The sequence below is a fragment of the Paenibacillus sp. R-74696 genome (assembly GCF_055814915.1).
In genome coordinates this window covers 460,447-691,132 of the sequence record NZ_JBPULM010000045.1, presented here as the reverse complement: position 1 = coordinate 691,132, position 230,686 = coordinate 460,447, and the positions used below count along the sequence as shown (strand labels likewise).

Here is a 230,686-nt window from a genome sequence, read left to right as displayed (position 1 = left end):
ACAACGGGATCAACGTCATACTCATTCGTTTTGATGATTGGTTCAGGGTTGAGGATGGTTTGGAAACGGAGATTAGGAAGGATGCTTTATTACAATCCAAAGTCGACCGAAATATCGTTGATCTGCTGAATGCCGTGAAAACATCCGTCGAAACCACATCAGCCATTCATATCGTGTGTATTTGCCCTCCTTCGCCACTAATGGAATGGAGCACCGAAACGGCTTGCGATTATAGGGAAATAGAGAACCGATTATATCAAGGACTTCAGGGATTGAATGGGATTGTGCCAGTTGCTTCCTCAGAAATTCTGGAACTATACCCCGTAGCAGATTACTATGATTTCCATTCGGATAAAATGGGCCATATTCCGTACAAACAGATCTTTTTTGATGCGCTCGGTACGGTCATTGCCAGAAAAATCTATTCGGCCACAAGCTTGCCTTATAAAGTAATTGTGCTGGATTGCGACCAGACGCTGTGGAAGGGCATTTGCGGCGAGGACGGAGTGGATGGGATTGAAGTGGACCCATACCGAAAGCAGCTGCAGGCGTTTATGCTGGAGCAGCAGCGCTTAGGGATGCTTTTATGTCTTTGCAGCAAAAACAATGAAAGCGATATCATAGAGGCGCTGAATCGTCCCGATATGCTCATCAAGCCCGAACATATCGCGGCTTCCAGAATCAACTGGGAGCGCAAATCAGATAATTTGGAAGCATTGGCTAGAGAGCTGAATCTGGGCCTCGACAGCTTCATCTTTATTGACGACAACCCTGTCGAATGTATGGAGGTTAAAGCGCGCTGTCCTCAAGTTCTAACGTTATGCTTGCCTGAAAATGACGAGGACATCCCGCTTTACTTAAGCAACATTTGGGCATTTGACCGTATAAACACGACTGCTACAGATGAGAGCCGTACGGAATTGGTTAAGCAAAATACGGAGCGGAATAAGTTCCAGCAGGAAATGCTGTCTTACGAAGCTTTTATTAGCGGGCTGGAGCTAAGCGTCAGCATTTCTCCGCTAGGTGATGCAGAGCTGGCAAGAGCCGCTCAATTGACTCAAAGGGTGAATCAATTTAACTTTACTACGATTAGGCACTCTGAAGCGGAGCTTAAAAGGATAGGCAGCGAAGAGAATGTGAGCTGCTTTACCGTAGCTGCCAGTGATAGGTTTGGAGATTATGGAATAGTAGGTTTGGTTGTATGCCGCGAGCAGGGTTCGAAGCTCATCGTGGACAGCTTCCTTCTTAGCTGCAGAGCTTTAGGCAAAGGAATAGAGTATACCATGCTTGCGAAACTTGGCGAATTGGCGGCGGACAAAGGTCTGGGCCAAGTGGACGTTGTTTTTGTTCCAACCTCCAAGAACCAGCCTGCCGCGCAGTTTTTAGACTTAATAGGAGCACAGAACGTAGCAGCCTCGGCTGAAAATAAAGTGTATGCGTTCACGGCTGCGTTTGCGATAGCAATAGACTTTACGGCCTACCTGGAACAAGCCGGCCACATACGTGAGGAGGTTCATGCAGCCGCACAGCAGACGGCAAGCGGTGCTGATCCGGTCATTTTAGATGTGCTGGACGATATTGGAAGGTATTTGAATACGTCGAGAAGCATACACGCCAAAGTGGAGGCGGCCTCGCAAGGCAAGACTGGCGAGCGGGCGGAGTATGTAGCTCCAAGGAATGAATTCGAGAAAAGAATATTGAACATTTGGGAAGATGTTTTAGTCATTGAGCAAATCGGAGTAATGGATAATTTGTTTGAGGTGGGCGGCGAATCCATCAAAGCGATTCAGATTTTGTCCAGAATTCGAGAGGAATTTGAAGTGGATTTGCCAATGACGGTACTGTTCGAAGGGTCACTTACAATTGCAGGGCTTGCCGAGGCTGTCGAAACCAGCTTGCTCAGCAGCTTTGATGAAGACTCGATTGCGGAACAATTAGCGGCCTTGGAAAACCTGACGGAAGAAGAAATCGAGCAGCTGCTTCGGGAAGAGAGCGAGTGAGGCAGGGTATGAAGCTGTTACTAGCTCAAAATGCATCCTATTATCCTGCACTGGGTGGAGCCAATAAATCTAACCGAACGCTTATGGAAGCATTAAGCCGCTTAGGGCACGAGTGCCGTGTCGTTTCTACAGCCTTGGTCAATAGTGCCTCAGAACAAGACCCGCGGGGTGCTGGTGAGATTGAGGTCATATCCTCAAGTCCCGAAGTGTCCGTCTTCCATCTTAAAGGTGTTGCTGTTCATGCTGTGAAGGTTCGAGCAGCCATGGACAGCGCAAGGCTGAAAAATTATTTGATCAGGCAAATAAAGGACTTTGCTCCCGACAGAATTCTAATTTCTACGGAGGATGTGGGGCATGTACTGCTGGAGGCGGCTGTAAACCATGCAGCTTCCAGAGTCGTCTACCTTGCCAGAACAACCCTCTATCTGCCCTTTGGGCCGGATTGTTTTATAGAGGCGCCTGATAAGACGGAGCTGCTGCGCAAAGCGGCAGCCATTGTCGTCGTTGGCGATTTTCTCAAGGACTATATGTGGCAGTGGGCCAAGCTCAAAGCAGAGGTGCTGCCCATTTCTTTATTTGGCGACGGTCCTTTTCCGGACTATGGAAATTTCGATAACGGCTATGTGGCCATGGTGAATCCATGCGCTTATAAGGGGATATCGATTTTTCTAGAGCTGGCGCGCTCCTTTCCTGAGCTTTCATTTGCCGCCATTCCGACATGGGGTACAACCTCCGATGATATGAAAGCGCTGAGGGAGCTCAAAAACGTTCGTATTTTTGATCCAGTGGACGATATGAACAAGCTTTTCTGCCAAACCCGTGTTATGCTCGTTCCTTCCTTGTGGGCTGAGGCCAAATCAAGGACGATCGTTGAGGCTATGCTGCGAGGCATCCCTGTTCTGGCAAGTGACGTTGGGGGAAATCCAGAAGCCAAGCTGGGAGTAGAGTATGTGCTTCCGGTAAATCCGATTAAGGGCTACAAACAGGCCGTTGATGAACGCAGCTTGCCCGTATCGGACATACCAGAGCAGCCAATGCAGCCGTGGCAGGAGGCACTCGGACGTTTACTGAGTGAAAGGGAGCATTATGAGGATGTATCAAGGCGTTCAAGGGAAGCGGCACTGGATTATGTAGAAAATAGGGGAGGAAGCAGGCGGGTTGAAGCATATTTGCTGGATTTGCAGGCTGCAGCGGAAAATATGCCGCAAGATGTCCTAGTCCCTGCTGCTAAAGAGAGTACCGTTGCCCAAATGACCGATAAGCTTACTCCTGCGCAGAAGGCGCTGCTTGCCTTAAGGTTAAATAAAAAAAATCAAAGCCGGGGTAATGGCCAATGAGTAAAGAATTGGATAACAACGCGGTTGCAGAAAAATGGAGCGGCCTTTCGGACAAACAGAAGGCATTGCTGGCTCTGAGGATGAAAAAACAAGGGGCAGAGCAGCCGGCGCAAAGCTTGAAGATCACCCGGCTGGAAAGAACCGGCGAAGACCGCTTTATGGCCTCCTATTCGCAGAAGCGCTTCTGGTTTCTTGATCAATGGCATACGAATAAGGCTGCCTATAATACCCATCTTGTTTCCAAGCTGGTGGGCAGGGTGGACTTGAATGCGCTTAAGCAAACCTTCGATGCGATTGTGAACAGGCATGAGATATTGCAGATGGTTTATCGTAATCGCGAGCATGAGGTTGAGTGCTGCCGTCATTCCAATCCGGTTGTTACGATAGGAGAGAAATCGGTAAAGGCGTTCACCAGAAAGAAGCTGGAAGAGAAAATCGAGGACTTTGTTCACGAAGAGGTACACAATCCGTTTGATTTGGCTAACGATCTGCCAATAAGGGTGACGCTGCTATCTGTTTCAAAAAAAGAGCATTACCTCATTATCGTCGTCCACCACATCGTGTCGGATATGTGGTCCTTGCGTGTGATGAACAAGGAAATTGAATTTTTTTACAATGCCTTTGCCAGAGGCCAGCAGCCGGAGCTTCCGGAGCTTCCCGTGCAGTATATGGATTATGCGGTATGGCAAAGGAATCTATTAGAGGGAAAAGTTACAGAGAGACAGACCCAGTACTGGAAGGAACAATTGGCGGGAGCTCCTCCGTGTCTGCCATTGATGACGGATTTTCCCCGTCCAGATGTACAAACCTATAATGGGAAGGTTCATAAATTTATTATTCCAGAAGGCATGGCAGGCAAAATTCAGACGCTTGCAAGTGAAGAAGCGATAACCCCATTTGTTTTTTCATTAACGGCTTTTGCTATTTTACTTAACCGTTATACCCAAGCGGATGATATCGTCATAGGTTCTCCGGTTGCGGGGCGTACCCATAAAGAGGTTGAAGACCTGATGGGCTTGTTCATCAATACGCTGGCGATCAGAGTTCGTTTGGAAGGCAATCCCCGGATCAGGGAGCTGCTGCAAACGGTCAAAAAAACCGTTATGGGCGCCGTGGCAAACCAGGAGCTTCCTTTTGAGAAGCTTGTGGAGGAATTGCAGATTGAGCGTGATTTGAGCTATTCTCCCGTTTTTCAGGCGATGTTTAATTTTCAAAGCATAGAGAAAACAGCCCTGCAGCTTGCCGAGCTGGAAGTCAGTCCTTTTTTGCGCAGCAACAATACGACAAAGTTTGATTTGAATCTGGCTGTCAAGTACATTGAAGGCGAAATGACCTGCTTCTTGACCTACAACACCGATCTATTCCTTCCCGAAACGATTCAGCGCATGGCAGGCCATTACATGGAGATCATTTCCTCTATGGCCGAAAGCTTTAGCTTAAAGGCTCATGAAATTGAGACGCTTACCCCACTAGAAAAACAAACACTGCTCTCAGAATGGAGCTTTTCCGAATACAAAAATCATCCTGATGTTCCGTATGTTCACAAGCTTTTCGAGGAGCAGGTGCAGAAAAGTCCAGCTGCTATTGCTGCTGCTTGCCAAGGCAGGTCTTACACATACGAGGAGCTTAATCAAAGAGCCAATAAGCTTGCGCACTATTTATCCGCTAAAGGAGTTGGCCCTGAAAAACGTGTAGCCCTATTTGCCGAGCGTTCGCTTGAAACGGTAGTGGGTATTCTTGGTATTTTGAAAGCAGGCGGAGCCTACGTTCCAATAGATCCTCTGTTTCCTGTCGAACGTATCAAGTACATACTGGAGGATGCCTCCATTGCTATTGTAGTTGCCGAAGCGCATTTAGCGGTTTCCTTAGGCGATACTGCAACGGCGGAATGGGTGTATCTCGACGCTGACTGGCCTGCCATCGCAGAGCAGAGCAGTGACAATATGGCGGTGCCGCTGCAGCCTTCCAATCTGATTTACATCATTTATACATCAGGCTCTACAGGCAAGCCGAAGGGAGTTGCGGTAGAGCATGGGAATTTTCTGAATTACTATTTCGGCGTAATGCAGAGGCTGGATGTCGAGCCAGGCCTTAAATACGCGATTGCTTCCACCTTTGCCGCTGACCTCGCCACTATTAATGTGTGGGCAGCATTAAACACGGGCGGACAGCTTCATATTTTGACCTATGACCAATCCGTCGACTCTCAGCAATATGCCAAATATTTCAGGGAGCACGGAATCGATGTCATTAAAATGGTTCCAAGCCATTTCAAGGCGCTGCGGGAACGGGCGAACCTGCGCGATATTATTCCGAATAAACGGCTTATCCTTGCTGGCGAGCCCTCCTATTGGGACATGATTGATGACATCAGGGCGGCTAAGCCTGAGACGGAGATCCAAATTCATTATGGACCGACCGAAACGACGGTGTCCATGCTGACGTATACCGTAACCGAAAAAAGGCCCGCTCAGCATACGTCGGTGCTGCCGCTGGGGCGTCCGCTGCCTAATGTTTCTATCTATGTGCTGGATGATAAAATGCAGCTGGCGCCTATAGGAGTTCCCGGGGAGCTATTCATTGGCGGGCCGGGGGTTGCCAGAGAGTATTTAGGCAGACCGGAATTAAGCGCAGAAAAGTTTATTCCAAATCCGTTCGACGAGGAAAATGGCGGACGGCTTTATCGAACCGGAGATATTGTGCGTTATTTGGAAAACGGCATTATTGAGTTTTTGAGCAGAGTCGACGAACAGGTGAAAATCCGGGGTTTTCGAATCGAGCTAGGTGAAATCCAATCATCGCTGCTCGAATACCCCGGCATCAAGGATGCTTTTGTGACCGTTCATGAAGATGCTGGCGGCGAAAAGAAGATCGCTGCCTACTATGTGCCAGGCGGCTCCCAGCCGGTTAACCTATCCGCACTGCGGAACAGTCTGAAGGAGAAGCTTCCGGGCTACATGGTTCCTGCGGTATTTATGGAGCTGGATAAAATGCCCTTGAACGCAAATGGCAAGGTGGAACGCAGCGCTCTGCCTGCTCCGAATGCCGTAGAAGCAGCCTCTGAAAGCGACTATGAAGCGCCGCGGGACGAATTGGAAGCGAGGATGGCTGCTGTCTGGTCCGAGGTTTTGAACATCGAGAGAATAGGGATTAACGATGATTTTTTCAGTCTGGGAGGAGACTCCTTCAAGGCGGTCCAAGTCGTGCGGGGAATTGATCATGCGCTGAGCATTATCGACCTTTTCAAATATCCGACGATTGGGGAGCTGTCTGCTATCGTTTCGCAGGGCAGTACGGACAGCGGGGACGTCCTTCACCGACTTTCGAGGGGTGGGAATGCCGCTGAGGAGATTGCCATCGTGTGTGTTCCCTTTGCTGGCGGGAGCGCGATTTCCTATCAGCCGCTGGCCGATGCGCTGGCGGATCATTATGCCCTTTATGCGGTTCAAGTTCCCGGACATGATTTCAGCAATAAGGATGAAGTCCTTGAGCCTTTGGAAGAAGTAGCAAGGCGCTGTGTACAGGAAATAAAGGACAAGGTTGCTGCTCCATCCATCGTTGTCTATGGGCATTGTCTTGGAGGCGCTCTGGCTATTGAAATAGCGAGGCTCCTGGAGCAAGAGAATATGAACCTGTCTGGCGTCGTTATGGGAGGAAATTTTCCTGTGTCCCAGCTGCCTGGCAAGCTGTTCAAGCTTTGGAATAAGCTATTGCCACGGGACCGCCGCATTTCGAATCGTGCCTATATGGATATGCTCCGCTCTTTGGGCGGCTTCAGCGAGACGCTGTCAGGAGAGGAGCGGGATTTTATTATCCGCAGCCTTAGGCATGACCGCCGTGAAAGCGAGCGTTATTACTCTGATCGGTATGCCGATGCCAAGCATGCAAAATTAAAGGCGCCACTGCTTTGCATAGTCGGCGAACGGGACAGAACGACCGAGTTTTACGAGGAGCAGTATAAGGATTGGGAGTTTTTCAGCAGCCATGTGGATTTAGACCTGATCCCGAATGCGGGACATTATTTCTTCAAGCACCAGTCCCATGATGTAGCTGATTGTATTGAGAATGGTCTTGAAGCGTGGCAGCAGCAGGCGAACGAGGAGAAACAGGGGAACCAGGAAAGTCAGAAGCAAAATAACCGGGAGACGGCAGCATCGCCGGAAGTGCTCCCGAATTTGCGAACGCTTTTCATCTTCGTTTTTGGGCAGTTTATTTCCATGATGGGCTCCAGCTTAACGGGTTTTGCGATGGGCCTATGGGTTTACAGCCATTCAGGCGCCATTATGGATTTTGCCGCAACGCTGGTGTTCCACCGCCTGCCGGGTATCTTAATGCTTCCTTTTGCAGGTGTTCTGGCGGACAAAAAGGATCGCAGGCATATTCTAATCTGGAGTAATGTATGTTCTGCGCTTGTAACGATTATGATCGCCTTGTTCTTCTACAGTAACGCGCTAGAGACGTGGCATATATATGTCGCGGTGGCGGCCTTATCCATTGCAAATGCCTTTCAGCGTCCGGCCTATTTGGCGGCAGTTGCCCAAATTGCGCCCAAGCGCTATCTCGGACAAGCCAATGGAATTGTGCAGCTGGCTACCTCTTCGAGCGAAGTGCTTGCGCCGCTGCTGGGGGGCGTTCTGGTGATGACACTTGAGCTGCCGGGCATTCTTCTCATCGACTTCTTATCCTTCGTTTTTGCTATATCGACTTTGCTCTTTATAAGGTTTCCAAATTCCCTATTCCGCAAAATTGAAGAGCCATTTTGGACTCAAATGGCCGGAGGCTGGAATTTCATAAGGAAGCGCAAAAGCTTCGTAGCCTTGATTTTGTTTTTTATGATTTCCAATTTGATGCTGGGGATGGCCAACGTCCTCATCACTCCGCTCGTTCTAACCTTTGGATCTACCGTTGTACTCGGAATGGTTACCTCAGCTATTGGCATAGGGGGACTCGCAGGCGGGGTGGCTATGGGGCTGTGGGGCGGTACCCGCAGAAGAGCGGAGGGCATGATTGGTTTTAGCTTGCTTATCGGTCTTTCCTACATCGTAATGGGGCTTACGCCAATAACTTGGCTGGTCATGGCGGGAGTATTTGTTTACGGCGTCTCGCTGTCGATGACAAACGCCCACTGGCAGACATTGATCCAATCCAAGGTGCGGGCCGAACTGCTGGCAAGGGTATTTTCGATCAATCAGCTATTCGCTTTGCCTACCATTCCGCTGGGCTACTATATTGGCGGACTGCTGTCGGACAAAATATTCAAACCGCTGTTTGTCGATCATCCAGAGCTTGTTAAGAGCCTGGGCTGGATTGTAGGCACGGGGCCAACACGGGGAATAGGCCTGCTGTTTATTTTAATCGGCTTATTTATGGCGGCCTGGAGCTTCCTTGGGCTAAGGTACAATCCACTCCGCTATATGGATGACATTTTACCTGATGCCATTCCGGGGCCGCTGTTTATAAGGGATAAGGATCGCATTCAGCAGGAGGAAGACCGGGAACTGGAGCGGATAAACAAGCAGCTGGCGAGTAAGAACGTTTTTAGCAGGGGGAAAAGCTATGATATTTAATGTAATGACCGTATTGAACAGTGATTATTTTGACTTTGGAAAGCTGTTTGTCAATTCCTTTTATGACAATGTTGATTTAAGCCGTATCCATAAGCTTTACGTTTATGATACCGGACTTTCCGAGGACGATAAAAAATATTTGTCCGTTTTTCCGCAGATGGAGATCGTATCAACCGAGCTGAATACGAAGCATGTGCTGCTTCACGATGAGGACTGGCGCAAAAATGTATACTCCAAAACCGCTTTTTTGCTGCAGGTCATTGAAAAGGATTCACTGCCTACCGTCATGATCGATTCAGATTGCCTGTTCCTTTCTGATTTTACCCGCTTGATACCGGAAAATGCTGATTTTGTCGCCTGCCGCCGTGAAGAGCAGGAAGCCTTTTGTGAATATATCGCGTCCTTCTTTGTGATTAATTCCATCGAGAAAGCCCCTTCTTTTATACGGGAATGGCGAGAGGAAATGTATTATGGGACGGAAAATCATAAGGAAAGCCCGGCATTATCACGCTTAATCAATAAGGGCGGCTATCAGGTCTATGCGATCAAGGAGGATCTGGTGTCCTACACGGGTACTGAATTGACGGCGGATATAACCATCGCACACATGAAGTCGACCAGAGGATTGCGAACGGTAGAGCAGCGAGTTAACCAGCCGCATTTGAAAGCGTATAAGGAAAAGTATTTGACGGATATTCCTATTGCTGCGGTTGGGAAAGCACTTTCAGCGATGTTTCTGGAAACCGCCTCGGAGGCTGCACTGGAGCAAAGCTCCGGTAAAGATCGTCCCTCTGCTTTGGACAACCTTTCGCCAGAGAAAAGGGCACTGCTTCTAAAAAGGCTGAAAAAGGGCTGATTGCCCCTATGTATGACATACGTTGCCTTCACAAAAAGAGGGGTGTACGAAATGGAGCATTTGGAACAACGGTTAAAGCTCAAATATCCTCAATTGCAGCATACGGTTAAAACGATTAAATCGCCGCTTCGTTTTTGTCCCTTCGGGGCCCATGTTGATCATCAAGCTGGAATGGTAGCCGGAATGACGCTGGATATTTCTGTGGATATGGTTTATGTTCAGAACGAAGAGGAGTATATAAGGGTTCAAAGCTTGGATTTCCCCGACGAGGAGTATTTTCATCTGGAACAGGTTCCGGCGATGGTGCCGGGATTTTGGGGCAATTATTTAAGAGGGGCCGTTATGGCCCTAAGAAAGAACCATATATTAAAGCACGGTATTTATGCATTAGTTAGAGGCAAGCATCCTATTGGCGGCTTGAGCTCTTCGGCAGCGGTAACGACTGCCTATCTTCTGGCTCTTTGCGATGTGAACGGGATTAAACTCCCGCAGCTTGAGCTCATTAACTACAGCCACTGGGTAGAGAACCATTTTATCGGGCTGAATAATGGCATACTGGATCAGTCAATCAATATTTTAAGCCGTGAAGGCTATTTGACCGTGATGGATACCAAAACCAAAAGCTATGAGCTGATCGAAAGACCGCAAGCGATGCCGGAGTTTGAAGTCGTGATTGTTTATTCTGGTGTGAGCAAGGCATTGATTGGGACCGATTATAACAACCGTGTAGATGAATGCAAAGTGGCCGCATGGCTTTTGCACGAGATGGCTGGCTTGCCTATGAAAAACCTGAAAGGCACCCAGCTCCGTGATATCGAGTATGAGGTTTACCAAGAGTATAAGTCAGGCTTGCAAGGCAGATTTCAGAAGAGGGCGGAGCATTTTTTTACCGAAAATGAACGGGTTAAGCAAGGCGCCGAGGCGTGGAAGCAGGGGGACCTGCAAAAATTCGGCAGCCTGATGCTTGAATCGGGGGAAAGCTCCATTCATAATTATGAATGTGGCTGTCCAGAGCTGATCAGCATTTTCCATATCCTTAAGCATACACAAGGCGTATATGGAGCCAGGTTCAGCGGAGCGGGCTACAGAGGCTGCTGTATTGGTCTGGTGGACCCGGCGTATAAGGAGCAAATCAAAACCGCCATTGATGCACAATATCCAAAGCAGCATCCGACGTATAAGGATTTGTATCAGGTGTGCTTTAGCAAAACCGATGATGGCGCGCGAATCATATAACTGGGGTTAGAAGCGAGGGAAATACGAATGAAGGCAATTATTTTAGCAGCGGGTTACGCAACTCGCCTCTATCCTTTGACAAAGGACTTTCCAAAACCTCTTCTGGAGGTTGGAGGGAAAGCGATCATGGACCATATTATGGAGAAAATCGAAAGGGTTAGCTTGATTGACGAGATTTTTATTGTGACCAATGCCCGTTTTTATAGCCACTTTGTAGACTGGGCGAGCCAATCAGATTATTTCAAGCCGATTAAAGTCATTGATGATCGGACGACAAGCAACGAGAGCCGCTTAGGGGCTATTGCCGACTTGCAGTTTGTCTTGGAACAGGAAAAGCTCGACGATGAGCTTCTGGTCATGGCTGGCGACAATCTTTTTGATTTTGAACTAGCCGAAATGGTTCGTTTCTATCAAAGGGCGAGTACGGATACGATTGCAGCCCACGAGATAGAGGACATCGATTTTCTTAGGCGCACAGGTGTTATCCAAATCGATGCTAAGGGTAGAGTCATAGATTTTGAGGAAAAGCCGGCACAGCCTAAATCCAAGTTGGCCTGTCCTCCCTTTTATATTTACAGGCAGTCAACACTCCCTTTAATCAAGCAGTATTTGGCAGATGGCAATAACCCTGACGCACCGGGCAACTTTGTTCCTTGGCTGATCCAGCATAAGGAGGTTCACGCCTACAAGTTTGAAGGGAAGCGCTTTGATATTGGGACATTGGAGAGCTATCACGAGGCGAGGGAGCTATTCGCAAAGCAGAGTTAATTGGTAAAATGGCTGGGGTGTGTATGCAAGCGGGAGTCGCACTGCCACTTCTATTTGGAGGACTGAGGTTCCGCTATTTTGACTTTTGAATCGATTTCAGGCCGTGGGCGGACAGGAGATCCGTTATGACCTTCATCTTCCCGTTAAAATGGCTATTGGCGGGACAATAGCGGCTCCTGAGTCCGGGGCCTATGCCATAACCTGTGATTCAGTAGAAATAGCTGCTGCTGTGTCCGGCAAGTCCATCTTTATGGAAGTAGAAACATTAAAATCCCCAGCTCCTCCAATCCGTGAAAAAGGAGGAGCTGGGGATTTATTATGTTGCGAATAATCGTTTCTTAATGAAGGGTCTGCAAGGAAGCCGGAGTAAACGGAATTAATTCATCCTGTCGTCCGCCTTGGACTTTATCTGCCCACGCAGGATCGACGAGCAGGGCGCGGCCAACAGCTACAAGATCAAATTCGCCTGCATCGAGGCGTGAGGCCAGATCATCCACATTAGCGTTTTCTGCGCCTTTGCCTTCGGTAAAGAGGCTCATGAAATCGCCATCTAGTCCTACGGAGCCAACGGTAATCGTTGGTTTGCCGGTAAGCTTTTTCGTCCAGCCTGCAAAGTTGAGCTCCGAGCCTTCAAATTCCGGCTCCCAAAAGCGGCGGGTTGAGCAGTGGAAAATATCTACGCCAGCTTCTACAAGTGGAGCAAGAAACTGTCCCAATTCCTCAGGAGTGCTCGCAAGCTTAGCTGCGTACTCGGACGATTTCCACTGCGAGAGGCGAATAATAATCGGGAAATCAGGTCCCACAGCTTGGCGGCAAGCTTCAATAATCTCGACCGCAAAACGTGTTCTCGACAGCATATCGCCACCGTAACGATCCGTCCGTTTATTCGTTTTCTCCCAGAAAAATTGGTCGATCAAATAGCCGTGCGCGCCATGGAGCTCAATGCCGTCAAAGCCAATCCGTTTCGCATCGGCTGCTGCTTGTGCGTAAGCTGCAACAAGGTCTTTAATTTCGGCTTCGGTCAAAGGCTCATTAACGACCTCGCCCTCTGCAGTAATACCGGAAGGGCCGATCGGCAGTGCTTCTGGGTTCGGATGGGAGCCGACCTTGCGCGTTGTGCCAACATGCCAAATCTGCGGAACGATTTTTCCGCCAGCTGCATGAACAGCCTCGACGACCTTCGCCCAGCCATTTAATGCCGCTTCGCCATGAAAGTTAGGGATGTTTGGATTATCGGTGGCAGCCGGATGGTTAATCAGCGTGCCCTCTGTCACAATTAAGCCAACGCCATTTTCGGCGCGGCGTCTATAGTAGGCGACGACATCTTCACCAGGAACACCATTTGGAGAAAAACCGCGGGTCATAGGTGCCATTACGACACGGTTAGGCAGGGAAAGTGGACCAGCAGAGAATGGCTTGAACAACGATTGAATGGAACTCATGAATAAAATACCTCCTAATCGAATGGAAAATCTATAATTCTATAAAAATAGATATAAAAGCATGAAATGAACAGGCATAAGCAAGGTTATAGCTCATCCTGAATCATTTCTTTGAAAAGCCGAATGTTAGCTTCATTGCGTCTGTAATAAGTGTGCTGTCCGATCCGCTTCGACTCCAGCAAGCCTGCTTTATGCATTTTCACTAAATAGCCGGATATAACGGATTGCGCAAGGCCCGATTTTTCAGCAAACGAACCAACGCAGACGCCTCCAGCAAACTGACAAGCATCGGTTAGATGGCATTGAGGCCCGAAATGCTCCTCAGGTGTTTTCAGCCATTTTAAAATATGGTACCGTTTCTCGTTAGACACAGCTTTAAGTATTGATAAAGTATCCATGAGGATTAGTATATCTACTTTTATAGAAATGTCAAATTGTTATTTTGTAAAATAGAAAGGAGCAGGCAGCCAGTTGAGCGAGAAAAAGAATGGCTCCAACTCATGAAAGATGAGCCGGAGCCATTTTTAAAAATATAGGAAAAGATATCGTAACGCGATCCTTTCCTATATTTCTAGGGTTGAAACGGGCCGCGCCGCCAAAGGACGGCGACAGCCGTTTCACCTTGTGCCTATTTGTGATCGATAGGGTGGACTTTGCAATTATTCCGTTATCGGAAACCAGCCTGGCGCATGCGTAATGGCTCCCCACAAGCCATTCGGGATGACAAGACGCTCCTGATCCTGCTTGGACAGCGTAGTCACAATATCCTGCTCGTTACCTTGCTTGATTTTCTCCGTCCAATCCGGGTCGATAATGAGCTCGCGGCCTAGGGCGATGAACGGCACGCCGGAGTTTTTCGCTTGCAGAGCCTCTTCGGCAGTTGTGATGCTGCCAACTCCGATGAATGGAATGTGCTCGCTGTATTTTTCGACGAACCAGGCCATGCGGCTTTGCGAATCCTGTTCGCCTCTGCGCGGCTTCGACCAGAAATCATTAAGCGACACATGCAAATAATCCAGCTTTTGCTCGATTAGAGCGTTAACCAGATGGTACGAATGCTCCATCGTCAAGCCTTCTTCTTCAGGCTCCTCAGGCGAGAAGCGATAGCCCACCAGAAATGGCTGTGGCGCCATAGCTGCGGCTTTCTGAACGGCTTCAACGACGTAGAGCGGGAAAGCCATCCGTTTATGGAGCGAGCCGCCCCAATCGTCGGTACGTACATTGGAAGCAGGGGAGTAGAATTGCTGCAGCAGATAGCCGTTGGCACCATGAATTTCTACGCCGTCAAAACCAGCCTCAATTGCTCGGCGGGTCGCTTCGCCAAAGTCGGCGATAATCGCTTTGATTTCATCCTCGGTTAGCTCGCGTGGTACAATACCGCCTTCTTGCTGGGCAATGCTGCTGGCGCTCACCAAATCATCATTCGGCACTAGGCCAGGAAAGCAGGATCTTCCGCCATGAAAAATTTGCAAAATCGCCTTCGCGCCGCGGCTTTTAATCGCATCGGCCAGACGCTTGAGGCTTGGGATCATTTCGTCGGTATCCGCGCCAAATTCGCCCGGGAAGCCTTTGCCGTTGCGGCTTACGTAGACGCATGCTGTAACGACGATGCCGGGCCCCGCACTGCGACGGCTGTAGTAGGCGAGCTCCTCATCAGGCACTGTACCGTCCGGATTGGAAGAGCAGGTTGTCATTGGCGCCATTACAATACGATTATGTACAGACATGCCATTCGTGAAAGTGAATGGTTCAAATAAAGGCTGAAATTGTGGTTTCATCAGTCGTTCCCTCCAGTTACGAAATGCTATCTACTTTATTTTATATCAGAAAATAAACAAAGGAAAGCGGAGTGGAAAGGTTGCTTAAATGAAAGGGCTGGTATATAATCAACCAGATTTGCAAACAACTGAAAAATTGTGGGAATAAGGTGCGACAGCTGCGGCTGGAGCTTAAAAGGGAAGTTCGGTGCAAAACCGACGCGGTCCCGCCACTGTTACGGATTAGCTGAAGCTACAAGGCCACTGATCTCGCTTAGCGAGAATGGGAAGGCAGCTTGCAGCATGATTTCTGGTAGCCAGGAGACCTGCCTGTTCTGACAACACTGCTGTAACCTACGGAGAATAGGGAAGTGTTAGCGCGCATGCTTATTTGCTATGATGGAAAATAACAATAACAGGCAGCTCTATCCTTCCTATGACTGGAGGCAGAGCTGTCTTTTTTTTGCGGATTTTTACAGGAAGATGATTTTGCTAGAGGGAGAGGAAATAGAAAAGATGAAACGTACACAAACGGCAAGAAATAAAAAAAGAATGGGTGTTTTATTCAGCCTCTGCTTGCTGCTGGCGCTGATGGGCTGCAGTGGTGCCAACGGCTCCACTGAATCGAGCAGCAATAATGGGCTGTCGCAGCAGTCTGCTGCTCCTTCCGCCGCTGTGGATGCTGCTTCTGAAGAAATCGTGCTGGCTGCGCCGCGGGATTTAGCACCAGGACCACAAGATGCTTATTACACGAGCACTATTCTATACGTATGGGAGCCGCTAATTGCTGCTTCTGAGGATGGCAAGCCTGCTCCAAAGCTGGCGGAATCGTGGGAAATGTCCGCTGATGGCAAGGAATGGACCTTCATGCTGCGCAAAGGCGTGACGTTCCACGATGGTGCGCCATTCAACGCGGACGCGGCGCTTGCAAATTTTGCCCGTTACAAGCAGGTGAGCCCGAAGAGTTCGCCGTTCTATACGCTCGACATCAACAATTCATACCCAAGCCTTCAGGAAGTTGTGAAGGTTGATGATAGCACGATTAAACTTGTGTTCGATAATCCGCAGCCGACGCTGCTGTATTCAATGATCAATTTCTCAAGCCCGATGTACAGCCCGAATAATTTTGACGAAAACGGCGACTTCAACGGCCTGCCGCAAGGAACAGGCCCTTTCAAGCTTGTACAGCATGAGAAGGATCAATTTTCACTGCTAGAGGCTTATGACGGTTATTATGGCGAAAAAGCAAAAGCTCAAAAAATCCGCGTCCGCGTCATACCTGACCCTGATACAAGGCTGGCTGCCCTTAAATCTGGGGAGATTTTGGGCGTCATGGATTTGGGAGCTATTCCTCCTGCCCATGCCGAGGAGCTGCTGAAGGATGACCGCTTTGCTGTATCGACGGCGAAATCGACGATTTCCCACTACCTGCATCCGAACGGTGCCAAAGCGCCCTTCAATGATGTGAAGATGCGTCAGGCGCTGAGCCTGATTATTGACCGCGAGCAGCTGGTGAAGGAACTGTATTTGGGTTATCCAACCGCTACAGCCAACATTCTAAATTCGACCTCGCCGTTTTACAAGGACATTCCTGCCGTTCATGATTCGGAAAAGGCAATCGCTCTGTCGCATGAGGTGCTTGGCGATAGCAGGCAGGCGGTTACGCTAATTGTGCCAACCTATGGGCTTGACCGTTATCCGTATAAAGCGCAGGCCGAGCTGCTTCAGGCTGTGCTTCAACAATTGCAGCTGGACGTTACGATTCAAATATTGGATGGCGCAGCTTACAAGGAAGCACAGGCACAAGGAAACTTCGATTTGGCTATGGCCATTCAGGGGCTGCCGAACGGCGATCCTTATTCGATTTTAAACAATTATATGGCTAGCGAAGGCTCAAGCAATAAAAGCTATACGCTCGGTTACAGCAATGCCCGTGTGGATGAGCTGTTGAATCAGGTGAAGACGACGCTGAATATGGATGATCGCACTGCCATTTATAACGAGCTGCAGGATATTGCAGCCGAGGAATTGCCGACGATTCCGCTGTTTAATGATGCGAGCTTAATTGCGTTCAGCAAAGAAATAACCGGATACGGGGCACTTGTGTATGGTACAACGCTGCCGCAGCTGGAGCGGGTACAATAAGATGGCCTATTTCATTCGGAGGTTGGCGGCGGCTGTTCCCGTCCTGATTGGCATTACGTTTATAGCCTTTGCATTAAGCGTCGCCTCTCCGGGTGATCCGGCTGTCGAGCTGCTCAGCATGAACGGCTTCAGCCAGCCGACCGAAGAGCAAATTGCTTTGAAACGGGAAGAGATGGGGCTGAATGATCCACTGCTCGTTCAATATGGACATTGGTTATCAAAGGCGGTACAAGGTGATTTGGGAACGTCGTATATGACGAAGGAATCGGTTAGCGGCGAGCTGCTGCGCCGCCTTCCTGCAACCTTAAGCCTATCTTTGTTAGCTGTATTGTTCGCCATTCTGCTTGGCGTGCCATGCGGCATGCTCATGGCGATTCGGCGCAATCGGCTGTTCGATCATATCGGCAGGGCGCTTGCGCTGATTTTGGTTTCCATTCCCGGATTTTGGCTGGCGATCATGCTCATGGCCTTATGGTCGGAGAAGCTGCAGCTGCTCCCAACCAGCGGCTATGGGACATGGAAGCATCTGCTTATGCCAGCCGCGGTGCTTGCTTCCGGTACAGGCGCCATATTGATGCGGCTAACGCGTGCGGCGCTGCTGGAGGAGCTGAATAAAGATTATATGCTGACGGCCCGGGCTAAGGGGCTGCGTGAAAGCTTCATTGTGCTTCGGCATGCGCTGCGCAATGCTTGTATTCCGCTGCTCACGGTCACCGGCAGCTATTTTGGAGCGATTGTTGGCGGCTCCGTCATCGTGGAAGTTATTTTCGCGGTGCCAGGCATCGGACGCTTTGCGATGGACGGTATTTTTCGCAGAGATTATCCGGTCATTCAGGGCTATGTCGTATTTACCGGTCTCATTTACGTCCTGTTCAATTTGGCAACGGATTTATGCTATGGGCTTGCTCATCCGCAAATCAGGCTGGGAGGGAAGCTTCGATGAAGATATCCTATAGGTTGGCTGCAGGCGTGCTTGCCTTTTTTCTGCTTGCCAGCTTGCTGGCACCGCTGCTTGCTCCCTATGACCCGAATCAGATTAATATGGCGGAAAGGCTTACACCGTTATCCACTGCACATTGGCTAGGAACAGACACGCTGGGTCGGGATGTGCTTAGTCGCATTTTATATGGCGGAAGGGTGTCGATCTTGCTGGCGGTAGCTGTTACGCTCGCTACAATGCTAGTCGGCCTGCTGCTCGGAACGATAAGCGGTTATGCTGGCGGTTGGATCGATGAAGCCATACAAATTGTGGTTAGCATTTTTCAAGGACTGCCGGGTCTCGCGCTTATGCTGGCCATTGCAGGTACGCTCGGTCCCGGTGTGAAAAGCCTGTTTATCGCGCTTCTCTTCACCTCATGGGCAGATTTTTCCCGGGTCGTGCGCGGCGAGGTTATGAAAATACGCGAAGAAAGCTACGTGGAAGGCATCCGTGCTTTAGGGGCGGGCCATGCGTACATAATCAGCAAGCATATGCTTCCGAATTTATTGGGGCCGCTTATTGTATTGTTCACGATTCGGATTGGGCGAGTGATTCTATCTATCGCCTCGCTTAGCTTTCTCGGTCTAGGCTTGCAGCCGCCAGCGGCAGATTGGGGAGTGATGGTGAACGATGCCCGGCCATATTTTCGCAGCTATCCACATCTAATGTTCGCACCTGGACTCTGTATAGCCGCTGTATCCCTATGCATCAATTGGCTGGGTGATGGTCTTCGCGATAAGCTGGATACACGGACGGAGAAAGAGCATTCACTGCTTTAGGAGGAATGATGTTGACCGATACGCTTATGGTAATCAAGCAGCTTAATGCTTCCTTTCAGACAAGGGAAGGGCTTGTGCAGGCGGTTGAAGGGGCAACGCTTGAGCTGAAGCGGGGCCGCATTTTTGGGCTGATTGGCGAGACGGGCAGCGGCAAGTCGGTGCTAGGTCTATCACTGGTGAGGCTGCTTCCCGCACATGCTTTCGTCAGTGGAAGCATCCTGTATAAAGGCCGAGATTTGCTGCAGCTGAGCCCAAAAGAAATGAGGCAAATACGGGGAAGGGAAATCGCCCTCATTCCGCAAAATCCTGCAAGCTCCCTCAATCCAGTTCTGACGCTTGGCAGTCAGCTTCGCGAGGCGATTCGCACTTATGGCGGGAGAGCGGGGAACAAGCAGGTCAACGCTGAGGCGGCTGGTTTGCTGCATGCGATGAATATGCCGGATGCGGAGCAGCAGCTGCGGCGCTACCCCTTTCAGCTAAGCGGCGGAATGAAGCAGCGTGTGCTGGCGGCAATGGGACTTGCCGGAAGCCCGTCATTGCTTATTGCCGATGAGCCGACGAAAGGGCTCGATGCTCTAATCCGCGTCCAGGTGACGGAAATGCTGGCAAATATGGCACGGCGCACAGGCGCGGCGCTGCTGCTCATCACGCATGATCTGGATGTAGCGCGGGTGCTTTGCGATGAAGTGGGAGTCATGTATGCCGGTCAAATCATTGAGCAGGGGCCAGCGAAGAAGCTTTTTGCACAGCCGATGCATCCTTACACGCGCGGTTTAATCGCATCTATGCCCAGCAGAGGCATGATTCCGATAGCTGGAACAGCGCCGAGCTTGACGGATAGGCCTGCTGGCTGCAAGTTTTATGATCGCTGTGCTTCAGCGATGCCGCGCTGCGAAGCAGAGCAGCCAGGCTTATATAAGACGGCACAAACCGAGATAACGAATAAGGCAAATGAACCAGAAGACGACGGTACGGTTGAGGGGCAACAAGCAGCCGCCGAGCATATAGCTGCTCAGCACACAGCCGCTCAGCACAAAGCGAGGTGTTTTCTTTATGCTTGAAATGATTGAGCTGCATAAACGCTATCGGAGCAACTGGCTAACAGGCAGAGGCCATCAGGCGGTGGAGCCAGCAACCTTTCAAATTGCTGAAGGAGAGTCGCTGGGGCTGGTCGGAGAGAGCGGCAGCGGCAAATCGACGCTTGCGCGGCTGCTGCTAAAGCTGATTTCGGCTGATGGCGGCCGTATTTTATATAAAGGAACCGATATTAGCGGGTATTCCATGAAGCAGATGAGGCCGCTGCGCCGGGAGCTGCAAATCATGTTTCAGCATCCGCACTCCGCGCTTAATCCTCGGCGGACGCTGCTGGATAGTCTGCTTGAGCCGGTGCTGCTGCATCGACTAATGAATAAGGCAGCAGCCATGGAAAAGGCACTTGAGCTAATAGACGTTGTCGGGCTGAGGGCGGAGGTGCTGACGCGGTATCCCCATCAGGTAAGCGGGGGCCAAATACAGCGAATCGTCATTGCTCGAGCCTTGATGCTGGAGCCAAAGTTTCTTGTACTGGATGAGCCTACGTCGATGCTTGACGTTTCTGTACAGGCGCAGGTCATCCAGCTGCTCCAGCGCATTCGCAAGGAATTTGGGCTGACTTATTTGTTTATTTCGCATGATTTGGAGCTGGTGCGGCATATGTGCGATCGAATCGGGGTTATGAAAGAGGGACGTATCGTTGAGCTTGACGAGAGCGAGTGTATAATGGAGCGCCCGCAGCATCCTTATACACAGCAGCTGGTGAATGCTTTTCAAGCCTTCAAGCGGTAGGTAATACAGCTTAAGCCAGACTCTGCAAAAGAAAAGGAGCATGTATTAAATGATGAAATGGTACAGCGAAGTCGGCTTGACGCCAGCTGCCTACTGGACGCTGGCTTGGGAACAGGCAGCCCAAAGCGACTCCCGCGTCAGCAACGATGCCGAGGAGGAAAGCTACTGGCAGCAGCATGCGCCTGTCTATGATGAACGCAATCCGCTTGCGCCGTATACGGCGGAACTGATGGGCAGCGTTATCGCAAGCTTGCGGGCCGACGATGAACTCATTGAAGTGGGGCCTGGCACGGGCGGATTTACGCAGCTGCTTGCTCCACATGTCGGCAAGCTTACCGTCGTGGAGCCTTCGGCGGCGATGTATGCAATACTAGCAACAAATTGGGAGCAGTCTGGTGTGGCCCAAGCCGTGCCGGAGGCGATACGAACGAAGTGGGAAGAGGCATCGGGGCTCACTTGTGATGTGCTGTTCAGTGCCAATGCATTTTACCGGATTCGCGACATGAAGGAGAGCCTTGCCCAGATGAGCCATGCAACCGGCAGGCGCGTCTATCTTGTACAGTCGATCGGGGTGCCTTTTGCCCATCCGCTGCGGGCTATGCATGGCGGAAAGCAGCTGGAACGCAGCCGCGCACAGGTGATTTGCGACATTTTGCAGGAAATGGCGATTTCCCATCAAATGGACACTTTTGCTGTGCAGCGCAAAAGCGGGGCAGTTCATAATGTGGCCCTGATTTCCTGGGATACGTAGCGTACCGGACCTTATCGGACATTACGCACTGTACATAAGAGCATGCCTTGATAGAGCAGCAGCATGAAAGCGGATATCGCTAGCATCTGCTGCTTTTTGTTTTACGCAAATTCATCTATTCCCTTTTGCACCCCAGTACTTGTCGATGCCTTGCCACTCAGAGTATAGTAATAACTTATAATGCATGTGCAGGCTCCTAAGTGCTGCGCAAGAAAGGAGCCTGCCATGAAGGTGCAGCAGCTGTACGATCAATACGTTCGAAATAATCTCTTTATGAAAATGATTTTGCTGTTCGTATTGATTACGACGGGCACAATCGTCACCTTTGCTTATTTTATGTATGATTTTATGTCGCAATCGATCGTTCGCAATGAGCTGGAAAATCAGAAAAAAGCGATGGATAGCGTAAACAGCTATATGACCCGCAAATATGATTCCGTCCAGTCCATGATGGTGGATGTATACCGCAATGAGCCGCTATCGCTGAATTTATCTTATTTTTTGCAAAACCCCTTCGATGACTATATGAAATTCAGGCTCGATCAAAATGTCGATGAGGCGAGTGCGAGTCTGCCGAAAGGGCTGGACTATTTTGACAATAAGCTGGAGGACGATCCGGATATCGAAAATTTGCTGCTGTACAGCTCGAATCGGCAGTTTCTATATGTGTATAAGAAAAATCATGTCACGAAGCTGATTTCGTCCAACGCCTCGCGTTCCTTTATTCCCGATGCGATGGCACAGGAGGACACCCGCGTATCCGTTCCGAATATTTGGGTGCGGCGCGCCATTGAGCAGACCGATCCTGAGCTGTACGCCTTTCGGCTCCCGATTAATGACAAGCAGACGCTTAAAGGGCTAGGCCAATTGCTCGTCTACTTCAAATCGGAAAATATTACGCAGGTGCTGAAAAATTACGAGGGACAGCTTAAAGGCTACATCGTCGTACTGAACCCAGCCGGAGAGGTGCTGTTCGATTCCTCGGACACCTATTATGGGCAAGTTTATCCCTATATGGACAAATTGGACACGCTCTATGGAACGGCGATGCTGGAGCAGGAGTCCTATGTCACGACGCTGACGCAAAATCAGGCGGGCTTTATCGTCGTCGGCGTAGCGCCGAAGGCGGAGGTCGCGGCAGCGGCCCACGGGCTGAAGCAGATGATTATGCTGATCAGCGCGCTGTGCATTGCCGTCGTGCTGCTGGTGCCGACGCTCGCCGTCGTCAATTTTGCCAAACGGACGAATAAAATTATTCGCTTCATGCGCAAGGTGGAAAGCGGCGAGCTGACCGCGCGCATCCAGGATGACCGAGGCGACGAGCTGGGGCAAATTTCGCGCAGCTTTAATGATATGCTCGATGAGCTGAGCCGCCATATCGACACGGTATACAAGGCGGAAATCAAGCAGAAGCATACGGAGCTTGCGGCTTTGCAGGCGCGGGTCAATCCGCATTTTCTATACAATACGCTGGAGGTTATTCGCATGCGGGCCGTCTCGCAAGGGGCGAAGGATGTGGGAGAGATGATTTACAGCCTGTCGGTGCTGTTCAAAAGCTTTGTACAGCCCAAGGGGAGCAATACCTTAAAGGATGAGCTGGAAACGGCGCGCCTTTATTTGGAGCTGTTTCGCATCCGCTATAAGGACAGGCTCTCCTATGCTATCAGCTGTGAGGAAGGGCTTGGCGACAAACAGGTGATGCGGATGGCGCTCCAGCCGCTAATCGAAAATTATGTGGTACATGGCTTGCGACCCCGCAGCATGGACAACGAAGTTCAAGTGGGCGTGCGGCGCAAGGATGAGCGGATTTGGGTCACGATAGCCGATAACGGCAGCGGCATCAGCAGCAAGCAGCTGGAAGAAATCCGGCAAAGGCTGGCACTGCCAGAGGAAGCTGGAGGCGACTCCTTCGGGCTTAGAAGCGTGCATGAGCGGCTGCAATTGCTATACGGAAGCGAATATGGGCTTGATATCGACAGCAAAGAGGGAGAGGGGACGACGGTCACGCTGTCCTTTCCCTATGACAAGGAGGCAGAGCATGTATAGAGTATTCATCGTGGATGATGAGCCATTCATTATTGATGGACTATACGACATTATTGACTGGTCGGCCTTTGGCCTGGAAATCGTCGGAAGCGCGGAAAATGGCCAGGAAGCGCTGGCAGCTTTGATGGATTTGCCCGCAGATATATTATTGACCGATATTTCGATGCCGACGATGGATGGGCTCACTCTTATTCGGGAAGCGCGCAAATTCCGCCCGGACCTGAAAGTGATTATCCTAAGCGGCTATAACGAATTTAATTATATAAAAGAGGGCCTGAGGCTTGGCGTCGAAAACTATTTGCTCAAGCCGATTAATCTCGACGAGCTGCAGGAAACGCTCGCGGGCACGATTGACAAGCTGAATGCCAGCAAGGCGGACCGGCTGTTCAGTGAATACGATATTCGTATTTTGCGTGATAATATATTGTACCGCTGGTTGACAGGACGCATTGCGCCAAGTGAGCTGCAGGAGCGAATGGAGCTGCTGCAGCTAAGTCTCGACCGACCGTATGTCGTTACCGCTGTAGTACGTACGGATGAGCCGGCATCACCGGCCTATGAGGCTGCTCAGCGATTGGCTGTGCAAGATTCGTCGATGCTGCCGTTTGTCGATATTGATGGCGATTTGGTCATCGTATTTATGCTCGATGAGCCTGAGGAGGGCAAGCGTGATGCGATAGAAAAGCTGCGCAGCATGCAGCCGAAGCTGACGAGGCGCGCCATGCGGCTCTCCATCGGCAGCGCCGAGCCAATGGGGGAAGCAGCGCCGCGCAGCTACGCGAATGCGAAGAAAGCGCAGGAATATTTTCTGCTGTATGATGACCCCGAAATATTGGATTACGATTTGCTTGTGCAGGCAGGGCCGCCAGGGACGGCAAATGAGGCTGCTGCACCGCTCGATTGGCCCTCCTTTGCGAGACTGATTAAAGCGAGGGAAATAGAGAAGCTGCATGAAGCGATTGAGGCGGAGTTCGAGCGCTGCCACGCTAGGGAAGGCATTACGCCCGCTTTTATGCAAAGTATGGCGATTGAGCTGATGATTCGCTTCAAGATGGAGCTCAAGGAGATTAAGCAGACCGATCAGCCGGAGCTGTATGAGGCGGGCTTCGCCAAAATTATGCAGCTTGCTTCGATTGACGGACTGATGGCGGTTGTGAAGGAAGCAGCAGCCCTGACGGTGGAGTCGCTGCTGAGGGATGTGAAAAGCCCGGTCATTCAATTGGTGCTGACCGAGGTGCATGAGCATTATGCACAGCCATTGTCGCTTAAGCTGCTGAGCCAGCAATATAATATTCATCCGGTTTACCTCGGCCATCTGTTCCAGAAGGAGACGAATGAAACCTTCACCGAATATATAAATAAATACCGAATCGGCAAAGCACAGCAGCTGTTGAAGGAGACACAGCTCAAGGTGCAGGAAATTGCGGCAACCGTCGGCTACTGGGAGACAGGCTATTTCTACAAACAATTTAAGAAATACGTCGGAATTTCACCGACTGAATACAAGGGACTACTCTAATCGCAGGATGGAGTAGTTTTTTTCTTTAATTTGTACATCATACCTTTAGTTTGTGGTCTATATGAAAATTGCCGTATCCGTTAATTTAAAACATAGAGTACAGAACATAGATTGGGGAGGAAACAAAATGAGTAACAAGAGAAAAAGATTTATGCCGCTGCTTGCCTTGCTGATGGTTGCATCGCTTGTGCTTGGTGCTTGCGGAAGTAAAAACGATAGCAGTGGTGAAGCGGGGACAGCCGAGAAGCCGGTTGAGCTCATCTGGTACACCATTGGTACACCGCAAAAAGATGTAGATAAGGTTATGGCCGAAGTGAGCAAATACACGGCGGAAAAAATTGGCGTTACGATTAAAATGAACATGGTGGACTGGGGCGATTATGCTCAGAAGCTGCAAGTTATGACAGCATCCGGTGATCCGGTTGACATTATGTTTACAGCGTCATGGGCATTCGATTATGTGCAAAATGCAAGAAAAGGCGCTTTCCTGCAAATCGATGATTTGCTGAAGGAAAAAGGCCAAGGCATCGTTAGTGCACTAGACCCAGCTTTCCTTGAAGGCTCCAAGGTCGATGGCCACAACTACGGTATTCCAGCTAATAAAGAATTGCCAGCTCAAGAAGTATGGCGCTTCAATAAACAGCTGCTCGACAAGTACAACCTGGACATGTCCGGCGTATACACGCTGGAAAGCCTAGAGCCGCTGCTGAAAACGATTAAAGAAAACGAACCGGATGTATACGCGCTTGCGGTGGATAAAAACCAAATGCCGTATGTGAAATACGACTACATTATTGAGAAGCTGCCAATGGCGGTTGCACTGGATACGACAGATTACAAAATCGTAAACGTGCTCGACACGCCTGAGATGAAGCAAATTCTCAGCACGATGCACAAATATTACAAAGCAGGCTACATCCCAACGGAAGCCGCAACGATGGATTCCATGACGGATGCGCAAACGACTGGCAAATGGTTTGCAGACCGTGCGACATCGCAGCCGTTCGCGGACAATCTATGGTCGGCGAGCTACGGCTACCCGGTTGTATCGACGCCAGCGAGCGATGCGCTCATTTACAACTGGTCGGTTATGGGCTCGATGCAGGCGATTTCTGCAAACTCGGCTTACCCAGAAAAAGCAATGGAGTTTCTGAACCTGCTTAATACGGACCCTGTCCTGCGCAATATGATCGATTCCGGTATTGAAGATGTGCATTACAAAAAAGTGAGCGACACCGTCATGGAAAACCTCGACGAGTCGAAAAACTACGATATGCCAACCTTCTCGCTCGGCAATCTGATGATTACGTATTTGAATACGACAGACCCGACGAACAAATGGGAAGAATTCAAGAAATTTAATGATGCGGGTACAGTAGCACCGCTGCTTGGCTTTAACTTTGATACATCGAAAGTGACAACCGAAATCGCTTCCGTGCAAAACGTTAAAGAAGAGTACTGGGCAGCTCTAATGACCGGTACGGTTGACCCTGAAGTTTATTTGCCGCGTGCCAATGAGAAGTTTAAAGCGGCAGGCCTGGATAAAATTATTGTGGAAGCGCAGCGCCAGCTTGATGAGTGGAGAGCCGCGAACGGCAAGTAAAGCGGAAGGCGTGGGGCGAATGGATCGTATTCGCTTCATGCCTTCTCTCATTAATCCGACTGCGAAGAGGTGAAGAAATTGGGAGCTATAGGACGTTTTTTCAAGGATATGAACAAAAATACCGCCATGCTGCTAATGGTGCTTCCAGCTACAGCCTGGTTTATTCTATTTTCCTACCTGCCGATGGCGGGCATGATTATTGCCTTCAAGGAATACCGCTACAGCCGCAATGGTTTTCTAGCCAGCATTATTGAGAGCAAATGGGTAGGCTTTCAAAACTTCAAATTTCTGTTCAGTACGAATGATGCCTACATCATTACCCGTAATACAGTGCTGTACAATGTTGTGTTTATTGTGCTGGGCCTTGTCATTGCGGTAGCAATGGCGATTATGCTTGCTGAAATTACGAACAAGCGGCTCGCTAAGCTTTATCAAACGGGCATGTTTTTACCTTATTTTCTATCGTGGGTTATCGTGGGCTACTTCGTCTACAGCTTTCTGAGCTTGGATCGAGGCGTGTTCAACCAAATCGCCGAGATGCTGGGCATGGACCCGGTCAACTGGTATTCGAGCCCGGGTTATTGGCCGGTTATGATTGTCGTCGTTTTCCTATGGAAATCGGTCGGCTATAACAGCGTCATCTATTTGGCCGCTATTATGGGGATCGACAAGTCGCTTTATGAAGCGGCGATGATTGACGGGGCCAACAAATGGCAGCAAATTCGCAATGTAACGCTGCCGATGCTGATGCCGCTCATGACGATTCTGACGCTGCTGGCGATCGGGAAAATTTTCTATGCCGATTTTGGCCTCTTCTTCCAAGTACCGCGCGATTCGGGTACGCTCTACAGCGTAACGAACGTTATCGACACTTATGTTTACCGCGGGCTTAAGTCCACGGGTGAGATCGGCATGACAACGGCTGCGGGCTTGTACCAGTCGATTATCGGCTTCATTCTGGTTATTACATCCAATGGCATCGTGCGCAAGTTTAATAAAGACAACGCATTGTTTTAGGATGGATGTCAGCAACCTTGCTTATTGAATTTTCTAGGAACAGAAGTCCAAAACAAAAGGGGGAAACGGCTGTGTCTGTTGGAACGATTAAGAGCCGTGATTTTCATAAGCTCTCGCCAGCGTGGAATTTTATTTTTCATGCCGTGGCCGGCATTTTTGCCTTGTTATGCGTATTTCCTTTCCTCTTCGTGACGATTATTTCCTTCACGGATGAGGCGACGCTGGCAAGCAATGGTTATCAGATTATTCCGGAGAAATGGAGCCTGGAAGCTTACCGCTATTTATTCAAGGCAGGCGACCAACTGCTCCGCTCCTATGGCGTGACGATTACGATTACAATTGTAGGCACGATTATCGGTGTCGTATGCTCCGCTTTGTTCGCTTATGCGATATCGCGGCGCAACTTTAAGTATCGCAACTTTTTCGCCTTTTTTGCCTTTTTCACGATGCTGTTCAATGGTGGCCTCGTACCTACTTATATCGTTATGACGCAGCTGCTGGGGCTTAAGGATTCCTTATGGGCACTCATTTTGCCGCTAGCAGTTAATGCCTTTTACATTATGATCCTGCGGACGTTTTTCTCGACGATGGTGCCGGATGCCATTATTGAATCAGGCAAAATCGACGGCGCCGGAGAGTTCGGCATCTTCTTCCGCCTTGTACTGCCTTTGTCGCTGCCAGGTCTTGCTACCATTGCCCTGTTCTGTACGCTCGGCTACTGGAATGACTGGTTCAATGCGCTCTTGTATATTGATTCGCCTAATTTGGTTCCGCTGCAATCGATGCTGATGCGGATCGAAAACAGCATGCAGTTTATTATGAAAAATTCACAAAACGCTTCGCTAAGCGTAGGCGTTCTGCAATCGATGCCGCAGGATACATCGCGGATGGCGATGGTTGTGCTGGCAACCGGCCCGATCGTGTTCGCATATCCGTTTTTCCAACGTTATTTCATTCAAGGTCTGACCGTAGGCGCTGTTAAAGAATAAATAATAGTCAAAGGAGCTACACCCACTATGGAACAATTCAGATTGCCAAAAATTACGCTGCCAGAGCTTGCTCTGCCGCAAGCGGTTCAGCAGGTATTAGAAGAAGCAGAGCAGAAGCTGGCGCACCGCCCGAAGCTGCTTCAGCTGTTCAAAAACTGTTTCCCGAACACACTGGAAACGACGACGAAAAAAATGGACGATGGCACAACCTTTATCATTACAGGAGATATTCCCGCGATGTGGCTGCGCGACTCGGTTGAGCAGGTCATTCATTATGTGCCGCTGGCGAAAAATGATGCAGACTTGCAGCGTGTGATTAGCGGCTTGATCAAGCGCCATATGGCCAACATCCAGATTGATCCTTATGCGAACGCCTTTAATGAATCGGCCAATGATTGGCACTGGAACACGACGGATGAGACGGATATGTCGCCGTGGGTATGGGAGCGCAAGTTTGAGCTGGATTCGATCTGCTTCTCGATGCGCCTTGCTTATGCGTATTGGAAAGAGACGGAGCTGACCGATATTTTTGACTCCGGCTTTAAGGCAGCGATGCGCCGTATCGTGGAGCTTTGGAAAACCGAGCAGCGCCACTTCGAGCTTTCCCCTTACCGTTTTGTAAGGGACAATGGGATTCCTACCGATTCACTGCGCAATAGCGGAATGGGTATGCCGGTAAATTATACCGGAATGATCTGGTCGGGCTTCCGTCCGAGCGATGACGCTTGCGACTTCCATTACAACATTCCAGCAAATATGTTCGCGGTTGTAACGCTGCGGCAGATGAGAGAAATGGCTGAGTGGGTATTCCGCGATATGGATTTTGTGAAGGAGCTTAAGCAGCTTGAAGATGATGTCGAGCATGGCATTCAGCTGTACGGCATTTACCGTCACCCGGAGTTTGGCCCTATTTATGCTTATGAGACGGACGGCTTCGGCAACTATTGCTTGATGGATGATGCAGGAACACCGGGCTTGCTCTCGATTACTTATTTGGGCTACACGACTGCTGACGATCCGATTTACCAGAATACGCGCAAATTCGCGCTTAGCAAGGAAAATCCTTTTTATTATGAAGGAAAAATCGCCAAAGGCATCGGAAGCCCGCATACGCCGCCAGGCTATATTTGGCATATGGCGCTTTCGATGCAGGGCATTACCGCGAATAACGATGAAGAGAAGCTGGCTATGATTGCCCTGCTGGAAGCGACTGATGCCGATACCGGCTTTATGCATGAAGGCTTCCATTCGGATGATCCAGCCATCTTTACGCGAAAATGGTTTGCTTGGTCGAACAGCTTGTTCTCGCAGCTCGTTTATCGGGCGATGAAGGATGGATTGCTATGAGCAAGCAGCATGCCATCATCTTTTATGATCCGTCCTTTCCTATAGCCTCGGAGTCCCCAATCGAATTAGATGGTCTGCTTGCAGGAGCAGGCCGTGTTGTTCGGGCAGGCGAGCTTGCGGATGCGCTTGGCGCTGCGAAAGAAGGAAGCTTCATTAATATGCATGCGCCTTACTTTCCGAAGCAGGCTTGGAGTGCTATCATCGGCTATTTGCGGCGCGGCGGCGGCTTGATCAGCTTAGGCGGCGCGCCGTTCAAGCGTCCTGTTCGCCGCAGCGAGGCTGGCGAGTGGCAGGTGGAGTCGGAGCAGACGGCCTATCACCGCAAGCTTCATATTCATGAAATGCTGCCTGTCGCTGCTGCTCCGGTAGCGGCGCTGGCAGCAGCGGAGGATCTTCCGCTGCTGGTGGGCAAGGAGGCGTTGTTTGCCGTGTCGCCAACCTGGAATCTGGTGCCGCATGTGACGAAAAGCAGCGATTTGCCGCATCAAATGGGCTCTGCCGGCCCAATGGATGCCCATATTTACCCGCTGCTGAAGGGGATTTCTTCCAAGGGGCGCGAGGTAGCTGCGCCTGTCGTACTTTGGGAAAACACGAAGGGGATTTTCGCAGGCGCGCGCTGGATGTTCGTTAACCAGCCGCTGACGAAGGCGTTCTGGCTGGAAGGCGGAGCAGCTGAGCTAGGGCGCTGGGCAGCTTTTTGTGCCGCTGGCGTAACGGAGCTGTGGCTGAAGCCGAACTATGCTTCCTTTGAGCCGGGCGAGCGGGCTATGCTGACGCTGCAGGTGCAGCAGCTTCGCCAAGAGCTTGCAGGTGGATGTGAGTCATCTGCTTATGAGCGTGCAGAGCAGGAAGCTGCTGTCGATGGACAGGCCGACCTGTACACGGCGGCGGAGTGGGATTTTGCTATAACGGTTGAGCATGAAAACTCGCAGCAGAAATGGACTTGTAGCCTGCAGCAGAAGGCGGGCAAGCAGCAGCAGATTCTAAGGCTGCCCGTGCCGCTTGAGCTGCAAAGCGGCTACTATAAGGTCGTATGCCGAGCGGAATCGACGTCGGGCGAGGTGCGTATTTTGCGCCAAGGCTTCTGGGGCTTTGATCAGGAGCTGCTCACAGAGGGAAGCCCGGTGACGAGCGGACGGGATTATTTTCAGAAGGACGGGCGTCCGCTGCCTGTTGTTGGCATGACGTACATGACGTCGGATGTGGCACGGAAGTTTCTGTTTCTGCCGAATGCTTCGGTATGGGACCGTGACATGGCGCAAATGCGCAAAGCCGGCATCAACTGGATTCGTACAGGCATTTGGACGGCATACCGCAATGTGATGCAGGTGGACGGCCATGCGTCCGAGGAGGCGCTGCGTTCGATCGATGCTTTTCTGCTGACGGCGAAGCGTCACGATTTGCAGGTGACCTTTACGTTCTTCTCCTTTACGCCGGAAACATGGGAAGGGCTAAACCCTTATCTTGATCCGCGTAGCGTAGAGGCCCAGAAGCGTTTCGTGCGCGCTATCGTTTCCCGCCACAAGCAGACGATGAATGTCGACTGGGATTTGATCAATGAGCCATCGATGTTTGATCCGCCGCGGATTTTCTCGAATGGGCCTCGTTCGGCGCGCGACCCTTTTGAACAGAAGGCGTATACCGCATGGCTGAAACAGCGCCACGGATCGCTTGAGCGGCTTCAAGAGCTGTGGAACATGTCACCGGAGCAGCTGCCAAGCTATGAAGCGGCTGTGCCGCCGGAGCCAGAAGAAATCAACTTCGATGTGCAGGACATGCACCAGGGGAAAAATGGCACGCGTTGGCTCGATTATGTGCTGTTCTCGATGGATATGCACAATCGCTGGGCGAAGCAGCTGTATGAGGCGATTAAAGATGAATGTCCAGACCATATGGTAACGGTCGGTCAGGATGAGGCGCTTGGCGCACAGCGTCCTTCGCCGTTTTTCTACGAGGAAGCCGCTGATTATACAACGGTTCACTCCTGGTGGCTGAACGACAATCTCGTATGGGATAGCTTGTTTGCCAAAACAGCAAACAAACCGAATGTCGTGCAGGAAACCGGCATTATGTATGTGGAGACGCCAGATGGCAGAGCGAAGCGCTCGGAAACGGAGCTTCACAGCCTGCTGGAGCGCAAATATGCGTATGCTTTTGCGACAGGCGGCGCGGGTGCCGTGCAGTGGATCTGGAATACAAACTTCTATATGGACAATGCCAATGAATCTCATATCGGCGCACTGCGGGCGGATGGAACGGAAAAGCCGGAAGCGGATGTATCGTATGATTTTGGCAGCTTTATGGAGCAAATCCGAGATTTATTCGAGGATCGCAAGCTGGAGGATACGGCGGTATTGTTCCCGTATTCCAACGACTTCTCCAATCGCAAGCTGGCGTTTGATGCGACAGCGCGTGCCACGCGGGTGCTTGCTTATGAGCTGAATACGCCATTCCGCGGCGCTTCGGAATATCATTTGCAGGAGCTGGAGGCGAATCCGCCGAAGCTTCTCATTGTGCCAAGTGCGCATAACTGGGATGATGCGGCCTTTGGTCGTCTTATTGCACTTGTAGAGCGGGCGGGCGTTACGTTATTATGGATGGGACCGATTGGCCTAGACGCTTACTGGAAAGCGAGCGATCGCTGCTCGGAGCTGCTCGGCCAGCTTGAGCTCCGCAACGTGCAGCGCGAGGAACTGCTGCGCATTGGCGAAGCTACTTTCCCTGTATCTTACGGCAATCGCCGCATAGCCGAGGTATGGAAAGAGGTGCTGATTAGCGGCGCTGCTGCGAGAGAAGCGGCTGCCAGTGCTGCTACCGCTGTTCATCGAGCAGCAAGCGCTGGCGACGAGCTCGTTGAGCTGGCTGTAGGCAAAGGACGCCTGTTATGGAGTCCGCTGCCGCTGGAGCTGAACGAGCGTACGGAGCCGATTAAGGAGCTGTATCGCTATGCGCTTGCCTCGGCCGGCTGCGAGCAGGAGCTGAATTGGCTGCAAGGCGGCCAGCTGCCTGGCATTTATGGGCGTAAGCTTACATTTAAGAACGGCGCGCTGTTCGTATTCGTATCCGAATCCGGATTCGATGCCAACATTGAAGTACAAGACCCGGCGACGGGAGGGCGGTACGCTTTTTCACTGGAAAAGGAACGTTCTGTGCTGTTCGCAACGGATGCAAGCGGGAAGCTGCTCGCTGTCTATCGCCCGCATCAAGTAGAGGTAGCGGTTTCGCTGCCCAATCAACATGAAGAAAGAAGAGGTGCGCAGTAATGGCTTCTAAAAGAAAAGCCCACATTATTTCCCACACACATTGGGATCGCGAATGGTATTTGCCGTATGAGAAGCATCATGTGCTCCTTGTGAAGCTAATGGATACGCTGCTTCATACGCTGGATACGGACCCCGATTTCAAAAGCTTTTATTTGGACGGCCAGACGATCATTCTCGAGGATTATTTGCAGGTACGCCCGGAAAATCGGGAACGCCTTGAAAAATATATTAAAGAAGGACGTATTCCGATCGGCCCTTGGTACATTTTGCAGGATGCCTTCCTGACGAGCAGCGAAGCGAATTTGCGCAATTTGCAGCTGGGACATCAGGATGCGAGCCGTTACGGCATCATAGCCAAGGTCGGCTACTTCCCGGATACCTTCGGCAACATCGGGCAGGCGCCGCAAATTTTGCGTCAAGCCGGCATTGATAATGCGGTATTTGGCAGAGGCGTGAAGCCGACTGGCTTTAACAATACGGTAGCAGATTCTAACTATGAATCCTCGTTCTCCGAGCTGCAATGGGAAGGTCCTGACGGCTCGCGCGTGCTGGGCATTCTTTTTGCCAACTGGTATTGCAACGGCATGGAAGTTCCGGTAGATGAGCAAGAGGCGAAAATCTATTGGGACAAAAAGCTGGAGGAAGCCGAGAAGTATGCGGCTACTGGCGAGCTGCTGTTCATGAACGGCTGTGATCATCAGCCTATCCAGCAGGATTTGTCTGCGGCGCTGGCGACAGCAAGAAAGCTGTACCCGGATACGGATTTTATCCACTCCAACTTTGAAGATTATTTGGCAGCGGTAAACAGCGGACTTGACCGCGAGCTTTCGGTCGTGAAGGGCGAGCTGCGCAGCCAACGTACGGATGGCTGGTCTACGCTTGTGAACACGGCTTCGGCTCGTGTTTATTTGAAGCAAATGAATCAGCTTGGCCAAGCGATGCTCGAGAAGGTAGCCGAGCCGCTTGCGACCATTGCGCACAAGCTTGGACAGGAATACCCGCATCATCTGTTTACCTATGCATGGAAGACATTGATGCAAAACCATCCGCATGACAGCATTTGCGGCTGCAGTGTGGATGAGGTTCACCGCGAGATGGTCACTCGTTTTGACAAGAGCCGCCATGTTGCAGAGACAATTGTGGAAGGTAGCACGCAGGCGATTGCCGAAGCGGTGGATACATCGGTATTTGCATCGTTTGGCGAAGCTGCACTGCCGTTCGTTGTTTATAACACGACTGGCTGGGATCGCAGCGGCGTTGTTGAAATTGAGCTTGATGTTGAGCGTCTGTACTTCCGTGAAGGCTTGCCGCTTCCAGAGGTTAATCGCCGGATGAATGCCGTAGATATTTCGGGCAGAGTGCTTGTAGATCATAACGGCGCAGCGGTTGCTTGCTCTGTAGAGGATTTGGGGCTGCAATTTGGCTACGACTTGCCTGATGACAAGTTCCGCCAGCCTTATATGTGCCGCCGAGTTAAGCTGACGTTTGATGCGGTGAACGTGCCAGCGCTTGGACTGTCGTCATATGCATGGGTTCGTAATGGTGCTGGAGCAGATGCAGCGTTGGCTGGCGAAGCGACTGCGAGTGCAGCGAATCAGCTTGCGGATTCGGCTGTGCTTGAAAATGAATGGCTGCATGTCTCCATTGGAGAAGATGGCTCGTTCGATTTGACGGACAAGCACAGCGGTCAAGTGTATCGTGGTTTGGGCGTCTATGAGAACACAGGCGACATTGGCAACGAATATATGTACAAGCAGCCTGATGGCGAGCAGGCGCTTACGACGCAAGGCTTGAAAGCCGCGATTCGTCTGGTGGAGCAAAACGCTTACCGTACAGCTTTTGAAATCGTCCATGAATGGGCGGTTCCGGCATCGGCGGATGAAACGTTTGAGATTGAGAAGCAAGAAGCTGTTTATTACCCTGAGCGTAAAGCGCAGCGTGCTTCCGACATGGTGCCTTTGACGATTAAGACGGTTATAGCACTTTCCAGCAGCTCCAGAAGCCTAGACTTACAAGCTTCGTTTAACAATCAGGCGAAGGATCATCGCGTGCGCGTACTGTTCCCGACGGATGTAGAGACGGCGGTTCATCATGTGGATTCGATTTTTGAAGTGGCTGTGCGTGACAATGAGCCTTCGGCAGAGTGGGAAAACCCGAGCAATACCCAGCATCAGCAAGCTTTTGTTGATGTGAGCGGCGAGCAGGGCGGACTGGTTGTAGCGAACCTTGGCTTGAACGAATACGAGGTGCTGCGCGATGGCCGCAATACGATTGCCGTTACGCTGCTTCGTTCGGTGTCCGAGCTTGGCGACTGGGGCGTATTCCCGACTCCAGAAGCACAATGTCTAGGCGAGCAAAGCTTCCGGTTGTCAATTATTCCGCATAACGGCGATGGTGCTTCATCAGGTGCTTATGCGCAGGCGTATCAGTTCCAAGTGCCTTGGACGGCGAGCCAGACTGCGGTTCATGCAGGCGTGCTTGCACCAGTTGGCGGATTGTTTGCTTGGGAAGGCGACAGCATTGCATTCTCCTCGCTGAAAGTAAGCCAGCAGTCCGGCGATGCTGTACTGCGCTGGTTTAATATGAAGCAGCAGGCGGCAGAGCTTAGCTTGTCGAATGTTGGCTTTGGTGGCGGTAACGCTGATGCGTTCAAGCAGCTGTATAAGAGCGATGTGCTGGAGCGTGTGGGGGAAGCGATTGAAGTGAGTGCGGAGCAGGGAGCGGCTTTGGCGGTTGGTCCTTGTGAGATTGTGACGGTTGGGTTTAAGCTGTAGGAAATTAAATAATAAATTGTGATTCAAAAGGATTAGAAGGAAGGCCCTTATGCCGGTAGTGTGGAGGCATAAGGGTCTTTTTGTGCTGTGTTAGAGAAAAGTAGCAGTTTGACTGAGCTTTTTTGGGAAAAATGAGATAGGTGAACAACCACCCTCAATAAAGTTCGGTCCTATCACTCTTTTCCTTTGGTTTCTTCATAAAACACTACTGACATACTGTTGTCAGTAGTGCTTTTGTATAGTCGGAGTAATTAATCGTAAAGGAGTAGGAGTAAATGCGAAGCATTTTTGGTCCAAAATGATATATACGGTATTGTATCACTTATTATAGGAAGGATGGTATCTCGTGAATTTTGCTTCTGTACGCATCATTACTGATGACGTGGATCGTCTCGTCGAGTTCTATGAGAAAATCACGGGTGTTTCGGCGGAACGCCCTGCGCCTGTGTTTGCCGAACTCGTTATGCCATCGTGCACCCTGGCGATCGGCCACTCCCAGACGGTGCAACTGTTCGGCGCTGGTTCCGCTGTGGCGGCCAACAATCACACTGTCATCATCGAATTCCACGTCCACAATGTCGATGCCGAATACGAGCGCTTGAAGCCGTTTGTCGATGAGTGGGTAAAGGAACCTACCACAATGCCGTGGGGGAATCGTGCTGTGCTGTTTCGCGATCCTGACGGCAATCTTGTTAACCTCTTCACGCCGGTGACCGAGGAAGCAATCAAACGGTTCAGTGGTAGGCCTTGAAGGACAGTTGAAGTGAGTGAGGCGAATTTCGTAATTCGTAATTTTACTAACTGCTGAAAGAGACCATAGCGACGAGCTATGGTCTCTTCATTTTGTCTAGGTACTTCATAATTTTAGAGAAATGGATCTATTTCGCGATCTTCACTGATGCTGGTAGCCTATTTGTAATTGCGCTATTCTTACCAGTTAATTCAATAACGTGTGAATTACTCAACAGTAATCTTCAATCAATGAAATTTTTCCTTTCTTAATTTTGAATTTTGACTTTCCTTTTAATTGCAGCGTATCCGCTCCAACCTCTACTTTGTCCTTTATAACGTGGTGGTTTAACCATAATCGTCTCCTCTCTTTCACAGATTGTGCATAGGCAGATAGATTGGTGACGTTCAAAGTTGCATTCCTCCGCTAGTTGTCGATTTTGCTATTGTAACACCCCGCATAGCGTTCTGTCGTTTAGCCAAAGGCAGGTATCACTTAAAGCGGAAATTTAGCAGAGCAAGTAGAGTAAATTCCTCCCGAAAAAAAAGGTATCGCCCCAGAAATTTTCACTAGGTCAATACCTTATTTGTATATTAATTTAATGCTCGTACAGCTTGACGATCCGAGGTTAACGAAAAAGAGAATATCTCTGACTTTGAGGCAGCATGGATAGGAGGTGCTCTCGCTTTTGGCGGACTGACGTTCCGCTAATGAAGCATTTTCCCCCATTTTGGCAGGTGAGCGGACTGGAAATCGCTTATTTCCTTAATCATCGCGATAAAAAGGCGATTCGGGAGCCCTTAGCGGATTCTGTGTCCGCCAGCCTCTCCAATCACGACATTTGGAGGAAATAACGGCTGCTGTGTCCGCGAAAGTTCAGCCGGCCCCTTTTAGCCAATACGCTATTAAAATCGAAGCTGATTCGTTTAGCATAAACCCCTCACGCGTTCCCATCGCCCCTCGTTTGCGAGGTTCGAAGGTTAACTCTAACTCTAAAACTAAAATCCTACCCAGCTGTTGTCCTGCCCCCAGAGCGGCTATCCGCCCGCTCTTTAATCAGGTCAGCCGTCAACTGACCCGACAACGTAACCATCGGCACGCCGCCACCGGGATGGGTAGAGCCGCCGACAAAATACAAGTTGTCCAGCAGCTCGCTTTTGCTCGGAATTTTGAAGCCGCCGTTCAGCTTGCGGTCGGTGACAACGCCATAGATGGAGCCGCCGTTGGCTCCATAAAGCTGCTCCAGATCATTAGGCGTAAAGCTGTATTCGAACGTAATGTGCGAGCGCAGGTCATCCAGTCCCATTCGCTCCAGCTTATCCAGCACCAGCTCGCGATATGTCTCTTTGTAAATGTCCCAGTCCTCGCCGGGCTTAAGCGGGGGAACATGGGTCAGCACGAATAAATTTTGTTGTCCTTCAGGTGCCTGCGTCGAGTCGGAAATGCTGGACACTCCAATGTAGACGGTCGGATCAGGCGATGGGATGCCAGAGACGAACACATCCTGGAACTCCCGCTCTGGATTGCGTGAGAACAGGAAATTGTGATGGCGAAGCTGATCATAGGTTTTGTCGATACCGAGCAGCAGCACAAGGCCGGATACGGTAGGAGCATATTTCCTCATGCCGCCTGCCGCCGAAGCAGCGCCGGGATGGTGGCCGAGCAGCTTGCGATGGGTCGGAATGGCTTCCAAGTTCGAGACGATGAGATCGGCGCTGAGCACGGTGCCATCCGCAAGTGTAACGCCCGTTGCCGCCTTGCCCAGTGTATTGATCGCTGCGACAGGCGTGTTCGTCCGAACCTCCGCGCCAAGCTCGCCCAGCAGCTTCAGCATGCCAAGCGCAATATTGTACATGCCGCCCTTGACGTAATAAATGCCTAGACCAAGCTGCACATGGATGAGCTGAGAAAGCACCGCTGGAGCTGCATAGGGAGAGGACCCAATATACATAATGAAAAAATCAAACAGCTGGCGCAATCGCTTATCCTTGAAAAAGCGGCTCGTGCTTTGATGCATCGTGCGAAGCGGGTCCATTGCCAGCAGCTCCTTCATGCTGTGCTGCCCCCGCAAATCCTGCAGGCCGCTGAGGCTTTTGCCATACACGCTTTTCATGCTGAGCTCATACATTTGCTGGCAGTATTGCAAATAAGCCAGAAAACCCTTGGCATCCTCACGCGATACGCTGCTGAGCTGCTCCAGCATCATCGGCAGATCTCCGGTCACGTCGAGCTGCGATCCATCCTCGAAAAAAGTCCGCCACTGCGGCTCAACCCGCTCCAGCGTCATATAGTCCTCCAGCCGTCTTCCTGCACTAGCGAACAGCTGCTCCAGCACCCAAGGCATCGTCAAAATGGACGGGCCCGTATCAAAATGAAAGCCTTCGCCCGAGCGGATGTTCAGCTTGCCGCCAACGCGCTCCTGCTGCTCCAGGACGGTGACGCGATTGCCGTCAACCGTTAGTCTGATGGCGGCCGACAGGCCACCTAAGCCTCCGCCAATTACTATGATTTTTTTACTCATCGATCGTTTCTGCCTCCCTTTTTACTAAAGCCAAACGTAATTTTTTTAAAAAAATAGTTATATAAACGAAAAAGATGTTTTATAATATACCTTAGGGTTAATTAATAATTAGATAGCTATAAATCTAGCAGGTGAGGGCCTGTATTTAAGGTGTTGCCCATTATTGGCGAATTAAAACCTGCTAGGCTCATTTTCCAATGGTATAAAGGCGGCTCCTGCTGGAGGGATGGAAGGATGAAGGAAATGTTCGCTGCCCGCGCTGCTGCTTCGAGCTGGAGGGAGCTGCCTGTGCAGGGCAGAATTCGGCATATCCGTTCGGTGCGCCAGCTGCTCGTCCGTGATTTGGACGAGTGGATTGCGCTGCTGGGCCAAGAGGCGGGCAAAACGCCAATGGATGCGCTGACGACGGATCTACTCACGGTCATTCAAGCTATTTCTTATTATGAAAAAAATACAGCGAAGCTGCTGCGTTCCCGCCGTGTTCGCACACCGCTCTGGCTCGCAGGCTCCTCCTCGCATATTACATACGAGCCTTGCGGCGTGGCGGCCATTATTGCACCGTGGAATTTCCCGCTTCAATTAACGCTCATTCCTGCACTTGCGGCAGCTGCGGTAGGCAATACGGTGCTGCTCAAGCCATCGGAGAAGCTGCCGCTGCTGAGCAAGCGTATTGCTGCTCTAATCGAGGAGGCTGAATTTCCAGCAGGTGTCATTCAACTGATTGAAGGCGGGAAGAGGGAAGCCGAGCGCTTAATTGATGCACGTCCTGACAAGCTCTGGTTTACCGGAAGCGAGGCGGCCGGGCGCAGCGTGCTGGCGCGGGCAGGGGCGCTGCTCATTCCTTGCGTGCTGGAGCTTGGCGGCAAGGACCCGCTGATTGTGTGTGCGGATGCCCATGTAGAGCGAGCTGCTCGCGCGGCAGTATGGGGTGCTTTTTTACACAGCGGCCAAGTATGTATTAGTGTGGAACGGGTTTACGTACACGAAAGTGTTTATGCGTCTTTTCTGGCTGCGGTCGTCGCTTATACGCAGGGGCTCAGGCAGGCCGAAGGCGGTTCTTGGTCAGAGCTAGGCGCATTAGGCACGGAAGAAGGCTGGTTTAAAGTGAAACGCCTGCTGGACGATGCTGTAGCCAAAGGCGCCAGCATCGCCGAAGGAGGGCTGCTGCCCGGAGCGGAGCCGCCGTTGTTTCCGCCGACGGTACTGACCGGAGTGACGGAGGAGATGCAGCTTATGCAGGAGGAAATTTTCGGCCCGCTGCTGCCCGTTATGGCCTTTCAGTCAGAGGCGGAAGTCATTCGGCTGGCAAATGCTTCGCCTTATGGGCTTAGCGCAAGTATTTTTACCGCGAATCGAAAAAAAGGGCTTGCGCTGGCAGCTCAGCTGGAGACGGGAAGCTGCTCCATAAATGATGTTGTACGTCATATTGGCAACATGCACCTGCCTTTTGGCGGGGTGAAGGCGAGCGGCTTCGGCCGTGCGCATGGCGAAGAGGGGCTGCGAGCCTTTTGCCGCTCGAAGTCGATCATGGTGAATGCTGGACGCAGAAGCTCGCAAATCAATTGGTTTCCTTATCGGGAGCAGGCATTCAGCGGGCTAAAGCAGGCCATTGGCTATATGTACGGGAGAAAGAAGGGGAAGCGATGAGCCTCTCGATGATTTGGGCCGTTTTTGGCTGGTTATGCGGGTGGCTGCTGCAAAATCGGGTAAGCCGGCTGCCGGAATGGGACGTTCTAGACGAGCATGAATGGGCTGGGGCAAAGGGTGCCCATGGAGCGAGCATGAAAAATAACGCTGCTCCGATTTCCCTCTCCGTCATTATTCCTGCGCGCAATGAAGCTGCTAATATTGGCAAGCTGCTGCATTCCTTAGGACAGCAGAAGCTGCCGAGTGTGGAAGTTATCGTTGTCGATGATGGCTCAGAGGATGCAACGGCAAGCCTTGCTGCCGCGAATGGCGCTACTGTCATTAGGGCTGAGAAGCTGCCGGAAGGCTGGGTCGGCAAAAGCTGGGCCTGCTGGACGGGAGCCAAATCGGCGCAAGGCGAGCTGCTGGTTTTTCTGGATGCTGATGTGGAGCTGGAAAATGATGCTCTGCAACTGCTAGCCGCCAGCCAGAAGGAGGCCGGCGGCCTCGTATCGGTGCAGCCTTACCACCGAATGGAGCGAGCTTACGAGCAGCTGTCAGCTTTCTTTAATCTTATCGTCGTCGCTTCGGTTGGCGACGGCGACAGCCGGGCTGGGGCGTTTGGGCCTTGCCTCATATGCCGCCGGGATGACTATTTTCGCATCGGCGGGCATGAGGCTGTGCGTGGCAAAGTATTGGAGCATTTCGAGCTGGGACGAGCTTTTAGCTCCGATCAAATGCCGGTGTCCAATTTTATGGGTTATGGCCGAATTGCCTTTCGCATGTACCCGGACGGTTTGAGCAGCATGTTCCGAGGCTGGAGCAAAAGCTTCGCAGCAGGCGCTGCATCGACCGCACCTGTCGTAGCTTGTGCCGTATCGCTCTGGCTGGCCGGAGCCGTCTCGGCTGTATCCCTTATGCTTTCTTCACTTGCGGGGCAGGTCGAAGCGGATTATTGGCTGCTGGGCATAGGCATCGCAAGCTATGCGGCATATAGCTTGCAGCTGTCGCTGTGGCTGCGCAATGTGGGGAGCTTTAAGTGGTGGACAGCGCTGCTGTACCCGCTTCCGCTCGGTTTGTTTATGTTATTTTTCGTCTATTCGCTGTTCTCGACCTTTATTAGGCGGAAGGTGGCTTGGAGAGGGCGAGTCGTATCCATCGGCAGACGGGAACGAGGCAAGCTATGAGCGTGCAGGCATTGCCGCCGCTGGCTGTCCTCGCTCTGAATATAGGCGGATGGCTGATCGTCCATCTCGGTGTTTCCTATTTGCTCGCGAGCCTGCCGCAGCGCTGGTTTGCAGTTGCAGGCGGGCGAAGCCTTGAAACGGGGCGCAGCAGCAAAGGGAAGTGGCGCTTCGAGCGAGGAGCAAGGCCGAAGCAGCCTGGTAAAAGCGGCGAGGAGCGCTTCTACGAGCAGGTGCTCTTCATCCGTGCCTGGAAGGATCGCATGCCGGATGGCAGCTTTTTATTCCGCAAGGGATTCCAGAAAAAAAGGCTTGCTCGTCGAGGCAAGGCCTATTACCAGGAGTACCATGGGGAAACGCTTAGAGGGGAATGGGCGCATTGGCTGTCCATCATGCCTGCTCCGTTATTTTTCATCTGGAACGAGCCGTTGTATGGCTATTTAATGGTAGGCTACGCGCTGGCGGCCAATTTGCCGTTTATAGCGATTTTGCGATATAACCGGCTGCGGCTCAGGCGAATTTGCATGGGCGAGCGCCTATGAGGGGCATATAGAGAAAGCTGATTCTAGCATGGGAAGGAAGAGACTATAAATGAAGACAAGGCATGTTGCCATTGTAGGCGCCGGACCAGGAGGACTTGCTGCCGCCATGCTGCTAGCAGGTCAAGGCTATAAAGTTACGGTGCTGGAGAAGCAGCCGTACATTGGGGGGCGGACTTCGCTGCTGCAGGTGGGCGATTTTAAGTTTGACCGCGGCCCAACCTTTTTTATGATGCCTCATTTGCTGGAGGAATTGTTTACGGCAGTGAACCGCAAGCTTGCAGATTACGTGGAACTGATTGAGCTGGACCCGCTGTACCGATTGAAGTTCGGAGATTCGGCGTTCGAGCCTTCTCGTAATATGGAACAGACGCATGCAGAAATTGAACGGCTGTTTCCCGGAGACGGAGCAGGCTATAGGCGGTTTATGCGCGATGAGGAGATCAAGTTTGGCCGCGTGTCGCCGCTGCTGCAGCGTCCTTTCAGCAAGCCGCGCGATTATATGGCCCGCGATGTGCTAGCAGCGCTGCCTAGCCTTCATGCGACGGATACGGTGTATAACCGTTTATCCAAATATTTTAAGGACGAGCGGCTCAAATACGCCTTTACATTCCAAGCGAAATATTTAGGGATGTCGCCGTGGGAATGTCCGGGCACCTTTACGATTTTATCCTATATGGAGCATAAATACGGATTGTTTCACCCGGTAGGCGGCTTGAATCGGCTATGCGAGGCAATGGGCGAGGTCATTCGTGAGTATGGCGGCGTCATTTCTACCGGAACCGGCGTGCAGCGCGTGCTGACAAAGAGCGGGAAAGCTAGTGGGGTTTTGCTTGCCAATGGAGAGAAAGTTGAAGCTGACCATGTTGTTTTAAACGCGGATTTTGCGACGGCGATGAATGAGCTGTTTGAGCCGGGTGAGCTGAAGAAATATACGCCAGAGAAGCTTGCCAAGAAAAAATACTCCTGCTCGACCTACATGCTTTACCTTGGCATCAACAAAGAAATTAAAATGCCTCATCATACGGTACTGTTTGCCGGCGATTATAAGACGAATGTCAATGAAATGATGGCGCAGAAAAAGCTGTCCGCAGATCCGTCCATCTATGTCCATAATCCGGGCATTCATGACCGGACGCTCGCTCCGCAGGGCAAGACGGCGCTGTACGCGCTCATGCCTGTGCCGAATTTGACGAGCGGCATTGACTGGCAGGAGCAGGGGGCGCTAATTAGGGAGAAAATGCTGCACCGCATGGAGCAGGAGCCGGAAATGCGCGGCCTTTCCCAGCATATTGAAATCGAAGCGATGATTACGCCGCAAGATTGGCAGCAGGGTCACGGGGTATACGAGGGAGCCACGTTTAATTTGGCGCATTCCTTTAATCAAATGATGATGCTGCGCCCGCATAACCGCTTTGAGGAATACGGCAACTGCTGGCTCGTTGGGGGCGGAACGCATCCCGGCAGCGGGCTGCCAACGATTTTTGAATCTGCGCGAATCAGCACCCGGCTGCTTATGGAGCAGGATCGGCTGAAGGAGGGGGCCATATGAATAACTTCGCTATAGCAGGCGGTGGCATCGGCGGCCTCATTGCGGCGCTGCTGCTCAGGCGACAAGGCAAGCTCGTAACGATCTATGAGCGGATGAACCGCCTCGGAGGCAGGCTTGCCTTCGAGCAAAATGGGACATACCGTGTCGATCAAGGTCCAACGATTGTACTGCTGCCGGAAATGCTGCTGGGCATTTTGGCGGAGGCAGGCATTGACCGCTCGCGAATCCCGCTCGTGCGCTGCGATCCGATGTACCGCATTCATTTTGCCGACGGCACCGTGCTGCATAAGTGGAGCGATAGAGAGCGCCAGCTGGAGGAGCTCGGTCGCCTTTTTCCGGGCGAGCAGGAAGGGTTTATTCGCTATATGGAAGAGATGAAGCGTTCCTTCGTGCAGGGAAAAAAAGCGTTCTTGGAGCGGCCGTTTTTGCGCAAAAGGGATTTTTTCACCGTGCGCAACATCGCTCTGCTGGCCAAGCTGCGGGCTTACAAAAGCGTGCGCGCCCTCGCCGCCGAATATTTTAAGGATAAGCGGCTGCACGACGCCTTCTCGCTGCAGACGCTGTACATCGGGGGCGCGCCATTTGAAGCGCCGGGCTTGTATTCGCTGCTTCCGTATGCCGAGCATGAATTTGGCGTCTGGTGCTTGAAGGGCGGCTATGCGAGCCTCATTCCGCTGCTGGAGGAGGAGCTTGAGCGCCAAGGCGTTGCTGTGAAAAAGAGGACGGCCGTCAAGGAGCTCCTAATCAGCGATGGACGCTGCTATGGCGTGCGGACTGCCGAAGGGGATACGCGCTATGATGCGGTCATCTATAACGGCGAATTTCCATCTATTGCTGGCGTACTGCCTGTGCAAGAGGCGGCTCGCCCGAAAAATAAAATGAAGGATTACAAGCCTTCCTCCGGCTGCGTGCTCGTCTATTTGGGCTTGAACAGGCAGTGGCCGGAAGCGGCGGCGCATCAGTTTTTTCTGCCGCCTTCGCTTGAGAAGGGGCTTGGGGAAATTTTCAAGGAAAACCGATTGCCCGATGATCCGTCTTTTTATGTTTTTTATCCGTCCGCCTTTGATGATACCGCTGCGCCAGCGGGGGAGAGCGCGATGTATGTGCTGATTCCATCGCCTGCTGCTCCGCATGTCGATTGGGCGCAGGAGACGGCTAAGCTGGTCGAGCATGTGCTTAGCGAAGCGGAGCGCCGCGGCTTTCCTGGGCTGAGGGAAGCGATTCGCTGGCAGCAAGTCCGCACGCCTGCGGATGCCGAGGCTGACGGCTTGTACAAGGGAGGCAGCTTCGGCATTGCGCCGACGCTGCTCCAGTCCGCCGTCTTTCGTCCGCAAATTGTGCCGTATGGCATCGAAGGGCTTTATGCCGCAGGCGCTTCGGTTCATCCCGGCGGCGGGGTGCCGATCGTTATGCAGGGCGCGAGAATGCTTGTCCAGCATTTATCTACCGCCGTTGCGGCTCAAAGAGCAACAGCAATGCCCACAATGATCCAGGAGGTGCAGGATGGAAACAGCATTTAGCCTAAATCAGTGCGAGGCGATGATTCGCAAAGGTTCATCCAGTTTTTATAAGGCATTTGGTTTTTTGCCAAGCCCACGCAAAGAAGCGGTTTACGTCATTTACGCCTTTTGCCGGATTATAGACAATGCAGTCGATGAACCGGAGCAGTCTCCCTATACAATAAACGAGCTAGAGGCGCGGTTCGCTCATTTGGAGCAGGCGGACGGGCATTTTATATGGCCGGCGCTGCGCTGGCTGTTTCATCATTTTCCGGTCAGCAAGCAGCCGTTTTTTCGCCAAATGGAAGGACAGCGCCGCGATTTGGTGCTGACCCATTACGAGACGATGGAGCAGCTTGAGGACTACTGCTACTTGGTTGCGGGAACGGTTGGCGAAATGCTGCTGCCCGTGCTGCATAATCATCCGGACGAGCAAATTATAGAAGCCGGCATTTATTTGGGAAAGGCGATGCAAATCGTCAACATTGTGCGCGATGTTGGCGAGGATCAAGGCCGTGGCCGTCGCTACCTGCCGCTTGAAATGCTGCGCCAGTATGGCTATAGCGAGCAAAGCTTTGAGTCCGGGGTCATTGACGATCATTTTCGGGCGCTTATTCATGCGCTGGAGCGCCAAGCGAAGGATTGGTTTCACAAGGGGCTGGCGAATTTAAGCAGCTATCCGCCGGAAAGCGCGTTTGCGGTGGAGCTTGCGGCTGGCTTTTACGGGGCTATTTTGGATCAGGTGATCGCGAATCGTTATGAGGTGTATGCGAAGCGGGCGGTCGTGGGGCCGCTGACGAAGCTGAAAATTTATAAATCGATCAAAGAGAAATATTTAACGGATTCTGTGCTGGAAAGCGGAGCCGTATCGTTATGATGCGGCAGCTGTTCTTATTCTGGTATGTGGTGGGCCTCATTCTTATGCTGACGATTGGCGTTCCGGCGCCGCTGGCCTTCTCGAACGGCTTGTTTCTCGTCTTTTATGCGATGTATGCAGTTAGCCTGGAGCAAGGCTTGCGAGAGCGGACACCTTTAAGCTGGGGGCGCATCGCATTTGTCGGGTTCTCGACGTTCGGTGTAGAATGGCTGAGCGTTACAACGGGCTGGCCGTTTGGTGAGTACAACTATACGCCAGTGCTCGGCTTTCTGCTTGGCGGCGTGCCGGTAACGATTGCTTGCGCCTGGGTCGGCGTATTTCTGAACGGTATGCTGTTGTCCTTCGGCAACAATCGCTGGGTGCGAGCGCTGCAAACCGGACTTTTCACCGTCACGCTGGACTTGGTGCTCGATCCGGTAGCCTATGCTCGGGGCTTCTGGCTGTGGGAAGAGGGCGGTGCCTACTTTGGCATTCCGGCGACGAATTTCATCAGCTGGTTTATGATCTCAGCGGCGCTGTCGCTGCTGTTTCCGGTTCGCGAAATTGCGCACGCTGTACGCCGGGAGGCGGCAAGGCTGGGCCAGCTCATGCTGCTCATGTTCGGTGTGCTTGGCATGAAGGAAGGGCTGTATGTGCCAATGCTCATAGCTGTCGCTGCGGCTGCTGTGCTGGAAGGAGTCGTGATTCGCTATCATCACATCGCAAAAGAGCAGGTGGTTTGAGGAGGTATTTTCCCGTTACAATAAACACTATTTGCTGAAACGGCATTTTCATGAAGTGTCGCTGCGAGGAGAACTGGAGCAGGCTCCGGCCGATCGTCCTTTGCTGATTATTATGAACCACAGCAGCTGGTGGGACGGGCTGCTCGTCTACCATATGATTCGGAGCGAGTCGCAGCGGCAGCATTATATGATGATGGATGAGCGGCAAATGAAGCGATATGCTTTTTTTCGCCGCATTGGCGCTTTTTCGGTCAATAAGGAAAATTTGCGGGAAACGGCAGCCTCGCTGCGTTATGCAGCTGACCTCATGCGCAGCGGCGGAGCCGTCTGGCTGTTTCCGCAGGGTGATATTTTTCATTTGGAAAGCCGTCCGCTGCAATTTCAGACGGGGGTCGGCTATTTGCTGGAGCGCTGCCGAGATGCAGCTGTGCTGCCTGTAAGCTTGTATTATACGATGGGGCTGCATCAGAAAGCGTCTGCCTCCTTCTCTATTGGCAGCTTGATCGAGGCAGACTGGTGCGCTCTGGGACGCAAAGAAGCGACTTTGCTGCTGGAACGCAGGCTGGAGCAGCAGCTCGACGAGCATCGGCTGGCTGTTATTGCGAGTGCAGACGGCGAGCAGGATGGTTTCCGCCTGCTGCTGGAGACCGGTCGCTCGGTCAATGAGACGTTCGACCGGATGAAGGGGAGGACGGCGAAATGGAAATCGTTTTTTGGACGATAGCAGCCGTTCTGGCGCTGCAGCTGCTGTTCGTGGTATGGAATTTACGCCAGCTGCCGCAGCTAGGAGGCACGGGGGAAGGCCGGCTGTGGCTTGCTGGAGGCGAGGGGCCGGTCGCTGACTTGCCGCCAAGGCTGTCCGTGCTTATTCCAGCACGCAACGAAGCGGAGCGAATTGGGGCCTGCGTGCAGGCGGTGCTGGCGGCGGAGCAATCGCCGCTGCTTGAGGTGCTTGTGCTGGATGATCAGTCTGCCGATGGCACGGCTGATGTGGCGATGTTGGCCGCGCAAGGAGATAGGCGCCTGCGCGTGCTGCGGGGGGCGGACTTGCCAGACGGCTGGCTGGGCAAGTCGCATGCTTGCCAGCAGCTGGCGCAGGAGGCGCGCGGCGAATGGCTGCTGTTTCTGGACGCCGATGCGACGCTGCGGCCGGGAGCTCTGCATGCCGCGATGGACACGGCGCTGCGTCAAGGGAAGGGGCTGATTACGGGCTTCCCCCATCAGCAGACTGGGTCTTGGCTGGAGCGGCTTGTTGTGCCGCTCATGAATTTCACCATCGCCTGCCATCTGCCGATCGGGCTGGTGCGTGGCTCTGCTGACGCCAAATTCGTGGCGGCGCATGGCGCTTTTCTGCTGATCCATGCCGAAAGCTACGCGGCGATTGGCGGACACCACAGCTTCAAATCCAAGCTGCTCGATGATATGGAGATGGCGCGTGCGGTGAAACGGGCGGGCTTGCCCATGACGCTCGCCGATGTATCGGGGCAGGTGAGCATGCGCATGTATACAGATGCAGCGGGCGTGTGGAACGGCTACAAGAAAAATATTTTTGCCGGAACGGGTCGCCAAACGGGCCTTCTCGCGGCACTGGGTATATTTTATGCGCTCATCTATTTGCTGCCGCCTGCTATGTTCATAGCAGCTTTGCTTGCTTACGCCGTTTTTTCGGCAGGGACGCTGGCAAGTACGCTTGCCGCCTGCTTGCTGCCGGCCGCGATAGGCTGGCTGCTGGCGGTCATCATTAAAGGGGTGATCGATCATCGCGGCCGCTTGCCAGTGTGGTTTGCTTTCTTGCTGCCGGCCGGCATTGTTATGCTTATTGGCATTGCTGCCGCGTCATGGCGTGCAGCGGCGAGCGGGGAGGGGTATTTATGGAAAGGCAGGCGTTATCTATGAAGCGGGTTGTCATCATTGGCGGCGGCATCGGTGGTTTATCAGCGGCGGCCCGCCTTGCGCATGCAGGCTATGCGGTCACTGTGCTGGAGCAGCAGGAGAAAGTGGGAGGCAAGCTCCAGCGTATCCAGCTTGGGGAATATCGCTTTGATCGGGGGCCAAGCACAATAACGATGACGCATGCTTTTCGCAAGGTGTTTGTTTCAGTAGGCCGCCGCATCGAGGATTATATTGATTTTTATCGTCTGGAGCATGGAACGCGCAACTGCTTTGCAGATGGCTCGGTCGTGGATTTATCCGCTGACCCGGCTGTGATGGAGGAGCAAATTTCCGGCTATAGTCCGGAGGATGCGCGGCGGTATCGGGCTTTTATGGCCGAGGCAGCGGTGATGTATGGACAGGCGGAGCGTCATTTTATGAACAAAATGATGGTTTCCTGGCAGGATAAGCTGAGTCCTGGGCTAGCGGCAGCATTTGTCCGCATTCGCCCGCTGACGAAGCTGTCCGTGCTGCTGCGCCGTTATTTCCGTCATCCCAACACGCTGGCCTTGTTTGGACGTTATGCGACCTATGTCGGCTCGGCCCCTGATCGGGCGCCAGCCATCTTCGCGATGCTGCCGCATGTGGAGGCGGAGCTTGGCATTTTCGGTGTTCGTGGCGGCACGTACAGCATTGTTGAAGGACTTCGCCAGCTGGCGGAGGAAATGGGGGCGGAAATACACACCTCGACACGTGTACAGCGCATTGTTGCCAGTGGCGGTCGTGTAAGCGGGATAGAGACGGACGGCGGTTTTGTGCCAGCTGATCTGGTTCTCGCGAACGGTGATGTGCTGTCCGTATGCCGAGATTTGCTCGGCGAGCAGCTGCGGCCCGCGATGACAGACCGCAAAATGGCAAGCTACGAGCCTTCGCTGTCCGGCTTTGTCACTCTTGCCGGCATTCGCAGACGTTACGATAAGCTGCTGCATCATACTGTATTTTATCCGCAGCGGTATGGGGAAGAATTTGAGGCGATTTTCGAGCGCCGCGTGGCGCCATCTAATCCTGCGATCTATTTATGCTGCTCCGCCTATTCAGAACCGGACATGGCGCCGGAAGGCGGCAGCAACCTGTTTATTTTAGCGAATGCCCCTTATACGTCGGACGCTTGGAGCTGGGAGAGGGAGGCGGAGCGTTATCAGGGACGTCTGTTGAAGCAGTTAGCTGCCTATGGCTTGGAGGGACTAGACCTTAATACGGAGCAGCTTGCTGCTTATACGCCGGAGGATCTGGAGCGGGATACGTCAGCATTTCGCGGCGCCATCTATGGCATTTCCTCGAATTCAGCGAAGCAGACGTTTATGCGGCCGTCCAATCGTGCGGATTTGCGTGGACTGTGGTTTGCAGGTGGAACGACCCATCCCGGCGGAGGAACGCCGATGGTTGCCATGTCAGGGCTGCTCACCGCAGAGGCGATGATTCGGCAGCATTCTTGAGAGAAACTAATGGTGCAAAAGAAAAGCCGCGCTTGGCTGGGTGCAGTAATGCATCCAGCCAAGCGCGGCTTATTTTTTAAAAATATAGGAAAGGATCTGATTGTCCCATCCATGCTCTATATTTCTCGGAATAAAACGCGCTGCGCCGCCAGTGGACGGCGACAGCCGTTTCACCTTGTAACCATACAGAGGGGCTTATGCCCACAAACTAAAAAGGGTCAAATAAAATAAAAAACCCTTCTAGGATTAGAGGGCCTGCTTGAAACAACTTATTAAATATCGGGACGACACGATTTGAACATGCGACCCCCTGGTCCCAAACCAGGTGCTCTACCAAGCTGAGCTACGTCCCGAGAAAAAATGGTGCCGTCGAGAGGACTTGAACCCCCAACCTACTGATTACAAGTCAGTTGCTCTACCAGTTGAGCTACAACGGCGTGGTTATGAATCGGACACAAGATGTATTATGCCACAGAACTTTAGGAGGATGCAATACCTTTTTTTAATTTTTCGAAAAAAAATTCGGGCAGCAGTCAAATGCCCGAATCGGCCTATTTTTTAACTTTAAAATGAACGACTGCGCTGTACAGCATTTTCCCGCGATCGGGATGAAAGACCGCATGATGGCTAATGGCGTGAACTTGTAAAAGCAGTGCCTTATTCGCTTCAATTTGCTGGTCAATATGCTTCTCCAGCGTTCGTAAGTCAAAAGCCTCAAAGAATTCGATTTTATCCTCAATTAAATCTAGTCGGAAATCCATTATTAACCCCCTCAAATCTCTTGCATGTCTAGCTTTCGTTAATAGTATAACGTTGTTCAGAACTAGTTTCAAAGTATCATGTCAGCTAATCACGCTTTTTGTAATTTACAAAAGGGTTTCCCTAAATTATACTTTAAAAGTGTCGAAATAAATAGAAAATTACATACTGAAAAAGGCAAACTTATTGAAAAATAAGGGCGCAAAGTTATGGGCCTAAGGTATTAAGCTATGGCTGCCAAACCACCGGTACAGGACTATAGGCTGATTCAGCTATTCAACTCGTAACGGTGGTTGAATAGCTTTTGTTTTTTTTCAGTGTATTAGGAGAGATGGAGAGAAAATGGCGATTAACCGATTGAAAGAGGCAAAATGGTTAAAATGGACATCAAGAATTTCTGATTTCTTGAAGAGACAAAAGGTCACAACGAAGCTGCTGTTCATCACTTCACTAATTACATTGTTTAATGTGGTGGCTGGCGGTTGGATTTTTATGCAAAATGCTTCGGTTAGAAGTGCAGTGAATGCTTCAAATGAGCTTCAGGAGGCCAAAAAAGAATATCAAGGTGTATCGGATTCAATGCTGCGCACGCTGCTTTCAATGATTGATGCGGTAGAAAACGGCAGCACCGGCGATGATGGCATCAATTTGGCGCTTAAGACGATGCCCGAGCGGGTAGAACATCTGAAGGTTACACTAGAGTCGCTGGATGCGAAATATCCTCACGGAGATAATGGCAACGCCTATTCGAACCAAGGCAATGTGTTTGGGCTTGCTCTGGAGCAGCTTAATAAAGAAAACGGCAATCACAGCCTGCTCTCGATTGAAGACCGTTCCGCCAAGGTCAAACAGCTTGTCAGTACATATACGATTGTTCTCAGCTTTGCGAATGAAACGGTAGAAAAATGGCTTGAAGTGGATTCGGTTGCAACACAAGATGCATTGAACAGAAGTCTTGCGGCTGCCAATACGATTATTATAATCAATATTGTGCTGCTTGCCGTTTTGCCGTTCATCATGTCCTATTCGTTAAGCCGAAATGTGAAAAAAGGCATCGTTGGCTTAATGAAGCGAATTGCCTCCTATCAAAATAACGATTTTACCTATGATGGGAAGCTGGATCGCCAAGATGAATTTGGTCAAATTGACCGTTCGCTGGAGCAAATGGGAAGTGCGCTTCGCGACACGCTTCGTTCGACTATGGATGTAAGCACGGTTGTTCTGCAAGCCTCGCGCAATATGGGTGACATGATTGTTCGCAATCAGAACGCTTCCGAGCAGGTTAAAGAAGAGATTGGCAACGGCAAAACGATTTTGATGACCCAGTATGATGATGCTACTTCGATCTCGGCCGTAACGGAGCAAATATCGGCAAGCTCGCAGCAAATTGCGGCTTCGACCGAATATATTAACCGCGATATGAAAGAAATGAGAGAGTCGTCGCGCACAGGCTCCACCGATATGAAGGGCGTCGTGCAAATGGTCAATCAGACGGTGCAGCAATTTGCCCGAGTAACCGAATCCTTTGACCGGATTAATGAGCGCTACAATAATGTAACGAAGTTTTTGGGCGGCATCCAGGATTTGAACACACAGACGAATTTATTGTCGCTGAATGCTTCGATTGAATCGGCGCGTGCAGGCGAGCATGGCAGAGGGTTTGCTGTAGTAGCAGAGGAGATTCGCAAGCTGTCGAGCCAGACGGATATCATTTCCAAAGATATTACGAAGGAGCTTAAGCTTATTCAGAACGATTTTGCCGACAGCAGCCAGAGCTTGAGCAGCTTCTCAGAAGTGATTGAAACGACGAAGCAGGCATCGGTGACCGCGAGCGAAATGTTTAACGGCCTGGAAAATCAAAGCAGCGTCTTGTCCGAGCAAATGGGCGAAATCTCCGTCGGTATTGATGAAATTACAAAGGGCATCACCGATATTGTTGGTTCTGTAGACAAGCTGCTGCAAACCTCCTCCGAGGTGAATGGCAAAATGGAGCAGATGAGCGGAATGTCCGAGGATCAATTTGAGGTATCGATTCAGCTTCAAGAGCTAGCTGAGAAACTACAGGGCTCTTCCACTAATTTGCGCGAAAAAGCGGCTGTATTCAAGGTGTAAGCTCGCTTTTAATGGATTAGTAAATGGAACAATAAAAAGGAATACTAAAGAGTAAATAGCTGCTTTCAGCGCCCGTGGGCGATTGGAGGCAGCCTTTTTTTTATCCAGCCCTTTACAACAACAGAATACTAGTGTACTATTTAGATATAACACTAACACATTAACACGGAGGTGACTTATGCCGATTGAATTTGACAACAACCAGCCAATCTACATCCAGATCATGAACTACATTAAACAGCAAATTATTAGCGGGAAGCTTAATCCCGGCGATAAAATCGATTCGGTGCGCGAGCTTGCAGTGGAGCTGCAAATCAATCCGAATACGATACAGCGTACTTTTCAGGAGCTGGAGCGTGAAGGCATCGTCGAAACAAGGCGGGGACTTGGAAGATATGTAACGAGCGAGGAGGCGGCGATTGTGAGTATTAAAAAAGAGATGGCGGCTGCTTTGCTCGGACGTTTCATTCAGGGGATGCGCGATTTGGGCTTTAAGCAGGAGGACATTGTAGCGATAGTATCGGAAGCAGTTAGCAAGGAAGAGCAGAAATAGGCGGGGGGAGAATATACGAATGAAGAAGATTGTTGAACTGCAAGCCGTAACGAAAAACTACGGATCGAGAAAAGCGCTGCATAATATTAATTTAAACCTGGAAGCTGGCAAAATTATTGGTCTGCTTGGCAGCAATGGCAGCGGCAAGAGTACACTCATGAAGCTGGCGGCAGGACTCATTCAGCCAACCTCAGGAAGCGTTCGAATTTGCGGGGAGCCGATTGGCATCGGGACAAAGGCGGTTACGTCCTTTATGCCGGATCAGCCGGTAACCGAGTCGTGGATGCGGGTGAAGGATGCCCTTCGTTTTTTCAGTGATTTTTATAAGGATTTCGATCAGGAGAAAGCGGGGAGCATGCTCGACTTTTTGAAGCTGGATCGCAATGATCGCATTAGCTCTTTATCCAAAGGGATGAATGAGCGGCTGCAGCTCACGCTGTCGCTGTCGCGTCAAGCTAAGCTTTATTTACTCGATGAGCCGATAGGCGGCGTTGATCCCGTCGCGCGGGGCAAAATTTTGGACGCTATCGTTAAATTTTATAATGAAGACAGCTGTGTGCTCATCTCGACGCATTTAATTACAGATATCGAACGGGTTTTCGATGAAGTCATTTTTATTCAGAACGGCGAAGTTTCACTGCGTCAGGATGTGGAGAGCATACGCTCCAAGCATGGTAAAAGTGTAGATGAACTATTCAGGGAGGTATTTTCAGAATGATAAACTTATTGAAATATGACTGGAAACGCAATGCGAATTTAATTATGGGCTCGGCGGCGGCGCTTATTATTTTGCAGGGAGCACTTTCCTTTTTTACTGCAACGCGTAATTGGCAGCCTGCAATGTCGCTTACATTAATGTTCATGGGCTATTTATTCGTTGCCCTCATGTTGATCATATTTTCCTCAAAGACTTACTCCCATAACCTTAAATCGTACGGTCGCCGCTTATTGCCGCTGGCCACGTGGAAAACAATCGCTTCGCCTCTTCTGCTGCAATTCATATTATCGGCTGCACTGAGCGGACTCGTGCTGCTTCATATCTGGCTGTTTAAATGGCTCTCTCCAAGCACCTCACTGGATTTATTGAATCCGCCTAATTTCGAGACGGGCGTCCTGTTTTTTATTTTGATATTTTGGATGGTTCTATTTTTGATGCTGATGGTCTATTTTTCGATTACAGTGGGGCATCTCTTTAATAAAAAGCTTTTTCCATGGGTAGCAATAGCGGTCTTCGTCCTGCTGCAATTTTTCATGGGCTATGCGGAGAAATGGTTGTTTAACGATGATTTATTCGGCACGATGGCCTCAGAGTCTACCTCTTCAAGCTTGACAATCTTAATGTCCCCAACAGGCGAAATTTCGATTGGAAACTGGGGCGTTATGTCGTTTGAAATCGTGATCAGTGCTATCCTTGTGAGCATCATGCTGTACTTGCTCAGCAAAAAGCTGGATGCGTAGAGGAAGGCGCAGCGAAGGCCTGCAAGCCAAAGGTTGACAAACCTGCCATTAGCGCGTGACAATATTCGTATACAACTTCGAAGATAGAAGGGACAACGAACTCATGACGCTAATGGAAAAATTCAAGCTGGCTGCCGCAGGCTATGATGCTGCTACCGTTCAGTCTATTGTAATTGAACCGCTGCTTATTGAACGTGGAGCTACTCAGCAGGTTGCACCTTATTTGCAAAAGAAGGGCTATCGCAACGTTTTAATCGTGTCCGACAGCATCACGTACGAGATAACTGGAAAACACCTGGAAGCGAAAATTGCCGCTAGTGATATTGCCGTTAAGGCAACGCTGATCAAGCCTGACAAACAGGGAGATGTCATTGCGGACGAAGTATCCATTGTGCAGCTGCTGCTCGATATTCAGCATTATGCTGCGGAAGTAGTCATTGCGGCTGGCTCCGGAACACTTCATGATATTACGCGTTATGCGGCCTATACGGCGGGCATTCCGTTTGTATCAGTCCCGACCGCTCCGTCCGTTGACGGCTTCAATTCCAAGGGAGCTCCGATTATTATTCGTGGTGAAAAGATTACGATCGCCGCGATTGGCCCGGACGCGATTTTTGCCGATCTCGATGTGCTTACGCAGGCTCCTGTCGCGATGGTTGCCGCAGGCTTTGGCGATATGCTCGGCAAATATACGTCCTTATTCGATTGGTCCTACGGCTCGCTAGCGGGCGACGAAGCTTATTCGGATATCGTGGCGACGATTACGCGTGACGCTTTAATGCAGTGTGTGGAAAATGTAGAGCTGATTGCATCACGCAGCGAAGAGGGCATTCGCGTGCTGATCAGCGCCTTGATCGAATCGGGCCTTGCGATGCTGCTGTTCGGGCAATCCCATTCGGCCTCGGGTGCGGAGCATCATTTGTCCCACTACTGGGAAATGGAATATATTCGACTTGGCAACCGTCAACTGCTGCATGGAGCGAAGGTTGGCGTCGCATGTGCAGAAATTTCTGGGCTCTATCACCGCTTGGCTGCTGAGCAGGTTCCAGCGATTAGCGGGACGGAGCATGCGGAGCGCATCAGCCAGCTGATCGCGGAAATTCCGAATGAGGAGACGATACGCGGCTGGCTGATGCGAGTTGGTGGGCCGTCGACAACGGCTGAACTAGGTGTGAGCGATGAGTTGCTTGCCCGAAGCTTGAGTCAGGCGCATCTGGTGCGGCCAAATCGTTATACGCTGCTGAGAGCGTATAACGAAGGGGCGGGAAAGTAATATTTTATAGATAGCGAATGGAGTGGCGTCGTGGTGCGAATGTGAAGCTCCCATAAAAACCCTAGGGGATTCGCACCTCGAAATTTGTCGAATCATACATAAAATGAGTGAATTCTTTAAAAGTCAAGAAATTTTTGCGAATGTGCTAGCATTATTTTGTTGTGATTTAGATAAATGAATGCCATAATGGCACTTATTTATCTATTTTTCGCTGTCGCACTCTGTGTGAGTGCGTGGATTGAAACACCATACTAACCACGATCATCCTCCAGCAGCTGAGTCGCACTCTGTGTGAGTGCGTGGATTGAAACACCTCATGCATGCCTATAGCAGGCATATCATGATTTGTCGCACTCTATGTAAGTACGTGGATTGAAACTGCAGCTCCTGTTGGTATCTGGATGCAATCTGCATGTCGCACTCTATGTGAGTGGGTGAAATTTCACGTAATTAAGCTACTAATCCTAAAAAGTTAGGGGAAACTTGTTAAATCTGTTAATAGCCATATATCTAAAAGCATAAGAAGCTTTGTTCTATAAGGCTTCTTTTTGCTAAGTAACAATATTAATAAATATATTTTGATTCTCAAGTAGGTGATGTTTTCTTTTTCAAGCTAATATTTAACTGAGGGATTACATTTGGTCGATATGCCATATCCATTTCGAATGATGTGCCTTTATTGTCTTGGTGGAGCGAATAAACGGTTGCTATATCAGGGTGTGTAAACATACGATTAAAGGGATATCGGCAACTTGGCGGACACAGAATCCGCTATTTAACCGGATAACGCTTCATTGAGAATTAGGCGGACACAGGAGCCGCTAATGCACTGCCAATTGCCCTTTTGAAGGAATGAGGGAGGCAATAGCGGATCTCCTGTCCGCGTACAGGCTGAAAACAAATAAAAAGCTAAAATAGCGGAACCTCAGTCCTTCTAAAAAGGGAACGGTTCCCATCTGACCATTCATTCACATTATTACCTCCTCCAGTCCGCGAACTTGAATAATTAGTTTAGAAGGTACGTGCCTCAAACAAATGTCCGATGCAATGGGGAGCAGAGCAACTTAGGTTTGTATAAGGATTCGTGGTCCAAATGAGCGTTCAATTTCATGACTATTAGTCATGAAATGAACAAAAATAAGACCGCCAAAAGTCACAGGCGGTCACGCATTTTTCTAACCATTCGTACTGTCTCCCCTAAGCGCAACAATTCTCAACCTCGTTGAACCCTACATAGCTAAACATATCCGAACATATCCAGGCACTCACTTCATAACCATCAGCAACAAATGAATCGCCGCAATTATCCCCATTGGATAAATAAAGGCGCGTGAGAACGTATTTTTGAAGCCATTGCGGGGATGCTTTTCAAAAAAGAGATGCAAAATAGCATGGATGATAAAAAATATATCCAGCACCCAAAACGTAACCGTCTGATAATCGCTGAATAGCAGAGCGAGTATGATCGTGTACATCGGAAGATGAATGAAGGTGAACACCTTATAGGCTTTCGCATCCTCCATATCCTTAAGGAAGATAAACAATCGCCATTCCGAATGGCGGATCGCATCCATTTCGTGCAGCAGAAACAAAGATAGATTGAACAAAAATAGCACTAGCAAAAAATCGGGCATAGTCAGCCTCCTGCAATTTTATAACAGCACGGTAGTTTATGTATTTCATTTATATACTCGAAAAAATATATAAGCCGCCTTCTCTATACGTATAAATGACGACAAAGTAACAAAATAACCATTTTGAGGTATGTACAATAAATGTCTGAACTCCTAATCTCATGAATAGGCAGGCAGTACTATGCCAATCGCCGCACATATTTTCTCAGAGGCTTGACGCTTTCCGCGCTCCGCTATATGGTTAGAGCAGAGCATTAAAGAGAGCATATAGAGAGAAGAGGGCTGCGGCGTGTTATTTGTCCTAATTGCCTTATGGGGAATCGCTTTAATATTGATGCTGTCCGACCCACGTTCGGTTGTGAGCAGGCGGCTTAGCGGGGTACCTTTTACGGGCGGAGCCGGGGCGATGTCTGTCGTGCTGGATGAGCGAATTATTCCTTATGTAAGTCAACATTATATGAATGAAACGGCTGACCAACTGTTGTACATGCTGCAAGCATTTTGCTCGCTGCTGTCCTACTACGGCTTGCCGTACACTTTCCTGCTGTTTGCGCTGGCGTATCGTCCTATCGACCGATTACAGCCTTATGAGCGAGTGTTGCCGCTGCTGCTTTTTATTCCGATTGCGGCCTGCCTGCTTTTTACACCAGGCTACACGGAAACGTATCCGATTACATTTACAGTTGTTGTCTGGTGGGCTGTGCCTTATGTAGCGGTCGGTGCGGTGAATATATTGCTGAAAAATCCGGGTTATTTGGCTCAAGCGAGACGCCACTGGATCGTATGCACATCGGTGCTGACTCCGGTGCTGTTTAGCGCAACGATGAATTATGTACTGCCAAGCCTCGGCTTCCTGCGGATGTGGGTGTACAATACCTGGTTTGTCGGCATAGGGGCGCTGGTTTTTGTTATAGGTCTGTTTACCTACGGATTTCTGGGGGTACGTGTATTTATCGACCGTCGCCGTCTGGATTCGACACTGCGAGCGGTTACATCAGGTACGGCTATTCTCAATCATGCGATTAAAAATGACGTCGGCAAAATGAGGCTCTTCGGCGAGAAGATGCGTGCTTACGCGGCATCCACGAACCAGGAGGAGCTGCTTGCCGATGCGGAGACGATGCTGCGGACAACGCGGCACATCCAGGAAATGATTGGCCGTGTCCATCATGGCACCGAGGATTTGGCGCTGAAGCCTACGCAGGAAGAGCTTGGGGAACTGCTGCTCATGACGCTTGAGCCGTATAAGCTGCTTGCCGAAGGGGTTCATTTTACAAGCAGCCTGTCTGATGGCTGGAGCTGTATGATTGACCGCGCGCAGGTTACCGAAGCTCTCGGCAACTTGATTTCGAACGCCATTGAAGCAATGGATGGCAAAGGCGCGCTGAGCCTTATAATGAAAGAGACGAAACGCGATATCATGATAGAGGTGCGCGATACGGGGCCGGGTATGGATCGTACGCAGACGGCCAAAGCGTTCGAGCCCTTTTATACGACCAAACGCGGGGGCAGTACGAATTTCGGCCTTGGCCTGCCATATGCGTATCATGTGATGCGCAAGCATGGCGGCTCTTTGCATATTCAGAGCAGGCTTGGAGCAGGGACGCTCGTATCGATGATATTCAAGAAAAAGGCGATTCAGGCGCGACATGTATCGGGGGCCGATTCTGCATCCGAGCACAAAGAGTCAGAGAGATAAAGAGTCAGAGAGATAAATAGAAATAGACAGAGATAAGGCTGAGAGAAGGGGAACATGCCGATGGATAACATACAAGTATGGATCGTAGAGGACGACAAAGATTGGCTGCGCGGGCTGAAAGCTTTTCTAGCGGCCCAGCCGAACATTGAAGTCGTATTCACTTCGGATAATCCGCAGGAGGTACGGGAGGCGCTCGCGGGCGAGCGCAAGGCGCCAGATGTCGTGCTAATGGATATTATGCTCGGTGATGAGCCTGCCGGCATTGAGCTGGCGGAGGCGACGGCGATGTCGACGGGAGCAAGGGTCATTATGCTGACGTCGATGGAGGAGAAGGAGCTGATTTTGCAAGCTTTTCAGGTGGGGGCGATCGATTACCAGATCAAATCCGACTTTGAATCGCTGCCTGCGGCAATAGCGGCGGCGGCAAAGCGCCAGTCTCCGATCAGTGCGGCGGCGGCGGAGCAGATGCGCGAGGAATTCCGCAGGCTGAAGCAGCTGGAGCGGGATTTTGAAGTGAAGAAGGTGCGCGATCTGATTACGCCTGCGGAGCTGCAATTGCTGGAGCTGGTCGATCAAGGCTATTCGCAGTCGCAAATGGCAGATAAGCTGTTCGTTTCCATTCGAACGGTCAAAAACCATATTAACCATATACTCAAGAAGCTGCAGCTGGGTGGCTCGAAAGAGGCTGCGCAGCAGGTGAAAGCCCTTGGCCTATTAGAAAAAGAAAATAAGGATGGAAATGGTACCACGTAAAGTTGGTACTATTTTTTTTGCCCTATTTTTCTAAAATAGAACTAAGACCAAGTCACAAAAATGCAGCTAAACGGAGGTACAACCAATGAATGTATGGATTCGCAAACAATGGACTTTGCTGCTCGGCGTGTTATTTGTCCTATCAGCGTTCGTCACTTTGTTCAAATATACGGTGGAGCAGGGCTGGGTAACGAATGCGATGAAAATCGGGCTGGGATTGCTGAGCGGTGCAGGCTTTGCCGCAGCAGGATTTTCGTTGATTAAGCGGGAAAAATGGCCGCTCGTCGGCGAGCTGTTAATCGGACTAGGTGCCTGCCTGCTGTATACGACGGCCGCTTTTGCCGGTGTCTATTATGAAATGTGGGACTCGATGACAGTGCTGCTGGGCATGACAGCCGTTACTGCGGCGCTTACGGTTTATGCTTACCGCTTTGAATCGCGTCTGCTAATCAATATTGCTTTAACGGGCGGCCTGCTGTCGCCACTGCTCATGCGTCCAGAGACGGATCAAGTCTTTACTTTATTTCTGTATATGCTCGTGCTCAATTCCGCTTTTTTCTGGCTCAGCACGGTGAAGAGCTGGAATGAGCTCAGACTGACCTCTTTTATTGGAAGCTGGATCATGTATATCGTTTACTTTTTCACCTTTGATCCCGTAGTGGAAGGGGTTTGGAATTTGCCGCTGCGCTACGCGCTCGCCGCATTTCTGTTTTATCAGATCGGCTTTCTGCTTGCTTCGCGGGCAAATAAACAAAGCTTTGACGGGATGAATATGTTTGCGGGACTGTCCAATGGCGTTATTTTTGGCTTCTGGTCACTGCTGCTCATTCATGGTGAAGTGCATTATGCTTATCCGCTGGCGTTTATCGGCTTTGTGCTGCTGCTTGCCAGCTGGTTTATTCACTATCATATGAAGCGCATGGAGCCAGCCTCGGCTACGTATGGTTCTGCTGGTGTGCTGCTGATGCTGCTTGCGCTTAATCAGGTGGGCAGCGGTCTAGCTGTTAAACCGATCTTTAATGTGTTCCTATGGTCGGCGGTGGCCGCGCTGCTTGTTTTAGCGGGCAAAAGGTTCCGCTGGCAAGCTTTGAATCTGGCATCGCTCATTATATGGTTTACGACGGTATGCTATTGGTACGTCATCACATGGTTTACACCGCGCGGCGAATGGTTCGGCGTCTTCATTCCGTTTCTGAACTGGGGCGCGATGGCATGGCTGGCGCTTGCGGCATTGGGCTTCTATTATTCGGCACGGCAGAAATTTGCGTCACTTGGCGATGCAGGCAATCGCGTAATGGGGAACATGTATGCGTTGTGCTCGCATTTAATAATCGGCGGTTTGCTGACTGTTCAAATGATTCGGTTGTTTCAGGAGCATCTTTACGATCTTCCAAGCTTCTATATGCAGCTCAGCCTGTCGGCTTCCTGGGGTGTATATGCGCTGATGCTCGTATTGTGGGGCGTCAATCGCGGCCAATCGGTGTTCCGCTGGTTTGGCTTCTCGGTTTTGGGGCTGACAGCCATTAAAGCCATTTTCTTCGACCTGAACGGCCAGGAAAGCTTGTACAAGGTGCTTGTGCTGCTATTGCTGGGGGGAATCTCCTTCCTCATCGCTTGGATCAATGGCAAATGGAACAAAGTAAGAGAGCTTGGCGACCAGTCTTGGGAGCAGCATGGTGCAGAGACTGATAGCAAGAAAGATAATGTGTGAATGTCGGTTCATGAAAGATGAACAATTGGGGAATGAATAAAGCGGTGCGAAAGGCTTATTTTGATAAAAAGCCAGCGGAAAAGCTTGACAAATCGAGGGGTAATATATTATTGTTACTTACGTAAAGTAATTAATATTACTTTGGTGTGCATCTAATCAAGCATGGAACTAAACCATTTAACTGGAGGTATTTGATTATGTCACAAAGCTTTTTGGAATCTGTGCAAGCAAGACGTACTTACTACGGAATTAGCAAAGAATCCGTTGTTTCTGATGAGAAAATCGTAGAATTGGTTAACGAAGCCGTTAAACATTCCCCTTCATCCTTTAACTCTCAAAGTGCTAGAGCAGTCGTTCTGCTCGGCGAAAATCATGATAAATTGTGGAGCATTGTGCTGGAAGCTCTTCGCGCAATCGTTCCTGCTGATCAATTCGCTTCGACAGAAGGCAGAATTGCTTCCTTCAATAATGGCTACGGCACGATTTTGTTCTTCGAGGATCACAATGTTGTTGCAGGCTTGCAGCAGCAATTCCCTTCGTATGCTGACAACTTCCCGCTTTGGTCGCACCAATCTTCGGGCATGCTGCAATTTGTAGTATGGAACCTGTTGGAAGAAGTAGGCTTCGGCGCTTCCCTGCAGCATTACAACCCGCTGATCGACGAAAAGGTAAAATCGACATTTGGCCTGCCAGAATCATGGGGCCTGATTGCGCAAATGCCTTTCGGCAAGCCAACAGCAGAGCCAGGCGAGAAAACATTCCAGCCGCTTGAAGATCGCGTTAAAGTATTCAAATAAGCTTTAAATCGAACGAATAAGCTTTAAATAGAACCTGAACAACCTCCGAAGCAAGCTTGGGAGGTTGTTTTTGTGCGCTATTCGCTAATCCTCCAATCGAATAAACTTGCGTATTTTACGATTTGCTGGCGAATAGGGGTAAAAACATGTACAATAAAAACCGATACATCATTATAGAGCTTTTTTAAAATATAAGCATTTATAAGTTTTCCCTTATAAATAGGCTTATATTTCATCGCGAAACGGTTACTTTGCCGCCAAAGGACGGCTTCAGCCGTTTACGCTTAGACCAGCAGAGCCAAGCGATTTGGTTCAAGGAGGAAATTATGAGTATCGATCCGCGCATTATGAAGCAAATGATCAAGACGCAGCTTGCTCCTAATCTTGACTTTAAGACAGTAGCGAATCCGCTAGGCACGAATAAGGACAAAAGTGTAACTTCGTTGTTCGACATGCTGCTGTCCCAATATATGCATGAAGCTTCGAACGGCTCAGGTGAAGGCACGGATGTACCCGCTCAAGCGTCCGAGGCGCTGGCGCAGCTTGCCAGCTTGAATAACGCTTATCAGGCGGAGGGCGAGACGTTCGCAGCTGGCTCCACTGACTATGATGCGATGATTGCACAGGCAGCAGCCCAATATGGCGTAGATCCCGCTTTAATCCGCGGCGTCATTCGCACAGAGTCCGGTTTCCAGCCAGATGTCGTATCCGGCGCAGGAGCCAAAGGGCTCATGCAACTGATGGACGGCACGGCACGCGGCCTTGGCGTAACAGATTCGTTAAATCCGCAGCAAAATATCGATGGCGGAACCCGTTATTTATCCTTTCTGCTTCGCAAATACAATGGCAATGAGCAAGTAGCTTTAGCCGCTTACAATGCTGGCCCGGGCCGTATCGACCGCCTTGGCATTACGACAGACAGCGAGCTGATGGCGAATTTGGACAAGCTCCCTGAGGAAACGCAGCGCTATATTGTGAAAGTACAAGCAGCACGTTACTAATGAGCTGCGAGGAAATGAGTACCCGCTTTTGTCAACAAATTAGCGGTACTTTATTTCGTCGCAGTCTCCAGGCTGTAAAAGCACTTCTTTTAGATCACGAATGGCAACCCGCTTGCCGTCGCTGATCTTTTTATTTTTTTAGTAGGAAAGGAACGTTCGGCTCATGTTATATTTCGATCATTGCGCATCTTCGCCTCCTTACGAGGAGGTTATTGATACGCTGACTGAGGTGATGAAGGCGCATTATGCAAATCCATCATCGATTCATCATGCCGGTGCAGACGCAGATAAGCTAATCTCGCGCTCACGCTCGCTGCTTGGCGAGCTGTTCGGCGTGAAGGCTGAGGAGTGGCTGTTCACTTCTGGCGGCACGGAGAGCAACAACCTCGCGATTAAAGGAGCGGCAAAGCAGTACCAGAGCCGCGGCAAGCATCTAATTACGACCCAAATGGAGCATGCCTCCGTCTACGATACGTTCAAGCAGCTGGAGCAGGAAGGCTACGAGGTCACTTATTTGCCCGTTGACAAGGCGGGGCAGGTAGAGCTGGAGGCGCTGCGGATGGCTTTGCGCGACGACACGATTCTCGTCAGCATTATGCATGTGAATAATGAAGTTGGCAGTGTGCAGCCACTCGCAGACATTGGCAAGCTGCTGCAAGGGCATCCGCGCACGCTATTGCATGTGGACGCGGTGCAAAGCATCGGCAAGCTGCCGATTGATTTGCGAGGCTGGGGTATTGATCTGCTCAGCGGCTCTGCGCATAAGCTGCGCGGACCCAAAGGGATCGGCTATTTGTATGTCCGCGAGGGTGTTATCCTGACACCGCTGCTTTCAGGCGGCTCGCAGGAGCAGGGCATGCGCGCGGGGACGCAAAATGTGCCCGGCATCGTGGCATCAGCGAAGGCGCTGCGCATGGCGATGCAATCGGCGCCGGAGCGGCGCGAGCGGATGTACCGTCTGCGCCAGCAATTGACGGATTTCGTTGAGGCTGCGCCGGAGCTGAGCTTGACTGGCGGAGCGCCGGAGAGCATGGCGCCGCATATTGTCCATTTTTCCTATCCGGGCATGAAGCCGGAGGTTGTCGTTCACATGCTGGAGCAGCATGGCATTATCGCTTCTACGAAGTCGGCCTGCTCCTCGCGCGACAATAAGCCAAGCCGAGTGCTGCTTGCGATGGGACTCGGGCAGGAACGGGCAGCCAGCGGCGTAAGAATTAGTCTGGGCGACGAGCATACGGAGCAGCATATTTCGCAGCTGTGCGAAATGCTGCGCCTTACAATTAGCAAGCTTAAGCCGCTTGAAAGGAGCGCAAGGTAAAGTGATGTATGATAAAGTGATCATTCGCTACGGCGATCTGGCTATGAAGGGACGCAACCGCGGGATGTTCGAGAAGCGGATGCTCCAGCAGCTTCAGCTGCGATTGAAGGATTTCGCCGCGCTGACGTATTCAAAAATGTTCGGCCGGCTTTATATTAATTTGAACGGGGAAAATTATGCGCTCATCGCGGAAAAGGTCAAGGACGTTTTCGGTATTTCCACCTTTAGTCCAGTCGTAAGCGTTCAGCCGGAGCTTGCGGAGATTCGGGCAGCAGCGCTTGCGCTGATGAAGGCGATCCCGCAGGAGCCAGCGACCTTTAAAGTAAGCGTAAAGCGCGCATGGAAGAAGTTCCCGCATACGTCGCAGGAGATGAACCATTTGGTTGGGGCGCATGTGCTGCGTGCGATGGAAAATTTGAAGGTGGATGTCAGGAAGCCCGAGGTGGAGCTGAAGGTTGATATTCAGGAGGAAGCGGCCTATATTTTCAACGAGGTCGTTGACGGTCCGGGCGGCTTTCCATTTGGGACGAATGGCAAGGCGATGCTGCTGCTTTCTGGCGGCATTGACAGTCCGGTAGCGGGCTGGATGGCGATGCGCAAAGGGCTGGAGCTTGAAGCGGTCCATTTCCACAGCTATCCGTTTACGAGCGAGAAGGCGAAGGAGAAAGTGATTGAGCTTGCTAAAAGGCTTTCCTATTACAGTGGCGCTCCGCTGAGGCTGCATCTGGTGCCTTTTACGGAAGTTCAGACGACGCTGGCCCAGTCAGGACAGGACCCGCTTATTATTACGCTGATGCGCCGGGCGATGCTTCGCATTACGGAGCGTCTTGCGGAGCTCAATCACGCTCATGGCATTGTAACAGGCGAAAGCTTGGGCCAGGTAGCAAGCCAGACGCTCGTCAGCATGGATGTCATTGGGCGGGCGACCGTGCTGCCGCTGCTTAAGCCGCTTGTTATGATGGACAAGCAGGAAATTATTAATGAGGCGGAGCGGTTGGGCACGTTTGCCACCTCGATTTTGCCTTATGAGGATTGCTGTACGTTGTTTTTGCCGAAATCCCCAAGCATTAAGCCGAATTTGCGGTTTGTGGAAAAGGTTGAAGGTTATTTGAATCAGCAAAAAAATCTGGATCAGCTGCTGAATGAAGCCGTGCAGCAAACGGAAGTGATGTTTCTTACGCCAGAGGACCCGGAGCCGGAAGCAAGTGCCGGTGAAGACCGTTGGTTCTAATAGCAACGAATAGCGGCTTGCTGTAAGCTGCTTCAAGGTATAGACCGTCTCACCATGAAAAGGGTAAGGCGGTCTTTATTTGTTAAGAGGCAGGAAAGCAGAGTGGCCCGCTTTAGGCTTTCCGGCATATTCGCCCCAGCTTGGACATACAGGTGGTAGTATAGGGGGCGAGTATAATGGACAGCTTTTTTATATTTATGCAGATCATTCTGATTAATCTTCTGCTAAGCGGCGATAATGCTATTGTAATTGCAATGGCAAGCAAGCATCTGCCAGAGCAGCAGCGCAGGCGGGCGATTTGGTGGGGAACAACGGCTGCTGTTGTCCTGCGCTGCGTGCTGACGATGGCTGCGATTTCCTTGCTGCAGACACCGTTCTTGCAAGCCATTGGCGCTGTAATGCTGTTTTATATTGCCGTAAAGCTGCTAGCGGATGCGGGCGAAATGGGTGGCGAAGGCGGAGCTTCGCATAAAATAGGCCGAGCGACCTCGCTGCTCGCCGCGGTATGGACAATCGTGACGGCTGATTTTATTATGAGCCTTGATAATGTGCTTGCAATAGCGGCCGTGGCGAAAGGGGAGACCCTGCTATTGATTGTAGGAATCGCTTTAAGCATCCCGATGATCATTTGGGGCAGCCATATACTGACGAAGCTGCTGCAAAAATTTCCTTCGCTCATTTATATTGGCGCCGGCCTGCTTGGCTTTGCAGCTGGAGGCATGCTTGTGCATGATCCAGGCATGCACCGCCTGCTATTCAGTAGCTCAGCCACCGCTACTCAGGCGATTCCGCTGCTGAGCATCCCGTTCGTCATTATTATCGGCATCCTGATGCGCCGATCGGCGGTGTCGTAAGCCGTTATGCGTGCCAGAGGAGTCGGCAGCAGGAGTTCGGAAAGGCACAAAACGGCAGTACAAGCGTTTGTTGATTTTGTAAAACTCCTACAGGGAGAGGGCGTTTTAGGCGCTTTGCTAATTTTTTTTTCATGTTGCCATAGTTGCACTGGTATTTTCACTTCACTTCCTTTAAACTAGTAAAGATAAAAACTGTCGTCTTTCGTCAGGATATGCGTAAGGCGTTGTAAGGAGCGGAAGCGCGGATGCCTAACAACAAATATTCCGCTGGAATTATTGTGCTGCTGGCTGGTATCGTAATATTGCTTGGCAAACTGGGTGTGTTCAGCTTTTTGGGATCCAATTTTTGGCCGCTTCTCGTTCTTATTCCGGGAATTCTGCTGCATGTGCTGTATTTCGGTAGATTGTTTCCGGCAGTTGTTCTTATTCCGGGAGGCATGCTGATCGTTTATTCGATCTTGTTCATGCTTTGTATCATGTTCGGATGGGAGACGCTCAAATATGTTTGGCCGCTGTTTATAACGGGTGTAGCGGTTGGGCTGTACGAGTACCACTTGTTCGGCGCATCCCGCGAACGCGTTTTTTTTAACGCCTCCGCCATTCTCGCTGTTACATCGGCTGTACTGCTGATTTTGGCGCTCGTTTGGAGCTGGGGGATATATGCGATTGCTATTATCCTGATTGCGGCCGGAGCATGGATGATGATGGGGAAACGATCCCGCTGGTAGACGGCAAGCAATCGGTTAGGATTATACAAAATTAGACAAATGGAGTGGATTATTAGTTATGCAAGCAAGAGAGAACATTCGGAACATCGCGATTATCGCGCACGTTGACCACGGCAAAACAACATTGGTTGACAAACTGCTTCAGCAATCAGGAACTTTTCGTGAGAACGAAGCGGTTCAGGAGCGTGCGATGGATTCCAACGATCTAGAGCGTGAGCGCGGAATTACAATCTTGGCGAAAAATACTGCGATTACGTACAAAGATTATTTGATCAACATCGTTGATACACCAGGACATGCTGACTTTGGCGGCGAGGTTGAACGTATTATGAAAATGGTTGACGGCGTATTGCTCGTCGTTGATGCTTTCGAAGGCTGTATGCCGCAAACAAAATTCGTGTTGCGCAAAGCATTGGAATCGAACCTGAAGCCAATCGTAGTATTGAACAAAATTGACCGTCCTAATGCTCGTCCATCAGAAGTTGTGGATGAGGTGCTTGACCTGTTCATCGAGCTAGGTGCAAGTGATGAGCAGCTGGAGTTTAATGTCGTTTATGCTTCCGCATTGATGGGTACTTCCAGTCTTGACCCTGACAAACAAGATGAGAACATGGAAGCGATGTATGAAACGATCATCAACCATATTCCTTCGCCAACAGAGAATGTAGAGGAGCCGCTGCAATATTTGGTGACGCTGCTTGATTATAATGAATACTTGGGTCGTATTGCGGTTGGCCGTGTAAACCGTGGTATCGTTCGTCAAGGACAAACCGTTGCTGTTATGACGCGTGATGGCGGCAAGAAGCAGGCTAGAATCGAGAAGCTGTTCGGCTTCCAAGGTCTGAAACGGATTGAAATCGAAGAAGCAGGCGCTGGCGACATTGTAGCGATTGCAGGCATTAAAGATATTAACATCGGTGAAACGATCGCTGATCCAGCGAATCCGGAAGCTTTGCCGGTTCTGAAAATTGACGAGCCTACGCTGCAAATGACTTTCCTTGTCAACAACAGTCCTTTTGCTGGCCGCGAAGGCAAATGGGTTACTTCCCGTAAATTGCGTGAGCGTCTGTTCAAAGAGCTTGAGACGGATGTTGCTTTGCGCGTAGATGAAACGGAGAGCCCGGATGCATTTATCGTATCGGGACGCGGTGAGCTTCACTTGACGATTCTGATCGAGAATATGCGTCGCGAAGGCTTTGAGATGCAAGTATCGAAACCTGAAGTAATCATTAAGGAAATTGACGGCGTGAAGCAAGAGCCTTACGAGGGTCTGATCATTGACGTGCCAGAAGAAAGCATGGGCGCGGTTATGGAGAGCCTTGGCTCGCGTAAAGCTGAAATGGTCAACATGGTGAACAATGGCACAGGCCAAGTTCGCTTGGAGTTCATCATCCCAGCTCGCGGTCTGATCGGCTACCGTACTTCTTTCCTTACCCTTACACGCGGCTACGGCATTATGAACCATGCGTTTGACAGCTACGGTCCGCTTGCTGGTTCCGGTGTTGGTGGACGTCACCAAGGCGTGCTTGTAGCTACTGAGAATGGCGTAACGACGTTCTACGGCATGATGGGCGTAGAGGATCGTGGTATTCAGTTCCTGGAGCCAGGTACTGAAATTTACGAAGGCATGATCGTTGGCGAGCACACGCGTGACAACGATATCGTCGTTAACATCTGTAAAGAAAAGCAATTGACGAATATTCGTTCCGCTGGTAAAGATGATACAGTCAAACTCAAAACTCCTCGCCTGTTCTCCCTGGAGAGCGCGCTTGAGTATTTGAACGATGACGAATATTGCGAAATTACGCCGAAGTCGATTCGTCTTCGTAAAAAAATCTTGAACAAAAGCGAACGCGAGCGTGCAGAAAAACAACGCAAAACATCACAAGCTGGCGTTTAAGGCGCTAGCCGCCTGATTGGAGGTTTAACGGCATGCAGCAATGGTTTAGTGAACATTGGGTCGTTTCTTATTTGCTCATATTAGGATTCACGATTTATATTTTCAATACCGTGTTTCGGGCGAATAATGCGAAGCTGCCAATTCTAAAGGAAGTACTGGTTTACATTTTGATCGTATTCGGTTCTTTCGTGCTTTGGATTTTACAGGTGGATTCGCTGCCGATTATTCAATGTATGGGAATTGCTGTATTAATGATGCTTATGCTTCGCGGTCGCCAGCTGTATGACAAGCTGCAAAGTAAACGGGCAGGCAAGCACGCTGTAAAGGAATCAGACTCCGGAAGTAACGGCATATGAGACGTTAGCGTGTTCTTAAGATCGGATCTGCCTTCTGCAGCAGCGATATCCGCGAGAATTCGTGGGTATCGCTGCTTCTTTGCGTAAAGAGGACAGAAACGAAATACAAAGGATTTGAAGGTGGTTGCTATGACCGAAGGCTCTAAAGGATTACCCCCAAGAACGGCTGCAAGCAGGCCGGGTGGTGCGAAGAAAACAGCTCCAAAGCCTAAGAAGAAAAAGAAAAAAGGCAGCATATGGATTAAAATTATGTTTGCTGTGCTTTCCGTTCTTATTTTAATTATGCTCTATGTCGGTTATCTTGCTTACGTGGCTACTAATGCGGTTGATACGATTGGTACAGCGAATAATATTGTCGTGCCAGAAGAGGAGTCCGTTAAGAAAAAGCCTACGGGCATGGTGCTGCTCGGTATTGATTCTCGTGAAAATGGCGGAGGTTTAAATACCGACGTTATGCTGGTCGCTATTTTTAACCCGAATACAAAATCAGCCTCCGTCGTCTCGATTCCACGGGATTCGGTGCTGCAAGTAGAGGGCTATCGCGAGCGGAAGGCGAATGCGAATTACAGCACTTTCTTCAATAATGCCCGTACTGAGAAGAAAATGGACAAAGAAGCGGCAGAGAAGGATGCAAAGAAAGAAATTCGTGATATGCTGTCGAAATATTTTGGCGTTGATTTGAAGTATACCGGCATTATTAACTTTAAAGGCTTCACCGATGTTGTTGATGCGCTTGATGGCGTTGAGGTGAATGTCGAGATGGATATGCGTTACCGGGATACGGCCGATGGCACAAACATTAATTTGAGCAAGGGCCAGCAGGTGCTTGATGGAAAAAATGCCCTCGATTATGTGCGTTATCGCAAATCGAATCAGGGAACAGCCGAATCCAGCGACTTCGACCGCAATCGTCGGGAGATGGAAGTCATCGGAGCGATTTTTGATAAAATGAAATCGTTTGAGGGCGTTACGAAATACGATAAGGTCATCGGCGCAGTCGGTAATAATTTGACGCTCGATATGCCTCCATCTGAAATTAAAAATATGCTGAGTACATATTTGGGCATGGGCAGCTCCGATATTGCGTTCCAAGCGTTAAACGGAACGTGGAAGAGCCCGTATGTATATGTTGATTCCACATCCCTTGAAGAAGCGCGTGCGGTGCTTCAGGCAAAAATGGCTGAATAACCATAGACGCTGGATTCAATAATGGCTATAATAGGAGCTAAGGATACCGAATGCTATTCCTGTTAGAAGGAGGTCATGCTGATGACCGTGTTCCTAGCCGCCAATTTCGAGCAACTCATCGAAGCTGATTGCATGCCTCGTTTTAAACGTGGTTCTGCAGGTGTGGCTATGACGGCAGCAGCTTGTCCAAACGTCGTTTCGGTTATCTGTACTTCTCATGAACAAGTATGTACGTCTATAAGAAAGCCTGACGATCACTCGATCGTCAGGCTTTCTGTGCGTTTGCGTTAGTGATTAATGCTTGTCTCCATTCGTTGCATGCTTTTGGATTTGCTTCTCATGAAGGTGCTGCTCCTGAACTTGCGATTGGGTGTGGGATTGCGTCTGTGGCCGCTCCGGCTGATGAGACGTCACATTGCGTGGTATTTGCGGGATGATGCGGCTAATAATATCGGCCATTTCTTCAGCGAAGCCTGTTATCGGCTTTCCACGCCTAATGTCGGCTCCCATTTCCTTCAACCGCTGAGAGACATCCATATCGGCTGTTACAACAGCATCCATGCCGTTCGGATCTTTATGGAAAGCTTCGGCAACCGAATATTTAATCGTACCGACACGTGCGCGATCCAGCTTGCTGTCGATATCAATGCCGACAACGGCTGTTTTGCCTAGCACGACGCAATGCGCATTGTTTACGCCGCGAACGCCTTTTGCCAGCTTTTCAAGATGCTCAGCAACTTCCTTATTCGTTTTCAATGGTTTAACGGAATCTTCCGCAAGCTGCTGCGCCCTTACGGCGCCATTCGCATGATTTTGATGTGGAGAGGGTGATGCCATTTCGTTTCGCTTGACGGTGCTGCAACCAGCCGCAATAACAGCGATTGCGATCAAAACCAATAACCGTTTATACACGTGAGCCACCTCGTCTTTCTTGTTGCAGATCGTTATGTCAGAACCTAGTGTGCCCGCAGTATAGTATGGCTATGTATAGGCCTTTCAATTGAATGTCCACGCCGGGAGGGTTTTTCATGAAAAAAATATTCGTGCTCGATACAAATGTGCTGCTTCATGATCCGCAAGCGATCTTCGCCTTTGGCGATAATGAAGTAATCATTCCCGCGGTGGTATTGGAAGAGATTGACTCCAAGAAAAGATTGGCAGACGAGCTTGGCCGCAACGCCCGCTCTATCTCGCGTTCGCTCGATAAAATGCGTGAGCAAGGACGGCTTCACGAAGGTATTCCGCTGCCTGGCGGCGGCGTTCTCAAGGTAGAATTAAATCACCGCAGCTTCGTGCGGGTGCAGGAAATGTTCGGTGAGATGTCCAATGACAACCGAATACTGGCAGTAGCGCTGAATTATCATTTAGAGCAATTGGATCGCCAGGAGATAAGCTCTGTCGTGCTGGTGAGCAAGGACGTGCTCGTCCGCATTAAAGCGGATGTGCTCGGACTGATGGCAGAAGATTACATGTCTGACCGCATTGTAGCACCTTCTGACGTATACGCCGGGTATGTGACGTTGTTCGTTCATCCTTCGATTATTGACGAGTTTTATTCGTATCGGTTTTTGACGGTGAAAAATTTGCAGCTTGGCAGCAGGCTGAATCCGAATGAATTCGTCATCCTGCGAGATGAAATGGGCACCTCCAAGTCCGCGCTGCTCAAGGTGTCGCAGGACGGGGTTAAGCTGGAGCCGCTGTTCCTCAGCAATGATCCAGTGTGGGGCATTACAGCCCGCAACGCGCAGCAGCGCATGGCGCTGGAATTGCTGCTTAACGATGAAATTCCGCTTGTCACCTTAACGGGTAAAGCTGGCACAGGCAAAACACTGCTTGCTCTAGCTTCGGGCCTGCTCAAGGTAGAAGATGAGCATAAATACAAAAAGCTGCTAATTGCCCGTCCGGTCGTTCCAATGGGCAAGGATATCGGATATTTGCCAGGGGAGAAGGAAGAGAAGCTGCGCCCTTGGATGCAGCCGATCTACGACAATTTGGAATATTTATTCGATACGAAAAAATCCGGAGATATTGAAAAAATATTGATGGGTCTCGGCAGTATTCAAGTAGAAGCGCTGACCTATATTCGCGGTCGTTCCATTCCCGGCCAATTCATTATCATTGATGAGGCGCAGAACTTGACCAAGCATGAGGTGAAGACGATTGTATCGCGCGTAGGAGAAGGCAGTAAAATCGTGCTCATGGGCGACCCGGAGCAAATCGACCACCCGTATTTGGATGCCACAAGCAATGGCTTAACGCATATTGTGGAGCATTTCAAAAACGAAGGCATCAGCGGCCACATGACGCTGGAGAAGGGCGAACGCTCCAAGCTGGCCCAGCTGGCAGCAGATTTGCTTTAATAGCTGGATCATGGTTTTGTTTGTATAAGAGGACTGCGACGAAATGAGCGCAGTCCTTTTCTCTGCGCTTCCCCATTTGGTGAAAATGGCAAACCTTTCATGCAGCGCCGCTCCGTTTTCGCCAATTTCCCGCTCTCTACTAATTTGGACAATACTTGTATTAATTGCTATGATATAAAATGTGCCCAGATGAAGGCAGAGGGGAAGGGTTGCTGTGTCGATTAGGAAATACGCTACAATGACAGCGGTATTGGCTTTATTCATTATTATTTTTCTTCTATTAAACTTTAGCGATAGGACCCTTAACCGGGCTGAAAATTTAAATAGAGATACGAATGCCGAGCCGGCGGGCGGAGAAGAGCAGGCAGATCAATCGCAGATACTAAATGTAACCGTTTCCATGGATGAAGATGAGTTTTCTAAGCTTAAGGAAGCGACGAATAGCTATCAAATGAAGCATGCCAACACAACGGTCAAGCTGACCAATATTGCGGATGAAGGCGATGGCTATGCCCAGTGGAAAAAAGCACTGGAGCTTGGAGCAGCGCCCGATATTATGCTCATGGACAGCGAATGGGTACGCGAGTTTGCTGTGCGCGGCTTGCTGAATCCTGTCGATGTGCCCAGCACCTCTGACACGATGGCAGAGCGGCCTGCGAGGCTGCTTGATCCGCTAAAGTGGAACAGCTATTTGTGGGGCATCCCTGTTGATGCCAACCCATATGTGACGGTGTGGAACAAGGCTTTGCTCGCTGATGCAGGCTTATCGAAGCCTCCAGCGGATTGGGATGCTTTTAGCAATCTGCTTCATAAGCTGGAAAGTGGCGCCAAAGATTGGCAGGCGCTATATGTAGAGCCTCATAATGTCGCATCCTTGCTTGTCTGGCTCGATGAGTGGACAGCAGACGGAGAAGAGGCTGGAGCGGCCTATTTGCATTTTGACAGCAAGGCTGTGCAGGAACAGCTAAAACGTCTGGACTCGTTATCCGGACGAATTACGTCGTCAGCTCTGGCAGATTATAGCTTTTCCACTGGCACGCAAATGGAGGAGCAGCATATCGCCGCTGCGAGTATTCCTTGGTCCATTTACAGCAAGCTTTCCGCGAAGGAGCAAAATAAGCTGCTGCTTGATAAAGGTGCGATGCATGATGTGTGGCTTGGAAGCAGGAGCTATGTCGTCGCGGGAACGAGTAAAATGAAAGAAGAGGCGTTTACGTGGATTAAAGAAATGGTGGAAATTGGCGGGCAGCAGCAAAGCTATGCTATAACAGGGAAGCTGCCCGCCAAAAACTCCTTGTATACAGGGGCCGATAATAGCCAGGAAAGCGGTACAGCGGGGGCCGGAGGTCCGCCACAATGGTGGCTTAAGGTGCTGAATGGCGAGCCTTCCGCTCAGCCGCCCGATCCTGACTGGCACGAGCGCTGGATGCATACGCAGCTGCTTTGGCAGCAATATGCAGAAGGCGAAATCACGATGAAAGCATTCGTCCAAGCTGTACAAGCTATAGGGAAATCCCTATAGCTTGACTTGCAAGGTGACGATAAGCTCGCCGTCTTTAATTTCCACATCCGTTGCTTGCAGGAAGGAAATAATGAAGGAGGGGTAGAAGCCAAGGTCAAACTGCTTCTCCAGCTCCTGCTTCGTTGTGTCAGGCAACGATAGACCGTTGAATAGAAGCTCGTCTACATGAAAAATAATGCCATTGCGGGGCTCTTGCTCAACCGTATAATGGCCAGTCACGCTTAATTCCAGCGCATCCCGCTTGCCATATGCGGTTAAGGAGCCATCTTCAAAGGAGAAGGAAAATTGCTCAAAGCGGTCATCCTGTTCCCGCAAAAATGTATTCAAGGCATCTTCGGGAATACGAATCGTGTAAGTTAGGCCACTGGTTTCCAAATACTGCTTATTATTTTGCAGCCAATCAGGCAGCTTCTGCATCGCTTTGGATAAGGCGCTGAAATGCTGTTTGACTTCATACAGGCCAATTGACTCCCAGTAGTTGGTCAATTCCTCCATCATAAGCCGCAGCTTGTCTGCGTCCGAACGTCCGGCAAGTCCACCTTCTATTTGCTCCTGCAGTGTAAGCACCCTGGCACGCTGCTCTGTGAGCCTCTGCTCGATTGAGGCGAGCTCTTGCTGCTTCTTGCCCAGTTGCTCGATTCCTTGCGCGAGCTGGGCATATTCCTCCTTGTACAGCTTCATTACATCGCGGTCATGCGCGAAAATCAAATCCGCATATTCCATGACCATCAAAAAATCCGATAATGATCGTGATGATAGCAACGCGGTCAGCCAAATATCCCGATCCCCCATATAATAAGCACGCAGTACTTTACCAGCTTGCTCGCGTTTGTGAGCGATTTGCTGCTCCTGTTCTTCCAGCGCTTGCATGGCGCTTGCTGTTTCTTTGGTCAAGTCGGCCTGCTGTACCTGGACGCGCTTGATTTCATTATCGATTTCAACGACTGACAGGCTTTTTTCCAGCAGCAGCCGGGTTTCCTCGCTATTAGACGGCTCAGGCTCGGCGAATGCAGGCATCACGCACCAGAGGGACAGCATGCCGGCCATCAGCGTAATCAGCGCGAACCGTGTAGGAAAGCTTTGAAATGCCACTCTCGGCCTCCTCTCTTCTTGGCGACATAAAGGGATGTCGATATCCTACAGCCATCATTATATGCGGCGAATTATTCTATTATATCTTACATTTGGAAAAGCATGAACAGGACTATAGGGCAATAATCGCGGCATTTCAGCGTATACAGCCCGTTTAGCACACCAAAAAAACGGCGGACCCATAAGGATCACGCCGTCTTTTCCCAATATTCAAGCGGAGACAAGGTGAAACGGCCGAAAGCTGTCCTTTGACAGCGCGGCGCGTTTCATTCCGAGAAATATAAGCCTAATAATAAGTATGAAACTTATCATGCTTATATTTTTAAAAAGGATTTCCCATTTGGAACACGGTCCAATATGTAAAGCCTCCAAATGCGATAATCATGTAGCCCCAGAACATAACGATGTACGTTTTTTCTGTAAAGTTCAAATAGCCTAAAAATACGAAAGCTACTGCTTGGGCGAAAAACAATAATGCAAATTCTGTCATATGTCCAGCAAACGCCATAAGGCCAATGACAAGGGTCCAGAAACCCAAAACCCGATACATACGTGCCATATCTGTATATCCCCCTTTCGCTTTAGACACGATTTTCTACAGATTATTATAACGTTTGTACAAATAGGTGTAAACCTGCTATTTCAACTGCGGACAACATTTTTTGCGAAGAAAGTTTGCTTTCTGCATAAGTTTGCACCAGAAACAGCCTGAATATGTATGAGGGCTTGAAAAAATGGTTATACAATTTAGTATCCAATAGATTCTATGAACTCTACCAAGGGCATAGATATAAGGTAAGCGTCTTTACGTTAGGAGGTTTTGGTTGCATGACAGCAGTCAGACAAGATGCGTGGAGTCCAGACGATGATTTAATTCTCGCCGAAGTGACCCTGCGCCATATTAGAGAAGGCAGTACCCAGCTTGGAGCTTTCGAAGAGGTAGGGGAGCGGATTGGCCGTACATCCGCAGCATGTGGATTCCGCTGGAACAGCTGTGTCCGCAAGCGTTATGAAGAAGCCATACAGATAGCCAAGCAACAGCGGCAGAAACGCAATTATTTGAAAAAACAAGCGATAGCGGCAACTCCGCAAGTATCTTCGCTGTCTGCTTATGAGGCGACAGATGAGAGAGGTTTCAAAGCGGAATCGCAAGCAACGGAAGAATTGCTTTCCATTGATTCGGTTATCCGTTTCCTGCGTCAAATCAAGACAACATATCACGATGTAGGACGTCAGCTCAAGTCGTTCGAGAAAGAGCTGAGAGATAAGGAAGAGGAGCTTGGCCGTTTGCGGGGCGAAAATGAAAGATTGTCTCGTGAGGTGAACAATGCTCAGAGTGATTACCACACCGTTAATGATGATTACAAAACGTTGATTCAAATTATGGACCGTGCCAGACGGCTTGCTGTGCTGACGAATGATGAGGAAGCGAAGCCGCGCTTCAAGATGGATGCCAATGGCAACCTGGAGAGAATTGAATAGAATCGATAACAGCCCGCCGGATGATTCGGCGGGCTGTTGGCGTCTTTAAAGGATATGCGTATAATGGAATAAAGCGTAAGGAAGCAGGGGGTAGAGGGTATGCATATCGCCATAGTAGGCGGAGGAGCGCTGGGACTGCTTCATGCAGCGAAGCTGGCCTCTACGGAAGCCGAGGTTACGGTATGGACGCGAACGGAGCATCAGTCCGCTCTACTGGCGGATGAAGGCATTCGCTTGCTGGAGCTTGACGAAGCGGGCGGAGCCAGGGAAGCGTCACCGCAGCCTGCAAAGATAGCAAGGGTACATAGCAGAAGTTTAAGTGCGGCAGCAGCTGAAGCAGAGGCAGAGACTGGCTGCGTAGGGCAGCAGCAGGCGCCAGATTGGATAATCGTCACCGTCAAGCAGGCGGATTTGACGAGGGAGCTGCTTCGCGCCATAGGGAAGCTCGCGGCGCCTGCTGCGGCTATTCTTTTTTTGCAAAATGGCATCGGACATCTGGAGCTGGCGGCGCAGGAGCTTCCGGGGCTTCCTTTATTTATTGGAGTTACGACCGAAGGGGCGCTTCGCCAAGATGAAAGAACGGTCCGACATACCGGCAGAGGGCAGCTAGCACTCGGCCCAGCGTCTTTAAATAGACAAGCAGCGGGCAAAAAGGATGAAAATCAACAAATTATGTTGCAAAATGCCTTGCATTTGGCAGGATTTACGGTGTTGCTGTCGAAGACAATGAACAATCGAGTTTATGAGAAGCTCCTCATTAACGCAATCATTAATCCGCTTACAGCTATATTTGATGTGACGAACGGCGAGCTGCCACAGCATTCGGCAAGGCTGCGGCTTATGCGCGCTTTATATGAGGAAACTAATGAGATTTTACGCGTGGCAGGCGGGGCAGAGCTTGGCGAGGGCGCTTGGGAGAGAGTGCTTGCTGTTTGCGAAGCTACTTCCGCCAACGTGTCATCGATGCTTAGCGATGTACGGGCAGGCCGTCCTACTGAAGTACAGTGGATTAATGGGGGCGTTTCCAGCCTCGCTAGACGTGGTGGCATGGAATCGCCGCTGAACGATGCCATGAGCGAAATGGTACGGCATTTGCAGGATGATCGGCTATAGGGAGGCGATACGGATGGGGATAATATGGGAGAGCATCAAGCATTTTTATGCTTATATGGCGGTTATTCCAGTAATACCTTTTCTCTTGATTTATCTTGGCTACGGAGCTATTATACAGGACCGCAAAAAAGCCTTTCGTCTGGCGATGGATGTGACGACCGCATTGCTGATCGGCTGTGTGGCGGTATTGCTTGATTCCTTGTTCAATAATTCTTTCGGCTTGTATGGCATTTTATTGTTTATGCTGATTGGCGGAGGCTTGCTGGGCAATGCCCAGTTCCGCAAACGCGGCAGCGTCAATGTGAAAAGAATATTTCGCGCCGTATGGCGGCTTGGTTTTTTCACGATGAGCATGCTTTATCTGCTGCTAATGTTCATCGCCATCGGCCAATCTATATTTTCGATATAATTGCAGACTGTGATCAGACTGCAAACGGCTTCAAGACGGGTCTTTTTGCAAAGGGCCTGTTTTTCTTTTTGACGCGCGCCCTATATCTTGTGTACAATCAATTTGTCTGTTACAGGCAGAATCATAAGCATTTACGCTTAAATATATGGTTTCAATTAGGAGGCAGGGGTGGCTTATGTCTACCGAAACTTATTCATTACCAAGCACTCAGCCGCTCACGGACGCCTATGTTAACCTAACGGACTCAAGGCTTGAGTCCTTGTTTGGCTATCATCCGGGTCGCAAGGGCGATTGGGAGCTACGTGCCAAGCGGCTTGCTGAATCAGCGGGCACAAGGGCGGATGCTGCGTCAGTCGCAGCTGTGCTGCGTGATTACAATAGCAAATGGAAGGCTGCGCCCGAGGCGTTTGCTGCCATTGATGCGATTGCGGAAGGCGCGCCAGTTATCGTTGGCGGCCAGCAGGCTGGACTATGGTCTGGACCACTTCTCGTTATACATAAAGCCGTATCAATTATCGGCGCAGCCCGCCATGCCGAGCAGTTGCTGGGAAGAAAGGTCGCTGCCGTATTTTGGATTGCTGGAGAGGATCATGACTGGGACGAAGCGAATCATGCCTATGTGCTTACTGCTGACCAAGGGCTGCGCAAGCTGGCGGCTGCGCGTCCGGAAGGGGCAAGAACATCGGTTAGCCGAACGGCCATTGATTCAGGTACATGGGCTGAGCTGCTAACCGAGCTGGAGCAGGCGCTGCCTAATTCCGATTTTAAGCCGGAAATTCTACAGCAGCTGGGACAAATTACGGAGCAAGCGCAATCGTTATCGGAAATGTTTGCAGGTGTAATCAGCTGTTTGCTGAGCAAGCATGGCCTCGTTATTATGGATGCTGATGATCCGCAGCTGCGCCAGCTTGAGGCTCCTATGTTCGAGAAGCTGATCACTTACAACGACGAGCTGGAGCAGGCGTATACAGCTGCAGCCAATCAAGTGAAGGAGTTTGGCTATCCGCTGCAGGTTGATGTAACGCCTGGAAGCTCTAATCTGTTTGTTTTCCAGACAGATAAAGGCCAGGAGCGGACCCTGCTTTATAAACAGGAAGGAAGCTTCCAGAGCCGCAAGGGCGAATATTCGCTAACGAAGGAGCAATTGCTGGACATGGCGGGGCAGCAGCCGGAGCAGCTCAGCAACAATGTGCTGACACGCCCGCTGATGCAGGATTATTTGTTTCCGGTGCTTGGGACGGTGCTTGGCGCTGCGGAAATTGCTTATTGGGCGATTACTGGAGAAGCTTTCCGCAAGCTGGATATGGAAATGCCGATTGTATTGCCACGCCTATCCTTTACGCTCGTAGAAGGTACAGTAGCCAAGCATATGGGCAAGTACGAGTTGACGCTCGAGGATGTGGCATTGCGCTTCGAGGAGCGCAAGCACCAGTGGCTGGCTGAGCAGGATCAGCTGTCCATTGACGAGAAGTTTGCCACAGCGAAGCAGGCGTTTGAAGATTTGTATGCGCCGCTGCTTGACCTTGCTGCTTCAGTACAGCCGGGCCTTGCCAAGCTTGGCGATACGAACCGTCAGAAAATCATCGAGCAGATCACGTTTCTTGAGACGCGCACGAAGGATGCCCATGAGAAGCAGTACGAAGCGGCTATTCGCCAGCTGGACCGCATTGCGCTGTCCTTGTGGCCAAGCGGAAAACCGCAGGAGCGGGTGCTGAATATGACCGCTTATTGGAACCGTTACGGAACCTCGTGGCTCGACAAGCTGCTGGAAGCTCCTTTTTCCCCGCTAGGCGGTCATCAAATCATTTATTTATAAACTTAAATTTGGAGGATGAATGAACAAATGAGCACAATGGATAAAAGCATTATTCGCGATATTAAGCTTGCCCCGGAAGGGCATTTGAAAATTGACTGGGTTAGCGCCCATATGCCGGTGCTTTCGAGCATTCGCGAGCAATTTGAGAAGGAACAGCCATTCAAAGGCTTGAAAGTATCGATTGCGCTGCATTTGGAAGCGAAAACGGCTTATTTGGCTAAAGTCGTAAAGGCTGGCGGAGCGGAAGTTACAATTGCGGGCAGCAACCCGCTGTCCACTCAGGATGACATTTGTGCGGCGCTCGTAGAAGACGGCATTACTGTTTTTGCAAAGCATAATCCTAGCCCGGAAGAGTATAATGAGCTGATTATTAAAGCGATCGAATCGAAGCCGGATCTTATTATTGACGACGGCGGAGAGCTGATTACGCTGCTGCACAAAGATCGTCCGGATCTGCGTGAAAATCTTCGTGGCGGCGCGGAAGAAACGACGACGGGCATCATTCGTCTGAAAGCAATGGAGAAGGATGGCACGCTGCAGCTTCCAATGGTTGCGGTTAATGATGCCTACTGCAAATACTTGTTCGACAACCGTTATGGCACTGGTCAATCGGTATTTGACTCGCTGAACAAAACGACGAACCTCGTTATTGCTGGCAAAACCGTCGTCGTTGTAGGCTACGGCTGGTGCGGCAAAGGCGTAGCTATGCGTGCCAAAGGACTTGGCGCCAAAGTTGTCGTAACGGAAGTGGACGCGATTCGTGCGGTTGAAGCACATATGGACGGCTTCACTGTGCTGCCGATGATGGAAGCGGTCAAGCTTGGCGATGTGTTTATTACGGTAACAGGCAACCGCGATAACATTCGCGGCGAGCACTACAAGGTGATGAAGGGTGGCGCGATTTTGGCGAACGCCGGACATTTTGATGTGGAGTTCAATATTCCGGAGCTTAAGGCGCTTTCTACTAATGTGCGCACAGTTCGCAACAACATTGAGGAGTATCAACTGGAGGATGGCAGAAGCATTTATGTCATTGCCAAAGGACGCCTTGTCAACTTGGCAGCCGGCGATGGCCACCCGGCAGAAATTATGGATACGACGTTTGCGCTTCAAGCACTGTCGCTCCGTTATGTGAATGAGCAATATAAAGCACTGGGCAAAAAAGTAGTTAATTTGCCTTATGAGCTGGACGAAAGCGTAGCACGCATCAAGCTGGAATCGCTGGGTATCAGCATCGATACGCTTACAGCAGAGCAAATAGCTTATCAGGATAGCTGGAACGTTTAATCCCGGCCCCTTGTTGTATAGCAACAGAGAAATAGAGGAATAGAGGAACAGCCGCTATTGCCGCTTAAACGCGGTAGCAGCGGCTGTTGTTGTTTCCCAATGAGCAACCTTTTGTCAAAATTTACGTCTAGGACGGTAAATAGAGCAAAGGGGGCCATTTTTATGAACAAAATAGAGAAAACAAAATGGAGAATGAAAGAGAGTGCAAAAGAAGGCAGCTTAAATAAAAAAATCATTTTACTGCCGGCATCGCTCATGCTGGCTATTATGCTGCTGCTGTCGGCCTGCTCGTCTGCAAACAGCGATTATGCATCTGAAGGGGAAATGAGCAGAGCCGAGACTTCTAGCGAGCAGCTTCAAAATCAGAGCAGCAGCTCAGCCGCAAGTGATGGCGCGGCTGCTTCTACTGAAGCGGGCTCCGCTGCCGACAATAAAGCATTGACAGATGCGTCTACAGACAGCTTAATTGACAGCATGGCCATAGGCGGAGAAGCTTTTAACCAAAAGCTGATCTATACGGCGACCATGACGATGGAGGTTGCCGATTATGAAGCGGCGGCCCAGCAGCTGCGTAATGCCATCCATCAGGCTGGCGGGTACATTCTTGCTTTTCAGGATGGGCAGTATGGCAATGAGCAGGGGGCGAACTATACGATTAAGGTGCCGGCTCAAGGGTTTATGCCATTTGTGGAGCGGCTGGAGGGAATCGAGAACAAGCATCTGGAGCGCGAGCTGAAAGGAACCGATGTGACGGAGGAATACGTCGATCTGGAAGCGAGGCTGAAGGCAAAGCAGGTGGTGGAGCAAAGGCTTCTTTCCTTCATGGATAAAGCGCAAAAAGCGGATGATCTGGTCAAGTTTTCGCAGCAGCTTGCAAAGGTTCAGGAGGAAATTGAACAAATCAAAGGGCGTACACGCTATTTGGACAAAAATGTAGCTTTTTCCACGATTGAGCTGAGGCTGTATCAGCCTATCGATAGCACGATCAAGACGGACAAGGAAGAGAAATCGCTTGGCGGCAAGATGCTGGCGTCCTTTAAAACAAGCTATGAAGGAACCTGGAACGTCATTCAAGGGCTGCTCGTCTTCCTCGCAGGAGCGCTTCCCGCACTCGTTATTCCAGTCATTATTGGACTTGTAATATGGTGGTTTGTACGTCGTACCCGCGCCAAAACTCCGCCTGCAAAGCCGGAGCAGGAGCAGCAATAAAGGGCATCAAGCTTGCTTTCCTTGCTGGATACGAAGGGTAAGATGAAAATTTATTAATAAGGTCAAACATTTTAACAAAATCCTGCTCCTATGAGCAGGATTTTATTGTTGTATGGCGAATTACACTATGTTATGTGGGGGAAAGTGGAGCAAAGTGGGGAATAAGGGAGAGAGGGTGGAGGCGATCTTATGTTCATGGGCGAATATCAGCACAGCGTTGATGACAAAGGTCGGCTTATCGTACCAGCCAAATTCCGTGATTCACTAGGTGCTTCCTTTATTGCCACCCGCGGTCTCGACAACTGCTTGTTTGTTTATCCAATGAGCGAATGGACCGTACTTGAGCAGAAGCTCAAATCGCTTCCGCTCATGAAGGCGGATGCTAGGGCATTCACCCGGTTCTTTTTCTCCGGGGCAACCGAATGCGAGCTGGATAAACAGGGAAGGGTAAACTTGCCGGGACATCTTAGAGAATATGCAAAAATTGACAAGGATTGTATGGTTCTGGGGGTTTCAAGCAGGGTAGAAATATGGAGCAAGGCGGTCTGGGACGGCTACTATGCAGAGTCCGAGCAAACCTTTAATGAAATTGCCGAGAAGTTGGTCGATTTTGACTTTAACTTTTAAACGGGCGATTTCGAAAACTTGCTAATGATGGAACTGGGCTACCATGACTAGACAACAAGAACGGGAGGGCAATTGCGTGTTTCAGCATGTAACAGTACTTATGGAGGAAGCGGTTGACGGCCTGGCCATTAAGCCGGACGGCATTTACGTCGATTGCACGCTCGGCGGGGCGGGACACAGTGAACGCATTGCGTCGAGTTTGGGCGAGGGAGGACGGTTAATCGCTTTTGATCAGGATGATATTGCGCTGAACCACGCAAAGATCAGGCTTGCACCGTATTTGGATAAAGTAACACTTGTGAAGAGTAATTTCCGGTATTTGGAACAAATGCTGCTCACCTGCGACGTACCAGTTGTGGACGGCGTACCTCAAGTCGATGGCATCCTGTTTGACCTTGGTGTTTCGAGCCCTCAGCTTGATGAGGCAGAGCGCGGCTTTAGCTACAATCATGACGCGCCGCTCGATATGCGGATGGATCAAGGTGGTGCCATGACCGCTCATGAAATTGTCAACACCTGGGATGAACGTGAAATATCACGGATTCTTACCCATTATGGCGAGGAGAAGTTTGCCAGATCCATCGCCAGGACGATTATCAAGACGAGGGACAGCAAGCCGATTGAGACAACTGGAGAGCTTGTGGAGCTCATCAAGCTATCCATCCCTGCTGCGGCTAGACGCACGGGCGGGCATCCTGCGAAACGTACATTTCAGGCGTTGCGCATTGCGGTGAATGATGAACTTCGGGCAGAGGAAGAAGCTTTGGCACAGGCGATTCGCTGTCTGAATCCAGGGGGCCGGGCGGCTGTTATTACGTTTCATTCCCTTGAGGATCGAATCTGCAAGCAACTATTTGCGAGCCTTTTAGAAAAATGCACTTGTCCGCCGGATTTTCCGAAATGTGTATGCGGCGGCACAGGAAAGCTTCGGTTAGTAAACCGCAAGCCGATCGTTCCGAGTGAGCAGGAGCTGGAGTCCAATCCACGAGCTCGTTCGGCCAAGCTGCGAATCGCAGAAAAATTGTGAGACCTTGAGGAGGTTCTGGAGTGGCCTATACGAATGGAAATTTGGCTCTGCAGCCTAAGAGAAAGCCTGAGCAGAAGCCAGCAATTAAGCAAAACAAACGGGTGGTCGTCAAAAGAAAAACGTTAACGATGCAGGAAAAGCTGCTGTACCTGTTTACCGTAATTGCTTGCGTGCTTGTTGCAGGCGTTATTATTTTCAGGTATGCCGAAATTTATAAAATGAGTGTGGAAATTAAACATGTGACCAGTGAATATGAAGCGGTGAACGTCGAACTGAAAGAGCTGAAGAAGCAGGTTGAAATGTTGAGCGATCCGGAGTTTATTCGGAAAATGGCGGAAAGCCAGGGGATGGTCAACAATTATCAGCCAGGCATAACCGTTAATACAGGCAAAGAGGAATCGGCTACTGCAATGGGTGAGTAAGGAGGACGTATGGTAAAACGAATCAGAATGCGCACGCTGTTTTTTGGAGGGGTAATTACCCTCCTTTTTCTTATTCTAATTGGTAGAATTTTCTATGTTCAGGTAGTTGATAGAGACACTTGGTATACGATGGCAAAAGAACGCTGGGCTGATTCGGAGACTTTAGTAGCGAATAGGGGGACCATTACGGATCGCAATGACAATGTGCTGGCGATGGATGCACTTGCGTATAATGTGGCTGTCAGTCCGAAGCAGATTGATAGTTTGGGCATTGCCGATGAGGTCGTAGAAGGGCTGAATGCGATTTTGAACAAGCCGCAGGATGAGCTGCGAAAAATCGTAACCGCGCAAAACGATAAAGGCGAATATTACGCGCAGCGCGAAATTCGCGACGGCGGCTGGAATATCGATAAATCGGTGGCCGATAAAATCAAGGAGCTGCGGGATGAGCTAAAGAAAGAAAGCAAAGTAAATGACGTTGGCATTTATTTATATGATGATCAAAAACGCTATTATCCTCGCAACACAATGGCATCCCAACTGCTAGGCTACGTAGATAAGGATGGCAAAGCGCTCGCGGGCATCGAGTCCTTTTTCAATGACAAGCTGCAGGGCAAGAATGGCGAAATCAAGTATGAGAAGGATGGCAAGCGTGTTCAGCTAGCAGAAGGCGACGTCGTCTACGAGCCCGTCGTAGATGGGCAGGATATTACGCTGACGCTGGATAATGAAATTCAGCATTATGTAGAGGACGCGATCAAGCAAGTAGCGGATAAATATCAGCCTAAAAGCATCACGGCTATAGCTGCTGACCCTAATACGATGGAAATTCTCGCAATGGCGAATTATCCGACCTTTAATCCGAATACGTATTGGGATACGAACTTTGAAAATGCGTACAACCACGCGATCAAGTCCTTGTACGAGCCTGGTTCAACGTTCAAAATTGTAACGCTGGCCGCTGCGGTGGAAGAAGGGCTGTTCGAACCGAATGCGACCTTTCAATCCGGTAGCATTAATGTGCCAGGTAGTCCCGTCCGTGATTCCAACCGGGTAGGCTGGGGGAAAATCTCTTATTTGGACGGCTTGAAGCATTCCAGTAACGTCGCTTTCGTTAAGCTGGGCTGGCAAATGCTCGGCGGAGAGAAGCTGGTTGATTATATTAATCGCTTCGGCTTCGGGCAGCCGACAGGCATTCAGCTGGGTAATGAATCAAAGGGCGTCAACAATATCAATTTGAGCATTCCCAGTGATATTGCACGGGCATCGTTCGGACAAGGTCCCGTATCCGTGACGCCGATTCAACAAATTGCTGCAGTGGCAGCAGTAGCAAATGGCGGTAATTTAATGCAGCCGCAAATTATTAAGCAAATTTACAATCCGAATACGAATACAACCCAGAAGTTTGAGCCGAAGGTTGTACGCAGGGTAATTTCCGAGGATACGTCTAAGAAGGTAGGCGAATATTTGGAGCAGGTTGTATCCGACCAAGTAAACGGAACCGGCCGCAATGCCTACATTGAGGGCTACCGTGTAGCAGGTAAAACCGGTACGGCACAAAAAATTATTAATGGGAAATATTCCAAAAATAAATATGTTGTTTCGTTTATTGGCTACGCACCGGTTGAAAATCCGAAGGTCGTCGTCTATATCGTCGTCGATGAGCCTAATGATCCGCTTGCGGGCGGGGGTACGGTTGCCGCTCCAGCCTTTAAGGAGATCGTCTATAAAACTTTGCGCCATATGGGCATCCTGCCGGAAAACGCGTCGGAGGAAGCGACGACTGATAAAAAGACGCCAACCATTCAGCTGCCGGATGTCACGGAAATGAATTTGTCGCAGGCGCAGACTGAGCTTAAAGCGCGCAATGTAATGTTTGAGGTCGTTGGAACCGGGACCACGGTAGTCAAACAGGTTCCGGCAGCAGGGGAAAACATCGCTCCCACCCAGCGCGTTTATCTCGTTACCGAGCAGCAGGACAAGCTAACGATTCCCGATATGACGGGGCTGTCACTCCGTGATGCTTTGGAGGTTGCTTCACTGATGAATGTGCAGCTGCTGGCAGAAGGCGAAGGCTTCATTATTTCCCAGAAGGAAGACAAGCAGGGAGATAAGCGGATTTTGCGTGTACAGCTTTCGCCGCCTACTGGAGCAGAGGGGGCTATCACGGCAGAGGAAGCATTGGAAAATGCGAATGCACAGAATGAAGCTGAGTCTGATACGGAAGAAGAGGCCTCCTCAGGCAGCTCCATGCAGGATGATGTTGAGGATACAGGAGAAATTCAGGAGCAATAGAATATTCAGCAACGACTGGCATGGGCTAGTAAGGGTAGTATAAGGGACAGGTCAGAGGCTTGTTCTATCTCCTCCGCCGAATGAATAGGCTGGGAATGAGCGTCAGTGTACGCTCTGCCTTAAGCAAAGGGCGGAGGAGGAGCAAGCGATGAAAGTATCAAATGTGACGGTGCGCCGTCGATTGTTTATGGTGCTGATTTTTGGAGTCATTGCATTTGCCGCTTTAGGTGCGCGGCTAGGGTATGTCCAGCTTTGGCAAGGCAGCGAGCTGGCGGCCAAGGCGGAAAACTCATGGCGCAGGGACATTCCCTATATGGCGAAGCGGGGAGAAATTTGGGACCGTAACGGCGTCAAGCTGACTTACAATGTAACCTCGCCTACCATTTGGGCGATTCCTGCGCAAATTAAAGACAAGCGGGCGACGGCTGATGCGCTCGCACCGCTGCTGGATATGACGGCAGATGAGCTGTATGGCAAAATCAATACGAAAAAATCAATGCTCGTCCAGCTTCGTCCCGGCGGCCGCAAAATGACGCTGGAGAAGGCGCAGCAGGTGCGGGAGCTTGCGCTTCCTGGCATTGTTGCCGCCGAGGACAATAAGCGTTTCTATCCCTTTGGCAGTTTGGCGGCACATGTGCTAGGCTTTACAGGCATAGACAACCAAGGACTGACGGGTGTGGAAGCGAAGTATAATGACGAGCTTAGCGGCATTCAAGGGAATGTCTCTTTTCTGTCGGATGCGCGCGGCAGGCAGATGCCGAATTCCTCGGATACGTATGTGGAGCCGAAGGAAGGGCTGACGATGCAGCTGACGATCGACAAGCAAATTCAAGCGATTATGGAGCGAGAGCTGGACCAAGCGATGGCGCAGCACCAGCCCGACCAGATTATGGCCATTGCGATGAATCCGAAAAATGGTGAAATATTGGGGATGGCAAGCCGCCCGACCTATGAGCCGGATAAGTACAAGGAAGTCGCGTCCGAAGTGTACAATCGGAATTTGCCGATTTGGATGACCTATGAGCCGGGTTCTACGTTTAAAATTATTACGCTCGCGGCAGCTATTGAAGAAAAGAAGGTTAACCTGAACAATGAGCGTTTCTATGATCCGGGTGCAATTGAAGTTGGAGGCGCAAGGCTTCGCTGCTGGAAGAAGGGCGGCCATGGCAGCCAGACTTTTCTGGAAGTTGTCGAGAACTCCTGCAACCCGGGCTTTGTGACGCTTGGGCAGCGGCTGGGCAAAGATAAGCTGTTCGAATATATTAAAAATTTTGGCTTTGGCACAAAAACGGGCATTGATATTGGCGGCGAGGAAAACGGCATTATGTTTAAGCTGAGCAGGGTTGGGCCAGTGGAGCTGGCGACGACCGCTTTCGGTCAAGGGGTGTCGGTTACGCCCATTCAACAAATTACCGCTGTCTCGGCTGCTATTAATGGCGGTACGCTGTACAAGCCGCATGTGGTGAAGGGCTGGATTAATCCAGATACCGGGGAGACGGTGGAAACCGTAGAGCCGGAGGCGGTGCGAACGGTCATTTCTGAGGAAACGTCGAAGGCGGTTCGGGAAGCGCTGGAAAGTGTCGTAGCGAAAGGAACCGGACGAAATGCGTTTATTGATGGCTACCGCGTTGGCGGCAAGACCGGTACGGCGCAAAAGGTCGTGAACGGCAAATATTCGCCAAACGAGCATATCGTTTCCTTTATCGGCTTTGCCCCAGCGGATGATCCGGAAATCGTCATCTATGTAGCGGTCGATAATCCGCAAGGGATCCAATTCGGGGGCCTCGTTGCGGCGCCGATCGTCCGCAATATGATGGAGGATGCATTGACGGTATTGCAGGTGCCGCAAAGGGAAAAGCAGATTGGAAAAGTATACAAATACGGAGAGACCCCAATTGTGACTGTACCTAATCTGATCGGCAAGACGGTGTCCGATATTTATGAGGATTTGAATATGAACTTCAACTTAAGCTCGGCGGGAACGGGGCAGACGGTTATTCGTCAGGCGCCTGCTGCCGGCACGCGGGTAGATCGCGGTTCTACGATTCGCATCTATTTGGGCGACGAGGAAGATATATCACATACGCATTGACTATACGGGTAGACATAATAAATAATAATGAAGGACATCATGCTCGGTCAGGCAGCAGGGCTTCAGGTTTGCCGAGTGATGGGAGGAGAAGATAGGCATATGAAATTAAGCGAATTGGCAAGCAGATTAATCACTTCCAAGCTAATTGGCAGCGGTGATATAGAGATTACAGCCATGGAGACGGATTCACGTGCGGCACAGGCGGGCAGCTTGTTTATTTGTTTGCCGGGCCATACGGTGGATGGGCATGACTTTGCTCCGCAAGCGGCGGAGCGCGGGGCGTCTGCCTTTGTAGTCGAGCGCGAGCTGCCGCATATTGCGGCTCCGCAGCTCGTTGTAGGGAGCAGCCGCCATGCGATGGCGGTGCTTGCGGACTATTTTTACAAGCAGCCAAGCAGCTCCTTGCATTTGATCGGGGTTACCGGCACGAATGGAAAGACGACGACAACGTATTTAATTGAGCAAATTTTGAATGATCAGCAAAAGCCGGCAGGTGTTATCGGTACAGTGGAGCGGCGTTATGCAGGGATAACCGAGCCGATGTCCGGCACGACGCCGGAAGCGCTCCAGCTTCAGCGTTATTTGGCGGAGATGCGTGACGCCGGCACGCAATATTGCGCGCTGGAAGTGTCCTCCCATGCGCTGGAGCAGGGCCGGGTGAAGGGCTGCCGCTTCCGCACGGCAATTTTCACGAACCTGACGCAGGATCATCTGGATTATCACGGCACGATGGAGCGTTATGCTGAAGCGAAGGGGCTTTTCTTCTCGCGGCTTGGCAATGTGTATGCTAGTGAAGAGGCGGAGCGCTCCTATGCGGTGCTCAATGCGGATGACCCAGCCTCGGAGGCTTTTGCAAAAGGGACAGCTGCGGATACCATTATGTACGGCATTGATCATGAGGCGGATGTCCGTGCCTCGCGTATTCAAATTACGGCGCAAGGCACGTCCTTCCATGTCGACACCTTCGCGGGCAGCGCGGATATTACGCTCAAGATGGTCGGCAAGTTTAATGTGTATAATGCGCTTGCGGCCATTAGTGCGGCATTGATTGAAGGCATAGCGATTGAGCAGATCAAGGCCAGTCTGGAAAAAATGGCCGGTGTGCCGGGGCGCGTGGAATCGGTAAGCGTCGGTCAGAACTTTGCCGTTATCGTGGACTACGCTCATACGCCGGATGGACTCGACAATGTGCTGCGCGCGGTCAAGGAGCTAGCGCCGCCACGCATCATTTGCGTATTCGGCTGCGGAGGCGACCGCGACCGGACGAAGCGTCCGATTATGGGCGCCATTGCTGCCAAATACAGCGATTATGCGATTATTACCTCGGATAATCCGCGTACGGAAGACCCTGAGCTCATTTTGCGGGACGTGGAAACCGGGCTTTTGCAGGGTGGTGTGGACAAGAGCCGCTATGAGCTGCTCGTTGATCGACATGCCGCTATTGAAAAAGCGGTTGAAATGGCAAGCCCTGGCGATGTAGTATTGATTGCGGGGAAAGGTCATGAAACCTATCAAATTATCGGAGGCGTTACGCATCCGTTTGATGACCGATTAGTTGCGAAAGAAGCGATAAGGGGATTATTACATTGATTAGACGTACGCTGGAACAAATAGGCGGCATGTGCAAGGCGGAGTGGAACCCGGCTGATTCCGCCGTTGCCATCATTGGCGCAGGAACCGATTCTCGTAAAATTACAGCGGGGCAGCTCTTCGTGCCGCTGGTGGGAGATAAATTCAATGGGCATGACTATGTGAGCCAGGCGATCAAGGATGGGGCTGCCGCTGCGCTGTGGCAGCGCGGCCAGGCTATTCCGCCGGAGCTCGCAGACGCCCCTCTGCTTTTGGTCGATGATACACTTGCAGCGCTTCAAGCGCTTGCCAGTGCCTATCGCACCGAGCTTGCAGGACTGCGCGTTGTGGGTATTACAGGCAGCAACGGAAAAACGACAACGAAGGATATGGTTGCCGCAGTTCTCGGCACCTCGCTTCGCGTGCACAAAACGGCAGGCAACCTGAACAATCATATCGGGCTGCCGCTGATGGTGCTGGAGCTGGATGAGCAGACGGAGGTAGCCGTGCTGGAGATGGGTATGAGCGGCTTTGGTGAAATTGAGCTGCTGACGCAAATTGCGAGGCCTGATGCTGCCATCATTACGAATATTGGCGATGCGCATATGCTTCAATTGGGCTCGCGCGAAGGCATCGCGAAAGCGAAGCTGGAAATCGTTTCCGGCTTGCAGCCCGGTGGCCTGCTGCTGTATAACGGTGATGAGCCGCTGCTCGCCTCCGGTCTTGGCGCTGCGGCGCTTCCAGCTGGCGCGAGATTGGAAGCTTTTGGCCTGATGGACGGAAACCAGTGGACAGCTGCGAATATGAATATAGACGCGGTATCGGCAGCCTTCGAGCTGAAAGACGGAAGCGCCAGCGCGCAAGCCCATGCAGTGGTGCCGGAATCGGCTGTAACAGCCGAAACAGCTGAAGGGGAAAGCTATGCCATTCCTGTGCCGGGCAAGCATAATGTCAGCAACGCGCTGGCAGCTATAGCCATTGGCCATCATTTTGGCATCTCTGGGGAGCGGATTCGCCAGGGATTGTCCAGCCTGCAGCTGACAGGCATGCGGATTCAGCCGGTAAAAGCTTTTAATGGCGCCATGATTTTGAATGATGCGTATAACGCGAATCCGACTGCGGTAAGGGCGGCCATTGATTTGCTGGAGAGCGTAAGCGGCTTCCGCAAAAAATGGATCGTGCTTGGCGATATGCTTGAGCTAGGACCGGATGAGGAGCAGCTTCACTATGAGACGGGCGCCTTCATTACGCCAGCGAAAGCGGATGCCGTGCTTACTTGCGGGCAGCTGTCGCGTCACACGTCGCGCGGCGTGAAGAGCAGCTTTGGCGCTGCGGCTGATGCAGCGGACATTATTCATTTTGAAGAGAAGGAAAAGCTGGCGGAGTGGCTCAAACAGCAGCTGCAGCCTGCGGATATTGTGCTGGTTAAAGGCTCGCGCGGTATGCGTATGGAACAGATTGTCCAAGCTTTAGAGGTGGGGTGAGAGCATGGACATGATGATTATTTTATTCACACTAGGCCTTTCATTTTTGCTCGCGGCTCTGCTTGGGCCGATTTGTATTCCCTTGCTGAAACGAATGAAGTTTGGCCAGCAAATTCGTACAGACGGACCGCAAAGCCATTTGAAAAAAAGCGGCACACCAACGATGGGCGGCATCATTATTATGCTGGCGCTGCTCATAGCCTTTTTGAATTTTGCCGATAAAACGGCGGATTTTTGGGTGCTGCTTACCGCCTCGCTAGGCTTTGGCCTCGTTGGCTTTCTCGACGATTACATCAAAATCGTCTTCAAGCGCTCGCTCGGCTTGACCGCGCGCCAGAAGCTGTTCGGGCAGCTGTTGTTCTCGGTTATCGTCTGCGCGCTGCTGTACCAGATGCACCATAGCACAGAAATCATCGTTCCCGGCACGTCATGGAGCTTCGATATGGGATGGTTTTATTATCCGTTTGTCGTCATTATTTTGTTCGCGGCCAGCAATTCGGTTAATTTCACCGATGGGCTGGACGGACTGCTCGCTGGTACAAGCGCGATTGCCTTTGGCGCATTTACAATTGTTGCGCTGCAAGTGTCAGCTTATGGCTCTGCCATTTTCTCGGCCGCGATGATTGGAGCCGTACTCGGCTTCCTGATCTACAACGCCTATCCTGCCAAAGTGTTTATGGGGGATACCGGCTCGCTGGGCATCGGCGGCGGCATTGCGGCGGTAGCGATTTTGACGAAAATGGAGCTGCTGCTCATTTTAATCGGCGGTATTTTCGTACTCGAAATGCTGTCGGTTATTTTACAGGTCGGTTCCTTCAAGCTGCGTGGCAAGCGGATTTTCAAAATGAGCCCGATTCATCATCATTTTGAATTGTCCGGCTGGTCCGAGTGGCGTGTTGTATCAACGTTCTGGGCGGTTGGTCTCGTGTTTGCAGTGCTGTCGCTTTTGCTGATACGCGTATTTTAAAATTACTGCACACAAGCAAAAACGACTTCGTCGTCCTTCTAGGACGAGCGAAGAGCTTTGCCTTAGAATTCAAGGTGAAACGACTTTCGCCGTCCTTTGGCGGCAAAGCAACCGTTTCGCGTAGAAATATAGAGAAAGGATGGAAAAATCATATCCTTTCCTAATATTTTTCAAAAAAATAGGGATAGCAGCTGGCGCTTCAAGCAACGCCGAGATTCTAACTTGCGAATCACGGTGTTGCGGGGCTCATGCTGCTGGCCTTTACAAGGAGCTGTCATTTATGGATCATCCGGCATCATACCGGGGCCGCCGCATTGTGGTGCTTGGCCTGGCGAGAAGCGGGGTTAGCGTCGCGAAGGTGTTTCATTCCTATGGGGCGGAGGTAATAGTAAACGATAAGAAAGAGCAAGACCAATGTCCCGAAGCGGAGGAGCTAATCGCTTTGGGCATTTCTGTGCTTTGCGGTTCTCATCCAGACGACCTGATTACAGCTGATACAGCGCTGCTTGTGAAAAATCCGGGCATCCCTTATTCTACTCCGCCCATTAGGCAAGCCGCAGCAGCAGGCGTTGAAATTGTGACGGAGGTGGAAGTGGCCTATTGGCTTTCGCCGGCACCGATTATTGGTATTACAGGCTCGAATGGCAAAACGACAACGACAACCTGGATCGGCGAGCTGCTGGAGGCGGCGGGCAAAAATCCCATCGTGGCCGGCAACATTGGCCGTCCATTATGCGAAGCGGCAGTTGAAGCGACAGAGGACAACTGGCTTGTCGCCGAGCTGAGCAGCTTTCAGCTTAAAGGGACATCGGGCTTCCGTCCCCGCGTCGCCCTGCTGCTCAATGTAGTAGAGACGCATCTGGATTATCATGGCGGCATGGAAGATTACATACATTCGAAGGCAAAGCTGTTTGCCAATCAGACGGCAGAAGATACGGCTGTGCTGAACTGGGATGATCCGGTTTGCCGGCAGCTCGCTGATCGTCTGAATGCTACTATTTTTCCCTTCTCGCTTTATGAAAAGCTAAGCTATGGGGTGGCGATTGAGCCTCCATATGTGAAGACAGCTTCGAACGCTTCTCTGGGTGAAACTGAAGCTGCTGACGTACGCCATATCGTATGGCATAAGCAGGATGGAACGCAAACGAAGCTGCTTGAAGTGGGCGAGCTTGGCATCCCAGGGCGCCACAATGCGGCAAATGCGCTTGCGGCCATTGCGGCATGTCTAGCAGCCGGAGCATTGCCGGAGCAGCTTACCGAGACGCTGCGGAGCTTTAAAGGTGTAGAACACAGGCTGGAGTATGCAGGCGAAGTAAAAGGGGTCAAATATTACAACGATTCCAAGGCTACGAATCCGACAGCGACGATGATGTCCGCTCACTCATTGACTGCGCCAATCGTGCTGATTGCAGGGGGCCTTGATCGCGGCTCGGATTACATGGAGCTGCTGCCGCTGTTCCGTGACAGGCTCAAGGGGCTTGTGGCGCTCGGCGAGACACGCGGCAAGCTGGGCCATGTTGCGGAGCTGGCAGGTTTAGCAGGCGTTCGATTGGTCGAACCTGAAGACAGCGCCGAAGCGACCTTGCGCGAAGCGGTGCGGCATGCAGCCGCGCTAGCAGCGCCGGGCGACATCGTATTGCTGTCGCCGGCCTGTGCCAGCTGGGATATGTTTACATCCTATGAGCAGCGCGGGCGCATTTTTAAAGATTCGGCGCATACCTTGTAAGTAGGGGGCTTGTCCCTACTTTTACATGCAAAGAGGTGTACGCTATGGCCAAAGCCAGGTCTGCCCCGGACGTATGGATGATCGTCTCCATTGCGCTCATTCTGGCTATCGGAATCATTATGGTATACAGCGCGAGCGCAGTGCTCGCTTTTCATGAATTCGGAGACCGCTATTATTACGTCAAGCGCCAGCTGCTGTTCGCCGGTCTCGGCGTCTGTGCGCTCATCTTCACCATGAATATGAATTATCTCGTTTGGCGCAAATGGGCAAAAATCGCCTTGATCATCTGCTTCGTTCTGCTTGTCATCGTACTGATCCCCGGTGTGGGCGTCGTGCGCGGCGGAGCGCGAAGCTGGCTCGGCATCAGCTCGTTCGGCATCCAGCCTTCCGAATTCATGAAGCTGGCGATGGTTTTATTTTTGGCAAAATGGCTTTCCGAGAAGCAGCAGACGATTACGCTGTTCGTCAAGGGACTGCTGCCTCCGCTTGGGATGGCGCTGCTCGCCTTCGGCCTCATTATGCTGCAGCCGGATCTTGGTTCCGGAGCAGTCATGGTCGCGGCATCTCTGCTTTTGATCTTTACGGCAGGCGCACAGCTCAAGCATTTGGGACTGCTCGCGCTTGCAGGCGCCGCGGGGCTTGTCGGCCTTATTTTGGCTGCTCCCTACCGGCTGCAGCGTATCTCGGGCTTCCTTGATCCATGGGCGGATCCGCTGGGCTCAGGCTATCAAATTATTCAATCGCTATATGCGATTGGCCCAGGAGGACTTGTCGGGCTTGGCCTCGGCATGAGCCGGCAGAAGTTCAGCTATTTGCCGGAGCCGCAAACGGACTTTATTTTCTCCATCGTTGCAGAAGAGCTTGGGTTTATCGGTGGTTCAGCTCTGATTGTGCTGTTTATGATCGTGATATGGCGCGGCATTCGAACGGCCATTTATGCCCCTGATACGTTCGGCAGCTTGCTCGCAGTCGGCATCACGAGCATTATCGGCGTTCAGGTGCTCATCAATATCGGTGTCGTTATCGGAATGATGCCTGTAACGGGCATTACGCTGCCGCTTGTCAGCTATGGCGGTTCATCGCTTACGCTTCTGCTCACATCGCTGGGCATTTTACTTAATATTTCACGTTATTCAAGGTGAATGAACAACTAGGCTTGCGGCGCTTGCTCCATACAATAAGAGGGCTTGCAGCCTGACGCTATAGGCATTTGTCACACTACCCGGGCACAGGGCATAGGATACTCTTATAAATCGTGACCATCGCCGAGCGGGCCTGTTCTTCACCTTGAAGCAGAAGGAGGTTAGACAGCATGGAACATGTAGCTGAGCTGTTTGAAAATGCAAAAATTGGAAAAGTACTCATTAATGAACGGCTGGAAAATCATACTACTTGGAAAATAGGCGGTCCTGCCGATATTCTTATTATACCGGATGGAAAGCAGCAAATGATGTCGGCTGTCCGGCTGCTTCATGAAAACGGCATACCGTGGACCCATTTGGGACGCGGCTCCAATATGCTGGTGAGCGACAAGGGCATTCGCGGCGTTGTCATTAAACCGCGGGGCGGACTGGATTATGTGCGCTTCGACGGGAACACTGTTCATGCCGGAGCGGCTTATTCCTTCATTAAACTGTCTGTGATGTCCGGCAAGGAAGGACTGACAGGCTTGGAATTTGCCGGGGGCATTCCGGGAACCGTAGGCGGGGCCGTCTATATGAATGCCGGAGCGCATGGATCGGATGTGTCGCGTATTTTCAAGTCAGCCGAGATTGTGCTGGGAAATGGTGAATTGGTAACCTACGGACCTGAGGAGATGCAATTTTCTTACCGACATTCCGTGCTGCATGAACGCAAAGGGCTCGTGCTTTCAGCGACCTTCGAGCTTGCGCCTGGAGACCGTCAGGAAATTGCTGCAACGCTGGCCTCATACAAGGAAAGGCGGCTGCGTACCCAACCGCTGCAGCTGGCATGTGCGGGCAGCGTCTTCCGCAACCCGCCAGGCGATTATGCCGCCAGATTGATCGAGGAGGCGGGGCTTAAAGGCCACCGTGTAGGTGCAGCCGAAGTATCCGGGCTGCATGCCAATTTTATCGTCAACACCGGGCAAGCGACAGCTGAAGATGTGCTTACCCTCATGGCTCATATTCAAGGCGTCATTGTGGATCGATATGGGATCAGCTTGGTGCCGGAAGTGCTGGTGGTGGGTGAGCGGTAATTCGGAGGTGAGACATTGGACAAATTGGTGATTGAAGGCGGGAAACCACTCTCAGGAACCATGGTTATCCAAGGAGCGAAAAATGCCGCTTTGCCAATATTAGCAGCCAGCTTATTGGCCGAAGGCGAAACGACGCTGGAACATGTGCCGAAGCTGCTGGATATCGACGTCATGCTCAGCATACTGCGGGAACTCGGATGCCATGCGGAGCATGAGGGCGATACGGTACAGCTGAACACGGAAAGCTTGCATCTCTCCCATGTGCCGGAAAAGTTAATGGGGCAGATGCGCTCGTCCATCTTTCTAATGGGGCCGCTACTTGCGAGGTTTGGTGAAGTGCAGGTGTATCAGCCTGGCGGCTGCGCAATTGGGCAGCGCAAAATTGATTTGCATCTGGAGGGACTTCGGGCGCTCGGGGCCGATATTGAAGAAGCGGGCAATCGTATCATTTGCCGGGCAGACCGTCTCAAAGGAGCCGATATTCATCTAAGCTTCCCTAGTGTCGGAGCGACGGAAAATATGATGATGGCCGCGGTGCTTGCTGAAGGGCGAACGATGATTACGAATGCTGCTCGCGAGCCGGAAATTCAGGATTTGCAGCGGTTTCTGAATGCGATGGGTGCCGAGATGATCGGTGCTGGTACGGATACTATTACGATTAATGGTGTAAAGTCGCTTTCTCCCTGTAAGTACAAGGTCATTCCTGATCGAATTGTAACCGGCACCTTAATGGTTGCGGCTGCTGCGACGCGCGGTCAAATTACTCTTCTGAATACATGCCCCTCCCACTTGTCTTCCTTAATACACGTGCTTCGCCGGTCAGGTATTCAAATCACCACCCACGATGATATAATAAAAGTTAGCTGTGCATCCCGCCCCAAAGCCATTGAACGAATTGTTACTTCTCCATATCCTGCTTTTCCAACCGACCTGCAATCTCAAGTGATGGTGCTGCTGGCGCTTGCAGACGGAACGAGCATTATGAAGGAGACGATTTTCGAAGGCAGGCTGAAGCATGTTGACGAACTATCACGAATGGGTGCGGATATACGGGTTGATATGAATGCGGCTTTTATCCGGGGCGTTCCGCGTCTTTATGGAGCGACGGTGGAAGCAACGGATTTGCGGGCAGGGGCAGCGCTTGTAATCGCGGGCCTCGCTGCGCAAGGGAAGACGGTAGTGGAGCAAATTCATCATATTGATCGGGGCTATGATCGCATTGAGACGATGTTAAGCAGACTGGGAGCAAGGATTTCACGCAATTCTCCTGTTCCTCAAGCTCCTAATAACTAGTGTATGCGAACAAGCGCCTGAATAGAAACTCCCGGGTCCTGCTATTTGGGAACCGGATGTTTTTGGGGAAAGAAGGGACAAGTTATGAGCGCGCCGATGCCAGTGCTTAAAAAACCGGTTGGCAAACGAAAGGGCAATCGCAAGCTGCTTAGCGTGCTTGTGCTGCTTTTTATCATTTTGCTGTCCGTGCTGTTTTTTAATTCTTCTATTAGCAAAATTTCGGAAATTCATATTGAAGGCACTGCCTATACAACTACTGCAGAAATTGGACAGGCTGCCGCTATATCGGTGGGCGACGCTTTTTTTGGTACAACGTCGGCAACGATCGAGGAAGCGGTTAAAGCGATTCCGACCATTAATAATGTCACCGTGGACAAAGCTTTCCCTGGGAAGGTGACGATTACGGTAGAGGAATATCCGGTCGTTGCCTTTGAGCTGTTCAGCGATGGCAATTTGACAGCACTGCTGGCGAACGGTTCGGAGCTTCCTGCAGCCAATGAGGAGCTATTGGTCAATAAGCCTGTATTGTCTGGGTGGAAGCAGGGAGATGAATACCGCGTGGAGCTTGCGGAGCAGCTTGGCAAAATTCCGGCGAAGCAGCTGTCTGATTTATCCGAAATTATGCCATATCCATCCAAGGCGTATCCTGACCGCATCAAAATTTATACGCGCACGAAATTTGAAGTAGTAACAGCCATTTCATTGCTGAGCGAGAAAATCGAAACGATGAATGCGGTCATTGAAACACAGGAGCCTGGAAAAATCACCCTGCTGCTAGCGGATACTTATGATTCTTTTATTAAGACAGATCCTGAAAATGAAGAGGGCAGTTGAAAAACAGACTACTCATTTTTAGAAAACAGTGATAAGATTTTATAGGTGGACTTTTTAAAAGAATGCAAAACGACGTGCTTGGCGCTTAAACACCATATGAGTATTCTTTTAAATATAGGAAAGGATCTGCTATTCCCATCCTTTCTCTATATTTCTCGGAATGAAAACGCGCCGCGCCGCCAAAGGATGGCGAAAGCCGTTTCACCTTGATGAAATTAAAATTCATATAGAGTTAGAAAAATAGTGCTCTTAAAAAGAGGGATACTATTAACTGCGTTGAATATGTAAAAAGGCGTTTTGTGATTAAACTGATACAAGCTGTATAATTTATAAGTTGAAACGGAGGTGCCGCGGGTTGAGCAGCAACGACATCATCGTCAGTTTAGACATCGGTACGTCCAAAGTTCGTGCTATTATTGGCGAAGTGAATAACGGAGCCATTAATATTATTGGAGTTGGATCTGCCGACTCAGAGGGTATTCGCAAAGGAGCTATTGTAGATATCGACCAGACCGTTCAGTCGATTCGCAATGCGATTGAGCATGCGGAACGAATGGTAGGTATTCAAATATCAGACGTCTATGTAGGTATTCAAGGCAATCATATTGCTTTGCAAACCAATCATGGCGTCGTTGCCGTATCCAATGAGGACCGTGAAATTGGCGAAGAAGATATTGAAAGAGTTGTGCAGGCTGCGAAAGTAGTAGCCTTGCCGCCTGAACGCGAGATTATTAATTTAGTGCCGAAGCAATATTTGGTAGACGGACTGGAGGGCATATCCGATCCTCGGGGGATGATCGGCGTGCGTCTGGAAGTGGAAGCCACCATTGTAACCGGTACTAAGACAGCGATACATAATTTGATGCGCTGTGTGGAGAAAGCAGGGCTCCGCATTTCTGGCGTCATATTGATGTCATTGGCATCCGGCGTCATATCGCTGACGAAAGACGAGAAAATGATGGGTACTGTACTTGCGGATATCGGAGCAGGCTCCTGTACGATTACGATTTTCGAGCAGGGCGGACTTGCAGCGACTGCTACGCTTCCTATCGGCGGAGAATACGTAACGAACGATATCGCTTACGGTTTGCGTACCCAAAGTGATCAAGCCGAGAAAATCAAGCTGAAATACGGCTGCTCCTACATTGGCGATGCTGCGGAAGATGTGAAGTTCAAAGTTCTCCGTATGGGAAGCAATGTAGAGAAGGAATTTTCTCAAGTCGATTTGGCGAGCATTATCGAGCCTCGGATGCAGGAGATTTTCAGCCTGATCAAGCAAGAGGTTCGTCGTCTTGGTTATCATGACAAGGTTAGCAGCTATGTACTGACTGGAGGAGCAGTGACAATGCCGGGCACATTGGCGCTTGCTCAAGCAGAGCTTGAATCCACCGTACGCGTGGCACTTCCGGATTATATCGGCGTGCGCGATCCCGCTTACAGCAGCGGTGTAGGAATGATTCAATACGTATCGAAATATATGGGAGCGCGCGGAACGACCAGCACAGTGAAAAAAGCCGCAAGCAGCCGCAAAACGGGTTCCACCGCTTCATCCAAACCCGGTATGTTCGAACGGATAAAAAATATGTTTAATGAATTTATTTGATCGGGGGAAATTGATGATGTTGGAATTCGACATGGAATTGGAGCAGCTCGCTCAAATAAAAGTAATCGGCGTCGGCGGCGGCGGCAGCAATGCGGTTAACCGAATGATTGAAAATGGGGTAAAAGGTGTTGACTTTATTACCGTCAATACGGATGCTCAGGCGCTGCATTTGTCGAAATCCGAGCATAAGCTGCAAATCGGCGATAAGCTGACACGTGGACTTGGCGCGGGCGCTAACCCGGAAGTGGGTAAGAAAGCGGCTGAAGAATCTCGTGATCTCGCACTCAACCAGCTGAAGGGCTCGGACATGGTATTCGTTACCGCAGGTATGGGCGGCGGCACAGGAACAGGCGCTGCGCCTGTTATTGCCGAAATCGCAAGAGAATGCGGAGCGCTGACTGTAGGCGTAGTAACCCGTCCATTTACCTTCGAAGGCCGCAAGCGCGCCGCACAAGCGGAAATGGGCATAGAAGCGCTTAAAGAGAAAGTAGATACACTGATCGTTATCCCAAATGACCGTCTTTTGGAAATTGTCGACAAGAAGACGCCTATGCTGGAAGCGTTCCGTGAAGCGGATAACGTGCTTCGTCAAGCGGTGCAAGGTATTTCCGATTTGATCCAAGTACCGGGTCTGATCAACCTTGACTTCGCAGACGTTAAGACGATTATGACAGAGCGCGGCTCTGCACTGATGGGAATCGGGGAAGCCAGCGGTGAGAACCGTGCAGCAGAAGCGGCGAAAAAAGCGATTATGAGCCCGCTGCTGGAAACGTCCATTGATGGCGCACGTGGCGTTATTATGAACATTACAGGCGGCAGCAACCTGAGCCTGTATGAAGTTAATGAAGCAGCTGAAATTGTTATTTCCGCTTCCGATCCGGAAGTGAATATGATTTTTGGTGCCATTATTGACGATAATTTGAAAGATGAAATCAAAGTTACCGTCATTGCGACTGGCTTTGAGCACAAGGCCGCACCGGCTGCTAGACGCTCGCCGCAGCAGCAAGGAGAATCAGAGACTCGCCAGCCGGCAAGTCCGACCTCCGCGCCTGCTTCGACATCGTCTGTCAAGCCTTTTGGTGCCAGCACTTCGAGCGATCAGCTTGAAATTCCAGCCTTTTTACGCAACCGTCCACGCAGCGATCGCTAGATGGCGGTTATAGCTTGCAGCAAAGTCCGCTTTTCCCGTTATCCTTGGGGAGCGGGCTTTTTGCGTTCTCTAAAATATAGGAAAGGATATGGTTTTTCATCCTTTCCTATATTTCTCGGACTGAAACGCGCCGCACCGCCAGAGGATGGCGACAGCTGGTTCACCTTGTTCCAAGCAGGAGCTAGTCCGAAACACTTTTGCTGCTGTCAAACGACCGCTTGTCCTGCCGTTTTTTATTCACGCGCTCGACAAAAAAAGATGGCTCACCCCGTCATGATTAGACAGACTTTGAAATAGGATTTTAATATACTAGTCTCAATCGTTCTCACCGGCGTCATGCACCAAGCTTGGCGGACGGAATTCGCGGGAAGGTGACGATTGTGGCTGTATATGTCGATGTCATGTTTGTGCGGGAGCTGCTAGTGGACGGCGGGCTGCTGCTGACGACAGCATGGGCGAGGAACATTCGTGCCAAGCCATGGCGCGTGCTCGCCGCTGCAAGTGTTGGAGCCAGCTACGTCGTGCTCATGCTGTTTCCGATGCTGTCCGTCCTGTTTACCTTGGTTGTCAAGCTAGGCATCTCGATGCTGATGCTATGGATTGCCTTTGGTTATGGGTCGACTCAGCATTTTCTTCGCACGACGGCAGCCTTTTATGCCGTTAATTTTGTGGCGGCAGGAGCGATCATCGGCATTTATTATTTGCTGATGCAGGGCTCGGGAGAAGTATGGCGAACGATTGCCTTTGTCGATGGAAGCATGCATGTTGAACTGAAAATGAGCCTTATTTATTTATTTGCAGCGTTTTGTATCGGGCTGTATATATACCGCACCGTGTTGACGCAGCGTCGTGAAAGGGAGTTGGTGCAAACTCATCTTGCCGATGTAAGTATTCATATTGAAAATCAGGAATTCCGCTGCATCGGATTGATTGATACGGGCAATCAGCTCTATGATCCGTTGTCACGAACTCCGGTAATGGTCGTTGAAGCCGCTCTTTGGCAAAATGAATTGCCACCTTCATGGCTGCAAAGCATTCGTGAGGCCGAGGTGGATCGTCTGGTAGCAGGCATGGGCGATGATATTTTTATTTGGCAGCATCGATTGCGTCTCATTCCTTACCGCGGCGTCAACCGCGGCTCGCAATTCATGCTGGCGCTAAAGCCGGATTTTGTCCGGATAGAGCGGGATGGCTGCATTTATGTGGCGAAAAAAGTGTTGATTGGGCTCGATGGCGGCAAGCTGACAGCAGACAGCTCGTATCAGGCGATCATTCATCCCGCTCTTGTGCAGACCCCGCAAGCGGATGTGAAACAGGAGACTGAAAAAACTACGATTATCGGGGAGGGATAGGCCGGATGCTCGTCAAGTGGAAATTGGTTCTGCAGTTATATTATTATCGGACTTTATTTTTATTCGGACTAAAAAGCGAAGAGATTTATTATATTGGTGGAAGCGAAGCGCTGCCGCCTCCCTTGACTCGGGAAGAAGAAGAATATTTGCTGGGCAAGCTGCCTTCTGGGGATACGGCTATCCGGGCGATGCTCATTGAGCGCAACCTGAGGCTTGTCGTATACATTGCCCGCAAATTCGAAAATACAGGCATTCACATTGAGGATTTGGTGTCCATCGGCGCCATTGGCTTAATTAAAGCGGTCAACACCTTTGATCCTGAGAAAAAAATCAAGCTGGCCACCTATGCGTCGAGGTGTATCGAAAATGAAATTCTCATGTATTTGCGCCGCAATAATAAAACGCGTACCGAGGTCTCTTTTGACGAGCCGCTTAATATTGATTGGGATGGCAATGAGCTGCTGCTGTCGGATGTGCTCGGAACGGAAAATGATACGATTTACCGCAATATTGAGGAGCAGGTCGATCGCAAGCTGCTGCATAAGGCGCTCGACAAGCTGACGGAGCGTGAACGCATCATTATGGAGCTGCGCTTCGGGCTTGCGGATGGGGAAGAGAAGACACAGAAGGACGTTGCCGATCTGCTCGGTATCTCTCAATCTTATATTTCGCGTTTGGAAAAACGCATTATTAAGCGGCTGCGCAAGGAGTTCAACAAAATGGTATAAAAGGGCAATCCATAGAGTTGCAAAGCGGAGGTCAAAACAGGAATATTTCGGGCGTCCGAGGAGATAATGAACATTAATGTTTCTCCTTGGGAGGTAATCACGTTGGCACGAAATAAAGTCGAGATCTGTGGAGTGGATACCGCGAAACTGCCTGTCCTGACAAATGTTGAAATGCGGGAGCTGTTCACCGCTTTGCAAACCCGCAATGAGTGGGCAGCCAGAGAGAAATTGGTTAATGGCAACCTGAGGCTTGTGCTCAGTGTCATTCAACGGTTTAACAATAGGGGAGAGTTTGTAGACGACTTGTTCCAGGTCGGCTGCATTGGACTTATGAAGGCGATAGATAATTTTGATCTTGGCCAGAACGTCAAATTTTCCACCTATGCCGTCCCGATGATTATCGGGGAAATCCGCCGTTATTTGCGCGACAATAACCCGATTCGCGTATCGCGAAGCCTGCGGGATATCGCTTATAAAGCGCTGCAAGCCAGAGACAGCCTGACGAATCAAAATTCGCGCGAGCCGACGATTTTTGAAATTTCCGAAATGCTGAATGTTCCAAAGGAAGATGTCGTGTTCGCGCTTGATGCGATCCAGGACCCGGTATCGTTGTTTGAGCCGATTTACCATGACGGCGGCGATCCGATTTATGTGATGGATCAAATTAGTGACGACAAAAACAAAGACGTGTCATGGATCGAGGAAATCGCGCTCCGCGAAGCGATGCATAAGCTGAACAATCGGGAAAAAATGATTTTGTCGATGCGCTTTTTCGAAGGCAAGACGCAAATGGAGGTCGCCGATGAAATCGGAATCTCGCAGGCTCAGGTATCACGCCTAGAAAAGTCGGCAATCCAGCAAATGCAGAAGCATGTTAAGACGTAGATGCTCGTGAAAAAGATGCAGGGCTGCGTGAAGGCTTAATTTTCACGCAGCTCGCCTTTTGGGAAGCAGGCCGGACAATGATGTCCGGTCTTTTTAATTGCCTTTTAGTGCCTTTTAAACGCTTTTTGCAAGGGAAGAGGCAGCTGATTATGCTTGCTGACCGCTGCTAAAGGCGGTTATTTTGCGAAAGAGGACATTTTGGGCGCGTCTTACATATACTGATATAAGAGACAGCATAGCTAGGCTAGGCAGGGTGCCCGGTCATAAAAAAAGTTATTCATCCCGCTGGAAAAGTGGTGAGCAGAAGATGAAAATATCTGATTTTCAGACGAAGGATGTCATTAATATTGTGGACGGCAAGAAGCTTGGACATATTACCGATTTGGAGCTGGATTTGCGGCAGGGACGTATCGATTCGATTGTCATTCCGCAGTATAGCCGCTTTATGGGGCTGTTTGGCGGGCCTGGCGGCGAGGTCGTCATTCCTTGGCGCAACATTGTGAAAATCGGGGCAGATGTTGTGCTCGTTCGCATGGATGAAACGAAGCAGCGCCTGGAGGAAGAGGATTTGCACGCCAGAGGATAACAGGGTAAACTGCATAAAGAGGTGATGACCCGAATGGAAGCTTTTAAGTGGAATCATTCAGCGAAGAATCCTTCGCTTTTTTTGTTGTCTAATTGGATGGATGAAAATAAACAGCTGACAGCCGGTTTTACCGGCCGCGATGGCGGTGTAAGCGCCGCGCCTTGGGCGACGCTGAATATGGGGCTCCATGTCGGCGATGCCGACCCAGACGTCGTTCTCAACCGCCAGCGGGTTGCTGCTGCGGCCGGCTTTCCCTTCGAGGCGTGGACCTGCGCGGAGCAGGTGCATGGCGCTGATGTATATAAAGTAACCGAGCAGGACGCTGGGCGGGGTAGGGATTCCCGCAGCGATGCGATTGCGGATACCGATGCCCTGATGACGGATGTGCCGGGCATTTTGCTCGCCTCCTTTTATGCCGATTGCGTACCGCTTTATTTTTATGATCCGGAGCATCAGGCGGTAGCGCTTGCCCATGCAGGCTGGAAAGGAACCGTTGCGAACATTGCCAAAGTGACGCTCGAGGCGATGACCGCGCAATATGGCACAAGAGCAGAGCATGTGCGCGCAGCCATCGGACCATCGATTGGCGGCTGCTGTTATGAGGTGGATCAAACGGTCACGAGCAAGGTGCAGCCTATGCTGGATACATTCGCTTTGCAGGGCGAAGAAGCGCGTAATAAGTTGATGAAGCTGCTGCCAAATGGCAAGGCGATGGTCGACTTGAAAGAAATTAACCGTCAGATTATGATAAAAGCAGGAATTATGCCGATCCATATCGAATTAACACTGTGGTGTACTGGCTGTCGTCAAGATCTGTTTTTCTCCCATCGGATGGAGGGCGGCAAAACAGGACGAATGGCCAGCTGGATAGGGATTGCAAAGAGGTGACGAAATTGGAGAGCTCATTAACAGAGCGAATAGCAGAAGTACAGCGCCGGATCGATGCAGCGTGCGAGAGAAGCGGTCGTAAGCCGGAGGATGTGAACGTTATTGCGGTGACTAAATATGTATCGCTCGCTACCGCTGTACAGGCGTTTGACGAGGGGCTTCGCCATTTAGGCGAAAACCGCTTTCAGGACGCGCTGCCCAAGTGGGAAGCGATTAGTGGCGAGACAGCCGAAGGAGGCGATGGACAAGCCATCTGGCATTTCATCGGTTCGCTGCAGACGAATAAGGTTAAAGATGTCATAGGGAAGTTTACATACATTCACTCGCTGGATCGTTTGTCGCTTGCACAGGCGATTGAGAAGCGAGCAGCGCAGCTTGGCGTGCAGGTGCCCTGTATGATTCAGGTTAATGTATCGGGCGAAGACTCCAAGCATGGCCTTGAACCGGAGCAGCTGCCGGAGCTTTTGGAAGCGATTAAAGGCTTTCAGTATGTACAGCCCGTTGGCTTAATGACGATGGCGCCTTATGAGGCTGAAGCTGAGCAGACCCGGCCTGTATTCCGCGCCTTGCGGGAGCTGAGGGATAAGATGAATAGGGCAGTGGTTTTGAACGCTCCGCTGACGGAGCTTTCCATGGGTATGTCAAGCGACTTTGAGGTCGCGATTGAAGAAGGCGCAACGTGGATTAGATTAGGAACGATACTTGTGGGAAAAGAGGGATGACGAATGGGCGTTATGAATAAGTTTATGAATTTTCTTGGTTTGCAGGAGGAAGAAGAGATCATTGAACGGGAAAGAAGCGCGCAGCCGGAGGAGCCAGACCATGAAATTGAAACCTCTCCGTTCGAAGCACGTAAAAATACAAAGGGCAACAACATTGTAAGCATACATTCGCAGAAAAATGTACGAGTCATCTTGAGCGAGCCGCGCTCCTACGATGAGGCGCAGGATATTGCCGATCATCTGCGTTCGCGACGTGCCGTCATTGTGAACCTGCAGCGTGTGCGTACAGACTTGGCGCTTCGCATTGTTGATTTCCTCAGCGGTACAGTGTACGCTTTGGGTGGCAATATTTCGAAGCTTGGCCCGAACATTTTCCTATGTACGCCGGATTCGGTTGAAATTCAAGGGTCGATTACGGAAATGATGGCAGAGGACAATGAATACTCCCAAATGAGGTGACCACCGATTGTTTAGTAGTGTATCAGGGTTCATTATGAACCTTCAAAGTATTTACAGCTTTATGATTATTGGTTATGTTTTAATGTCGTGGTTGCCGAATGCGCGCGAAAGCTTTATCGGCGTATTTTTAGGCAAGCTGGTTGAGCCTTACTTAGGCATTTTCCGCCGTTTCATTCCATCGATTGGTGGCATGATCGATATTTCCCCAATCGTAGCGATTTTTGCGCTTCGTTTTGTGGCAATGGGGCTCATTGCGGTAGTAGGCTTTATACTGCCGGGCTAGACTTCAAAAGTTAGGAAGGGAATTTCAATGAAATTACCTATATATGACCATTTCCACCCGGACGAGAAGCCATTCGTTGACCGGGCATGGGAATGGGTGGAACGGTCCGCACAGCAGCATGAGCTGAAGCGGACCGATTTTTTGGACCCGAGACAGGCGCAAATCGTGCAAAGCCTCGTCAATCGTCATCCGGATGTGGAGCTGAGGCTTGATGGCGGTTATCCTGAGGCCGAGCGCCGCCGGGCGATTATTGGGCCAGATTATCGGGATCTGGATCAGGAGCTTGCCGCTATCGCTGTGCTGGAGGTTCAGGTCAGCGGCCCTGGCGGGACAAGCCAGCAGCTCGATCATGGTGACTATCTTGGCGCCTTGCTGGGCCTTGGCATAAAGCGTGACCGGGTAGGGGACATTCATGTCCATGAAACCTTCACTCACATTATGATGACGGAAGACATTGCGGATTATTTGAACGTTCATTTGAGGCAGGTGCACCGGGCGAGCGTATTGACTGAAATTATTCCATTGTCCTCTTTATTGCCAGTGGTGCCGGAGCTGCAGGAAATGAGCTTTACAGTAGCTTCAATGCGGGTGGATGGTATTGCGAGCGATGTGCATCGAATCAGCCGTACAAAGATCGTAGATCCTATCCGCGCCGGCAGATGCCGGGTGAACTGGAAAACGGTGGAGGACCCGTCCGAGCAATTGCGTGAAGGCGATGTCGTATCAATCAAAGGGCTGGGCCGATTTAAAGTTTTGGAGGCGGATGGCGTGACGAAGAAAGGCAGAATTCGGCTGAAGGTAGGCAAATTTATTTAGCCCTATTGCAGGATTTTGCTGGCGGTTGTCGAATCCTTTCCACAGCAAATGTTTTCCGGTATGGAAATAAGTCGAGGAGGTGCGCCGATGCCGTTAACGCCATTGGACATACATAATAAGGAATTTGGTCGCCGGTTGCGCGGCTATGACGAGGATGAGGTCAATGAGTTTCTTGACCAGGTCATTAAAGATTATGAAACGATTATCCGCGAAAATAAGGAGCTGCAAAACCAGATCCTTAATATGCAGGAGAAGCTGAACCATTTCTCAAACATCGAAGAGACGCTGAGCAAGACGATTATCGTCGCACAAGAGGCGGCTGACGAGGTTCGAAGCAATGCGAAGAAGGAAGCGCAGCTGATCATCAAGGAAGCGGAGAAAAATGCGGATCGCATTATTAATGACTCGCTGAGCAAGTCGCGCAAAGTATCGGTTGAGGTTGAAGAGCTGAAGAAGCAGGCGTCGATCTTCCGTGCACGGTTCCGTACGCTTGTAGAAGCGCAGCTGGAGCTGCTCAGCCAGGACGATTGGAGAACGCTTGATCCAGGCCAGCATCCGGAGCTGGAACAGCTTTCCCGCGGTTAATCCGCACAAGGCTGATTGACAACAGGTCAGCGATACGCTATAAATAGGATTAATGATTGTTCAGATGTAAAACTTCGTTGACGAGAACGAGTATGTATCGTTGCTTGATCCCCAGAGAGTCGTTGCTTTGCTGCAAGACGACGTTCAAGCGGTTACAGAATATCCTCTCCGAGAAGCGGCGCCGAAACTTTGCCTGACCAGCTGCGTTTTAAGGCTGTAAGGTACGAGGAGTAAGGGCTGACGGTCTGTCCTCCGTTACAAGGACCGTGGATGCTAAGGCATTCACGCCAAAGGTGCCGTCTTTTAGGCTGCTTATGCAGTGTAGCTGACGGAACAAGGGTGGTAACGCGAGCAAGCCTCGTCCCTTCTACAGGGGCGGGGCTTTATTTTTTTTTCGGGAGGAAATTGAAGATGCAACGTGTAGATGTGAAGGAAAAAGCAAGAACGCGCGAGCTTCGCGTATTGAAGCAGTGGGCGGATAACGATACGTTCAAAAAATCGATTGAAAACCGCGAGGGCAAGCCGAATTTCGTATTTTATGAAGGTCCTCCGACCGCTAACGGCGCGCCGCATATCGGCCACGTGCTGGGCCGTGTCATTAAAGACTTTATTTGCCGCTACAAAACGATGTCCGGCTACCGCGTTGTTCGCAAAGCGGGCTGGGATACGCATGGCCTGCCTGTTGAGCTTGGCGTTGAGAAGCAGCTCGGCATTTCTGGCAAGCAGGAGATCGAGAATTACGGCGTAGAAGCTTTTATCAAAAAATGCAAGGACAGCGTCTTTGAATATGAGAAGCAGTGGCGTGAGCTGACCGAGGGCATCGCTTATTGGACAGATCTGGATAACCCGTACATTACGCTTAAAAACGAATATATCGAAAGTGTGTGGCATATTCTTTCGACGATTCATAACAAGGGCTTGCTGTATCGCGGCCACCGCGTCAGCCCGTATTGCCCTTGCTGCCAAACGACGCTAAGCTCCCACGAGGTTGCGCAGGGCTATGAGGACGTTAAAGATTTGAGCGCCACTGTCAAGTTTAAGCTCGCTGGCAGCGGCGAATCTGTACTGGCATGGACGACTACACCTTGGACCTTGCCAGCAAACGTAGCATTAGCTGTCAATCCTGAGCTTGAATACGTCCGTGTAGCAAGTGGCGGCGAAGTATTTATCGTTGCTCAAAACCTGGTGGAGAGCGTATTTAAGGAGGAGCACGAAGTGCTGTCCTCGCTCAAGGGCTCCGAGCTGGTAGGCCAAAGCTACGAGCCGCCTTTCAGCTACGTTGCCGTAGAAAATGCACATAAAGTCATCGCTGGCGATTTCGTAAGCGATACGAGCGGTACAGGTATCGTACACATTGCGCCGGCTCACGGTGAGGATGACTACAGAGTGGCACGCCAGAATGGCATCAGCATGCTGAACGTCGTGAACAATGCCGGCCGTTATGTCGATGAAGTGACGGACCTCGCTGGACGCTTCGTCAAGGATTGCGATGTCGACATTGTGAAAATGCTCAGCGAGCGCGGCCTGCTGTTCTCGAAGGAGCGTTACGAGCATAGCTATCCGTTCTGCTGGCGTTGTAAATCGCCGCTCTTGTATTACGCGACAGAAAGCTGGTTCATTGAGACGACTGCAGTTAAAGATCAGCTGATCGCTAACAACAATGGGGTTGATTGGTACCCAGGCCACATCCGCGATGGACGCTTCGGCAAATTCCTTGAGGATCTAGTGGACTGGAACATCAGCCGCAACCGTTATTGGGGAACGCCGCTGAACGTATGGATTTGCGAAGCGACAGGCAAGCAATATTCGCCTGGCAGCATTGCCGATCTGCGCGAGCGTGCAGTTGGCGACGTGCCGGAGGACATTGAGCTGCATAAGCCTTACGTCGATGAAATCAAGCTGAAATCGCCGTTTGCCGAAGGCGCAGTCATGACGCGTACGCCGGAAGTGATTGATGTATGGTTCGACAGCGGCTCGATGCCGTTTGCTCAGCATCATGTGCCTTTTGAAAATGCCGAGCGTTTCGCCGAGCAGTATCCGGCTGATATTATTTGCGAAGGCATCGATCAGACGCGCGGCTGGTTCTACAGCCTGCTAGCGGTATCGACGCTCTACAACGGCAAAGCGCCGTATAAGGCGGTTATTTCGACCGGACATATTTTGGATGAAAATGGTCAGAAAATGTCCAAATCCAAAGGCAATGTTATTGATCCTTGGGAAATTATCAACGAGTACGGCACGGATGCTTTCCGTTGGGCCTTGCTTGCGGATAGCGCACCGTGGAACAGCAAACGCTTCTCTCGTTCGATCGTTGGCGAAGCAAAATCCAAAGTCATTGACACCATTGTCAACACGCATGCTTTCTATGCGCTGTATGCAACCATCGATGGCTTCGAGCACCAAAAGCATGAAGAGCGTCATTCGGCGAATAAGCTGGATCGCTGGATCGTCTCGCGTCTGAACAGCCTGATTAAGACGACTGTGAAGGGCCTTGACGGTAATGACTTCCTGAATCCGGCGAAGGCGATTGAAATTTTCGTTGACGAGCTGAGCAACTGGTATATCCGTCGTTCGCGTGACCGTTTCTGGGGCAGCGGCCTGACCGAGGATAAGATCAATGCCTATCAAACGCTGCGTCATGTGCTCCTGACACTGGCACGCGTCATTGCACCATATGCGCCGCTGCTGGCGGAAGATCTCTATGGCAATCTTGGGGGCGGAGAAAGCGTCCATCTCGCAAACTATCCTACAGCAGACGAGTCCGCTATTGACCTAACGCTAGAGCAGGATATGGAGAGCGCGAAGCAAATCGTCGAGCTTGCCCGCAACGTCCGCAACGAAACGGGCATCAAGACGCGTCAGCCGCTGTCTGAGCTGATCGTGTCCCTTGACCGTGAGTTTGATGTAGCAGGCTATGAGGTCATTGTGAAGGATGAAATCAATGTCAAATCGATCGTTGTGCAAAACAGCGACAGCGGATTTGTTGATTTTACATTCAAGCTGAACCTCAAAGTCGCTGGTAAAAAATACGGCAAAAACGTTGGTCCGATTCAGGCGCATCTGAAATCGCTGACGGCAGACGAGACGCGCGCCATTATAGCGCATGGCTCGCTCGCTATGGCGGTGGATGCCGAGGAGCTGTTCATTCCTGTCGAGGAGCTTCTCGTTGAGAAGCAAGCGAAATCCGGCTTTGCGTCCGCCTCGGGCAGCGGCATTACCGTAGCCTTGAACACGGACATTACGCCAGAGCTGGAGCAAGAGGGCTGGGTGCGTGAAGTGATCCGTGCGGTTCAAGATACGCGCAAAAAGCTGGATCTGCCAATCGAGAAGCGCATTGACCTGGTGCTTAGCGTCGATGAAGGTCTGCGCGCAGCGCTTGAAGCTTTCAGCCATGTGCTGGAGGAAAATGTACTGCTGAGCAGCGTTTCCTATGAAGAGCTGGAAGGCAGCGAGCGGATCCAATTGGGCGAGAAGGAAATTGGTATTTTGATCAAGGGTTAAAACGAAGGCGAAGGTGTAGGCGCGAACAATTTTGTGCCGAGCTTCTTTTAATCAGCATAAGAAAAAGGCGTTTAAGGATATAGTATAAGGAGCTAATAAAAAACGAGCATAGCCTATGCTCGTTTTTTCCTTATTTTATGCCTAGGAGGGATGCCGAGATGAAAGAGCAGGAGCGCAAGCCGATTCGTTCAGTGAAGGAAGAGCAGTCGCTTGAACATACGCTGAGCAAGCTGGATAGCAAGCTGAGCAAAATAGCGGCAGAAATGGAGCGTACGCAAATCGCAGAATATGTAGATTTGCTCAATCGGCCGATTAGCCTCATATGGCGCAATGTGCTTGCCGGATTGGCCAGAGGCGTCGGAATCGCGATTGGCTTTACCTTTTTTGCAGCGACGATTCTGTATGTATTGCAAATATTAGGGGCGCTCAATTTGCCGATTATCGGCGACTATATCGCGGATATCGTTCGCATCGTGCAGATTCAGCTGGAAGGGAAAAACTACTAAGCAGCTGTTTACATACACGGACCAACGCTCCGCTATTTATTCATAACGCCAGTAGGGCAAGAGCAGGGGCATTTTATGAACAAATAACGGAAGCGGCCGTCCGTTAGCGAAATGGCTTTAAGTGTCCTGCTCCAAATGATGGTCGCCTTCGTTGCTTTCCATATAACGCTTATATTGTGAATTATGAATAATGGACACATGGCGTCCGGTTATATCGGTGGCGACGAAGCTTTCAAGCTGCTCCACAAAACCTTCATTTTCCTCTGAAGCAGAGCCAATATGCTCATAATCGGTGGCCTCGCGGTTAGCAGACATGGCCGGGGAGTCCGAGTTGCCCCATTGCTCGACAATTTGCCAAGCATCCTCACCGTCGAAGCCGGCCCAGCCCGTATATGCTTTTTCACTGGAATAGCCGTAAGGCAGTTGGATTGTTTCTTCCTCCACAGGACGATGATAAGTTAGATCCTGACGAGGGGCATGGTCTAGACAATATAAGCAATCGGGAATCGCCTCCAGCCGCTCATAAGGAATCGGCTCCTTGCACACGATGCAGGAACCATAGGTCCCGTTTTGAAAAGCTTCCAGCGCCGCATCGATTCTGTTCAAATGCAGCTCCTCTTGCTCCAGCAGGGCAATATCCTTGCTGCGCTCGAATAAATCGGTTCCAGCATCTGCTGGATGATTGTCCACCGCTGACAGCTCGCTGTTGCTTGCTTTCCACTCGGAATCAAGGCCATAATGCCCGTTATGCTCAAGTCGTTGTTCAATGTCTTGCTTGTCCGATATTAATCGAGCGTGAAGCTCGCTAAGCTGTTCCATCGTAGGCAGCCGCATGTCAGGCACCGTCCTTTGTTCATTTAGTCCTCTGCGCCGCAGAGGCTGGCTCATTCCATATTGACTATGCTACAATAGCTTGGGACATATGACGGAATGTTATGCAGATGGATAGGCCTTGCATGCACAACGAAAGGAGAAAGTAGATGCGTTATTACTACTACTGGATCGCTTTATTCGTATTTGTTGTAGATTTTATAACGAAGAAAATAATTGCGACAAAGATGAACCTGGGTGATTTGATTAGTGTAATTGGCAATTTCTTTTACATTACTTCGCATCGCAACAGGGGAGCTGCCTTTGGTATCTTGCAGGAGCAGCGTTTATTTTTTATCGTCATTACAATTGTTATTTTAGCCGCGATTATCTGGTACATACAAACGACTCGGAAACTCGGCAAAGTATGGTTGTTAACAGGTCTTGGACTTGTGCTTGGCGGAGCATTCGGCAATTTTCTTGACCGGGCGATGTACGGCGAAGTTGTCGATTTCCTGCTGTTTAATTTCGGCAGCTATTCATTCCCGATTTTTAATGTCGCTGATTCGGCGATTTGTGTAGGTGTCGTACTGATATTGATTGATGCCTTGCTGACCTCGAAACAAGAGAAGCAGGATCAAATGAGAAGTGAAGAGGATAAGGAGTCTAACCCGAATGAGCAGCAAACCGTTTGATGGACAAGAGGTAGAGCAAGAGATGGATCAGGAAGAACAGGAACAAGTGGGGTTTGTCATTGACGAGGATCAAGCTGGCGAACGTCTGGATAAAGTCGTAACCGAAGCGATGGATGATCCGGCAATATCGCGTACGCAAGTACAGGAATGGCTTAAGGCTGAGGCGGTTACGGTGAACGGACAAATAGGCAAAAGAAATTATAAAGTTGCTGCCGGCGATGTTATCGTCGTTACGATTCCAGAACTGGAAGAGGCGGTCATCGATCCTGAAAATATTCCGCTTGATATCGTCTATGAGGATAGCGACGTTATCGTCATTAATAAGCCGCGTGGACTAGTCGTTCACCCTGCGCCGGGTCATTCATCCGGTACCGTTGTCAACGCGCTCATGTATCATTGCAAAGACTTGTCGGGCATTAACGGTGTACTGCGTCCCGGCATCGTCCACCGCATTGACAAGGACACTTCAGGACTGCTGATGATTGCGAAAAATGATTTGGCTCACGCTTCGCTCGCTGCGCAGCTGAAGGACCACACCATTACGCGCAAATATATCGGTTTGGTGCATGGCAATTTGCCGCATGACCATGGCACGATAGATGCGCCGATCGGCAGAGATACGAATGATCGTAAAATGTTCACGGTCACGGAGCGCAACAGCAAGCATTCGGTCACGCATTTCATGGTTATCGAGCGTATTGGGGAAGACTATTCGCTAGTGGAGCTTCAGCTGGAAACAGGGCGCACGCATCAAATCCGCGTGCATCTAAAATATATCGGCTATCCGCTGGCAGGCGATCCGATGTATGGACGCAATAAAACGGTCGCGCTCAAGGGGCAAGCCTTGCATGCAGCCGTGCTTGGCTTTAAGCATCCGCGCACAGGCGAGCTCATGCATTTCGAAGCGCCGATTCCTGGCGATATGAACCATGTATTGAACGTGCTTCGCGGTCGTTAAATCGAAGACAGGTCGGCAGGTGTGCAGCCTTGCAGTAGCGCAAAAATACAAACTTTTGGGCAAATCCTTTATTAAGTCTCAGGGAAAAGTAAGCTATTCTAGTAGTTAAAGGATTGGTGATAAATAATGACGAACATTAATCATAATTACCAGGAGCTGCAAGGCAGCTATTTATTCTCTGAAATTGCGAAACGCCGTACACAGTTTATTAAAGAAAATCCAAATGCTGAAATTATCAGCTTAGGGATTGGCGACGTTACGCGGGGTTTGCCGGAAGCGGTTGTTAAAGCGATGCATGAAGCAGTGGACGAGCTGGCTGTACCTGGTTCATTCCGCGGCTATGGCCCGGAGCAAGGGTATGATTTCTTGATTAATGCAGTTATCGAGAATGATTACAAGGCACGCGGCGTCGATATTCAAACGAACGAAGTCTTTTTGAGCGATGGCTCGAAATGCGACGTCGGCAACATTCAGGAGATTTTTAGCCAAAACAGCATCGTCGCTGTTCAAGATCCGGTTTATCCGGTTTATGTGGACACGAATGTGATGGCTGGACGCTCCGGCAAATACAATACTGATTCGAAGCGTTATGAAAATATCGTTTACCTGGAGTGCACGGCGGAAAACAATTTCACGCCAAGCCTGCCAGACCGCAAGGTGGATCTGATATACCTTTGTTATCCGAACAACCCGACGGGCATGACGCTTTCCCGCGAGGAATTGCAAAAATGGGTTGATTATGCGAAAAGCAACAACTGCATCATTCTTTACGATTCAGCTTATGAAGCCTTCATCCAAGAATCGGATGTGCCGCATAGCATTTATGAAATCGAAGGCGCGAAGGAAGTCGCCATCGAATTCCGCAGCTTCTCCAAAACGGCAGGCTTCACAGGCGTTCGTTGTGCCTACACCGTCGTTCCTCGCGAGCTGAAAGGCTTCGATGACAACGGCAAGGAAGTATTGATTAATGATCTGTGGAACCGTCGTCACACAACGAAGTTCAACGGTGTGTCTTACGTTACTCAGCGCGGTGCAGCAGCGATCTACTCGCCAGAAGGCAAAGAGCAGATTAAAGCGCTGGTTGACTACTACATGACGAATGCGAAAATTATTCGCGACGGTCTTGCTTCGCTCGGCCTTGAAGTATTTGGCGGCGTAAATGCGCCTTACATTTGGCTCAAAACGCCACACGGCCTTGATTCATGGGCATTTTTCGACAAGCTGCTCTCGGAAGCGAACATCGTTGGTACGCCAGGCGTCGGCTTTGGACAAAGCGGCCAAGGCTACTTCCGCCTGACTGCCTTCGGCAGCCGCGAGAACACGGAAAAAGCGGTTGAGCGTATTCGCAAAATGTCGCTGTAAGCCAAGCGGCTTGCATAAGATATGCGTTAAAAAAAAGCTTCGCAACCTCAGGTTGCGGAGCTTTTTTTAATAATAAGTATGGATACGGCTAGTTCTTATTTGCAGCGCTGCTGTTCTCGCGTTGGTTATCCTTGTTTGAATTTTTTCTTCATATAATAAACGACAATGAGCAGCAGAGGCAGCACAAAGGCATAGGTGAAATCCCAGTCAATCCAATAAGGGACAATGGTTTTAACATAATATAAAAGATTGGGCGCCACCATCATCGCCAGGCCGAACATCAGAAATGACGTCGGGATGATCAGCGGCTTTGCAGTAGAAAGCCTGAGCAACTGTGCCGTCCCTACCATAAACGCGTAAAAATAGAGTACCGTTTTGAAGAAGGTCGAAATGACCCACGCTGTTGCCATGAAAGCTTCTATTCGTTGTAGAAAAGCGCCAATGTTAATTTTTTGCGTCAGCACATAAGTGGAATAAATATTGTGCTCGGTGAAATAAGCCCCAAGTACGGTCAAGGAAATAAACACAAGCGAGAACAGGAGCAGGGAGGCGCACCAGGCGGCGAGCAGCACATCCTTATGGCGATGAGCCGGCCTTGCAGCATAGGGAAATATCATGAGAAAGGAGCACAATTCTCCGAACGGGTAGACGCTGGCCATTAGAGTGGCATGGGCAAAGGATAGCCGCTCCGAGCCTAGAAAAGGCTTCAATCGTTCCAAATCCATTTGCGGGATCAGGCACACGATTAAACCCACACAAATAATAATAAACAGCGGCAGCAATATTTCAGCGCTTCTGGCAATGGGCTCAAGGCCATTCCATACGCCCCAAAGTAAAATCAGCACAAATAATAAATGAATGTAACGAATGGGTGTCGATTGAAAGAGCTGTGTCGTCAAAAAATCGCCTACTTCCCGGATGAACGTTGATCCGGCCAGTAGGAAAAAGAGCAGATAGGCGCAGCTCATGAGCGCTCCAAGCCATTTTCCAAGTATGCGGTCGTTTATTTGAACGAGATTGAGCTGCGGATAAAAGCTGCTTAAATGGAGCATAAGCCAGAGAAAAAACAGCCCAATGGGCATGCCGAGCAAGGAGGCTATCCAGCCATCCTGCTGCGCATAGCCCGCTACTACAGCAGGTATGATTAAAATCATATCGCCGATGACGGCTAAAAAAATAAGCACGGTCAGCTGCCTAGCGCTAATTCTTCCTTTTTCCAGCATGGCAAAGGGCTCCTTTCATGGCTTAGGATCGAAACAGCCGGTCGAAAAATTGGTTAATGGGCTCGTAAATGGTAATTAAAGCATTAAGCGGGCTTGGCACGGGCTGCACATTGGCTGCATAAATGCTGAAAGCCGTTCCGGCACTTAGCAAAAAGAAATACGCCCATGCTTCGCGTTTTAGCTTTTTTTTGAACAGGGCGGGCATTTGAATCATACCAAAGGAGATGGACACGCATAACACAACAAGGGTTGGAAGGGACATCGCTTTACTCCTTTATATCCTGCAAAATGGAATCGTCCAGCATGCCGACCCGACGCGTCTGGACATGAACCTCATATTCTACTTTCAGCTTTGGAAACTCCTCTTCCCAATGATCGCCGAGCTGTGCCCACAGCTTCGGATTGTTGCGGCTAATGTTTAGCCCAAACCCGAAAATATCTACTTTATAACGTTTTTGAGCAGTGGCAATGGTTTTTTTCATCAATCTGATTATTTTTTCGCTTGCCATTTCTTCTATTGCCTTGATTTGTTTCTGACCAGAGATTGGCGTAGTGCAGCTGTCTCCCATAATGCTGGACATATGGTTGATTTTAATAAGCATGACAGGTCTGTTGTCTACAAGCTTGGGAATGACATCGGTATGGGATCGTAAGACGCTAATGCTCAGCTTGCCGTTATTGTCCGGGCAAGGCAAATTGCCCGTCGTACTTTTTACATTATTCGTAATATAGTTGTAGCCTTTGCTTTCCTGCTCATTCATCCATCCGATCAGCTTGTCTTTCCTAAGCACGGCCATTCCGGTAAATGTCAAATTTGCTTTTGGTTTAATTGTAGTCAAATTATCTTTGCTGCCGCCTTCGCTTTTATTTCCAATAATCTCTACGCCTGTCAGTACAGGCTCCACACCGTCGCTAACCATTTTTTCCAATAAATCGTCAGAGGAGGCCGTTATGGTGGGAGCCCAGGTTTTGGAAGAATTTTGCAAAGAAAGGAACAAGTTATTGGCTGGTATGCTTTCCAGAGGGGTTAAAATGTTCAGAATATCCGCAGCTCTGGAATGCCGCGCTACCATAACATAATAATCTGGTCGTACCTCCGGCTGCCTGATTAGATTTTCCAGTTCATCAGCAATTCCCATTTTAGCGACAGCTTCACTGAAGATAAGAACGCGAATGTGGGACAAATAATTAATCCTTGGACTAGTAAGACTTATTTTATGTATCGCCTCGAGAATGGTGGGGGCGCTTGCCTGATACAGCGTAACGGGCGTTGTCGTGCTTTTTCCCGAATTGGAGGCGACCTCTGATGGGACGACGATCTGGCAGGATATTTCCAGCATATTGTTTTTGCCCTTATCGATTGCCATTGCAAGTACAATACCCAGATCATTCATTTCCTGTCGATCCCAGCAGCCCGATGTCAGCAGCAGCAATGTGGAGGCCAGCAGGGAAAGGAATGTTTTTTTCATGTGCTGTGCTGCCCCTTCCTTATAAGCGCTTTGTACGTTTTTTTTGCCTTTTTTTCTGTCCGCTGCCATTGGAATAGGGCCGATTGATCATATGCGTCCATGGCATGCGAAACAGTGAATCCTTTATATCTGAGGCTACGAATGGGCCGAATGGACTCATGTAGGCTGCGCCAAACGAACGCAAATTCGTCAAATGCAGCAAAATGGCCAGCAGTCCGAGCAAAATACCGAAAAATCCGAACGTTGCCGCTAAAATCATGAGTAAAAAGCGCAATATCCGCACGGAAATCGCCATGCCGTTCTCTGGAATGACATAGCTCGATATGGCGGTAATCGAGACGATAATGACCATCGCCGCCGATACGACCCCAGCGTCAACAGCTGCCTGTCCGATAACGAGTGTGCCGACGATGGATACAGCCTGTCCTACCGTTTTCGGAATGCGTACGCCCGCTTCGCGCAAAATTTCATAGGTAAGCTCCATAAGCATAGCTTCGATGAACGCAGGGAACGGTACGCCCTCGCGCTGTGCTGCGAGATTAACGAGCAGCCCAGTGGGCAGCATTTCCTGATGAAAGGTCGTAATTGCGATATAGAAGGAGGGAGCAAGCATGGCTATGAAAAAGGATAAATAGCGAATGAGCCGCAACAGGGTGCTGATATCTGCACGCTGATAATAGTCCTCGGGCGATTGGAAGAAATGGACGAACAGTGAAGGGACAAGCATGACGAATGGCGTGCCGTCTACGATAATAGCTACCCGTCCTTCCAGCAGTCCAGCAGCGACGGTATCGGGACGCTCGCTGTTGTAAATCGTTGGGAACGGCGTAAGCGTGACGTCCTGAATCAGCTCCTCAATATAACCGCTTTCCAAAATACTGTCGATATCAATATCATCCAGTCTGCGCCGCACCTCTTCGAGTACGCCTTTATCGACGAGATGATTCACATACATGAGGGCAACGGATGTTTTTGTTATTTTTCCGATTTGCCGTGTTTCCATCCAAAGCTTAGAATCTTTAATTCTTCTGCGGATTAAAGTCGTATTCGTGCGCAAATTTTCAGTGAACGCCTCCATTGGCCCGCGAACGACCGATTGCGACTGTGGCTCGGTTATGCTGCGGTCTTCCCAGCCAGCTGCACTAATACTAATGGCTTGCGAGCTGTTATCCAGAAGCAAAATAATAGCCCCAGACAGCAGGCGATGAAACAGAAGCTCCATCTCATCGATATAATCGGTGTTTCCAGCGATTAAAACGTCCTCTTTTACATGGATCAGACGATCATTTGGATCATCAAACTTAGGCGTATGCTCATTCGCATAGCCCATAAGAGAGCCTAGAACCGACTGATGAAGCATTTGAACATCTATCATGCCTTCAATATAAACGAGAGCACCAGGCCACAGATGCAGGCAGGAGAAGCACTTGATGACGAGATCGGAGCTGCCGCCGATTTCAGTCTGAATATGCTTAATACACGCTTCGAGCGAAGCGGGCAGGCTGATTTTTTCATGCGGCTGAGATACGTGCGACTGCATCTGTTTCCCTCCTGCTGGCAAAATATCCGTAATTTCTTGTTAGTATGCCAACTTCCTGTAAAAAATATGTTAGTTATCCAATCAAAGGCTGGCGGTACGTATTTACTGCTGCTGCCCCTTGACATCTTATGTCGAACGTGGGATAATTCCTTTGGTATAAAGTTGTACCTTTAACTCAGTCCTGAGAGGCTGGCAAGGTAGCGTGAATAGTTGATTAATTAAGCTGGGGACTAGCAACTCCTCATCTTCCGCAACTCATGAGGTTGGCGGAGATGGATGGAATCCACAGCGGTTAATCATGGGCTCCTTGCGAATACGCAAGGAGTCTTTTTTATAAAGCGCCTTGATGAGAGTTGGCAGTTCAACCTGCGCTAGGATGGGAGGTAACGTAACGGTGGAAGAAGAGCACTTGGTCATTATGGATGATGCAGCCATTCGCCGCGCACTCACCCGCATCGCCCACGAGATCGTGGAGAAGAACAAAGGCATCGACAACTGTACGCTGGTCGGCATTCGGACAAGAGGCGTTTATTTAGCCCGAAGAATAGCGGAGCGCGTTCAGGAAATTGAAGGCAAGCCTGTTTTGGTGAAGGAGCTGGATATTACCCGCTATCGCGATGATGGCAAGGCGCTAGGCAGCCGCACCGAGATGGAAGCAGGCATAATCGGCGAGATGGATGTCGAATTGTCGGTCGTACAGGACCGCAACATTATTTTGTTCGACGATGTGCTGTATACCGGCCGGACGATTCGCGCCGCGATGGATGCGGTGATGGATTGCGGCAGGCCGCAAAGCATTCAGCTTGCTGTGCTGGTTGACCGCGGTCATCGAGAATTGCCGATAAGGCCGGATTTTGTAGGCAAAAATGTGCCATCCTCCAAACAAGAGCAAATCTCCGTTACGCTAACCGAGATTGATTCCTTAGACCAGGTGAAAATTATTCATCAGAGGGGGCAAGCCTAAATGACACTTTTACAGCTCAAACAGCGCAGTTTGCTTGGTTTGAAGGAGCTTGACGCAGAGGAAATTATCGCCATATTGGATCGTGCCGCTCATTGGGAGCAGCAGGAGACGAAAGTGCAGAACGTGCTGCAGGGCAAGTTTGCAGCTAATATGTTTTTCGAGAACAGCACGCGCACACGCTTTTCCTTCGAGGTAGCGGAGAAGCGGCTTGGGGCGGAAGTGCTGAACTTCTCGGCAGCCGTATCGAGTGTGCAGAAGGGCGAATCGGTATATGATACCGTTCGCACCTTGGAGTCGATGGGCATAGACGTCGGCATCATCAGGCTCAAGCCGATTGGCTTGCTTGCCGAACTGGCTACGAAAATTAAAGTGCCGCTGATTAACGCGGGCGATGGCAACAACGAGCATCCGACGCAGGCGCTGCTTGATCTATATACGATGCGCAAGCAATTTGGCGCGATTAAAGGTTTGACCGTCTCGATTATCGGAGACATTTTGCACAGCCGCGTAGCGCGTTCGAACTTATATGCGCTGCAAAAGCTGGGCGCTACGGTGAAGTTTTGCGCTCCTGCGAACTTGCAGGCGTCCGACCTTGACGCCCGTTATGTAACGATGGAGGAAGCGCTGAAATCCGATGTCGTGATGATGCTGCGGGTACAGCTGGAGCGTCACGAAAGCGGCATGCTGAGCTCGGCTGAAAGCTACCGCGAGCAGTTTGGACTTACGGTGGAGCGAGCAGCGACAATGCCGGATCACGCGATTATTATGCACCCGGCGCCGATCAACCGCAATGTTGAAATTGACGATGAGCTTGTCGAGCATGCCAAGTCCCGGATTTTTAAGCAGATGGAGCACGGGGTTCCGGTCAGAATGGCCGTCATTGAACGGGCTTTAAACTAACTTTTAGATGAAATCGGGAGGGTGAACAACTATGTCATTATGGATTATTAACGGCAGCGTATGGGATACAGCAGCAAACGGCCTAGTGAAGCAGCATATTCGAATTGAGGATGGCAAAATCGCCGAGCTTGCAAGCGGCGAAACAAGGCCAGATACAGGTTCAGCAGAAGTGATTGACGCAGAGGGCAAGCTTGTATCAGCCGGCTTCATCGATATGCACGTGCATTTGCGTGATCCTGGCTTTGAATATAAAGAAGACATCGCAACAGGGACGCGTTCAGCAGCGAAAGGCGGATTTACAACAATCGCCTGCATGCCGAACACTCGCCCGGTGACAGATACACCCGAAACGATTAAATATATTTTGGACAAAAATGCGAAGGAAGGCGTCGTTCGCGTCCTGCCTTACGCCGCTATTTCTAAAAATCAGCTCGGACGTGAGCTGACGGATTTTGCAGCGCTGAAAGCGGCTGGCACGATCGGCTTTACCGACGATGGTGTTGGCGTACAAAGCGCCCAAATGATGAAGGATGCGATGGCGCTGGCAAAGTCGCTTGACATGCCGGTCATTGCGCACTGCGAGGACAATACGCTCGTTGAGGGATTGTTCGTCTCGGAAGGCAAGTTCTCAAGCGAGAACGGACTGAAGGGCATTCCGAATGAATCGGAAGCGATTCATGTCGGCCGCGACATTTTGCTGGCTGAAGCGACAGGCGTTCATTATCACGTCTGCCACGTCAGCACTGAGCAATCGGTAAGACTGATCCGCCTTGGCAAGCAAATCGGCGTCAACGTAACCGCTGAGGTTTGCCCGCATCATCTTGTGCTGTCGGACGAGGATATTCCAGGCTTTGACGCCAATTGGAAAATGAACCCGCCGCTGCGCACGCCGCGCGATGTAGCTGCGGTCATCGAAGCGCTGGAGGACGGCACGATCGACATGATCGTAACGGATCATGCGCCGCATAGCGCGGAAGAGAAAGCTCGCGGCATGCAGCTTGCGCCGTTCGGAATTGTCGGCTTTGAGACAGCTTTCCCGCTGCTTTACACGCAGTTTGTTAAAACCGGCAAATGGACGCTTGGGTTCCTGCTGGATCGTATGACAGCTGACCCGGCACGAGTGTTCAAGCTCGAGACAGGCCGCCTGGCAGCAGGTGCGCCAGCTGATCTGACGATTGTGGATTTGGATAGCGAGCGCGCAGTTGATCCGGCAACCTTTGCCTCGCGCAGCAACAACACGCCTTTCGGCGGCTGGAAGCTGCAAGGCTGGCCGGTAGCGACGATTGTGAATGGTGCGGTTGTGTGGTCGGAGCAAGCATAAGAACGTTAACTTGGATATGCTAATTGACATATAGGAATACGAAGACCTGAGGAGTGAGACGGATGCAAGCGAGATTGTTATTGGAAGATGGAACATTGTTTACAGGACTATCCTTCGGCGCGGAAGTGCAAACGATGGGTGAGGTTGTTTTTAATACAGGAATTACGGGTTACCAGGAAGTATTGTCTGATCCGTCCTATTGTGGACAAATCGTAACGATGACTTATCCACTAATCGGCAACTATGGTATTTCACGCGATGACTTTGAGTCGATTCGCCCGTATATTCACGGCTTTGTCGTACGCCGCAATGAACCGGTGCCGAGCAACTGGCGCGCCCAATATTCGCTTGAGCAGCTGCTTAAGGAATATGGCATTCCGGGCATCAGCGAAATCGACACGCGCATGCTGACGCGGATTTTGCGTCAGCATGGCACGATGAGAGGTCTGCTTACGACAGGCAATGAGCGTATTGAGGAGCTGCAAGAGCGCCTTGGCTTGTCCACGCTAATGACGGATCAAGTAGCACGCACATCGACGAAGCATGTATTCTCCAGCCCAGGTAATGGCGAGCGCATTGTGCTTGTAGACTTTGGTGCAAAAAGCGGGATTTTGCGCGAGCTGACTAAGCGCGGCTGCGACGTCGTAGTTGTGCCTCATGACACGACGGCTGAAGAAATTCGCCGCCTGGCACCGGATGGCATTCAGCTGTCCAACGGCCCTGGGGACCCGAAAGATGTTCCACATGCGGTTAAAATGATTTCCGAGCTGCTCGGCGAGTTCCCGATCTTCGGCATTTGCCTTGGACACCAGCTGTTCGCACTCGCTTGCGGCGCTGACACAACGAAGCTTAAATTCGGTCACCGCGGCGGCAACCATCCAGTGAAGGAATTGGCAACGAACCGCTGCTACATTACTTCCCAGAATCATGGCTACACCGTAATGGAAGATTCAATTGTGAACTCCGGTCTGATTGTAACGCATATCAACAACAATGACCGTACGATTGAAGGGCTGAAGCATAATACGCATCCTGCATTTTCGGTGCAATACCACCCGGAAGCTGCTCCAGGACCGTATGATTCCAGCTATCTGTTTGACGAATTCCTGAGTATGATTCGCACACATAAATTAAATAACCCGCAAAAGCGTCGCCAAGCCGTACTCGCGGAAACGTTGAAAGTGAAGGGGGAGCTTCAGTATGCCCAAAAATAATAAACTCAAAAAAATTCTCGTGATCGGCTCCGGCCCGATTGTTATCGGCCAAGCCGCTGAATTCGACTATGCCGGCACGCAAGCTTGCCAGGCGCTTATGGAAGAAGGCTACGAGGTTGTATTGATTAACAGCAACCCGGCTACGATTATGACAGACACAAACATGGCTGATAAAGTATATATCGAGCCAATTACGCTTGAATTTGTATCGCAAATCATTCGTCAGGAGCGTCCGGACGGCTTGCTGCCGACGCTTGGCGGCCAAACAGGCCTTAACATGGCGGTAGAACTGGCTCGCGCTGGCGTATTGGAAGCGGAAAATGTACAGCTTCTCGGCACGCAGCTGACAGCTATTGAGAAAGCTGAGGACCGCGATTTGTTCCGCGAGCTGATGCGCGAGCTGGAGCAGCCGGTACCTGAGAGTGACATCGTAACGACAGTTGAAGGCGCAGTTGCTTTTGCCAACAAAATCGGCTACCCGATTATCGTTCGTCCTGCCTACACGCTTGGCGGTACAGGCGGCGGTATTTGCGCAAATGAAGAAGAATTGCTGGAGACGGTTACTTCCGGTATTCGTTACAGCCCAATCGGCCAATGTCTGATTGAAAAATCGATTGCCGGCTTGAAGGAAGTGGAATACGAAGTTATGCGTGATGCGAATGACAACTGTATCGTTGTCTGCAACATGGAGAACTTCGACCCGGTTGGCGTACATACTGGTGACAGTATCGTAGTAGCGCCTAGCCAAACGCTGTCGGACCGCGAGTATCAAATGCTTCGTTCCGCTTCGCTTAAAATCATTCGCGCTTTGAACATCGAAGGCGGCTGTAACGTACAGTTCGCGCTTGATCCACAAAGCTTCCAATATTATGTAATTGAAGTTAATCCGCGCGTTAGCCGCTCTTCGGCGCTGGCTTCCAAAGCGACAGGCTACCCGATTGCCAAAATGGCTGCTAAAATCGCAATTGGCTATACGCTTGATGAAATCGTGAACCCAGTAACAGGCCAGACTTATGCTTGCTTTGAGCCTACACTGGATTACATCGTATCGAAAATTCCGCGCTGGCCGTTTGACAAGTTCGTGAATGCGAACCGCAAGCTCGGCACGCAAATGAAAGCGACAGGCGAGGTTATGGCGATTGGCCGTACATTCGAGGAGTCGATTCATAAAGCGGTTCGTTCCCTTGAAATTGGCACGCATCGCATCCACTTGAAGGAAGCGACAGAGCTCAGCGATGATGTGCTGCGCACACGCCTTCAAAAGCCGGATGATGAGCGTATGTTCCTGGTAGGCGAAGCATTCCGCCGTGGTTATGCTTTGCAGGAAATTCAAGATCTGACGAACATTGACTGGTGGTTCCTGGACAAAATCGAAGGCATCGTAGCATTCGAGGATAAAATCCGTCAGGAAGCAACGCTTTCCCGTGAAATGCTGTACCAGGCGAAGCGCAGAGGCTTCTCCGACCGTTCGATCGCTGAGCTTCGCAAAGAAGGCAATCCGAATGGCAGCCACACGAATGAGCATGATATTCGCACTTACCGTAAAGAGCTTGATATCGTACCTGTATACAAAATGGTTGATACATGCGCCGCTGAGTTTGAAGCGAGCACGCCTTACTACTATTCGACATACGAGGTAGAGAACGAAGTAACGCCTTCGACCAAAGAGAAAGTGCTTGTTCTCGGCTCTGGCCCGATTCGGATCGGACAAGGCATTGAGTTTGACTATTCGACGGTTCATGCGGTATGGGCGATTCAGAAAGCTGGCTATGAAGCGGTTATTATCAATAACAATCCAGAGACGGTGTCGACCGATTTCAGCACATCGGACCGCCTGTACTTTGAGCCATTATTCCTTGAAGATGTCATGAACGTTATTGAGCAAGAAAAGCCAATCGGCGTAATCGTACAGTTCGGTGGCCAAACGGCGATTAACCTCGCAGCTCCGCTGTCCAAAGCTGGCGTGAAAATTCTCGGCTCCAGCCTGGAAAGCATCGACATGGCAGAGGATCGCAAAAAGTTCGAAGCTTTGCTTCGCAGCTTGAACGTGGCTCAGCCGGAAGGCAACACGGTAACCTCTGTTGGCGAAGCAGTAGAAACGGCACAAAAACTTGGTTATCCTGTACTCGTTCGTCCTTCCTACGTATTGGGCGGCCGTGCGATGGAAATCGTATATTCGGATGAGGATTTGTTGAGCTACATGGAAGTAGCTGTGAAAATCAATCCGGAGCATCCTGTACTCATCGACCGTTATATGCTTGGCATGGAAGCGGAAGTTGATGCGATCTGTGATGGCGACACTGTACTGATCCCAGGCATCATGGAGCATATTGAGCGCGCAGGCGTTCACTCCGGCGACTCGATTGCCGTGTATCCGCCACAATCGTTGTCTGACAGCGTGAAGGAGCAAATCGTCGACATTACGATTAAAGTATCCAAGGCGCTGAACGTAATCGGCTTGGTTAACATTCAGTTCGTTATTCATAACGAAATTGTATATGTCATTGAAGTAAATCCGCGTTCGTCGCGTACGGTTCCATTCCTGAGCAAAGTAACGAGCTTGCAGATGGCTAACCTTGCGACACAAGCGATTCTTGGCACGAAGCTGGCTGATCTTGGCCATAAAGACGGTCTGTGGCCTGAAGATGAATATGTATCGGTTAAAGTTCCGGTCTTTTCGTTCGCGAAGCTGCGCCGTGTTGACCCTACCTTGACACCGGAGATGAAATCGACGGGTGAAGTTATGGGACGCGATGTGCAATATGCGAAAGCCTTGTACAAAGGTTTGCTAGGCGCAGGCATGAAAATCCCGACAACGGGCTCGATCATTGCCACCGTTGCGGATAAAGATAAAGAAGAAGCGCTCGAATTGCTTCGTGGCTTCTACAGTATTGGCTACAAAATCATTGCAACTGGCGGTACGGCAGCTATGCTTGAAGAAGCGGGCATGGTAGTAACGACAGTGAACAAGCTTAGCGAAGGATCGCCGAACATTCTTGATCTGATTCGTGAAGGCAAAGCACAATTCGTCTTCAATACGCTGACAAAAGGCAAAACGCCTGAGCGCGATGGTTTCCGTATTCGCCGTGAAGCGGTTGAGAACGGTGTTGTATGTATGACGTCGCTCGATACGGTTCGCGCCTTGCTGCGGATGATGGAGACCATCAACTTCTCCTCACGTTCGATGCCTACACTGCTGCACAAATAAGTTTTAGCAAGCACGGCCAGCGCCGATTGCCTGCGGCCCGCAAATGGCTATGCTTTTGCGGGCTGCTTGGCCCGGCGGATGGCCTTTTTAATGCGCATATTTCTTGAAAATACGGCAAAGGGGACGGTTAACGATGAGTTTGACACGGGAACGGGAACAGGCAGCCGGAAAAATTATGGTTGCGCTCGATTATGCGGATGCGGCTTCTGCCGAGCGTTTATTGAATGAGCTTGAAGGTATTCCTTGTTATATGAAGGTGGGCATGCAGCTGTTTTATGCAGCAGGACCTGCGTTTATAACGGGGCTCAAGGAGCGGGGCTACAAAGTTTTCCTTGATGTGAAAATGCATGATATTCCGAACACGGTCAAAGGCGGCTCAGGCAGCGTGACCCGGCTTGGCGTCGACATGTTCAATGTCCATGCTGCGGGCGGAAGCGCGATGCTTGCGGCAGCGGTCGAAGGCATGGAAGCTGCGCTTGCTGTGGGACAAGCAAAGCCTAGTATCATTGCAGTGACTCAGCTAACCAGCACCAATCAAACGACGCTCAATGAGCAAATTGGCATTGCTGGTACGGTTGAGCAGGCTGTTCTTCGTTATGCAGAGCTTGCCCGCGCTGCGGGTCTGAATGGCGTAGTGGCATCCCCTGCTGAAGTGCAAGCCATCAAGCAGGCATGTGGCGCTTCCTTCCAGACGGTGACGCCAGGCATTCGCCCGAAAGGTTCCGATATAGGCGACCAATCGCGCATTATGACACCAGCAGAAGCGTTAAAGCAAGGAACGGATTATATGGTTATCGGTAGGCCGATTACGGCTGCCGCAAATGCAAGAGCAGTATTAGAAGCGATTATTGAGGAGCTGATTTAAGATGAGCCAAGTTAAACTTTCGGAGTTGCCTAAAACAATTGCTGCCAGCCTGCTCGAAATCGGAGCAGTAGCCCTTAGCCCAAATGAGCCATTTACGTGGACTTCAGGACTGAAGTCGCCGATCTATTGCGACAATCGTCTAACGATGTCTTACCCGGCTATTCGCGAGCTCGTTGCTGATGGCTTCGCTGCTGTCATCCGCGAGCGTTATCCGGATGTGGAAGTCATCGCAGGCACCTCGACAGCTGGTATTCCCCACGCGGCTTGGGTAGCGCATAAGCTTGGGCTGCCGATGGCTTATATTCGTGATAAAGCGAAGGGCCATGGCAAGCAGAACCAAATTGAAGGCCGCATAGAGCCTGGGCAAAAGGTTGTCGTCATTGAAGATTTGATTTCAACAGGAGGCAGCTCGCTTAAAGCAGGGCTTGCCGTTCGCGAAGCAGGGGCCGAGGTATTGGCGGTACTGGCGATTTTCACCTACCAGTTCGAGCAGGCGACTTCGGCATTTGCCGAGGCGAATATGCCGCTTGAAACGTTGTCCAATTATTCCGAACTTATTGAAGCAGCTGTAGAGCTTGGCAAGGTGCAAAGCGATGATATGCTGAAACTTCAAGCATGGCGCGAAGATCCGCAATCGTTTGGTAAATAGAGCAAGCAGTGCTCCAGTCTTTCCCATCCGGAAGGGCTGGAGTTTTTTTAATTATTCAAGCTTTTGTAAAAATTTTATAATCGTCGGATTTTGTTGTAACTTTTTGCTGTAATCGTTCGTCTAACACGTTAAGATGAGAATTATGAAGGTTTTTTAATTGAGCAGCCTGATTGTCATCCTAGGGCGCTCTGCTTAAGAGGAGGTATAGAAATCAGCTATGTTATTTAGCAAGAAAAAAAAGGATGAGCAACCGGTGCATGAGTCCGATCTAGTGAAGGAAGAAAAGCAGGATCTGAAGCTAGAGAAAGAAGTACATAATGAAACACTGCTTTCCGTTTTGAATGTTGAACGGGTATTTCAGGCTGGCGGTGCGCCGCTGCGCGTGCTCAAAGGCATTAATATGGAGCTTAGGCAAAATCAGCTCGTTATGCTTCGCGGCCGTTCCGGCTCGGGCAAGACTACGCTGCTGAACTGTCTGGGCGGACTAGATACGCCAACTGAAGGCGAAATCTGGTTCAACGGCAGGCCCTTTCATAAGCTGAGCGATGACAAGCGTACACTTGTCAGGCGCAAGGAAATGGGCTTTATCTTCCAAGCGTTTGCGTTGATGCCGCTGCTGTCTGCGAAGGAGAATGTCGAGCTGTCGCTGAGGATGGCTGGCGTTCCGCGTGGAACGTGGAAGGAACGGGTGGACCACTGCCTGGAGCTGGTTGGCCTGGAGAAAAGGATGAACCATCGTCCCTTCGAGCTGTCAGGCGGCGAGCAGCAGCGCGTAGCTATTGCGAAGGCGATTGCGCATAAGCCAATACTGCTGCTGGCGGATGAGCCGACCGCAGAGCTGGATTCAAACATGTCCGCTCAAATTATGAATGTTTTTAAAACCATTATTCGCACGGAACAAGTCACGATCTGTATGACGACACATGATCCTACTATTATGGAGGTTGCCGACCATGTCTATGAAATGGTTGACGGGAAATTTATTTAAACGTCCCGCAATATTAAGTCTTGCTGCAATCATGTTAATAACTAGCGGCTGCTCCTTGCTGCCCGCTGAAGATGAAGAGGAAGTTTTGCCTTCCATTGCACCACCTCAAATTTCCAAGAAACCAGAGTATGAGGTAACGACAGCTACGCTGGAGACGAAGGTTAATGTAATCGGCAAGCTGATTTCATCCCGCGAGGAGCCTGTCTTTTTCACCCTTGACGGTAAAAACCTGAAAGAGCTGAACATTAAGGTCGGCGATAAAGTGTCCGCGGGCCAAGTAATTGGCCAGCTTGATGTCGATGCCCTCGCCAAGACGCTGCGTATGGATAAGCTGGCCTTCCGCAAGGAAGAGACAGCGATGAAGGAAGCGCTGAGAACGCGCGATGAGATGGACCCGATAGAATTCGAGGAAAGATCGATTTTATTTGAAGAGAAGAAGCAGGCACTGGTCGATCAGGAGGCTGATATTGCGAAAGCTACGCTGACAGCGCCGATTAGCGGAACGGTTGTTTCGCTGAATGTCGAGAAGGGCGCAGCGATTAAAGCATACAGCACAATTGCGGTCATTGCCGATACAACGACGCTTATTCCGGCAGCGAAGCTGACGAAGGATGAACGGGCCAAAATCGTCGTCGGCATGCCGATTGTAGCTGAAATCAGCAATGCTGGCCAGTTCAAGGGCACGGTGAAAATGATGCCGATGACCAATGACGATTCCACTGGCGGCAACAACGGCGGAGGCGGCAATGGCGGCGGCACCGGAAATAATACGGATAAAGAGAAGCCGGAAGATTTTATGCAGGTGGACATTAAAAATATGCCTAAAAACTTAACTCGCGGTACTCCGCTTTCGATCAGCATTATTACGAAGCGCAAGGAAAATGTCATTGTAATCCCGCCATCTACCCTGCGTTCTATTGGATCGCGTACTTACGTTCAAGTCATTGATGCGGACGGCAAGCGTGAAGTGGACGTTGAGGTTGGACAGCAAACGGCGACACAAATTGAGATTTTGAAAGGCTTGGAGCCGGGACAGAAAGTTGTAGGTCGATAGCCGATGGGAATACCTCTACTGCGATTTTTGTTCCGCAAAATGTGGAACACCCGTTGGCTGACGTTTAGCGCCTTGGCAGGTCTGACGATTGCGGTTGCTTTTGCAACCAGCATCCCGATGTATGCGGATGGGGCACTCAAGCGCGTAGTCGCGGCTTCGCTCAAAGAGAAGAGCACCGGCTTGCCGGCAGGCTCGCTGCTGATGCGGTATCAGTCGCCAGGTGGCCAGACAACCGATCTTTCAGCTTTGACTGAAGTCGACCGATACATTAAAGAAGATGTACCGAATGAAATCGGGTTTGCTCATCAGAACTTTGTTCGCAGCTTGTCGCTCCGCGGCGCCGATGTCGTGCCAGAAGACCCGACCAAGGTGGATGCGAGCCGTACTCGTCAGATGACACTCATGTCCATGACAGAGCTGGAAGGCAAAACCGAAATGATGCAAGGACGCTGGTTTACCGACAAGGTCGATAAAGACGGCGTGATGGAAGCGGTCATGCTTGAAGAAGCGATGTACCGCAATGATGTTCATATTGGGGATGTATTCGAATACCCGATTTATAGCGGACTGAATTTAACGCTGCGCGTCAAAATCGTCGGAGCTGTCAAGCCGCTGAATGACACCGATCCTTATTGGTATCAAGGGCTTGAAGGACTGATGAATACGCTCCAGATTCACGAAAATGTCTTTTTGAAGACGCTGCTGGAGCAGCAAAAAATTCCACTTAACAATGCAAGCTGGTATTATGCCTTCGATTTGTCTCAAGTGCAGACGAGTCAGCTTTCGCCGCTGGGAAGAACGCTGGATCGCTTAAATATTGAGCTTTATCAGCGTTTGACGGACACGAAGGTGGAAATTTCATTTGCCGATACGCTCATTGAATTTAAGCGGCAGAGCTTGCAGCTTCAGACGCTGCTGTTCACGCTCGCAGCTCCAATGCTTGCAATGGTGTTTTATTTTATCGCGATGAATGCCCGGCAGTCCCTTGATAAGCAGCGAAGCGACATTGCGGTACTCCGCAGCCGCGGCGCTGGAACGAGGCAAATCATTTGGATTTATTTGCTGGAGGGCTTGCTGCTTGGGGCGATCGCTTTAGTATGCGGTCCGTTCCTCGGCTGGTTTATGGCGAAAAGCATCGGTTCAGCCAATGGCTTCCTGTCCTTCGTCAATCGGACGTCCATCCCTGTCGGCTTCTCGACAGAGGCGATGATTGCTGGCGTGGCTGCCGTTGTGCTGGCGCTGCTCTCGACCATTATTCCGGCGATTATTTATGCCAGATCGTCGATTGTAAGCTACAAGAGAGATCTAGCCCGTTCGGACCGCAGTCCGTTTTGGCAGCGCTGGTTTATCGATGTTTTGCTGCTTGGCGCAGCGGGATATGGCTGGTACATGTTCAATCAGCGCCAAATGCTGACCTTCCAGACGGGACTTACGACGGATCAGCTTAATGTGCAGCCGTTTCTGTTTTTCGTGCCGGCTTTATCGATTTTCGCAATGGGATTGTTTTTCCTGCGGTTGTTCCCGTGGCTGCTCAAGGTGTTTAACTGGCTGGGCCGTAAGTTTTTGCCTGTTCCGCTTTATTTAACACTTACCCAGCTATCGCGTTCTTCCAAAGGCTATTACCCTTTGATGATTTTGCTCGTACTGACACTTGGGCTCGGTGTATATAATGCATCTGCTGCCCGTACGATTGATTTGAACTCGACGGAGCGTACGCTGTATAAATTCGGCTCGGATGTCGTCATTCAAACGGTGTGGGATGGTACGCCAGAAGTCAAATATACCGGAGGAAACAATGGAAACGGCGGCGGCAATGGCGGCAGCGGTGGAAATGGCTCCGGCGGTGGCGGGTCGTCAGGCGGCGGCTCTGGTGGTGGAGCTGGCGGAGGGTCCGGCGGCGGTGGAGGCGGTGCGCAGCAGCCTGTGCCTACGCGCATTTTGTACAGTGAACCGCCGTTTGAGCTGTTCCGCAAAATGGAAGGCGTTGAAGCTGCAGCACGCGTGCTGCAAACGAAAGGGAATATCGTCGTATCGGGACGCTCCATTGGTCAGGGCACGGTGATGGGCATCGACAATGTCGATTTCTCCAAGGTAGCTTGGTTCCGCAATGACTTGTTCCCCACACATCCGTTTACGTATTTGAACTACTTAGGGATGTATGAGCAAGCGGCGCTTATTCCAACTGGAGTAGCGGAGAAATATCAGCTTAAGCCGGGAGATACCATGTCGGTTGGCTTTACCGAAGGCAAGCTGGATTTTGTGGTTGTAGGCATCCTGCCTTATTGGCCGACGCAATATCCGGATCAATCGCCGTTCGTCATTACGAATCTCGATTACATTTACGATCAGCTTCCGATTATGCCTTATGAGGTTTGGCTCAAAATGAAGGATGGCGCCAAGGTTGCGCCGATTTTGGAAGAGCTGCAGAAGCAGGGCATTGATGTCGCTACCGTCAAGGATGTACGCAATGAACTGATTATCCAGTCCAAGCTTCCGACTCGAGGCGGCGTATTCGGAATTCTCAGTCTCGGCTTCCTCGTATCCGTCATCGTTACATTGACAGGGTACGTGCTGTATTGGTTCTTTAATCTTTCAGGACGGGTCGTGCAATTTGGCGTACTGCGGGCGATGGGGCTGTCACGCAGGCAGCTTACGGGCATGCTCATGCTGGAGCAGCTGTTTACAGCGGGACTTTCCATCGGTCTAGGCGTTATGATCGGCAAGCTGACGAGTATACTGTTCCTGCCATTCCTGCAGACGGCGGAAAATGCGACAGAAACGGTGCCGCCGTTCCGCGTCGTCTTCGAAGCGAAGGATACGAATCAGCTGTTTATCGTCGTCGCTTTCATGATGATTACTGGAGCGCTGCTGCTCTTCCTGCATATTCGCAGGCTGCGAGTGCATCAGGCGGTTAAAATGGGAGAGGAGCGCTAACAGCTATGATCGATTGCGAAGGCTTAGTCAAAATTTACAAAACGGACGATCTCGAGGTTGTCGCTCTGCAAGGTCTTAATCTTAAAGTAAACCCAGGCGAGCTAATGGCGATTATCGGGAACAGCGGAAGTGGGAAGTCGACGCTGCTCAATATTTTGGGCGGCCTCGATCACCCGTCTGCGGGCCAAGTCAGAGTGGGACCGTGGGATTTGCTGAAAATCAACCCGGACGATCTCGTGAAATACAAGCGGGAAACGGTCGGTTTTATCTGGCAAAATAATGCCCGCAACCTGCTGCCGTATTTAACGGCGCTGGAAAATGTCGAAATGCCAATGATGCTTTCGGGCAAGGTCGACCGGGCCTATGCCAAGCAGCTGCTGGAATGGGTAGGGCTCAAGGAGCGAATGAACAACAAGCTCCATCAATTATCCGGCGGGGAGCAGCAGCGGGTCGCGATTGCCATTTCCTTGTGCAATCGTCCGCAGCTGCTGCTGGCGGATGAGCCGACGGGATCGGTAGATACCGCAACGTCGGATCTGATTATGAATATTTTTCGCAAGCTGAACCGGGAAATTGGCATTACGATTGTCATTGTTACCCATGATCTTTCACTCGCGGGAAAAGTGGACCGTGTCGTTGCGATTCGCGACGGCTTGACGAGTACCGAGTTCATTAAGCGCAATCCCAATATGAATACGGTTGGGGGTGAGGAAGAGCATTCAGGCAAAGGACTTCAGGCTGTGCATGAAGCTTATGTCGTCGTAGACCGGGTGGGAAGACTCCAGGTGCCGAAGGAATATTTAACCGCACTAGGCATAACAGATAAAGCGACAATGGAGTTTGATGGTGAGCGAATCGTCATTTCGCCGCCTAAATCATTAGGGGGGTAATATAGGATGGAGAAACGGTTGTCTAATAGAAAAATGATTAAAAAGTGGGTTGTTGTCCCTGCGACACTGATGGTGGCGACATCGATTTTGGCAGCTTGCAGCGGCGGTGCCCAAAGTACAGCAGAGAAGCATGTACTTCGTATTGGTGTACTATATGGCGGAGCAGATAATGAACCGTATTTCCGTTCGCAATATACCGATACGTATGAAATGATGAACCCAGAGATCGATTTTGAAATCGTAAGCGCGATTGACTACTCGGATATGCGCTACCAGACTCCAGACGAGAATGGCAATATCGATCAGCCAGATCCGTATGCGAAAATGAAAGATATGCTGACAGGCGATAATCCTGTCGATGTTGTGGTATTGGATTACAGCATGCTGCGCCGCTTGGTGCAGGATAATTTGCTGAAGCAGCTTGATCCATTGATCAGCCAAAGCAAATTCGATTTGACTGATTATGTGCCGACTGTCATTGATGGCATTAAATCTGCAGGCGACAACAACATTTATGCGCTGACGCCAACGTTCAGCTCATCGGCTCTTTTTTACAATAAAAAGCTGTTTGAAGAAAATGGCGTAGAGCCTCCTACTGACAATATGACCTGGAAGGACGTTATGGACAAAGCTCGTCTTGTGAGCAAGGGAGAGGGCGCTGACCGTAAATATGGCATGACCTTCAGCCGTTGGAACGGCGGCGATTTCAACTCCGATATCCAAACCTACAGCTCGGCGCTTCAACTGAAAATGTGGGATGATAAAGGCGAGAAAATGCTGGTCAACACGCCGCAATGGGAAAATGTATGGAATACGGTCTCTGGCTTGTACAGAGAAGATGTTGTGCCGGACCAAGAGGATATTAATAAAATCAATGAAGCGTCAAATAAAGAAGCTGCCGATGGCAACTACGTTTATAACCCAACGCAAGGCGATTTGTTTGCTAGTGGCAAAGTTGCCATGACGATTTCGGACTTCTATTATGTCAATGAGCTGAACAATACGATGAACAATGCATCCAAAATTAAAGACTTTGAAGCATTCGATTGGGATGTCGTCACTTATCCGACCCATGAGGAAGCACCAGGCATTGGCGGTGCTATTTCCTTTAGCCAGCTGATGGGGATTAATAACAACGCTCAGAACTCCGAGGATGCTTGGAAATTCATTCAATTTACAAACAGCAAGGAATGGGCGGAAATGAAATCCCGCAGCACGTATGAGCTTGTAGCGCGCAAGGAGTACCTGAAGCCTAAAAACGGCATGAATTACAACATTGATGCGTTTACTTCCCTTAAACCGATTCCGCCGCAAAGCGTGGATACCGAGCAGCTGTACCGCGACAAGCCGGGCATTTGGGAAGCGCAAAATGCTTCTTATGAATTGTTCCAGAAGGTCATTAAAGGCGATATCACTTCGAAGGAAGCGCTCGCTGAGTGGGAAACGAAGGGCAATGCTATACTTGAGAAGATTAAAAAACAGCCGGCTAAGACAGATTCCTCCAAGGCGGCTGAGAGTGGCAGCACGGATGATGCCGGCACGCAAGTAGAGGAAGAAGGAACAACAGCAACAGAAGTACCAGTAGCACGCTAAAAAAGAACGTCCCGTATGAGGCCTGAAATGGCTTTGTACGGGACGTTTGTTTTTGAAGGTGTAAAAGTCGATGCATTATTGTATTTGGCCTTTATTGGGTATTCTAAGGAGTGAGGAGGGATACCAATGAGGTGGATCTATTGGGTTCGATTATATGAGACAAAATTTCAGGCAGGCTGCCTGGTACGGAGAATGGAAAATGACTGGTGGATCTACGGCTACGAATGTCCGCAGGAGGTCGAGGTTTTTCGCTCCAAGCGGGGACGTTACGGCGTGAGATTTTTGATTTAATTCAAAAGATTAAAAAAATGAAGAAAAATGCTTGACTTCACTATCTCATATATTGTATATTAATTCATGTCGCCATTTCAAATTGATGCGTTGTACGAATGGAATATACAGCCGCTTTCTATTAAATCGTCTTACTAGACGTTTTATGAGGGCCCTTAGCTCAGTTGGTTAGAGCGGTCGGCTCATAACCGATTGGTCGGGGGTTCGAGTCCCTCAGGGCCCACCATTGTACACCTCAATCTATTATGCCGGGGTGGCGGAATTGGCAGACGCACAGGACTTAAAATCCTGCGGTAGGTGACTACCGTACCGGTTCGATCCCGGTCCTCGGCATACCGCTTTAAATCACGGTGGCTTTACGGTGTCTGTACGCATCCTGCACGAATACTGCGATGCTACATTCACGTAGACCTGTGCGCCTGCTCTTCGTAATATTCGTTTCATTAACGAATTTTGCGAAGTGGAGGCGTTTTTTATATGTCCGAAAATAGTAAGAAAGGCCGCAGTCGTCGCGTTAATCTAGCGTCGGCTGGCGGCGGTAAATCTCCGATTCAATACCCTGCGGAATCCCTCGATTTAGACGCAGCTATCACGTCATTTATCCGTTACTGCCGCATTCGGAACCTCACGCAAGATACGCTCAATTTTTACCGCGATACTCTATTAGAATTAACGCGGCAGCTCCAAAAGCAAAACGTTGAGAGACCGATAGATATCGTGAAGGATACGATTATGATCGCGCTAGAAACGAAGCGAAGCACGCCTATTAAACGCGGTAAGGCGGAGACGCCCGCCGATGCGACGATGGATAAACTTACTCGAAGTTGGCGCGCCTTCTTTAATTGGATGCATTCCGAAAGCTTCGTCGAAAGTAATCCCTTCGTAGGATTAGGCAAGGCGAAATCTGAACGCAGCATCATAGAAACGTTCTCAAACGCGCAAATGAAGTCGTTACTGAACGCGCCTAATCGTTCTACGTTTACAGGTCTCCGCGACTATACGATTATGCTAACGCTGCTAGATACGGGTATACGCATATCGGAGCTTGAAGGTATCAGCCTTCATCACGTTAATTGGAGTGATCGTACGGTTAAGGTTTACGGAAAAGGGCGTAAAGAGCGGCTCGTTCCGATATCGCGCGCGTTAGAAAAGGCGCTTCGTAATTACAGCGAGGTTCGCGGCGTGCTGGATTGTGACTCGTTATTCGTAAATGTCGATAACAACACGTTCAAAGTTCGCGGCATTCAACAAGCGATTAAACTCTACGGCCAGGATGCGCGGATTAAAGGCGTGCGGGTATCGCCGCATACGTTCAGGCACACTTTTGCGAAAATGTACATTATGAACGGTGGTGACGCGTTTAGCTTACAGAAAATACTCGGACACACGTCGTTGGATATCGTCCGAATGTACGTAAATCTTTTCGGTACGGATATCTCCGAAAAGCACGATCGGCATTCGCCGCTAGAGAATCTATAGGATACGGATTGTTACCGCAATTTCCTTCGGGCGATTGCGGCTTCTTTGCGTTGATTTTCATTGTAAAATTCGACACTTCTTGCGATAATATACGTATTACATATAAAGGAAAACGTAGGGGGTTGTGTTTTGAGTAAGAATTACATTTTATTAGCTGTATTATTAGTTATTACCGTTATACTTTTCGGCTGCGCAAAAAACGAGAATATAGAAGAGGCGTCGCCTAGTCCCGAAAATCAGTCGATCATGTTTTCGTCTTCTAGTCCATCATTGGAACCAAGCGTAGAACCTACGCCTTCACCTAGTCCAAGCCCAACGCCTGAAATTGGACCAGCGGTACTCGGAGCTGAAGCGGCAAGTTTCGATAAGGAGTTCGGAGAACGCGGACATGACGATGGAGAAGGAGTTACATGGACATACGATGACGGTCGGATATTCTGCCTAGGCTACGATTATACTTGCGTGAACCTTACGATTGTATTCGACAGAATTCCATTAGAGGACGCTTTGGCGGAATCATTAACCATGTCGCCAGCAGACGCGGTAGAGGTATCCAGGAGCGATAAAACCGATGACGGAATTACGTACACATACGTAGTTTATAAGAGCGAGATGTTAGCCGCACAATACGAAACGGATAGTTTCGGTGATTCCGAGCCTGGTACGTTTTTAGTCATACTTAAAGCGGATAAAGACGGAGTGTTTTCGTCGATACAGGCGCTAGGCAATTATCCGTAAACTACTGTGAAAGACGAGCCGCGCAAGGAGGAAGCGAATAGGCTGGCGAATGTGCTGCGTGTGGCTAGCGGACAGGAACCGCAGTGACGAGACATATAAGGCGCTTACGTAAACCCTACGGACTTAATCCGCTTGGGCGTACGTAAGCGCCTTTTTTCGTTTACCTGAGCCGCGTAAGTGGCGAGAATTTTGCGTGCTGCTTACGTATATGTTCTTCGTCGGCTCGCGAATAACTTCGGGTTGTCTCAATATCAGCATGCGCGACTATACGCTGAAGCGTCATTATGTCACCGCCGTTAAGTAGATACATCGTACAGAAGTAACTGCGGAATTGGTGCGGGCGCGATAGTTTAGGATCAACGCCGGCCTTGGCGGTATGTTCGCGTAGTCTTTTACGAAAATGATCTATCTTAAGGGGGAGGCCGTTTTTTGCTATAAAAAGATAATCTGAATCGTAGTGTTCGCGATTTGTTTCGATAAGCTTGTCAATCTCTGCTAGTGACTCCGTTGATATAGGGACACGGCGACTCTTACGGTTCTTATTCATAGATGCCGGTAGGTATATGGAGCAGGTTTCGTGATCGATCAAATCAGTGTTTATTTGCAAGGCCTCATTAATACGGAATCCACCGTCCACTAGAAGCAGCATTACAGTACGATCGCGGAATCCTGCGTGAGTTGTAATATCCGGAGCTGCGAGAAGCTTCCGCACATCGTCATCCGTAAAGGTCTGCCGTTCGTCTACGTCGACGCGCGGTTTTTTGATCGTTTTGACCGGATTAACTTTAATCATGCGTTCATTCGTCCAGAAAATAAACATCGTTTTCATCGTTTGTATCCGCGAAATAACGGTGTGCGTGGAAATTTTACTTCCCTTTACGATCCTATGCGGTATGTCGCTAAACTTAGTCTTATTGTGCATATAGTTGATGTACTGGCGCAGTAAAACGGAAGTTATTTCGTTAATGTACTGTATATCGGCATGTTCACTCCGTAGCCATTCGCGAAAGTACGCCCAGTGGCTCCGGTAATTTTTTAATGTCTGACCACGTAATGCCTCCGCTTGTTTTGCGTTATAAAAAATGATGAACGCGTCGTCTAAGCTATAAGCCGTAGTTTCCGAGATATCCCCGTTAGTAGTCATCTAAGTTACCTCGCCTATTTTAATATTCTCCACCGGTGAAAAGGACTTATGCGCGTCTCGTACTTCGCTGCTGAACAGATTAACGTACGTCAATACTTGGTCCATCGTACTGTGACCGAGGATAGATTGCAGCGCAAATAAATTCGCTTTATTTTGTACGCTGAGTCTGGCGAACGTATGCCGCATTGTGTGGGGCGAGCAGCGAACGTTTACAATCCCCGCTGTTTTACCGTGTGTTTGTATTTGTTCGTGGACGGCGCGCCGATCGATAGGCCTCTGATTTCCGCGCTTAATGAAAAGGGTACGGTGAGGAACGTCGCCGCGCCGATGAATGTACGTGATTAACTGCTGGCGCATTTTATCCTGGAAGTAGACGAAGCGCTCGCGGGCACCTTTACCGTTAATCTTAATAGACATGACGCTCCAATCGATGTCATCGAGTGTAATTTCGCATAATTCACGTACGCGTATGCCCGTTTCTAGGAGAAGTAAGATCATAGTGTAATCACGTACGCCGCTGAACGTATTTAGCTTTGGCTGGCCGAGAAGGGCGAAGAGCTGCTGGTTCGTAAAAGTGTTAACGACGGTACGCTTAACCTTAACCAACGATATTTTTTTGAATGGGCTTTCCGGCAAAAGCTCTTCCTTTACGAGATAGTTAAACAAAGCGCGGGCGGCACGTAGTAGGCAGTTAATTGTTGTCGGCTTTAACTCTTCTTCTTCCATGAGGTAAAAGATAACGTTCTCCTTCAGAACACGGTACGTTATCGCGGCTGGATCGGTCGATAATTGTTGTATCTCTAAAGTATTGCGCAGCTTCAGAAACTCACGATAATAGAACTCCAACGTATGCTTGCTTAAATTGGCGTACTTTCTATCACGTAGGAACAATCGAACAGCGTCTTCAAACGATAACTCTCCCATTTAACCGCCTCCTCATATACTGTCCTCTCTGTATATATCGGCAAATCATCGCAATACTTTAACGCGTTACTGTGTTAACGAGGAATGCGCGTATTTATAACGAAGCTTCAACGCGACCCTGGCGCAAATTGACGCAGTTTAAAAACAGCAAAAAACCGCCCATTTTAGTGAGCGGCTGCGGTATTAATATATTTTACAATCATTATGAACATATTTAGGTAGCATTCTCTGCTAAACAAATTAGCCTCTCTAAGTAGTTCAAGTAGGCTCGCATAAAAATAGATCTAATCTCAGTATATGTAGCGCGGATCATGATGGAGTTACCTTTGGAAATGTTCTGGATAGTAAAACTGTCCGAGGACTCAAGTGGAAAGTAGAAATAGATGTCTCCTTCATGGGTAAAGCTATTTCTCAAAGAGTAGAATACCGAAGCAATATCCTCCATATTGAAATTCTTTATTTCAAGGGTGGGTTTAATGTTCTCTATGAGAAACTTTTGGTCGTCTGCTAGTACGTTTTCTTTAAAGAACCTTTTAATAATTCTGTGCTTTTTATCCCCGCTACTTTCACTAGGAATATAACAGACGGACTCTATACAAGTTATCCAAAAGAAAACGTGAACATTATGACTGCCTGTTGAGAGAAGTTTATCGGAATATGACATCAACCTAGAGATATTATTTACTACTCTTCTAGGTGCTAATTCTGTTAGATTTTCATCCGTGTCAATCGTGTAATCGACAGTGAATTTATAACATCTATCCATTAAATCTCTCGCTTTGTCAGCGTCTTTGTAGAAGTCTGTATAAAAATCTAAAATCGCTTTATTGTACTCCATTTATCAATTCCTCCCCAAATAAATAAATAAATAAACCGCTCCCGTATTCTATGGGTTAGCGGTTTTGTTGTAGTACTCCAGCACGTCTTGAAGTGTGTGTTCGGTACCTGTCATTTGTGTTAGTGTTTCAATAATTTTACTTAAAGTATCTAGGTCGATTCTTTTCGTTTTTCCTTCGCACATCTCATAAATGAAATTTGGGCGAACTTTAGCCTCGCGGGCTAGAGCATTTTTTGTAATGTTATGTATATTGAGTGTTTCTTCTAACTTAATTTTTATCGCCAATATGACCACCTCATGCTATTGATTATACCGTATTGTTAATCGTTTGAAAAATACTTGTTGACGTTTATCATTAGGCGTTATATACTTTCGTTAATCAATAGACGATAAACAATTAACGTTAAAATTAGGAGGTTTCATCCGTATGTCTAAACAACTGAACGCTACGCACCGTATTCGCTTCGTACTCCGCACCGACGGGCTTATCTTTGCTTCCATTCTTGACCGCCCATCTCCGCTATCGTTCTTGTCCCAGCCCGCTTACTTTTTCCGCATCACCGGCATATCGAAGCCTAAAACGATCGGTACTGTTCGCGTAACCGACGCGCAGCTTCGCCAACTCGGCCTTATTCCGCAGAAAGGAGGCGTCGCAATATGATTCTTGCTTATCCGAATATCAACGAAATACCGACGCCAGTTCGACGCAGAAAAACGCGTCTTGTAATCCGTATTATTGCCGAACTCGCGGCTGAAATTGCTTTCGCGATTATCCGGAGGTGCTTTCCGTAATGACAAACCGCTATAGTATTCGCGCTATCTATCACGGTCCTGCGTATTGGCTGAAGGGAAAGCGACGCTTTATGGACGATAGTGGCCTATTCGTTATGCACGAAGGCGAGCGCCGTTATCTGAAGGTGTTCCGATGAAAGAGAGGGCCGGTCTATGAAGCCTATCACCGTAATTAACGGTCCGTATAGCGAAGGAGGTTCCGTCAAAATAGAGCGCGCCTATCTCGTTTCGCCTTCGATTGCAATGTACGTTTCTGACGGCAACCTCTGGCTCGATCGCGTTATCCCCGTACCAGGCCGTTTATACGAAACGTACGTCAGCGACGTGGGCATTATCTTGACGGAGGAAGCAAGTGGTGACGCTGAATCGCTTATAACCGCTATGTACGCCGCGCTCCGCAGCATGGACGCGTTCGAGTTCGTGGTAACCGTACTATTAGAAATCGGTATCGATCTCAATTGGATACCGTTACCGCCTGACGAGGCTCCAACGACAGGAGCCGAAACCTAGCGCTTTTAATTAGCGCAATGGTCGCGGATCGTCGTTTCTGATGATTCCGTAAATTTAACCGCCCATCCAGGTCGCTTTACCGTCTGAGTAGCGCTAACTGCTCGGGTAAGGATACGCGGCAACGTATCCGCTGTTCTAAAGTCCGTACCGGCTGAAACCGGATCGCTATGCGGGCCTTGTTTTACCGCCGCCGTAGTTTAGGTGGAATAGCGGCAACTATTTCGGCTACTCGGCGGCTCATCGATTGTTCGCGAAGCTTTGACGGCGGCAAACGTGATAGCTTCGGCTCTTATGATAAGGCGCTCATTAACGGAGGCAACCGTTGAATGGGCGTCTTTTCTATATAATACGAGGGAACGCATGTTTGGTTTCGGGGAATTCGAATTTTTTTTTGTGAAAAGTGTGCGAAATCGAATCGGCAAACGACTATGTAAGTGTACGTCGTAATTAATTCGCATAAAAGTGTGCGAGACCGGTCCGGTAGACGTTACTACAATATAGGCCGCGAACTCTTCTGCTCCATAATAAAACCAACCAATAAAGGAGACGATCAACAATGTTAAAAATGAAAACGATAAAAGCCGGTTATGCAGTATACATTCCCCGAAACAACGACACAGGGCGCGCAATCATTGAGCGGTTTTTGAATAACGGAATTGAGTTGGGTGTCCGGCCGCTATCGCAAATGGGGCTGCGAGTTACGTCGCGCGATCCTCAACTAATGGTTGAAGCGCTAAAAATCGTCGAGGAGTGGCAGCGCGAAGAATTAGCGGAACAAGTTGCTTGGAAGTTTGCGGACAATGCTCCTGTTTACGAAGGAAATGTGGTTAGTCTCTTTAGGCGGGGAGTCAGATGAGGTTGGGAGGAATACTATCATTTTAAATGAGGGTATTCGAGGGAAGGCGGGGAGTGTGATTAGACAATGCAACGCGTCATAGACAGGCTATTCGATCTATACCTTATTCAGCATTATCATTACCTTATCCAAATGTTCGACGGTAGCTATATAACGCGAAACGATACCCGCAGGCCGCTGCGCCTCCATCACTTACAATGTCACCTCAACGGAAAACGTCCGATAGGCACGTTCGCGGGCGCTTACCTCACGAAGTTTATCTGTTTTGACGTAGACTACCGCGATCCAGCCGTCGCCAAGTGGGTGACATACAAGCTGGCCCATACATTAGACGGAGTAGGCCTTCATAATTACGCGATCTCGTATAGCGGCTCTAAAGGGTATCATGTCGAACTGTTTTTCGACAAGGCGATTAGCCTCGAATCCTCGCGCCAAGTTTTTAGCCTTATTATTGCGAGAGCGGATTTATCCGGAGCTACAGGCGGTGAGGTCGAGTTTCGTCCGTCATCGACGCAAGGAGTGAAGTTGCCGCTCGGTGTTCATCAGAAAACAGCGGCATTTTGCGGTTTCTGCGAGATTGGTGACGGCTTACGTGTGATGGACCGCGACGAATCAATAGCGTATTTTCTTGCGCTGAAGAAAACGGATCATGCGAACGTGTTGGCTCTGATTGCGGAAGATCGGGCGTACGAGAACCGGGACGCCGCCGATATGGAGGACGCAGTGGGCCGACATAAACCACTCGCTACATACGACCAGTCCGAGAGTTATACGCTGGCTCATGCAGCCAATCGTTTTAACGAAGGAATGACGGGGCCGGGCCAGCGCCATAAATCGTTTCTACTGCTAGCGCGCTTAATGAATCATAACGGAGTTGAGCGGCCAGAAGCGTTAAGTGCAGTAACGGAATGGTTCGCATGGCAGGACGCGCGGCTCTATACATCAGATTGGGCGTATTGTATGCGAGACTTACGGGAATGCGTAGACTACGTATACGATCATGATAAGACGTTGTTAACGGAGCAAAATCGCGATTTGACCGTCTCATTTAACGAAATTGACACGATAATTAGGCGCTGTCCAGGGAAGGCGCAAAAGGCGCTGACTTACGCGATGCTAATTCATTCAAAGCGGTGGGCGAACGAGTCCGGAGTTTTTTATATGACATCAGCGCAAATGGGAGAGGCTGCGGGCATAGATGCAAGGACGGCGCGGCGGAAGATAGACGAACTCGAAAAGATCGGAGTTATCGCCATTATAAGTCGGAATCAAGCGCAGAAAGGGACGTTCAAGAAGAAGCCGAACCTTTACCGGATGAACTTAGGCGGCGAAAGTTTGGACAAACGTAGTTACGAAGCTGGTAGCGGTGATTTTAACGCGTGCATTAGGCACTTCTATTCCGAGCAGGAGATAAGAAGACTATTACCACGGAGGCAGGGAGTAGCATTACTTACAGAGTATAAAGCATCCTTAGTTAATAAATAAACCTATTATAGGACAAAACGTACACATCTATCGCATTATCTTTATTCGTCAAATATAGCATTCAATTAGTCAAAGGTCAACTTAAACAGGAGGTACTTATGAACAACGTAGAGCCAGGCGCAGGAGCAATCGAATATGCGAAGGAACTTGTATCCGGTATGCCCCGCGAGCAAGCAGCGTTAACGCTAAAGAAGCTATTCGCCAGCCTGCCGGACGATAAACGCGTTAAAAGCTGCGGCTATTGCCAATATCCGTTTCGCGACGATAGTCTTCGCAATACAAAGCAAACGTGCTGCCAGCAATGTAAAACCGGAGTTAAAACGATGCAACGTAGGCAGCAGCGCGCGGACAAGCTGCTACTCGCGGGAGTTGTACCGAAGAAAAAGAAGGCTACGCTCATCAATAATTACGTTTGGTGGCTTGAATATCCGTTTTGGTCGAGTGAATATGTAATGCTTCAGCTATCGTGGAAATACGAGACACCGCTCAATGTAGAGAAAATTGACTTCATACACGGTCAACGGCTCATTTACGGCGAAGGCAACCGTAAAAAAAGAACTCAGGAGGAGGACGACGTTTAAAGTGGCGACAAAAAGGTATAGGTGTAGGGAAATAACAAGCCCTGCAAAACTTACTTTGTTTTTATAAGTGACATTCTAAAGCAGAAGGGAGCATGTGTATATGGATTCGACGGCGGTAAGGGCAATACGAATAAAATTAGGGTACACGCAAGAGCAATTTGCCGCGAAGATTGGCGTTAGCCGCTCGCTTGTGGCTAGCGTTGAAACTAATCTACGTGCGGTCAGTCTAAAGTTACAATTCAAGATAGCGCAGTTTGTAGGCGTTAGCGACGAAATGTGCGAAGCAATTGATCGGGCTCGATACTCCGATCGGCTTTCGTAATTTGAAGGTCTTACAGCCGGACTATAAACGGTTGGGAATACGCGGGCTCCAATACGATAAGGAGGCAGACCGCAGCGCTCCGCAGCGAGGAAGATCGGGAATGGTAACCGTATCTGCTAACGAAGAAGGATATACGCTTATTAACTACGCGGAAGGCAAGCGGCCGCTGAAGATTGTTACCTACCGGATCGATGACGAAGTGTACGACGGCTATTTCTCGGAGATCGTCCGGTTCGTAAAGGCGGAAGCAAATGCGCCTTCACACGTCATCAAAATGGAAGAGTCGAAGTTCTTCGCGCTTGCCGAGCGCCTGGCGACGGTCTTCTGTAAAGCCTATGCACCGACGCGCAACGCTGGTATTACGAAGCCGGAGATTCGCGCGGCAATCTTGTTCATACTGTACTCCGGAATTGAAGCAGGCCGCTATCCGGACAAGTTTACGATGACAAACACGACGCTTGTCCAGCTAGGCGGTGAATATCATGCGCACCACTAACCGGTTGTGGCGTATGGACAGCGATAGCCTGGCCGCTTATGTTGAGGACCGCGAAGTAATCGCGAAGATAAGACGCAGCTATCCGGACTTTACCGAAATGGCCCGCTATTACCGCGAGGGTAGTCTAATCGCGATTCAGTACCGAGTCCCGTCGAAAAGGAAGCGTTCTGCGCGAAATCTGCTCGGCGTTAACGTAGATCGCTAAACGCCAAATTAACCGCATAGTAGACGTTGCAAGCGCGGGAGGTGTAAATACCTTCGGGGCTTCTTTAGCGCGCCTAAAATGCGGCAGAATCAGCGAAAAGCGTACCAAATACGCACCTATTTCGAAGGAGGTCCGATGTGAAGCAACAACGCGAAGATACGAGTTATTGCGGTTACTTAAACGCGGCAAAAAGCTGCTCATTGATAACCGCTATGGGCAAGGCGGATACACGCTGCAAGCTATGGCGCGGTGAGGATTCGATTGCGTGTCGATATCTTAGCACAATAGCCAAGCGGAGGAGGTAAGCGCATGTTATTCGTTTCCAGTATCGAAAAGCTACCGCCTAACGGCTACCAACGCCTTGTTACCGTTGTAAGTATGGATACGGGAGATGTGGCAGGAACGTTAATCTACGGGGATTCCGTGAGTGATGCGCATATCCGGCGTTTAGCTCCGTCATTGATTAAAAAACGAAGGGGAGCAAGTAGAAAATGAATAGAAAGCAAACGAATACGAAACCAGTAGCGTCATTAAAGAGTTTTGCCCATCGCCAGTATGAGCCGATTATGTGGCCGGAGAATGACGAACTTACCGGAGCTGCGATCGAGTTTATCGGACCGTCGCTCGGTAAGTCACCGCGAAAGCAAGCGACTGAGCGTAGGAATCCGGATTATCAACCGGTCAGCTCGTCCAAGCATACCGATAAGGTTCGCTATTACAACGCGGAAAAAGGATTCGGCAAGATCGGAGAGGCGCGGCTTTTCTTTCACGTTAGCGCGGTTGTGGATGGAAACGCATCATTCATTCGCGATGGAATAACGGTAGCGTACGAAGAAAACGTAGACCGACGCGGCCGACCATGTGCCGTAGACGTGCAGCTCGTAGAGGTATCACGCTAATGCGGCCGCTTATCGTAGTGAACTTCGAGTTCATTGAGGCAACGTCGTTTGTAGTAGCGTTGTTATACGATGAAGCAGGGCAGTTTCTAGACGAGATAATCGTGCCAGGAGGCGACACAGATACTGCAATGCGAACTGTCTTGCGTCTAGCGGAATCTCACCACATATACGCCCCTGACGTTTGGACTGCGGATAGCGGAATTTATTTAGAAACGCTAACACGACCAGGGATGCTCGGAGTTATAAAGCATCCGTCAGACGTTAAGGAGACGCGCAGCCATATCAAACAGAATGCGGAAATACTGCGTGATTTGTACGAGATTCAACCGCTAGAACCGAAGCAGAAGCCGCCAAAATGGCGCGCTTTTTTAGTGTCGGCATGTAATAAGCTTACTAAAAAACTAAAAGGGGATTTTGAATATGAAGTTTGAATTTCTAAAGGAATATGCGGAGCAACAGGCGACTAGAGAGCAAGAACATGACGAACTAATTAGGCGTGAAGCGGCTGCACTTGAAGAAGTACATTCACTAAAGGGGCAATACGAAAAGGTAATTCGAGAGTCATTAGTGGCTGGGAAAAATTCTACGGAAGAACTCGATGAACTGCATACCCGCATTGAACAGGCAGAGAGAGTGTATAGCCGCCGTCTACAAGAACGGCAATTGTACCATGTTGTTATACCGGAGAAAATTACATCCGATGACATACTTCGTAGGTTTAACGAGGATTTTGGACCGGCATATAAGGAAGCGAAACTAAATCCAGTTTATAAGCGATTACTGGCGGTCAAGCAGGAGTTTATTGACGCTGTTATGGATTATCACGAAGTACTTAATAAATTTAGGCAGGAAAAGTACACGACTCGCTTAACAATTGGGGACTCGTATCAATATCGACTTAAAGACATTGAACACCAAACAAGTGCGGAAACGCTTCATTATTTTATAACTGAGTACGACTTAAGAAGCCTTGCGAGCGGCCAGCGGCCAGAATTCAATCCAAAAAGAAAGTTTGACCGATGACGATAATGACCGCGAGTAAATTGGAGCGCCTGCGCCTCGAAGCGAAATCGTCTGGAAGTTCTCCGCACAAGATGGCGAGGTATGCAACAGCCAAGCACGATTTTGAGGCGCTGACTAAGGCGCTTTTTGACGACGGAGACAATCCATACGCCAGCTGTCCTTCAGACGAGTACCTCCGCAAGTTGGAAGATCGCACTAAGGAGACAGGTTCCGAAGAAGACGCTGCCCGTTACGAGTTAATGAAAGATCAACGCGAGCTATTTGACGGTAATCCGCAGCAGTACCGCGCAACTGTCTATGAACTACGCCAGCTTGTCGAAAGCGGAGCTAAGATTACGCAGCAGCACGTAAAAGAGACCGGTGTATTAGCTGCGGGGTATCCGTCGATCGACAATCGCGTTCTATTCTCGGCAATGAAACGGAAGCGCCAGGAGCAATTAGCTGGCGCAGCTCCGGTTGAGGTCGATAAGCCGGCGCCAATTACGGAAGCTGACGTCGAAGAAGCACAAGCAAAAGCAGCACTAAGCGGCCGTATAGAGGACCGAGTTAAATATGCCGATTTGAAATGGAAATTATCCGAACAGGGGGAAGCGTAATGAAAATCGAAAGAAAGACGTTTAGCGGTATGGGACATGGAACTGTTCCAATTGCGGGATGGCCTTATATTAGATTAACCGGAACAGTTGAAGCTCTAAGCTATATCCGTGAGGATGGTACAAGTCATCTTCACTTTCTACCGCAAGGAGCCGAGTATATTCATCTTAACGTACCGATTGATAATACTGAGAATAAAGCACTGGTAGGTGTATATACAAATTCCTCTTACGACACTTGGCGTTTTGACGTGTCGAACGTCGCTCCATCCTCGTTGGATCAATCGTCAGCGCAATTCTCCATTCTAGATAATGGACAAATTGCGGTTACTGGCGACGAAGACGTCATTTATCGCGGCCAGGACGTTGACCTTAGTACAGTTTCTATCGCGGGCATTCGCGTCAACATGGACGAGCTTGCGAAACTGTATCATGCGGCAGCGTTGTCGAAGTCCGCAACAGATGCAGCGCGTTACCTTAAATTCAAAGCAGCGGTGGAGGCGATTATACGATGAAGAAGACGGAGGAACAATTATACGCGGAGGTATCACGCATTACTTCCGCGCTCAATCCTTACAACGGGACGTATTTCCGCCTGTGTGGAGAGGCGCTGTTTAACGGTGAAATGACACACGCACAATTCGCCGATAAAATGCGCGTTGCTGATGCTGTATTCGCGGGTGTTATTACACAGCTCCGCAGCCTGCGCTTTCCGAAGACGAAGCAGCGGTCGGCACTTACGAAGTTTCTGAGCGGATTACAGGCGCATAGGAACGGAATAGCATCTGCGGCTAGTGCGAATTGGGAGACTGCTGACGTACATTTTGATCGGGCTTTGGCTTTAGCTAGAGAGTACACCGGCTTTGTATTCCGCGATCGTATGAAAGGAGCGATATAGAATGAGTTTTGACATTACGGCTAGTCTTCGATTAATAGATAACGTCTCTAAGCCAATGCGTAGCATCACGTCTTCACTAGCGGGTGTGGCGGGTAGGTTTGGCGCATTATCGGCGGCAGCAATCGGCGTATCCGGCGCGTTTGCGGGCATGTCGGTCTTGACGGACTCATTTAAAAAGTCGATGGACTTTGAATCGCAAATGCTTTCAGTAAAGGCTGTAATGGGCGGCACTAACGAGGAAATGGCGGATATGCAGTCACTAGCGTTGAAGATGGGCGCAAGTACGAAATATAGCGCCATGGAAGCCGGACAGGCGATAGAAGAGTTGCTGAAGGCCGGTATGGAATCGGCGACGGTCGAAGCAGGCGGCCTAGAAGCAGCGTTAAATCTCGCAACTGCTGGCGGACTCGGATTGCAAGAAGCCGCCGAGACGATGGCAACGTCACTTAACGCGTTCAAGAAAGACGGTTTGAGTGCCGCCCAAGCATCGGATATACTCGCGGGAACAGCTAACGCAGGCGCAACGTCAGTCCATGAAATCAGTTACGCGCTCGCCTCGGCTGGTGGAGTAGCGGATATGTTCGGACTTTCCCTCCTTGATCTGAATACCGCGATCGGGATTATGTCCAATGACGGACTTAAAGGCGGATCGGACGCGGGTACAAGCTTCAAGTCGATGCTTATGTACTTGCAGCCGCAGACGAAGAAAGCCACGCAGCTATTTAAAAAGCTAGGCATTGGCGTAGGCGAAGCCAACAAGTTCTTTGAAGACGGAAAAATCAAAGATATCGGCGGGATTGCGGACGTACTACAAAAAGCGTTTAAAGGGTTTTCCGAGCAAGAGAGAACCGACTTAATGCTGGAGATGTTCGGTACGGATGGCGTCAAGGCTGCGTCCTCTATGTTTAAAGCGGGGTCCAAGGGGATTAAGGAGTTTCAACGAGAACTATCGAAAACGACCGCACTAGACGTCGCCAAAACGAAAATGGAAGGTGCGGGCGGCGCGGTAGAGCAGTTTAATGGCGCGCTTGAGACGTTGCAGATATCTGCCCTAGCACCGACGATGCCGATCATACGTGATTTCGCTTTATCAGCCTCGGACATGATCGAAAAATACTCACCTACGATAACAGCAGCCGTACAGAAAGCGGTCGATAACGGTAAGAAATACGTTGCCGACAACTTTACGAACAATCCGGAGTTTCAAAAGTTAACGAAATTTGAAAGTAAAGTAGAGTTCGTATTCGATACCGTTAAAACTTCATTCGATAAGTGGTGGGCAGAGTCGGGAGAGGCGGTATTTAAGGGATATTCGGAGAAGATAACGAGTACGTTACTTGCTTCGCTGGAGAACTCTTCCAGCCAAATTGCTAGTATCGGTTTGAAGATCGGCGGAGGCTTGGCCGAGGGAATCGCGGATGGTATGCGTAAATCGAAATCGACAAGTTGGATTTTCAAAGGGATAGACATAGGTACTCCTGAGATAGCTCAAGAACTATTGTACAAATATGCAGACTTGGACGTTGGGACGAAGGGTACTCCGAAACAACAGCGAGAAGAAGACAAGAATATCTTTGAGAACTGGTTTTATGAGTCAAAGGGTATTACGCCAAAGAATACCGGCAACGCGGAGTCATTCGCTAACCGCTTCTCCACGCAAGCACCGACGCAACAGAACATCACGAACAACACGCCAGTCGCGATTACGCTAAATATGGGCGGCGTCACTGTCAAGGAAGAAGCGGACGTAAACAAAATTACGGATGAGTTGCAGAGGAGGCTATTCGCAGCGTTTAACGCCACCGGTAAATCAGGAAGCAGCAGCCGTGGAGCTGCGCCAGGAGGGCCGATACAAAACTAATACGCAATACAACGGAGCATCGGCGGTTTGTTTACGCTGGCGCTCCGTTTATTTCTGTTTACGGAGGTGAATACGTGCAAAAACGAAGGAGAAAACGGAAGAAGCGGCCGCTAACGGAAATACAACAATGCGCTATCGAACTGCTCGCGATAACTCGGGGAGCTAACTACGAAGATATTGCGAAGGAACTCGGCATTAGTGTCCGCACGCTTTACCGTTGGAGACAGCGTGAAGATTTTGATGACGCACTTAATATCGCGATACAGCGACATTTAAAAAAGCTTCGTATGAAGTCGAAGTCGCCGACAATAGCGCAGATACTTTCGGATGAACGGTACATGGGGCTCATAATTAGTACGATAATGTGAGGCAGAGTCGTGTTTTAACGGTAATAGGCGAAATTAGATAAAAGGAACGTGAATCGGCGTAGATACGGGCTTTTCTGGCGTTAATTATACGTCAAAAGGTGTCCGAAAATTACACTTTTACGGAATTTTCCTGCAACCGCGTCCAGGTGCGCGCCCTTCCGAAACTTTTCATGTAACGTTGGCGCTAATAATTACGCAATGAGCCGGAAATAGCTGAAATCCCTTGTGTATCAACGGATAGCAGCGATTTTCTGGCGTTATAATCCGCGAATTTTATGTCCTAAAAAGTTACGTACGAGCAACATCGGGGGGGGGGCGCGCAGGGCTTCCGCACTTGCAAGCGCCTCTCTCCGGGCAAGGCTCCGAAATCTCACGGGGTCACAGTAGCTCCTGCGCCTGCATAACGATGCATAAAACGTGCATAAACGGTGTATAAAACGTCTCTGAGCGGTTCGGCAGGCGGACGAAAACGTAAGAATCCAGTAACGGCGCGGGTTTGCGGCGATTAGACTATTGCGTAAAAGGCGGCTTTTGTGTACATGCCAACGCATTAATGCGGTGAAGCAACGTAGACCCCCAAGGCGGTGGTCAAAAGGCGCTAAATCAGGTGTATCTAGTTTCCGCGCAGTTTTTAAATCTTAGGAGGTATGGGAAGACAAGAGTGAATGACAAGCGTAGTCCGTCCGTGGTATACTTCGTCTCATTAACGTTAACGCGTAGGCATACGACAAAAACGCGCTCACATATCCGAGTGCTTTCCGATTGTCTGTCCGTATCCTGTGCGTAGTGACGAATATTACGAAGAGCAAAACGCTGAGAAGCTACGGTATATCTACGAAAATAACGAATTGGCAGACGCACAGGACTTAAAATCCTGCGGTAGGTGACTACCGTACCGGTTCGATCCCGCTCCTCGGCATACCAAAAAGAACCTGAGATCCCTTGATGAAGTGCACCCCTTAGAATAGACATTGGAATAAACCCCTGGTTTATCCGATGAAATTCTAGGGGGTGCATTTTTATGCCAGCACAAAAAGGACAGAAGTTTAAATACTATCCGAAGTCACTGAAAGAGGAAGCCATCCGCCTGCATAGCGAAGAAGGTTGGAGCTATCGAAAAATCGCAGAACACTTGGGTGTACAAGATAAGGATCGGATTAAGGTGTGGATGAGGAAATATCGCGAAGGCGGTCACGAAGCGTTTGAGGACAGGCGAGGAGAACCGCATCGAATGGAAACCGAGCAGGAACGAGAGATCCGGCGCCTCCAGCTAGAGGTAGACGTTCTAAAAAAGGGGTTACAAATCTTGAATCAGGGGGTGCACACCACAAACACATCATCGTTGACCAAATGAAGGACAAGCAGTCCATTAAACGATTATGCGAATATCTAGGCATCAGTCGTAGTGGCTATTACAGCTACCAGAGCCGTAGCACCGAAGATCCTACTGCGGATTTGAAGGCGAAGATGACAGCGATTTATGAACAGCGGGATAAAAAGGTAGGCTACCGACGTATACAAGATGAGCTATACCGCCAATTCCATCTTGTGGTCAATCATAAGAAGGTTCTACGTCTGATGCAAGAAATGGGTATTCAAGCCATCATACGCCGTAAATATGTCCATCGAACAAGCCGTGACGCAGCTGTCTCGGACGGTAGAATTGCAGAAAACAAGTTGCAGCGAAACTTCAAAGCCGATCACCCCAATCAAAAATGGGTGACCGATGTCACGCAATATCGCGTATGGGATGAGAGGCTCTACTTGTCCGTGATTAAAGACCTGTGGAACAACGAAATCGTTGCCTATCACATCAGTCGTCACCAATGACAATCCGCTTGTTTTAGAAACGTTCAGAAAGGCATTTGAAAAACATAAAGACGTAACTAGATTGATCGTTCATAGTGATCAAGGAAGCCAGTATACGTCTCATGCTTACCACAACATGCTGCCACAGGTTGGCGCCCAAATCAGCATGTCACGCCGAGGTAATTGTTATGACAATGCCTCCATAGAGAGCTTCTTCTCCCATTTGAAAGTTGAAGCGCTCTATCCTTATGATATACGATCCATCGACGAAGCACAAAGAAGAATCGAAGCATTCATTCGTTTTTACAACGAAGATCGGGCACAGCGGAAGCTAAACAAGCTGACCCCAGTTGAGTACCGGCGTCAGCTTATGGCCTAGGTGTTTTTTCAATGTCTACTAATTGGGGGCTTGACCATGATACATAAGGGGTCTTTTGTTTTTATATGGGGATTTTCGATTCGACAATATCAAGAAGATTGAGTGTCGTTTTTGCCACCGGGGACGGATTTGGGGCGGAAGTTGTTTTTTTACTATAATGCGATCTGAATTAATACAGTGCTAAAAGAGAAACTCTTATGTATCAAAGGTTTTCGTGATTCTGCTTTTATTAAAAAGTATACTGCGATGATTTATTAACATAGACCTGTACGCCTGCTCTTCGTAATTCTCGTTTCGTTAACGAGTTTTACGAAGTGGAGGCATTTTTTTATATGTCCGAAAATAGTACGTCCTAAACGTCTGATCACGTAAGACTTCCGCTTGTTTATATTATAAAAACGTTAAATACAGCCACGAACACTAATTGTATTTGCTCTACCTGCATTCGGCTGATTTATCACATCTGGCAGTCATTGCTGACCAAAGCCTTCCCCACAAGTTGGGCAAATTCATTTCTCAATCTGTTAATAAATGATAAACTCAGAACTATAAGTAATCATTGATAGAGCTTCCCAAAGGGGAGCTAAAGGAGGAAAAGGCAATGACTCAGTATAGTCGAGCGGCGTTCATCGAGACATTAGCGCCTCATGTTTTGCGAGCCCGGCGGGAGGGATCGCCGATGCTGCCATCGGTGAGACTCGCTCAGAATATTTTGGAGACTGGCTGCAAAATTCACGATTGGAATAATCTTGGCGGCATTAAAGTCGGTAAAGGTAAGCCTAACGCCTACTGGCGTGGGAAGGCGGTCAATAAAGGAACTTGGGAGGAGTACAACGGTAAGACGGTCAATATCACGGCTGCATTTAGGGCATATGATACCCTGTATGATTTTTACAAGGATCAAGATCTATTATTTGGCCTCAGCCGTTACGCCCGTGTGAGGGCAGCTCAAACACCGGAGGAGCAAGCAGCAGCGCTGTGTGCCTGCGGATATGCGACTGACTCGGCTTATGCAAGTAAGCTGCTGTCAATTATTAAAGCGAATGACCTTGAAAAATATGATGCTGTTGAGGCAGATGCACATGAACATGCGCATACAGATATAGAGGCAAATGCAGTAGCAGATGAACAAGAAATGAAGCTATCTGAGGCTCAGAAGAAAATGCTTGTAGCGGCGCTGCAATCCCTATTTGATCAAAAGGTAATTACAGACAAGACATGGATTGAGAAGGCGCAAAAAGGAACGCTTACCCTGTGGGAGTTGACCTGGCTAAATACGATTATACTCGCACGTAAATAAGTGAAAGCCCTACCGACCCAATGGTTAGTTAAAATAGAGCTACCGTTTCCTAGACTGTAGCTTTCGAGACGATCTCGACAGCATGGCACCTTGAGAAATCAAGGTGTTTTCTTTTATGCGACAATATTTTATATAGAAAATAAATCGGCTCCCCAGAGATGGTAATTAAGCTGACATGCTGCATGTCATAAATAGTTTGTTGTATAATATATCAATAAAAAGATAGATTCATGGAGGAGTTCAGAGTGGGGAGACCAACTATCGGCGTTTTGCCGTTGTATGATGGGGACAAAGAAAGCTATTGGATGCTTCCAGGTTATATGAAGGGAATTGAAGACGCAGGTGGAATTCCGTTTGTATTGCCACTTACCTCAGATGCAGAGAATATAACTCGAATAGCGAATATGTTTGATGGATTTCTTTTTACAGGCGGACACGATATTAATCCTGAAATTTATGGGGAGCAGATAGAGGATGTTTGCGGAGAGTTGTGCCAGGAGCGAGATGTGATGGAGAGCACCTTATTCAAACAAGTGATAGATTTGGATAAACCAGCGTTCGGAATCTGCCGTGGATTACAGCTGTTTAACGCCTTGCTAGGAGGCACGTTGTATCAAGATATTCCGGCTCAATTCAAGTCGGGGAGCAGCATTAAACATAAACAAGCTCCTCCATATTCTGAACCTATTCATCATGTGTACATAGAAAAGGGGAACCCCCTGCACCGAATCATCGAAACGGAGAACCTTAAAGTCAATAGCTACCATCATCAGGGGATTAAGGAGCTGTCCAAGCAACTAATTTCTGTAGCAAAGACTGAGGATGGTTTAATAGAAGCGGTTATGATGCCTGAGAAAAAGTTTATTTTAGCCGTTCAGTGGCATCCAGAGTTTAGCTACAAATCGGATCAATATAATTTTAGGCTATTTGAGGAATTTGTAAAATCGTGTTAGAGGTTAAACTAAAGCGCATGGATTAGCGCAGACATTGAGTCACATGCTACAATTGGGATAAACAATATGGAACTATCATATCTATCAGTAGCTATATCGATTAAAGGAGGTAAGCGCTTTGAATTCAATATTGTTTATAGCGGGTTGGGCTATAGTTGGCATTTGTATTGGTGGTTTAATTGTGTTTATAAAATCCATGCCTAAGAAAAAATAAGCATGTCATGTTAATCTCGCCGCTTCAGCTGAAGCGGTTTTTATTCTGCTAACTTTATATAGTAAGAGAGTGAGGAAGATTAAAAGTTTCAATGTGGAGATTCATTCTTATTTTGACTGAACTTCTGAAAAAGTGCCCAGTTTTTTAGCAAGCTCCTCCTTCCCTGTTAACACTTCGGTCATAATGCCTGCACCTAGTCGAAATCCATAGGTAAAAGTGGAGGTTAGCTCCATTGAGTGAGCTCGAGCATATAAGTCTAGCAATGCCTCGAGCTCCGTATATTCCTCCTCATTATGCTTTTTCTTCCACGCTTCCATCACTTCAGATATGTGCTGGCTCATTTGAAGATACTCCGGGTCATTGGCTATTCTTTTTTCATCGGGACGCATATTGCCATTGTACAATTCTTCCAACAGACTTTTCATTTCTCTGTTCACCCTTTCTGCAAAGTTATAATCGATGCTGCTACAATATTTTCAGTTTAAAGCTAATGTATGGAATAAATAATTTTTTTAAGCTCAATGCTAATTTATGCGAAAAACGCATAAAAGTCAATATGCGAAATTCGTATAAATTATGATGGCGTTGGGTGATGAGAATGTATAAAAGAATTCGTGATTTACGAGAAGATAGGGATTTAACTCAGCAGGAGATGGCTAAGCTGCTGCATATTTCACAAGCAACCTATTCTCGTTATGAGAGTGGGGAACTGGACATACCTACGGCTGTATTGATCACATTATCTAAATTTTACAGTGTCAGCATCGATTATCTGCTTAATCAAACAGACATTGCTAAGCCGGAAGAACGAAAATCAAAGTAATAGAGATTTAAATGCTTACAAATGATAATTTACCACGCTCACTTCAAGTATGTATCGTATAAGCTGATGTCCTTTTTTTGCATGAAAATGCTCCTAGAATTGATATTGAATGATAGCAGTGCGATATTCTAATATTTATTCTAGGAGGGCATTTCAGACTGACTGATATACTTGAGCCATTTTTACATATGCATTATAACCTACGCCCTTTTTCAATACATCCTTCGCTTGCGTGCATTATATTGCTCTTGGTTCCTCCAGTTCATGCCCGATTATACAAGGAGGCTGAATACGAAAATTCCTTCCCTACAAGCTCAGGATAACCCAACCCGCTCTACTATCTCCCTAACCACCAATCTATTTGCACCACTCCAATCATAGACCGTTTGTTACCCACTTTATCCCCTAGCGAGCCTTTCCCACATCGATTATACCGTCCTTCAGAAGGTTTATCAGCAAGGATCTGATCTACTTAGTTAAAAATATGGACTGCTCGATTACTATGCTTTTGGATGTACTCATTAAATCCAATGACTGATATACTAACGAAAATTCAGTATTTGAGGAGTGGTTGAGAATGGATGGCGTTCGTTACAAGATAAGAGAAGTGTTGGACAGTGACAAAATAGATGCTTTTTTGCATAAAGCGCGAATTGGTCATCTTGGTATGGTTGATGGTCAGCTGCCATATGTTGTTCCGCTTAATTTTGTTTGGGCAAAGGGGAAGCTTTATTTTCATGGAGCCGCTGGCGGGAGGCGCAATCAGGTTATGAGTGCGAATTCTGAGGTCTGTTTTACGGTTTGCGAGGAATATGGAACCATTACCGATCCCGTACCAGCGAAGACGGACACGGCATATATGAGTGTTATGATTTTCGGTAAGGCCGAGCTTATTGATGATCTGGATGAAGCTACCTACATGCTGCAGGAAATGCTTCATAAATATGTGCCTGGCTACTATAACCGTCCGTTGTCCAAGCAGCATGTAGACAAATATAGGTCAGCTATTTTCCAATCACCTGTTCAGGTCTACCGGGTTGATCCTTATCATATTACGGCGAAAGAAAATCCAATCGAGGAAGAAAAAATGTACAAATAAGAAAAATGAGGTTGTTAACATGTTAAAGAGAGTGCAAATGAACCCAACATCATCTTCGCTGCGCGGCCGTGATTGGATATCGCCCACTATAGCTGCGTTAATTTCTGTCATTGTCAACTATGGGGGGACATTTATTCTCGTTTTTCAGGCGGCTAAGGTCGCGGGTCTGAGTCCCGAAATGACCGCTTCATGGATATTGTCGATTTCCGTTGGCGTGGGGATAACGGGGATATGGCTAAGCTATCGCTACCGTGAACCGATCATTACAGCTTGGTCAACACCAGGTGTGGCTTTTCTTGTGTCGGTATTAGCGATAACTCCCTATGAGGAAGCGATAGGTGCTTATATGATCTCCGCTTTAGGATTTATTGTTTTAGGACTATCGGGAATGTTCGAAAGGTTCGTCCGGCTCATTCCTCCAGGCATTGCTTCTGGTCTGCTGGCAGGTATTTTACTACAATTTGGTATTGCAGCCTTTGGCGGAGCGAAAGCTGATCCTTTGCTGGTCATTGTCTTGTTTGCTGCTTATGTACTACTAAAAAGGTATACGTCCCGTTATGCTATCGTCGGCATTTTAATCATTGGGCTTATTTATTTAATCAGCTTGGGAAAAGTAGATTTCAGCACGATCAAATTAGCTATTGCGTCGCCGGTATTCATTGTTCCTGAATTTTCGCTTCATGCTTTATTGGGTGTTGCCTTGCCATTGTTCATTATTACATTGACGGGACAATATATGCCTGGGATGCTAGTCTTGCGAAATGATGGGTTTAAGACGAGTGCGAATCCAATTTTGATCGTAACGGGTTTGGGCTCGCTGTTTGCAGCGCCATTTGGCTCGCATGCTTTCAATGTAGCAGCCATTACAGCGGCGATTTGTACAGGGAAAGATGCGCACGAGGATTCAACAAAACGTTACATTGCGGGTATTGTCTGTGGCATTTTTTACATGGTTGTTGGGATATTTGGTGTGACGCTGGCTGCTCTGTTTCTAATTCTTCCAGCCACCTTCATCGCGACGTTAGCGGGGTTGGCGCTACTTGGGACAATCGGCGGCAGCCTTGCGGGCGCTTTAACTGAGCCAAAGGGCCGCGAGACAGCGCTGATTACTTTTTTGGCAACAGCTGCAAATGTTACATTGCTTGGTGTTGGCGGTGCATTCTGGGGTTTGGTTGCAGGTTTGGCTGCGCATATATGGATACATGGACAATTTCGCCACAAACATGATAGGACGAGTGGAATACAACAAGCTGAACAAAAATAATAAGCGGCATGAAAATGAATACAGGTGCAAATGGGCTGAAAAGGGATGGAAATTCTTAGGCTTAGCCGGAGCTGCTTAAATTATAAAAGCAGCTCCGCAAGACGATGAATGCCTGTCTCTATTGCTGACTCATCTACTTTAGCAAAGCCTAGCACCCATCCTTTTCGATCACTTTCCAAACAATACTTGCTAAGTGGATAAACACGTATGCCTTTGTCGAGCGCCTGGTTTGTTGCGGATTCTTCATCAAATGAGTCTTCAGCTTCAAGAAGCATATGCAATCCCGTCTCTACACCGCTAAGTTTAAAACGTGCACTTAGACCGGTTGCGATGATAGCCTTTGTCATGGCTTCATGTCTGCGCCGATATACATTTCTGACTCTTCTCATATGACGCATGAAATGCCCGTGCTCGATAAAATGAGCAAGCGTCAATTGCTCCATAATCGGAAGATGGCGATAGGTTAATTCATGGACATGGGCAAGCTGGCGAATGGCCTCTGTTGGTCCAACGATCGCGGATATCCGAATGCCTGGAGCGACCATTTTGGAAAAACTCATCATATACAGCGTGTTCTGAGGCTGCTGGCTAAACAAGGTTGGGAGTGGGTCGCCGCGATATCGAAACTCGCTATCGTAGTCGTCCTCAACTATCCAAAATTGATGTTGAGCCGCCATATGCAGCAATTGCTGTCTGCGAGGCTCCGACGTAATCACTCCAACTGCACACTGATGTGAAGGCGTTACATAAACAAGCTTTGATTGAGGGGGAATACGGTCTGCTTGTATTCCGTAATCGTCGACAGGGACGGGAACCACATTCATCCGCCGATATTTCATCGCCATCCATGAAGCGGGAAAGCCGGGATCTTCAACGCAAACGGTTTCTCCTTCATTTAACAGGGCTTGGGCAATTAAATCCAGACTATGCTGTGCGCCCGAAGTTAATATTATTTGATCGATTTGAACGTGGACGCCTCGCTCAAGTGACAAATAACGTTGAATCTGCTCGCGCAGCGGCACGAAACCATAGGGGTTGCCGTAAGCCCAGCTGGTTAGATCCGTTTCTTTGGAGGCTTGTAAAAAGGACTGTCTCCAGTTCGTTTGAAAATGTTGATCCAAATAAGGCTCGTGTGGGCTGAAATCGATCTCCACATTTCTATTTTCCTTGCCTCTAAACCAATTTTGCAGCTGATTGACTGCATCGTTTAATAAAGGCAGCTCGGGAGTAACAGGCCCGCGAGCTATAACCTCCTCCATAAAACGGGTTTTGTGGGTCCAGTCACTTACTCTTGTTCCGCCGCGCCGGGAAGTAACCGTATAGCCACGACTGAATAATTCCTCATAAACAATTTGTATAGTTGAGCGGGAGACCCCGACGAGTAGTGCGAGTTCGCGAGAAGGAAGCAGCAATTCGCCGGGAGGCCAATTTCCGGTTGTGATATTATGGATAGCTTGATCAAGCAGCTGCTGCCAGATGGGGCGTTCGTCGTCACGGTTAACTTTTAGCATCTCATTCACCTCTAGTTGTATATGCGTCAAAAATATGGATTGTTATATTAACCTCAATATGTATGTTTTAACGCATGCCATTAACTGATATACTAGCATGGCTTTGGTTGATCAAGCAATATGATCGTGATTCTACTGATTCCTAAAAATGAAAAAGCAACAGCCTCATAACCGTTGAAGCTTCAGCGGCAGAGGCTGTTTTTTTGACTTATCCGTCTATATAGCTATCTATCTTGCAAAGGAGGAGACTGATCGATCCAGTTCCATTCATTGTTCTGAATAAATCGAGTGACCGCTTGCTCAGATGATAATTCCAGGTCTAGAAAACCTAGTATGACTTCGGTTAATTCCATGCATTTTTCATGGGTCGGGTTTAATAGGAGTTCATGGGAAAGCTTGAGAAAGGTATCAGGTTTTTCCGCTGCTTTCTCGACCTCAGCCATCATGGACTTGTGGCAAGGAAACAATATGCGATTATGCGCCAAAATAATTCGGCTTCCGAATAACACCAGATTGCTGACGACTTGCGACAGCAGATAAGGGTTATTCTTTTTGACGGCTTCCCCCGCAAAATAATAACCGTAAAGCAGCACCTGTGCTTGAAAATCTGTAATGTTTTGGTTTCTATTGTGCTCGGGATATACGGGGATTTTGGCGAGCAGTTCATTTAGTCCTGGAACGATGGAGTAGACAGCCTGTGAACCTGTAAAAGAAGCGCGAGTTGGCTCGCTGCCTTTCTCGGCGGCCAACTCCAAAAACCGCATATTGATGATTTTGACATCGATATAGCCATCTTCATAATTGCAGGCTTCATGATTGGTGTAAGACAGCGCATTGGTTTTCTTCCTCTCTTCAAACTCTTGATCCGTGACAAGCAAATATACGTCGATATCTGATGTCTCCTTGGCCGTACCTTTCGCGATGGAGCCAGCCGTTATGACGGCTAATAGGTTTGAATCAGATTTCAGCGACTCTACGAATTTGTCCAGTGATTGCTTATGGTGCGTATACATATTCTAGCCTCTCCTTCATTTTTTGATGTTCTCATCGTAACCTTAAACAAAAGAAAGGAATACATCTATAGTCATTCATGCCAAACGGATAATTCATCAAAAAATGTGTTGGCAAATGGAAAATCATGTTGTATTCGAAATGCTGCGGGCGTCGTGCCCAAACGTTTTTGAAATAAATAATAAAAGTGTTTCATGTCGCTAATGCCGACCTCCTGTCCGATTGATTGTATGCTTCGGTCAGTGTGTTGCAGTAGCCATACGCTGTACAGTATTCGAATATGTTGCAGCATCTTGATAAAGGATGCTCCCGTTATTTGCTTGAATAGACGCTGGAAATGCCGAAGACTCAAAGCTGCTTTATGACTGATTTCGCTCGCCGATAAAGGTTTGTTGAAATGGGATACCATATACTGCAACATCGTATGGATTGGATATTGATACTCGCTCATTTCCGTCATCGCGTTCGTAGCACGAGATGATAAAGATAAATCCGACAGAAGGTTGAGCAACGAAGAGCAAAGGTTACATGGAGAGTTCTCGCTTGGCCGTTGCGTTTCCAAGTACATGGATCGAAGTAAGGGCTCAACTAGACCAGCCTTATTGCGAAAAGCCAGCCAGCTAGCCCCGTTCCTGACGCTGTCGGCTTCAATAAAGTAATCTACCAATTGTTTTCGCTCTGCAAATTCGGGAAGGCTGTGAACATAGTCGGGTTTATAGATGCAATTCCACACCTTAAACGGGTGTTGGCCTAATAAATCAAAGGGCTGAAACACATGTGCTACTCCCCTGGGTATGATAAACACATCGCCTCGTGAAACTAGAAATTTCTTGTTTTCGATGAAATGAATACCTTCGCCTTCCGCTACATATGCGATCTCCACAAAGTCATGCTGATGCTGAATTAAAAAAGGTGTTTCTCTGCTAAAAGTCACTATGATTGGAGTATGAGAAACGAAAAGGTTACGTCCTTCGAGAAACGGGCTTGGTCTCATGGCTGATTCTCCATTTCATAATCGATAAAATTATCCGAATGGATGCTTTTTCTAAAAGGATGCCACGAAGCTTGCTAGGAACGGCACTTATTAGCTGATAGGATTTTGTTACACATTTTAACATAAATCACAAATAGGTAAAGTATCCTGCTTATATTTAATGGCAGCAAGCACTGGGAGTCGTTATCTCCTTGTACGAACGGGCATGTACCAACGTACATTTAAATTTGTGGTTTTACGTATATAATGATACATAAAGAGGTGGGGAGATGGAAAGGAACAGGATATATGAGCTAAGCATATCAAGGGCTCCTATTTTATTATGGGTGGGGCTTGTTTATGCAGCAACCATTATTTTGCAGAATACGCTAGATCCGCGTTTATTGCAAAGTTTAATATTTTCAGTAGTGATTTCGCTTCATGCCGTTTTTCATTGGAACAGCCATATTCTTGTTAAAGATCGACCATGGGTATACTTTCTCATACAAGGACTGTTAATTTTTGTTTCGGCCCTACTAATGCCTTCAGGTTTTCCCGCAGCTTTAATCGGTCTTTTTCCAGTTCTCATTGCACAAGGTGTTAGTATTTATTACCGTAAAGTAAAAATCATATATCTCTCTTTATTATTATATGCATTGTTTTGCCTGGCAATCGTCAGTGTAAGAGATACAGAGCGACTGGGTTTGTATATTCCACTGTTCCTCCTGATGATGATTGTTGTTATTGCTTATGCCATATTATTTTATCAACAAGTCCGTGAACGTGTTCGTACACAGACCTTTCTAAGTGATTTGGAAATAGCCCATTTAAAGGTAGAAGAGCTCACACTTGCTAATGAGAGACAACGGATGGCACGGGATCTGCACGACACACTTGCGCAAGGGGTTGCCGGTCTTATTATGCAGCTTGAAGCAATTGATTCTCATCTTCTGAAAGGAAACTCAGGCAGAGCGCATGAGATTGTAGGTCAATCCATGAGGCAGGCTCGCAGGACGCTTGCGGATGCCCGTAAGGCAATAGATGATCTGCGTTCCGTATCATCGTCTGATCTCAATTTTGAAGAGGTGATTCAGGAGGAAGTAGAACATTTTATTCATTCGACCGGGATTAGAGTGGCACTTACCATGCATGTTCGGCTAACTTGGCCGAAAATCGTAGTGGAGCATAGTTTTCATATGGTAAGCGAATGCTTGACGAATATTGCGAAACATGCGCAGGCGCAGCAGGTCTGGGTTACGATTACGGACAAGCTTGAAAGGCTAACCATAGAAATTAGGGATGATGGGAAAGGCTTTGACACAGATGCAGTTGGGAAGCTGGCAGGCCATTATGGGCTAATTGGACTTCAAGAACGTGCCCGCCTGATAGGCGGCAAGGTAGAGATTGTGAGCCGAGCAGGAGAAGGCAGTTCCATTCGAATTTCCAAGCCGGTATCCAAAGGGGAGTCATGATGAAATATAAAGTGTTGATTGTCGATGATCATTGGCTGGTCAGGGAAGGGCTAAAATTAATTCTCGAAACCGATGACAGATTTCAGGTCGTTGGGGAAGCAGGGGATGGTTCGATAGCCTTACGCATGATGAAGGAGCAGAGGCCAGATGTTATTTTAATGGATTTGAATATGCCCGTCATGAGCGGTCTTGAAACAATGGACCAGATGCAACAGCTCGGGATGAATATTCCTGTTATTATTTTAACGACCTATAATGAAGACGAGCATATGATTAATGGTTTGGCGAAGGGAGCGAAAGGGTATTTGCTCAAGGATACAAGCAGGGAAAATCTAATTCGCACGATGGATTCGGCACTTAGAGGAGAAACCTTGCTTCAGCCTGATGTGACAGAGAGAATCTTTAGGGCTAGAACAGCTCCTGCTGTACGTAAGGAAGCTATTCAAATAACAGAGAAGGAGCTCCTTATTCTTGAATCTATTGCTAAAGGCTTTCGCAGTAAGGAAATTGCCTTTAACCTTGGCATTTCAGAACGGACGGTTAAAGCTCATTTAACCAATATTTACAATAAGCTAGGCGTTGATTCTAGGTCCCAAGCTGTGGTAATAGCCATTGAAAAAGGGATTCTTCAATTATAACCAACAAGATATTGAAGATGCACAGTAGGTTGTTTTAACAGAAACAAATAATGCCCGATCGTACATAAGGCTGCTGCCCTTATGTACGATTTTTTTTATTGTGACTTCTTTTATGATAAACCTATGAAGTCGAAGGCAACAGTAACTGCGAGAGGAGCATGAAATTTGGAAGGCACATATGAAGGAATGATTCACATTTCAGATCAGGTGGTTGCTAAAATCGCCCACAAAGTCGTTTTGGAAACAAAACCAATTGTGTCTATGCCAATGGGCATAGTAGAGAACCTTGTAAAGCGACTGCGTGGCGTTCATGCGCAGCAGGGCGTTTTAGTAGAGGCGAATCAACAAGACGTGGCTATTAACTTGACCATTAACATCAGTTATGGCTGCAAGATCCATGAGGTGTGTTACGAGCTGCAGCGCAGGGTCGCGAAAGAAGTGGAGCATATGACGGGTCTGGCGGTCAAAGAAATTCATGTAACGGTGGAGGGTTTGGTGCTTTCATAAGTACCCAAAACTAAAGTGAGAGTTAAGAATAGAGACTCCTCACTTAAGTTGAGATCTATTTATCCTGCCTTAATATATCGTTATTTAACGAGGTTGATCTGTCCGTTAAACTTGGATTATTACACCATTTCATCAGTTGGGAGAGTTGAATATGGAACGTTCCGTGGAGAGGCGGATTTTTATTGCTCGACCTTGTAGGAGGATTAGATCAGTCTAGACGAAGGAAATGAAAGTGCAGAGGATATTCTTGTGCACTTTTTTTTATTTAGTGAATAAGCTTGCTGCCCTAAAGTACATAACGTACATGCCCTTATGGACGATTTCCGTGGAAGGAATGTTAGCTACAATGAAATAAGCGACACCATGAGTGTTCATCCTTATTTCACGGAGGTAAAAAAATATGGCCAAGTATTTGTATTTGCTGGGACGTTGGGCTTATCGGTCCCGAATAAAAGTCATTATTGGCGGGTTACTCGTTTTACTGCTGAGTGTAGCAGCTGCACTAAGTATGGGAATCTCATTCACTGGCGATATGTCCATTCCTGGCACGAAATCAGAGGAAGCAGGCAAAGTATTAAGTAAGGAGTTTGGCGTGTCGGAACAAAGCGGAGGGCAGGTGATGCTGATATTCAAAGCGCCAGAAGGCCAAACCCTGAAAACGGATTCTATCGTTAAGCAAATTGAAAACGTATTGAGCAAGGCGGCTGAAGACCCTGCCGTTGATCAGGTAATCAGTCCATATGAAAACGGATCGCTCAACGAAACAAGTCAAATAGGGTATGCTTCGCTCGTTTATAAGCTGCCCGCAGGTGAAGTGAGCGAGGAATCAAAAGAGCATGTACGGAGCATTATTGAAGATACACGGAATGAAGGCATTCAGACAGAACTTGGAGGAGACGTCGCTTTCTCTGAATTGGAGATCATGAGTGCAATGGAAGCGGTTGGTGTCATCATTGCCTTTATTGTTTTGGCGCTTACCCTAACGTCCTTTCTAGCGGCAGGTATTCCGATTTTGACCGCGATTATTGGGCTTGGCATTGGTTTGATGTGTATTTTTATCGGTTCAAATGTTTTAGACATGTCATCAGCCTCTATTTCCTTGGCAGTGATGTTAGGACTGGCAGTTGGAATTGATTATGCCTTATTTATACTCGCACGTTTCCGGCAGCAGCTGGCAGAAGGTTATGATGTGGAGGATTCAGTCGCAATAGCGAATGCAACAGCAGGCAGCTCTGTCGTATTCGCCGGCATAACGGTTGTCATTGCCTTATTGGGTTTATCCGTTGTACAGATTCCTTTTCTGGCTATGATGGGGCTAGCAGCTGCAATTTGTGTTTTTGTATCCATTCTGATTGCCATTATCTTCGTACCAGCTGTGCTTTCCATTGCAGGCCATCGCATTGGTCCAGCACGAAAAAATGCTTTCATAAACAAATTCAAGAGGAAGGATTCGAAAACTTCGATTCTGGAGTCATGGAGCAAAATGATTGCACGTCGTCCCGTGTCTGTGGCCATCGTTGGAATCATTATTCTGGCGACGATCAGTATCCCATTTTTTCATATGCAGCTTGGCCTTCCTGATAATGGTATGAAGTCGGAGGAAACAACGGAGCGTCGCGCTTTCGATCTGCTTTCGGAAGCTTATGGTCCAGGCTATCATTCGCCGTTGATCGTTGTGGCAGTGGCCGAAGGACAAAGCGACCCACAGGCCGCAATTGCCAAGGCAACAGAAGGATTAAGCTCTCTGGAAAATGTAGCGAGTGTTACACCAGCTTACCCTAGCCCCTCAGGCAACGCCGCCATGCTGACCGTTACCCCGCAGTCAGGTCCGCATGATACCGAAACCGGGGATTTGGTTCAGCATATTCGGGAGCTGTCGCTAAATGTGGAGAAGCAGGATCATGTCAAATTACTGGTTACTGGTGCGGCCGCAGTAAATATTGACATATCAGAGAAGCTAAGCGAAGCTCTCCCTAAATTTGCACTCGTTATTGTCATCCTTGCTCTTATACTATTGACCATGGTATTCAGATCCATCCTTGTGCCGATTAAAGCCGTTCTTGGATTTTTACTATCGCTGACAGCTACGCTAGGATTTGTGGTGTTTGTTCTTCAGGATGGCAATATGACCGGTCTATTCGGAATACCGGAGCCGGGGCCTATTTTAAACTTCCTCCCTGTTATCGTCGTTGGCATTCTGTTCGGGCTTGCTATGGATTATGAGGTGTTTCTGGTTAGCCGCATGCGAGAGGAGTTTACACATACGGGAGATGCACGTAAAGCGGTTATTTCGGGCATTCGCAACAGTGGAGCAGTCGTTACAGCCGCAGGTCTGATCATGATTGCCGTATTTGCTGGATTTATTTTCGCAGAGGATCCGATTATAAAATCAATGGGGCTTGCACTAGCTTTCGGAGTACTGTTTGACGCATTTGTGGTCAGAATGGCAATTGTTCCAGCCATTATGATATTGCTTGGTCGATCTGCGTGGTATTTGCCAAAGTGGATGGATCGTATATTGCCTAATATCGATGTGGAGGGTGAGGCGGTTATGAGTCAAATCACTCGTCCTGAGAAAAAGAGTGCTACCTCTGACATTCAGCCCTATGAAGAAAAAGCGGTATAACTCACGACAAAATACTGAATCTATACAGGAAAGAAGGCATTCAAATGATGAATCATCAGGAAAAAAGTGGTCCGAAGTCAAAGATTGATTTTTTCGATCAGGCGTTTACTCGTAATCCATTTCCCGTCTACAGTGAAATTCGCAGAGAAGATCCGGTTTATCGTTTTATGATGCCTAGCGGGCAGTATGCATGGATTGTTACCCGATATGAAGATGCACTTGCCATTTTGAAGGACCCGCGTTTTGTTACTAATCCTCCTTGGATGCAACAGGAAGAGCCAACAGATCATCATAATATTCTTTCGAAAAATTTGCTTAGCGTTGGGCCTGCTGATCATCGGCGTCTTCGTCATTTGGTCCAGAAGGCTTTCACCCCGCGGATGATTGAAGGGCTGCGAGGTCGAATAGAAGAAATTGGAAATTATTTGCTTGACAAGGTACAGGATCAAGGAGAAATGAACTTAATAGAAGATTTTGCTTTTCCTTTGCCGATTATCGTCATTTGTGAAATGCTCGGCGTGCCGGTTCAAGATCAGGATAAATTTCGCGATTGGTCCAATACGATTATGGAGGGAGCCTACAATCCATCCTATACCGAGAAGGGCTCGAAAGCTGTTGAAGCTTTTATAAGTTATTTGCATGGATTAATTACGGAGCGTCGGCAAAATCCTCGAAATGATTTGATTAGTGATTTAATTAAGACGGAAGAGCAGGGAGATAAGCTGTCGGAACAGGAAATGTATGCACTCATTTTTGTATTGATTATTGCAGGCCATGAAACCACTGTTAATTTAATTGGGAACGGTGTGCTTGCTTTGCTGGAGTTTCCGGAGCAAAAGGAAAAGCTGCTGAAGCAGCCTGAGCTTATTCATTCAGCTATAGAAGAGATTTTGCGTTATAACGGACCGGCTGAAGCCAGCAATATCCGGTGGGTGACAGAGGCTGTTGAGTTCCAAGGAAAGTCTATTCTTGAAGGAGAAATGGTGCTTATATCGTTTGCTTCAGCAAACCGGGATATCGAGCAATTTAGTGATCCAGATACGCTGGACATTACAAGACAAGCTAATCAACATATTGCGTTCGGCAAAGGTATCCATTATTGTCTTGGAGCGCCGCTTGCAAGGCTGGAAGGCGAAATTGCCATCAGCACCTTGCTGCGCCGTATGCCTGAGCTTCGTTTGAAAACCGATCTGGCAAAGTTGGAATGGCGCCCAGGCATTATCATCAGGGGAGCAACAGAAATTCCGGTTATATTTTAATAAAATTGTTCTTGCAGCTTACAAGCTGCCATTTTCCTAACGGGAGCTAGTTGAAAGTTAGATAAAGTCCGATATTTCAAGCGTTGCCCGGTGGCCGCAAATAGTCCAGAAACACGGTCTTCAACACTTGCAGCTGGCCGATAGTCCCTGCATTATCTTTGAAAATGACCAAGTTGTAGGACATGGATACTTTTTTGGCAAAGCTGCCGAACACGTTGATCATGGTTATTAAGGTATCTTCGACGGAAATGTCGTTGCGAATGGAGCCGTCATCGCGGCCCTGTTCGATAATCGTTTTAAATAACTGCTTGTTGCTCTCGAAAATAGCATGATATCCCTCCAGCATATCCGCCTGCTCATGAGGTAAGTAAGCCCAGCTATCAAAAGCTTCAATTAGTTGAATGTTCTCGCGGTGTTTCTCTTGATGGAATGAAATGAACAGATCAAATAGATAGCTTAGTTTTTCCATGCAGTTGCCGTTTATTTCGCTTACCGAGCGGAATACTTCTGACTGGGAAGCAATAATGGCGCTTGCGACCGCAACGATCAGCTTCTCTTTTTTCGGAAAATAACGAAAGATGGTGGCGATGCCGAGCGGCACTTCATCCGCAATTTCCTGCATCGTTGTTTTATCGAAGCCCTTGCGGACAAACAGCTTCTTAGCCGCTTCCATTATGCTTTCCTCGCGCATCGATTTAATGCTTCGGCGTTCTTGCTCATACCTGCTTTTTGCGTCCAACATTTCACTTCCTCATTTGCGTTTGTTCGTGTGAACATGCTAACAAACTTAATAGTTTCTGTCAATTTCGCAGGGAGAGGAAGTGAATCGATAGAAGTTGTGCAGTAGTGAAAAATATGATATTATCAATATTGAAGTGATAGTAATGCTATCAAAAATGGTATTTTAACATCCAGGAGGTAATTTTATGTCTTTTAATGAAAAATGGACTATAGGCGATCTTCTCGCCAATGAGCAAGCGGTTGCCATTTTGGCCAAGCATCTGCCGGAGTTTATTAATGAGCCGACCTTCAAGATGGCGTCTATGCATACGCTGGATCAGCTGGCTGCGATCCCGCAGGTAGATTTGCCTAAGGATAGATTAGATGCTTTGAAAGCCGATTTGGCTTCGGTGGATATTGCCGAGGCTCCTGCCAAGCCGGTAGCAGCCGCACCGAAGCCTGGTACCGCTCACGCATTGTCTCATGAGGGAAAAGTGATCATTGTAACTGGAGCGGCTGGCGGTATTGGCAGGGCAAGTGCCCTTAAGCTGGCTGCAAGCGGAGCTAAGGTAACGGTTGTTGATTTCAATGAAGAGGCTGGCCGGGAAACGCTTCACATGCTCAAGGAGCAAGGCGGAGAAGGGATCTTCGTACAGGCGGATATTTCCAAAAGCGCGGATGTACAGCGTTACATTGACGCAACGCTTGAAACGTATGGCAAAATCGACTGCCTATTCAATAATGCGGGCATCATCCAGAAGTTTTCGCTGCTGCAGGACATTGACGAGGACCATTTTGACCGTATCATCAATGTAAATCTTAAAGGCGTATTTCTCGGTATGAAGTATGCACTGAAAGTAATGGACAAGCAGGGCTATGGCAATATTATTAATACAGCTTCAACAACTGGCATACGGGCGGAGCACAGCCTTGCAGCGTATACGGCGAGCAAGCATGGGGTAATTGGTTTGACAAAAGGTGCGGCCCTCGAATATGTGAAGAAGGGCATTAGAGTAAACGCGATTTGTCCGGGCGGAGTAGCGACTGGCATTACGGCAAGCGTGCCGCAGCAGCTTCAGGAAAGCGGTTATGTGCCAGAGGAGTTCCCGAATATGCGGATGGGACGGTATGCAGAGCCTCAAGAACTGGCGGATGTGGTAGCTTTTCTGTCTTCAGACGCTTCAAGCTATATGACTGGCTCCGTTGTTTTGGTTGATGGTGGTTTGACGTTATAGTTGTTCAACATAAATGACGAGAAATCCCGATGCAGCCAGGCTGGATCGGGATTTTTGCATGATTATGGTTGCGAAAAGGGAGCGAGACTGCTTACAACGGATCAGAATAAGATATCGTTATACGGCCTTAATATTGCGTTATATAGAGGACCTATTTATTTTTGTACAATAAAGAAGATAGATAAGGATGAATATAGGCAGAGAGGATTTGACTTATGAAAATCGTAAATTTGAAAACGAACCGTATCGTCAACCCGTTAGGCTTCACTTTAGATAAACCGCGCTTTTCCTATGTAGTAACGGATACATCCGCGAAGAAGCAGACCAAGGCACAAATTCAGGTCGCCTTGGATGAAGCATTCACAGCCATTATCTTCGACAGTGGACAATCAGCCGATATTGATAGCCTTTCCTATGAATGGAATGCAGAGCTATTACCGCGCACTCGCTACTTCTGGCGGGTTACGGTGTTGGCGGATAACGGAGATACGGCAACAAGCGAGCCTGCCTGGTTTGAGACTGCGAAGCTGGGTGACGCTTGGACTGCTAGCTGGATCTCTCCCGAATTGGACAAGCAGATTCATCCGGTTCTGTTCCACACCTTCAGCCTGCCAGGAGAAATCGCATCTGCACGCGCATACGTCTGCGGACTGGGCTTGTATGAAATGGAGCTGAACGGCGTCAAGGCAGGAGAGGAATACCTGACGCCATTATACAATGCTTATCATAAATGGCTGCAATATCAGACTTATGATGTGACAGCACTGCTGCAAGCCGGAGAGAACAAGATTGAAGTTAGCCTTGGAAACGGCTGGTACAAGGGGCGCTTCGGTTTCGATGGCGGCGAAGAAAATATTTATGGGGACGAATTTGCGCTGCTAGCGGAAATTATAGTGACATTCAAGGACGGGTCCACGCAAGTGATTGGAACCGATCAAAGCTGGTCTGCGCGGAGAAGCAAGGTTATTGAAAGCAATATTTATGATGGCGAGAAATATGACGCTACGTTTGTGGATTCAAGTGTGTATCAGGTGAAAGCAGCGGATCTGGGCTATGATCGATTAATGGCGAGGCTCAGCTTGCCAGTGGTCGTGAAGGAACGGCTTGCGCCTGTGGAGGTTCTGACTACCCCTGCGGGCGAAACGGTTATTGATCTGGGGCAGAATATGGTTGGCTGGCTGCAGTTCCGCACAAATGCGCCAGCGGGAACCGTCATTCGGCTTCAATATGGAGAGGTGCTGCAAAACGGTAATTTCTATCGGGAGAACCTTCGTACAGCCAAAGCGGAATATGTGTATACAGCAAATGGCGATGAAGCGACTGTTCGCCCTTATTTTACCTTTTATGGCTTCCGTTTTGTTAAGGTAGAGGGATGGCATGGCGAGCTTGACCCGAAGGACTTTACAGGATGCGTCGTTTATTCGGATATGGAGCAAATTGGGCATTTCGAGACGAGCAATCCGCAAGTCAACCGCTTGTTCCTGAATGCGCTATGGGGACAAAAGGGCAATTTCCTTGACACGCCGACGGACTGTCCGCAGCGTGACGAGCGGATGGGCTGGACCGGAGATGCCCAGGTGTTCTCGGGCACGGCTTGCTTTAATATGGATTCATACGCATTTTTCAGTAAATTCGGCTACGATTTGTACCAGGAGCAGAAGGATCAAGGCGGTATGGTGCCGATGGTTATACCGGCTGGCATCGTACCTGGAGGCGGCTCCAGCGCATGGGGCGATGCCGCGACGATCATTCCTTGGAACGTCTATTTGCATTCCGGTGATAAAGCGATTCTTGAACAACAATTCGAGAGCATGCGCGGCTGGGTAGATTTTATCAGAAAAACGGAGGAGGAGTCAGGGGGTAAACGGCTATGGACAACCGGCTTCCACTTCGGAGACTGGCTTGCGCTTGATGGTTCGAATCCAGACACGCCTATGGGCGGAACGGATACCCATCTGATTGCAAGCGCCTACTACTGCTACTCATCCGAATTGGTCGCAAAGGCTGCAAGGGTATTGCAGAAGGTGGAGCTTGCCAAGCAGTATGAGCAGCTGGCTGCGGAAATCCGTGCGGCGATTAAAGATGAATTTTTTACCGCGAATGGACGATTTGCAGTGGACACCCAAACCGGGTATGCGGTTGCTTTGTTTATGAATTTAGTGCCAGATGAGTTCCGCTCCCGCATAGCCGCCGATTTGCGCATGCGTATGCGTGCTGACAACCATCATCTGCGGACCGGCTTCGTTGGCACGCCATATTTAAATCGTGTTTTGTCTGCAGAAGGCAGTAATGACATTGCGTATACGCTGCTGCTCAATAATGATTATCCAAGCTGGCTCTACGCCGTTGAGCTCGGTGCTACCACGATATGGGAGCGCTGGAACGCCATACTTCCGGATGGTTCTCTCAGCAGCACCGGCATGAATTCACTTAATCATTACGCTTACGGAGCGGTAGTTGAGTGGATGTTCCGACATGTTGCCGGACTAAATCCAGCGGAAGACAAGCCGGGCTTCCGACATGCCATCCTTGCTCCACAGCCTAATCTGCGTCTTCAGTGGGCCAAAGCCGTCGTCCATACGGCAGCAGGCTTGTATCGAAGCGAGTGGTCTATTGATGAAGCGGGCAAGCTTGCCTTTCGTTTCACGATTCCTTTCCATGCAACCGCCACCGTTCTACTGCCGGATGCCATCGTCTCAAATGTGACCATTAATGGCGTAAATCTGGAAGAAAGCGAAATAGAAGGGGAGCAAGCAGGGGAGACGGTCAGCCTACTGCTTGACAGCGGCATTTATGAATTGTCGTATGTTCCTAGTAAGCCTTATAAGAAAACATTCAGCACTCGAACCACTATTGATGAACTGCTGGGTGTAAAGGAAGCTAAAGCGATTCTTGTCGAGTTCATTCCTATTGCCGCTGCTATGACGCCTGGAATGGCGGGACCGATGGGAGCCGCTTCGATTAGAGATTTGGCATCCTATCCGGGCTATGAGGCAACCGAAGAGCAATTAAACAAACTGGATAAGGCGCTCGGAGCGATACCCGTTAGCTAATGAAGCACTGATTATACAAATGAAAGAGCCTGCTATCCTACATTTATGCGGATAGCAGGCTCTGCTTTATGTTTTATTGCGGTATTCTTGCGGAGTGGCGCCATAATGTTTCTTAAATATTTTGATAAAATGGGGTGCGGCTAGAAAGCCGATTTGGCTGCTGACATCGGCAATTTTCAAATCGGAATTTTTGAGCAGGTAGGCAGCGCGTTCCATTCGCACAGCATAAAGGTAATCGCCGATGGTCTCGCTGGTTACGGTTTTATACACTTTCGAGAGGTATACCGGATGCAGGCCGATATAATCCGCCACGGATTGCAGGGAGATGCCTTCAGCCAAGTGCTCCTCGATAAAGCTGCGAACCCTCGAGGCAATCAGCTGGTGCGAATCCTCTAACTGTATAGCTGATTGGTCCCTCAGTCCGATGATGGTTTTCTCCGCCCATTCCCATACCCGCTGTCGCGATAATTGGCTTTTCTTGCGGAGCAGCAAATTAAACTCCTCTCCGAGCTGCTCCTCCAATGGTCCGTTCTGTTCCGAGAACGTCGTCGCTAGTGCGGAGGAAACCAGCAGCACGATAGCGAGCAGTTGGTCGTGCGAGGGCTCAAGCTCTGTATTCATGCCAAGTGCCCGGTTCAGTATACCAAGTGCTTTATCCCACTTTCCTGATTCCAGCAAACTAGGCAGCAAAGGCAAATCGTATAAGGGGAGGAGCCCATTCTCCTCATGTTCCACGACCGTTTCATCCGTCTTCAGGAAGTAGCTTTTGTGACCGCCGACGTTGCGCTGGATGGAGATTACGCTTTTATGATAAGTGTCCTGTATATGGTCGGGAAAAGATCTAGCTCCGCTAATACAGATTGTCAGCGAGCCCTTCAGAAATCGCTGAACATGTTTTTGCAGCTTGACTGCCGAAGAATCAACTAAGGTTAAAGTCTCCTGCTCCTTGCTTTTGATCAAAAAGACTAAATAGCCGGCATCCGTTGTGCAATGCCACAGCTCAAAGAGATCCTGAAATACTTCCTGCGCGATATTAGTCACAGCATATTCAAGCAGAGAAAGGGAATCAAGGTCATATTCTGCGAACTGCTCATCCAGCCTGACCAGCATCATGATAAACGGATCGCCCGTCTGGAAGGATATGTCAAGCAACGACAGCCGCTCTAGCAGCATCTCCTGGCTGATCGCCTTTTGCTGAATGAGATCGTTTAGCAATCGGTCTTTCAGCAACGGAAGATTGGCATGCAAGGTGCGCTTCAGTCGCTGATGCGAGCTGAATTCGGTCCATTCCTGTTCGATGGCGGCAATGATCACTTGCACGGATTTAATTAATTCCCCAATGTCTACCGGTTTGAGTAAATAGCTTTCTGCACCGTAGCTGATCGCCTTCTGGGCATATTCAAATTCATCATGTCCAGATAATATAATGGAGCGAATTTTCTTGGACAGGCGGCGAAGCTGGTGAATGAGCTCAAGCCCATCCATTTCCGGCATGCGGATATCGGTAATCATAATGTCGATCGTATGCTTGGCAGCAATGTGCAGCGCTTCCTCTGCCGAATAGGCAGGATAAACGGTGTCAATGCCATAATCGCTCCACGGAATGGTAAAGGCGAGACTATCCACAACAGAGTGCTCATCATCGACAATTAATAGCTGGTACATGGGGAAACTGCCTCCTTATCTAACTAACTATGCGGCTTAGGCCAGAACAACGTGACCGTTAGTCCACCGTGGACGTTGCTGGTAAATTCGATGCCGGAAGGCGACTCGAAGTGAATGAGCATTCGCTGCTGAATATTCCATAGCGCACAGCCCATGGAATCGTCAAGCGGAAGCTTGATGCGGTACGAGAGGGCGACGATTTCTTCGCTGCTCAAGCCCTTCCCGTCATCCTCTACGCTGATACGGTACTGAGCTTCAGTCTCGCAGCCTGTTACGCGAACAAGGCTCGCGCTCCGCTTGCCTTCAATACCGTGCACAACGCTGTTCTCCACAAGCGGCTGGATTAGAAGCTTGGGAATCCGGAGCTCTCTCATTGATTCAGGGATGGAGATCGTGTATTGGAGTCGTTCCATCCGCAGGCTTTGAATGTTCATATAGTTCTCGACAACGGCGATTTCCTTCTCCAGGGTTGTGATTGGTTCATTCAGCCGTGTAGTATAACGAAAATATTCAGCAAGATTTTGCGTCATCGCGGTGACTGCCTCGTCATTGCCTAGCCGTGTCATATTGTTGATAAAGAACAGGCAGTTATACAAAAAATGAGGATTGATTTGCGCTTGAAGCTGTTTGACCATCGCCTCGCGCGTTACGATTTTTTCTTTGTATACCTTCTCAATCAGCTCTTCAATCTGGCTGGCCATGTCATTGAAGCTTTCGTACAGAATATCAAATTCGTTGCGGCTGGACCGCTTAATCCGGTAAGTGAAATCTCCATGCTTAAGCAGACGCACGCCCTTCAACAGGGTAACAATCGGCAATTGCACCTTGCGATAAAGAAACAATATCGTCAGGATGCTCGTTAACAGCAGGATAATGCAGGCAATGTAGAACGTATTTTGGGTTTTCATAATGGGCTCTAGAGCCTCATTGAGCGGCACATAGTCGATCATATACCAGCCAAGCGTCTCGGAACGAAAATAATTGACCATATAGGAGACATCGCCAATCGGCAAGATTTCCGTGCCTTCCGTCTGGTTCATAAGGGGGGAGAGAAGGTGCAGCAATTGCTGCACCTTCTCTCCATCCGATTGGTCATTAAGAAGAACGGTGCTGCCTTCCTTGAAGAAAAAGGGATCGTTGCTGTCAATAATTCCTCGATTCAACATATCGGTTATATTCGTCTTCGGGAATGCTACCTGAATGGTATATCCAGCATGATAGCGATACAAGGCAAATGTTTGACGCGGCGAATCCATCAACCAATCATTGCTGTTCTCACTAGCAAGAGGAGCCTCTGGAATATAGGGTGTGCCGATCCAGGTGCTCAAGATAGTGGAATAGATGGATACGCGATTATTCCAGCCCTCCGAGAAGCTTTGAAGATTCATCTTTTCCGTCAAATCCCGGATCAGCACCATCTGGTCGAAGCTGTCCATCAAATCGACGGAAGGCAGAAGCGCGACCTTGGAGTCTGTCTCCAGCGCGGCGGCTAGCATATTCAACTGCTCGACATTATGATTCAGACTGTTCACAGCGAATTTGATGCGATTCAGGTTATTGGCCTGTATGTCCTGACGAACCGTATTCAAGCTGGATTGAATGGTGTAGCTGTACATGATCATGACGATAATGGTTGTAGAAAGAATTAACATCAATATTTTGATGAAGGTTGGATATTGCCTGAGCATTTTCGGATATGGTTTGAACATGGCATCGTTTCCTTTTTGATATGTACGAATCTTATCCCTATTGTAGGCATTAGCAGGACTGTTTACAACGCTCGCCCGGTTCGCCAGGCCGAAATGTTAAGAATGAATAACGGATGTTTGTAAAACGATATCCCCCAAGACCGTTCAAGTTAAGAAAACGTTATCATTCCTTTGTATTGCATTATATCCCGGACCATGATTCAGCCCTTACACTAAGGTCATCGGTAAAATCACATTTCGTAGGGGGCTTTTTATGGAAGTGGCAGCTAAGAATCACAGGGAAAAAATAGTGCGCAGAAAGGACAGCTGGCAGCTTTATCTGATGCTTATTCCGGCAGTACTGGTTGTCCTGATCTTTACTTATCTGCCGATGGGCGGTTTGGTCATGGCTTTTCAAGATTATAAACCGTACCTAGGCATTCTGAAATCCGAATGGGTGGGCATGGAGCAGTTTAAGTTTTTATTTGAATACCCGGACAGTGTGCAGGTGATTTGGAATACGCTGCGAATTGCCTTGCTTAAGATGGTTTTTGGTTTTATATCTACGCTCTGCTTTGCTCTTCTGATAAACGAGGTTCGTCGTAAAGCAATCAGAAGTACCGTGCAAACGTTCGTATTCCTCCCGCACTTTCTTTCTTGGGTTGTGCTTGGCGGCATTTTCGTTGAGCTGCTTAATCCAGACACCGGGTTAATCAATCAAGGGCTGCAGGCGATGGGTATAAAGCCAATCTTTTTTCTAGGGGAAAATAACTGGTTTCTCTTTACAGTCGTCTCCAGTGAGGTGTGGAAGGAGTTTGGATATGGGTCGATCATCTTTCTGGCTGCTATAGCCGGCATTAACCCGGCCCTTTACGAAGCGGCGCAGCTGGACGGGGCTGGGAAATGGAAGCAGGCGATTCATATTACGCTCCCATCGATGATTCCTACCATTGCAGTCGTGCTTACACTGTCCCTGAGTCAGGTGTTGAATGCAGGCTTTGACCAAATCTTTAATCTGTATAATCCGCTTGTTTATGATAAAGGCGATATTATTGATACATTCGTTTATCGCATTGGTTTGATTGACGGCAATTACAGCTTCTCAACTGCCGTAGGCTTATTCAAATCCATTGTCAGCCTGATTCTCATTATGGGTGCATATAGAGTGGCCTACAAAGTAGCAGGTCACAAAATTTTCTAAGGGGGTTTACCATGCAAGTGACATCAACGCCTCAACGCTGGTTTCAGGGCTTTAATAATATTTTGATGATTTTGCTGGCACTAATCTGTGTGGTTCCGCTGCTTCATGTGGTTGCGCTATCGCTAAGCTCAAGCGCGGCTGTTATGGCGAATCAGGTTACATTTTTTCCCATCGAATTAAACTTCAATTCCTATATAAGAGCGTTGGAAAATCCCGTTTTCCTGCCTGCTATTTGGCTCTCCATAAAGCGAACCGTGCTGAGTCTGGTCATTAGTCTCATTATTAACTGTATGGCAGCCTATGTTTTGTCCAAGGGCAGCGGTAGGGATGGCATTGCTGGGTACAAGGGCTTTGTTGGCCTTTTCATTGTTGCCATGCTTTTTAATGGCGGACTCATTCCTACGTATTTACTCGTAACCAAAATCGGATTGTATGATTCGATCTGGGCGCTTGTGCTTCCCGGTGTAGTCAACGTCTTTTATCTAATCCTGATTATGAATTTTTTCAAGGCATTGCCAAAGGAAATAGAAGAATCTGCTTTTATGGACGGAGCCAACCATTGGCAGGTATTCTACAAAATGTTCCTTCCCTTGTCGCTCCCTGTTCTGGCTACTGTCGGCCTATTCATGGTTGTTAACGATTGGAATGAATGGTTTGCGGGATCCATTTACATGAGAGGTGACAATGTGCCGCTTAGCACGTTGCTAAAATCGCTAATTGCTGTTCCTGTAGTCGACGCCAGCAATGTCAATGAAATCGCCAAGATCAATAACCGTTCAATCAGAGCAGCCCAAGTGCTCATAGGAGCTCTGCCTATTTTGCTCATTTACCCTGTGCTGCAGAAATTTTTCACTGCGGGTATCGTGATCGGAGCAGTAAAAGAATAGAGGGCAAGTTAAGATAGCGTTATAGTATGTTGAATTATCGTTATATGCATGCTATGAAAGCGCTATTACAATGAAAATAGAGATTCAGCCACTTATAAATGGGGGTAAACAAAATGCGCAGCAACAAAAAAATCATTATCACTAGCCTTGTATTAGCGCTTAGCATCAGTTCAGTGATTGCCTGCAGCAACGGCAACGAGTCTGTAAATACGAAGAAATCTGAACAACAAGCAGAAATGAAAATAGTGAATGGTAAAATCGAACCTCCTGTAACCCTCACGATGGTGAGAAGCGAAGACCCGACTGTTAAATTCAAAAACGGCGATACCTACATGGACAATGTGCATACCCGTTGGGCAAAGGATGCGTTAGGGGTAGAGTTGAAAACGTTATGGTCTGCGCCTTCCGTAGGTTCCTATGATACGAAGCTGAAGCTGATGCTTTCCTCTGGGGACAAGCTGCCGGATGTATTCGTTGCCAATCAAAGCAATACCATTAATACGTTTATCGATTCAGGTACATTGCTCGATGTGACGGAAGCATTCGACAAATACGCCTCTGATACATGGAAGGCCGCGATGGCGGAAGTGCCAAGTGCCTGGTATCCCTTTATCAAGGACGGCAAGAAATTTGCAATTCCTGTACTCAGACCGACTATGGGAACGCAATCGACGCTTTGGATCCGTCAGGATTGGTTGGATAAGCTGAATATGAAGGCTCCGAAGACGCTGGAAGAGATGGAAGCGCTTATGGATGCCTTCGTTAACAAGGACCCCGATGGCAACGGCAAGAAGGACACGGTAGGCCTAGAGATATCGCTTAAGGATCAAATGCTCTCATCACCGATTGGCGACTCCTCTTGGATTTTTGGCTTGTTTGGTGCAATACCGGAGAGATGGTATCCGGGTGCTGACGGCAAGCTACAATATGGCTCCATCCAGTCTGGAATCAAGCCGGCACTTAGTAAATTGAATGAGTGGAAGAACAAAGGGTATATCGCGAGCGATATTGCCCTACATGATTTCAACAAGATAGCGGAAAACGTAACGGCAGGCAAAGTGGGCATGCTGGGCGGAGAGGACTGGATGATGGTGTATCCGGGATCCATGCTCATGGCATCTAATCCTTCCGCTAGCTATCAATCCTACCCATTACCCGCAGGCGTTGATGGAAAAAACATGCGGACGGTAGCAAATCCGTATTCCAGCGCCTTCATGATCAGCAAGGATATTTCGGATGAAGCGCTGCAAGCATTTTTCCATTATGAGAATGCATTGTATGAATCGTACCATGTTGAGGATCCTTATTTGTTCAAAGCTTTCCAGGATGGCTACGATTATACCTTTAAGGATGGCAAAGCGAATATGGAAGAGAAGCTGATTCCAGGTGGTAAAACGCCTACGATGAAATATACGATTGCAGGAGCAGATGCTGTTTATCCTTCCAAAAGGCTGGAAGCCAATCTCAAAATGGCAAAAGGAGAAGCTTTGACGAACGCGGATTATGCGGCGCTTGCACCGACAGGCATTTTGTTCAAGGATGCGTCTAACCCGCTTGAGCAATTTACGACCAAAGCCCTTCTAGTTGCTACGGGGCAAACCGATTCGGATGTTCCAGAATATTTCCAAGGAGCGTCGACGAAGACGATGCTATCGAGAAAAGAACTGCTGAACAAAATGCAAATGGATACGTATGTTGAAATCATTTATGGCAAAAAGCCGATTTCGGAATTTGATACATTCGTAGAGAAGTGGAAATCTTCTGGCGGAGATGACATTACCAAAGAAGTAAACGAATGGTACGATAGCGTCAAGTAATAGCAGTGAGACAGGAAGGCTCTGGAGTTTAGACCATAGCTTTCTTGTTTTTTTTAGCAGGAACACAATTTAATAATGAATGGAATGATCCTATGAAATTAATTACTCAGCCATTAACGAATGAAAATGTTACCTTAACTGCTTACCTGCTTGAGCAGTCTCATGAAATGCCAAACACGCGAATCCGGCCCGCCATTCTAATTTTTCCGGGTGGTTCATACCGAGGGTGTTCGGAAAGAGAGGCGGAACCGGTGGCGATGGCCTTTTTAGCTGAAGGCTATCAGGCTTTCGTTTTGAGATATTCGCTTAATCAAAATGCTGCGTTCCCCCAACCCTTGAACGATGCGGAGGAAGCACTCGAGCTTATTCGCGAGCACAGCCAGCAATGGGGTGTAGACCCGTCGAAGGTGGCGGTATGCGGCTTCTCGGCAGGCGGGCATTTGGCTTCGGCATTAGGCACGATGGGACGCCTTCGTCCAAACGCGATGATATTGGGTTATCCACAGATTTTGGCAACCGATAGCAAAATATTTCCTGTTGAATTGCCGGGGATCGACACCGCTGTGGATGCCTCAACGCCACCGGCCTTTATTTTTCATACCTTTGAGGATACCTTGGTGCCTGTAATAAATACTCTGGCTTTGGCGTCCACTCTGGAGCAGTCCAAGGTGCCGTTCGAATTGCATATTTTTCGGCATGGTGTGCATGATCTGTCTTTAGCAACTCCTGTTACCTCAGGCGGGCTGCGATCTATGGCGGATGGCGATGCGGCTAAATGGTTTGGTCTATGTGCCGCTTGGCTCAAAAATGTATTCAGTGAATTTGCATCAGATCAGGATATTTTATTGGATGAAAATATTAGTGAATACGGTATAGATTTTCAACTTGGCGTACTCTTAAAAAATTCTGCTTGTGAAAAATTAATCTATGGAGCGCTACCGATGCTTGAAAATAGTCCGCAGCTGCGGGATGCCTTACAAGTCTCCATTCGACAGATTAACGAATTTGGCGGAGAAATGCTTTCACAAGAAGTAATGGAAAAATTAGATCGGGATCTTAAGGGTATTCCGCTCGTGTAAATGGCTTGCTGCCTTGCCATCTTAACATCGCGATATGTAAAGTTCAAAATGCGTTATATCGGCAAGCCTCCTAGGGTCTTACACTTATCTTAGAACACCAAGATAGAATTATAGGAGGAAGAGAAGTGTCAAGAGAACGCACGAACCGCAGTCTTGCAGGAGATGCAATGGGGCAATTTGGCTTGAACATCAGCACGGGGCTTGTAGGTATGATGATGTATTACTATACGGATGTGGTAGGGGTTTCGGCTGCTATCATCGGAACGATTATGATGCTGACCAAGATTCTCGATGCGTTAGCCGATGTTGGAATGGGCGTATTGGTTGATCGAACAAAGTCAAAGCATGGCCAGGCGAAGCCATGGCTGCTGTGGATGACCTTGCCGATGTTTGCTTCTATCTTTTTGCTCTTCAGCATGCCCGATTTGAGCTCGGGGTCCAAAATAACTTACGCGGTGCTTACGAATCTGCTCTTTTTTATTTGCGTGTATACCCCTACCTCTATTCCATACAACAGCCTTATGGCGTTAACGACACGCAATCAGCAAGAACGGGGATTAATGGGAATTTACAGGGCAGGCTTTGGCTATTTGGCTGGTATGGCTGTCGCTATAGGTTTTATCCCAATTGTGAATGCAATGGGCGGAGGAAAGCAGCAATGGACGATTCTTGCCTCTATTTATGGGCTCATTGCAGCCGGAGGCATATACATCGCCTTTCGTTCAACAAAGGAAAAATATAATACCAACCAGCTTAGAGAGCTAGGAGAAATCAAGAAATCATATTCGCTCTGGACGGGGCTTAAGCTGCTTGTGACCAATAAGTACTGGGTAATCGTCGTAGCTGTAGGATTGCTTTCTAACATCTTGTTCGCCTTGTCCACAACATCGGGTATGTATTATGCCAAATACATTTGGGGCAATGTGAATCTCGTTAGCATTATGGGTGCGATCGGTTTCATCCCGGTTGTTGTCATTTTCTTAGGTTCAGGGCCAGTCATGAAACGAATCGGCAAGAGAAATACAGCAATCGTTGGGCTTGTTATTGGGATAGCAGGATCACTGCTTCGTTTGCTAGACGTAGAAAGCGTGTCTCTGGGGCTGGTCGGCTCCATCATGCAATCCTTCGGCATGATTCCGCTGATGATTGTGCTGATGCCGCTGCTAACAGATACGATTGAGTATGGGGAGTGGAAGCACGGACAGCGAATTGTAGGACTAACCAATAGCGTCAGCAGCTTTGGACAGAAGATCGGTACGGCTATCGGCACCGCGTTGATCGGCTGGATGCTGGCATGGGGAAATTACAAGGAAGGAGCAGCGGAACAAGGTCATGCTGCTCTGCAGATGATTATCGGCTTTAATATTTACATTCCTATGGTCGCCTATATTCTTATTGCGATTCTGCTGTCTAAATTCTCTTTAGAGAAGCAATATGTTCAGATTTTGAACGATTTGGAGAATAGAAAAATCCATAAACCGTAACCCATTTTCCATAGTTGATCAGGTGAAACCTCTGCCTACTTGGATTGAAACAGATAGATATTGTATAAAAGGAGAGATTTATTCATGGAACGGAACATTAAGCAATTGGTGCAGCAATTAACGCTGGAAGAGAAGGCGGGACTATGCTCGGGAGATTCCTTTTGGACAACAAAAGGGATAGACAGGCTGTCGATTCCTTCTATTACCTTGACAGATGGTCCTCACGGCGTGCGCAAGCAGAAGGGGCCCTCCGACCATCTTGGCTTGAATGAAAGCGTTCCTGCGACCTGCTTTCCGTCAGCTGCCGGACTGGCAAGCTCGTGGAACCGTGAGCTGGTACAGCGCGTTGGAGAGGCTTTGGGTAAAGAAAGCCAGGCGGAAGAGGTGGCTATTTTGCTCGGACCCGGTGCCAATATTAAGCGTTCTCCGCTTTGCGGGCGCAACTTCGAATATTTTTCCGAAGACCCCTATTTGACAGGAGAAATGGCGGCTGCACATATAGCAGGCGTACAAAGCCAGGGAGTCGGCACTTCGCTGAAGCATTTTGCCGTCAACAATCAAGAGCATCGACGAATGACGACCGATGCTGTGGTGGATGAACGGACGCTTCGGGAGATCTATTTGACGGGCTTTGAAATGGCCGTCAAGAAGTCGCAGCCATGGACCGTCATGTCGGCCTATAATCGGCTCAATGGCGAATATTGCTCGGAAAATGCCAGCCTGCTGACAACTATTTTGAAGCAGGAATGGGGACATCACGGTATCGTCGTTTCCGACTGGGGAGCAGTCAATGAGGCGGACGCGAGTGTTGCTGCTGGCATGGAGCTGGAGATGCCGGCCAGCCACGGTGTCGGACAAAGCAAGATTGTTGAAGCCGTTCTTTCCGGCAAGCTTGATGTGTCTGTACTCGATGAATCGGTTGAACGCCTGCTCACTGTCATTTTCAAGGCGGCAGACAGCCGTCAGCCAGGCGCTGAATATGATCAAGCGGCCCATCACGCATTGGCGCGGGAGACAGCCAGAGAAACGATGGTTTTGTTGAAAAATGAAGCTGCTATTCTGCCTTTGAACAAAAATGGGAAAATAGCTGTAATCGGGGCGATGGCGGACAAGGTGCGCTATCAGGGCGGCGGAAGCTCGCATATTAAGCCAACGCGGTTAGATCATGCTTATCACGAAGTCGTCAAGCTTGCAGGCGAAGCGGCTGCGGTTGTTTATGCGCAAGGTTATGAGCTGGAATTGGACGACATCAATGAAGAATTAATGGATGATGCAAGGCAGCAGGCAGCTGCCGCTGATGTTGCTTTGTTGTTCGTGGGCTTGCCTGATCGATATGAATCGGAAGGCTATGACCGCAGCCACTTAGACTTGCCTATAAATCAACAGCGATTGATTGCGGAGATTGCCGAGGTTCAGCCGAATATTGTCGTTGTGCTTAGCAATGGTGCCCCTGTCGTCATGCCGTGGCTGCCTCAGGTAAAAGCGGTGCTTGAAGGTTATTTGGGCGGACAAGCAGCGGGCGGAGCGATCGCTGATCTCTTGTTTGGTGAAGCCAATCCAAGCGGCAAGCTTGCAGAAACGTTTCCGGCCAGTCTCAGACATAACCCTTCACACCCCTATTTTCCAGGCGAGGGTGATCGTGTGGAATATCGTGAGGGTCTTTTTGTCGGTTATCGTTATTATGATGCCAAAGATATTGAACCCTTGTTTCCATTTGGATATGGACTAAGCTATACGACCTTTGACTACTCCGGGCTGCATATAAGCAAGGCACAAATGACAGACCAGGAAACGCTAGACGTGACAGTAACCATTAAAAATACGGGGACACGCCGAGGCCAGGAAATTGTACAGCTGTATGTGAAGGATGAGGAGTCCAGCGTGATTCGGCCGGAGAAGGAGCTTAAGGGCTTTGCGAAGGTTGCACTTGAACCGGGCGAAGAACAGACCGTTCATTTCTCGCTAGACAAAAGGAGCTTTGCCAGCTACAACGTGTCTCTTGGGGATTGGGAAGCTGAAACTGGCGATTATCATATTCTTGTAGGAAAATCTTCGCGCGATATTCAGCTTCAAGGTACAGTACATGTCGTTTCAACGCTTGAATCGGTACCGGTATTCCACCGCAATTCAACGCTTGGCGAATTAATGGCAAATCCGAAAACCGCACCTATTCTTGAATTTTTGCAAAGCATGGCGCCGCAAGCTGGCCCCTCGGATGCGGTATCTTCTGATATGATGCTCGCAGCGATGCGTTATATGCCGCTTCGTGCCCTGCTTCCGTTTACGGGAGGAGCGATGACCGAAGAGACCTTAAGCCAGCTGCTGGAGCAATTTAATGCGGCAGTGAAGCTGGAAGCTTGATGGAAATAAGAGCTCGGCTGCGCTTCTAGTAAGCGCAGCTGTGGGATGTACCGTGACCATTACTTGAAGATTATGGGGTGACGAGACTATGCTTTCTATTTCTCAGGTCCAATGTGATTATTTAACAAATCCGATTGGCTTGGATAAAAAAAAGCCTGTCTTTGGTTGGAAAATTTATTCTGACAGGCAAAATACGTACCAACAAGCTTATCAAATTGTCGTTTATCAAGGAGTGAAGGTGATCTGGGATAGTGGACGGAATGAAAGTGGGCGTACATTTGCCATACCGTACGAGGGGGAATCCTTGGTCTCTAGAACGGAGTACCGTTATCGAATCCTGATTTGGGACGACGCTGATCACCAGGCCGAATCGGAAGAGCATACATTTGAAACGTCTTTTTTTAATGAAGAAGACTGGCTTGCCTCATTCGTGGAACCCGATCCATTAGAGACGCTGGAGCATAATCCTTATACCACAGCAGAAGAAATATGGTATGCATTCATGGATAAGATGATGAAAGGTGAACAACCCGATTACGTCGATTTGGATGTGGTTATGGCAAGCCTTCCACTACAGCCGTACCATCCGGCTGTCATGATTCGAAAAGCGTTTGCCGTTTCCAAAAAGGTTGAAAAAGCTAGAATATACATGACCACACATGGGGTCTATGACATTCAAGTTAACGGCAGGGCAATCACTGACGCTCTTCTTGCGCCGGAATATACATCGTACGATAAGCTCCTGAAATACCAAACGTATGATGTTACTAACCATATGGTTCATGGGGAAAATGCCTTAGGCGTAACGATTGCAGACGGCTGGTACAAAAGTAAATTAGCGACCGGCCGAGGCAATGATTATGGGAATACGCTCGGCTTGTTATTGCAGTTGGAAATTACTTTCGAGGATGGCTCATTTGAAACGATCAAATCAGACGAAACGTTCAAATTTTCGTACGATGGTCCTTATCGCTACGCCGATTTATTTACCGGCGTTAAATACGATGCAAGAATGGAAAAGGACGGATATTCGGTTGCAGGCTTTGATGATTCTGCGTGGAGAAACGTTCAGGTAAAGGATTTTAATAAAAAGCGACTGTTTGCGCAATCCCATTCGCCGATCCGGGTATTTGCCGAAATCAATGCGGAAAGTATACTGACAACGCCTAATGGAGACACGGTTATCGACTTTGGTCAGAATATGGCTGGTTATATCAGGGCAAGGATAACCGGGTTCGAGGGAATGGCAGTTATCTTCGAACATGGGGAAACGTTGGACGAACATGGAAATTTCTTCTATCCTTTCTCGAACGACCATCGAAAACAAGCCGATATTTATATTTGTTCCAGCACGGGTACAGAAGTATTTGAACCGAAATTTACGTACCATGGATTTCGCTACGTTCGGGTCAAAGGATATATCGGCGAGCTGAATAAAGACCAATTTCAGGCGATTGCCATTAGTTCAGATAATGATATTACCGGCAGCTTTCATTGCTCGAATGAAAAGTTAAATCAGCTTCAGTCCAATATCTATTGGAGTCAGCGCTCCAACATGGTCGGTATTCCTACCGATTGTCCAACACGAGAGAAAGCAGGCTGGACTGGAGACGTACTCATTTATGCAAAGACGGCTCTTTATAACCAAAATCTCATTGGATTTTTTGATTCATGGATAAGAAATCTTAAAGCGGATCAGCTGCCGGATGGTCAGGTGCTAAATATTGTTCCAAAACTTAGAAGCTACATGCATATGCACTTTTCAGGCTCTATCGGTTGGGGTGACGTAATTGTGACGCTGCCATGGGATTTGTACCAATGTTACGGCGACACAAGAATATTGTCGGATCATTACGTGGCTATGGAAAAGTGGATGAAGCACTTGGAAAGGACTGCATCGGAGCTTCCCCCTGAAGCTGCGGAAATGGAAGGAAGAAAGCTAGATAATCAGAAATACATCATCAATACCGGATTTCATTTAGGAGATTGGCTGGCACCAAGCATCGTCAATGAAGCAGGTTTTGCGGACGGTCCGATGTCTGCCTATTTGACAAAAGATTTAGTGAGTACATCCCTGTATGCAAATAGTGCTGAACTTTTCAGTCAAATTTGTCTTACACTTGGCTATGCTGACAAAGCTAACGAATACCAACGTTTAACCGAAAGAATTAGGCAAGCCTATGAAGAGGAATATATCGCGGAAGATGGAACCTTGAAACATTCGTTTCAAGGGAATTATGTGCTGGCTTTACAGATGAAAATGGTGTCAAATGCCAAGAAGCCGTTGTTGGCAAATAAGCTTGTCGAACTGATTCGATGGAATGGCAATCGTTTGGATACTGGCTTCATGTCTGTTCCGTACCTCTTGGACGTTTTGTATGACAACGGTCATAAAGATGTTGCATACGAGCTTCTGTATCAGAATCAATATCCATCGTGGCTCTATGAAATCGAAAATGGAGCGACGACGATGTGGGAATCATGGGATGCGATCCGACAAGACGGCAAGGTAGGAGAGGGTTCATTTAATCATTATGCCTTTGGCTGCGTCGGAGATTTTATTTATCGGCGAATTCTCGGCATAGAGCAGACGGGCACAACGTTCGATCAACTTTTGATCAAACCCGATTTTTCATGTGGGCTTCATTTTGCAAGTGGTTCTTATGAGAGCATACATGGCACAATAGAAGTGGAATGGAAACAAGATGAAGAGCTACAAGAAGTTAAGCTGCACATTCCGGTTAATGCGAAGGCAACGCTGTTATTAGAGGATGCGGAACCTATCTACCTAGGTAACGGGGAATATAAATTCACAAGTAGCCGGAATTTGGTATGATTAATGTCAACCCCCAAGCAGTCCGTTCCTTTTCAAAGGGCGGGCTGCTTTTGCTTTACTCTTGGACGAATTGTTGTAGGCTCTAATAGAAATAATGTATATAATCAATCGTAGGCAAAAACGCAGAAGAGCAACAGGACGGTGAGCAAAATGTTGAAGCAGCATAGTATGATTAGAAAAATTACTGTGCAAATGACGGTGATCCTGACGATTCTGTTAGCAACCCTTATATTGAGTAATTTTTATTCTTTGGAGGTCGTACGAAAAAATCAGATTGCAAGCTCCAAGAACACGTTGGCGATTTTTATTAACAGTATTCAAAATAGCTTGAATAATACATCTAGGGATTTGTTAGAGGTGTTCGATACCCAGATTAATAGCTTTAGTACGTTTGGAACAAAGGATGAGAGCCAGAAGTATTTTGAAGCGATCAGACTGCAGGAGATTTTGGCTTCGAAGGTGTCTAATACTAGTGGAAGTGACGGATTGTTTATTTCAGTTCCGAATGAGGACTTTCTATTAGCCTCCTTCAGTAACCGAATGTATTCGAAGGAAGGCCTGTTTTTGACTGACTTTCTAAAGGCGTATGACTTTGATGCCAAGAATGTAACGGGCGGGGCAGAGTGGATGCCTGTCGAAGTGAATGGCGTTGCTTATTTATTGAAATCAATCACTTATTCTAATGTGATTTTTGGAGCGGTCATAAAGACGGATACGCTAATGTCTGCCCTAAAGAAAAATGCAAATGAACAGAACTTATTTTACCTAACCGATAAGTCGGACCGCATGCTTTCGACAACGAACCCAGTCAATCTTTCTAAGGAGAAACAAAACCTTACCTTCACCTCCAAGCATTTTTTCGTTACCGAGCAGATTCCTGAATTCGGAAGATTAACGAACGTTGTCGCAAGTCGAAATGTTTTCTACGGCTTGGAATGGATTCAATGGCTTATTATTTTTTTAAGTATGTTAGCAGTCGTCATCACGTCGATTATTTTCAGATTTTTTGCAAAGGATTTGATTCAACCCATATTAGAGCTTGTAAAAGGCGCAAAAGAAGTGGAAAAAGGCAACTGGGACTATCCGTTTTCCAACAAAGCCTCCTCAATCGAGTTTGCACGGTTGTCCAATTCCTTCTCCTCGATGATACGCGAGATTAAGACGTTGAAGATCAACACCTACGAAGAGAAGCTTGAGCGGAATAAAACGGAATTAAAATATTTGCAGATGCAAATAAGGCCCCATTTTTTCTTGAATGCAATAACGACCATTTCAAGCCTCACCTACCATAACAAGAATGAGGAGATACGACTGATCATTAGCCATTTATCCGAGCATTTGCGTTACATGTTTAGAGGAGGTTTGGTTCAGGTTCAGATTCAAGAGGAAATGAAGCATGTCGAAAACTACATCCAGATGCAAGAAATGAGATATCCGAATCAAATATTCTACATGGCGGACATCGATCGGGAATTGCAAGCTTTTCCGCTGCCGCAGTATTTGATTCAAACCTTTGTGGAGAACACGTTTAAGCATGCTTTAGCGCATAAAGAAATGCTGTCTATTTTTATCAAAGTGGATAGCGTTCTCACAAATGGCCAGCCTTTCCTTCGGGTAGTAATAGAAGATAATGGAGAGGGTTTTCCCGAAAAAATGATGGAAGAAGTGAATTTTTCGGAGCTGCAGCAAAGCGAAACGGGGGAAAAAGTGGGAATCAGCAACATCCAAAGAACCTTAAAACTTTTATACAAACGGGACAGGCTGCTAACGCTATCCAATATACAGCCATCCGGCGCCAAGGTGGAAATCGTGCTTCCTATGGAAGACGCAGGGTAAACTCCATACAAAGGGGATGAAACAGATGCAATGTTTATTAATTGACGATGATATCCCGACAGTAAACGTCTTGAACGATTTTGTAGACTGGGATGCATTCGGCATTTCCAAAATCACAACCGCACACAATATATCCGATGCGAAATTGCTATTTGAACAGAGTATCCCTGACATTATCATATGTGATATTGAAATGCCAAAGGGTACCGGGCTCGATATGATCAAATGGGTAAGAGAGCATAAATACGACTGCGGCTTTATTTTCTTTACCTGTCACGAAAGCTTTGATTTTGCCTCCACAGCCATTTCGTTTAATGCGGATGCGTATGTCATTAAGCCCTTCGATAAAGATAAACTGGAGACGTCTCTAATAAAGGCGATAGATGTCATCAAGCAAAGAAGGGAACTCAATGCATACAGCAAATACGGACAGGCATGGTTGAAAAATCGTGATCTCGTTGAGCAGGGCTTCTGGAGAGACATTATGTTTGCGACGATACCTCCCCGACTCGATGTGATTCAGTCCGAAATGCGGAAAAGGGATTTGGACCTCCATTTAGAGGAACGTTACCTCCTTGTGATTACCTGCGTCAGCAAAAACGATATGGAGATCGAATGGAACGATAACACGTTCAAATATGCCTTGCATAACTTATGTTCGGATTTATGGTTTGGGACGACCGATCACTCCCAAATCGTCACTTACAAAATGGAGGATGTTTTTTACAGCGCTTTAATTATACCTGAGCTGGAATCCATCGATATGGTAAAGGAGAAATCCAATAAACTCATTAAACAATGCAGGGAGCTATTCCGCTGCACGGCTACTTCCTATCTTGCAGAAGGGAATGCCATTTTCCAAATCGCCGAAGCTAAAATAAGGCTAGAGGAAATGGATAAAAAGAACATCATTTATAAAGGTAAAGTTCATGATGGCAAGGAGCGTTTTATTCCTTCCTACTCTGAACCTTATTCGCTCGATGTTGCTCTAATGAATACGTTGTTTATTCAAGGAGAAAGAGTGAAGATCGTTCATTTGTTGAAAAAGGAACTAGAGCTGCTTGCGTCCCTTAATAAACTGGATGTGAATACCATACGTGCCATACACCAGGATTTCGTACAGGTTGTCTATGCCCTATTGTATAAAAACAATATTCAGGCTCATAAATTATTTTCGGATGAGGTCGCTCAGCAATTGGCTCAAAGCTCGAATGGCAGTGTATTTGAATTCATGAAATGGGCAAATTATGTAACGAATACAACGATTGATTTTCTAAAGCTGATCCTAGCTTCTGAAGGTGTCGTTGAAAAGGCAAAAAGATTCATCCAAGAGCATTACGATCAGGATTTAAATCGGGAAGATATAGCGGCAGTCGTGTTTTTAACGCCGGACTATTTAGCTAAACGCTTTAAACTGGAAACGGGCTTGTCGGTCAAGGAGTATTTGAATGAGTACCGGGTAAAGGTTGCGCAAGAAATGCTTATCCATAGTAAGGAAAGTATTAGCCATATTGCAACCCAAACGGGATTTGACAGTCTGTCCTATTTCTCCACTGTATTTAAAAAAGTCACAGGCGACACTCCGAATGCGTTTCGGGCTAAATATAACGTACTGAAGGTTTAACATCTGAAAAAATAATCAACGGCAACTAGGTTACCCAGAAGAGGTGGCGAAGTTGCTGTTTTTTTATCGAGTAAAGAAGATGGATGGGGATTCAAATAATAAGCAGAGTGCTTATTTTTTAAAAAAGAGCACGGATTTATTAAAGTTTTGAAAGTGGATTGAAGTTAAGATAAAGGAGATTCATTATTCGAATGGAGGCAGAACAAATGAGCACAAAGAGGGGAATCACTGCACTGCTTTTGTCCGTAACCTTAATCGGTTCTTCGTTAACCGCGTGCGGCACAGAATCCGCGAACGAAACGACTAAAGAGGCTGCTGGAAAGATTGAAAAAGTGGTATTCGCACTCCCGTCCTTTAACCGAATTCCTGACGATCTGAGCCGCGTAACGGACGCTATTAATAAGATTACGAAGGAAAAGATTAATGTAGAGGTTGAATTGAAATTGTATGGACCAGCTGATTATAGCCAGAAAGTAAACCTGGCGCTGCAAAGCGGTGAGCAGTTGGACATCTTTACGGGCTTCGAGCAGTTCGCGAATTTTGCATCGAAAAAGCAGCTATATCCGATGAATGATCTTCTACAGCAATATGGGAAAGAAATGAAAGGAATTCTAGATAAGGATTTCGGTGATGATCTCCTTGAAGCTACAACGATTGATGGTCAAATTTATGGGATTCCCGCAAATAAAGGGATGGCGCTTCCAACTAATTTGGTCTACAACTCCGATATGATGTCGGAAATTGGCGTGTCCGCTGACGATATCCAATCGGTAAAGGATCTGCCGGCGGTATTTGATGTCTTGAAAGAAAAGCTTCCAGATGTCGTTCCTTTCGGACCCATCAATGTCAGCCCTAGTGATACGGGCTTGGTGAGGCTGTTAAGGGGAACGCATAAAGTCGACTTTCTGACGGACAGTACGGGTGTCGGTGTCGTCATCGGAAATGACGGCAAGGTGCGGAATTTTTACGAAACGGATGAATTTAAAGCTGGCGCTTCAATGATGAGAGACTGGTACAACAAAGGGTACTTGCAGAAGGATGCGGCAACCGCTTCAAGTCCATTTTCTGAAATCATATCCTCAGGCCGCGGGTTCGCCTTTATGGGAGGGTATAGCGGCATGGCTCTTGCACAAGCGCTTAGCGCACAAACGGGAAAGAATCTGGAGACAAAACGCATTGCACCCTTCTATTTCGATACGATTGCCGTCAATGCTGTTGTTTGGATGGTCTCTAGCAGGAGTAAAGTTCCAGATGCTTCCATGAAGTTTTTAAACTTATTATATACGGATGCTGAACTTATTAACACGCTGCTGTATGGCATCGAAGGCGAGGATTATGTGAAGGTTGATGAGCATCATGTCAAGTTCCCGGAAGGCAAAAATGCTTCTACGGTTGCTTACACAGCGTATTTGAGTTCCGGAATTGTTGGTTCGGAGTCTCTTCAGTATCAGCTTGAGGGCGCAGATTGGTCGGATATTGAGCTGAAGCTGAAAGAAAATAAAGAGACGGAAAGATCTCCGTATTTTGGATTTATTTTCGACCAAAACAGTGTGAAAACGCAAATGACCTCTATTAACAATGTCGTCAATCAATATCTTCCTGGGTTGGTTACCGGATCGCTTGACCCAGAAACGACGATACCAAAATTCACAGAAGCGCTGAACAATGCTGGCGCGGAAGCCATTATCAAGGCGAAGCAGGAGCAGCTGGACGCTTGGCTGGCGAACAAAAAGTAATAAAACAAGTAAGATGTCCAAGGTGGAGCTTATAGCAGGCTGCAAGCTCCACCTTAGACAAAAGGAGACATGTTGATGAACGCTACGGTTGCAAAACGCCGAGAATTAAAAAAGATGATGCCGCTGCTGCTTCTTGCGGCTCCAGGTCTGCTTTATTTGCTCATTAATAATTATATTCCGATGCTGGGAATCTTTATTGGGTTCAAAGAAGTAGATTTTACGAAAGGGATATTTGGCAGCGATTGGGTTGGGTTCGATAATTTTAAGTTTCTCTTTCATACAAGCGATGCCTTCATCATGACAAGAAATACGATTTTATATAACGTAGCTTTTATTGTTTTAGGCACGATCTGTTCGGTTTTTATAGCTTTGCTCATGTCTGAGCTGTTAACGAAGGTATACTCGAAGTTTTTCCAGTCCGGTCTAGTACTCCCGAATCTGATATCTATGGTGGTGCTGTCTTATCTCGTATTTGCTTTTCTTAATTCGGATAGCGGATTTATTAATCTTTCCATTTTGCGTCCGTTGGGACTTCCGGAAATCAGCTGGTATTCGGAGGCCAAATATTGGCCCTATATATTAGTTATCATTCAATTGTGGAAATCTGCGGGCTACGGCTCAATCGTTTATTTTGCATTTATCGCTGGCATCGATAAGAGCATTTATGAAGCTGCGAAAATCGATGGCGCAGGCAAACTGAAGCAAATTTTCAATATCACGCTGCCTTTGCTGAAACCGACGATCATTATACTAGGACTCCTTTCGGTTGGGAGAATCTTCAATTCTGATTTTGGCTTGTTCTATCAAGTGCCGATGAATGCAGGCGCCTTGTACAGCACCACACAGACGATCGATACGTATGTGTACCGTGCTCTCATTCAATTAAATGATATTGGAATGTCCGCAGCAGCCGGCCTCTATCAGTCGTTAGTTGGTTTCATTCTTGTGTTGATTGTGAATGCGATTGTCAGAAAAGTGAATGCTGACAATGCTTTATTTTAGGGGGTAAATACGTTGATACAAACAAGAGGGGAACGGACCTTTGCCCATTTCTCAGCCATCGTTATGTCTTTGATCACCTTAGCGGCTTTTTTACCCTTTATTTTAATTTTCGTTGCTTCTTTTACGGAAGAGTCGGCCTTGATCAGCAACGGATACAGCTACTTTCCGGAAAAATGGAGCCTGGATGCCTATGTGTACATGTACACAACCGCTTCAACTTTTGTGAGAGCCTACGGTGTATCCTTCTTCGTCACCATCGTCGGGACCGCTGTCAGCACGATTCTGACCGCCATGCTTGCCTATCCGATGGCAAGAAGAGACTTTAAGCTTCATAATGTTTTGGCCTTTATTGTCTTTTTCACGATGCTGTTTAGCGGTGGAGTAGTCCCTAGTTATATGATGTGGACGAAATTTTTTCATATTAAGGATTCAATGTGGGCGTTAATCGTGCCTAGCTATCTGATAAGCGGTTTTAACGTTCTGCTCGTTCGCAACTATTATAAAAATAATGTGCCTGTGGATTTGATCGAATCGGCACAAATCGACGGCGCTTCCGAGCTGAAAACCTTTTACAGAATTATGCTTCCATTATCCATTCCGGTTTTGGTGACAATCGGTTTGTTTACAGCCTTAACGTACTGGAATGATTGGATCAATGCCTTGTATTATATAACGAAGCCTCAATACTATGGCGTTCAAAATCTCTTGATTCAGTTAATGAACAATATCCAATTTTTAAAGTCTGACCAGGCGAGCAGTATGATTGGTGCCGGCGCCGTAGAGCTTCCCAGCACGGCAGTTCGGATGGCAATGGCTGTTATTGGCATTTTACCGATCTTAGTCGTCCTTCCCTTCCTTCAGAAGTATTTGACTAAAGGCGTCGTAATTGGAGCAGTAAAAGGATAGATAAAGGAGAGAAGAAAATGAAGGTACAAGAAGTAATGGATACGGTTATATTCGATACTTGCGGCGATCGGAAATTAGAAAAATCAGGGGATCTATTAATGAGCGGCGATCCTAATATGGAAGTGACGGGTATTGTCACGAGCTTTATGGCTACCGTCGATGTGATCAGAAAGGCGATTGCGCATGGCGCGAACATGATCATTACCCACGAGCCCACCTTCTATACGGGAAAGGATGAAATCGATTGGCTGGAACATGACCCCGTTTATCTGGCAAAGAAGAAGCTCATCGCAGATAGCAAGATCGCGATTTGGAGATTTCATGATCATATGCATATGGGGCATACAGACCGAATCTATGATGGCCTATTGAAGGATATCGGTTGGGAGGAGCAAATGATCGAAAAGAACCAGCCGCATACGTATGAGATCGCTCAAACTACGCTGGGAGAACTGGCTGATTTTTTCAAGCAAAAGCTAAATATGTCGGTCATCCAAATCGTGGGCGATCCCGCAATGCCGTGTTCAAGAATTGGCATACTCGTCGGCGGTGGCAGCTTGGGACTTGGCAGAGAACAAATGCCGATAGAGCTTATGCGGGATAAAAATCTTGATGTGATGGTGTGTGGAGAAATTGTGGAATGGACGCTGTGTGCCTATGTTAATGATGCCAAGATGCTTGGTCTTAATAAAGCCATGCTGGTAATAGGACATGAACGAAGCGAGGAGTCCGGCATGAAGCATATGGCGCAGTGGCTGCAGCCTTTGGTCGAAGGTATTCCAGTCTCCTTTATCGATGCTGAAGAGCCCTTTATCTACTTGTAAGAGGTAAAGACCCTTAGAGAAGGAGTGCAAAAATATGCAACCATCATTAGAACTCGCATTGGAGCTTGTTGTCCATTGTGATCCGAACTTAGAAATCGGACAGACGCATGCGGGTATACGCCGGGTTGTACCGATTACCGGAGGTTATTTCACAGGGCCAAGCATCAAGGGGAAAGTGGTGCCAGGCGGGGCGGATTGGAACTTATCAAGAGCTGACGGTACTGGCGAGGTTTGGGCCCGTTACACGCTGCAGGCTGAGGACGGAACGCTGATTTCAGTATTAAATCAAGGAAAAAGTTATGTTAAGGAATCAGGCTCTGAGAAGGAAGTGTATATTTACACGACACCAACCTTCGAAGTAGCAGGGGAAAAATATCGTTGGTTGAACGATTGTGTATTCGTGGGAACGTTATCTCCCCATGAGGAAGGCGTACATCTGCATTTTTATCGCCTAATTTGAACGATGCCGGTTTGACTTTCTAGCATAGACAGGAGGAAATGGTTTGTTTCATTTTCAAGATAAACTGGTGTTTCCATCTAAGAAGAATGATGTTCTAACCGTTGGAGAGCTGCTAATCGACATGATGTCTGAAGCTTATGACGATAACGTCAATAATACGAACTACCACAAGCTGTTCGGCGGATCACCTTCTAATATCGCGATGAATGTTAAGCGACTAGGGATCCATTCCATCGTCGCTTCGGCGGTAGGGGAAGACGATCTGGGGTCATTTTTGATCAACCGGTTGAAAAGCGCGGATATGGATACCCGGTGCGTTCAGCGAAATGATTATTCGACGAGTATGGTTGTGGTGACGAAAAGCAAATCAACGCCTATACCTATTTTTTATAGAGGGGCGGACTCCCATTTAGCTTTTACCTCTACCCTTGAGGAAGCCCTATTGCATTCCAAAATTGTTCACTTCTCTTGTTGGCCGATCTCTACGGCACCGGTTCGTCAAACCATTGAAGAAGTAATTGAAATAGCAAAGAAAAATCATATCCTGATCGGTTTTGATCCCAACTACCACCCTATGATCTGGCAAAAGGGCGAGGATGGGGTTCAATATGTGAAGTCGATCATCCATAAAGTCGATATTATCAAGCCGTCCGAGGATGATGCGGAAAGACTGTTCGGAAAGGATTCGCATGAGAATCAAATCGCAAAGTTTTTGGAGCTGGGAGCTAAACTTGTCATTATGACCTTAGGCAAGGATGGCGCTATCGTCTCCAATGGAAGAGAAACGATGCGATTTGACAGCTTTGCTAAAGAGATTGTTGATACGACGGGGGCGGGTGACGCCTTCTGGTCGGGATTTTATGCGGCAGCCGTTAAAGGCTACACGATAAAAGAGGCATTATCGTTCGGGTTTGCCGTTAGTGCCTATAAATTAAAATATACCGGTGCCATCGTCGATTTACCTGAGCTAGACATATTGAAACAACAATACGCAATATAGGAGAACTTGATATGGCCGTGAAAAATCAAGTACAGTTAATTACATATCCTGATTCATTGGGAGGCGATCTGAAAGCGCTTCATCAAATGCTGACGAAACATTTCTCCGACGTTTTTAAAGGAGGTGTTCATATTTTACCTCCTTTTCCGTCATCGGGCGACAGAGGGTTTGCGCCATTAACCTATCTGGAGATCGATCCTGCCTTCGGGAGCTGGGAGGATATCAGAGCCATCGGAGAAGAATTTGATGTATTGGTAGATTTAATGGTCAATCACATCTCAAGACAATCTGAATACTTCCAAGACTTTCTGGAAAAGGGCAGAAACTCGCAATACGCCGATTTGTTTATCACTTTAGATAAGATATGGGAAGACGGGGAGCCGGTACAAGCAGATATTGATAAAATGTTTTTGCGGAGACCGCTGCCATACTCTACCTTTACAATTCATGAATCCGGCCAAGAAGAGCGAGTATGGACGACCTTTGGAAAATCGGATCCATCTGAGCAAATTGATTTAGACATTAATTCGTTGAAGGTAAAAGCTTTGCTAACCGAGTTTTTTACTAACTTCAAGAAACAAAACATAAAGATTGTAAGGCTTGATGCAGTCGGATATATGATCAAAAAGCTGGGGACAAGCTGCTTCTTCGTGGAACCGGAAATCTATGCGTTTCTAGATTGGATCATGGAGCTTGCTGAATCGCTTGACATCGAATTGCTGCCCGAGGTCCATTCCCATTACACGATTCAATACAAACTGGCGGAGCGTGGGTACTGGATATATGATTTTATATTGCCCTATATCGTACTTGACACCTTGATAAATAAAACAAGCAGCTCACTACGCCACTATCTCATATCAAGGCCAGCCAAGCAGTTCACCATGCTGGATTGCCATGACGACATTCCCGTCAAGCCGGATTTAGACGATCTGATTGATACCCAAATGGCGAGGGCAGTTGTGGATGAATGCTTAGCTAGAGGCTCGAACCTGAGCTTGATCTTGTCGGATGAGCACAAAGCCGCAGACGGTTTCGACGTCCATCAAATCAGATGCTCGTATTATTCGGTCCTCAATTGCGATGATGATGCCTATTTAGCGGCAAGAGCGATTCAATTTTTTGTGCCAGGTATCCCTCAAGTTTATTATGTTGGACTGCTGGCGGGTGAAAACGATATTAAAAGCGTGTTCCGGACCGGAGAAGGCCGTGAAATTAATCGCCATAATTATACCGTTCAAGAAATGGAAGCCTCTCTGGAACAAGAGGTGGTTCAGCGGCTGCTAAAGCTCATCAGATTCAGAAATGAGTACGATGCTTTTAACGGAGAATTTAACGTCTTGGATTCGGCAAACGATGAAGTTTGCTTGGAATGGAAGAAGGATAATAAGCAATGCACGCTGTTTATTAATCTGAGGACGAGTAAGTCAGTGATTCATTATATGGATGATGGCGGGCTTACCATTGAATACGACGTGTAATGATGATAAAAATAGATTGGGGATATGAACAATGGCAATGATGCAGGTTCATTTTTATTCAAAATCGCTGAGAAGAGAAATCACTTTTAATGCGCTGATTCCATTAGACAAGTTTGAAATACCGGGTCAAGCGGTAGCGGAGAAAAAACCGATGAAGGCACTCTATTTATTGAATGGTTATTCGGGAAGCTGTATGGACTGGATTAGCTACACAAGAATTAGGGAGCTATCCAATAACCATCAAATCGCGGTGTTCATGCCATCCGGAGAAAATCATTTTTATGTGGATGACCTGGGCAAAGGTGAATTGTTCGGAGAATATATCGGCAATGAGCTGGTCGCCTTTACACGAGAAATGTTCCCTTTGTCGACAAGAAGAGAAGATACCTTTATTGGCGGTTTATCCATGGGCGGCTACGGTGCGATCCGCAATGGTTTGAAATATGCCGGGAATTTCAGCAAAATTATGGCGTTCTCCTCTGCCATTTTACCCTATCAAATTGCGGGAGCTGCTGAGGATTATCGGGATGGAGTAGCTGATTATAACTATTTTACACGGGTATTCGGCGACTTAAATCAACTGCTAGGGAGCGATAAAGATCCGGAAGCGCTGATTTTAAACCTAAAACGAAGCAACGAGGAGATTCCTCGTATTTATATGGCTTGCGGTACCGAGGATTTTCTACTCGACGTCAATCAGAAGTTCCATAACTTTCTGGTTTCTGAAAATGTTGAAATCTCGTATACGGAAAGCCCTGGTGCCCATACATGGGACTTTTGGAATGTTTACCTCGAAAAAGCTATTCTTTGGGCGCTGGATGATGAAAAATAACGGTAGATGTACGTTAGACGTAAAGTTCGATGGGTAAATTGATTTCCATAAAACAGCGGCAGTCTAGGATTCGTTCTCATCCATGGCTGCCGCTGTCCTATTTTTTTCGTCATTCGAACGTCGATACTCACTCGGCGAAGCACCATGCCAGCGCTTGAACTGCCGGCTAAAATGCGAAATATCGCGGTAGCCGAGAATCGCGGAAATTTGGCTGATTGACATTTGTGGATCATTAAGCAGCACCTTCGCCTCATGCAGCATCTCCTTGGAGAGAAACACGCGCGGCGATATTTCAAAAACCTTCCTAAACACGCGGTTGCAGTGGGAGACACTGATGCCAAGCTCGGCCGCAATGTCGTCAATGCCGTAATGCTGGTTAACTGCAGCAGCATCCTGCTTGAATTGCTGGTAGATAAGTCCCTGCAGCTTGTCGCGAATTTGATGAGCCAGCTGGACTTTTTCATAGGAGACGGAAGAGTGGAGGTCAGCTTCCGCAGAAAGGGCTTCCCAGAGCTGGCCGAAAAGCTCAAAAACAGCGGATTGAAGCCGCATCCGTTCCGTAAGCTTGACTGCGGAATGTTCAGCGAGCTGGCTCGACATTTCGATAACTTTGTTGAGAGCGGGCCTTAATTGCTGGACGACATTGCTGTCGGTATCAAAAAGGACAGAATCGAGCCGACTTAATAAGGATAAAAACATGCGATCATCGATGTCAAAATGCAGGCAAAAATAAGTGAACGGTTTGCCGTTACCGCTTTTGCTGGCGTGAGAGGCGCCTGGCTGAAGGAACATGAGAGCCCCAGCCTGCTGGATATAAGGACGGTCATTGACGATAAACAATTGCTCGCCCTCAAGCACGTAATTGATTTCATATTGGGGATGGGTATGCACCGGGTAATCCCATTGTCCGCTTACTTTGCGCAAATGCATGCCAAACAGGTTTATCGTTGTTTTGACATCGGGAACAATAGCTTCGCTAATGCATTGCCCCAGTATAGGCGGTATAAAAGTGGCTGCTATCATGCAACGCCTCCGTTCCATTCCTCGCAAATTTCCATGCTATGCTTAACTACGAGTATAGCGCATTTAGCCCGATTTGGGTAAATAATTGATCGATTTGACAATGGCTTCGGCTCAACCCGACGTGCTAGGATGAAAATAAATCATGCAAACGCTTTATTTTTATTTTAGATAACGGTTAGGAAGGGGTAATAACATTGGCTAATCAAAATAAATTTTATAATGTTCAGCACTCTCCCATCGGAGCTTTTTCGAGCTTCACCTTGGGCTTCAAGGGAAAGAAGGGCGGACTTGCCTCAGAGCTAGGGAAGCCAGCCGATCAGAACATATATATAGGGATGCAGGCAAGAGATGGAAGCGTTTATGAGGCCTTGCCGTTTTTTGAAGCGGCCGCCGACGAAAGCTCCAGATATGATGTGGAAAAAGTAGAGCCAAGCGATAAGGATCAGCAGGCGACAGCTAAGCTGAGAGCATTTAATGACGATCAAATTTCGCGAACGCTCGGCGCAGGTACAGATACATGGCAGGCGGGTGATGTAATGCTGCGTATTTATTCTCCTGTCCGCTCGGTACCAGATCCGACAACAGCCAGCCCAGAGGAGCTGAAGCAAGCGATCGTTCCGGCTGTTTTCGCTGAATTGACGCTGGACAACAGCAAAGGATCCACCTCCAGAAGAGGCTTTATTGGGTATGAAGGGAGTGATCCCTACAGTGCGATGCGCAGACTGGGCGATACGAGCGGAGGGCAATTTGAAGGCATCGGGCAAGGCCGCTTGACCGCTATCGCTTGCGATGCGGACGATGTTCAGAGTGCGCTGGGATTTACGATGGAGAAAATTTTGGATGAGCGCTATGAGCATAACTATGCATTTGGCTTGGGCGGAACCGGAGCCATTCTAATGGAGGTACCGCCGGGCGAGACGCGCACGTACAAGTTTGCGATTTGCTTCTATCGCGATGGCATTGTCACAACAGGCATTGAAGCTTCCTATGCATACACCCGTTATTTTAAAAATATCAACAGCGTGGCTGCGTACGCCTTGGAGCATTTTCAGGAGCTGACTCTCTCTTGTCAGCATGCAGATCAATGGATTAATGATTCCAAGCTTTCGGTCGATCAAAAGTTTATGCTCTCGCACGCTATTCACAGCTATTACGGAAGCACCCAAATGCTGGACCATGACGGCAAAGCGCTATGGATCGTGAATGAAGGCGAATATCGGATGATGAATACGCTGGATTTAACGGTGGATCAGCTGTTTTTTGAATTGATCATGAATCCTTGGACGGTAAGAAACGAATTGGAGCTGTTTGTAGAAAGGTACAGCTACGAGGATCAGGTGACGTTTCCTGGTGAACAGGAGCCATTTCCCGGAGGTATAACGTTCACCCATGATGTCGGCGTGGCGAATGTTTTTTCCCGTCCGCAATATTCGGCGTATGAGCTGGCGGGGCTGGACGACTGCTTCTCTTATATGTCCCATGAAGAGCTGGTCAATTGGCTTTGTACGGCGCTTGTATATATAGAGCAAACGAAGGATGCGGAGTTTACGGCAAACATGCTGCCGGTCATCCGCTCCTGCTTTGAGAGCATGCTGAACCGGGATCATCCGGTAAGGGAGCAGCGTAACGGACTCATGGCGCTGGACAGCACACGTACGCAGGGCGGGGCCGAAATTTCCACCTATGACAGTCTGGATACCTCTTTGGGCCAGTCCCGCAACAATATTTATATGGCGGGAAAATGCTGGGCCGCTTACGTGGCGCTCGAGCGCCTGTTCCAAGCAGAAGGCTTGCTAGAATTGTCGACAGAGGCTGGCGATCAAGCAGATAAATGTGCGGCGTCCATTACAGCTGCTTTGACAGAAGAAGGCTATATACCGGCTATTATCGGTGAAAACAATCACTCGCGCATCATTCCTGCGATTGAAGGGCTGGTTTTTCCGTTGTTTACGGGCTGCAAGGAGGCCCTTGATCCAAATGGCAGGTTCGCAGACTATTTGAGCAGTCTTCACCTTCATTTGAAAACGGTGCTTGTGCCTGGCGTATGCCTATTTGAAGACGGAGCGTGGAAATTATCTTCGACAAGCAATAATTCATGGCTTAGCAAAATTTATTTATGTCAATTTATTGCAAGGGAAATTATGAATATGCCGTGGGAGGAGAGCGGTCAGCTTGCCGATTCGGCTCATGTCGATTGGCTGCTTCATCCTGAATTGTCCTATTGGTGCTGGAGCGACCAGGTGTTGTCCGGTCAAATTGTAGGCAGCAAATATTACCCCCGCGGCGTGACCGCCATTTTGTGGCTATATGAGAAGTCGGCTGACTATTCGCTTGTCAAAAGCAGCTAACGCAAATTCAAACAATAGGAAGAGGTGCTAAAAAGATGAATGAGAATGCGAGGAAACATAAGTCAGCGGAAAGCGGCTACCATGCTTGGCTAAGCTATAACAAGGCTTTGCCAGGTGCGCAATTGGAGCAGTATCGACAGTGGGGCGGCGCAATCGTTTCCTTGGAAGAACAGGAAACGATTCAGGCTGCGGTGGCTGAACTAAAGCTCGGCCTAGAAGCTATGCTGGGCCATTCCGTGTCAGCCGCTGCCGAGCAGGGGCAGCGTTATATCTCGCTCGGAACGTTTGATTCCTTAAATGTGCGCTATCCAAGCTTGTTTAGCGAAAAAGATATTCAGGACGCAAAAGCGGAAGGGTTCGTTATTCGCACGAGTTTTGCTCATTCCTGTCTAGTAATCGGTGCTGCATCTCCAGCAGGTGTGCTTTATGGCGTATTTCATTTGCTGAGACTTATAGGCACAGGCGCGGCAATCGATGAGCTTGATCTCGTCAGCGCTCCGGTAAACGGACTGCGGATGATTAATCATTGGGATAATTTCGACGGCAGCATTGAGCGTGGTTATGCCGGAAACTCTTTTTTATATCAAAATAATCGTTTTACGGAGGATCAGGAGCGGCTGCGCGATTACGCCAGAATGATGGCTTCGGTTGGCATCAATGCGATTGCGATTAACAATGTCAATGTTCATCAGGAAGAGACGCTGTTTATTACGCCGACCTACCTGCCGCAAGTGGCGAAGCTCGCTGATATTTTTCGAGTTTACGGCATTCGCTTGTACCTCAGCATCAATTTCGCGAGCCCGATTCAGATCGGCGGGCTTGCGACGGCTGATCCGCTGGATCAGAATGTGCAAGCCTGGTGGAGCAATAAAGCTTCGGAAATTTACGCAGCCATACCGGATTTTGGCGGTTTTCTGGTCAAAGCCGATTCTGAAAATCGTCCGGGTCCCTTTACGTATGACCGCGACCATGCAGAGGGAGCCAATATGCTGGCAGAAGCGCTGGAGCCGCATGGCGGCATCGTCATTTGGCGCTGCTTTGTTTACAACTGCAAGCAGGATTGGCGTGACCGCACGACCGACCGTGCGCGGGCGGCGTATGACCATTTTAAACCGTTGGATGGAAAATTTAACGATAATGTCGTGCTGCAAATTAAGAACGGTCCGCTTGATTTTCAGGTCAGAGAGCCTGTTTCGCCGCTCTTTGGCGCGCTTGCACATACGAATCAGCTCATTGAATTTCAAATTACACAGGAGTATACAGGGCAGCAGCGGCATTTGTGTTATCTTGTTCCTCAATGGAAGGAAATTTTGGAGTTTAATACGTATGCAGGTGGTAAGCAGGCTCCGGTCAAGCGTGTAGTGGACGGCTCCTTGTGGGGCAACCCGATAAACGGGATGGCAGCCGTCACTAATGTAGGAGCAGACTCAAACTGGAGTGGGCATTTGCTGGCTCAAGCTAATTTATATGGCTACGGAAGGCTGGCCTGGAACCCGGATTTAACGGCAGAACAAATTGCGAGTGAGTGGATACAGCTGACCCTAACTTTGGATACAGCCGTTCATGATGTCGTTAGCGGACTGCTGATGGATTCGTGGAGCATTTATGAGTCGTATACCGCACCGCTTGGCATTGGCTGGATGGTCAATCCGAACCATCATTACGGTCCTAACGTCGATGGTTATGAATATTCGCCGTGGGGAACGTATCATTTTGCAGACAACAAAGGATTAGGCGTTGACCGCACGGTGCAGACGGGAACCGGATACAGTGCGCAATATATGGGGGCGAATGCGGAAGTCTATAATTCGCTGGAGCATTGTCCGGATGAGCTGCTGCTATTTTTTCATCATGTTCCGTATACACATGTCCTTCATTCCGGAAAGACGGTCATTCAGCATATATATGATACTCATTTTGAAGGGGTGGAGCGGGCGGCGCAATTGCGGGCAGCTTGGAGCACCCTAGAGGGGCAGTTAGAGGAAGGGCTGTACTTGCAGGTAGAGGAGCGTTTGCGGGAGCAGGCTCGGCATGCTGAGGAATGGCGGGATCAAATCAATACGTACTTCTGGCGCAAAAGCGGCATAGAAGACAAGCATCACCGCAAAATCTATTAACCTAAATGCTCGGTTGCGAATGAAATTGATTTGTACGGCATTTTCCGTTATGCTAATTCTGCATGAAAGGTGGCCGCGATGAACATTACCATTGGACATGTGATGAAAGATTTGAAAGCAGGCCTAGAGGTCCCTACTTCTACCGTAGATAGATTGCTCTTTGGGCAAGAGCATACCGTTGTCAAAGGGATTGTTACAGCCTTTACAGCCTCGCAGTTTATTATTGAGCGGGCATCCGCTTTGGGCGCCAATTTAATCGTATCGCACGAGGGGATTTTTTATAGCCATCATAAGGCCGGAGATTGGATTCGCAACGATGCTGTTGTGGAGGCCAAAGCGGCTGCTATTGAACAAGCAGATGTCGGCATTTTTCGCTTTCATGATTATATGCATCGCTACCAGCCGGACCCTATCATGATTGGATTGCTGCGTAAGCTCGGTTGGGTCGCTGCCGAAATGCAAGCAGCAGGGGCCATTGTGGACATACCAGCCATGCAGCTGGGAGATGTAGCTGAATATTTGAAGAGCAGGCTACAAATTCCCTATGTGCGGGTCGCAGGGGAATCCACAATGCTGTGCAAACGTATAGGGGTTTTGGTAGGGTACAGTGGGGGCGGAAGCTCGGCGATTCCCTTGCTCCAGCAAGAAAATGTGGATTTGATTATAGCTGGCGAAGGACCTGAGTGGGAAACGCCAGAATATATAAGGGATGCGCTGCACCAAGGGCACAGCAAAGCTTTAATTATGCTCGGGCATGCCGAGAGCGAAGCGCCGGGGATGGAATATTTAGCTGAATGGCTAACGGAGAAGTATCCGAAGCTTCCGGTTTATTTTTTGGCAGATGACCCTGTATTCCGAGTGTTCTAACAGAGTGAATAGTGTACTACTTTCAAATACTGCTTTGCTACTAGGGGAACTTTATGAAGTTCCTATTAGGGCAGAGCAGGTTTTTTAAAATATAGGAAAGGATACGCTTTTCCATCCTTTCTCTATATTTCTGGGACTGAAACGCGCCGCGCCGTTAAAGGACGGCGACAGCCGTTTCACCTTGAAATATAGGAAAGGATATGCTTTTCCATCCTTTCTCTATATTTCTGGGACTGAAACGCGCCGCGCCATTAAAGGACGGCGACAGCCGTTTACGCTTACGGTAAGAGGGCTCAACTTGCGGAGGCAAAGTATGAAACAGCAGAAGTTTGTTTTTAGCAAAAGTATTGCGTTTAGGTGGATTATTTCCTATGCCATCATAATGCTCATCCCATTGATAATTAGCGCTGTCGTGTACACCCAAACGAAAAAGGTAGTAGAGTATGAAATTCAGCGAGCTAGCGGTGCGATGCTCAAACAGGTTAAATATATGGTGGACAGTGAAATTAGCCAAGCGGAAAAGCTGGCTATGCTGCTGTCTATTCATAATGACGTGAATTCCTTTCTGAACATGAATCCGGACTCGGAGCAGAAGGAGTCCTTTCAAATTTTTAAAATACAACAGGAGCTGAGCAAATATAAATCCGCCAACCATTTTATAAAAGGGATCTATTTGTATTCCGGGAAGCTGGGTACGATGCTTACAGATGAAACCTACGCGGATTCGGCCTTATTTTATGAGATGAACCGCCAGCAGCTTAACATCAGCGAGCAGGAATGGCAGCAAATTTTGGACACGCCGATTATGCAATCGGGGAAGCTGAGGCCTTTTATCCAATTTAAACGGGTAGGAAATATGGTATTGTTAATTAAGCCATTAGCGAGTATAAAGGAAAAGAACACAACGCGAGGCGTTCTATTCATCGCTTTAAATAGCAGTACCGTGCAAAAAATGCTGGCGAATGTCGATTGGGTCAACAATGGGGACGTCTACATCGTCGATCAAGCGAACCAAATTATGTTTCAAAATAATAAAATAGAAAGTCCGTCGATTTTTTCTATGGTGGGGATGGACGATGAAGCAGCGGATTCTTCCCTTTTGACTATTGCCGGCACGGAAAATATGGTTTCCTATATTGCCTCGGATACGTCTGAATGGAAATATGTAAGCGTTTTCCCTTCGGATACCTTTTGGGAAAAAGCGAGGGAAATTCGCAATTTGAATTTGCTTGGCTTGCTGGTCTGTTTTTTAATTGGCGGGGTCGTCATTTATGATGTTGCCCGCCGAAATTATAATCCTGTTCGCGAGCTGGTCAATGTTTTTTCCTACTCCAAGCAGGAGCGCAGCATGTGGCGGGCAGACGAGTTTTCGTTTATTAGGGAAAATGCGCTGGCGACGATTCGCGAACGGGATGATATGAGCAGCCGTGAATACAAGCAGCTTCGGGTGCTGCAGGCCTACTATTTAACAAGGCTGCTCAAAGGGCAGGCAGAGGAGGGCTTGTCTGCCCAAGAGGCGGCGGGACGTTATCATTTGAATTGGAGTTCGGAGCATTTTGCCGTGCTGCTCTTCGATATTGGGCCAGACGATGCAAGTGCGACGTCGATGAATTTATCCCATTTTATCGTATCCAATATTATGCTCGATGTTGCCCAGGAATTTCATAGCCTAAGCTTTACCGATATGGACGGCATGCTTGCTGCGGTTATTAACATTCACCCTGAGCGAATTTCCGTCTGGAAAGAGGATATGGAGCAGGCTTTGGTGAAAACGCTGGAATTTACCGATCAGCGCTACCGCTTGCAAATTTTTATGGCGGGGAGCGAGCAGGAGTTAGGTGTAGCCGGCATACATCATGCCTATCTGCAAGCGCTGGAAGCCCAAGAGTACCGATTATTTTCGGAAGAAAATGTGTCGATCTGGTATGGAGACATTGAGCCGCTGGAAGCAGAGTATTATTTGTCAATCAATGATGAGCTTGCTTTTATCAACATTATTAAGACGGGGGATCTGGAAAAAGCGACCGAGAAGATAGACGGGATTTTGAACCAGGTGTTCAGCAGCCAATCCTCCATTGAAATGCTCAAATGTGCAATGATCGATTTGGCGAGCTCCATGATGAAATCCGTCCCGCTTGAAGCCCAGCATGCACAAATATGGGAAGAATCGCGCCCGATGAAACGCCTGCTCGCCTGTACAACGAGAGGGGAGTTCCGGCAGGAGCTGCTGCAAATTTTGCAAATGGTGTGCGATAAAATCAATGAAAAGCTATCTTTGCTATCCAATACGGGAATTGGAGAACAGGTGGCGGAGTACGTAGAAAAAAACTTTGATGATAGCAATCTCAGCGTATCGATGATTGGGGCCGAGTTCGGCATTACCCCGCAATACGTATCACGATTGTTTAAAGAGCAGATGGAGGTCGGCTTGCATGACTTCATCAGCCAAACGCGTACTTCAAAGGCGAAATTGCTGCTTCAGCAAGGAGCTAGCATAGAAGAGACTTCAGCCAAATCGGGCTTTTCCAGCAGCAGCGCCTTCATTCGTGTATTCAAGAAATATGAGGGAATTACACCGGGCAAATATAAAAATCTACAAGTTTAGCGGAGCTGAAACATACATACATGCAAACGGAGGTCTTTATATTGGCAAAATGGTTCAGCAAAAAAACGGTAGGCAAGCCTGTCCTTTTTCTACTGAGTTTCATCATGCTGGCAACTGGCTGCAGCCAGTCGAATTCAAACGGCAATAATGAGAGTGCTGTTAATCATAATGTCAATAATCAAATAGGAGGCGTGTTTTCTTATCCTATGCAGGGAAATGTCGAGCTTTCTTTTATGGATGAGCAGCTTGGCAGTACGCCAGAAGTAAAGCCGATTGATGAAGAATACGAGAAGCGGACCGGTGTTAAAATCAAGCATTTGGGCGGAACGCCGATGACGGATCAAAAGTTCAGCCTGCTGCTGACCTCGGGAGAGCTTCCTGATATTTTTCTAAATACGTGGCTGCAATATCCCGGCGGACCTGACCGGGCGGTGGAACAGGGATATATTTTAAAGCTGAACGATTTAATGGATCAATATGCGCCAAATCTGAAGAAAGTGCTTCAGGAAAATCCGGACATCGATAAAATGATTAAGACGGATGATGGCACGTATTATGCTTTCCCCTTCATTCGTTCAGATACTGGCCGTGTATATGGCGGACCTATTATCCGCAAAGATTGGCTCGACGAGCTGAACTTGGATATCCCAGAAACAATCGATGAATGGCATACCGTATTGACAGCGTTTAAAGATAAGAAAAACGCCAGCTCACCTGTTACGTTCCGAACGATGTTTCTGGGCGAGCGCACGGGCGGTTTTGCCGGCGCGTTTGGCGTAATGGGCAATTTCTATGTCAATGATGGAAAAGTGACGTACGGCTATGTCGAGCCGCAATATAAAGAATATTTAAGAACGATGAGCCAGTGGTACAAGGAAGGGCTTATTGACAAGGATTTTGCTTCCATCGATGCGGCGACTGTTGATAAAAAGATGTCCTCTGGCAGCAGCGGAGCAACGATTGGCTGGCAATTTTACATTGAAAAATACAATGCTGCGGCTCAGGAGACAGATCCGAAGGCGAACTTCGTTGCCGTCCCTTATCCAGCAGCGGCAAAAGGGGAGCTACCAGAGTTCGGTCAGCTGGACAATGCTTATGCAGGTACGAGCTCGGCAGCGATTTCCGCTACTGCGGCAAATGTAGAAGCAGCCATCCGTTGGCTGGATTACGCCTATTCCACTGAAGGAAGCATGCTGAACATCTATGGTCTGGAAGGGGTCACGTATAAGCTGGACAACGGCAAGCCTGTCTATACGGATTTGGTCGTCAACAACCCGAATGGACTCGCCAGCGACCAGGTGATGCTGCAATATTCGCATGGCACCAACTTCCCCATGATTCAGCAGGATAGTAATCTGCCAACGAAGTATAAGCAGACGACGGAAGCACTGGGCATCTGGAAAAACACGAATCATGAGAGCCATCTGCTGCCGCCGGTGACTCCTACGGCTGAGGAAGCGGATGAAATGAGCAGCATTATGAGCGATATTAACGCTTTGGTTAAAGAAGCGGAGCTGAAAATTATTTTAGGCAATGAGTCTGCCGACAGCTACGATAAATACGTTCAGCAAATGAAGGAGCTGGGCATTGAAAGAGCGCTGGAAATTCAGCAAGCCGCCTATGAGCGATACTTGAAACGTTAAGGTTATAAAATAAACGATTAGGAGCCCCTTTAGATAAGCGGAATAGGGCGGCTCCTTACACAAACGATCCCCTTTCCAACTGTTAAAACTTCCGAATGATACGCATATGAGTACCGAATTTGAAATTATTATATGGTACGTTAATGCGTATAGTCAAGAAGAGTTTATAGGATGATGGTGATTAAGAATGGCTAAGAGAGTAGTTGTGAAAATAGAGAAGTTAACCAAGGGTCGTAAAATCTCCCTCCGTGAATTGTCGCGTTTATCTGATGTTCGTCATGCCGCATTAAGCGAACTGGCTAATGGAAAGCGTGAAAGTATTAGCTTTGCCCATATCGAGCGAATTGCGGAAGCACTGAACATAAGAGATATTCGTGAAATTATTGATATAATTGACACAGAGGAATAATGCCGTAATATACGTGATATAGCTATTTGTTAAATCGCTTCCGCTGGAGCGGTTTTTTATTTTGGAATAAGTAATGGTATACAATATGATGGCGTTGGGTGATGAAAATGTATAAATTAACGAGACTTTACAGCGTAAGCATCGATTATCTCCTTGGACAAACAGACATTGCGAAGCTAAATGATGGGAAACAGCCATGAGCACATTATTTAAGCGGCTTTATCACTTGCTGAGCAGCAAAGATCGCAATCAGCAGGAGGATTATTTTACAGAGATTTTTGCGGAAGTGTTTGAAAAAGAAGAGCTGCTGAAAGATTTTCTATATCAACTAACAACGATTAATGTGGCTTCAGCGAATATACATGAAATCACTACTCAGAAAACATATGGCAAGCAGATCGACCATGTAACTGATAGCAGGCCTGACATGATGATCCGTTTTGCAGAGGGCAAACAATCTCATATTATTTTTATCGAGAATAAGCTAGGCACAGGTGAGGGAGATCAGCAGTTGAAGCGTTATGCAGATCATTTGCGCAATTATGAGGCTGATGGCTGCCGCACGCATCTCATTTACATAACGAAAGCTTACGACCCCAAGCGAGAGACGGATATTTTACAAAATGGCAATCAGGCGACCTTTCATCAACTCCGTTGGTTTCAAGTTTATAACTGGCTGCAAACGCAGCGCAGCGAGCTTATTGATATGATTTTAGAGTATATGGAGGAGATCGGGTTGAATGACAGCAGGCGTTTTCTGCCGCAGGATATGTATGCGATTCAAAACATGGAGCGAATCGTTCGAATGATGGACGCATGTCTGGACGGTCCAGTGGAGCATACCATAACTAAGCTTTTTAACCGCTCGACCTCATGGACAAACCGGTTTGTACAATTGAAGGAAGAATATCGCTATATGAAACAAAATGACCAAGGAAATTTCAGTGCGATTAATTATGGATTTCATCAGTCGGAAGAGGATTATCCGATTATTTCTATTATGTTTCAGGTGAATCCTAAATGCCCTAATCGACCAGCCTTTATAAAAGCTATGAAAAGTTTTTTAGAGAAAAATGAAGGCTGGTCATCGCAAGATATCAACGATCACACCGCATGGTCAATGATTCATTACGACAAGAGCCTGCTGCAATTTTTATCAACAGATAATCATATCGAAAGTATTCAGGCATTTTTCATTGAACGATTGAATGAGCTGTACAAGCTAAAGCAGCAAACTCCGGAATTGGAGTGGAAATCCAAAGGCAGCGGAGCTGCTGACTAAGGGAAGATACTCCGTCCACTTATACCGACTTCATAATAATTGCCGCACCATGGGACAAATCCGGCTGGAGCCGAAGCTCATTTTTTAACGGAATCGACGTTATTAAGTGAATTTCTGCCAGCCGATGCTGCTTAGCCAGCCGAAGCACGACGGTATGCTTTTTGCCCAAAATAAACGAGCATTGCTGCCCCTTCCTTGAAAGTTCGGCTCCCGCAAAAATAAGCTTATAGCTTCCAATCCAGTGTTCGAGGTCGGGCACATCAATGACCAGCCTATCTATACCGAGCGCGCCATTGTTATGGGTGATTTCTTGCTCTGTACACGCTAGTTCTGGATCATACGCACTCATTAGAAAAGGCAAACGAGGTTCCTCGGGAACGGCCAGCCACCAGGTTTGCTTGCGTCCATCAGGCAAGGTTTTACTCTTTTTGATCGTTTTGCCGAGCCTGGCACCAGTCTGACTGATTTCCCGCACATTCGCCTCGGCCTGCTCTGGCTGAACGCTATCCAGCGCATAATCATTTAAGCCTTCCTGACTATTCAAATAATAGAGGAAACGATTAACCATGGCTGGATGGAGAGGACGAAGCAGCTGAAAAACAGTTCGAAGCAGCTGATCTGGAAGATTGATGGGCTTGGGATTGAACAGCTCAAGAAAAGAGCCATCCTGCAAATAAATAAGTGCATTATGTGTTTTGGAAGGATCAGTGCGGTAGGTTACGGTGAAACCGAGCTGTTGAAAGTTTTTCACAGCCAGCTGCAGCTGCCTAGTTTTGATTAAGACATGTCCGATCGCGAAGCGGTTCATGTTGTTTTCCTCCTCTTATGTATTTTTTCCTAGAACCGTACTCCATCCCGCATATAAAAAAGGAATCAACAGCTGCATATATTCCAGCGCTTCCTCGCGGCTCATTTGCGAAGCTACGATTTCCAGCACCTGCTTATAGCTTTGCTTAACAAGAATAGCAAGATGGCGAGGCGGAGGGCTTTGCGCCAGCAGCTTCATTTGCACCATTTTTTCAAGGTAGGCTTGGGTAGAGGTAAGGTCGAGCTCGATTAAGGAATCGATATAATGCTCCCACGCAGAGCCGGCTGAACGATTGATTAATAAATCAAACACCTCGAACCGGTTGAAAATGAAGTCTACGACTTGAAGCAAGCCATCGCTAGACTCTGCAAATTCCTCTATTTTGTTATGTTGCTCCAGCATCCTCATTTGAAAGTGCGCCAGCTTCTCGAAATGCTGCTTGATCTCATCAGCAGTAGGGCTGACTAAAGCGGCGAACAGCGCGTTTTTATCGGGAAAATAGCGGTAAATGGCGCCTGTAGTCATTCCCGCCTTCTTGGCGATCGTGCGCATATTTGCGCCTGCGAATCCATTCTCCATAAACTCTGCTTTGGCAAAGGCGAGCAGCCGTGTTTCGGTCATTTCTGCTTTGCTTAATGTGATTGTTCTCAGCTCCTCATAAAAAATAACAATGTTATTTTATCATGCATGAATTGTTTTTACGATGCAGGATTATGATTTTAATTAAATTTTTTATGTTTGCTTGGGAAGTGGCAAAGATTAAATCGCGCATAAAAAACCCTGATGGGCAAGAGACGGAGGATAGTTTAAGAAGATACATTTCTTCGGTGAAACAAACGTTTAATCTATTTTTTAGATTGCCATAGCACCACAAAATATGTTAAATTAGAAACACTAACGTAAAGGGAGGTGAGGTAGGTGAATCACGAATGGGTCAATAACCGAATTAGCCAGCTGCCGATTGCTATGGCTGGCATTATGCATGCATTTTCCGCGAACGGGATCAGTCTGTCCATTTTTAATCATACGGATATACCATTCGCGAGAAGACGCCTACCTTAACCACAACGGATTGCTTTGCTATTCGAAGGGTCGCGGGCTTGTTGCTGCGGCTCTTTTTGAATTATAGAAAAGTTTGTGATGTTTCTATCCTTTCTCTATAATTCTCGGAATGAAACGCGCTGCGCCGTCAGAGGATGACGACAGCCGTTTCACCTTGAATTCTAAGCATTTATAAGTTTCATCCTTATATTCGCTTAGAATTCTAAGGCAAAGCTCTTCGCTCGTCCTAGAAGGACGACGAAGTCGTTTTTGCTTGTGTTTTCAAGCTAGGGTCTTCCTCATCAAATAGGAGGCTCTTCAAATGATCATTGTAAATGTACAACAAATAAAAAAATACCACGCGGCAAATCTGGTGCTGGATGGCATAACGCTTCAGCTTCAGGAGGGAGAGAAGGTAGGGCTCATTGGCCGCAACGGCAGTGGCAAATCGACGCTGCTTCGGCTGATTGCCGGACATGAGCAGGTCGATGATGGGCTGCTGACTGTGAAAAGGGATTTGCTAATCGGCTACTTGCCGCAAATTCCAGCGGCGTTTGAATCGCTTACCGTATATGAGGTGATGGCTTACGGCTTTCGCGAGCTGATGGCCTGCAGGCAGGAAATGTCGGGGCTCGAGCGAGAGATGGCGGGGGAAGAAGCGGCAAATGACCCTGTGAAAATGGAGAGGCTGCTGAAAATATACGCTGTTGCACAGGAAAAATTCGAGCAAGGCGGCGGCTACGACATGGATACGGCGATTGATCAGGTTGCTAGCGGCCTGCGCGTTGATCGCAGCTACGATCAGCGTAGCTTCGGAAGCTTGTCGGGCGGCGAGAAAACTCGTATTGTTCTAGCTTCACAGCTCGTTGTACGTCCAGCCTTGCTGCTCCTGGATGAGCCGACAAATCATCTCGATCTCAAAGGAATTGAATGGCTGGAGCAGTTCATTCAGCACTATGAAGGCGCTTGTGTGATCGTATCGCATGACCGCTACTTTCTCGATACCGTCGGTACAAAAATGATTGAGCTGGAGGATGGCGAAGCCCATACCTATCTGTGCAACTATAGCGGTTATCTGAAAGAAAAGGAGGAGCTGCTGCTCCAGCAATTTGCCCAGTTCCAAGAGCAGCAGAAAGTCATTCGAAAAATGAAAGAAACGATTCGCCAGCTGGAAGAATGGGGCCGCATCGGCGGCAACGGGAAGTTTTTCAAGCGTGCGGCGTCGATCCGCAAGGCGCTAGAGCGAATAGAAACGGTAAAGCGCCCGGTTTTAGAGCGGAATACAGCTGAGTTTGAGCTGTCGCCGCTTGACCGTTCTGGACGCAATGTCATTTCGTTTGAAGGTTTGACGAAGCAGTTCGGGGAACGAATGATTTTACAGGAGGCAGAGGGCGGTCTGCTATATGGCGAGAAAGTCGTGCTGCTTGGCGATAACGGCTCCGGAAAAACGACGCTGTTTAAGCTGCTGCTAGGCGAGATGGAACCTGACAGTGGGCAAGTGGAGCAGGGAACACGATTGGAAATCGGGTATTTGGCGCAGCAGGAGCCGTTAAAGGGCAATAAGCAAACGGTGCTGGAGCATTTCCGTCTGGAGGGCGGCTTGGAGGAAGGCGAAGCACGGAATGTGCTGGCCAAATATTTATTTTATGGGGCGGACGTATTCAAGCCGCTCGCAGCGCTTTCCGGTGGAGAGTGGTCACGGCTGCGGCTCGCGCTGCTTGTAAGACGCAAGCCAAATCTGCTGCTGCTCGATGAGCCGACCAACCATCTGGATGTGGCATCGCGCGAGGCGCTGGAGGAGGCGCTGGAGGAATTCCCGGGCACGGTACTTGCGATCTCGCATGACCGCTATTTCATCAATCGCTTGGCGAAGCGGGTGTGGGAGCTGAGACAAGGAAAGGTCGCCACTTATATAGGCAACTATGACGATTTTAAGGCAAAGCGGGAGGAACGGCTTCAAGCAAACTCAACCGTAAAAGGAACGCAAGGAGCAGCCAGTGGCGCAGGCATGGAGAAGAAGCGCTCGAATAGAAGTACTGCTGCTGATGCCGAAGCACCCGCTAATAAGCAGAAAACACAGCAGGCAAATACAGCAACCCATTCGAGTGCGTTAAGGTACAAGACAGAACTTGAGCATGTCGAGCGGGAGATTGCAAAGCTTGAAGCCGAAATTGCGATAGCAGATGCAGAGCTGGAACAAATCGAGCGTATGGGTGATACGGCAAATCTTGAAAAGAAATGGAGAGATCGGGAAGAGCTGCAAGCGGGGCTGGATCAGCGTTTGGAACAGTGGCTGGAGCTGTCAAGCTAACACCCATTCGTCCAATTTTCAAAAATAGTTGTCACCAATGGCGCCCAAAATAATACGCTATATAGACAAATGACTATATCAAACGGAGGTATTATTATGGATCGTGCATTTATTCCTGGTGGTGGCTTTGGTGGTGGGTTCGGTCGTCCTTTCTTTCGTCCGTTCCCTCATCCCTTTTTTCCTAACCGTGTTCTGTTCCCGTTTTTCTTTTTCTCACCATTTTTGTTCCCTTTTATTAGAGAAGGCAGCTCGGACGACATGATATATGCCCAGCACCAGGCTCAGCATGGTGAGACGCTGGCGGCAGTTTGTCACAAATATAATGTCCCTCATGCGATAATGGAGGAAGCCAATCCCCATATTAACCCGGCTCAATTGAATGCAGGAGAAATGGTATACATTCCCCGAATTTCTAATATGATGTGTCAAAAGACATATTCCGAGATGCCGGCTGGCGGCCAGCAAACTCAGCCCATGATGTATCACGGGCAGCATTCCTAATCTTTTCATTTGCAAATGAGAATAAGCCGCCGATCACTGTGATCTGGTGGCTTATTTCTTATATCTGTAAATATTCAGTCGATAAACAGCATAACCTTTTGAAAAGCTATGCTTACATAGAGTGTTATTATTGAAGGAATTGGTGTAAACTAGATAATAGAATAAACTAAATTTAATATTAAAGGAGCTTGTTTTATGGATACGATTCATTCGTCGCAGCTGTTACTGCCGAAAGTTTTTCGGGTCTTGTTTCTTTCCCTGATCGTATCGCTTGTCGGCTTCTTGATCGGTCAGGTCATTCCACCTGTACTAGCTATGCCGCTGTATATTGTGGAAATTGGTTTGCTGATTGCATTGCTCTTTTTACGGAAAAAGAAATCGATCGGCTACACGCTGATGTACAGCTTTATGTTCGTCTCTGGCCTGACGATGTATTTCGTCATTGTTAGCTACATTAGCATCCTTGGCGCTTCGCTGGTACTGCAGGGCCTTGGCGTTGCGATACTCGCTTTTGGCGGCACCGCGCTTTATGCGATTAAGTCGAAGCAGGATTTTTCATTCCTTGGCGGCTTCTTGTTCGCTTCAACCATTGTTCTTGTACTCATGACGCTCGTTGGCTTATTCCTTCCGTTCTCGGGAACGACAGAGCTGATGGTATCCGGCTTCGGCATTTTGATTTTCATCGGTTGGACGCTGTTTGACTTCTCGCGTCTTACTCGCCAAGGCTTTAGCGATGAGGACATTCCAATGATCGTCGTGAGCATTTATCTTGACTTCGTCAATCTGTTTCTGTTTATACTGCGTTTCCTTGGTGCTAGTCGGGACTAAGGAGCTACTCATTAAGGATCTACTTATTAAGGAAGAGCGATCAGCGCTGCTGGTCGCTCTTTTGCAAAATATAAGCATTTATAAGTTTCACACTTATAAATGGGCTTATATTTCAACGCGAAACGGTAGCTTTGACGTTAGAGGACGGCTTCAGCCGTTTACGCTTGTTTAATTCTGTCGTTCGGGTGGACAGGAGCTGCATTTTTCGATTTAATAGAGGAATGGACGTTTGGTAAAGGTGGTAAGAACACGCTAATGGCGAAATCAAAATATTATGTCGTATGGGTAGGCAAACAAGCAGGCGTATTCGCAACATGGAAGGAATGCCAGGAGCAGGTGAACGGCGTTCAGGATGCGAAATATAAATCCTTTGAATCCAAGGCGCTGGCGGATGCCGCCTTCAAGGAAGGCTGGCGCAGCCACTGGGGCAAGGGGAAGAGCACGACGGGAGGAGCAAGCAGCAGCTCGGGTGGTTTTAAGAAGACGGCTTCCAAGCCGCAGGAGTCCGGAGAAATCGACTATGACAGCATATCTGTAGATGTCGGTACGCGGGGCAATCCGGGTCCGGTGGAATACAAGGGCGTCGATACACAGACGGGCGAAATTTTATTTTATGTCGGACCGATTCCAAATGGGACAAACAATATCGGAGAATTCATCGCCGTTGTGCATGCACTCGCTTATTTGAAGCAGAAGGGCAGCGCGAGAACGGTGTACAGCGACTCTAGGACAGCGCTAAGCTGGCTGCGTAATAAGAAGGTTGCTTCAACGCTCGTAAGAGACGCCTCTACAGCGAAAATTTGGGCACTGACCGATGAAGCGGAGAAATGGCTGAAGACGAACACCTACCCGAACAAGGTGCTCAAATGGAACACCGAGGAATGGGGAGAAATTAAAGCCGATTTTGGACGAAAATAATGTTGTACATAGAGAGGGGACTTCGCGGTGTTTCAGCAGTTGAACAATGATTGGGCAGATAGGCTGCAATCTGAATTTGAACAGCCTTATTTCAAGAAGTTGGAAGCTTTCTTGACGGAGCAATACAGCACGAAAACCGTATATCCGAAGCAGGAGGATGTGTTTAATGCGCTTAACTACACCTCTTATGAAGGAACGCGCGTCGTTATTTTAGGCCAGGACCCTTATCATGGAGTTGGCCAGGCTCATGGCCTGAGCTTTTCCGTGCAGCCGGGAGTAGCTGTGCCAAGGTCGCTCGGCAACATTTACAAGGAGCTTCATGCAGACTTAGGCTGTACCATTCCAACCCATGGCTCGCTGCGGGCGTGGGCTGAGCAGGGGGTATTGCTGCTTAATACGGTGCTGACAGTGGAAGCGGCGGCAGCTAACTCGCATAAGAAAAAGGGCTGGGAAACCTTCACCGACCGCATCATTACCGCGCTTAATGAACGCGAGCGTCCAGTCGTATTCATTTTATGGGGAAATCCCGCGCAGAAGAAGCTGGAGCTCATTGACACGGGCAAGCATAAAATCATTACCTCCGTGCATCCTAGCCCATTGTCCGCCCGTGGCGGATTTTTCGGCAGCAAGCCGTTCTCGCAGGCGAATGCTTATTTGCAAGAGCTGGGAGAGCGTGAAATCGATTGGAGCATTCCGGCATTATAGTTCTTCAAGCTAGGCAAGCGCTATGCCCCTGACCGGGCAGCTGGTGCATATTGTAAAAACTAAAAAGCCGCTGAACACGCGTAGTTGCTTACGCGTTGTTCAGCGGCTTTTTCATAATGGCTTTAGTTGGAGTCCGTCATGATATTAGGAAGCGACAGACGTATTGCTGCCCGCAGGAGCAGCAGTGGAGCTGCCTTGAAAGGCAACAGAGGCTGCTGGAAGGACGGGCTTGAATTTGGCATCCACATACGTCGTAACCTGTACTTCTGTAATAACTTGAGGATACATTTGATCTGGTTTAGGCTCCGTGCGCTCTAGCTTAATAATAGCTTGGTCACCATCAAACGTGATGCCGGAAATTTGAATGCCATAGCCTGGGTGAGGCACCGTTGCTGTTACCGTCACTTTATTGACTTCCGCATTAACGGCTGTAACCGTTAGTCTCGCATCCGTGAAGGGGTTATCAGATGGCTCTGGTTGGCTAACAGGTGCTTCATTTTCTTTCATTTTCTTCATAAAAGCAATGCCATCATGCAGCCATGCTGCAGCGTCACCACGTTTGATCGAAGCGGTTGGGTAAAAATTTTGCTTTGCATCGAGCGTTGCGATTTTGCTGAGGAGCAGCTTTTGAATATTGCCCATGAAGTCTGGATTTACATCAGCCTCATCATTAAGCATCACGTACATTTCAATCATCGCATAAGTCACTTTGTGATCAATCGCTTTGAACAAATGCTGAGCGAATTGCTCACGAGTCATCACGTCATTTGCTTTCACATCTTTAGCTACACCAAGATCGTAGAAATGGGCGATGATGAAAGCTTGGGAGTACCATTTGTCATCTTTAATATTCGTATAGTAGTCGGCTGCCAGCGGCTGCTTAATAAAACGAATATGATCAAAGTTAAGCTCCAGTCCTTTGACAATCATGGAGATGCCTTCTGCATAAGTCAGATTGCCCTGCGGACGGAAATTGCCGTTTTTGTCACCGGTAATAATGCCTTGCTGCTGGAGCGCTTCAATTTTTTTGGCATTCGGTTCGTTTTTGACATCGTTGAACGCCCAAGCGCTTTGTCCGATTGTCAGCATCATCATGGTCAAGATAAGGGTTAATAGTAGTGGTTTTTTCTTCATTTCCAGTCACCTCTTTATATTTTTTGCTGCCTTATATGATTCCAGACGTTGCTATTTCTTTTATTGTTGCAGAACGAAGCAAAAACAATTCATTTGTTCGCATTTAGGCTAATGAGCAAGCATGTTTTTTCTGTACGGCATGAAAAAAACGGGAAGGATTGACCTTCCCGCTCCACGCTTGCCTGTGACTATACCTTAATATCTAGTAGGCTGCCGACATTTGGATTGACACTGAGCTCCATCATTTTGATAAGTCCTTGCGCCTGCACCTGCATCTGCTCTTGACCCATATCCAGCATGCTAATCGATACGGCCGTGCCGAGTGATGCTTGACTAAGTGACGTTGATAATGCTGCTATATCCATTATTCACCACCTCCAACTTTATTATCGGCAGGCATGGCGGAGGGATGAATACAAGTAGGCAAAAAAAATAACCCGCATCGCTGCGAGTCACAACAATATATGTCGAAAAGAGAGTAAAGTCAGTATGCGCCTCGTACCTTAAAAAGAAATGAAACGAAGCTGATTTTTACCTTAATCCTGTTTTTTTATCATTTAGACCGCCAATAACGCATCCTTGAGCAAAAAAAGAACCCGCCGGAAGGCAGGTCGTCAAGGTTATACTATATAAATAGTGGGGGGTCATGTGATTAGTATAGGCAGCCAACCTTAAAATAAAATGAATGCCAACTGATAACAACAGTGAACTACCAACCACCTAAGAGGTGGCGGCTTCTTGGTCAATGAAGCTACTGCTCCAAGTTTACCCAAGCTTACAGGCTAGATTCCTAACCCAATAGACGCCATTTACATGGCTAGTTTCAAAAGGTTTTGAGCAGCGTTTTCGTCCCTATCATGATGCGTTTGACAGTTTGGGCAGGTCCATTCACGCAAAGCAAGATTCTTCACCTCTGCATGTTTGTAACCGCAACATGAACACAACTGACTGCTTGCATAGTTCTTCGGTGCAATGATCAATTCTCTGCCATACCATGCAGACTTGTATTTAAGCATTGAACGGAATAGGCTCCAAGCTACTTCGCTTATCGCTTTTGCAAGCTTGTGATTCTGCATCATGTTCTTCACACGTAAATCTTCCATCACGATGACTTGGTTATCGTTTATCATTTTGGCAGACGTTTTGTGCAAGAAGTCTTTACGCTGATGGCTAATTTTTTCATGCAGCTTGGCCACTCTCAGCCTAGCCTTTTGACGGTTATGGCTCCCCTTCTTCTTGCGTGATAAGTCCTTTTGCAGCTTAGCTAATCGCTTTTCAGACTTACGCAAGTATGTAGGATTGGTTATGATTTCGCCTTGTGAAGTAATCGCAAAGTCTTTCAGTCCAAGATCAATGCCAATCTTCGTATCCAATTTGGGCAGCTCGGCGATCTCCGTTTCAACCAATACGGAAGCATAATATTTTCCCGTTGGTGTTTTGGAAATCGTACATGATTTAATAAGCCCCACGAATGGACGATGCAGCTTGATTTTGATTTTTGTTTTTAGCTTTGGAAGCTTGATGGTTCCCTCTTCAATGGAAACGGTTCCCTTTTGGTTATTGGTTGTGAAGCTATGGTGATTCGTCTTCTTGCTCTTGAATTTAGGAAATCCCACTTTCTTATCACGAAAGAAATGCTTATAGGCTTTTTCAAGATTCATTTGCGCATTCGCGAGTGCAAGGCTATCCACTTCTTTCAGCCAGTCGAATTCCTTTTTGTATTGCGCTGGTGTATTCTTCAGCATCGTTTCCGTTTGCTTGTAATGTTCCATTTTATCTGCAAGCATTCTGTTGTAGATGAAGCGAACACAGCCGAATACTTTAGCTAAATATTGTTGTTGATCTTGATTAGGGTAGATACGGTATTTGTAGGCTTTCAGCAATTCCGATCATCCTTTCATGCCTTGGTTTTCGATGTATGTGTGGATGACATCAATTGGCGCTCCACCCGTTGTAAGCAAGCAATAGGAACGTGACCAAAAATGCTCTTTCCATAGCGATTCCCGGAGGATAGGAAATTCCTTCTTGATCAGCCTGGACGATGCACTCTTATAAGCGTTGAGAAATTTGGAAATGTCGGTATTGGGATGCGTCTTCATGAGAACGTGAACATGATCCTTATCAGGCTTCCATTCCTGCAAAGTCACATGGTAAGTAGGCTGAATGTATTCGAATATCTCCTTCAGACGTTCGGAGATTTCAGCGGTAATGACTTCCCTACGATATTTGATGACTAGAATCAGGTGATAATGGAGCAAAAACACTGAATGGTTATTTGAGTCTAACTTCATTGATAACACAACCTTTTATGGTATACGACTGAATACTACAATTATAGTATTTTAAGTTGTAAGGGTCAATGTAAATCAGACCGTTGCCATTCATCCCCCACTTTAGAAGAGGGGGAATTCTGACAACTAACGGTTAAATTTAATTTTGACGGCCATCCAGCAAAATTTTTCTGAAAATAGACAAAAAAATGGCCCTCTATTCAAGGAGGCCGCTGAAAAAGTCCCCCTTTTCTAAAAATAACTAAATAGCTAAAAAAACGAGCCTCTAGAATCGCTTCTAAGGCTCGTTTTATATGTCGGGGGTCATATTTGACCCACTGAAATTCATGTTTTTTTTCAAAACGCACACTTTTTCAGTGGCCCGCTTTTCAAGCGGACCCAACTGTATATTAAAAGGGAGTATGTTGCTAGTATGGATTAACCATCTGAAGCCGCACTGAAACGAAGCTGAAAATAAAATAAAAAAAGCTCCCATTGTGTCCGGGAAGCCTTGGCGCTGCATTATTCTTTTTTCTCCTCTTTGACAACGACTTCATCTGGCGCATCAAACGGTACGCGATCTTCATCATAATACATGGGCAAATCACCTCCTGCTTAAAATCAGTATGCACCTGTTTGATTATCTGGGAATGAACGTATTGTAAACGGAAAATTAAAATGAAGGGGTAGCGCCTGTCTTGCGAGGCGAATACCCATTTTGCCCGAAAGCCCAACCCTTTTAAGCGTTTGACCATATGATGCTGTGTACCTTAAAAAAAGGAGATGAGCAACGAAATGGGATATGAAGTAGGAAATGTAGGAGTAGGTCCAGGATACGGTGGCTGCGGAAATAAAGTAGGCGGTGCTTTCACAAGCCCAGGCGCTATTCTAGTACTGTTCATTCTATTGGTCATCATCATTTGCTCCTGTATGTACTAATATAAGTGGCTTAGCTCGATCCTGACCGCATCAGTCATTTCCTTAACCATGCATTTTAAGTTAAAAATAGAGAAGAAGCGTCCCCTTGCCAGGCTTATGGCAGGGGGATGTTTTTTTGCCTAATTTCATAATCTCCATGACAAATGCTTTAAAGAAAGGGTATGATTTAAAGATGGGTTAAAAAAGGCATGGATGACAGCAAAGGTCATGTACTAAAACATAGAATGGAGACGGAGGCAATGGCAAAGAAACCAAAACGCCCGACAAGGGATGAGTTTGAATTAGAGGAACTCGGAGAGCGTCTGGTTGAAGCGTATCAAGAGGGGATTGAGCTGCTTTTTGAGGTGTGGAACTGGGAAGAACCTGTGTCGGGGCTAATTGTGAAAATGGATTCCCGAACGAGGCTGGTGCACGTAGCGAAAGGCGAAGAAATTACCAAAATCCCTTTTATGGATATAATGAAGGTGAATAACAACGCAAGCTAGTCAAAGTGGCGGATGCTTCTATTTTTTTGGCGAATAAAGTGTGTAATTGTTGGCTAATGTCATCAAAATGCAAGAAAAGAAGTATCAAAAGTGCTAGCAAACCTACCTCCTCACCACTTAGAATGGACTCTACTGGAAGATTTAGGGTTTCCAAAATGTGGAGGAGGTTTCAGTCATGAAGAAAAAGCACGGTGCAGTCAAGTTTGGAATCATTTGTCTTGCGATGTTCGTTTTGTACCCTGCGGTTCAGGCATTTGCCGCTTGGAATGATGTGCGTACAAGCTATGCGACTTATACAGGCTCGGGATATTCTGGAGGTGCGGTGCTGCTGGACCCTATTAATCCGAATATGGAAATAACGGCTTTAAATAAGGCCGACATGAATTACAATGGGGTCAAAGCAGCGCTTGCTGGCGCTTATTTGGAGGTTACGGGGCCAAAAGGCAAAACGGTCGTCTACGTCACCGATCTGTACCCAGAAGGCGCTCCGGGAGCGCTGGACTTGTCGCCAAACGCTTTTGCTAAAATTGGGGAAATGTCAGCAGGCACAATTCATATATCGTGGAAAGTTGTGAAAGCACCGATAACTGGCAATTTTTCATATCGGGTGAAGGAAGGCAGCAGCCAGTGGTGGGCGGCGATTCAAGTGCGCAATCATTTTTATCCGGTCATGAAAATGGAGTATAAGAAGGCTGGCGCATGGATCAATCTGGAGAAGATGGACTATAATCATTTTTTGGGCACGAATATGGGTACAAGCCCGCTGCAGGTGCGAATAACTGATATTCGCGGTCAGGCTGTTCTGGATACGATACCCGCGCTTCCGGCAAACGGTACGTCAGGAGCTTATATTGTTCCGGGAAATGTCCAATTCCCAAGCTGAAATTAAAAGTAGGTTGAAAATAATAGGGAAAATAAAAAGCTTCATTCTCCGATTTGTAGGAGGACGAAGCTTTTTGTTTGAAATCCCAAAAAAGTAGTAGTAAAATGGTTGACTTTTCCGCCCGAACTTGGTATATTAATAAACGTCGCTAATATACGATCTGTTAGCTCAGCTGGGAGAGCACTATCTTGACAGGGTAGGGGTCAGTGGTTCG

199 protein-coding genes, 5 tRNA genes, 2 riboswitches and 1 other annotated feature (2 of these 207 running past the window's edge) are annotated in these 230,686 nt (G+C 48.6%); of the genes, 169 read left to right on the top strand and 35 right to left on the bottom strand.

Going from position 1 to position 230,686, the window contains the following annotated elements:
• The 6 genes in view from ACSR9A_RS23290 to ACSR9A_RS23265 are tightly spaced (at most 51 nt apart) and all read left to right on the top strand, a layout consistent with a single transcriptional unit that may run on beyond the window.
• Positions 1-2,000, top strand: the 3' portion of a protein-coding gene (locus ACSR9A_RS23290; RefSeq protein ID WP_473760237.1) for an HAD-IIIC family phosphatase. 166 nt of this gene lie to the left of the window's left edge; the window shows 2,000 of its 2,166 coding nt (coding positions 167-2,166); its start codon lies off the left edge, out of view; its stop codon occupies positions 1,998-2,000.
• An 8-nt stretch (positions 2,001-2,008) separates the two neighbouring features.
• Complete coding sequence (locus tag ACSR9A_RS23285) at positions 2,009-3,337, top strand: glycosyltransferase family 4 protein (RefSeq protein ID WP_473759791.1); 1,329 nt, start codon at positions 2,009-2,011, stop codon at positions 3,335-3,337.
• Positions 3,334-8,904 carry a non-ribosomal peptide synthetase/MFS transporter gene (locus tag ACSR9A_RS23280; protein WP_473759789.1) on the top strand — a complete coding sequence of 1,857 codons (5,571 nt, stop codon included), beginning with the start codon at positions 3,334-3,336 and terminating at the stop codon, positions 8,902-8,904. The genes ACSR9A_RS23285 and ACSR9A_RS23280 overlap by 4 nt, the downstream gene beginning before the upstream one ends.
• Positions 8,894-9,760 (top strand): hypothetical protein, encoded by an 867-nt coding sequence (locus tag ACSR9A_RS23275; RefSeq protein ID WP_341282111.1) that lies wholly within the window; start codon positions 8,894-8,896, stop codon positions 9,758-9,760. Before ACSR9A_RS23280 ends, ACSR9A_RS23275 begins: the two co-directional genes overlap by 11 nt.
• A 51-nt stretch (positions 9,761-9,811) precedes the next feature.
• Positions 9,812-10,996, top strand: coding sequence for a GHMP family kinase ATP-binding protein (locus ACSR9A_RS23270; RefSeq protein ID WP_473759787.1), 1,185 nt, complete (start codon positions 9,812-9,814; stop codon positions 10,994-10,996).
• Between the two features lie 27 nt (positions 10,997-11,023).
• Positions 11,024-11,764, top strand: a complete 741-nt coding sequence (locus ACSR9A_RS23265) for a nucleotidyltransferase family protein (protein WP_473759785.1) — start codon at positions 11,024-11,026, stop codon at positions 11,762-11,764.
• 338 nt (positions 11,765-12,102) lie between these two features.
• Here the strand turns inward: ACSR9A_RS23265 and ACSR9A_RS23260 are convergent, their stop codons facing one another.
• From ACSR9A_RS23260 to ACSR9A_RS23250, 3 genes are all read right to left on the bottom strand, one after another.
• Complete coding sequence (locus ACSR9A_RS23260; protein ID WP_473759783.1) at positions 12,103-13,206, bottom strand: NADH:flavin oxidoreductase; 1,104 nt, start codon at positions 13,204-13,206, stop codon at positions 12,103-12,105.
• A gap of 86 nt (positions 13,207-13,292) precedes the next feature.
• Entirely contained in the window at positions 13,293-13,604 is a 312-nt protein-coding gene (locus tag ACSR9A_RS23255; protein ID WP_341282115.1) for an ArsR/SmtB family transcription factor, read from the bottom strand.
• Positions 13,605-13,865: 261 nt separating this feature from the next.
• Positions 13,866-14,984 carry an NADH-dependent flavin oxidoreductase gene (locus ACSR9A_RS23250; RefSeq protein WP_473759781.1) on the bottom strand — a complete coding sequence of 373 codons (1,119 nt, stop codon included), beginning with the start codon at positions 14,982-14,984 and terminating at the stop codon, positions 13,866-13,868.
• A gap of 129 nt (positions 14,985-15,113) precedes the next feature.
• Positions 15,114-15,311: riboswitch (cobalamin riboswitch) on the top strand.
• Between the two features lie 168 nt (positions 15,312-15,479).
• Between ACSR9A_RS23250 and ACSR9A_RS23245 the strand changes: the two genes are divergently transcribed.
• From ACSR9A_RS23245 to ACSR9A_RS23175, 15 genes are all read left to right on the top strand, one after another.
• The gene (locus ACSR9A_RS23245) at positions 15,480-17,108 is read left to right on the top strand and encodes an ABC transporter substrate-binding protein (RefSeq protein WP_473759779.1); all 1,629 of its coding nucleotides are present in this window, start codon (positions 15,480-15,482) and stop codon (positions 17,106-17,108) included.
• Positions 17,071-18,051, top strand: coding sequence for a nickel ABC transporter permease (gene nikB / locus ACSR9A_RS23240; RefSeq protein WP_473759777.1), 981 nt, complete (start codon positions 17,071-17,073; stop codon positions 18,049-18,051). The genes ACSR9A_RS23245 and nikB overlap by 38 nt, the downstream gene beginning before the upstream one ends.
• Positions 18,048-18,866, top strand: a complete 819-nt coding sequence (locus tag ACSR9A_RS23235) for an ABC transporter permease (RefSeq protein WP_473759775.1) — start codon at positions 18,048-18,050, stop codon at positions 18,864-18,866. The genes nikB and ACSR9A_RS23235 overlap by 4 nt, the downstream gene beginning before the upstream one ends.
• A gap of 8 nt (positions 18,867-18,874) precedes the next feature.
• Positions 18,875-19,927 carry an ABC transporter ATP-binding protein gene (locus tag ACSR9A_RS23230; protein WP_473759774.1) on the top strand — a complete coding sequence of 351 codons (1,053 nt, stop codon included), beginning with the start codon at positions 18,875-18,877 and terminating at the stop codon, positions 19,925-19,927.
• Positions 19,920-20,690: an ATP-binding cassette domain-containing protein gene (locus ACSR9A_RS23225; protein ID WP_473759772.1), complete on the top strand. Its 771-nt coding sequence runs from the start codon at positions 19,920-19,922 to the stop codon at positions 20,688-20,690. Before ACSR9A_RS23230 ends, ACSR9A_RS23225 begins: the two co-directional genes overlap by 8 nt.
• A 49-nt stretch (positions 20,691-20,739) precedes the next feature.
• The gene (locus ACSR9A_RS23220; protein WP_473759770.1) at positions 20,740-21,441 is read left to right on the top strand and encodes a class I SAM-dependent methyltransferase; all 702 of its coding nucleotides are present in this window, start codon (positions 20,740-20,742) and stop codon (positions 21,439-21,441) included.
• A 225-nt stretch (positions 21,442-21,666) separates the two neighbouring features.
• Entirely contained in the window at positions 21,667-23,487 is a 1,821-nt protein-coding gene (locus ACSR9A_RS23215) for a sensor histidine kinase (RefSeq protein WP_473759768.1), read from the top strand.
• Positions 23,480-25,006, top strand: coding sequence for a response regulator (locus ACSR9A_RS23210; RefSeq protein WP_473759766.1), 1,527 nt, complete (start codon positions 23,480-23,482; stop codon positions 25,004-25,006). The genes ACSR9A_RS23215 and ACSR9A_RS23210 overlap by 8 nt, the downstream gene beginning before the upstream one ends.
• 127 nt (positions 25,007-25,133) lie before the next feature.
• Positions 25,134-26,609 (top strand): ABC transporter substrate-binding protein, encoded by a 1,476-nt coding sequence (locus tag ACSR9A_RS23205; RefSeq protein WP_473759764.1) that lies wholly within the window; start codon positions 25,134-25,136, stop codon positions 26,607-26,609.
• A gap of 108 nt (positions 26,610-26,717) precedes the next feature.
• Positions 26,718-27,626 (top strand): ABC transporter permease, encoded by a 909-nt coding sequence (locus tag ACSR9A_RS23200; RefSeq protein WP_473760235.1) that lies wholly within the window; start codon positions 26,718-26,720, stop codon positions 27,624-27,626.
• Positions 27,627-27,697: 71 nt separating this feature from the next.
• Complete coding sequence (locus ACSR9A_RS23195) at positions 27,698-28,615, top strand: carbohydrate ABC transporter permease (RefSeq protein WP_473759762.1); 918 nt, start codon at positions 27,698-27,700, stop codon at positions 28,613-28,615.
• Between the two features lie 27 nt (positions 28,616-28,642).
• Positions 28,643-29,962 (top strand): glycoside hydrolase family 125 protein, encoded by a 1,320-nt coding sequence (locus ACSR9A_RS23190; protein ID WP_473759760.1) that lies wholly within the window; start codon positions 28,643-28,645, stop codon positions 29,960-29,962.
• Positions 29,959-33,225 (top strand): beta-galactosidase, encoded by a 3,267-nt coding sequence (locus tag ACSR9A_RS23185; protein ID WP_473759759.1) that lies wholly within the window; start codon positions 29,959-29,961, stop codon positions 33,223-33,225. Before ACSR9A_RS23190 ends, ACSR9A_RS23185 begins: the two co-directional genes overlap by 4 nt.
• Positions 33,225-35,999 carry an alpha-mannosidase gene (locus ACSR9A_RS23180; RefSeq protein WP_473759757.1) on the top strand — a complete coding sequence of 925 codons (2,775 nt, stop codon included), beginning with the start codon at positions 33,225-33,227 and terminating at the stop codon, positions 35,997-35,999. The genes ACSR9A_RS23185 and ACSR9A_RS23180 overlap by 1 nt, the downstream gene beginning before the upstream one ends.
• A gap of 346 nt (positions 36,000-36,345) precedes the next feature.
• Positions 36,346-36,750: a VOC family protein gene (locus ACSR9A_RS23175; protein WP_341282131.1), complete on the top strand. Its 405-nt coding sequence runs from the start codon at positions 36,346-36,348 to the stop codon at positions 36,748-36,750.
• 985 nt (positions 36,751-37,735) lie between these two features.
• On the opposite strand, the gene ACSR9A_RS23170 is transcribed toward ACSR9A_RS23175, so the two are convergent.
• Complete coding sequence (locus ACSR9A_RS23170) at positions 37,736-39,250, bottom strand: phytoene desaturase family protein (RefSeq protein WP_473759755.1); 1,515 nt, start codon at positions 39,248-39,250, stop codon at positions 37,736-37,738.
• A 234-nt stretch (positions 39,251-39,484) separates the two neighbouring features.
• Here ACSR9A_RS23170 and ACSR9A_RS23165 point away from each other — a divergent pair, with 234 nt between their 5' ends.
• From ACSR9A_RS23165 to ACSR9A_RS23120, 10 genes are read left to right on the top strand one after another with little or no spacing between them, the layout of a single operon-like run.
• Positions 39,485-40,897, top strand: a complete 1,413-nt coding sequence (locus tag ACSR9A_RS23165) for an aldehyde dehydrogenase family protein (RefSeq protein WP_473759754.1) — start codon at positions 39,485-39,487, stop codon at positions 40,895-40,897.
• Positions 40,894-42,063 (top strand): glycosyltransferase family 2 protein, encoded by a 1,170-nt coding sequence (locus tag ACSR9A_RS23160; protein WP_473759752.1) that lies wholly within the window; start codon positions 40,894-40,896, stop codon positions 42,061-42,063. The genes ACSR9A_RS23165 and ACSR9A_RS23160 overlap by 4 nt, the downstream gene beginning before the upstream one ends.
• Positions 42,060-42,602: a glycosyl-4,4'-diaponeurosporenoate acyltransferase CrtO family protein gene (locus tag ACSR9A_RS23155; protein ID WP_473759750.1), complete on the top strand. Its 543-nt coding sequence runs from the start codon at positions 42,060-42,062 to the stop codon at positions 42,600-42,602. The genes ACSR9A_RS23160 and ACSR9A_RS23155 overlap by 4 nt, the downstream gene beginning before the upstream one ends.
• Before the next feature lie 49 nt (positions 42,603-42,651).
• Positions 42,652-44,151 (top strand): phytoene desaturase family protein, encoded by a 1,500-nt coding sequence (locus tag ACSR9A_RS23150; protein WP_473759748.1) that lies wholly within the window; start codon positions 42,652-42,654, stop codon positions 44,149-44,151.
• Positions 44,148-45,671: a phytoene desaturase family protein gene (locus tag ACSR9A_RS23145; protein ID WP_473759747.1), complete on the top strand. Its 1,524-nt coding sequence runs from the start codon at positions 44,148-44,150 to the stop codon at positions 45,669-45,671. Before ACSR9A_RS23150 ends, ACSR9A_RS23145 begins: the two co-directional genes overlap by 4 nt.
• On the top strand, positions 45,655-46,527 hold the full coding sequence (locus ACSR9A_RS23140) for a phytoene/squalene synthase family protein (protein ID WP_473759745.1): 873 nt from the start codon (positions 45,655-45,657) through the stop codon (positions 46,525-46,527). Before ACSR9A_RS23145 ends, ACSR9A_RS23140 begins: the two co-directional genes overlap by 17 nt.
• Entirely contained in the window at positions 46,524-47,249 is a 726-nt protein-coding gene (locus tag ACSR9A_RS23135; protein ID WP_473759744.1) for a carotenoid biosynthesis protein, read from the top strand. Before ACSR9A_RS23140 ends, ACSR9A_RS23135 begins: the two co-directional genes overlap by 4 nt.
• Positions 47,250-47,304: 55 nt before the next feature.
• Positions 47,305-47,973 (top strand): lysophospholipid acyltransferase family protein, encoded by a 669-nt coding sequence (locus tag ACSR9A_RS23130; RefSeq protein WP_473759742.1) that lies wholly within the window; start codon positions 47,305-47,307, stop codon positions 47,971-47,973.
• A complete protein-coding gene (locus ACSR9A_RS23125) occupies positions 47,949-49,145 on the top strand; it encodes a glycosyltransferase family 2 protein (RefSeq protein ID WP_473759740.1) in 1,197 nt (398 codons plus the stop codon). Before ACSR9A_RS23130 ends, ACSR9A_RS23125 begins: the two co-directional genes overlap by 25 nt.
• A complete protein-coding gene (locus tag ACSR9A_RS23120; protein WP_473759739.1) occupies positions 49,121-50,617 on the top strand; it encodes a phytoene desaturase family protein in 1,497 nt (498 codons plus the stop codon). The genes ACSR9A_RS23125 and ACSR9A_RS23120 overlap by 25 nt, the downstream gene beginning before the upstream one ends.
• A 279-nt stretch (positions 50,618-50,896) precedes the next feature.
• Here ACSR9A_RS23120 and ACSR9A_RS23115 read toward each other — a convergent pair.
• From ACSR9A_RS23115 to ACSR9A_RS23105, 3 genes are all read right to left on the bottom strand, one after another.
• Positions 50,897-50,970: transfer RNA gene (locus tag ACSR9A_RS23115), tRNA-Pro, on the bottom strand.
• 8 nt (positions 50,971-50,978) lie between these two features.
• Positions 50,979-51,054 (bottom strand) — tRNA-Thr (locus ACSR9A_RS23110).
• Positions 51,055-51,168: 114 nt separating this feature from the next.
• Positions 51,169-51,378: a YrzA family protein gene (locus ACSR9A_RS23105; protein ID WP_056041703.1), complete on the bottom strand. Its 210-nt coding sequence runs from the start codon at positions 51,376-51,378 to the stop codon at positions 51,169-51,171.
• A gap of 164 nt (positions 51,379-51,542) precedes the next feature.
• A riboswitch (cyclic di-GMP riboswitch) is annotated at positions 51,543-51,626 on the top strand.
• A gap of 92 nt (positions 51,627-51,718) precedes the next feature.
• On the opposite strand from ACSR9A_RS23105, the gene ACSR9A_RS23100 reads away from it, so the two are divergent.
• From ACSR9A_RS23100 to ACSR9A_RS23080, 5 genes are all read left to right on the top strand, one after another.
• Positions 51,719-53,488, top strand: a complete 1,770-nt coding sequence (locus tag ACSR9A_RS23100; protein WP_473759737.1) for a methyl-accepting chemotaxis protein — start codon at positions 51,719-51,721, stop codon at positions 53,486-53,488.
• 178 nt (positions 53,489-53,666) lie between these two features.
• Positions 53,667-54,041 carry a GntR family transcriptional regulator gene (locus ACSR9A_RS23095; RefSeq protein WP_473759736.1) on the top strand — a complete coding sequence of 125 codons (375 nt, stop codon included), beginning with the start codon at positions 53,667-53,669 and terminating at the stop codon, positions 54,039-54,041.
• 19 nt (positions 54,042-54,060) lie between these two features.
• On the top strand, positions 54,061-54,759 hold the full coding sequence (locus tag ACSR9A_RS23090; RefSeq protein ID WP_473759734.1) for an ABC transporter ATP-binding protein: 699 nt from the start codon (positions 54,061-54,063) through the stop codon (positions 54,757-54,759).
• Complete coding sequence (locus ACSR9A_RS23085) at positions 54,756-55,499, top strand: hypothetical protein (protein ID WP_473759732.1); 744 nt, start codon at positions 54,756-54,758, stop codon at positions 55,497-55,499. Before ACSR9A_RS23090 ends, ACSR9A_RS23085 begins: the two co-directional genes overlap by 4 nt.
• Positions 55,500-55,602: 103 nt before the next feature.
• Positions 55,603-56,772, top strand: coding sequence for a sn-glycerol-1-phosphate dehydrogenase (locus tag ACSR9A_RS23080; protein ID WP_473759731.1), 1,170 nt, complete (start codon positions 55,603-55,605; stop codon positions 56,770-56,772).
• A gap of 821 nt (positions 56,773-57,593) precedes the next feature.
• On the opposite strand, the gene ACSR9A_RS23075 is transcribed toward ACSR9A_RS23080, so the two are convergent.
• On the bottom strand, positions 57,594-57,740 hold the full coding sequence (locus ACSR9A_RS23075) for a hypothetical protein (RefSeq protein WP_473759729.1): 147 nt from the start codon (positions 57,738-57,740) through the stop codon (positions 57,594-57,596).
• Positions 57,741-58,037: 297 nt separating this feature from the next.
• Complete coding sequence (locus tag ACSR9A_RS23070) at positions 58,038-58,406, bottom strand: DUF6713 family protein (protein WP_473759728.1); 369 nt, start codon at positions 58,404-58,406, stop codon at positions 58,038-58,040.
• 289 nt (positions 58,407-58,695) lie between these two features.
• Here ACSR9A_RS23070 and ACSR9A_RS23065 point away from each other — a divergent pair, with 289 nt between their 5' ends.
• The 13 genes from ACSR9A_RS23065 to ACSR9A_RS23005 all read left to right on the top strand — a co-directional run bounded on the left by ACSR9A_RS23065 (position 58,696) and on the right by ACSR9A_RS23005 (position 72,233).
• A complete protein-coding gene (locus ACSR9A_RS23065; protein WP_473759726.1) occupies positions 58,696-60,105 on the top strand; it encodes an ATP-binding protein in 1,410 nt (469 codons plus the stop codon).
• A 60-nt stretch (positions 60,106-60,165) separates the two neighbouring features.
• On the top strand, positions 60,166-60,858 hold the full coding sequence (locus ACSR9A_RS23060) for a response regulator transcription factor (RefSeq protein WP_473759724.1): 693 nt from the start codon (positions 60,166-60,168) through the stop codon (positions 60,856-60,858).
• An 85-nt stretch (positions 60,859-60,943) separates the two neighbouring features.
• Positions 60,944-62,569 carry a DUF2339 domain-containing protein gene (locus ACSR9A_RS23055; RefSeq protein ID WP_473759722.1) on the top strand — a complete coding sequence of 542 codons (1,626 nt, stop codon included), beginning with the start codon at positions 60,944-60,946 and terminating at the stop codon, positions 62,567-62,569.
• A 197-nt stretch (positions 62,570-62,766) separates the two neighbouring features.
• Positions 62,767-63,366, top strand: coding sequence for a nitroreductase family protein (locus tag ACSR9A_RS23050; RefSeq protein WP_341282159.1), 600 nt, complete (start codon positions 62,767-62,769; stop codon positions 63,364-63,366).
• Between the two features lie 326 nt (positions 63,367-63,692).
• On the top strand, positions 63,693-64,367 hold the full coding sequence (locus ACSR9A_RS23045; protein ID WP_473759721.1) for a lytic transglycosylase domain-containing protein: 675 nt from the start codon (positions 63,693-63,695) through the stop codon (positions 64,365-64,367).
• A 163-nt stretch (positions 64,368-64,530) separates the two neighbouring features.
• The gene (locus ACSR9A_RS23040) at positions 64,531-65,685 is read left to right on the top strand and encodes a cysteine desulfurase family protein (protein ID WP_473759720.1); all 1,155 of its coding nucleotides are present in this window, start codon (positions 64,531-64,533) and stop codon (positions 65,683-65,685) included.
• A 1-nt stretch (position 65,686) separates the two neighbouring features.
• Entirely contained in the window at positions 65,687-66,916 is a 1,230-nt protein-coding gene (thiI, locus tag ACSR9A_RS23035) for a tRNA uracil 4-sulfurtransferase ThiI (protein WP_473759718.1), read from the top strand.
• Positions 66,917-67,092: 176 nt separating this feature from the next.
• Complete coding sequence (locus ACSR9A_RS23030) at positions 67,093-67,770, top strand: TerC family protein (protein WP_473759717.1); 678 nt, start codon at positions 67,093-67,095, stop codon at positions 67,768-67,770.
• Between the two features lie 245 nt (positions 67,771-68,015).
• Positions 68,016-68,498, top strand: coding sequence for a hypothetical protein (locus ACSR9A_RS23025; protein ID WP_473759715.1), 483 nt, complete (start codon positions 68,016-68,018; stop codon positions 68,496-68,498).
• 58 nt (positions 68,499-68,556) lie between these two features.
• Positions 68,557-70,398 (top strand): translational GTPase TypA, encoded by a 1,842-nt coding sequence (typA, locus tag ACSR9A_RS23020; RefSeq protein WP_341282165.1) that lies wholly within the window; start codon positions 68,557-68,559, stop codon positions 70,396-70,398.
• Between the two features lie 32 nt (positions 70,399-70,430).
• Entirely contained in the window at positions 70,431-70,754 is a 324-nt protein-coding gene (locus ACSR9A_RS23015) for a YlaH-like family protein (RefSeq protein ID WP_046230392.1), read from the top strand.
• Between the two features lie 129 nt (positions 70,755-70,883).
• Positions 70,884-71,942, top strand: coding sequence for an LCP family protein (locus ACSR9A_RS23010; RefSeq protein ID WP_473759714.1), 1,059 nt, complete (start codon positions 70,884-70,886; stop codon positions 71,940-71,942).
• A 75-nt stretch (positions 71,943-72,017) separates the two neighbouring features.
• Positions 72,018-72,233 carry a hypothetical protein gene (locus tag ACSR9A_RS23005; RefSeq protein ID WP_473759712.1) on the top strand — a complete coding sequence of 72 codons (216 nt, stop codon included), beginning with the start codon at positions 72,018-72,020 and terminating at the stop codon, positions 72,231-72,233.
• A 3-nt stretch (positions 72,234-72,236) separates the two neighbouring features.
• Here ACSR9A_RS23005 and ACSR9A_RS23000 read toward each other — a convergent pair whose 3' ends face one another.
• Positions 72,237-72,854 (bottom strand): YhcN/YlaJ family sporulation lipoprotein, encoded by a 618-nt coding sequence (locus tag ACSR9A_RS23000; RefSeq protein WP_473759710.1) that lies wholly within the window; start codon positions 72,852-72,854, stop codon positions 72,237-72,239.
• 116 nt (positions 72,855-72,970) lie between these two features.
• Between ACSR9A_RS23000 and ACSR9A_RS22995 the strand changes: the two genes are divergently transcribed.
• Together ACSR9A_RS22995 and ACSR9A_RS22990 are read left to right on the top strand one after the other, a co-directional pair.
• Positions 72,971-74,302 (top strand): PhoH family protein, encoded by a 1,332-nt coding sequence (locus tag ACSR9A_RS22995; RefSeq protein ID WP_473759708.1) that lies wholly within the window; start codon positions 72,971-72,973, stop codon positions 74,300-74,302.
• Positions 74,303-74,540: 238 nt separating this feature from the next.
• Positions 74,541-75,824 carry an ABC transporter substrate-binding protein gene (locus ACSR9A_RS22990; RefSeq protein ID WP_473759706.1) on the top strand — a complete coding sequence of 428 codons (1,284 nt, stop codon included), beginning with the start codon at positions 74,541-74,543 and terminating at the stop codon, positions 75,822-75,824.
• On the opposite strand, the gene ACSR9A_RS22985 is transcribed toward ACSR9A_RS22990, so the two are convergent.
• A complete protein-coding gene (locus tag ACSR9A_RS22985; protein ID WP_473759704.1) occupies positions 75,819-76,916 on the bottom strand; it encodes a hypothetical protein in 1,098 nt (365 codons plus the stop codon). The two genes, ACSR9A_RS22990 and ACSR9A_RS22985, sit on opposite strands and share 6 nt — an antisense overlap.
• Before the next feature lie 322 nt (positions 76,917-77,238).
• Positions 77,239-77,475 (bottom strand): DUF2626 domain-containing protein, encoded by a 237-nt coding sequence (locus ACSR9A_RS22980; RefSeq protein ID WP_056041661.1) that lies wholly within the window; start codon positions 77,473-77,475, stop codon positions 77,239-77,241.
• Positions 77,476-77,744: 269 nt separating this feature from the next.
• Between ACSR9A_RS22980 and ACSR9A_RS22975 the strand changes: the two genes are divergently transcribed.
• The 33 genes from ACSR9A_RS22975 to ACSR9A_RS22815 all read left to right on the top strand — a co-directional run bounded on the left by ACSR9A_RS22975 (position 77,745) and on the right by ACSR9A_RS22815 (position 114,850).
• The gene (locus ACSR9A_RS22975) at positions 77,745-78,398 is read left to right on the top strand and encodes an RsfA family transcriptional regulator (RefSeq protein WP_473759702.1); all 654 of its coding nucleotides are present in this window, start codon (positions 77,745-77,747) and stop codon (positions 78,396-78,398) included.
• Positions 78,399-78,497: 99 nt separating this feature from the next.
• Complete coding sequence (locus ACSR9A_RS22970; protein WP_473759700.1) at positions 78,498-79,511, top strand: ketopantoate reductase family protein; 1,014 nt, start codon at positions 78,498-78,500, stop codon at positions 79,509-79,511.
• 13 nt (positions 79,512-79,524) lie between these two features.
• Positions 79,525-79,920 (top strand): DUF3397 domain-containing protein, encoded by a 396-nt coding sequence (locus ACSR9A_RS22965; RefSeq protein ID WP_056041655.1) that lies wholly within the window; start codon positions 79,525-79,527, stop codon positions 79,918-79,920.
• A gap of 175 nt (positions 79,921-80,095) precedes the next feature.
• Positions 80,096-81,736: a bacillithiol biosynthesis cysteine-adding enzyme BshC gene (gene bshC / locus ACSR9A_RS22960; protein ID WP_473759698.1), complete on the top strand. Its 1,641-nt coding sequence runs from the start codon at positions 80,096-80,098 to the stop codon at positions 81,734-81,736.
• A 27-nt stretch (positions 81,737-81,763) separates the two neighbouring features.
• Positions 81,764-83,023, top strand: a complete 1,260-nt coding sequence (locus tag ACSR9A_RS22955; RefSeq protein ID WP_341282176.1) for an adenosylhomocysteinase — start codon at positions 81,764-81,766, stop codon at positions 83,021-83,023.
• Positions 83,024-83,185: 162 nt separating this feature from the next.
• Positions 83,186-84,232 carry a DUF4349 domain-containing protein gene (locus ACSR9A_RS22950; protein ID WP_473759696.1) on the top strand — a complete coding sequence of 349 codons (1,047 nt, stop codon included), beginning with the start codon at positions 83,186-83,188 and terminating at the stop codon, positions 84,230-84,232.
• A 189-nt stretch (positions 84,233-84,421) separates the two neighbouring features.
• The gene (gene mraZ / locus ACSR9A_RS22945; protein ID WP_046230405.1) at positions 84,422-84,859 is read left to right on the top strand and encodes a division/cell wall cluster transcriptional repressor MraZ; all 438 of its coding nucleotides are present in this window, start codon (positions 84,422-84,424) and stop codon (positions 84,857-84,859) included.
• A 76-nt stretch (positions 84,860-84,935) separates the two neighbouring features.
• A complete protein-coding gene (gene rsmH, locus ACSR9A_RS22940) occupies positions 84,936-85,886 on the top strand; it encodes a 16S rRNA (cytosine(1402)-N(4))-methyltransferase RsmH (RefSeq protein ID WP_473759694.1) in 951 nt (316 codons plus the stop codon).
• 20 nt (positions 85,887-85,906) lie between these two features.
• Positions 85,907-86,308 carry a cell division protein FtsL gene (ftsL2, locus tag ACSR9A_RS22935; protein WP_341282179.1) on the top strand — a complete coding sequence of 134 codons (402 nt, stop codon included), beginning with the start codon at positions 85,907-85,909 and terminating at the stop codon, positions 86,306-86,308.
• Between the two features lie 9 nt (positions 86,309-86,317).
• The gene (locus ACSR9A_RS22930) at positions 86,318-88,603 is read left to right on the top strand and encodes a penicillin-binding transpeptidase domain-containing protein (RefSeq protein WP_473759692.1); all 2,286 of its coding nucleotides are present in this window, start codon (positions 86,318-86,320) and stop codon (positions 88,601-88,603) included.
• 148 nt (positions 88,604-88,751) lie between these two features.
• Positions 88,752-90,695, top strand: coding sequence for a stage V sporulation protein D (locus ACSR9A_RS22925; RefSeq protein ID WP_473759691.1), 1,944 nt, complete (start codon positions 88,752-88,754; stop codon positions 90,693-90,695).
• Between the two features lie 99 nt (positions 90,696-90,794).
• The gene (locus ACSR9A_RS22920) at positions 90,795-92,285 is read left to right on the top strand and encodes a UDP-N-acetylmuramoyl-L-alanyl-D-glutamate--2,6-diaminopimelate ligase (RefSeq protein WP_473759689.1); all 1,491 of its coding nucleotides are present in this window, start codon (positions 90,795-90,797) and stop codon (positions 92,283-92,285) included.
• The gene (locus ACSR9A_RS22915) at positions 92,282-93,748 is read left to right on the top strand and encodes a UDP-N-acetylmuramoyl-tripeptide--D-alanyl-D-alanine ligase (protein ID WP_473759687.1); all 1,467 of its coding nucleotides are present in this window, start codon (positions 92,282-92,284) and stop codon (positions 93,746-93,748) included. Before ACSR9A_RS22920 ends, ACSR9A_RS22915 begins: the two co-directional genes overlap by 4 nt.
• A gap of 4 nt (positions 93,749-93,752) precedes the next feature.
• On the top strand, positions 93,753-94,715 hold the full coding sequence (gene mraY / locus ACSR9A_RS22910) for a phospho-N-acetylmuramoyl-pentapeptide-transferase (protein WP_473759686.1): 963 nt from the start codon (positions 93,753-93,755) through the stop codon (positions 94,713-94,715).
• A gap of 280 nt (positions 94,716-94,995) precedes the next feature.
• The gene (gene murD, locus ACSR9A_RS22905) at positions 94,996-96,441 is read left to right on the top strand and encodes a UDP-N-acetylmuramoyl-L-alanine--D-glutamate ligase (RefSeq protein WP_473759683.1); all 1,446 of its coding nucleotides are present in this window, start codon (positions 94,996-94,998) and stop codon (positions 96,439-96,441) included.
• A 44-nt stretch (positions 96,442-96,485) separates the two neighbouring features.
• A complete protein-coding gene (gene spoVE, locus ACSR9A_RS22900; RefSeq protein WP_341282186.1) occupies positions 96,486-97,583 on the top strand; it encodes a stage V sporulation protein E in 1,098 nt (365 codons plus the stop codon).
• A 170-nt stretch (positions 97,584-97,753) separates the two neighbouring features.
• Positions 97,754-98,659 carry a UDP-N-acetylmuramate dehydrogenase gene (gene murB / locus ACSR9A_RS22895; protein ID WP_473759682.1) on the top strand — a complete coding sequence of 302 codons (906 nt, stop codon included), beginning with the start codon at positions 97,754-97,756 and terminating at the stop codon, positions 98,657-98,659.
• A gap of 15 nt (positions 98,660-98,674) precedes the next feature.
• Entirely contained in the window at positions 98,675-99,952 is a 1,278-nt protein-coding gene (gene murA / locus ACSR9A_RS22890) for a UDP-N-acetylglucosamine 1-carboxyvinyltransferase (protein WP_473759681.1), read from the top strand.
• A gap of 84 nt (positions 99,953-100,036) precedes the next feature.
• Positions 100,037-100,786: a cell division protein FtsQ/DivIB gene (locus ACSR9A_RS22885; protein ID WP_473759679.1), complete on the top strand. Its 750-nt coding sequence runs from the start codon at positions 100,037-100,039 to the stop codon at positions 100,784-100,786.
• 355 nt (positions 100,787-101,141) lie between these two features.
• On the top strand, positions 101,142-102,389 hold the full coding sequence (gene ftsA / locus ACSR9A_RS22880) for a cell division protein FtsA (protein ID WP_341282190.1): 1,248 nt from the start codon (positions 101,142-101,144) through the stop codon (positions 102,387-102,389).
• A 16-nt stretch (positions 102,390-102,405) separates the two neighbouring features.
• Entirely contained in the window at positions 102,406-103,539 is a 1,134-nt protein-coding gene (gene ftsZ, locus ACSR9A_RS22875) for a cell division protein FtsZ (RefSeq protein WP_046230419.1), read from the top strand.
• A 347-nt stretch (positions 103,540-103,886) separates the two neighbouring features.
• Positions 103,887-104,891, top strand: a complete 1,005-nt coding sequence (gene spoIIGA / locus ACSR9A_RS22870; protein ID WP_473759677.1) for a sigma-E processing peptidase SpoIIGA — start codon at positions 103,887-103,889, stop codon at positions 104,889-104,891.
• A gap of 5 nt (positions 104,892-104,896) precedes the next feature.
• Entirely contained in the window at positions 104,897-105,619 is a 723-nt protein-coding gene (gene sigE / locus ACSR9A_RS22865) for an RNA polymerase sporulation sigma factor SigE (protein WP_046230421.1), read from the top strand.
• Between the two features lie 102 nt (positions 105,620-105,721).
• A complete protein-coding gene (gene sigG / locus ACSR9A_RS22860; RefSeq protein WP_338555683.1) occupies positions 105,722-106,504 on the top strand; it encodes an RNA polymerase sporulation sigma factor SigG in 783 nt (260 codons plus the stop codon).
• 307 nt (positions 106,505-106,811) lie between these two features.
• On the top strand, positions 106,812-107,090 hold the full coding sequence (locus ACSR9A_RS22855) for a YlmC/YmxH family sporulation protein (RefSeq protein ID WP_046230423.1): 279 nt from the start codon (positions 106,812-106,814) through the stop codon (positions 107,088-107,090).
• 33 nt (positions 107,091-107,123) lie between these two features.
• Positions 107,124-107,978, top strand: a complete 855-nt coding sequence (pgeF, locus tag ACSR9A_RS22850) for a peptidoglycan editing factor PgeF (protein ID WP_473759676.1) — start codon at positions 107,124-107,126, stop codon at positions 107,976-107,978.
• 5 nt (positions 107,979-107,983) lie between these two features.
• Positions 107,984-108,700 carry a YggS family pyridoxal phosphate-dependent enzyme gene (locus ACSR9A_RS22845; protein WP_473759675.1) on the top strand — a complete coding sequence of 239 codons (717 nt, stop codon included), beginning with the start codon at positions 107,984-107,986 and terminating at the stop codon, positions 108,698-108,700.
• A gap of 3 nt (positions 108,701-108,703) precedes the next feature.
• Entirely contained in the window at positions 108,704-109,159 is a 456-nt protein-coding gene (locus ACSR9A_RS22840) for a cell division protein SepF (protein ID WP_341282194.1), read from the top strand.
• 7 nt (positions 109,160-109,166) lie between these two features.
• Complete coding sequence (locus ACSR9A_RS22835) at positions 109,167-109,442, top strand: YggT family protein (RefSeq protein ID WP_488199545.1); 276 nt, start codon at positions 109,167-109,169, stop codon at positions 109,440-109,442.
• Between the two features lie 27 nt (positions 109,443-109,469).
• On the top strand, positions 109,470-110,258 hold the full coding sequence (locus tag ACSR9A_RS22830; RefSeq protein ID WP_473759673.1) for a YlmH family RNA-binding protein: 789 nt from the start codon (positions 109,470-109,472) through the stop codon (positions 110,256-110,258).
• 87 nt (positions 110,259-110,345) lie between these two features.
• Positions 110,346-110,843: a DivIVA domain-containing protein gene (locus tag ACSR9A_RS22825; RefSeq protein ID WP_341282196.1), complete on the top strand. Its 498-nt coding sequence runs from the start codon at positions 110,346-110,348 to the stop codon at positions 110,841-110,843.
• A gap of 68 nt (positions 110,844-110,911) precedes the next feature.
• Positions 110,912-111,212, top strand: a binding site (T-box leader).
• 42 nt (positions 111,213-111,254) lie between these two features.
• Positions 111,255-114,344, top strand: coding sequence for an isoleucine--tRNA ligase (ileS, locus tag ACSR9A_RS22820; protein ID WP_473759671.1), 3,090 nt, complete (start codon positions 111,255-111,257; stop codon positions 114,342-114,344).
• A gap of 158 nt (positions 114,345-114,502) precedes the next feature.
• The gene (locus tag ACSR9A_RS22815; protein ID WP_473759670.1) at positions 114,503-114,850 is read left to right on the top strand and encodes a DUF5665 domain-containing protein; all 348 of its coding nucleotides are present in this window, start codon (positions 114,503-114,505) and stop codon (positions 114,848-114,850) included.
• Positions 114,851-114,967: 117 nt separating this feature from the next.
• Here ACSR9A_RS22815 and ACSR9A_RS22810 read toward each other — a convergent pair whose 3' ends face one another.
• Positions 114,968-115,684, bottom strand: a complete 717-nt coding sequence (locus tag ACSR9A_RS22810) for a TraR/DksA C4-type zinc finger protein (protein ID WP_473759669.1) — start codon at positions 115,682-115,684, stop codon at positions 114,968-114,970.
• Positions 115,685-115,830: 146 nt separating this feature from the next.
• On the opposite strand from ACSR9A_RS22810, the gene lspA reads away from it, so the two are divergent.
• The 3 genes from lspA to ACSR9A_RS22795 all read left to right on the top strand — a co-directional run bounded on the left by lspA (position 115,831) and on the right by ACSR9A_RS22795 (position 118,675).
• Positions 115,831-116,355, top strand: coding sequence for a signal peptidase II (gene lspA, locus ACSR9A_RS22805; protein WP_341282200.1), 525 nt, complete (start codon positions 115,831-115,833; stop codon positions 116,353-116,355).
• Positions 116,356-116,377: 22 nt separating this feature from the next.
• Positions 116,378-117,313, top strand: a complete 936-nt coding sequence (locus ACSR9A_RS22800) for an RluA family pseudouridine synthase (protein ID WP_473760234.1) — start codon at positions 116,378-116,380, stop codon at positions 117,311-117,313.
• A 126-nt stretch (positions 117,314-117,439) separates the two neighbouring features.
• On the top strand, positions 117,440-118,675 hold the full coding sequence (locus ACSR9A_RS22795) for an LL-diaminopimelate aminotransferase (protein WP_473759667.1): 1,236 nt from the start codon (positions 117,440-117,442) through the stop codon (positions 118,673-118,675).
• Positions 118,676-118,800: 125 nt separating this feature from the next.
• On the opposite strand, the gene ACSR9A_RS22790 is transcribed toward ACSR9A_RS22795, so the two are convergent.
• From ACSR9A_RS22790 to ACSR9A_RS22775, 4 genes are read right to left on the bottom strand one after another with little or no spacing between them, the layout of a single operon-like run.
• Complete coding sequence (locus ACSR9A_RS22790) at positions 118,801-119,898, bottom strand: GerAB/ArcD/ProY family transporter (protein ID WP_473759666.1); 1,098 nt, start codon at positions 119,896-119,898, stop codon at positions 118,801-118,803.
• A 22-nt stretch (positions 119,899-119,920) separates the two neighbouring features.
• Positions 119,921-120,160: a hypothetical protein gene (locus tag ACSR9A_RS22785; protein ID WP_473759664.1), complete on the bottom strand. Its 240-nt coding sequence runs from the start codon at positions 120,158-120,160 to the stop codon at positions 119,921-119,923.
• Between the two features lie 4 nt (positions 120,161-120,164).
• Positions 120,165-121,367: a Ger(x)C family spore germination protein gene (locus tag ACSR9A_RS22780; protein ID WP_473759662.1), complete on the bottom strand. Its 1,203-nt coding sequence runs from the start codon at positions 121,365-121,367 to the stop codon at positions 120,165-120,167.
• A 19-nt stretch (positions 121,368-121,386) separates the two neighbouring features.
• The gene (locus ACSR9A_RS22775; protein WP_473759661.1) at positions 121,387-122,907 is read right to left on the bottom strand and encodes a spore germination protein; all 1,521 of its coding nucleotides are present in this window, start codon (positions 122,905-122,907) and stop codon (positions 121,387-121,389) included.
• A 418-nt stretch (positions 122,908-123,325) separates the two neighbouring features.
• On the opposite strand from ACSR9A_RS22775, the gene pyrR reads away from it, so the two are divergent.
• The 17 genes from pyrR (at position 123,326) to ACSR9A_RS22690 (ending at position 141,995) form a co-directional block, all read left to right on the top strand.
• Positions 123,326-123,871 (top strand): bifunctional pyr operon transcriptional regulator/uracil phosphoribosyltransferase PyrR, encoded by a 546-nt coding sequence (pyrR, locus tag ACSR9A_RS22770; protein WP_231594201.1) that lies wholly within the window; start codon positions 123,326-123,328, stop codon positions 123,869-123,871.
• A complete protein-coding gene (locus ACSR9A_RS22765) occupies positions 123,872-124,771 on the top strand; it encodes an aspartate carbamoyltransferase catalytic subunit (protein WP_046230438.1) in 900 nt (299 codons plus the stop codon). It begins immediately after the preceding gene.
• Between the two features lie 31 nt (positions 124,772-124,802).
• Positions 124,803-126,092 (top strand): dihydroorotase, encoded by a 1,290-nt coding sequence (locus ACSR9A_RS22760; protein ID WP_473759659.1) that lies wholly within the window; start codon positions 124,803-124,805, stop codon positions 126,090-126,092.
• Between the two features lie 62 nt (positions 126,093-126,154).
• Complete coding sequence (locus tag ACSR9A_RS22755) at positions 126,155-127,306, top strand: carbamoyl phosphate synthase small subunit (RefSeq protein WP_473759657.1); 1,152 nt, start codon at positions 126,155-126,157, stop codon at positions 127,304-127,306.
• A complete protein-coding gene (gene carB / locus ACSR9A_RS22750; protein ID WP_473759655.1) occupies positions 127,293-130,514 on the top strand; it encodes a carbamoyl-phosphate synthase large subunit in 3,222 nt (1,073 codons plus the stop codon). Before ACSR9A_RS22755 ends, carB begins: the two co-directional genes overlap by 14 nt.
• A gap of 133 nt (positions 130,515-130,647) precedes the next feature.
• Complete coding sequence (gene pyrF / locus ACSR9A_RS22745) at positions 130,648-131,379, top strand: orotidine-5'-phosphate decarboxylase (protein WP_473759653.1); 732 nt, start codon at positions 130,648-130,650, stop codon at positions 131,377-131,379.
• Position 131,380: 1 nt separating this feature from the next.
• Positions 131,381-132,028: an orotate phosphoribosyltransferase gene (gene pyrE, locus ACSR9A_RS22740; protein WP_473759652.1), complete on the top strand. Its 648-nt coding sequence runs from the start codon at positions 131,381-131,383 to the stop codon at positions 132,026-132,028.
• A 217-nt stretch (positions 132,029-132,245) separates the two neighbouring features.
• Positions 132,246-133,016, top strand: coding sequence for an ABC transporter ATP-binding protein (locus ACSR9A_RS22735; RefSeq protein WP_473759650.1), 771 nt, complete (start codon positions 132,246-132,248; stop codon positions 133,014-133,016).
• A complete protein-coding gene (locus ACSR9A_RS22730; protein WP_473759648.1) occupies positions 132,982-134,070 on the top strand; it encodes an efflux RND transporter periplasmic adaptor subunit in 1,089 nt (362 codons plus the stop codon). Before ACSR9A_RS22735 ends, ACSR9A_RS22730 begins: the two co-directional genes overlap by 35 nt.
• 3 nt (positions 134,071-134,073) lie before the next feature.
• On the top strand, positions 134,074-137,004 hold the full coding sequence (locus ACSR9A_RS22725) for an ABC transporter permease (protein ID WP_473759647.1): 2,931 nt from the start codon (positions 134,074-134,076) through the stop codon (positions 137,002-137,004).
• A gap of 5 nt (positions 137,005-137,009) precedes the next feature.
• The gene (locus ACSR9A_RS22720) at positions 137,010-137,894 is read left to right on the top strand and encodes an ABC transporter ATP-binding protein (protein WP_341282212.1); all 885 of its coding nucleotides are present in this window, start codon (positions 137,010-137,012) and stop codon (positions 137,892-137,894) included.
• 6 nt (positions 137,895-137,900) lie between these two features.
• The gene (locus ACSR9A_RS22715) at positions 137,901-139,487 is read left to right on the top strand and encodes an ABC transporter substrate-binding protein (protein ID WP_473759645.1); all 1,587 of its coding nucleotides are present in this window, start codon (positions 137,901-137,903) and stop codon (positions 139,485-139,487) included.
• A gap of 126 nt (positions 139,488-139,613) precedes the next feature.
• Positions 139,614-139,778: a hypothetical protein gene (locus tag ACSR9A_RS22710; RefSeq protein ID WP_172455662.1), complete on the top strand. Its 165-nt coding sequence runs from the start codon at positions 139,614-139,616 to the stop codon at positions 139,776-139,778.
• Positions 139,779-139,927: 149 nt separating this feature from the next.
• A tRNA-Ile gene (locus ACSR9A_RS22705) sits at positions 139,928-140,004 on the top strand.
• A gap of 21 nt (positions 140,005-140,025) precedes the next feature.
• Positions 140,026-140,111, top strand: a tRNA-Leu gene (locus ACSR9A_RS22700).
• 144 nt (positions 140,112-140,255) lie between these two features.
• Positions 140,256-141,257: a tyrosine-type recombinase/integrase gene (locus ACSR9A_RS22695; protein ID WP_473759644.1), complete on the top strand. Its 1,002-nt coding sequence runs from the start codon at positions 140,256-140,258 to the stop codon at positions 141,255-141,257.
• Between the two features lie 129 nt (positions 141,258-141,386).
• Positions 141,387-141,995: a hypothetical protein gene (locus ACSR9A_RS22690; protein WP_473759643.1), complete on the top strand. Its 609-nt coding sequence runs from the start codon at positions 141,387-141,389 to the stop codon at positions 141,993-141,995.
• A gap of 160 nt (positions 141,996-142,155) precedes the next feature.
• Here ACSR9A_RS22690 and ACSR9A_RS22685 read toward each other — a convergent pair whose 3' ends face one another.
• The 4 genes from ACSR9A_RS22685 to ACSR9A_RS22670 all read right to left on the bottom strand — a co-directional run bounded on the left by ACSR9A_RS22685 (position 142,156) and on the right by ACSR9A_RS22670 (position 145,186).
• Positions 142,156-143,139 (bottom strand): tyrosine-type recombinase/integrase, encoded by a 984-nt coding sequence (locus ACSR9A_RS22685; RefSeq protein WP_473759642.1) that lies wholly within the window; start codon positions 143,137-143,139, stop codon positions 142,156-142,158.
• Positions 143,140-144,063 carry a tyrosine-type recombinase/integrase gene (locus ACSR9A_RS22680; protein WP_473759640.1) on the bottom strand — a complete coding sequence of 308 codons (924 nt, stop codon included), beginning with the start codon at positions 144,061-144,063 and terminating at the stop codon, positions 143,140-143,142. It lies immediately after the preceding gene.
• Between the two features lie 214 nt (positions 144,064-144,277).
• Complete coding sequence (locus ACSR9A_RS22675) at positions 144,278-144,901, bottom strand: hypothetical protein (protein ID WP_473759639.1); 624 nt, start codon at positions 144,899-144,901, stop codon at positions 144,278-144,280.
• A gap of 48 nt (positions 144,902-144,949) precedes the next feature.
• Complete coding sequence (locus ACSR9A_RS22670) at positions 144,950-145,186, bottom strand: helix-turn-helix domain-containing protein (RefSeq protein ID WP_056041561.1); 237 nt, start codon at positions 145,184-145,186, stop codon at positions 144,950-144,952.
• A gap of 142 nt (positions 145,187-145,328) precedes the next feature.
• Between ACSR9A_RS22670 and ACSR9A_RS22665 the strand changes: the two genes are divergently transcribed.
• The 21 genes from ACSR9A_RS22665 (at position 145,329) to ACSR9A_RS22565 (ending at position 160,231) form a co-directional block, all read left to right on the top strand.
• A complete protein-coding gene (locus ACSR9A_RS22665; protein ID WP_473759637.1) occupies positions 145,329-145,562 on the top strand; it encodes a hypothetical protein in 234 nt (77 codons plus the stop codon).
• A 130-nt stretch (positions 145,563-145,692) separates the two neighbouring features.
• Complete coding sequence (locus ACSR9A_RS22660; protein WP_473759636.1) at positions 145,693-145,830, top strand: hypothetical protein; 138 nt, start codon at positions 145,693-145,695, stop codon at positions 145,828-145,830.
• 16 nt (positions 145,831-145,846) lie between these two features.
• Positions 145,847-146,203 carry a hypothetical protein gene (locus tag ACSR9A_RS22655; protein WP_473759634.1) on the top strand — a complete coding sequence of 119 codons (357 nt, stop codon included), beginning with the start codon at positions 145,847-145,849 and terminating at the stop codon, positions 146,201-146,203.
• Between the two features lie 556 nt (positions 146,204-146,759).
• Positions 146,760-147,059, top strand: a complete 300-nt coding sequence (locus ACSR9A_RS22650) for a hypothetical protein (RefSeq protein ID WP_473759632.1) — start codon at positions 146,760-146,762, stop codon at positions 147,057-147,059.
• Between the two features lie 66 nt (positions 147,060-147,125).
• Entirely contained in the window at positions 147,126-148,544 is a 1,419-nt protein-coding gene (locus ACSR9A_RS22645; RefSeq protein ID WP_473759631.1) for a TOTE conflict system archaeo-eukaryotic primase domain-containing protein, read from the top strand.
• Between the two features lie 98 nt (positions 148,545-148,642).
• On the top strand, positions 148,643-149,125 hold the full coding sequence (locus ACSR9A_RS22640; protein WP_473759629.1) for a hypothetical protein: 483 nt from the start codon (positions 148,643-148,645) through the stop codon (positions 149,123-149,125).
• Positions 149,126-149,225: 100 nt separating this feature from the next.
• Complete coding sequence (locus tag ACSR9A_RS22635) at positions 149,226-149,447, top strand: helix-turn-helix transcriptional regulator (protein WP_473760232.1); 222 nt, start codon at positions 149,226-149,228, stop codon at positions 149,445-149,447.
• A gap of 100 nt (positions 149,448-149,547) precedes the next feature.
• On the top strand, positions 149,548-149,943 hold the full coding sequence (locus ACSR9A_RS22630; RefSeq protein WP_473759627.1) for a hypothetical protein: 396 nt from the start codon (positions 149,548-149,550) through the stop codon (positions 149,941-149,943).
• A gap of 13 nt (positions 149,944-149,956) precedes the next feature.
• The gene (locus tag ACSR9A_RS22625) at positions 149,957-150,148 is read left to right on the top strand and encodes a hypothetical protein (protein ID WP_473759626.1); all 192 of its coding nucleotides are present in this window, start codon (positions 149,957-149,959) and stop codon (positions 150,146-150,148) included.
• A gap of 491 nt (positions 150,149-150,639) precedes the next feature.
• Complete coding sequence (locus tag ACSR9A_RS22620; RefSeq protein WP_473759624.1) at positions 150,640-151,047, top strand: S1 domain-containing protein; 408 nt, start codon at positions 150,640-150,642, stop codon at positions 151,045-151,047.
• A 420-nt stretch (positions 151,048-151,467) separates the two neighbouring features.
• Entirely contained in the window at positions 151,468-152,070 is a 603-nt protein-coding gene (locus ACSR9A_RS22615) for a hypothetical protein (RefSeq protein ID WP_473759622.1), read from the top strand.
• Positions 152,067-152,666 carry a hypothetical protein gene (locus ACSR9A_RS22610; RefSeq protein WP_473759620.1) on the top strand — a complete coding sequence of 200 codons (600 nt, stop codon included), beginning with the start codon at positions 152,067-152,069 and terminating at the stop codon, positions 152,664-152,666. The genes ACSR9A_RS22615 and ACSR9A_RS22610 overlap by 4 nt, the downstream gene beginning before the upstream one ends.
• Positions 152,666-153,178, top strand: coding sequence for a hypothetical protein (locus tag ACSR9A_RS22605; protein ID WP_473759618.1), 513 nt, complete (start codon positions 152,666-152,668; stop codon positions 153,176-153,178). Before ACSR9A_RS22610 ends, ACSR9A_RS22605 begins: the two co-directional genes overlap by 1 nt.
• The gene (locus tag ACSR9A_RS22600; protein WP_473759616.1) at positions 153,175-153,561 is read left to right on the top strand and encodes a hypothetical protein; all 387 of its coding nucleotides are present in this window, start codon (positions 153,175-153,177) and stop codon (positions 153,559-153,561) included. The genes ACSR9A_RS22605 and ACSR9A_RS22600 overlap by 4 nt, the downstream gene beginning before the upstream one ends.
• Before the next feature lies 1 nt (position 153,562).
• A complete protein-coding gene (locus ACSR9A_RS22595) occupies positions 153,563-155,422 on the top strand; it encodes a phage tail tape measure protein (protein ID WP_473759614.1) in 1,860 nt (619 codons plus the stop codon).
• 74 nt (positions 155,423-155,496) lie between these two features.
• Positions 155,497-155,790, top strand: coding sequence for a phBC6A51 family helix-turn-helix protein (locus ACSR9A_RS22590; protein ID WP_473759613.1), 294 nt, complete (start codon positions 155,497-155,499; stop codon positions 155,788-155,790).
• A gap of 1,021 nt (positions 155,791-156,811) precedes the next feature.
• A complete protein-coding gene (locus ACSR9A_RS22585) occupies positions 156,812-157,144 on the top strand; it encodes a helix-turn-helix domain-containing protein (protein WP_473759611.1) in 333 nt (110 codons plus the stop codon).
• Between the two features lie 113 nt (positions 157,145-157,257).
• Positions 157,258-157,620: an IS3 family transposase gene (locus ACSR9A_RS22580; RefSeq protein WP_473759609.1), complete on the top strand. Its 363-nt coding sequence runs from the start codon at positions 157,258-157,260 to the stop codon at positions 157,618-157,620.
• Positions 157,592-157,978 (top strand): integrase core domain-containing protein, encoded by a 387-nt coding sequence (locus ACSR9A_RS22575; RefSeq protein WP_473759608.1) that lies wholly within the window; start codon positions 157,592-157,594, stop codon positions 157,976-157,978. Before ACSR9A_RS22580 ends, ACSR9A_RS22575 begins: the two co-directional genes overlap by 29 nt.
• Positions 157,979-158,579: 601 nt before the next feature.
• Complete coding sequence (locus tag ACSR9A_RS22570; RefSeq protein ID WP_473759605.1) at positions 158,580-159,278, top strand: glycoside hydrolase family 73 protein; 699 nt, start codon at positions 158,580-158,582, stop codon at positions 159,276-159,278.
• 245 nt (positions 159,279-159,523) lie between these two features.
• The gene (locus ACSR9A_RS22565; protein WP_473759603.1) at positions 159,524-160,231 is read left to right on the top strand and encodes a gamma-glutamyl-gamma-aminobutyrate hydrolase family protein; all 708 of its coding nucleotides are present in this window, start codon (positions 159,524-159,526) and stop codon (positions 160,229-160,231) included.
• A 321-nt stretch (positions 160,232-160,552) separates the two neighbouring features.
• On the opposite strand, the gene ACSR9A_RS22560 is transcribed toward ACSR9A_RS22565, so the two are convergent.
• A complete protein-coding gene (locus ACSR9A_RS22560; RefSeq protein WP_430154208.1) occupies positions 160,553-160,870 on the bottom strand; it encodes a DUF6809 family protein in 318 nt (105 codons plus the stop codon).
• Between the two features lie 173 nt (positions 160,871-161,043).
• Between ACSR9A_RS22560 and ACSR9A_RS22555 the strand changes: the two genes are divergently transcribed.
• The 3 genes from ACSR9A_RS22555 to ACSR9A_RS22545 all read left to right on the top strand — a co-directional run bounded on the left by ACSR9A_RS22555 (position 161,044) and on the right by ACSR9A_RS22545 (position 163,631).
• The gene (locus ACSR9A_RS22555; RefSeq protein WP_473759601.1) at positions 161,044-161,268 is read left to right on the top strand and encodes a helix-turn-helix domain-containing protein; all 225 of its coding nucleotides are present in this window, start codon (positions 161,044-161,046) and stop codon (positions 161,266-161,268) included.
• Positions 161,269-161,845: 577 nt separating this feature from the next.
• Positions 161,846-162,367, top strand: a complete 522-nt coding sequence (locus tag ACSR9A_RS22550; RefSeq protein WP_473759598.1) for a pyridoxamine 5'-phosphate oxidase family protein — start codon at positions 161,846-161,848, stop codon at positions 162,365-162,367.
• 37 nt (positions 162,368-162,404) lie between these two features.
• Positions 162,405-163,631, top strand: coding sequence for a benzoate/H(+) symporter BenE family transporter (locus ACSR9A_RS22545; protein WP_473760231.1), 1,227 nt, complete (start codon positions 162,405-162,407; stop codon positions 163,629-163,631).
• Positions 163,632-163,711: 80 nt separating this feature from the next.
• On the opposite strand, the gene pdxR is transcribed toward ACSR9A_RS22545, so the two are convergent.
• From pdxR to ACSR9A_RS22530, 3 genes are all read right to left on the bottom strand, one after another.
• Positions 163,712-165,142: a MocR-like pyridoxine biosynthesis transcription factor PdxR gene (gene pdxR, locus ACSR9A_RS22540; RefSeq protein WP_473759597.1), complete on the bottom strand. Its 1,431-nt coding sequence runs from the start codon at positions 165,140-165,142 to the stop codon at positions 163,712-163,714.
• Between the two features lie 224 nt (positions 165,143-165,366).
• On the bottom strand, positions 165,367-166,155 hold the full coding sequence (locus ACSR9A_RS22535) for a nucleotidyltransferase domain-containing protein (RefSeq protein WP_473759595.1): 789 nt from the start codon (positions 166,153-166,155) through the stop codon (positions 165,367-165,369).
• 71 nt (positions 166,156-166,226) lie between these two features.
• Positions 166,227-167,147, bottom strand: a complete 921-nt coding sequence (locus tag ACSR9A_RS22530) for a helix-turn-helix domain-containing protein (protein WP_473759593.1) — start codon at positions 167,145-167,147, stop codon at positions 166,227-166,229.
• 269 nt (positions 167,148-167,416) lie between these two features.
• Here ACSR9A_RS22530 and ACSR9A_RS22525 point away from each other — a divergent pair, with 269 nt between their 5' ends.
• The 5 genes from ACSR9A_RS22525 to ACSR9A_RS22505 all read left to right on the top strand — a co-directional run bounded on the left by ACSR9A_RS22525 (position 167,417) and on the right by ACSR9A_RS22505 (position 173,628).
• Entirely contained in the window at positions 167,417-168,598 is a 1,182-nt protein-coding gene (locus ACSR9A_RS22525; protein ID WP_473759591.1) for a sensor histidine kinase, read from the top strand.
• Complete coding sequence (locus ACSR9A_RS22520; protein WP_473759589.1) at positions 168,598-169,236, top strand: response regulator; 639 nt, start codon at positions 168,598-168,600, stop codon at positions 169,234-169,236. Before ACSR9A_RS22525 ends, ACSR9A_RS22520 begins: the two co-directional genes overlap by 1 nt.
• 165 nt (positions 169,237-169,401) lie before the next feature.
• On the top strand, positions 169,402-169,743 hold the full coding sequence (locus tag ACSR9A_RS22515; RefSeq protein ID WP_473759587.1) for an Asp23/Gls24 family envelope stress response protein: 342 nt from the start codon (positions 169,402-169,404) through the stop codon (positions 169,741-169,743).
• Positions 169,744-170,143: 400 nt separating this feature from the next.
• On the top strand, positions 170,144-172,369 hold the full coding sequence (locus ACSR9A_RS22510) for an MMPL family transporter (RefSeq protein WP_473759585.1): 2,226 nt from the start codon (positions 170,144-170,146) through the stop codon (positions 172,367-172,369).
• A gap of 44 nt (positions 172,370-172,413) precedes the next feature.
• Positions 172,414-173,628: a cytochrome P450 family protein gene (locus ACSR9A_RS22505; protein WP_473759583.1), complete on the top strand. Its 1,215-nt coding sequence runs from the start codon at positions 172,414-172,416 to the stop codon at positions 173,626-173,628.
• 76 nt (positions 173,629-173,704) lie between these two features.
• Here the strand turns inward: ACSR9A_RS22505 and ACSR9A_RS22500 are convergent, their stop codons facing one another.
• Positions 173,705-174,370, bottom strand: coding sequence for a TetR/AcrR family transcriptional regulator (locus ACSR9A_RS22500; protein ID WP_473759582.1), 666 nt, complete (start codon positions 174,368-174,370; stop codon positions 173,705-173,707).
• Between the two features lie 454 nt (positions 174,371-174,824).
• Between ACSR9A_RS22500 and ACSR9A_RS22495 the strand changes: the two genes are divergently transcribed.
• Both ACSR9A_RS22495 and ACSR9A_RS22490 read left to right on the top strand, forming a co-directional pair.
• Positions 174,825-175,583 (top strand): SDR family NAD(P)-dependent oxidoreductase, encoded by a 759-nt coding sequence (locus ACSR9A_RS22495; RefSeq protein ID WP_473760229.1) that lies wholly within the window; start codon positions 174,825-174,827, stop codon positions 175,581-175,583.
• Between the two features lie 215 nt (positions 175,584-175,798).
• Positions 175,799-178,636: an alpha-L-rhamnosidase gene (locus ACSR9A_RS22490; RefSeq protein ID WP_473759580.1), complete on the top strand. Its 2,838-nt coding sequence runs from the start codon at positions 175,799-175,801 to the stop codon at positions 178,634-178,636.
• A 66-nt stretch (positions 178,637-178,702) separates the two neighbouring features.
• Here ACSR9A_RS22490 and ACSR9A_RS22485 read toward each other — a convergent pair whose 3' ends face one another.
• Complete coding sequence (locus tag ACSR9A_RS22485; RefSeq protein WP_473759578.1) at positions 178,703-180,301, bottom strand: response regulator; 1,599 nt, start codon at positions 180,299-180,301, stop codon at positions 178,703-178,705.
• Between the two features lie 23 nt (positions 180,302-180,324).
• Entirely contained in the window at positions 180,325-182,010 is a 1,686-nt protein-coding gene (locus ACSR9A_RS22480) for a sensor histidine kinase (RefSeq protein ID WP_473759576.1), read from the bottom strand.
• 253 nt (positions 182,011-182,263) lie between these two features.
• On the opposite strand from ACSR9A_RS22480, the gene ACSR9A_RS22475 reads away from it, so the two are divergent.
• From ACSR9A_RS22475 to ACSR9A_RS22395, 17 genes are all read left to right on the top strand, one after another.
• On the top strand, positions 182,264-183,190 hold the full coding sequence (locus ACSR9A_RS22475; protein ID WP_473759574.1) for an ABC transporter permease: 927 nt from the start codon (positions 182,264-182,266) through the stop codon (positions 183,188-183,190).
• Between the two features lie 11 nt (positions 183,191-183,201).
• Complete coding sequence (locus ACSR9A_RS22470; protein ID WP_473759572.1) at positions 183,202-184,077, top strand: carbohydrate ABC transporter permease; 876 nt, start codon at positions 183,202-183,204, stop codon at positions 184,075-184,077.
• A gap of 113 nt (positions 184,078-184,190) precedes the next feature.
• Positions 184,191-185,894: an extracellular solute-binding protein gene (locus ACSR9A_RS22465; protein WP_473759570.1), complete on the top strand. Its 1,704-nt coding sequence runs from the start codon at positions 184,191-184,193 to the stop codon at positions 185,892-185,894.
• A gap of 92 nt (positions 185,895-185,986) precedes the next feature.
• On the top strand, positions 185,987-186,973 hold the full coding sequence (locus ACSR9A_RS22460; protein ID WP_473759569.1) for an alpha/beta hydrolase: 987 nt from the start codon (positions 185,987-185,989) through the stop codon (positions 186,971-186,973).
• Positions 186,974-187,098: 125 nt separating this feature from the next.
• Positions 187,099-188,457, top strand: a complete 1,359-nt coding sequence (locus tag ACSR9A_RS22455; RefSeq protein ID WP_473759567.1) for an MFS transporter — start codon at positions 187,099-187,101, stop codon at positions 188,455-188,457.
• An 84-nt stretch (positions 188,458-188,541) separates the two neighbouring features.
• The gene (locus tag ACSR9A_RS22450; RefSeq protein ID WP_473759565.1) at positions 188,542-190,818 is read left to right on the top strand and encodes a beta-glucosidase; all 2,277 of its coding nucleotides are present in this window, start codon (positions 188,542-188,544) and stop codon (positions 190,816-190,818) included.
• 88 nt (positions 190,819-190,906) lie between these two features.
• Positions 190,907-193,654, top strand: a complete 2,748-nt coding sequence (locus ACSR9A_RS22445; RefSeq protein ID WP_473759564.1) for an alpha-L-rhamnosidase — start codon at positions 190,907-190,909, stop codon at positions 193,652-193,654.
• A 150-nt stretch (positions 193,655-193,804) separates the two neighbouring features.
• Positions 193,805-195,490, top strand: a complete 1,686-nt coding sequence (locus tag ACSR9A_RS22440; RefSeq protein WP_473760227.1) for a sensor histidine kinase — start codon at positions 193,805-193,807, stop codon at positions 195,488-195,490.
• A 25-nt stretch (positions 195,491-195,515) separates the two neighbouring features.
• On the top strand, positions 195,516-197,114 hold the full coding sequence (locus ACSR9A_RS22435) for a response regulator transcription factor (RefSeq protein ID WP_473759562.1): 1,599 nt from the start codon (positions 195,516-195,518) through the stop codon (positions 197,112-197,114).
• A gap of 206 nt (positions 197,115-197,320) precedes the next feature.
• Entirely contained in the window at positions 197,321-198,850 is a 1,530-nt protein-coding gene (locus tag ACSR9A_RS22430; RefSeq protein ID WP_473759561.1) for an ABC transporter substrate-binding protein, read from the top strand.
• Positions 198,851-198,925: 75 nt separating this feature from the next.
• On the top strand, positions 198,926-199,852 hold the full coding sequence (locus ACSR9A_RS22425; RefSeq protein ID WP_473759559.1) for an ABC transporter permease: 927 nt from the start codon (positions 198,926-198,928) through the stop codon (positions 199,850-199,852).
• A 12-nt stretch (positions 199,853-199,864) separates the two neighbouring features.
• Positions 199,865-200,758: a carbohydrate ABC transporter permease gene (locus ACSR9A_RS22420; RefSeq protein WP_341282252.1), complete on the top strand. Its 894-nt coding sequence runs from the start codon at positions 199,865-199,867 to the stop codon at positions 200,756-200,758.
• Between the two features lie 17 nt (positions 200,759-200,775).
• A complete protein-coding gene (locus ACSR9A_RS22415) occupies positions 200,776-201,582 on the top strand; it encodes a Nif3-like dinuclear metal center hexameric protein (RefSeq protein WP_473759557.1) in 807 nt (268 codons plus the stop codon).
• A 34-nt stretch (positions 201,583-201,616) separates the two neighbouring features.
• Complete coding sequence (locus tag ACSR9A_RS22410) at positions 201,617-202,042, top strand: DUF3237 domain-containing protein (protein ID WP_473759555.1); 426 nt, start codon at positions 201,617-201,619, stop codon at positions 202,040-202,042.
• Between the two features lie 43 nt (positions 202,043-202,085).
• Complete coding sequence (locus tag ACSR9A_RS22405; protein WP_473759553.1) at positions 202,086-203,042, top strand: carbohydrate kinase family protein; 957 nt, start codon at positions 202,086-202,088, stop codon at positions 203,040-203,042.
• Between the two features lie 11 nt (positions 203,043-203,053).
• Positions 203,054-204,523, top strand: a complete 1,470-nt coding sequence (gtfA, locus tag ACSR9A_RS22400; RefSeq protein WP_473759552.1) for a sucrose phosphorylase — start codon at positions 203,054-203,056, stop codon at positions 204,521-204,523.
• 31 nt (positions 204,524-204,554) lie between these two features.
• Positions 204,555-205,355 carry an alpha/beta hydrolase gene (locus ACSR9A_RS22395; protein ID WP_473759550.1) on the top strand — a complete coding sequence of 267 codons (801 nt, stop codon included), beginning with the start codon at positions 204,555-204,557 and terminating at the stop codon, positions 205,353-205,355.
• A gap of 63 nt (positions 205,356-205,418) precedes the next feature.
• Here the strand turns inward: ACSR9A_RS22395 and ACSR9A_RS22390 are convergent, their stop codons facing one another.
• Complete coding sequence (locus tag ACSR9A_RS22390) at positions 205,419-206,378, bottom strand: AraC family transcriptional regulator (protein ID WP_473759549.1); 960 nt, start codon at positions 206,376-206,378, stop codon at positions 205,419-205,421.
• A 194-nt stretch (positions 206,379-206,572) separates the two neighbouring features.
• On the opposite strand from ACSR9A_RS22390, the gene ACSR9A_RS22385 reads away from it, so the two are divergent.
• From ACSR9A_RS22385 to ACSR9A_RS22355, 7 genes are all read left to right on the top strand, one after another.
• Positions 206,573-208,726 (top strand): glycoside hydrolase family 52 protein, encoded by a 2,154-nt coding sequence (locus ACSR9A_RS22385; RefSeq protein ID WP_473759547.1) that lies wholly within the window; start codon positions 206,573-206,575, stop codon positions 208,724-208,726.
• Positions 208,727-208,761: 35 nt separating this feature from the next.
• Positions 208,762-210,843, top strand: coding sequence for an alpha-glucuronidase family glycosyl hydrolase (locus ACSR9A_RS22380; RefSeq protein ID WP_473759545.1), 2,082 nt, complete (start codon positions 208,762-208,764; stop codon positions 210,841-210,843).
• A gap of 78 nt (positions 210,844-210,921) precedes the next feature.
• Positions 210,922-211,710 (top strand): Nif3-like dinuclear metal center hexameric protein, encoded by a 789-nt coding sequence (locus ACSR9A_RS22375; RefSeq protein ID WP_473759544.1) that lies wholly within the window; start codon positions 210,922-210,924, stop codon positions 211,708-211,710.
• A 313-nt stretch (positions 211,711-212,023) separates the two neighbouring features.
• A complete protein-coding gene (locus tag ACSR9A_RS22370; protein ID WP_473759542.1) occupies positions 212,024-214,315 on the top strand; it encodes a helix-turn-helix domain-containing protein in 2,292 nt (763 codons plus the stop codon).
• 104 nt (positions 214,316-214,419) lie between these two features.
• Positions 214,420-215,958, top strand: a complete 1,539-nt coding sequence (locus tag ACSR9A_RS22365) for an extracellular solute-binding protein (protein WP_473760225.1) — start codon at positions 214,420-214,422, stop codon at positions 215,956-215,958.
• 187 nt (positions 215,959-216,145) lie between these two features.
• Entirely contained in the window at positions 216,146-216,367 is a 222-nt protein-coding gene (locus ACSR9A_RS22360) for a helix-turn-helix domain-containing protein (protein ID WP_430154302.1), read from the top strand.
• A gap of 196 nt (positions 216,368-216,563) precedes the next feature.
• Positions 216,564-217,649, top strand: a complete 1,086-nt coding sequence (locus ACSR9A_RS22355; protein WP_473759541.1) for a PD-(D/E)XK nuclease family protein — start codon at positions 216,564-216,566, stop codon at positions 217,647-217,649.
• Between the two features lie 19 nt (positions 217,650-217,668).
• Here the strand turns inward: ACSR9A_RS22355 and ACSR9A_RS22350 are convergent, their stop codons facing one another.
• On the bottom strand, positions 217,669-218,457 hold the full coding sequence (locus ACSR9A_RS22350; protein ID WP_473759539.1) for a VOC family protein: 789 nt from the start codon (positions 218,455-218,457) through the stop codon (positions 217,669-217,671).
• Positions 218,458-218,472: 15 nt separating this feature from the next.
• Entirely contained in the window at positions 218,473-219,078 is a 606-nt protein-coding gene (locus ACSR9A_RS22345; RefSeq protein WP_473759537.1) for a TetR/AcrR family transcriptional regulator, read from the bottom strand.
• A gap of 297 nt (positions 219,079-219,375) precedes the next feature.
• Here ACSR9A_RS22345 and ACSR9A_RS22340 point away from each other — a divergent pair, with 297 nt between their 5' ends.
• From ACSR9A_RS22340 to ACSR9A_RS22315, 6 genes are all read left to right on the top strand, one after another.
• Complete coding sequence (locus ACSR9A_RS22340; protein WP_338555723.1) at positions 219,376-219,519, top strand: RAxF-45 family protein; 144 nt, start codon at positions 219,376-219,378, stop codon at positions 219,517-219,519.
• Between the two features lie 301 nt (positions 219,520-219,820).
• Positions 219,821-221,809, top strand: coding sequence for a ribosomal protection-like ABC-F family protein (gene abc-f, locus ACSR9A_RS22335; protein WP_473759535.1), 1,989 nt, complete (start codon positions 219,821-219,823; stop codon positions 221,807-221,809).
• Positions 221,810-221,905: 96 nt separating this feature from the next.
• Positions 221,906-222,310: a LysM peptidoglycan-binding domain-containing protein gene (locus tag ACSR9A_RS22330; RefSeq protein WP_473759533.1), complete on the top strand. Its 405-nt coding sequence runs from the start codon at positions 221,906-221,908 to the stop codon at positions 222,308-222,310.
• Between the two features lie 195 nt (positions 222,311-222,505).
• A complete protein-coding gene (locus tag ACSR9A_RS22325; protein WP_473759532.1) occupies positions 222,506-223,138 on the top strand; it encodes a Bax inhibitor-1/YccA family protein in 633 nt (210 codons plus the stop codon).
• A gap of 255 nt (positions 223,139-223,393) precedes the next feature.
• Complete coding sequence (rnhA, locus tag ACSR9A_RS22320) at positions 223,394-224,056, top strand: ribonuclease H (RefSeq protein WP_473759530.1); 663 nt, start codon at positions 223,394-223,396, stop codon at positions 224,054-224,056.
• Between the two features lie 27 nt (positions 224,057-224,083).
• On the top strand, positions 224,084-224,761 hold the full coding sequence (locus ACSR9A_RS22315) for a uracil-DNA glycosylase (protein WP_473759529.1): 678 nt from the start codon (positions 224,084-224,086) through the stop codon (positions 224,759-224,761).
• Between the two features lie 144 nt (positions 224,762-224,905).
• Here the strand turns inward: ACSR9A_RS22315 and ACSR9A_RS22310 are convergent, their stop codons facing one another.
• The 4 genes from ACSR9A_RS22310 to tnpA all read right to left on the bottom strand — a co-directional run bounded on the left by ACSR9A_RS22310 (position 224,906) and on the right by tnpA (position 228,186).
• The gene (locus tag ACSR9A_RS22310; RefSeq protein ID WP_473759527.1) at positions 224,906-225,895 is read right to left on the bottom strand and encodes an S-layer homology domain-containing protein; all 990 of its coding nucleotides are present in this window, start codon (positions 225,893-225,895) and stop codon (positions 224,906-224,908) included.
• A 188-nt stretch (positions 225,896-226,083) separates the two neighbouring features.
• Positions 226,084-226,260: a YjfB family protein gene (locus tag ACSR9A_RS22305; protein WP_338555730.1), complete on the bottom strand. Its 177-nt coding sequence runs from the start codon at positions 226,258-226,260 to the stop codon at positions 226,084-226,086.
• A gap of 444 nt (positions 226,261-226,704) precedes the next feature.
• Positions 226,705-227,778, bottom strand: coding sequence for an IS200/IS605 family element RNA-guided endonuclease TnpB (gene tnpB / locus ACSR9A_RS22300; protein WP_473759524.1), 1,074 nt, complete (start codon positions 227,776-227,778; stop codon positions 226,705-226,707).
• A 6-nt stretch (positions 227,779-227,784) separates the two neighbouring features.
• Positions 227,785-228,186, bottom strand: coding sequence for an IS200/IS605 family transposase (gene tnpA, locus ACSR9A_RS22295; protein ID WP_473759522.1), 402 nt, complete (start codon positions 228,184-228,186; stop codon positions 227,785-227,787).
• 774 nt (positions 228,187-228,960) lie between these two features.
• Here tnpA and ACSR9A_RS22290 point away from each other — a divergent pair.
• The 4 genes from ACSR9A_RS22290 to ACSR9A_RS22275 form a co-directional block, all read left to right on the top strand.
• Entirely contained in the window at positions 228,961-229,104 is a 144-nt protein-coding gene (locus ACSR9A_RS22290; RefSeq protein WP_341282275.1) for a hypothetical protein, read from the top strand.
• A 239-nt stretch (positions 229,105-229,343) separates the two neighbouring features.
• Complete coding sequence (locus tag ACSR9A_RS22285) at positions 229,344-229,589, top strand: YolD-like family protein (protein WP_341282276.1); 246 nt, start codon at positions 229,344-229,346, stop codon at positions 229,587-229,589.
• Between the two features lie 223 nt (positions 229,590-229,812).
• A complete protein-coding gene (gene exlX, locus ACSR9A_RS22280) occupies positions 229,813-230,472 on the top strand; it encodes an expansin ExlX (RefSeq protein ID WP_473760223.1) in 660 nt (219 codons plus the stop codon).
• Between the two features lie 157 nt (positions 230,473-230,629).
• Positions 230,630-230,686 (top strand) — tRNA-Val (locus ACSR9A_RS22275) (it continues 16 nt past the right edge of the window).

Coding starts and splice junctions, on each gene's coding strand:
- ACSR9A_RS23285 (WP_473759791.1), top strand. CDS start 2,009: ATGAAGCTGTTACTAGCTCAAAATGCATCCTATTATCCTGCACTGGGT.
- ACSR9A_RS23280 (WP_473759789.1), top strand. CDS start 3,334: ATGAGTAAAGAATTGGATAACAACGCGGTTGCAGAAAAATGGAGCGGC.
- ACSR9A_RS23275 (WP_341282111.1), top strand. CDS start 8,894: ATGATATTTAATGTAATGACCGTATTGAACAGTGATTATTTTGACTTT.
- ACSR9A_RS23270 (WP_473759787.1), top strand. CDS start 9,812: ATGGAGCATTTGGAACAACGGTTAAAGCTCAAATATCCTCAATTGCAG.
- ACSR9A_RS23265 (WP_473759785.1), top strand. CDS start 11,024: ATGAAGGCAATTATTTTAGCAGCGGGTTACGCAACTCGCCTCTATCCT.
- ACSR9A_RS23260 (WP_473759783.1), bottom strand. CDS start 13,206: ATGAGTTCCATTCAATCGTTGTTCAAGCCATTCTCTGCTGGTCCACTT.
- ACSR9A_RS23255 (WP_341282115.1), bottom strand. CDS start 13,604: ATGGATACTTTATCAATACTTAAAGCTGTGTCTAACGAGAAACGGTAC.
- ACSR9A_RS23250 (WP_473759781.1), bottom strand. CDS start 14,984: ATGAAACCACAATTTCAGCCTTTATTTGAACCATTCACTTTCACGAAT.
- ACSR9A_RS23245 (WP_473759779.1), top strand. CDS start 15,480: ATGAAACGTACACAAACGGCAAGAAATAAAAAAAGAATGGGTGTTTTA.
- nikB (WP_473759777.1), top strand. CDS start 17,071: ATGGTACAACGCTGCCGCAGCTGGAGCGGGTACAATAAGATGGCCTAT.
- ACSR9A_RS23235 (WP_473759775.1), top strand. CDS start 18,048: ATGAAGATATCCTATAGGTTGGCTGCAGGCGTGCTTGCCTTTTTTCTG.
- ACSR9A_RS23230 (WP_473759774.1), top strand. CDS start 18,875: ATGTTGACCGATACGCTTATGGTAATCAAGCAGCTTAATGCTTCCTTT.
- ACSR9A_RS23225 (WP_473759772.1), top strand. CDS start 19,920: ATGCTTGAAATGATTGAGCTGCATAAACGCTATCGGAGCAACTGGCTA.
- ACSR9A_RS23220 (WP_473759770.1), top strand. CDS start 20,740: ATGATGAAATGGTACAGCGAAGTCGGCTTGACGCCAGCTGCCTACTGG.
- ACSR9A_RS23215 (WP_473759768.1), top strand. CDS start 21,667: ATGAAGGTGCAGCAGCTGTACGATCAATACGTTCGAAATAATCTCTTT.
- ACSR9A_RS23210 (WP_473759766.1), top strand. CDS start 23,480: ATGTATAGAGTATTCATCGTGGATGATGAGCCATTCATTATTGATGGA.
- ACSR9A_RS23205 (WP_473759764.1), top strand. CDS start 25,134: ATGAGTAACAAGAGAAAAAGATTTATGCCGCTGCTTGCCTTGCTGATG.
- ACSR9A_RS23200 (WP_473760235.1), top strand. CDS start 26,718: ATGAACAAAAATACCGCCATGCTGCTAATGGTGCTTCCAGCTACAGCC.
- ACSR9A_RS23190 (WP_473759760.1), top strand. CDS start 28,643: ATGGAACAATTCAGATTGCCAAAAATTACGCTGCCAGAGCTTGCTCTG.
- ACSR9A_RS23185 (WP_473759759.1), top strand. CDS start 29,959: ATGAGCAAGCAGCATGCCATCATCTTTTATGATCCGTCCTTTCCTATA.
- ACSR9A_RS23180 (WP_473759757.1), top strand. CDS start 33,225: ATGGCTTCTAAAAGAAAAGCCCACATTATTTCCCACACACATTGGGAT.
- ACSR9A_RS23170 (WP_473759755.1), bottom strand. CDS start 39,250: ATGAGTAAAAAAATCATAGTAATTGGCGGAGGCTTAGGTGGCCTGTCG.
- ACSR9A_RS23165 (WP_473759754.1), top strand. CDS start 39,485: ATGAAGGAAATGTTCGCTGCCCGCGCTGCTGCTTCGAGCTGGAGGGAG.
- ACSR9A_RS23160 (WP_473759752.1), top strand. CDS start 40,894: ATGAGCCTCTCGATGATTTGGGCCGTTTTTGGCTGGTTATGCGGGTGG.
- ACSR9A_RS23155 (WP_473759750.1), top strand. CDS start 42,060: ATGAGCGTGCAGGCATTGCCGCCGCTGGCTGTCCTCGCTCTGAATATA.
- ACSR9A_RS23150 (WP_473759748.1), top strand. CDS start 42,652: ATGAAGACAAGGCATGTTGCCATTGTAGGCGCCGGACCAGGAGGACTT.
- ACSR9A_RS23145 (WP_473759747.1), top strand. CDS start 44,148: ATGAATAACTTCGCTATAGCAGGCGGTGGCATCGGCGGCCTCATTGCG.
- ACSR9A_RS23140 (WP_473759745.1), top strand. CDS start 45,655: ATGGAAACAGCATTTAGCCTAAATCAGTGCGAGGCGATGATTCGCAAA.
- ACSR9A_RS23135 (WP_473759744.1), top strand. CDS start 46,524: ATGATGCGGCAGCTGTTCTTATTCTGGTATGTGGTGGGCCTCATTCTT.
- ACSR9A_RS23125 (WP_473759740.1), top strand. CDS start 47,949: ATGGAAATCGTTTTTTGGACGATAGCAGCCGTTCTGGCGCTGCAGCTG.
- ACSR9A_RS23120 (WP_473759739.1), top strand. CDS start 49,121: ATGGAAAGGCAGGCGTTATCTATGAAGCGGGTTGTCATCATTGGCGGC.
- ACSR9A_RS23105 (WP_056041703.1), bottom strand. CDS start 51,378: ATGGATTTCCGACTAGATTTAATTGAGGATAAAATCGAATTCTTTGAG.
- ACSR9A_RS23100 (WP_473759737.1), top strand. CDS start 51,719: ATGGCGATTAACCGATTGAAAGAGGCAAAATGGTTAAAATGGACATCA.
- ACSR9A_RS23095 (WP_473759736.1), top strand. CDS start 53,667: ATGCCGATTGAATTTGACAACAACCAGCCAATCTACATCCAGATCATG.
- ACSR9A_RS23090 (WP_473759734.1), top strand. CDS start 54,061: ATGAAGAAGATTGTTGAACTGCAAGCCGTAACGAAAAACTACGGATCG.
- ACSR9A_RS23085 (WP_473759732.1), top strand. CDS start 54,756: ATGATAAACTTATTGAAATATGACTGGAAACGCAATGCGAATTTAATT.
- ACSR9A_RS23080 (WP_473759731.1), top strand. CDS start 55,603: ATGACGCTAATGGAAAAATTCAAGCTGGCTGCCGCAGGCTATGATGCT.
- ACSR9A_RS23075 (WP_473759729.1), bottom strand. CDS start 57,740: ATGAATGGTCAGATGGGAACCGTTCCCTTTTTAGAAGGACTGAGGTTC.
- ACSR9A_RS23070 (WP_473759728.1), bottom strand. CDS start 58,406: ATGCCCGATTTTTTGCTAGTGCTATTTTTGTTCAATCTATCTTTGTTT.
- ACSR9A_RS23060 (WP_473759724.1), top strand. CDS start 60,166: ATGGATAACATACAAGTATGGATCGTAGAGGACGACAAAGATTGGCTG.
- ACSR9A_RS23055 (WP_473759722.1), top strand. CDS start 60,944: ATGAATGTATGGATTCGCAAACAATGGACTTTGCTGCTCGGCGTGTTA.
- ACSR9A_RS23050 (WP_341282159.1), top strand. CDS start 62,767: ATGTCACAAAGCTTTTTGGAATCTGTGCAAGCAAGACGTACTTACTAC.
- ACSR9A_RS23045 (WP_473759721.1), top strand. CDS start 63,693: ATGAGTATCGATCCGCGCATTATGAAGCAAATGATCAAGACGCAGCTT.
- ACSR9A_RS23040 (WP_473759720.1), top strand. CDS start 64,531: ATGTTATATTTCGATCATTGCGCATCTTCGCCTCCTTACGAGGAGGTT.
- ACSR9A_RS23030 (WP_473759717.1), top strand. CDS start 67,093: ATGGACAGCTTTTTTATATTTATGCAGATCATTCTGATTAATCTTCTG.
- ACSR9A_RS23025 (WP_473759715.1), top strand. CDS start 68,016: ATGCCTAACAACAAATATTCCGCTGGAATTATTGTGCTGCTGGCTGGT.
- typA (WP_341282165.1), top strand. CDS start 68,557: ATGCAAGCAAGAGAGAACATTCGGAACATCGCGATTATCGCGCACGTT.
- ACSR9A_RS23015 (WP_046230392.1), top strand. CDS start 70,431: ATGCAGCAATGGTTTAGTGAACATTGGGTCGTTTCTTATTTGCTCATA.
- ACSR9A_RS23010 (WP_473759714.1), top strand. CDS start 70,884: ATGACCGAAGGCTCTAAAGGATTACCCCCAAGAACGGCTGCAAGCAGG.
- ACSR9A_RS23005 (WP_473759712.1), top strand. CDS start 72,018: ATGCTGATGACCGTGTTCCTAGCCGCCAATTTCGAGCAACTCATCGAA.
- ACSR9A_RS22995 (WP_473759708.1), top strand. CDS start 72,971: ATGAAAAAAATATTCGTGCTCGATACAAATGTGCTGCTTCATGATCCG.
- ACSR9A_RS22990 (WP_473759706.1), top strand. CDS start 74,541: ATGACAGCGGTATTGGCTTTATTCATTATTATTTTTCTTCTATTAAAC.
- ACSR9A_RS22980 (WP_056041661.1), bottom strand. CDS start 77,475: ATGGCACGTATGTATCGGGTTTTGGGTTTCTGGACCCTTGTCATTGGC.
- ACSR9A_RS22975 (WP_473759702.1), top strand. CDS start 77,745: ATGACAGCAGTCAGACAAGATGCGTGGAGTCCAGACGATGATTTAATT.
- ACSR9A_RS22970 (WP_473759700.1), top strand. CDS start 78,498: ATGCATATCGCCATAGTAGGCGGAGGAGCGCTGGGACTGCTTCATGCA.
- ACSR9A_RS22965 (WP_056041655.1), top strand. CDS start 79,525: ATGGGGATAATATGGGAGAGCATCAAGCATTTTTATGCTTATATGGCG.
- bshC (WP_473759698.1), top strand. CDS start 80,096: ATGTCTACCGAAACTTATTCATTACCAAGCACTCAGCCGCTCACGGAC.
- ACSR9A_RS22955 (WP_341282176.1), top strand. CDS start 81,764: ATGAGCACAATGGATAAAAGCATTATTCGCGATATTAAGCTTGCCCCG.
- ACSR9A_RS22950 (WP_473759696.1), top strand. CDS start 83,186: ATGAACAAAATAGAGAAAACAAAATGGAGAATGAAAGAGAGTGCAAAA.
- mraZ (WP_046230405.1), top strand. CDS start 84,422: ATGTTCATGGGCGAATATCAGCACAGCGTTGATGACAAAGGTCGGCTT.
- ACSR9A_RS22930 (WP_473759692.1), top strand. CDS start 86,318: ATGGTAAAACGAATCAGAATGCGCACGCTGTTTTTTGGAGGGGTAATT.
- ACSR9A_RS22925 (WP_473759691.1), top strand. CDS start 88,752: ATGAAAGTATCAAATGTGACGGTGCGCCGTCGATTGTTTATGGTGCTG.
- ACSR9A_RS22920 (WP_473759689.1), top strand. CDS start 90,795: ATGAAATTAAGCGAATTGGCAAGCAGATTAATCACTTCCAAGCTAATT.
- mraY (WP_473759686.1), top strand. CDS start 93,753: ATGGACATGATGATTATTTTATTCACACTAGGCCTTTCATTTTTGCTC.
- murD (WP_473759683.1), top strand. CDS start 94,996: ATGGATCATCCGGCATCATACCGGGGCCGCCGCATTGTGGTGCTTGGC.
- spoVE (WP_341282186.1), top strand. CDS start 96,486: ATGGCCAAAGCCAGGTCTGCCCCGGACGTATGGATGATCGTCTCCATT.
- murB (WP_473759682.1), top strand. CDS start 97,754: ATGGAACATGTAGCTGAGCTGTTTGAAAATGCAAAAATTGGAAAAGTA.
- ACSR9A_RS22885 (WP_473759679.1), top strand. CDS start 100,037: ATGAGCGCGCCGATGCCAGTGCTTAAAAAACCGGTTGGCAAACGAAAG.
- ftsZ (WP_046230419.1), top strand. CDS start 102,406: ATGTTGGAATTCGACATGGAATTGGAGCAGCTCGCTCAAATAAAAGTA.
- sigE (WP_046230421.1), top strand. CDS start 104,897: ATGCTCGTCAAGTGGAAATTGGTTCTGCAGTTATATTATTATCGGACT.
- ACSR9A_RS22855 (WP_046230423.1), top strand. CDS start 106,812: ATGAAAATATCTGATTTTCAGACGAAGGATGTCATTAATATTGTGGAC.
- pgeF (WP_473759676.1), top strand. CDS start 107,124: ATGGAAGCTTTTAAGTGGAATCATTCAGCGAAGAATCCTTCGCTTTTT.
- ACSR9A_RS22840 (WP_341282194.1), top strand. CDS start 108,704: ATGGGCGTTATGAATAAGTTTATGAATTTTCTTGGTTTGCAGGAGGAA.
- ACSR9A_RS22830 (WP_473759673.1), top strand. CDS start 109,470: ATGAAATTACCTATATATGACCATTTCCACCCGGACGAGAAGCCATTC.
- ACSR9A_RS22825 (WP_341282196.1), top strand. CDS start 110,346: ATGCCGTTAACGCCATTGGACATACATAATAAGGAATTTGGTCGCCGG.
- ileS (WP_473759671.1), top strand. CDS start 111,255: ATGCAACGTGTAGATGTGAAGGAAAAAGCAAGAACGCGCGAGCTTCGC.
- ACSR9A_RS22815 (WP_473759670.1), top strand. CDS start 114,503: ATGAAAGAGCAGGAGCGCAAGCCGATTCGTTCAGTGAAGGAAGAGCAG.
- ACSR9A_RS22810 (WP_473759669.1), bottom strand. CDS start 115,684: ATGCGGCTGCCTACGATGGAACAGCTTAGCGAGCTTCACGCTCGATTA.
- lspA (WP_341282200.1), top strand. CDS start 115,831: ATGCGTTATTACTACTACTGGATCGCTTTATTCGTATTTGTTGTAGAT.
- ACSR9A_RS22800 (WP_473760234.1), top strand. CDS start 116,378: ATGGATCAGGAAGAACAGGAACAAGTGGGGTTTGTCATTGACGAGGAT.
- ACSR9A_RS22795 (WP_473759667.1), top strand. CDS start 117,440: ATGACGAACATTAATCATAATTACCAGGAGCTGCAAGGCAGCTATTTA.
- ACSR9A_RS22790 (WP_473759666.1), bottom strand. CDS start 119,898: ATGCTGGAAAAAGGAAGAATTAGCGCTAGGCAGCTGACCGTGCTTATT.
- ACSR9A_RS22785 (WP_473759664.1), bottom strand. CDS start 120,160: ATGTCCCTTCCAACCCTTGTTGTGTTATGCGTGTCCATCTCCTTTGGT.
- ACSR9A_RS22780 (WP_473759662.1), bottom strand. CDS start 121,367: ATGAAAAAAACATTCCTTTCCCTGCTGGCCTCCACATTGCTGCTGCTG.
- ACSR9A_RS22775 (WP_473759661.1), bottom strand. CDS start 122,907: ATGCAGTCGCACGTATCTCAGCCGCATGAAAAAATCAGCCTGCCCGCT.
- pyrR (WP_231594201.1), top strand. CDS start 123,326: ATGGATGATGCAGCCATTCGCCGCGCACTCACCCGCATCGCCCACGAG.
- ACSR9A_RS22765 (WP_046230438.1), top strand. CDS start 123,872: ATGACACTTTTACAGCTCAAACAGCGCAGTTTGCTTGGTTTGAAGGAG.
- ACSR9A_RS22760 (WP_473759659.1), top strand. CDS start 124,803: ATGTCATTATGGATTATTAACGGCAGCGTATGGGATACAGCAGCAAAC.
- ACSR9A_RS22755 (WP_473759657.1), top strand. CDS start 126,155: ATGCAAGCGAGATTGTTATTGGAAGATGGAACATTGTTTACAGGACTA.
- carB (WP_473759655.1), top strand. CDS start 127,293: ATGCCCAAAAATAATAAACTCAAAAAAATTCTCGTGATCGGCTCCGGC.
- pyrF (WP_473759653.1), top strand. CDS start 130,648: ATGAGTTTGACACGGGAACGGGAACAGGCAGCCGGAAAAATTATGGTT.
- pyrE (WP_473759652.1), top strand. CDS start 131,381: ATGAGCCAAGTTAAACTTTCGGAGTTGCCTAAAACAATTGCTGCCAGC.
- ACSR9A_RS22735 (WP_473759650.1), top strand. CDS start 132,246: ATGTTATTTAGCAAGAAAAAAAAGGATGAGCAACCGGTGCATGAGTCC.
- ACSR9A_RS22730 (WP_473759648.1), top strand. CDS start 132,982: ATGTCTATGAAATGGTTGACGGGAAATTTATTTAAACGTCCCGCAATA.
- ACSR9A_RS22725 (WP_473759647.1), top strand. CDS start 134,074: ATGGGAATACCTCTACTGCGATTTTTGTTCCGCAAAATGTGGAACACC.
- ACSR9A_RS22720 (WP_341282212.1), top strand. CDS start 137,010: ATGATCGATTGCGAAGGCTTAGTCAAAATTTACAAAACGGACGATCTC.
- ACSR9A_RS22715 (WP_473759645.1), top strand. CDS start 137,901: ATGGAGAAACGGTTGTCTAATAGAAAAATGATTAAAAAGTGGGTTGTT.
- ACSR9A_RS22710 (WP_172455662.1), top strand. CDS start 139,614: ATGAGGTGGATCTATTGGGTTCGATTATATGAGACAAAATTTCAGGCA.
- ACSR9A_RS22695 (WP_473759644.1), top strand. CDS start 140,256: ATGTCCGAAAATAGTAAGAAAGGCCGCAGTCGTCGCGTTAATCTAGCG.
- ACSR9A_RS22685 (WP_473759642.1), bottom strand. CDS start 143,139: ATGACTACTAACGGGGATATCTCGGAAACTACGGCTTATAGCTTAGAC.
- ACSR9A_RS22680 (WP_473759640.1), bottom strand. CDS start 144,063: ATGGGAGAGTTATCGTTTGAAGACGCTGTTCGATTGTTCCTACGTGAT.
- ACSR9A_RS22675 (WP_473759639.1), bottom strand. CDS start 144,901: ATGGAGTACAATAAAGCGATTTTAGATTTTTATACAGACTTCTACAAA.
- ACSR9A_RS22665 (WP_473759637.1), top strand. CDS start 145,329: ATGTCTAAACAACTGAACGCTACGCACCGTATTCGCTTCGTACTCCGC.
- ACSR9A_RS22660 (WP_473759636.1), top strand. CDS start 145,693: ATGACAAACCGCTATAGTATTCGCGCTATCTATCACGGTCCTGCGTAT.
- ACSR9A_RS22655 (WP_473759634.1), top strand. CDS start 145,847: ATGAAGCCTATCACCGTAATTAACGGTCCGTATAGCGAAGGAGGTTCC.
- ACSR9A_RS22650 (WP_473759632.1), top strand. CDS start 146,760: ATGTTAAAAATGAAAACGATAAAAGCCGGTTATGCAGTATACATTCCC.
- ACSR9A_RS22645 (WP_473759631.1), top strand. CDS start 147,126: ATGCAACGCGTCATAGACAGGCTATTCGATCTATACCTTATTCAGCAT.
- ACSR9A_RS22640 (WP_473759629.1), top strand. CDS start 148,643: ATGAACAACGTAGAGCCAGGCGCAGGAGCAATCGAATATGCGAAGGAA.
- ACSR9A_RS22635 (WP_473760232.1), top strand. CDS start 149,226: ATGGATTCGACGGCGGTAAGGGCAATACGAATAAAATTAGGGTACACG.
- ACSR9A_RS22630 (WP_473759627.1), top strand. CDS start 149,548: ATGGTAACCGTATCTGCTAACGAAGAAGGATATACGCTTATTAACTAC.
- ACSR9A_RS22625 (WP_473759626.1), top strand. CDS start 149,957: ATGGACAGCGATAGCCTGGCCGCTTATGTTGAGGACCGCGAAGTAATC.
- ACSR9A_RS22620 (WP_473759624.1), top strand. CDS start 150,640: ATGAATAGAAAGCAAACGAATACGAAACCAGTAGCGTCATTAAAGAGT.
- ACSR9A_RS22615 (WP_473759622.1), top strand. CDS start 151,468: ATGAAGTTTGAATTTCTAAAGGAATATGCGGAGCAACAGGCGACTAGA.
- ACSR9A_RS22610 (WP_473759620.1), top strand. CDS start 152,067: ATGACGATAATGACCGCGAGTAAATTGGAGCGCCTGCGCCTCGAAGCG.
- ACSR9A_RS22605 (WP_473759618.1), top strand. CDS start 152,666: ATGAAAATCGAAAGAAAGACGTTTAGCGGTATGGGACATGGAACTGTT.
- ACSR9A_RS22600 (WP_473759616.1), top strand. CDS start 153,175: ATGAAGAAGACGGAGGAACAATTATACGCGGAGGTATCACGCATTACT.
- ACSR9A_RS22595 (WP_473759614.1), top strand. CDS start 153,563: ATGAGTTTTGACATTACGGCTAGTCTTCGATTAATAGATAACGTCTCT.
- ACSR9A_RS22585 (WP_473759611.1), top strand. CDS start 156,812: ATGCCAGCACAAAAAGGACAGAAGTTTAAATACTATCCGAAGTCACTG.
- ACSR9A_RS22580 (WP_473759609.1), top strand. CDS start 157,258: ATGACAGCGATTTATGAACAGCGGGATAAAAAGGTAGGCTACCGACGT.
- ACSR9A_RS22570 (WP_473759605.1), top strand. CDS start 158,580: ATGACTCAGTATAGTCGAGCGGCGTTCATCGAGACATTAGCGCCTCAT.
- ACSR9A_RS22560 (WP_430154208.1), bottom strand. CDS start 160,870: ATGAAAAGTCTGTTGGAAGAATTGTACAATGGCAATATGCGTCCCGAT.
- ACSR9A_RS22555 (WP_473759601.1), top strand. CDS start 161,044: ATGTATAAAAGAATTCGTGATTTACGAGAAGATAGGGATTTAACTCAG.
- ACSR9A_RS22550 (WP_473759598.1), top strand. CDS start 161,846: ATGGATGGCGTTCGTTACAAGATAAGAGAAGTGTTGGACAGTGACAAA.
- ACSR9A_RS22545 (WP_473760231.1), top strand. CDS start 162,405: ATGAACCCAACATCATCTTCGCTGCGCGGCCGTGATTGGATATCGCCC.
- pdxR (WP_473759597.1), bottom strand. CDS start 165,142: ATGCTAAAAGTTAACCGTGACGACGAACGCCCCATCTGGCAGCAGCTG.
- ACSR9A_RS22535 (WP_473759595.1), bottom strand. CDS start 166,155: ATGTATACGCACCATAAGCAATCACTGGACAAATTCGTAGAGTCGCTG.
- ACSR9A_RS22530 (WP_473759593.1), bottom strand. CDS start 167,147: ATGAGACCAAGCCCGTTTCTCGAAGGACGTAACCTTTTCGTTTCTCAT.
- ACSR9A_RS22525 (WP_473759591.1), top strand. CDS start 167,417: ATGGAAAGGAACAGGATATATGAGCTAAGCATATCAAGGGCTCCTATT.
- ACSR9A_RS22520 (WP_473759589.1), top strand. CDS start 168,598: ATGAAATATAAAGTGTTGATTGTCGATGATCATTGGCTGGTCAGGGAA.
- ACSR9A_RS22510 (WP_473759585.1), top strand. CDS start 170,144: ATGGCCAAGTATTTGTATTTGCTGGGACGTTGGGCTTATCGGTCCCGA.
- ACSR9A_RS22505 (WP_473759583.1), top strand. CDS start 172,414: ATGATGAATCATCAGGAAAAAAGTGGTCCGAAGTCAAAGATTGATTTT.
- ACSR9A_RS22500 (WP_473759582.1), bottom strand. CDS start 174,370: ATGTTGGACGCAAAAAGCAGGTATGAGCAAGAACGCCGAAGCATTAAA.
- ACSR9A_RS22490 (WP_473759580.1), top strand. CDS start 175,799: ATGAAAATCGTAAATTTGAAAACGAACCGTATCGTCAACCCGTTAGGC.
- ACSR9A_RS22485 (WP_473759578.1), bottom strand. CDS start 180,301: ATGTACCAGCTATTAATTGTCGATGATGAGCACTCTGTTGTGGATAGT.
- ACSR9A_RS22480 (WP_473759576.1), bottom strand. CDS start 182,010: ATGTTCAAACCATATCCGAAAATGCTCAGGCAATATCCAACCTTCATC.
- ACSR9A_RS22475 (WP_473759574.1), top strand. CDS start 182,264: ATGGAAGTGGCAGCTAAGAATCACAGGGAAAAAATAGTGCGCAGAAAG.
- ACSR9A_RS22470 (WP_473759572.1), top strand. CDS start 183,202: ATGCAAGTGACATCAACGCCTCAACGCTGGTTTCAGGGCTTTAATAAT.
- ACSR9A_RS22465 (WP_473759570.1), top strand. CDS start 184,191: ATGCGCAGCAACAAAAAAATCATTATCACTAGCCTTGTATTAGCGCTT.
- ACSR9A_RS22460 (WP_473759569.1), top strand. CDS start 185,987: ATGAAATTAATTACTCAGCCATTAACGAATGAAAATGTTACCTTAACT.
- ACSR9A_RS22450 (WP_473759565.1), top strand. CDS start 188,542: ATGGAACGGAACATTAAGCAATTGGTGCAGCAATTAACGCTGGAAGAG.
- ACSR9A_RS22445 (WP_473759564.1), top strand. CDS start 190,907: ATGCTTTCTATTTCTCAGGTCCAATGTGATTATTTAACAAATCCGATT.
- ACSR9A_RS22440 (WP_473760227.1), top strand. CDS start 193,805: ATGTTGAAGCAGCATAGTATGATTAGAAAAATTACTGTGCAAATGACG.
- ACSR9A_RS22435 (WP_473759562.1), top strand. CDS start 195,516: ATGCAATGTTTATTAATTGACGATGATATCCCGACAGTAAACGTCTTG.
- ACSR9A_RS22430 (WP_473759561.1), top strand. CDS start 197,321: ATGAGCACAAAGAGGGGAATCACTGCACTGCTTTTGTCCGTAACCTTA.
- ACSR9A_RS22425 (WP_473759559.1), top strand. CDS start 198,926: ATGAACGCTACGGTTGCAAAACGCCGAGAATTAAAAAAGATGATGCCG.
- ACSR9A_RS22415 (WP_473759557.1), top strand. CDS start 200,776: ATGAAGGTACAAGAAGTAATGGATACGGTTATATTCGATACTTGCGGC.
- ACSR9A_RS22410 (WP_473759555.1), top strand. CDS start 201,617: ATGCAACCATCATTAGAACTCGCATTGGAGCTTGTTGTCCATTGTGAT.
- gtfA (WP_473759552.1), top strand. CDS start 203,054: ATGGCCGTGAAAAATCAAGTACAGTTAATTACATATCCTGATTCATTG.
- ACSR9A_RS22395 (WP_473759550.1), top strand. CDS start 204,555: ATGGCAATGATGCAGGTTCATTTTTATTCAAAATCGCTGAGAAGAGAA.
- ACSR9A_RS22390 (WP_473759549.1), bottom strand. CDS start 206,378: ATGATAGCAGCCACTTTTATACCGCCTATACTGGGGCAATGCATTAGC.
- ACSR9A_RS22380 (WP_473759545.1), top strand. CDS start 208,762: ATGAATGAGAATGCGAGGAAACATAAGTCAGCGGAAAGCGGCTACCAT.
- ACSR9A_RS22375 (WP_473759544.1), top strand. CDS start 210,922: ATGAACATTACCATTGGACATGTGATGAAAGATTTGAAAGCAGGCCTA.
- ACSR9A_RS22370 (WP_473759542.1), top strand. CDS start 212,024: ATGAAACAGCAGAAGTTTGTTTTTAGCAAAAGTATTGCGTTTAGGTGG.
- ACSR9A_RS22365 (WP_473760225.1), top strand. CDS start 214,420: ATGCTGGCAACTGGCTGCAGCCAGTCGAATTCAAACGGCAATAATGAG.
- ACSR9A_RS22360 (WP_430154302.1), top strand. CDS start 216,146: ATGGCTAAGAGAGTAGTTGTGAAAATAGAGAAGTTAACCAAGGGTCGT.
- ACSR9A_RS22355 (WP_473759541.1), top strand. CDS start 216,564: ATGAGCACATTATTTAAGCGGCTTTATCACTTGCTGAGCAGCAAAGAT.
- ACSR9A_RS22350 (WP_473759539.1), bottom strand. CDS start 218,457: ATGAACCGCTTCGCGATCGGACATGTCTTAATCAAAACTAGGCAGCTG.
- ACSR9A_RS22345 (WP_473759537.1), bottom strand. CDS start 219,078: ATGACCGAAACACGGCTGCTCGCCTTTGCCAAAGCAGAGTTTATGGAG.
- abc-f (WP_473759535.1), top strand. CDS start 219,821: ATGATCATTGTAAATGTACAACAAATAAAAAAATACCACGCGGCAAAT.
- ACSR9A_RS22330 (WP_473759533.1), top strand. CDS start 221,906: ATGGATCGTGCATTTATTCCTGGTGGTGGCTTTGGTGGTGGGTTCGGT.
- ACSR9A_RS22325 (WP_473759532.1), top strand. CDS start 222,506: ATGGATACGATTCATTCGTCGCAGCTGTTACTGCCGAAAGTTTTTCGG.
- rnhA (WP_473759530.1), top strand. CDS start 223,394: ATGGCGAAATCAAAATATTATGTCGTATGGGTAGGCAAACAAGCAGGC.
- ACSR9A_RS22310 (WP_473759527.1), bottom strand. CDS start 225,895: ATGAAGAAAAAACCACTACTATTAACCCTTATCTTGACCATGATGATG.
- ACSR9A_RS22305 (WP_338555730.1), bottom strand. CDS start 226,260: ATGGATATAGCAGCATTATCAACGTCACTTAGTCAAGCATCACTCGGC.
- tnpA (WP_473759522.1), bottom strand. CDS start 228,186: ATGAAGTTAGACTCAAATAACCATTCAGTGTTTTTGCTCCATTATCAC.
- ACSR9A_RS22290 (WP_341282275.1), top strand. CDS start 228,961: ATGGGATATGAAGTAGGAAATGTAGGAGTAGGTCCAGGATACGGTGGC.
- ACSR9A_RS22285 (WP_341282276.1), top strand. CDS start 229,344: ATGGCAAAGAAACCAAAACGCCCGACAAGGGATGAGTTTGAATTAGAG.
- exlX (WP_473760223.1), top strand. CDS start 229,813: ATGTTCGTTTTGTACCCTGCGGTTCAGGCATTTGCCGCTTGGAATGAT.